The sequence below is a fragment of the Bacillus sp. ISL-4 genome (assembly GCF_018613275.1).
Classification (GTDB): domain Bacteria; phylum Bacillota; class Bacilli; order Bacillales; family DSM-1321; genus Peribacillus; species Peribacillus simplex_E.
In genome coordinates this window covers 230,686-461,371 of sequence record NZ_JAGGQN010000012.1, presented here as the reverse complement: position 1 = coordinate 461,371, position 230,686 = coordinate 230,686, and the positions used below count along the sequence as shown (strand labels likewise).

The 230,686-nt window shown below is 39.3% G+C and carries 221 protein-coding genes, 3 pseudogenes, 2 riboswitches and 2 other annotated features (2 of these 228 running past the window's edge); of the genes and pseudogenes, 157 read left to right on the top strand and 67 right to left on the bottom strand.

From position 1 onward, the window contains the following. The 4 genes in view from J7J00_RS11635 to J7J00_RS11620 are tightly spaced (at most 28 nt apart) and all read right to left on the bottom strand, a layout consistent with a single transcriptional unit that may run on beyond the window. Positions 1-36, bottom strand: partial view of a recombinase family protein gene (locus J7J00_RS11635; protein WP_214790748.1) — the 5' end (the start) only. It extends 1,581 nt beyond the left edge of the window; 36 of the gene's 1,617 nt are visible here — the first part of the coding sequence; the start codon lies at positions 34-36; its stop codon lies beyond the left edge, outside the window. Then, positions 20-1,438, bottom strand: coding sequence for a recombinase family protein (locus J7J00_RS11630; RefSeq protein ID WP_214790746.1), 1,419 nt, complete (start codon positions 1,436-1,438; stop codon positions 20-22). The genes J7J00_RS11635 and J7J00_RS11630 overlap by 17 nt, the downstream gene beginning before the upstream one ends. A gap of 2 nt (positions 1,439-1,440) precedes the next feature. Then, the gene (locus J7J00_RS11625; protein WP_214790744.1) at positions 1,441-1,647 is read right to left on the bottom strand and encodes a hypothetical protein; all 207 of its coding nucleotides are present in this window, start codon (positions 1,645-1,647) and stop codon (positions 1,441-1,443) included. A 28-nt stretch (positions 1,648-1,675) separates the two neighbouring features. Then, entirely contained in the window at positions 1,676-1,816 is a 141-nt protein-coding gene (locus J7J00_RS11620) for a hypothetical protein (protein ID WP_214790743.1), read from the bottom strand. A 440-nt stretch (positions 1,817-2,256) separates the two neighbouring features. Between J7J00_RS11620 and J7J00_RS11615 the strand changes: the two genes are divergently transcribed. Next, the gene (locus tag J7J00_RS11615) at positions 2,257-2,760 is read left to right on the top strand and encodes a GIY-YIG nuclease family protein (RefSeq protein ID WP_214790742.1); all 504 of its coding nucleotides are present in this window, start codon (positions 2,257-2,259) and stop codon (positions 2,758-2,760) included. Positions 2,761-2,816: 56 nt separating this feature from the next. On the opposite strand, the gene J7J00_RS11610 is transcribed toward J7J00_RS11615, so the two are convergent. Next, positions 2,817-3,299: a DUF456 domain-containing protein gene (locus J7J00_RS11610; protein WP_053534681.1), complete on the bottom strand. Its 483-nt coding sequence runs from the start codon at positions 3,297-3,299 to the stop codon at positions 2,817-2,819. Positions 3,300-3,836: 537 nt separating this feature from the next. Here J7J00_RS11610 and J7J00_RS11605 point away from each other — a divergent pair. From J7J00_RS11605 to J7J00_RS11590, 4 genes are all read left to right on the top strand, one after another. Then, complete coding sequence (locus J7J00_RS11605; protein ID WP_286201293.1) at positions 3,837-4,481, top strand: EcsC family protein; 645 nt, start codon at positions 3,837-3,839, stop codon at positions 4,479-4,481. Positions 4,482-5,137: 656 nt separating this feature from the next. Further along, positions 5,138-6,955: an AAA family ATPase gene (locus J7J00_RS11600; RefSeq protein WP_214790741.1), complete on the top strand. Its 1,818-nt coding sequence runs from the start codon at positions 5,138-5,140 to the stop codon at positions 6,953-6,955. 505 nt (positions 6,956-7,460) lie between these two features. Next, positions 7,461-11,189 carry an nSTAND3 domain-containing NTPase gene (locus tag J7J00_RS11595; protein WP_214790740.1) on the top strand — a complete coding sequence of 1,243 codons (3,729 nt, stop codon included), beginning with the start codon at positions 7,461-7,463 and terminating at the stop codon, positions 11,187-11,189. Positions 11,190-11,544: 355 nt separating this feature from the next. After that, complete coding sequence (locus tag J7J00_RS11590; protein WP_214790739.1) at positions 11,545-12,249, top strand: hypothetical protein; 705 nt, start codon at positions 11,545-11,547, stop codon at positions 12,247-12,249. Between the two features lie 1,156 nt (positions 12,250-13,405). Here J7J00_RS11590 and J7J00_RS11585 read toward each other — a convergent pair. Together J7J00_RS11585 and J7J00_RS11580 are read right to left on the bottom strand one after the other, a co-directional pair. Then, positions 13,406-14,536, bottom strand: a complete 1,131-nt coding sequence (locus J7J00_RS11585) for a hypothetical protein (protein WP_214790737.1) — start codon at positions 14,534-14,536, stop codon at positions 13,406-13,408. Position 14,537: 1 nt separating this feature from the next. Further along, positions 14,538-16,742: an AAA family ATPase gene (locus tag J7J00_RS11580; protein WP_214790735.1), complete on the bottom strand. Its 2,205-nt coding sequence runs from the start codon at positions 16,740-16,742 to the stop codon at positions 14,538-14,540. Between the two features lie 171 nt (positions 16,743-16,913). Between J7J00_RS11580 and J7J00_RS11575 the strand changes: the two genes are divergently transcribed. From J7J00_RS11575 to J7J00_RS11555, 5 genes and pseudogenes are all read left to right on the top strand, one after another. Next, positions 16,914-18,320 carry a restriction endonuclease gene (locus tag J7J00_RS11575; RefSeq protein ID WP_214790733.1) on the top strand — a complete coding sequence of 469 codons (1,407 nt, stop codon included), beginning with the start codon at positions 16,914-16,916 and terminating at the stop codon, positions 18,318-18,320. A gap of 564 nt (positions 18,321-18,884) precedes the next feature. After that, on the top strand, positions 18,885-19,889 hold the full coding sequence (locus tag J7J00_RS11570) for a hypothetical protein (RefSeq protein WP_214790731.1): 1,005 nt from the start codon (positions 18,885-18,887) through the stop codon (positions 19,887-19,889). A 916-nt stretch (positions 19,890-20,805) separates the two neighbouring features. After that, positions 20,806-21,045, top strand: a complete 240-nt coding sequence (locus J7J00_RS11565) for a hypothetical protein (RefSeq protein WP_214790729.1) — start codon at positions 20,806-20,808, stop codon at positions 21,043-21,045. Positions 21,046-21,284: 239 nt separating this feature from the next. Beyond that, complete coding sequence (locus J7J00_RS11560; RefSeq protein ID WP_214790727.1) at positions 21,285-21,701, top strand: hypothetical protein; 417 nt, start codon at positions 21,285-21,287, stop codon at positions 21,699-21,701. A 256-nt stretch (positions 21,702-21,957) separates the two neighbouring features. Then, a pseudogene (locus J7J00_RS11555) lies at positions 21,958-22,630 on the top strand (IS110 family transposase); the annotation flags it as partial. 626 nt (positions 22,631-23,256) lie between these two features. Here the strand turns inward: J7J00_RS11555 and J7J00_RS11550 are convergent. Next, entirely contained in the window at positions 23,257-24,078 is an 822-nt protein-coding gene (locus tag J7J00_RS11550) for an STAS domain-containing protein (protein ID WP_214790724.1), read from the bottom strand. Positions 24,079-24,331: 253 nt separating this feature from the next. Here J7J00_RS11550 and J7J00_RS11545 point away from each other — a divergent pair, with 253 nt between their 5' ends. Next, positions 24,332-24,475 (top strand): hypothetical protein, encoded by a 144-nt coding sequence (locus J7J00_RS11545; RefSeq protein ID WP_214790722.1) that lies wholly within the window; start codon positions 24,332-24,334, stop codon positions 24,473-24,475. 387 nt (positions 24,476-24,862) lie between these two features. Here the strand turns inward: J7J00_RS11545 and J7J00_RS11540 are convergent, their stop codons facing one another. Then, positions 24,863-25,870, bottom strand: a complete 1,008-nt coding sequence (locus tag J7J00_RS11540) for an SMI1/KNR4 family protein (protein ID WP_286201290.1) — start codon at positions 25,868-25,870, stop codon at positions 24,863-24,865. Positions 25,871-26,279: 409 nt separating this feature from the next. On the opposite strand from J7J00_RS11540, the gene J7J00_RS11535 reads away from it, so the two are divergent. The 3 genes from J7J00_RS11535 to J7J00_RS11525 all read left to right on the top strand — a co-directional run bounded on the left by J7J00_RS11535 (position 26,280) and on the right by J7J00_RS11525 (position 28,981). Then, positions 26,280-26,417: a hypothetical protein gene (locus J7J00_RS11535; protein ID WP_214790720.1), complete on the top strand. Its 138-nt coding sequence runs from the start codon at positions 26,280-26,282 to the stop codon at positions 26,415-26,417. A gap of 1,190 nt (positions 26,418-27,607) precedes the next feature. Continuing rightward, complete coding sequence (gene truA / locus J7J00_RS11530) at positions 27,608-28,345, top strand: tRNA pseudouridine(38-40) synthase TruA (protein ID WP_214790718.1); 738 nt, start codon at positions 27,608-27,610, stop codon at positions 28,343-28,345. A 111-nt stretch (positions 28,346-28,456) separates the two neighbouring features. Continuing rightward, positions 28,457-28,981, top strand: a complete 525-nt coding sequence (locus J7J00_RS11525; RefSeq protein WP_214790716.1) for a type 1 glutamine amidotransferase domain-containing protein — start codon at positions 28,457-28,459, stop codon at positions 28,979-28,981. Positions 28,982-29,129: 148 nt separating this feature from the next. Here the strand turns inward: J7J00_RS11525 and J7J00_RS11520 are convergent, their stop codons facing one another. Next, positions 29,130-29,822: a DUF421 domain-containing protein gene (locus J7J00_RS11520; protein WP_214790714.1), complete on the bottom strand. Its 693-nt coding sequence runs from the start codon at positions 29,820-29,822 to the stop codon at positions 29,130-29,132. A 299-nt stretch (positions 29,823-30,121) separates the two neighbouring features. On the opposite strand from J7J00_RS11520, the gene J7J00_RS11515 reads away from it, so the two are divergent. From J7J00_RS11515 to J7J00_RS11500, 4 genes are all read left to right on the top strand, one after another. Beyond that, entirely contained in the window at positions 30,122-32,224 is a 2,103-nt protein-coding gene (locus J7J00_RS11515; protein WP_214790712.1) for a YhgE/Pip domain-containing protein, read from the top strand. Between the two features lie 250 nt (positions 32,225-32,474). Next, on the top strand, positions 32,475-33,317 hold the full coding sequence (locus J7J00_RS11510; RefSeq protein WP_063232114.1) for an ABC transporter ATP-binding protein: 843 nt from the start codon (positions 32,475-32,477) through the stop codon (positions 33,315-33,317). Continuing rightward, positions 33,250-34,002 carry an ABC transporter permease gene (locus J7J00_RS11505; protein ID WP_098371259.1) on the top strand — a complete coding sequence of 251 codons (753 nt, stop codon included), beginning with the start codon at positions 33,250-33,252 and terminating at the stop codon, positions 34,000-34,002. Before J7J00_RS11510 ends, J7J00_RS11505 begins: the two co-directional genes overlap by 68 nt. 41 nt (positions 34,003-34,043) lie before the next feature. After that, entirely contained in the window at positions 34,044-35,060 is a 1,017-nt protein-coding gene (locus J7J00_RS11500; RefSeq protein ID WP_214790710.1) for an aliphatic sulfonate ABC transporter substrate-binding protein, read from the top strand. A 135-nt stretch (positions 35,061-35,195) separates the two neighbouring features. On the opposite strand, the gene J7J00_RS11495 is transcribed toward J7J00_RS11500, so the two are convergent. After that, positions 35,196-36,134: a DHH family phosphoesterase gene (locus tag J7J00_RS11495; protein WP_214790708.1), complete on the bottom strand. Its 939-nt coding sequence runs from the start codon at positions 36,132-36,134 to the stop codon at positions 35,196-35,198. Positions 36,135-36,589: 455 nt separating this feature from the next. On the opposite strand from J7J00_RS11495, the gene J7J00_RS11490 reads away from it, so the two are divergent. From J7J00_RS11490 to J7J00_RS11480, 3 genes are read left to right on the top strand one after another with little or no spacing between them, the layout of a single operon-like run. Then, on the top strand, positions 36,590-37,777 hold the full coding sequence (locus J7J00_RS11490) for a CaiB/BaiF CoA transferase family protein (protein WP_214790706.1): 1,188 nt from the start codon (positions 36,590-36,592) through the stop codon (positions 37,775-37,777). 14 nt (positions 37,778-37,791) lie between these two features. Next, a complete protein-coding gene (locus J7J00_RS11485) occupies positions 37,792-38,997 on the top strand; it encodes an acyl-CoA dehydrogenase family protein (protein WP_054400504.1) in 1,206 nt (401 codons plus the stop codon). Positions 38,998-39,020: 23 nt separating this feature from the next. Further along, positions 39,021-39,332 (top strand): DUF3870 domain-containing protein, encoded by a 312-nt coding sequence (locus J7J00_RS11480; RefSeq protein WP_214790704.1) that lies wholly within the window; start codon positions 39,021-39,023, stop codon positions 39,330-39,332. A gap of 261 nt (positions 39,333-39,593) precedes the next feature. Here the strand turns inward: J7J00_RS11480 and J7J00_RS11475 are convergent, their stop codons facing one another. Together J7J00_RS11475 and J7J00_RS28865 are read right to left on the bottom strand one after the other, a co-directional pair. Beyond that, positions 39,594-39,971 carry a hypothetical protein gene (locus tag J7J00_RS11475; protein WP_214790702.1) on the bottom strand — a complete coding sequence of 126 codons (378 nt, stop codon included), beginning with the start codon at positions 39,969-39,971 and terminating at the stop codon, positions 39,594-39,596. A 22-nt stretch (positions 39,972-39,993) separates the two neighbouring features. Then, positions 39,994-40,047: pseudogene (locus J7J00_RS28865) on the bottom strand (hypothetical protein); the annotation flags it as partial. A gap of 153 nt (positions 40,048-40,200) precedes the next feature. Between J7J00_RS28865 and J7J00_RS11470 the strand changes: the two are divergent. Both J7J00_RS11470 and J7J00_RS11465 read left to right on the top strand, forming a co-directional pair. Then, positions 40,201-41,292 carry a CotH kinase family protein gene (locus J7J00_RS11470; RefSeq protein WP_214790700.1) on the top strand — a complete coding sequence of 364 codons (1,092 nt, stop codon included), beginning with the start codon at positions 40,201-40,203 and terminating at the stop codon, positions 41,290-41,292. Positions 41,293-41,437: 145 nt separating this feature from the next. Beyond that, positions 41,438-42,409, top strand: coding sequence for a TRM11 family SAM-dependent methyltransferase (locus J7J00_RS11465; RefSeq protein WP_214790698.1), 972 nt, complete (start codon positions 41,438-41,440; stop codon positions 42,407-42,409). A 54-nt stretch (positions 42,410-42,463) separates the two neighbouring features. On the opposite strand, the gene J7J00_RS11460 is transcribed toward J7J00_RS11465, so the two are convergent. Beyond that, positions 42,464-43,429 (bottom strand): MBL fold metallo-hydrolase, encoded by a 966-nt coding sequence (locus J7J00_RS11460; protein WP_214790696.1) that lies wholly within the window; start codon positions 43,427-43,429, stop codon positions 42,464-42,466. A 315-nt stretch (positions 43,430-43,744) separates the two neighbouring features. On the opposite strand from J7J00_RS11460, the gene J7J00_RS11455 reads away from it, so the two are divergent. Together J7J00_RS11455 and J7J00_RS11450 are read left to right on the top strand one after the other, a co-directional pair. Beyond that, positions 43,745-44,722 carry a 2-hydroxyacid dehydrogenase gene (locus tag J7J00_RS11455; protein WP_214790694.1) on the top strand — a complete coding sequence of 326 codons (978 nt, stop codon included), beginning with the start codon at positions 43,745-43,747 and terminating at the stop codon, positions 44,720-44,722. A 255-nt stretch (positions 44,723-44,977) separates the two neighbouring features. Next, on the top strand, positions 44,978-46,198 hold the full coding sequence (locus tag J7J00_RS11450; protein ID WP_214790810.1) for a multidrug effflux MFS transporter: 1,221 nt from the start codon (positions 44,978-44,980) through the stop codon (positions 46,196-46,198). 64 nt (positions 46,199-46,262) lie between these two features. On the opposite strand, the gene J7J00_RS11445 is transcribed toward J7J00_RS11450, so the two are convergent. Then, positions 46,263-47,048 carry an SDR family oxidoreductase gene (locus J7J00_RS11445; protein ID WP_144526978.1) on the bottom strand — a complete coding sequence of 262 codons (786 nt, stop codon included), beginning with the start codon at positions 47,046-47,048 and terminating at the stop codon, positions 46,263-46,265. Positions 47,049-47,253: 205 nt separating this feature from the next. Here J7J00_RS11445 and J7J00_RS11440 point away from each other — a divergent pair, with 205 nt between their 5' ends. From J7J00_RS11440 to J7J00_RS11350, 19 genes are all read left to right on the top strand, one after another. Then, entirely contained in the window at positions 47,254-48,237 is a 984-nt protein-coding gene (locus J7J00_RS11440; protein WP_214790692.1) for a Gfo/Idh/MocA family protein, read from the top strand. A gap of 109 nt (positions 48,238-48,346) precedes the next feature. Further along, positions 48,347-48,655, top strand: coding sequence for an iron-sulfur cluster assembly accessory protein (locus J7J00_RS11435; RefSeq protein ID WP_214790689.1), 309 nt, complete (start codon positions 48,347-48,349; stop codon positions 48,653-48,655). A 21-nt stretch (positions 48,656-48,676) separates the two neighbouring features. Further along, positions 48,677-49,798: an NADH-dependent flavin oxidoreductase gene (locus J7J00_RS11430; RefSeq protein WP_214790687.1), complete on the top strand. Its 1,122-nt coding sequence runs from the start codon at positions 48,677-48,679 to the stop codon at positions 49,796-49,798. Positions 49,799-50,115: 317 nt separating this feature from the next. Continuing rightward, positions 50,116-51,525, top strand: a complete 1,410-nt coding sequence (locus J7J00_RS11425; protein ID WP_214790685.1) for a glycoside hydrolase family 1 protein — start codon at positions 50,116-50,118, stop codon at positions 51,523-51,525. 511 nt (positions 51,526-52,036) lie between these two features. Further along, the gene (locus J7J00_RS11420; protein ID WP_214790683.1) at positions 52,037-53,677 is read left to right on the top strand and encodes a SulP family inorganic anion transporter; all 1,641 of its coding nucleotides are present in this window, start codon (positions 52,037-52,039) and stop codon (positions 53,675-53,677) included. A gap of 85 nt (positions 53,678-53,762) precedes the next feature. Then, entirely contained in the window at positions 53,763-54,176 is a 414-nt protein-coding gene (locus J7J00_RS11415; protein ID WP_157831082.1) for a MerR family transcriptional regulator, read from the top strand. Between the two features lie 226 nt (positions 54,177-54,402). Next, entirely contained in the window at positions 54,403-55,917 is a 1,515-nt protein-coding gene (locus J7J00_RS11410; RefSeq protein ID WP_214790681.1) for a carboxylesterase/lipase family protein, read from the top strand. Beyond that, positions 55,914-56,123, top strand: coding sequence for a hypothetical protein (locus tag J7J00_RS11405; protein WP_214790679.1), 210 nt, complete (start codon positions 55,914-55,916; stop codon positions 56,121-56,123). Before J7J00_RS11410 ends, J7J00_RS11405 begins: the two co-directional genes overlap by 4 nt. A 111-nt stretch (positions 56,124-56,234) precedes the next feature. Continuing rightward, positions 56,235-57,584: an amino acid permease gene (locus J7J00_RS11400; RefSeq protein ID WP_141992500.1), complete on the top strand. Its 1,350-nt coding sequence runs from the start codon at positions 56,235-56,237 to the stop codon at positions 57,582-57,584. Positions 57,585-57,601: 17 nt separating this feature from the next. Next, positions 57,602-58,447 carry a tryptophan 2,3-dioxygenase gene (gene kynA, locus J7J00_RS11395; RefSeq protein ID WP_098371242.1) on the top strand — a complete coding sequence of 282 codons (846 nt, stop codon included), beginning with the start codon at positions 57,602-57,604 and terminating at the stop codon, positions 58,445-58,447. Between the two features lie 459 nt (positions 58,448-58,906). After that, positions 58,907-59,560, top strand: coding sequence for a nicotinate (nicotinamide) nucleotide adenylyltransferase (gene nadD / locus J7J00_RS11390; protein WP_214790677.1), 654 nt, complete (start codon positions 58,907-58,909; stop codon positions 59,558-59,560). Between the two features lie 258 nt (positions 59,561-59,818). After that, the gene (locus tag J7J00_RS11385) at positions 59,819-60,847 is read left to right on the top strand and encodes a sulfate ABC transporter substrate-binding protein (RefSeq protein ID WP_214790675.1); all 1,029 of its coding nucleotides are present in this window, start codon (positions 59,819-59,821) and stop codon (positions 60,845-60,847) included. Positions 60,848-60,917: 70 nt separating this feature from the next. Further along, positions 60,918-61,757, top strand: a complete 840-nt coding sequence (gene cysT, locus J7J00_RS11380; RefSeq protein ID WP_214790673.1) for a sulfate ABC transporter permease subunit CysT — start codon at positions 60,918-60,920, stop codon at positions 61,755-61,757. Between the two features lie 11 nt (positions 61,758-61,768). Then, the gene (cysW, locus tag J7J00_RS11375; RefSeq protein ID WP_214790671.1) at positions 61,769-62,653 is read left to right on the top strand and encodes a sulfate ABC transporter permease subunit CysW; all 885 of its coding nucleotides are present in this window, start codon (positions 61,769-61,771) and stop codon (positions 62,651-62,653) included. A 10-nt stretch (positions 62,654-62,663) separates the two neighbouring features. Continuing rightward, a complete protein-coding gene (locus J7J00_RS11370) occupies positions 62,664-63,728 on the top strand; it encodes a sulfate/molybdate ABC transporter ATP-binding protein (RefSeq protein ID WP_214790669.1) in 1,065 nt (354 codons plus the stop codon). Positions 63,729-64,257: 529 nt separating this feature from the next. Beyond that, on the top strand, positions 64,258-65,670 hold the full coding sequence (locus tag J7J00_RS11365; protein ID WP_214790667.1) for a C40 family peptidase: 1,413 nt from the start codon (positions 64,258-64,260) through the stop codon (positions 65,668-65,670). A gap of 205 nt (positions 65,671-65,875) precedes the next feature. Continuing rightward, on the top strand, positions 65,876-66,325 hold the full coding sequence (locus tag J7J00_RS11360; protein ID WP_214790808.1) for a hypothetical protein: 450 nt from the start codon (positions 65,876-65,878) through the stop codon (positions 66,323-66,325). Then, a complete protein-coding gene (locus tag J7J00_RS11355; RefSeq protein WP_214790665.1) occupies positions 66,313-66,612 on the top strand; it encodes a YxcD family protein in 300 nt (99 codons plus the stop codon). The genes J7J00_RS11360 and J7J00_RS11355 overlap by 13 nt, the downstream gene beginning before the upstream one ends. Before the next feature lie 226 nt (positions 66,613-66,838). After that, the gene (locus tag J7J00_RS11350; protein ID WP_214790663.1) at positions 66,839-67,813 is read left to right on the top strand and encodes an aldose 1-epimerase; all 975 of its coding nucleotides are present in this window, start codon (positions 66,839-66,841) and stop codon (positions 67,811-67,813) included. Between the two features lie 40 nt (positions 67,814-67,853). Here the strand turns inward: J7J00_RS11350 and J7J00_RS11345 are convergent, their stop codons facing one another. Then, complete coding sequence (locus tag J7J00_RS11345) at positions 67,854-69,242, bottom strand: amino acid permease (RefSeq protein WP_141992495.1); 1,389 nt, start codon at positions 69,240-69,242, stop codon at positions 67,854-67,856. A 520-nt stretch (positions 69,243-69,762) separates the two neighbouring features. On the opposite strand from J7J00_RS11345, the gene J7J00_RS11340 reads away from it, so the two are divergent. From J7J00_RS11340 to J7J00_RS11330, 3 genes are all read left to right on the top strand, one after another. Beyond that, entirely contained in the window at positions 69,763-69,930 is a 168-nt protein-coding gene (locus J7J00_RS11340) for a YezD family protein (RefSeq protein ID WP_098371233.1), read from the top strand. Positions 69,931-70,102: 172 nt separating this feature from the next. After that, complete coding sequence (locus J7J00_RS11335) at positions 70,103-70,888, top strand: serine hydrolase (RefSeq protein WP_214790661.1); 786 nt, start codon at positions 70,103-70,105, stop codon at positions 70,886-70,888. Positions 70,889-70,978: 90 nt separating this feature from the next. Then, positions 70,979-71,593, top strand: coding sequence for a YdcF family protein (locus J7J00_RS11330; RefSeq protein WP_286201288.1), 615 nt, complete (start codon positions 70,979-70,981; stop codon positions 71,591-71,593). Between the two features lie 33 nt (positions 71,594-71,626). Here the strand turns inward: J7J00_RS11330 and J7J00_RS11325 are convergent, their stop codons facing one another. Next, a complete protein-coding gene (locus J7J00_RS11325) occupies positions 71,627-71,887 on the bottom strand; it encodes a hypothetical protein (RefSeq protein ID WP_214790659.1) in 261 nt (86 codons plus the stop codon). A gap of 274 nt (positions 71,888-72,161) precedes the next feature. Between J7J00_RS11325 and cspC the strand changes: the two genes are divergently transcribed. Beyond that, positions 72,162-72,362, top strand: a complete 201-nt coding sequence (gene cspC, locus J7J00_RS11320) for a cold shock protein CspC (RefSeq protein ID WP_010331195.1) — start codon at positions 72,162-72,164, stop codon at positions 72,360-72,362. Between the two features lie 129 nt (positions 72,363-72,491). Here cspC and J7J00_RS11315 read toward each other — a convergent pair whose 3' ends face one another. The 3 genes from J7J00_RS11315 to J7J00_RS11305 form a co-directional block, all read right to left on the bottom strand. Next, positions 72,492-72,659: a hypothetical protein gene (locus J7J00_RS11315; RefSeq protein ID WP_179086028.1), complete on the bottom strand. Its 168-nt coding sequence runs from the start codon at positions 72,657-72,659 to the stop codon at positions 72,492-72,494. Between the two features lie 255 nt (positions 72,660-72,914). Continuing rightward, positions 72,915-74,147, bottom strand: coding sequence for an aminopeptidase (locus tag J7J00_RS11310; protein ID WP_214790657.1), 1,233 nt, complete (start codon positions 74,145-74,147; stop codon positions 72,915-72,917). A 375-nt stretch (positions 74,148-74,522) separates the two neighbouring features. Beyond that, entirely contained in the window at positions 74,523-76,010 is a 1,488-nt protein-coding gene (locus tag J7J00_RS11305) for an aldehyde dehydrogenase family protein (RefSeq protein WP_214790655.1), read from the bottom strand. 272 nt (positions 76,011-76,282) lie between these two features. Between J7J00_RS11305 and J7J00_RS11300 the strand changes: the two genes are divergently transcribed. Beyond that, complete coding sequence (locus J7J00_RS11300) at positions 76,283-77,488, top strand: MFS transporter (RefSeq protein WP_214790653.1); 1,206 nt, start codon at positions 76,283-76,285, stop codon at positions 77,486-77,488. A gap of 38 nt (positions 77,489-77,526) precedes the next feature. Here J7J00_RS11300 and thiE read toward each other — a convergent pair whose 3' ends face one another. Genes thiE through tenA form a run of 5 tightly spaced genes read right to left on the bottom strand, consistent with a single transcriptional unit; the run spans position 77,527 to position 80,953 of the window. Next, a complete protein-coding gene (thiE, locus tag J7J00_RS11295; protein ID WP_214790651.1) occupies positions 77,527-78,159 on the bottom strand; it encodes a thiamine phosphate synthase in 633 nt (210 codons plus the stop codon). Then, positions 78,140-78,955: a hydroxyethylthiazole kinase gene (gene thiM, locus J7J00_RS11290; protein ID WP_214790649.1), complete on the bottom strand. Its 816-nt coding sequence runs from the start codon at positions 78,953-78,955 to the stop codon at positions 78,140-78,142. Before thiM ends, thiE begins: the two co-directional genes overlap by 20 nt. Beyond that, the gene (thiD, locus tag J7J00_RS11285) at positions 78,952-79,758 is read right to left on the bottom strand and encodes a bifunctional hydroxymethylpyrimidine kinase/phosphomethylpyrimidine kinase (protein WP_214790647.1); all 807 of its coding nucleotides are present in this window, start codon (positions 79,756-79,758) and stop codon (positions 78,952-78,954) included. Before thiD ends, thiM begins: the two co-directional genes overlap by 4 nt. After that, positions 79,727-80,248, bottom strand: a complete 522-nt coding sequence (gene thiW / locus J7J00_RS11280) for an energy coupling factor transporter S component ThiW (RefSeq protein ID WP_214790645.1) — start codon at positions 80,246-80,248, stop codon at positions 79,727-79,729. The genes thiD and thiW overlap by 32 nt, the downstream gene beginning before the upstream one ends. Positions 80,249-80,263: 15 nt before the next feature. Continuing rightward, on the bottom strand, positions 80,264-80,953 hold the full coding sequence (tenA, locus tag J7J00_RS11275; RefSeq protein WP_214790643.1) for a thiaminase II: 690 nt from the start codon (positions 80,951-80,953) through the stop codon (positions 80,264-80,266). A gap of 89 nt (positions 80,954-81,042) precedes the next feature. Then, positions 81,043-81,147, bottom strand: a riboswitch (TPP riboswitch). 158 nt (positions 81,148-81,305) lie between these two features. Next, positions 81,306-81,410: riboswitch (SAM riboswitch) on the top strand. Between the two features lie 176 nt (positions 81,411-81,586). Here tenA and J7J00_RS11270 point away from each other — a divergent pair. Together J7J00_RS11270 and J7J00_RS11265 are read left to right on the top strand one after the other, a co-directional pair. Beyond that, positions 81,587-81,775, top strand: coding sequence for a Fur-regulated basic protein FbpA (locus J7J00_RS11270; RefSeq protein ID WP_076366955.1), 189 nt, complete (start codon positions 81,587-81,589; stop codon positions 81,773-81,775). Positions 81,776-82,030: 255 nt separating this feature from the next. Then, positions 82,031-82,225, top strand: a complete 195-nt coding sequence (locus J7J00_RS11265) for an aspartyl-phosphate phosphatase Spo0E family protein (RefSeq protein ID WP_286201287.1) — start codon at positions 82,031-82,033, stop codon at positions 82,223-82,225. A gap of 70 nt (positions 82,226-82,295) precedes the next feature. Here J7J00_RS11265 and J7J00_RS11260 read toward each other — a convergent pair whose 3' ends face one another. After that, entirely contained in the window at positions 82,296-82,802 is a 507-nt protein-coding gene (locus tag J7J00_RS11260) for a GNAT family N-acetyltransferase (RefSeq protein WP_214790641.1), read from the bottom strand. Positions 82,803-83,020: 218 nt separating this feature from the next. Between J7J00_RS11260 and J7J00_RS11255 the strand changes: the two genes are divergently transcribed. Beyond that, positions 83,021-83,722 carry a GDSL-type esterase/lipase family protein gene (locus J7J00_RS11255; protein ID WP_214790639.1) on the top strand — a complete coding sequence of 234 codons (702 nt, stop codon included), beginning with the start codon at positions 83,021-83,023 and terminating at the stop codon, positions 83,720-83,722. 50 nt (positions 83,723-83,772) lie between these two features. Here J7J00_RS11255 and J7J00_RS11250 read toward each other — a convergent pair whose 3' ends face one another. After that, positions 83,773-85,590 carry an ABC transporter ATP-binding protein gene (locus tag J7J00_RS11250; RefSeq protein ID WP_286201286.1) on the bottom strand — a complete coding sequence of 606 codons (1,818 nt, stop codon included), beginning with the start codon at positions 85,588-85,590 and terminating at the stop codon, positions 83,773-83,775. A gap of 213 nt (positions 85,591-85,803) precedes the next feature. Here J7J00_RS11250 and J7J00_RS11245 point away from each other — a divergent pair, with 213 nt between their 5' ends. The 3 genes from J7J00_RS11245 (at position 85,804) to J7J00_RS11235 (ending at position 87,578) form a co-directional block, all read left to right on the top strand. Continuing rightward, on the top strand, positions 85,804-86,286 hold the full coding sequence (locus J7J00_RS11245) for a DinB family protein (RefSeq protein ID WP_214790637.1): 483 nt from the start codon (positions 85,804-85,806) through the stop codon (positions 86,284-86,286). A gap of 152 nt (positions 86,287-86,438) precedes the next feature. After that, complete coding sequence (locus J7J00_RS11240; protein ID WP_214790800.1) at positions 86,439-86,903, top strand: M15 family metallopeptidase; 465 nt, start codon at positions 86,439-86,441, stop codon at positions 86,901-86,903. Positions 86,904-87,035: 132 nt separating this feature from the next. Then, entirely contained in the window at positions 87,036-87,578 is a 543-nt protein-coding gene (locus tag J7J00_RS11235; RefSeq protein ID WP_214790635.1) for an acyl-CoA thioesterase, read from the top strand. 205 nt (positions 87,579-87,783) lie between these two features. Here J7J00_RS11235 and J7J00_RS11230 read toward each other — a convergent pair whose 3' ends face one another. Further along, positions 87,784-88,419 (bottom strand): Bax inhibitor-1/YccA family protein, encoded by a 636-nt coding sequence (locus tag J7J00_RS11230; RefSeq protein WP_214790633.1) that lies wholly within the window; start codon positions 88,417-88,419, stop codon positions 87,784-87,786. A gap of 493 nt (positions 88,420-88,912) precedes the next feature. On the opposite strand from J7J00_RS11230, the gene J7J00_RS11225 reads away from it, so the two are divergent. The 8 genes from J7J00_RS11225 (at position 88,913) to J7J00_RS11190 (ending at position 96,134) form a co-directional block, all read left to right on the top strand. Further along, the gene (locus J7J00_RS11225; protein WP_214790631.1) at positions 88,913-89,938 is read left to right on the top strand and encodes an ABC transporter ATP-binding protein; all 1,026 of its coding nucleotides are present in this window, start codon (positions 88,913-88,915) and stop codon (positions 89,936-89,938) included. Beyond that, positions 89,916-90,842 (top strand): ABC transporter ATP-binding protein, encoded by a 927-nt coding sequence (locus J7J00_RS11220; RefSeq protein WP_214790629.1) that lies wholly within the window; start codon positions 89,916-89,918, stop codon positions 90,840-90,842. Before J7J00_RS11225 ends, J7J00_RS11220 begins: the two co-directional genes overlap by 23 nt. A gap of 15 nt (positions 90,843-90,857) precedes the next feature. Further along, entirely contained in the window at positions 90,858-91,823 is a 966-nt protein-coding gene (gene opp4B / locus J7J00_RS11215) for an oligopeptide ABC transporter permease (RefSeq protein WP_098371215.1), read from the top strand. A gap of 16 nt (positions 91,824-91,839) precedes the next feature. Continuing rightward, positions 91,840-92,745 (top strand): ABC transporter permease, encoded by a 906-nt coding sequence (locus J7J00_RS11210; RefSeq protein WP_214790627.1) that lies wholly within the window; start codon positions 91,840-91,842, stop codon positions 92,743-92,745. Positions 92,746-92,764: 19 nt separating this feature from the next. Next, complete coding sequence (gene opp4A, locus J7J00_RS11205) at positions 92,765-94,528, top strand: oligopeptide ABC transporter substrate-binding protein (protein ID WP_214790625.1); 1,764 nt, start codon at positions 92,765-92,767, stop codon at positions 94,526-94,528. A gap of 109 nt (positions 94,529-94,637) precedes the next feature. Then, positions 94,638-94,826, top strand: coding sequence for a hypothetical protein (locus J7J00_RS11200; RefSeq protein WP_034314269.1), 189 nt, complete (start codon positions 94,638-94,640; stop codon positions 94,824-94,826). A gap of 31 nt (positions 94,827-94,857) precedes the next feature. Beyond that, positions 94,858-94,995, top strand: coding sequence for a hypothetical protein (locus J7J00_RS11195; RefSeq protein ID WP_179891045.1), 138 nt, complete (start codon positions 94,858-94,860; stop codon positions 94,993-94,995). A 92-nt stretch (positions 94,996-95,087) separates the two neighbouring features. Continuing rightward, on the top strand, positions 95,088-96,134 hold the full coding sequence (locus J7J00_RS11190) for a M42 family metallopeptidase (RefSeq protein WP_214790623.1): 1,047 nt from the start codon (positions 95,088-95,090) through the stop codon (positions 96,132-96,134). A 104-nt stretch (positions 96,135-96,238) separates the two neighbouring features. On the opposite strand, the gene J7J00_RS11185 is transcribed toward J7J00_RS11190, so the two are convergent. Then, positions 96,239-96,661: a pyridoxamine 5'-phosphate oxidase family protein gene (locus J7J00_RS11185; protein WP_214790621.1), complete on the bottom strand. Its 423-nt coding sequence runs from the start codon at positions 96,659-96,661 to the stop codon at positions 96,239-96,241. 174 nt (positions 96,662-96,835) lie between these two features. On the opposite strand from J7J00_RS11185, the gene J7J00_RS11180 reads away from it, so the two are divergent. Together J7J00_RS11180 and cphA are read left to right on the top strand one after the other, a co-directional pair. Further along, positions 96,836-97,648 carry a cyanophycinase gene (locus J7J00_RS11180; RefSeq protein ID WP_214790619.1) on the top strand — a complete coding sequence of 271 codons (813 nt, stop codon included), beginning with the start codon at positions 96,836-96,838 and terminating at the stop codon, positions 97,646-97,648. Then, positions 97,645-100,269 carry a cyanophycin synthetase gene (cphA, locus tag J7J00_RS11175; protein ID WP_214790617.1) on the top strand — a complete coding sequence of 875 codons (2,625 nt, stop codon included), beginning with the start codon at positions 97,645-97,647 and terminating at the stop codon, positions 100,267-100,269. The genes J7J00_RS11180 and cphA overlap by 4 nt, the downstream gene beginning before the upstream one ends. A 36-nt stretch (positions 100,270-100,305) precedes the next feature. Here cphA and yidC read toward each other — a convergent pair whose 3' ends face one another. The 4 genes from yidC to J7J00_RS11155 form a co-directional block, all read right to left on the bottom strand. After that, entirely contained in the window at positions 100,306-101,091 is a 786-nt protein-coding gene (gene yidC / locus J7J00_RS11170; protein ID WP_214790615.1) for a membrane protein insertase YidC, read from the bottom strand. A gap of 28 nt (positions 101,092-101,119) precedes the next feature. Beyond that, the gene (locus J7J00_RS11165; RefSeq protein ID WP_098371207.1) at positions 101,120-101,407 is read right to left on the bottom strand and encodes a hypothetical protein; all 288 of its coding nucleotides are present in this window, start codon (positions 101,405-101,407) and stop codon (positions 101,120-101,122) included. A 520-nt stretch (positions 101,408-101,927) separates the two neighbouring features. Then, positions 101,928-102,122 (bottom strand): hypothetical protein, encoded by a 195-nt coding sequence (locus J7J00_RS11160; protein WP_214790613.1) that lies wholly within the window; start codon positions 102,120-102,122, stop codon positions 101,928-101,930. Between the two features lie 191 nt (positions 102,123-102,313). Beyond that, a complete protein-coding gene (locus tag J7J00_RS11155) occupies positions 102,314-103,135 on the bottom strand; it encodes a glycerophosphodiester phosphodiesterase (RefSeq protein ID WP_214790611.1) in 822 nt (273 codons plus the stop codon). A 215-nt stretch (positions 103,136-103,350) separates the two neighbouring features. Here J7J00_RS11155 and J7J00_RS11150 point away from each other — a divergent pair, with 215 nt between their 5' ends. Continuing rightward, the gene (locus J7J00_RS11150) at positions 103,351-104,667 is read left to right on the top strand and encodes an MFS transporter (RefSeq protein ID WP_214790608.1); all 1,317 of its coding nucleotides are present in this window, start codon (positions 103,351-103,353) and stop codon (positions 104,665-104,667) included. A gap of 52 nt (positions 104,668-104,719) precedes the next feature. Here J7J00_RS11150 and J7J00_RS11145 read toward each other — a convergent pair whose 3' ends face one another. Continuing rightward, the gene (locus J7J00_RS11145) at positions 104,720-105,136 is read right to left on the bottom strand and encodes an organic hydroperoxide resistance protein (protein ID WP_076366919.1); all 417 of its coding nucleotides are present in this window, start codon (positions 105,134-105,136) and stop codon (positions 104,720-104,722) included. Between the two features lie 181 nt (positions 105,137-105,317). Here J7J00_RS11145 and J7J00_RS11140 point away from each other — a divergent pair, with 181 nt between their 5' ends. Genes J7J00_RS11140 through J7J00_RS11130 form a run of 3 tightly spaced genes read left to right on the top strand, consistent with a single transcriptional unit; the run spans position 105,318 to position 108,539 of the window. Beyond that, entirely contained in the window at positions 105,318-105,701 is a 384-nt protein-coding gene (locus J7J00_RS11140) for a GntR family transcriptional regulator (protein WP_141992474.1), read from the top strand. Further along, a complete protein-coding gene (locus tag J7J00_RS11135; protein WP_214790606.1) occupies positions 105,698-106,597 on the top strand; it encodes an ABC transporter ATP-binding protein in 900 nt (299 codons plus the stop codon). The genes J7J00_RS11140 and J7J00_RS11135 overlap by 4 nt, the downstream gene beginning before the upstream one ends. Next, entirely contained in the window at positions 106,572-108,539 is a 1,968-nt protein-coding gene (locus J7J00_RS11130) for a DUF6449 domain-containing protein (RefSeq protein WP_214790604.1), read from the top strand. Before J7J00_RS11135 ends, J7J00_RS11130 begins: the two co-directional genes overlap by 26 nt. 99 nt (positions 108,540-108,638) lie before the next feature. Here the strand turns inward: J7J00_RS11130 and J7J00_RS11125 are convergent, their stop codons facing one another. After that, a complete protein-coding gene (locus J7J00_RS11125; protein ID WP_061462203.1) occupies positions 108,639-108,842 on the bottom strand; it encodes a cold-shock protein in 204 nt (67 codons plus the stop codon). Between the two features lie 829 nt (positions 108,843-109,671). Between J7J00_RS11125 and J7J00_RS11120 the strand changes: the two genes are divergently transcribed. From J7J00_RS11120 to nhaC, 6 genes are all read left to right on the top strand, one after another. Then, entirely contained in the window at positions 109,672-111,246 is a 1,575-nt protein-coding gene (locus J7J00_RS11120) for a peptide chain release factor 3 (RefSeq protein WP_214790602.1), read from the top strand. 1,162 nt (positions 111,247-112,408) lie between these two features. Then, positions 112,409-114,010 carry a DcuS/MalK family sensor histidine kinase gene (gene dcuS, locus J7J00_RS11115; protein WP_214790600.1) on the top strand — a complete coding sequence of 534 codons (1,602 nt, stop codon included), beginning with the start codon at positions 112,409-112,411 and terminating at the stop codon, positions 114,008-114,010. Beyond that, on the top strand, positions 114,007-114,714 hold the full coding sequence (locus tag J7J00_RS11110) for a response regulator (RefSeq protein ID WP_214790598.1): 708 nt from the start codon (positions 114,007-114,009) through the stop codon (positions 114,712-114,714). The genes dcuS and J7J00_RS11110 overlap by 4 nt, the downstream gene beginning before the upstream one ends. Positions 114,715-115,010: 296 nt before the next feature. Continuing rightward, positions 115,011-116,705 (top strand): NAD-dependent malic enzyme, encoded by a 1,695-nt coding sequence (locus tag J7J00_RS11105; RefSeq protein ID WP_214790596.1) that lies wholly within the window; start codon positions 115,011-115,013, stop codon positions 116,703-116,705. A 120-nt stretch (positions 116,706-116,825) separates the two neighbouring features. Then, the gene (locus tag J7J00_RS11100; RefSeq protein ID WP_214790594.1) at positions 116,826-117,773 is read left to right on the top strand and encodes an AEC family transporter; all 948 of its coding nucleotides are present in this window, start codon (positions 116,826-116,828) and stop codon (positions 117,771-117,773) included. Positions 117,774-118,487: 714 nt separating this feature from the next. Then, the gene (gene nhaC, locus J7J00_RS11095) at positions 118,488-119,888 is read left to right on the top strand and encodes a Na+/H+ antiporter NhaC (RefSeq protein WP_286201285.1); all 1,401 of its coding nucleotides are present in this window, start codon (positions 118,488-118,490) and stop codon (positions 119,886-119,888) included. A 100-nt stretch (positions 119,889-119,988) separates the two neighbouring features. On the opposite strand, the gene J7J00_RS11090 is transcribed toward nhaC, so the two are convergent. After that, on the bottom strand, positions 119,989-121,182 hold the full coding sequence (locus J7J00_RS11090) for an FtsW/RodA/SpoVE family cell cycle protein (protein WP_309487159.1): 1,194 nt from the start codon (positions 121,180-121,182) through the stop codon (positions 119,989-119,991). A gap of 818 nt (positions 121,183-122,000) precedes the next feature. Here J7J00_RS11090 and J7J00_RS11085 point away from each other — a divergent pair. The 4 genes from J7J00_RS11085 (at position 122,001) to J7J00_RS11070 (ending at position 126,995) form a co-directional block, all read left to right on the top strand. Continuing rightward, the gene (locus tag J7J00_RS11085; RefSeq protein ID WP_214790592.1) at positions 122,001-123,560 is read left to right on the top strand and encodes an aldehyde dehydrogenase family protein; all 1,560 of its coding nucleotides are present in this window, start codon (positions 122,001-122,003) and stop codon (positions 123,558-123,560) included. Positions 123,561-123,819: 259 nt separating this feature from the next. Next, positions 123,820-124,602 carry a TerC family protein gene (locus tag J7J00_RS11080; RefSeq protein ID WP_214790590.1) on the top strand — a complete coding sequence of 261 codons (783 nt, stop codon included), beginning with the start codon at positions 123,820-123,822 and terminating at the stop codon, positions 124,600-124,602. 354 nt (positions 124,603-124,956) lie between these two features. Continuing rightward, complete coding sequence (gene sigI, locus J7J00_RS11075) at positions 124,957-125,700, top strand: RNA polymerase sigma factor SigI (protein ID WP_214790588.1); 744 nt, start codon at positions 124,957-124,959, stop codon at positions 125,698-125,700. Then, the gene (locus tag J7J00_RS11070; RefSeq protein WP_214790586.1) at positions 125,697-126,995 is read left to right on the top strand and encodes an anti-sigma factor domain-containing protein; all 1,299 of its coding nucleotides are present in this window, start codon (positions 125,697-125,699) and stop codon (positions 126,993-126,995) included. The genes sigI and J7J00_RS11070 overlap by 4 nt, the downstream gene beginning before the upstream one ends. Positions 126,996-127,051: 56 nt before the next feature. Here the strand turns inward: J7J00_RS11070 and J7J00_RS11065 are convergent, their stop codons facing one another. Next, entirely contained in the window at positions 127,052-127,243 is a 192-nt protein-coding gene (locus tag J7J00_RS11065; protein ID WP_034314196.1) for an alpha/beta-type small acid-soluble spore protein, read from the bottom strand. Positions 127,244-127,486: 243 nt separating this feature from the next. Between J7J00_RS11065 and J7J00_RS11060 the strand changes: the two genes are divergently transcribed. From J7J00_RS11060 to J7J00_RS10995, 14 genes are all read left to right on the top strand, one after another. Beyond that, positions 127,487-128,839 (top strand): TrkH family potassium uptake protein, encoded by a 1,353-nt coding sequence (locus J7J00_RS11060; protein ID WP_098371188.1) that lies wholly within the window; start codon positions 127,487-127,489, stop codon positions 128,837-128,839. A gap of 198 nt (positions 128,840-129,037) precedes the next feature. After that, on the top strand, positions 129,038-130,360 hold the full coding sequence (locus J7J00_RS11055; protein ID WP_214790584.1) for an ATP-binding protein: 1,323 nt from the start codon (positions 129,038-129,040) through the stop codon (positions 130,358-130,360). A gap of 105 nt (positions 130,361-130,465) precedes the next feature. Next, positions 130,466-131,695: an acyl-CoA dehydrogenase gene (locus J7J00_RS11050; protein WP_214790582.1), complete on the top strand. Its 1,230-nt coding sequence runs from the start codon at positions 130,466-130,468 to the stop codon at positions 131,693-131,695. Beyond that, positions 131,692-132,465: an SDR family oxidoreductase gene (locus J7J00_RS11045; protein WP_214790580.1), complete on the top strand. Its 774-nt coding sequence runs from the start codon at positions 131,692-131,694 to the stop codon at positions 132,463-132,465. The genes J7J00_RS11050 and J7J00_RS11045 overlap by 4 nt, the downstream gene beginning before the upstream one ends. 37 nt (positions 132,466-132,502) lie before the next feature. Continuing rightward, the gene (locus J7J00_RS11040; protein WP_286201302.1) at positions 132,503-134,113 is read left to right on the top strand and encodes a long-chain-fatty-acid--CoA ligase; all 1,611 of its coding nucleotides are present in this window, start codon (positions 132,503-132,505) and stop codon (positions 134,111-134,113) included. 72 nt (positions 134,114-134,185) lie between these two features. Further along, on the top strand, positions 134,186-134,749 hold the full coding sequence (locus J7J00_RS11035; RefSeq protein ID WP_214790576.1) for a TetR/AcrR family transcriptional regulator: 564 nt from the start codon (positions 134,186-134,188) through the stop codon (positions 134,747-134,749). 43 nt (positions 134,750-134,792) lie between these two features. Further along, complete coding sequence (locus tag J7J00_RS11030; RefSeq protein ID WP_098371183.1) at positions 134,793-135,677, top strand: 3-hydroxyacyl-CoA dehydrogenase family protein; 885 nt, start codon at positions 134,793-134,795, stop codon at positions 135,675-135,677. Next, positions 135,677-136,456, top strand: coding sequence for an enoyl-CoA hydratase (locus J7J00_RS11025; RefSeq protein ID WP_214790574.1), 780 nt, complete (start codon positions 135,677-135,679; stop codon positions 136,454-136,456). The genes J7J00_RS11030 and J7J00_RS11025 overlap by 1 nt, the downstream gene beginning before the upstream one ends. Before the next feature lie 15 nt (positions 136,457-136,471). Further along, on the top strand, positions 136,472-136,873 hold the full coding sequence (locus J7J00_RS11020) for an acyl-CoA thioesterase (RefSeq protein WP_214790572.1): 402 nt from the start codon (positions 136,472-136,474) through the stop codon (positions 136,871-136,873). 29 nt (positions 136,874-136,902) lie between these two features. After that, entirely contained in the window at positions 136,903-137,964 is a 1,062-nt protein-coding gene (locus tag J7J00_RS11015; protein ID WP_214790570.1) for a phosphotransferase family protein, read from the top strand. 4 nt (positions 137,965-137,968) lie between these two features. Beyond that, on the top strand, positions 137,969-138,727 hold the full coding sequence (locus J7J00_RS11010) for a 2-phosphosulfolactate phosphatase (RefSeq protein WP_286201284.1): 759 nt from the start codon (positions 137,969-137,971) through the stop codon (positions 138,725-138,727). 28 nt (positions 138,728-138,755) lie between these two features. Beyond that, positions 138,756-139,532 carry an SDR family NAD(P)-dependent oxidoreductase gene (locus J7J00_RS11005; protein WP_214790568.1) on the top strand — a complete coding sequence of 259 codons (777 nt, stop codon included), beginning with the start codon at positions 138,756-138,758 and terminating at the stop codon, positions 139,530-139,532. A gap of 17 nt (positions 139,533-139,549) precedes the next feature. Further along, positions 139,550-140,329 carry an enoyl-CoA hydratase/isomerase family protein gene (locus J7J00_RS11000; RefSeq protein ID WP_214790566.1) on the top strand — a complete coding sequence of 260 codons (780 nt, stop codon included), beginning with the start codon at positions 139,550-139,552 and terminating at the stop codon, positions 140,327-140,329. A gap of 16 nt (positions 140,330-140,345) precedes the next feature. Next, positions 140,346-141,323 (top strand): quinone oxidoreductase family protein, encoded by a 978-nt coding sequence (locus J7J00_RS10995; protein WP_214790563.1) that lies wholly within the window; start codon positions 140,346-140,348, stop codon positions 141,321-141,323. Positions 141,324-141,400: 77 nt separating this feature from the next. Here J7J00_RS10995 and J7J00_RS10990 read toward each other — a convergent pair whose 3' ends face one another. Further along, the gene (locus tag J7J00_RS10990; RefSeq protein ID WP_214790561.1) at positions 141,401-141,736 is read right to left on the bottom strand and encodes a DUF3905 domain-containing protein; all 336 of its coding nucleotides are present in this window, start codon (positions 141,734-141,736) and stop codon (positions 141,401-141,403) included. Positions 141,737-141,857: 121 nt separating this feature from the next. On the opposite strand from J7J00_RS10990, the gene J7J00_RS10985 reads away from it, so the two are divergent. Continuing rightward, complete coding sequence (locus J7J00_RS10985) at positions 141,858-142,016, top strand: hypothetical protein (protein WP_098371175.1); 159 nt, start codon at positions 141,858-141,860, stop codon at positions 142,014-142,016. Continuing rightward, positions 142,016-142,162 carry a hypothetical protein gene (locus J7J00_RS10980; RefSeq protein ID WP_179891043.1) on the top strand — a complete coding sequence of 49 codons (147 nt, stop codon included), beginning with the start codon at positions 142,016-142,018 and terminating at the stop codon, positions 142,160-142,162. The genes J7J00_RS10985 and J7J00_RS10980 overlap by 1 nt, the downstream gene beginning before the upstream one ends. Before the next feature lie 37 nt (positions 142,163-142,199). Here the strand turns inward: J7J00_RS10980 and J7J00_RS10975 are convergent, their stop codons facing one another. Together J7J00_RS10975 and J7J00_RS10970 are read right to left on the bottom strand one after the other, a co-directional pair. Next, a complete protein-coding gene (locus J7J00_RS10975) occupies positions 142,200-143,960 on the bottom strand; it encodes a B12-binding domain-containing radical SAM protein (protein ID WP_214790559.1) in 1,761 nt (586 codons plus the stop codon). 184 nt (positions 143,961-144,144) lie between these two features. Continuing rightward, positions 144,145-145,170, bottom strand: coding sequence for an acyltransferase family protein (locus J7J00_RS10970; RefSeq protein WP_214790557.1), 1,026 nt, complete (start codon positions 145,168-145,170; stop codon positions 144,145-144,147). A 276-nt stretch (positions 145,171-145,446) separates the two neighbouring features. Here J7J00_RS10970 and J7J00_RS10965 point away from each other — a divergent pair, with 276 nt between their 5' ends. Both J7J00_RS10965 and J7J00_RS10960 read left to right on the top strand, forming a co-directional pair. Beyond that, the gene (locus tag J7J00_RS10965; RefSeq protein WP_214790555.1) at positions 145,447-147,606 is read left to right on the top strand and encodes a PAS domain-containing sensor histidine kinase; all 2,160 of its coding nucleotides are present in this window, start codon (positions 145,447-145,449) and stop codon (positions 147,604-147,606) included. A gap of 428 nt (positions 147,607-148,034) precedes the next feature. Then, positions 148,035-148,277, top strand: a complete 243-nt coding sequence (locus tag J7J00_RS10960; protein WP_214790553.1) for an aspartyl-phosphate phosphatase Spo0E family protein — start codon at positions 148,035-148,037, stop codon at positions 148,275-148,277. A gap of 310 nt (positions 148,278-148,587) precedes the next feature. Here J7J00_RS10960 and J7J00_RS10955 read toward each other — a convergent pair whose 3' ends face one another. The 3 genes from J7J00_RS10955 to J7J00_RS10945 all read right to left on the bottom strand — a co-directional run bounded on the left by J7J00_RS10955 (position 148,588) and on the right by J7J00_RS10945 (position 152,296). Beyond that, positions 148,588-149,319, bottom strand: a complete 732-nt coding sequence (locus J7J00_RS10955; RefSeq protein WP_214790551.1) for a ZIP family metal transporter — start codon at positions 149,317-149,319, stop codon at positions 148,588-148,590. Between the two features lie 114 nt (positions 149,320-149,433). Further along, entirely contained in the window at positions 149,434-150,657 is a 1,224-nt protein-coding gene (locus tag J7J00_RS10950; RefSeq protein WP_214790549.1) for an MFS transporter, read from the bottom strand. Positions 150,658-150,799: 142 nt separating this feature from the next. Then, a complete protein-coding gene (locus J7J00_RS10945; RefSeq protein ID WP_214790547.1) occupies positions 150,800-152,296 on the bottom strand; it encodes a sensor histidine kinase in 1,497 nt (498 codons plus the stop codon). Positions 152,297-152,452: 156 nt separating this feature from the next. On the opposite strand from J7J00_RS10945, the gene J7J00_RS10940 reads away from it, so the two are divergent. From J7J00_RS10940 to J7J00_RS10930, 3 genes are all read left to right on the top strand, one after another. Further along, complete coding sequence (locus tag J7J00_RS10940; RefSeq protein ID WP_076366852.1) at positions 152,453-152,890, top strand: MarR family winged helix-turn-helix transcriptional regulator; 438 nt, start codon at positions 152,453-152,455, stop codon at positions 152,888-152,890. A 220-nt stretch (positions 152,891-153,110) separates the two neighbouring features. Further along, positions 153,111-154,805 carry a M3 family oligoendopeptidase gene (locus J7J00_RS10935; RefSeq protein ID WP_214790545.1) on the top strand — a complete coding sequence of 565 codons (1,695 nt, stop codon included), beginning with the start codon at positions 153,111-153,113 and terminating at the stop codon, positions 154,803-154,805. Positions 154,806-155,047: 242 nt separating this feature from the next. Next, a complete protein-coding gene (locus J7J00_RS10930; RefSeq protein WP_214790543.1) occupies positions 155,048-156,091 on the top strand; it encodes a YkvI family membrane protein in 1,044 nt (347 codons plus the stop codon). A 49-nt stretch (positions 156,092-156,140) separates the two neighbouring features. On the opposite strand, the gene J7J00_RS10925 is transcribed toward J7J00_RS10930, so the two are convergent. Both J7J00_RS10925 and J7J00_RS10920 read right to left on the bottom strand, forming a co-directional pair. After that, positions 156,141-156,767, bottom strand: coding sequence for a hypothetical protein (locus J7J00_RS10925; protein WP_214790541.1), 627 nt, complete (start codon positions 156,765-156,767; stop codon positions 156,141-156,143). Positions 156,768-156,966: 199 nt separating this feature from the next. Further along, positions 156,967-157,143, bottom strand: coding sequence for a YkvS family protein (locus J7J00_RS10920; RefSeq protein WP_064505160.1), 177 nt, complete (start codon positions 157,141-157,143; stop codon positions 156,967-156,969). A gap of 452 nt (positions 157,144-157,595) precedes the next feature. Between J7J00_RS10920 and J7J00_RS10915 the strand changes: the two genes are divergently transcribed. Next, positions 157,596-157,790 carry a hypothetical protein gene (locus J7J00_RS10915; protein WP_214790539.1) on the top strand — a complete coding sequence of 65 codons (195 nt, stop codon included), beginning with the start codon at positions 157,596-157,598 and terminating at the stop codon, positions 157,788-157,790. Positions 157,791-157,838: 48 nt separating this feature from the next. Here J7J00_RS10915 and J7J00_RS10910 read toward each other — a convergent pair whose 3' ends face one another. Further along, a complete protein-coding gene (locus J7J00_RS10910) occupies positions 157,839-158,285 on the bottom strand; it encodes a sigma-70 family RNA polymerase sigma factor (RefSeq protein ID WP_214790537.1) in 447 nt (148 codons plus the stop codon). Positions 158,286-158,396: 111 nt separating this feature from the next. After that, positions 158,397-159,215 carry a thermonuclease family protein gene (locus tag J7J00_RS10905; protein ID WP_214790535.1) on the bottom strand — a complete coding sequence of 273 codons (819 nt, stop codon included), beginning with the start codon at positions 159,213-159,215 and terminating at the stop codon, positions 158,397-158,399. Positions 159,216-159,403: 188 nt separating this feature from the next. Between J7J00_RS10905 and J7J00_RS10900 the strand changes: the two genes are divergently transcribed. The 7 genes from J7J00_RS10900 (at position 159,404) to J7J00_RS10870 (ending at position 165,464) form a co-directional block, all read left to right on the top strand. After that, complete coding sequence (locus J7J00_RS10900) at positions 159,404-160,033, top strand: ABC transporter ATP-binding protein (protein WP_214790792.1); 630 nt, start codon at positions 159,404-159,406, stop codon at positions 160,031-160,033. Next, positions 160,033-160,818, top strand: coding sequence for an ABC transporter permease (locus J7J00_RS10895; protein ID WP_214790533.1), 786 nt, complete (start codon positions 160,033-160,035; stop codon positions 160,816-160,818). Before J7J00_RS10900 ends, J7J00_RS10895 begins: the two co-directional genes overlap by 1 nt. Before the next feature lie 214 nt (positions 160,819-161,032). Further along, positions 161,033-161,299 carry a phosphocarrier protein HPr gene (locus J7J00_RS10890; RefSeq protein ID WP_076366836.1) on the top strand — a complete coding sequence of 89 codons (267 nt, stop codon included), beginning with the start codon at positions 161,033-161,035 and terminating at the stop codon, positions 161,297-161,299. After that, positions 161,299-163,017, top strand: a complete 1,719-nt coding sequence (gene ptsP, locus J7J00_RS10885; RefSeq protein WP_214790531.1) for a phosphoenolpyruvate--protein phosphotransferase — start codon at positions 161,299-161,301, stop codon at positions 163,015-163,017. The genes J7J00_RS10890 and ptsP overlap by 1 nt, the downstream gene beginning before the upstream one ends. Positions 163,018-163,338: 321 nt before the next feature. After that, on the top strand, positions 163,339-164,124 hold the full coding sequence (locus J7J00_RS10880) for an SDR family oxidoreductase (protein ID WP_214790528.1): 786 nt from the start codon (positions 163,339-163,341) through the stop codon (positions 164,122-164,124). Between the two features lie 6 nt (positions 164,125-164,130). Continuing rightward, positions 164,131-165,033 carry an NAD(P)-dependent oxidoreductase gene (locus tag J7J00_RS10875; protein WP_286201282.1) on the top strand — a complete coding sequence of 301 codons (903 nt, stop codon included), beginning with the start codon at positions 164,131-164,133 and terminating at the stop codon, positions 165,031-165,033. Positions 165,034-165,098: 65 nt separating this feature from the next. Then, a complete protein-coding gene (locus tag J7J00_RS10870) occupies positions 165,099-165,464 on the top strand; it encodes a hypothetical protein (RefSeq protein ID WP_034314117.1) in 366 nt (121 codons plus the stop codon). Between the two features lie 88 nt (positions 165,465-165,552). On the opposite strand, the gene J7J00_RS10865 is transcribed toward J7J00_RS10870, so the two are convergent. Continuing rightward, complete coding sequence (locus J7J00_RS10865; RefSeq protein ID WP_214790526.1) at positions 165,553-166,701, bottom strand: aminotransferase A; 1,149 nt, start codon at positions 166,699-166,701, stop codon at positions 165,553-165,555. A 157-nt stretch (positions 166,702-166,858) separates the two neighbouring features. Between J7J00_RS10865 and corA the strand changes: the two genes are divergently transcribed. The 3 genes from corA (at position 166,859) to J7J00_RS10850 (ending at position 169,247) form a co-directional block, all read left to right on the top strand. Then, positions 166,859-167,833 carry a magnesium/cobalt transporter CorA gene (gene corA, locus J7J00_RS10860; RefSeq protein WP_377397831.1) on the top strand — a complete coding sequence of 325 codons (975 nt, stop codon included), beginning with the start codon at positions 166,859-166,861 and terminating at the stop codon, positions 167,831-167,833. A gap of 185 nt (positions 167,834-168,018) precedes the next feature. Then, positions 168,019-168,162, top strand: a complete 144-nt coding sequence (locus J7J00_RS10855) for a hypothetical protein (RefSeq protein WP_214790522.1) — start codon at positions 168,019-168,021, stop codon at positions 168,160-168,162. A 179-nt stretch (positions 168,163-168,341) separates the two neighbouring features. Next, complete coding sequence (locus J7J00_RS10850; protein WP_214790519.1) at positions 168,342-169,247, top strand: chemotaxis protein; 906 nt, start codon at positions 168,342-168,344, stop codon at positions 169,245-169,247. 55 nt (positions 169,248-169,302) lie between these two features. Here J7J00_RS10850 and J7J00_RS10845 read toward each other — a convergent pair whose 3' ends face one another. Together J7J00_RS10845 and J7J00_RS10840 are read right to left on the bottom strand one after the other, a co-directional pair. Next, complete coding sequence (locus J7J00_RS10845; RefSeq protein WP_214790517.1) at positions 169,303-169,809, bottom strand: YkyB family protein; 507 nt, start codon at positions 169,807-169,809, stop codon at positions 169,303-169,305. A gap of 290 nt (positions 169,810-170,099) precedes the next feature. Continuing rightward, a complete protein-coding gene (locus tag J7J00_RS10840; RefSeq protein WP_396020533.1) occupies positions 170,100-170,408 on the bottom strand; it encodes a hypothetical protein in 309 nt (102 codons plus the stop codon). 162 nt (positions 170,409-170,570) lie between these two features. Here J7J00_RS10840 and J7J00_RS10835 point away from each other — a divergent pair, with 162 nt between their 5' ends. Both J7J00_RS10835 and crcB read left to right on the top strand, forming a co-directional pair. Continuing rightward, complete coding sequence (locus tag J7J00_RS10835) at positions 170,571-170,951, top strand: fluoride efflux transporter FluC (protein WP_214790513.1); 381 nt, start codon at positions 170,571-170,573, stop codon at positions 170,949-170,951. After that, positions 170,948-171,310 carry a fluoride efflux transporter CrcB gene (gene crcB, locus J7J00_RS10830; RefSeq protein WP_214790510.1) on the top strand — a complete coding sequence of 121 codons (363 nt, stop codon included), beginning with the start codon at positions 170,948-170,950 and terminating at the stop codon, positions 171,308-171,310. Before J7J00_RS10835 ends, crcB begins: the two co-directional genes overlap by 4 nt. A 169-nt stretch (positions 171,311-171,479) precedes the next feature. Here the strand turns inward: crcB and J7J00_RS10825 are convergent, their stop codons facing one another. Further along, positions 171,480-172,346, bottom strand: coding sequence for a metallophosphoesterase (locus J7J00_RS10825; protein WP_214790508.1), 867 nt, complete (start codon positions 172,344-172,346; stop codon positions 171,480-171,482). Between the two features lie 163 nt (positions 172,347-172,509). Here J7J00_RS10825 and J7J00_RS10820 point away from each other — a divergent pair, with 163 nt between their 5' ends. From J7J00_RS10820 to J7J00_RS10805, 4 genes are all read left to right on the top strand, one after another. After that, positions 172,510-174,366 carry an SLC13 family permease gene (locus tag J7J00_RS10820; RefSeq protein WP_286201281.1) on the top strand — a complete coding sequence of 619 codons (1,857 nt, stop codon included), beginning with the start codon at positions 172,510-172,512 and terminating at the stop codon, positions 174,364-174,366. 189 nt (positions 174,367-174,555) lie between these two features. After that, a complete protein-coding gene (locus J7J00_RS10815) occupies positions 174,556-175,761 on the top strand; it encodes an EAL domain-containing protein (protein WP_214790504.1) in 1,206 nt (401 codons plus the stop codon). Between the two features lie 74 nt (positions 175,762-175,835). Beyond that, positions 175,836-176,063 (top strand): hypothetical protein, encoded by a 228-nt coding sequence (locus J7J00_RS10810; protein WP_214790502.1) that lies wholly within the window; start codon positions 175,836-175,838, stop codon positions 176,061-176,063. A 181-nt stretch (positions 176,064-176,244) separates the two neighbouring features. Beyond that, on the top strand, positions 176,245-176,730 hold the full coding sequence (locus tag J7J00_RS10805) for a DUF3993 domain-containing protein (protein ID WP_181762168.1): 486 nt from the start codon (positions 176,245-176,247) through the stop codon (positions 176,728-176,730). Between the two features lie 79 nt (positions 176,731-176,809). On the opposite strand, the gene J7J00_RS10800 is transcribed toward J7J00_RS10805, so the two are convergent. Together J7J00_RS10800 and J7J00_RS10795 are read right to left on the bottom strand one after the other, a co-directional pair. Further along, positions 176,810-177,043, bottom strand: a complete 234-nt coding sequence (locus J7J00_RS10800; RefSeq protein ID WP_214790500.1) for a glutaredoxin family protein — start codon at positions 177,041-177,043, stop codon at positions 176,810-176,812. Positions 177,044-177,135: 92 nt separating this feature from the next. Further along, a complete protein-coding gene (locus J7J00_RS10795) occupies positions 177,136-178,095 on the bottom strand; it encodes an MBL fold metallo-hydrolase (protein WP_286201280.1) in 960 nt (319 codons plus the stop codon). Positions 178,096-178,278: 183 nt separating this feature from the next. Here J7J00_RS10795 and J7J00_RS10790 point away from each other — a divergent pair, with 183 nt between their 5' ends. The 4 genes from J7J00_RS10790 to J7J00_RS10775 all read left to right on the top strand — a co-directional run bounded on the left by J7J00_RS10790 (position 178,279) and on the right by J7J00_RS10775 (position 180,955). Further along, a complete protein-coding gene (locus tag J7J00_RS10790) occupies positions 178,279-178,518 on the top strand; it encodes a YkuJ family protein (protein WP_034314086.1) in 240 nt (79 codons plus the stop codon). A 94-nt stretch (positions 178,519-178,612) separates the two neighbouring features. Next, positions 178,613-178,759, top strand: coding sequence for a hypothetical protein (locus J7J00_RS10785; protein WP_214790498.1), 147 nt, complete (start codon positions 178,613-178,615; stop codon positions 178,757-178,759). A gap of 122 nt (positions 178,760-178,881) precedes the next feature. Further along, complete coding sequence (gene cbpB / locus J7J00_RS10780) at positions 178,882-179,322, top strand: cyclic-di-AMP-binding protein CbpB (protein ID WP_063232001.1); 441 nt, start codon at positions 178,882-178,884, stop codon at positions 179,320-179,322. 127 nt (positions 179,323-179,449) lie between these two features. Continuing rightward, on the top strand, positions 179,450-180,955 hold the full coding sequence (locus tag J7J00_RS10775; protein WP_286201279.1) for an MDR family MFS transporter: 1,506 nt from the start codon (positions 179,450-179,452) through the stop codon (positions 180,953-180,955). A gap of 41 nt (positions 180,956-180,996) precedes the next feature. Here the strand turns inward: J7J00_RS10775 and J7J00_RS10770 are convergent. Next, positions 180,997-181,690: pseudogene (locus J7J00_RS10770) on the bottom strand (sulfite exporter TauE/SafE family protein). Positions 181,691-181,848: 158 nt separating this feature from the next. Here J7J00_RS10770 and J7J00_RS10765 point away from each other — a divergent pair. The 4 genes from J7J00_RS10765 (at position 181,849) to J7J00_RS10750 (ending at position 185,489) form a co-directional block, all read left to right on the top strand. Next, a complete protein-coding gene (locus J7J00_RS10765; RefSeq protein WP_063231999.1) occupies positions 181,849-182,733 on the top strand; it encodes a transcriptional regulator CcpC in 885 nt (294 codons plus the stop codon). A 124-nt stretch (positions 182,734-182,857) separates the two neighbouring features. Continuing rightward, entirely contained in the window at positions 182,858-183,568 is a 711-nt protein-coding gene (gene dapD, locus J7J00_RS10760) for a 2,3,4,5-tetrahydropyridine-2,6-dicarboxylate N-acetyltransferase (RefSeq protein WP_141992439.1), read from the top strand. A gap of 74 nt (positions 183,569-183,642) precedes the next feature. Beyond that, a complete protein-coding gene (locus J7J00_RS10755) occupies positions 183,643-184,767 on the top strand; it encodes an N-acetyldiaminopimelate deacetylase (RefSeq protein ID WP_214790788.1) in 1,125 nt (374 codons plus the stop codon). 62 nt (positions 184,768-184,829) lie between these two features. After that, on the top strand, positions 184,830-185,489 hold the full coding sequence (locus J7J00_RS10750) for a potassium channel family protein (protein WP_192203910.1): 660 nt from the start codon (positions 184,830-184,832) through the stop codon (positions 185,487-185,489). 83 nt (positions 185,490-185,572) lie between these two features. On the opposite strand, the gene rnjA is transcribed toward J7J00_RS10750, so the two are convergent. Both rnjA and J7J00_RS10740 read right to left on the bottom strand, forming a co-directional pair. Continuing rightward, entirely contained in the window at positions 185,573-187,243 is a 1,671-nt protein-coding gene (rnjA, locus tag J7J00_RS10745; RefSeq protein ID WP_034314071.1) for a ribonuclease J1, read from the bottom strand. Between the two features lie 3 nt (positions 187,244-187,246). Further along, a complete protein-coding gene (locus J7J00_RS10740) occupies positions 187,247-187,456 on the bottom strand; it encodes a DNA-dependent RNA polymerase subunit epsilon (protein WP_034314070.1) in 210 nt (69 codons plus the stop codon). 884 nt (positions 187,457-188,340) lie between these two features. On the opposite strand from J7J00_RS10740, the gene J7J00_RS10735 reads away from it, so the two are divergent. Continuing rightward, positions 188,341-189,108 carry a Cof-type HAD-IIB family hydrolase gene (locus J7J00_RS10735; RefSeq protein WP_309487158.1) on the top strand — a complete coding sequence of 256 codons (768 nt, stop codon included), beginning with the start codon at positions 188,341-188,343 and terminating at the stop codon, positions 189,106-189,108. 47 nt (positions 189,109-189,155) lie between these two features. Here the strand turns inward: J7J00_RS10735 and def are convergent, their stop codons facing one another. Next, entirely contained in the window at positions 189,156-189,710 is a 555-nt protein-coding gene (gene def, locus J7J00_RS10730; protein WP_214790494.1) for a peptide deformylase, read from the bottom strand. A gap of 238 nt (positions 189,711-189,948) precedes the next feature. After that, a complete protein-coding gene (locus J7J00_RS28860; protein WP_214790492.1) occupies positions 189,949-190,107 on the bottom strand; it encodes a YjcZ family sporulation protein in 159 nt (52 codons plus the stop codon). Between the two features lie 213 nt (positions 190,108-190,320). On the opposite strand from J7J00_RS28860, the gene J7J00_RS10720 reads away from it, so the two are divergent. From J7J00_RS10720 to J7J00_RS10690, 7 genes are all read left to right on the top strand, one after another. Next, positions 190,321-190,983 (top strand): YkyA family protein, encoded by a 663-nt coding sequence (locus J7J00_RS10720; RefSeq protein WP_214790490.1) that lies wholly within the window; start codon positions 190,321-190,323, stop codon positions 190,981-190,983. Positions 190,984-191,627: 644 nt separating this feature from the next. Next, entirely contained in the window at positions 191,628-192,743 is a 1,116-nt protein-coding gene (gene pdhA, locus J7J00_RS10715) for a pyruvate dehydrogenase (acetyl-transferring) E1 component subunit alpha (RefSeq protein ID WP_214790488.1), read from the top strand. A 3-nt stretch (positions 192,744-192,746) separates the two neighbouring features. Next, a complete protein-coding gene (locus tag J7J00_RS10710; RefSeq protein WP_076366780.1) occupies positions 192,747-193,724 on the top strand; it encodes an alpha-ketoacid dehydrogenase subunit beta in 978 nt (325 codons plus the stop codon). Between the two features lie 120 nt (positions 193,725-193,844). After that, complete coding sequence (locus J7J00_RS10705) at positions 193,845-195,203, top strand: dihydrolipoamide acetyltransferase family protein (RefSeq protein WP_214790486.1); 1,359 nt, start codon at positions 193,845-193,847, stop codon at positions 195,201-195,203. Between the two features lie 3 nt (positions 195,204-195,206). Continuing rightward, positions 195,207-196,619: a dihydrolipoyl dehydrogenase gene (gene lpdA / locus J7J00_RS10700; RefSeq protein WP_214790483.1), complete on the top strand. Its 1,413-nt coding sequence runs from the start codon at positions 195,207-195,209 to the stop codon at positions 196,617-196,619. A 201-nt stretch (positions 196,620-196,820) separates the two neighbouring features. Beyond that, positions 196,821-197,150 carry a hypothetical protein gene (locus tag J7J00_RS10695; RefSeq protein WP_309487157.1) on the top strand — a complete coding sequence of 110 codons (330 nt, stop codon included), beginning with the start codon at positions 196,821-196,823 and terminating at the stop codon, positions 197,148-197,150. A gap of 44 nt (positions 197,151-197,194) precedes the next feature. Beyond that, positions 197,195-198,022 carry a polysaccharide deacetylase family protein gene (locus J7J00_RS10690; RefSeq protein ID WP_214790481.1) on the top strand — a complete coding sequence of 276 codons (828 nt, stop codon included), beginning with the start codon at positions 197,195-197,197 and terminating at the stop codon, positions 198,020-198,022. Between the two features lie 25 nt (positions 198,023-198,047). On the opposite strand, the gene J7J00_RS10685 is transcribed toward J7J00_RS10690, so the two are convergent. Then, positions 198,048-198,482: a DUF1885 family protein gene (locus tag J7J00_RS10685; RefSeq protein ID WP_214790479.1), complete on the bottom strand. Its 435-nt coding sequence runs from the start codon at positions 198,480-198,482 to the stop codon at positions 198,048-198,050. A gap of 334 nt (positions 198,483-198,816) precedes the next feature. On the opposite strand from J7J00_RS10685, the gene J7J00_RS10680 reads away from it, so the two are divergent. Further along, positions 198,817-198,942: a GapA-binding peptide SR1P gene (locus J7J00_RS10680; protein WP_072272684.1), complete on the top strand. Its 126-nt coding sequence runs from the start codon at positions 198,817-198,819 to the stop codon at positions 198,940-198,942. A 178-nt stretch (positions 198,943-199,120) separates the two neighbouring features. Here the strand turns inward: J7J00_RS10680 and J7J00_RS10675 are convergent, their stop codons facing one another. Further along, the gene (locus tag J7J00_RS10675) at positions 199,121-200,578 is read right to left on the bottom strand and encodes an aminotransferase class I/II-fold pyridoxal phosphate-dependent enzyme (protein ID WP_214790477.1); all 1,458 of its coding nucleotides are present in this window, start codon (positions 200,576-200,578) and stop codon (positions 199,121-199,123) included. Positions 200,579-200,971: 393 nt separating this feature from the next. On the opposite strand from J7J00_RS10675, the gene J7J00_RS10670 reads away from it, so the two are divergent. From J7J00_RS10670 to trpA, 9 genes are all read left to right on the top strand, one after another. Continuing rightward, positions 200,972-201,952 (top strand): NAD(P)H-dependent flavin oxidoreductase, encoded by a 981-nt coding sequence (locus J7J00_RS10670; protein WP_214790475.1) that lies wholly within the window; start codon positions 200,972-200,974, stop codon positions 201,950-201,952. A 57-nt stretch (positions 201,953-202,009) separates the two neighbouring features. After that, positions 202,010-202,285: a UPF0223 family protein gene (locus J7J00_RS10665; RefSeq protein WP_214790473.1), complete on the top strand. Its 276-nt coding sequence runs from the start codon at positions 202,010-202,012 to the stop codon at positions 202,283-202,285. Between the two features lie 65 nt (positions 202,286-202,350). Further along, positions 202,351-202,581: a binding site (T-box leader), on the top strand. 35 nt (positions 202,582-202,616) lie between these two features. Beyond that, positions 202,617-202,854: a binding site (T-box leader), on the top strand. Positions 202,855-203,027: 173 nt separating this feature from the next. Then, entirely contained in the window at positions 203,028-204,422 is a 1,395-nt protein-coding gene (gene trpE / locus J7J00_RS10660; protein WP_214790471.1) for an anthranilate synthase component I, read from the top strand. After that, on the top strand, positions 204,419-205,024 hold the full coding sequence (locus tag J7J00_RS10655) for an anthranilate synthase component II (protein WP_214790470.1): 606 nt from the start codon (positions 204,419-204,421) through the stop codon (positions 205,022-205,024). Before trpE ends, J7J00_RS10655 begins: the two co-directional genes overlap by 4 nt. 27 nt (positions 205,025-205,051) lie before the next feature. Continuing rightward, positions 205,052-206,074 (top strand): anthranilate phosphoribosyltransferase, encoded by a 1,023-nt coding sequence (gene trpD, locus J7J00_RS10650; RefSeq protein WP_214790469.1) that lies wholly within the window; start codon positions 205,052-205,054, stop codon positions 206,072-206,074. Then, a complete protein-coding gene (gene trpC, locus J7J00_RS10645) occupies positions 206,074-206,850 on the top strand; it encodes an indole-3-glycerol phosphate synthase TrpC (RefSeq protein ID WP_214790468.1) in 777 nt (258 codons plus the stop codon). The genes trpD and trpC overlap by 1 nt, the downstream gene beginning before the upstream one ends. 10 nt (positions 206,851-206,860) lie before the next feature. After that, positions 206,861-207,475 carry a phosphoribosylanthranilate isomerase gene (locus J7J00_RS10640; protein WP_214790466.1) on the top strand — a complete coding sequence of 205 codons (615 nt, stop codon included), beginning with the start codon at positions 206,861-206,863 and terminating at the stop codon, positions 207,473-207,475. A 4-nt stretch (positions 207,476-207,479) separates the two neighbouring features. Continuing rightward, entirely contained in the window at positions 207,480-208,685 is a 1,206-nt protein-coding gene (gene trpB / locus J7J00_RS10635) for a tryptophan synthase subunit beta (RefSeq protein WP_214790464.1), read from the top strand. After that, the gene (gene trpA, locus J7J00_RS10630; RefSeq protein ID WP_214790462.1) at positions 208,678-209,457 is read left to right on the top strand and encodes a tryptophan synthase subunit alpha; all 780 of its coding nucleotides are present in this window, start codon (positions 208,678-208,680) and stop codon (positions 209,455-209,457) included. The genes trpB and trpA overlap by 8 nt, the downstream gene beginning before the upstream one ends. Before the next feature lie 89 nt (positions 209,458-209,546). Here trpA and J7J00_RS10625 read toward each other — a convergent pair whose 3' ends face one another. Continuing rightward, entirely contained in the window at positions 209,547-210,167 is a 621-nt protein-coding gene (locus tag J7J00_RS10625) for a YktB family protein (RefSeq protein WP_214790460.1), read from the bottom strand. A 193-nt stretch (positions 210,168-210,360) separates the two neighbouring features. Between J7J00_RS10625 and J7J00_RS10620 the strand changes: the two genes are divergently transcribed. Both J7J00_RS10620 and J7J00_RS10615 read left to right on the top strand, forming a co-directional pair. Continuing rightward, on the top strand, positions 210,361-210,558 hold the full coding sequence (locus tag J7J00_RS10620) for a hypothetical protein (RefSeq protein ID WP_034314018.1): 198 nt from the start codon (positions 210,361-210,363) through the stop codon (positions 210,556-210,558). Between the two features lie 404 nt (positions 210,559-210,962). Continuing rightward, positions 210,963-211,766: an inositol monophosphatase family protein gene (locus J7J00_RS10615; RefSeq protein ID WP_214790458.1), complete on the top strand. Its 804-nt coding sequence runs from the start codon at positions 210,963-210,965 to the stop codon at positions 211,764-211,766. 110 nt (positions 211,767-211,876) lie between these two features. Here J7J00_RS10615 and J7J00_RS10610 read toward each other — a convergent pair whose 3' ends face one another. Continuing rightward, positions 211,877-212,059 carry a YlaF family protein gene (locus J7J00_RS10610; protein WP_034314013.1) on the bottom strand — a complete coding sequence of 61 codons (183 nt, stop codon included), beginning with the start codon at positions 212,057-212,059 and terminating at the stop codon, positions 211,877-211,879. Between the two features lie 124 nt (positions 212,060-212,183). On the opposite strand from J7J00_RS10610, the gene typA reads away from it, so the two are divergent. The 3 genes from typA to J7J00_RS10595 are packed head-to-tail and all read left to right on the top strand — an operon-like array spanning position 212,184 to position 214,651. Continuing rightward, positions 212,184-214,031, top strand: coding sequence for a translational GTPase TypA (typA, locus tag J7J00_RS10605; RefSeq protein ID WP_214790456.1), 1,848 nt, complete (start codon positions 212,184-212,186; stop codon positions 214,029-214,031). A 22-nt stretch (positions 214,032-214,053) separates the two neighbouring features. Continuing rightward, positions 214,054-214,362, top strand: coding sequence for a YlaH-like family protein (locus J7J00_RS10600; protein ID WP_141992430.1), 309 nt, complete (start codon positions 214,054-214,056; stop codon positions 214,360-214,362). A gap of 4 nt (positions 214,363-214,366) precedes the next feature. Then, positions 214,367-214,651 (top strand): hypothetical protein, encoded by a 285-nt coding sequence (locus J7J00_RS10595; protein ID WP_214790454.1) that lies wholly within the window; start codon positions 214,367-214,369, stop codon positions 214,649-214,651. 35 nt (positions 214,652-214,686) lie between these two features. Here J7J00_RS10595 and J7J00_RS10590 read toward each other — a convergent pair whose 3' ends face one another. The 3 genes from J7J00_RS10590 to J7J00_RS10580 form a co-directional block, all read right to left on the bottom strand. Beyond that, on the bottom strand, positions 214,687-215,112 hold the full coding sequence (locus tag J7J00_RS10590) for a hypothetical protein (protein ID WP_214790452.1): 426 nt from the start codon (positions 215,110-215,112) through the stop codon (positions 214,687-214,689). Beyond that, positions 215,102-215,302 (bottom strand): YlaI family protein, encoded by a 201-nt coding sequence (locus J7J00_RS10585; RefSeq protein WP_072272690.1) that lies wholly within the window; start codon positions 215,300-215,302, stop codon positions 215,102-215,104. The genes J7J00_RS10590 and J7J00_RS10585 overlap by 11 nt, the downstream gene beginning before the upstream one ends. Before the next feature lie 159 nt (positions 215,303-215,461). Then, a complete protein-coding gene (locus J7J00_RS10580) occupies positions 215,462-216,061 on the bottom strand; it encodes a YhcN/YlaJ family sporulation lipoprotein (RefSeq protein ID WP_214790450.1) in 600 nt (199 codons plus the stop codon). Between the two features lie 267 nt (positions 216,062-216,328). On the opposite strand from J7J00_RS10580, the gene J7J00_RS10575 reads away from it, so the two are divergent. Continuing rightward, a complete protein-coding gene (locus J7J00_RS10575) occupies positions 216,329-217,660 on the top strand; it encodes a PhoH family protein (protein ID WP_098371115.1) in 1,332 nt (443 codons plus the stop codon). Positions 217,661-217,724: 64 nt separating this feature from the next. Here the strand turns inward: J7J00_RS10575 and J7J00_RS10570 are convergent, their stop codons facing one another. Then, positions 217,725-218,237 (bottom strand): peptidyl-prolyl cis-trans isomerase, encoded by a 513-nt coding sequence (locus J7J00_RS10570; protein ID WP_309487162.1) that lies wholly within the window; start codon positions 218,235-218,237, stop codon positions 217,725-217,727. A gap of 212 nt (positions 218,238-218,449) precedes the next feature. On the opposite strand from J7J00_RS10570, the gene J7J00_RS10565 reads away from it, so the two are divergent. Together J7J00_RS10565 and pyc are read left to right on the top strand one after the other, a co-directional pair. Beyond that, entirely contained in the window at positions 218,450-218,731 is a 282-nt protein-coding gene (locus J7J00_RS10565) for an Fpa/YlaN family protein (protein ID WP_034313996.1), read from the top strand. Between the two features lie 635 nt (positions 218,732-219,366). Continuing rightward, positions 219,367-222,804 carry a pyruvate carboxylase gene (gene pyc, locus J7J00_RS10560; protein WP_214790446.1) on the top strand — a complete coding sequence of 1,146 codons (3,438 nt, stop codon included), beginning with the start codon at positions 219,367-219,369 and terminating at the stop codon, positions 222,802-222,804. A gap of 185 nt (positions 222,805-222,989) precedes the next feature. Here pyc and J7J00_RS10555 read toward each other — a convergent pair whose 3' ends face one another. Beyond that, the gene (locus tag J7J00_RS10555; protein ID WP_214790444.1) at positions 222,990-223,976 is read right to left on the bottom strand and encodes a COX15/CtaA family protein; all 987 of its coding nucleotides are present in this window, start codon (positions 223,974-223,976) and stop codon (positions 222,990-222,992) included. 601 nt (positions 223,977-224,577) lie between these two features. Between J7J00_RS10555 and cyoE the strand changes: the two genes are divergently transcribed. From cyoE to ctaG, 6 genes are all read left to right on the top strand, one after another. Beyond that, on the top strand, positions 224,578-225,516 hold the full coding sequence (cyoE, locus tag J7J00_RS10550) for a heme o synthase (protein WP_214790442.1): 939 nt from the start codon (positions 224,578-224,580) through the stop codon (positions 225,514-225,516). Between the two features lie 250 nt (positions 225,517-225,766). After that, on the top strand, positions 225,767-226,849 hold the full coding sequence (gene coxB / locus J7J00_RS10545; RefSeq protein WP_098371109.1) for a cytochrome c oxidase subunit II: 1,083 nt from the start codon (positions 225,767-225,769) through the stop codon (positions 226,847-226,849). A 24-nt stretch (positions 226,850-226,873) separates the two neighbouring features. Continuing rightward, on the top strand, positions 226,874-228,745 hold the full coding sequence (ctaD, locus tag J7J00_RS10540) for a cytochrome c oxidase subunit I (RefSeq protein ID WP_214790440.1): 1,872 nt from the start codon (positions 226,874-226,876) through the stop codon (positions 228,743-228,745). Further along, positions 228,745-229,374 carry a cytochrome (ubi)quinol oxidase subunit III gene (locus tag J7J00_RS10535; RefSeq protein ID WP_098371107.1) on the top strand — a complete coding sequence of 210 codons (630 nt, stop codon included), beginning with the start codon at positions 228,745-228,747 and terminating at the stop codon, positions 229,372-229,374. Before ctaD ends, J7J00_RS10535 begins: the two co-directional genes overlap by 1 nt. A 3-nt stretch (positions 229,375-229,377) precedes the next feature. Further along, positions 229,378-229,713 carry a cytochrome c oxidase subunit IVB gene (gene ctaF, locus J7J00_RS10530; protein ID WP_214790438.1) on the top strand — a complete coding sequence of 112 codons (336 nt, stop codon included), beginning with the start codon at positions 229,378-229,380 and terminating at the stop codon, positions 229,711-229,713. A gap of 151 nt (positions 229,714-229,864) precedes the next feature. Continuing rightward, a protein-coding gene (gene ctaG, locus J7J00_RS10525) for a cytochrome c oxidase assembly factor CtaG (RefSeq protein WP_214790436.1) crosses the window boundary here: on the top strand, positions 229,865-230,686 show its 5' portion. Its footprint extends 81 nt past the window's final position; 822 of the gene's 903 nt are visible here — the first part of the coding sequence; its start codon is at positions 229,865-229,867; the stop codon falls past the right edge of the window.

Below are 230,686 nucleotides of genomic sequence, written 5' to 3'. Positions count from 1 at the left end.
ATTAACGTTATAAATATATTTATGCAGGAAACTCATCTAATTCATCCTTCCCCTCTATATATTTCCCAAATGTAGTGTGGTAGATCAGAGTATTAGAACTTACTTCGATTTTTGAAATGAGAAGATTTACCAAGTGGTTAATTTGATAGTTTTGCAACTCATTTGTAAGGCTATCTATTACAACTTCAACAAAAGAATTGATTCCGATCCTTGTATCTGTGATTTTGATTAATATTGTGTGAATTTTTTTCATTTCTTCTTTGAGAGATTTTGATTGCTGACCTAATTTTTTTAACTTTGATATTTGTTGAGATCCAACTAACTTTGTAATTTCTTCGTGAACTGATATTAGAGTATTTTGCAATAAAGTAACTTCTTGCTTGTGTTTTTTTTCTAAGTTGTATAAATGGGTGAATACGTCCTTTTTAATTTCATTAACTGAAATTTTATTAAGTACATATTTGAGGTGTTCAGAGATTAATTGATCATACTGAGAGACCCCAATTTCAATTCTAGGATGTTTTTTGGAACAGACATAGTATCCGCTTTCCCCTAATTTGGTGGAGCGGAAATTCATAGGTGTTTTACAAATACTACATACCGGAACTTTCAATCCTTTATTATGAGAAAATGATAGGGCCGTTTGTACTTCCTGCTCACACTTCGATAAAACTTCCTCTACTTTTAAAAAAACTTCTAGAGAAATGATAGGGGAAACGTGCGGTAGAGCCACATATTCATTCTGAATCTTTATGTGACCCGAATAAAAAGGATTTTTTAGAAAGCTTAGTATTTTCTTATGGTCCTTAAAAAGCTTTTTATATTTGATGAATTCTTCCAGCAGCTCATCAGCAGAATTGATGTTTATCACAGAAAAAATAAAGGATTTTAATTCAGTTTCCACATTAGGGTTAGGTATATATTTCTTGTTGTATTTCTCCCCTATTATATTAAAACCGAATATTGAACCAGGATACTGTAATCTTGTTAGAGTGGTACGTTGAGAAATATTCCGGCCATCGAACTGGGGGAAAATACCGTATAGTGCTTCTATTGACAATACCTTTGAAAATTGTGCTTGACTATAATCTGTGAAGATGAGATTCACATTGTATCTATATAATATTTTTACAAGATCAACGTATTCATAGAAATTACGAGCCAAGCGGTCCCTATTTTGTACAAGGACTGTTTTTATCCTCCCTTTTTTGATTTCTATTAAAAGATTTTGAAATTGCGGCCGATTTTCAGAAGATAGTTTATTTGCAGATACATTATTATCGATAAACCTTAGTACCATTTCAGTATTAATATTATTACGAGATAGGTAAATATCAGCTAAACTTATCTGTTTTTCAATGTCTTGGTTTCCGGTTGAAACTCTGCAATATATACCGATATATTCTTGATATAATTCTTTAACATCTATGTACGACATATTTACCCCTTATCCATAAAATCCTTATTATTAAGTAGGAATGAGCCTTTCATAAAGGGTGTAAGTTCTAATTGGTCTATGACGATTTTTTCAACCAATCTTTTAAAAAAATAAATTGACTCTTCCTCATTATCTTCTTTAAAAGAAACCTTTACTACGGGTTTATGAGACATTGCTTTCATCCTTTCATCAAGTAATAATATAATCATTGACGAAAGGATAAAAACTTATACTATATCATTCCTCTTGTTCTTCTAAATCTAGCTCCAGTTGATAAACGCTTGAAATATCTGTATTTTTGCCGTGTGGCTTTATAAAGATCTTTGGTTCACTTGCCGGTGTCTTCAATTCTTTCATTAACTGATATAAATCAGTCATCTATTACAACCCCTTCCTTAAGAAAATAATTTGAGAAACGCTCGATAATTTGTTTGGAGATTCCAACATTCTCACAGTTTTCATATATATAGTTGATCCATTCCGTTTCTTTACAATCCTTTTCCAATATTAAAATCCCTCATTACAACAGTTATTTTTATACGAAGTGATTATATTCTTTGTAGTTTCGAAAAAACAATATGAAAGAAAAGTTTTTTTCAATTGATATATATTTTTATATTTAAAGCAAAGGTGTTAAAGCATATCTAAAAATATAGTTAAGTATCACAAACGTTTGAAAGGTTTTATATACTATTTAAGTGGAGTAGAAATAACATAACACGACCATTCCAGAGGACGTAGATGTCCCTTTTAGGGGCAAGGCGAAGCTTTGAAGCAAATATAGATATGAATTAGTAAAAGTACCTGGATTTGAGGACTTGGAACATAGGCTGGTCATTAAGTGGGCGGGGGGTGCCCAGGGATGGTGTGTCAAAATAGATACATTTGCTAATGAGGTTGTTCAATTACTGCCCAAAGGGTTTGTAAGAGATTTCCCTGGTTATTTGGTTATCAATATATCTTTCCGTGAACTACAGGGCATAGTTAATGATCCTAACGCTAATGCGATTTGGCATAAAATGCTTTCTTCAGTTGGGGCTGTCTACCTGATTGTCGATACAAAAGAAGGGAAGCAATATGTTGGGTCCGCCTCCGAAAAAGAGGGTTTGCTCGGAAGGTGGAAAGAATACGCGATTAATGGTCACGGAAATAATACAAAATTAAAAGAGCTGATTGAAGCTGACCCGAAACGAATACATACATTCAAATATACGATACTTCAGACTTTACCAAGAACACTAACCCAAAATGAAGTTCTTAGAGAAGAAGGCAAATATAAAGATAAACTTGGAACAAGAGCTTATGGCTTAAACTTAAATTAAATAGAAAAAGCTGACTGTTGAAAGTCAGCTTTTTCTTAATGTGGCCGTTGAAAAATTTAAAAAATTACCGCTAAAATAAACCAAACAATCATCAATAATTGAATTAATATTTTGGCTAAACTGCCGCCTAAAAAACCGATGATAGTTGCAAACCCAACTTTAGTAGCCTTCATTATATCTTTTTGAATGATTAATTCCGAAACGAGGACTGCTAAAAATGGTACGAGAATTATTCCAAAAGGAGGAAAGACAAATGAACCAACAATCGTGGCAATAGCTGCTATTGTCTCGGAAGTTTTTGACCCCCCATACTTTTTAACAAAATAACTGTTTGCGATAATGTCGGCCGCGATTAATACACCGCTCAACACAACCATACTGATCCAGAACCATAACGATAACTCATCAGGATTAATGAGGAATTGATAAACTGCAAATCCTCCCCAAATGGCAACTACCGAAGGAATAATAGGATAGATAATTCCTACAAAACTTAAAGCAAATAAGACGATCGTTAATCCCCACCATAAAATATCCAATAAAACTCCACCTTTTCATACTTGCGTATCATTTATCTACTAAATTATATTTCTATTTAGTGACAAAAACCATTTATTCTTTTTTGTATATAAAAAGAAGCAGACTTAAGACTTCAACTTTTTTTACACTCATTTAATGCGGTTACACCAGTTTGAATTTATGAAACAAAATTGTGATGATTGTGGAGGAAGAGGGTATTAAAGAAGACATAGTTTTATTATCCATCTGGCCTATTCAAAAATCGTAAATAAGTAAACTAAAATCTGAACCTTAATGGTTTGGCCTTTTTTATGGTCAAATTTTTAAAATAATATGGCTTAAGTTCATCAGGGTACATAGTTCCAATGCATACCTATATCAGTTTTGTCTGTGCCATTATAGAGAGACTATAAAGTTATAACGGTATTGCGAATTGGTGAGTTGCAAATTAATTATGATATTTGATGGTGTTAAAGTATAATATTACCATCAACGAGTGGAAGAAAGGTGAGGGTAAAGTGGCAAGGGAGAAAAAATCTATAACGCACGATACAATAATGAAAGCACTAGATTGGTCATATGATAAAGCGGTTAACGGAGGTATCCCCGGAATGGATACTGCCATAGAGTTAGCAGATAATTACTTGCAAAAAAGTGGAACATTAGATGAAAAAGTTAAAGCTTTAATTCTTTGGCAAAATACAAAAAGTGCCACAAGTGGTTTTTTATCAGGAGTAGGTGGAGTCATTACGTTACCAATTGCCATCCCAGCGAATATAGCTAGTGTAATCTTGGTACAAGTTAGAATGGTAGCGGCTATTGCTCATATGGGAGGATATAATTTAAAAGATGATCAAGTAAAGTCTTTTGTTTATGCTTGTTTAGCAGGAAATGGGGCTAAAGATATTCTTAAAAATGCAGGAATCCAAATTGGGAAAAAGCTTGCATTCACCGGTATAAAAAGAATACCTTTTGAGGTTATAAAAAAGATAAACCAAGCAGTAGGATTCCGTCTATTGACGAAATTCGGAGAAAAGGGAGTTATTAACTTAGGGAAGATGGTCCCTTTGGCAGGAGGTTTAATTGGTGGAACGGTTGATGCACTGTCTACAAACACTATAGGGAAAGTAGCTCATAAGCTTTTTATTACAGAGTCATCTGCCAATGCTAAAGAAGAGCCGGTTATTATTGAAATGAAGTAGCAGTAGTTAGGGCAAATAGATTGAACTAAAAATAGAAGCTTATCTATAAAGATAAGCTTTTATATGTAGATTATTATAATAAATGAATTCTACGATTGTAAGTATTCCCTATAGATATTAAAATAAAAAATATTATTGTGATTAAAAATGGACTTGGAAAATAATTTCCAAGTCCATTTATTTTCCTTCTATTGACGGTATTTCTACTATCATATCGTATTTTTTATATGGAACTGTTGAATCATTTAATGTGGGTCCTGGTGCCTCCAATTCAATAAGATCTATTTGTCCTGCATCATTTTTCTCTAGAGTTTTAATGATCTTATTTCTATTACGATGTTCAGTAATAGTTACTTTTGCACCTTGAATTGGATCGCTCTGATGTTTTCCATTTAGTTATGTGTATTTAAACCACTAAAATATATTAGTGGTTCTTTTTTATCAGGAAATTTAAATCATAATTCAATTAATAAGCGATATATGCTATGATTTACATAGTTTACCAAAATAATAAGTACTATTGTTGATAGGAGGAATATAGATAACCTAAACTCAAGAGATTAGTTGAATATTATTACCTATTTTTAATGATATAAAGTTTTTACGACTTTGGTAATGTATTCAATATTATTGCTATTAAAAACGGAGGGGTTTTTTTGAAATTAAAAAGTGTAAAAATCCGTAACTTTAGGGGTTACAAAAATGAAACTACAATTGAATTTAATGAACTTACCGCATTTATAGGAAAAAATGATGCTGGAAAATCAACAATCTTAGAGGCACTAGAAATATTCTTCAATAATTCAACAGTTGTATGTGAAAGAGAAGATCTAAGTGTTGATGCAACTGATACAAATATTGAAATTACTTGTACTTTTGAAGATTTACCTGGAATTATCACACTAGATACTTCTTCTGAAACCACACTTCATAATGAGTTTCTATTAAATTTAAATAATGAACTTGAAATAAAAAAAGTTTTCTCAGCTACTGCTGCTAAGCCTAAATCAAAAACATACATAATATGTAATCACCCTACTGCGGAAGGTTATAATAATTTATTAGAATTAAAAAGAGCTGAATTAAAAAAAATAGCCCGTCAATTAAATATCGATTCTAGCGAATACAATGCTTCAAATAACGCTAGTATGAGAAAGCGAATATGGGAACATTCCGATAACTTAAATTTACAACTTCGTGAGTTAATAGTGGATAAAGAAGACTCAAAGAAAATTTATGAATCTCTAGAACAATTTTTACCTTTATATTCTTTATTCCAATCTGATAGATCTAGTAAAGATGATGATAAAGAAGTAACCGATCCTATGAAAATAGCTATTCAACAAGCATTAAGAGATTTAACCCCAGAAATTGAAAAAATAAAAGAAGAGGTTCAAAAAAGGGCGTTAGAAACAGCTGAACGAACTTTAGCTAAATTAAAAGAAATGGATAGTGAGCTAGCATCTTCTTTAACTCCTGATTTTAAATCTGAACCAAAATTCGATTCGCTATTTAAATTAAGTATTCAATCTGATCAAGGTATTTCAATAAATAAACGTGGAAGTGGAGTAAGAAGACTCATTTTATTAAACTTCTTTAGAGCGGAAGTTGAAAGAAGAATTAATGAAAGTTCATCCAAAAATGTTATTTTTGCTTTTGAAGAACCAGAGACATCCCAACATCCCAAACACCAAGAAATGCTAATAAATTCATTTTTACAATTAGCATTCAATACAAATTCTCAAGTAGTCTTAACAACACATACACCAGCATTAGCTGGACTACTTCCATTGGAAAGTCTACGATTTGTAACTAAAGAGAATGGTGTTCGTCTAGTGAAATCCCAAGATGAATCTGTATATGAAGAAATTTCAAATGCATTGGGGTTATTGCCGGACCCTATTTCAAAATCAACTAGAGCAGTTTTATTATTGGAAGGTCAAGGTGATGTTATTTTTATTCGTCATTTATGCAATAAATTAAAGGAAGGAGGGGTTATACCATCAACTCTTGAAGAATCAGGATTTGCCTTTATTCCTACTGGTGGTTGTGGAAATTTAAAAGCGTGGAAAACATTAAAATTAGTTGATCAATTCAACGTTCCTTGGTGTGTATTACTAGATTCAGACAACCCCACTCCAGAAGCTCAAAAAAATATTGATACGCAATTACACTTACATCAAACAGGTATCAAAGCCTATTTAACTCGGAAAAGAGAACCTGAAAACTACATCCACCGTGACTGTTTTGGTGTAGAGTTTGAATACTCCGATTTAGATGATGTTAAAGTTATTGCAAATCAGCACACCTCAGTTGCTAAAGGTAAAATACTTGAACATTTTTGGCCTAAAATGACTTTTGAGCAAATTAGGGAGATGGAACAATATACACTCGAAGGCGGTTTAATTCATTATGAATTTACTGAAATGATTACTGATTTTCTTTCTTTAGTAAAACAACCGGCTTTAAATTAATCTCAATGTAATTAATACGAAATGAATCCATCTCTTTACTGTGGGATTCATTTCGTGTTTTTTAATTTATTGTCAATTCAAAACTCTATGAAATAAACAATTTTCAACAAACTTAAATCAGAACAACTTAATTGGTTATCTGATAAAGAAGCTAAAAGTAAGGAATCAAGGGCAAAAGGCGGAGCTTTTATGTGGCCGTCTGCATTTTATTATGGACAGCATCTATTATGACAGAAGAGTGTTGTATCGAGCTGATTAATAAATACATAAATTAATTTAGCATATCACCCAAAACCAAAATGTTGATAAACCCACCAACATCCAGTTTGTTGCCAATTACAACCCACACATATTGTTTGTGGTTCAGAAGGTTTAGATGAGATAAAAAACAAACCAAGTTTATATAAGTTAATTAGCACAGGAATTGGTATAATTAACTAAAATGTTATCCTTCAATTTATTAAGAACTAATGTATGTGAAAATAATGAATAGAAAGGAAATCTAATGAGTAGACTTCAAACAATTGAAAATAGACTTATGGAAATAAATGAAACAGTTTTTCAAGAGTTATGCGATACCTATTTAATTTTGCGTAATTCAAATTATGCATCTTTTGCAAGGACAGGAAGTCAAACAGGAAAACAAAAGACTACTAAGGGGACCCCAGATTCATTTTTTTTATTACCGGATGGAAAATATATGTTTGTTGAATATTCTACAAACATATCAGCAGGGATAAAAAAATTAAAAGAGGACATCGAAAAGTGTCTTAATCAAGAGAAAACTGGTATAGCCTTAGACAATATTAAAGAAATTGTATTGTGTATGAATTTTAATTTAAATAGTGGAAGTGTAAATCAAATAAATTCTTTAATAGAAAACAAGGATATTACATTAACGTTGATTACTTTGGATTTACTGGCTCTGGAATTACACTTACAACATCGTGATTTAGTCCATCAATATTTAGATTTAGCATTTGATACAGGCCAGATAGTTTCACTGGAATTATTTATTGAAGAATATACTAAAGCTTCAAATGGCATAGCGACACCGTTAGATAATTCTTTTTTACACAGAGAAGAAGAAAAGATCGAGTTGAAAAATGCAATACATACTTCTGATTTTGTGATATTAAACGGTGCTGCAGGTGTGGGGAAAACAAAATTAGCCATAGAAACAATAAGAGAATTATTAATAGAGCATACCCACTATAAAGCCTACTGTATATCGTATAAAAATTGTGATTTGTTACAAGACTTATATGATTATTTTAATCCTAATAAAGATTATATTTTATTTGTTGATGATGCAAATAGGATAGATGCTTTTAATCAGATATTAGGCTTTTATAAGGTCGCTAGGAAAGGAAAATTAAAAATTGTTATTACTGTAAGAGATTATGCTTTGAATGAGATAAAAAATTTATGCAATAACTTATCGAAAACGGAATTGTATGTTGAAAAACTTAATGAGGAACATATAGTAGATATAATAAAAGCAGAACCTTTTAACATTTTAAATGAAAAATATCAAAATGAAATAATAGCAATTGCAGATGGTAATCCTAGATTAGCTATAATGGCGGCATTAATAGCAATTGAAAAACAGGATTTGTCTGTACTACATAATGTTTCTGAGCTTTTTGAGAAATACTTTACAACTTTTATTAACGATAAAATAAATATAAATAAATTCACCATCCAGTGTTTGGGAATAATTTCGTTTTTTCATACGCTACCTTATAAAAATAGACAATTACTAGAACTCATAATAAATGAATTTGACATCAATTATTATGAATTAGTAGAGACAATAGAAAAACTTGAAAAATGGGAATTGGTAGAAATAAAGTTTGATTATGTGAAGGTACCTGAACAAAATATCTCGAATTACTTTTTCTATTTGGCTTTTATTGATAAAGATTATTTATCTTTTGGACTCCTGCTTGAAAATTTTTATGCTACAAACGCAGAACGCTTTAAAGAGTGTGTAATTGCTGCAAACAATTCGTTTGGAGCAGAAAAAGTAATGGAGAAAGTAAGGCCATCACTTATAAATTATTTAAATAGTAAAGTAAGCCCTGAGCAAAGTTTGGAATTCTTAAAAGTTTTTTGGTTTTATTTACAAAATGAAGCACTAGAATATTTATATGAAAAAATAATTGCATTGCCCGATGTAAATGTTCAAGAATACAATACATCTTATGAACAAAATCAATTTGCTTATAATAAAAATGATGTAATTGAGTTAATAGGGAATTATTTTAAATTTATCCCAACGGAATTAAAAAGCAGCATTGAACTAAGTTTTGAATTTGTTAGAAAACAACCCCAACATTTACCGGAGTTAATAAACAAAATTCGTGAAACCTTTTCATTTGAAATGGAAGATGAACGCTATGGTTATTACAGACAGCTAACATTGTTCGAGTTATTAATAAATGGAGTAAAGAGAGGAGATACTTTATATTCTGTAGCATTTTATGAATTAGCTAAAACTTTTCTCAAATTTACTTTTGAAGTTGTCAAGGCTGCAAGAGGGGATAAAATCACATTTTATAAATATAAATTACCTAATATAGAAAAATTGAAATCGTTTAGAAAACATATATGGGATAGTGTAAATAGTTATTTCGACATAAATAATATAATGAGTTTAGATTTATTATTAACTTATTGTGAAGAGTATACGGAGAATAAAGATATTGTTTCTTTTGACAAAGGGTATATCCTAATTTTAATTGAGAAGCATTTAGATCCGGAAGTTTTTCAACATTGTTTATTTGTACAAAAATATTCAAAGTTTTTAAACAGAAATTCTATAACTGATCCTAGTATAGATACACTAAAAGCAAAGTATAGTAACGAACTTTATGAAATGTATTTAAGAATCGATTGGGAAAGAATTCGTGATGAAGATATGTATGATTTTGATGATTTTAGAGAGTACGAGGACTTAAAGGAGCAAGAAATTCGGAAATCGTTCGAGTTTCAAGCAACAGTAGAAGTTATGGATTTCTTTGAAAAATATCTGTACCTAATTGGTTTTATAAATAATACTTGGAATCAAAATAGGGTATTGGATATTATTGTTGATGAAAATTTCAAGAACAATAGTCCAATCGGACACGCACTACTTGAATTAATAATTGAGAGAAATAGTGATTTAAATTATGTGCCTTATTTAGTGTTTAATAATCATTTAAATAAATCGGATCTAGTAAAAGAATTTCTGAATCTACTAGAAAAAAAATCATTCACTTGCAGATTAAAATGGGTACTTTCTTTTTATGAAAACATAGACCAGTCATATTTGGAAATAGATGGAGTTAATCGATTTATTGAACTCATAAAGACTATAGATGAAACTGTATATATTTATTTAGGAAAGTTAACACATCTCAAAAATATAAAAGAAAATTTTTATGACCTTCTATTGGAAACAGTCACTATAGAAAATAGAGAAAGAAATAATAAAGTACGAATTGAATGTAGAGACGATTCTCTGCTCTTATATCTGGATTCTATTAATAATATTGAAACTATAAAGGAAATGTATATTCAACAATTTTTATTGGATTCCTATTTTGATTATAAGGGTAAAGTATTGAAGTATATCTTGAGTAAAGATCCAGATTATTTACTTAAATTTACTAAATTTACAAACAAACTTTATTCCGAAGAAGATAGGAATTTCAAAAAACGAAATGGATTAGGGTTTATATGGGATATAGAATATATAGAGAATTCTTTAGAAAAGATATTTGATTTCACTTTAGAAAAAGAACTTTACTTTGGTAGTACAGAGCATTTTTGTAATGTGTTTTTTGATGGTATAGATAGTCAAAATATAGAACGGGCTAGAGGATTTATTTTGGAGTATATAAAAAAGAATCATCAAAATATCAAAAAGATGAACGGAATTATGGATATTATTCATAATACTAGAAATGAATGGTTCAAAGATGTAATTAAAACTTTTATAAGCCATAATCAAGACTTGCAATTATTCTCCAAAATTTGGTGGCTAGAAAGAAGTAGAAGTTTTAATGGAGATCAGTTGATGAGCGATTTAGAGGCTACTGATTGGAGACAAATCTTAGATATAATAAATGGAATCGACTTAGGAATAAAATTAATACCTATAAAAAAATACGTAGCAACCAGAATAGAACAATTAAGGCAAAGTGCAGAAGATGAAAGGAAACATAGGTTTTTAAGGAGAAATTAGGAATTATACTTGAAAAGACCACTTTCTTTTTTTTGACCCACAAAAAGCGACGTGGTTATAGAGTCTGTAAGCTTATCCTGCACAAAAACAATTTAGTCGTGAGGCTTAGTCTATTCAAATGTTACGGCTAAAGATAAATCAAGGAGTCTCTATAAGATGTATCATTCCTAAGTTTTGTCTTTCAGTTCCTGTTAAGAAAAATTTATAGGTTCGATCATAGAAACTTATACTGACAGATTAATTTAATAGCACTCCTGATATCTAGTAGAATTTAGTCTAGACTTTGGGGTGGCATACTTTTAAAATTATATGGATAGTGGTTTGGAAATATTTTCTTAAAAGGAATGATTAAACAATGAATATGATGGAATACCTAGAGTCCGTAAAATTTGCGGCAACTACATTAATCGAAATAATTAATACTGAACAAAGAGCTATTGATGATTTAAAAAAGGGTATAAAAGCAGCCAAGCAAGAGGCTGATGAATGGTGGGACAAGATGCCTCAAGGCGGTACAATGGAAGCGTACACCTTGTATTCAGAGCAAACTATATTCCAACTAAATTTAAGTGAAGAATTAAGGCAAGAATTAAATCAAAAAATTAGTGTTCGTGCCGTAAAGGAAACCTCTATAACGGTTCTCAGTGGAGCTTTATTACAATTAGCAAAACAAGGTGTTTCCATTGTTAACTCTAATCCTTATTTGTTACCTGAATCCAGTTGTGGAAATGAAATAAAAAACAGTAGTAACAAGAAAATACAGTGGAATAAGCCTTTAGTGGGTTTTGTCAATCTTAAAGTGTCAGACCTTATAATAGCAGCTCGAAACCAGTCATCGCATTATGAGGAAGGTCTATCAAATAAAAATAACCATAACATTGAGGTTTTTAAAGCATTAGAAAATGCAAATCCGCGGCTATTTCAAGAAATAAAAAAGGCCGATCTTAAATCAAATGGGGGAAGTAAAGATCCAAAGAACTTCGCAAAGAACGTAGTTATGAGTTTATTAAAATGGAAAACATATTCGGATTTTGAAAAAGATCTTTTAAGTATAGGATAATTAAAATATTTTTTTCCAGAATGGCTAAATACTATAAGTTTATTTTGTCCAATCTGATAAATGTTAATTGCTATTAATAAAACCCGTAATATTATTAATCTTCTTAACAGGAGTTATTCAGATACATAATAGTATCTTTCTCAACACATTTTTAGAAAAGACAACTAACCCAGTGTGGCTGATTGGCTAGACCATCCTTTCTTTACTGAAAAAGACTCCGACCTAATAGGCCGGGGTCTTTATTTTGTAAAGTTTTAGTAGTAATATTGAAGCTTTTTTTAATAACTCAATCAATTCAATATTCAATCGATCAGAATATTCCTTCGCGGCGGAAGTAAAAGATTCTGGTAGTAATTACATACAGTAAGAATCAATCCTGTTTTTCCAATTTCTCTGAGAAGATACCCAAAAATGTTATATGGTATCCAAATCTAGTAGGATTAAAAAATCCTTTTTAGATTATCGAGCAAGGGATCAATTAATTTTTTGGAAATTAACATTAGGATTAGAAATCATTAAAATTTGTAGAGGAAATCAAAAGCCTTTTTGGTTTTGGTTATTTAACATCCAAGAAATATTTTAATATAACTGGCAGTGTGTTCATTCATCTATCGGTAGGCGATTGGATAATGCAGAAAAGACGTAAAAAAATTGTTAGAGTTTCCGTCAACCTCGCTCACGACTTACCATCGTGAAGTCATCCCGTTAAAAGGGAATTAAATCACCCAGATTGTTCCTAGATAGGGTCTTCCATTTTTAGTTATTAGAATTCAAACATACCGTGCTCGTTGCAAATTGCAAGATGGGTTTTGTGGTACGTTTCGTGGTGAAACGGTTGGTAAGCGAGACCTGGGCGACTCAGAAGTGCATTTGATGCACTTGCTGGTACTACAAAGTAACGGCGGCTCCAAACGCAAAACAGGAGTTTTCTATTAATGCCAAATTCTCCCCCTTAAGTGAAGGGTGAATTTAAGGCTTCACCAACACATATCAGGTTAGTTAGTTTTTTAGTTCTTTTTACATTCATAAAAGATACTACTGTTTATAGCATTTATTAATATAAAATACATATTTATCTAGTTTATTAATCAGGATTTTTCACGAAAAAATAATTGTTTATTTCTACTAGCATAAATTGTAACTTTAAGTACGAGTTTTAAGTACTAAGTAGTCCCATTTCTTTACAGATATCTTGTGTAAGCTTTGAAAGAGGTCTCTTACCAATATTTTGCTTATCTAAGTAATTTAAATAAAGACTTTGCATTACATCTTCTCGATTATTAAATAAATCAGGAAATGAATTGTATATCTCGTCAATCCTACTAGTGTTATTTATAATAGTATTTCTAATTAAGTCCCGAACGACGTCTTGATGCTTATTATAAATGGAATCTAAGGCAAAAGTTTCAACCGAAGTATTAATTTTATCCCTAATTTCTTTATCAATCGCATTATTAACTATAGAAATCTGAAACTCTTTAGAGATTCCCAGTAAATACCTATAGTCATAAGGTTCAGTTTCATTAAAATCTGTTTTAAAGATGGCAAATTCAGCAAATTCTTCTTCATATGGGTATATTGCTTCTTTCCTATAGAAATCTGTATCACCTTTAAAGCTACTGTTACATACATAACAAGAAGGTATTAAATTGAAAAGGGATAAAGCCAAGTAGGGATATAAACTTTTAGCGTAGTAATGGTCAAGTACTGGTCTAGTCCTTTTATTTTCACTTTTTAATATAGAAACGTAGGATCTGTTGCAGTACGGACACACACATACATCTAACTCTGATACTAAGTCGTAGGCTGACCAACCACTAGTTCTTTGCGTGAAACCTTTATAATCAAAAATATCTTCAAGCACTTTTTCATATCCAGGCCATTTATGTATACTTAGATTTTTAACTTCTTCTTCAAAGTCACGTACCCTAAAATAAGCAGTTAAAGGTAAATGATTCACTAATTGTGTTTCTAAAGCATAATTATTTAAATAACTATTTAGTTCTTTTGATCTAATTCCACGTTTTCTATTCCTAAGAATTTTAGAGAGTTTTGAATTTGAAATAAAATAATTTGACTCGATAAAGTGTATTATGCTTTGAAGTTCACTTTTTTTGCCGGATAGGATTGTTTCAACATTTGACTCTAAGAAGTCTAAAAAGTTTATCAAATTTGAATCAGTTGTTACACTCCTTTTACTAATGATCTGGTTCTTAACAAAACTTTGTAGTCCATTTAAATGTTTAGCTTTTATTTTACTTTTGTTAGTTAAATTAATTATAATCATACTACATTTCCTCATAGGAATTTTTGATTATTGTTTGTAATAAGTTATCAACCTTTTCTCGACTATAATCCTCTTGTTGTATAAACTTATTTATTTTGTCTTTAATCGTTTCCTCAGTATTTGGGGTTCCGAATTTTTCAATAAACATAGATTTCAACTTGTTTTGTATTACTGGTTCTCCAATATTCTGAATGATTCTCCACACGTCTTTCTTTGTATAGGAGTATTTATCCAATTCATCATTTTTTAATATACGTATTACCTCTTCAATTTTCTTCTCTGAAAAAGCACCTATAGTTGATTTCATAAAAAAATTATTAATTAACAAAGTATGAATATTAGCTGCAAAAGTTTGGGTGATCAGTCCTGGTTTATTACTTACTTTTATATTTACTTGTGAGTTTTCCTGTAAACTTTCATTTCTATCCCTTTCTAGGTAAACTATGTTTTGAGTAGGGACATCAGCAATTAGAAAAGGGACATTTGATGCTAATATAATTTGAATAGATATACAGTTCGAAAATACATAGGGTAAGTATTCAAAAAGATTTTTTAAAAGGTGCCGCTGCCATTCTGGATGTAAGGAATGCTCTATTTCATCTAACAATATGATGACATTTTCTCCAAGGTTTATATCTTTTAAAGAATAGAACCTTGAATAAATACTTAATAATGTATCCTCCCCTGTACTTATTCCTTCCCATTGGAACTTTAAAAAGTTAGTAGATGTATCTATTTCTTCATAGTGCTTAAATATTTGTTCTAATAACTTTATTCCTTGTTTATCTAATGGAATCTCAAGAAGGCAGAAATCCTTAATACTTATAGATTGAACATTCCCATCTGTTTTAATAAAGTCCATTTCACCATTGGGTGTTATTTTTGCCGATGATGAGGAGGTGAAAACTTCTTTTTCTAAAAACCTTATGAAATTAATATAACTTCTAGTCAAATTGTTAAATTGCTTTTCATTAAACCCCTTATCGAATTTGTTATTTTTAGAAGATTTGCTTAATATCTGAATAGTAGATTTAAGAAATAATTCCAATAGCTGAATTAGATTTTTATTTTTGAGTTCATTTTCATTTAAGTTTTCTAGAGTGTTCTTCAGAAAATCTTTTCTTTCTTTAAAGAACAAAAAGCGATCTACATCCTCAAAATATGAATCTAGGACTCTTCGCAGATAGGTTTGTCTTACTAAAGAGAAATTATCCGGTTTGTCTGCATTAAGTGTATTATTCTCAATATAATTGTAAATATATTTCTCTATTTTGTTTAGTTGTTCGGTGTTTTTTTCAATTCTTAATAAGTGAGTTCGATCTATTTCAAGGAAATTTGTTTTTTTTTGTTTATAAATTATATAATCAAGAAATAAATAAATTTTAGTGGGGAAAAATGAATGTTTTCTTATAATTTTGTTTGATTCTTCATCGCCTAACATTTTCAATTTCTTCTTATTTTCACTTATATTGAACTCTTTTATTAAACCATTGTTAAATCGAGTATCTCTTTGAATTCTATGATTTGGCTCACTACTACTGAAGATTTGACTAGGTTCAAATTCCTTTTCTAATTCTGCTAAAAGCCCTTTAGAAGATATGTCAAAGTACTTTCGATTCTCCATTGTAGTTTCATAATAAAAACTACTATCAAATGCTTGAGAGAAATATATACAAGAGGTGTTATTTAATATTTCTGTTCCTTTTACCCTATATACTCCTCTATTATTTAACTGATCAATATTCTCTCCATTTCCGTATGGAATGGGATTAATGTTGTATTCATTTTTGATGCGGTTACTTTCAAATTTTATATTTGGTACACCATTATTATGATCAATCAGGTCAATGTGATATATAATGTTATACTTATTCTTGTTTTTAAGTACTAGAATGCGTTTATAATAATGGGATGTTAGTTCACCATTTTTATTAGTTGCTAGTATGCCCCCATCAATTAATAAGCCTTTAAGAGCATCTAAAAATGTACTTTTACCGACTCCATTTTGACCCACTATTGCAGTAAGATTTTTAACTTTTTGTTCCCCATTCAAGTTAAAAAAATCTTTTACATAAAGTTTGTTCTCTTTAATTTTTAATTCTTTTTTATTGTGGTCATAATCAAAAAGTAGTTGGTCTCCAAAGTTGTATCCCTGCTCTTTAATAACGTCTCTAAAATCATCAATCCAGTAATAAACAAATTCCATAGTTATTTCCCCCTTTAATATTTTCTATTTGAAGAAATTAAGCTTTTAAAATCATATGAATAGGGAATCTTTTGATACGGTAGTAGTAAGTAAGGGTAGAATATGGGTTTTTGTGGTATCTTAATAAGAGTATAGAATTAGATATTGTAATAGGCAATAGGGAGGGTATTTATGCTAGACTTCAAGGAGCTTCCGCAAGATGGAAACGATTTTGAATTGCTTATAAGAGAATTGTTATTTCAAATGGGTTTTCGGGTTTATTGGAGTGGTAGAGGGCCAGATGGTGGTAGAGATCTAATATGTGTCGAAGAATATTATAGTTCTATAATGCCATCAGAACGTAAATGGTTAATTCAATGTAAGCATTCAGCACACTCAGAAAGAGCGGTTGGAACTGGAGATCTAGATGATATTGTGGATTCCTGTGTTCAACACGATGCCACAGGTTACCTCTTAGTTTGTTCTACTTATCCATCTTCTTCCGTTGTTAATAGACTCGAAGGTATTTCAAAAAGTAGAGGCGGGGTTGAAGCAACCTATTGGGATAGTGTTACTATCGAAAGATTGTTAAAAACGCCGAAAAATTGGCCTATAGCTCAACGCTTTTTTCCTTTATCAGCTAATAAGGAAGGATGGCAAGTATACGCAACGGAATCACCAAATCATTGGTTAGTGAATTATCGTGGATATTATTTCCATATTGCGAATAGAATTCAATCATTTGCTGAAATGCATTTGGATAGCATATGTAATAGAATAAGTGAAATTGAGAATATCTCTCTTCCGGATAATCATCTATTACGTTTAAGAGCATTATATTATGATGATAAAAATGGAAATTACCAATGGTATGTTGACTATTTATATCCAACGGATGATGAACCACATATTACCAATTACTCTGTAAAAAGAATACTAGGAGACGGCTATGTATTAGATGATGGGCAGTTTCATAATTTTGACGTTCGATCATATCAATATTACATACATAGTGATCATTATGATCCTGACCATTATAACTATTACATTCCTTTTTTAAGAGATTTTCTGATAGGAAATGAAAGGTCTGGGCAATACTCTATGAAGTTGCCAGGAAATAAAGAATTATGGATATCAGAAGAAACCGAAAATGAAGTGTTCCGAAACAAAAAATTTAATGAACTTGTCGATGCTTTTAAAGGAATTGATTTTATTGAGATTATAAGAACTGTTAATTCATCTATTGAAGATATTAATAAATTTCACAATAAGTTTAATTGGAATGAGATTTTAGGAGCCCTTGACATTGATTATGATTTATTTTTTTCAGCAAAGATTTCTTTTACTTGCAGTAATTTTAAAGAATTAACCTTGCTGCTAGAGATGTTACCAAGTAATGTAGAGACTCATTTTAAACTGAGTAAAAGATATATTCTACCTTTTGAAGAAGCTCAATTAGATGATGAAAATATTTACGATTTAGTTTTTTCCTTACATCCAGCAATCATTAAAAATAAAGTAGTGGCGAGGAACCGATTTAACTCATACTTTAATAATATAATAATTAAAGTAAAATCTTACTTAGAAGGAGTAAATTAATTCAATATTTTTTAGAATAAACGTTGCCATCAACTTTTATAAGGATGAAAGTTTAGTGAAGGCTAGGAACTGAGAAACTCTTTGTCAGGAAACTAGCATTTATACTTTGAGTTCAAGTCTACCCGCAGTCCTAAGATTTGTTTTTCTAACACAGGCTTTTTAATTGTTCTATGGTTATCCTAAAACATATTATTTACATAATATCTTTTCATCTTGAATCTATAAATGAAATAATGTACTTACTTGTTTTCAGAGGCACGGGAGTTACTATCCGGGTCTTTTTTCTTGAATTCAATAAAACCTTCAACTCATCTTTACGATTATTTAATGATAGCTGTTCATTGCTTATATGTTTTATTTTGTCTATGTCACTTATCTTTAGTAAGGTCACCCTAATTAACGAAATTTAACATTTGCTTTTCGAATACTCTATATATTAGTAATGAATTGAATAAAGTGAAGCTGTTTTTATAGAAGCATTTAATACACTTTGACTACGAGTATAATTCAAAATAGTATGATATAAAAATATAGATGAAGATATGGTTTTTGGGGGAAATGAAGTTGTTTAAAAAATTATTGTTTAATAAAAGAATACATATAGTTGATGGTGATAATCGGTTAGGAGCAAGTTCGGGTGAACTAAAGGTAAAACTGAAAAATATGTTGGATAATGGGATGTATATAAGGAGTATACAAATATTTCATTATGCCTCAATTCATTATAATACTCGATGGGAAAGTTACCCATTGAGATTTCTCAATGCTTTATTAAATTCTGCTGCTACCATTCAAGATGAAGGTAATAATTTATGTTTATCTGACAAAGAAGAGTCAGAGCTACAAGGCGATTCTTCAGAAGTTTTAGGAATAGGGTTATCGAATATTTTTATGTGTAAATGGTATGGGGTAAATATTAATAAAGTTGAAAAAATAGGTGGGGCTAAAAAACGTTGTGACTATAGGTTTGGATATAAAAATCAAGTAATTATATTTGAAGCCAAGGGTAGGAAAAACTCCAAGGATATTAAAACTGCTCTAAAAGATTGCATAGAGAAAAAGAGTAATTATAGTGCTAATGTTATGTATTCTACAATCTGTCATTTACCGAGAAATGGTGACCCTGTATGTCTGTATTTATTTGATCCTCCTGTAAATGATAATGCAATAGACTATAATGAAAAATATGTTATTGCAAATCATTACAAAAGAGTTACAGAAAAAGTCGGTTTAACATTACTGTCTTCTTCAATTAAAAAGCGTATAAAAAAATTTGAGGAATCGGGAATATGGGATAATACTCCACTAAAAAGTAATGTTTTAAAAATAGGGGATCTTATTTTTATAGGTAACAATCAATTTTATACCAGAAGAAGTTTAAAAAGGAAAAACAATGAAATTAACATTCAATATGGTATTGATAAAAAAGTTATTGAGTTGCTCGAAAAATGGGATTTATCGGAACTGTCGGAATTATATTACGATGAATTGGTTATAGAAGATGAAGCTTTCGCTTTAAGTATTTTATCAGATGGTAGCCTATTATACATTGGAAATGAACCTATATAGTAATTTGTAATTGTTTTTTTATGATATAAATCATTAATAATATTAGTTAAATCATCTGACTCGATAGTTCCAGAGGTGAGGAGATTTTTTGTTGAATATTTATGTTAAAATCACTTTAAAGTAACCAAACTTTTATATTAACCCACCAACATCCATTGTGTTGTCAAATACACTCCACACATATTGTTTGTGGATCAGGCATCCTTAAAAAGGTTTAGAAGAGATAAAAAAACAAACCAAGTTTATATAAGTTAAGTAGCACAGGAAAAGGCTGAACAGGTGTTATTATTTGTAATCCAAATAATATCCTCATTCCGATAAAAAAACACTTAAATGTAGTGTTAATCTTGTTTCCCCAACTGGTAAGTGGCGTAGAAAATTAAACGATTAGTCACAATGATAATTATAGCAGACCACCTGCTCACACATTTGCTAACATAATTATTTTTTTGAGCTTTATTCATTTTACTGAGTTGATATAAACACCTTACAAAACCTTGAAAAATCAACCTTCTTTACACTTATTTAATGCAGTTAAACCAGTTTGATTATATGGAACAAAATTGACAGGGAAGGGGTCGTGGGTTCGAATCCCTCACAGGTCATCAACTAACAAAGGCTCAAATCCTTGATATAACAAGGATTTGGGTCTTTTTTTGTTTTTAAAGATATAGTTCATTATGTATTATTTACTCAATTGTTGGCTGATAGAGCAGCATTTAAACGTATTACAGGACAAGGCAAAGCCTTTCGCTTATTCAGCTAACGATGGAGGTTAAAGAGAAGACCATCTATTTGGCTTTTCATTAAAAGGTATATAATCATATTCTTCGGTAAAATCCACTTTACTATAATGTGTTTGATTACCTTTACTACCAAATACCATGCACAGGAATACTTTTTGGAAGCTCTGAACATGACGCATGAATACTATGTAAAATATTGGAAAGCGATGGAAGACTTCAGAGATAAATTTTCAGCTCACAGAGAGAGTGGTTACAACGAACCTGTCCCCTACTTTGATATTGCGCATAATGTAGCACTTCATTACGTTTCTTGGCTTGAAAAGTATAATACAATGCCTTCACAAGAAATGATGGTAGAACAATATCAAGAAGAATTACAACCAATGACAGAAAGTTTTAAAGTGAAATAAATAGAAGGAGGAATGTATGGAAGAGTAATTAAAAGCAAATTCCTTTTAGGGATTCTATTAGGGGATTAATCACACTTCTCGTAGGACTTACCCTTCACTTCAGTATTATATAGTAAATATTTCCTTTATTTTTAACTGTGTGATTTTAATATATCAACAGTTTATTATATTGATAAAGGAAGAATAACTTAATCTACTACTATAATGAAGTAAGTCTTTAAAAGGGAAGTGATAGTTAAATGCTTTATATAAGCGATATCGAAAAGATAATTAATAACACATTAAATGAGCACAATTTGGAAATTATTTATGAATTTGACAATAATCTAAGTGCACCAATGAGTTATAACGTATCGACCAATACTATAAAATTCAATTACCTTCAAGTTAACGGTTATAAAGGGAAAATTAGAATTAAAGAGACAGAGGAAGACTTTGTTAAAATTATTCTTTATCGTATGATTGGTTATTATTTAGATTTTAAGAAAAACAAACATGATTTAAGGATTTTAATGTATGGTCACGAAGAAGAAAAAGAAAAGCTAAAATCTGAAATAGAAACTAATGCTTGGGATTATGGGAGAACATTAATACCTGAACAACTATTGGAGTCATATGATAAAGTTCGTGAATTAGATAAAATGCTAATAAATTAATGTACTCTAAGAAAATGGGGAGGTTGACCAGTAAAAATTACTGGTTGACCTTTTTTTAATAGAATCTATTATATCAGTAGCCAGGGTAGGACGTACGGGTGCGTGGGACTGGATCCCATGAACTAAACTGTCCGCCCCCTACTTGTAGAAGCATGTTTGAAGCTGGTTGGGACTTAGATCTCGTATAACAAGCGAAGCTATGACACTACATGGAGGACTAAGGGGTACTGGTTAGTAAGTTGAGGAGGAAAAAACGATGAATCCAGTTGTTGGTCTGGATGTGGCAAAAGGAGAGAGTCAAGTTCAGGCACTTTTAGATCAATCTAAACCGTATGGGACGAGCTTTTCAATGAAGCAACATCAAAGAGGAATTAGATCATTTTTTAGACTTTTTAAAAGAGATTGAAGAGGTGACAGGGCAGATGCCTATGGTCATTTTAGAATCTACAGGACATTACCAAACTCCTGTTATTCAATACTTGGAGGAACAAGGGGTTCTATATATCTTACTAAATCCGATTATTTCTTATCAGGCAAAGAAGACCAGTTTACGGAAGGGAAAAACAGACGCTATCGATGCGTACCAGTTGTGTGTGCTGTATAACAAAGAGGATTTTGAACCTCATAAAATTAGAGGGATTCAGCTATTAGACCTTCGGAATTTGTCAAGACAACAGGAAATCGTAACGAATATGTATGTGGAGGCTAAACTTCAGTTTCACACCATTTTAGATCAAGTGTTTCCTGAATACCGGAAGGTTTTTGGGGATCTATATTCCAGGGTTTCTTTATTAAAGGAATATCCCACTTCAGAGGCGGTATTAACTGCCGGGGAGAGTAAGCTAGCAGAGAGTGTTATAGAGTTCTGTCCTAGCCGATCGGATCAATGGGCATGGGAAAAAGAAAAAATAATAATGGACTCCGCAACTTAATCATTAGTATGTTATAGTTAAGTGAAATTAGAATTATATGGGGCACCTTCTGACTTCTCTTAGTCATCTTCCCTCTGTAATAGAAGGGAGACTAAGACGATATGTCCTTAGACCACATTAAAACAATGTTAGAAACCTTAAAACAGTATAATAACTGTGAAATAACATTAACATTCAAAAACAAAAATAGCATACCGTTATTGTCTGTATGCTATGACAATAATTGTTATGAACTAACACATTTGGATACACAAATTATCGAAACCTGTGACGATATAAAATCTACTATCTCAGCTATTGATAAAGTTATGCAAGATAGTTCTAAAAAAACCTCTAATTAATGGAGGTTTTTTTGTTTCACAGTTTGTTTTGTCAACTTTCTTCTTCATCTAACGGGTGCGGTAGCTGAAAATTGGAGCTGTTTTAAGGCAGCTCTTTCTTTATGCTACCGGGCATTTTAGTTGTAGATGAAAATGAATTGATTGGTGTTGAATTAAATACCTAACTATAGTTTTTTACCAAGATGTAACTGCTGGGCAGGAACAAATATTTAGACAGTTGGTCAGAATATATTGAATTAGAAAAAGAGTCGGCAAAGCGACCCTCTCTAAGATTCTTCGTGTTTAAATTAATAAGTATTTATTCAATGCTTGTTGTAAAGTTCCAAATGTTAGTGCTTTTTCATTTAATCTCATTCCTACGTTTATCATTTTTCTAACCACTTCAGCTCTTAACCCGGTAATCACAGTGTTACATCCCATTAATGAAGTGCCGTCAATAATCTTCATTAAATGATCAATTACTTCAGTCTCCATTTCCATAATTCCAGATAAGTCCATAATCAATGTTTGAATACGTAATTTTCCAATCTCCATTAAAACTTTTTCCTCGAGAATATTCGTTCGGTAAAGATCAACCGCACCAATTAAAGGCAAAATACATATAGTGGGGGTTATTGGTATTATAGGCACCGAAAGATTTTCAACCAATTCTTTTTGAGCCATTATCAATGAATCTTTGTATTGAGAATATGTGATAAAAAAAACATTTAAAAATCTGTCTACTTGAGTGTTTACTTGTTTTTCTACCGAAAAAAATTCTTCAGTTAAAACCTTATTTGTTACCTCGTTATATTCTTGTAGGAACTTCCACAAGGTTCTTCGAATGGCTTGCACCCACTCTAATTTGAAAGATAATGGAATTGCGTGTGTCGCCCAAGCTATACCTTCTTGTTTAGCAAATGATTGAAGTTCTTGTTCTTTACCCTCAATAATATATTGAATCAGAATATGGGCATTATTTATCAGGTTAATATTACCAATCGTTAATATTTCTTCAATTTTTTCTTTCACATTAGATGCTTCGTTTAATAATGAATCTTCAAAATCCTCTTTATTTTCTTGGATGAATTCGAGTAATTTATATGCATCTAGTGAACCCTTCATAATTTAATCCCCCTATTTTTTATATGCCAAAACTACAATTACCCTGATATTATTATTACTAAACCCATTTACACAATAAGCATCTAATTTAAAGGGAAAATGATTGTATTTATGTTAATTAATATTGTGAAGATTTCTACTTAAACTACCATGAAAATAAGTTTCAAAATGAAAAATGACAATACTTAAGAAGACACTGCTCAATCGTTTAAAAAAAGAGGAGAGCGTTAATTAATTAGTCTATGGATTAGGGTTGACTGGATTAAGGTCAGTATCAGTATTGACACTTCCTAACCATTTATTCTTTGCGATTCATGGATGGCTAACGGGTGCTTTACTTCATTACCGGGAGCTGATCAGCAGCTTCTTTTCTTATGTAACAAACGGGGCAGATTAATGGATTAAGAAATATTCTGGTGTAAAGAGCATAACTCTTAGTATATGGCTTTTTTTTGAAATGTTACTGCTATATAACAAATCATCATATTGTTTCGTCAGTAAAGGAGGAAATGAAATGGATTGATATATATGGTTCGCCGTTATTATTGCCGTTGTTATTATTATTGGGTATAAATCTTCTAAAAAGAAATAAGGCTTGCTGAACTAACCAAGACCGTTTATATCGGTCCATTTCCTAGGCACTGTTAATGATTATGTCCTTATTATAAACCATAGTAAAAAGCTCTCCGGACCCGGAAAGCTTTTTTGTTTGATCACTCTACATATACCACAGTAATATAAGACTAATTCGATAGAGAGACTTAGCCAACAGATAACGAATAGCCTAATACGCCTTTTTAATATGGCTCCATCCTTCTTGTAGAGACTTCCCGTCGATCCTGGATTGTTCTAATAATTCATCTGCTGAATCAAACGACTGTTGTGTATCTGTTTCGTAGTCAGCTAGATGCCATTGATTGGAATCTTCAATAACGTGATAAAGTTTATCTTGAAAAGCAAGACTGATCCTTTCGCCGTTATAGACATCCTCTTTAAGTTGTTCGAAGGAATAGTTTATTTTTTCAAGAGCAAGTTCAGCATACATTCGAACTTCACTATCGACATCATTCTTAAAATTTTCTATCAATGAATGTAGAATTTCATCATCCAATCTATATGTAAGAGAATTCCAAACACTGTTAGCAACCCAACTTCTCACATTTTTGTCGTGATAATTACTTAAAGTTAAAAGTTGATTTCCAAACCACTTCAAATCCACATCGCCTTGTGCTAGGTCCGGTATAGCATATATTAATTCCTCTACATTATCTTCTTGTATAAACTTTTCAAAGTCTTGTTTACTGTATACCTTTACCTCCATTCCCTCAAAATCAAATTCCTCATTTTCAAGGTATAGGTTTTTTAGAAATTCTTCAAAGCTATCTGCGATTTGTATAGTTTGTTCCAAATCAACGTCTACATAAACAATGGGAGGGGCAGAGGTGGCATTGCGGTAATCAAATGCGAGCCAAGTGTGACCGTCTCCATTGAATAAAATAAGTCCTTCCGGCAGTTCCCACTCTTTTATGTAATAATCATTTTCAAGGATTCCATTTCCGGCACCAATCCCTTTAATGTGTTCCACTATAACAAAAGATTCACCCCAGACGGTAGGAACAGGAGACGGATGAGCATTACAGATGGGTTGTCCCCCATTTTGTTGCTTAAGAATAGCAATGTACGAGTTTGGTAACGTTACATTAAATAATTCTTCTGCTTTTTTTATGATTTCGTCTGTTAATGGTTGTAACATATGCTCGTCAATACTTGCTTCCCATATACTTTTTACCAAAAAATTCACCTCATAAATGTTTAATTATTATTTGATCTGCCGGCTCTTTCTTGTACAAACTTTCCTCAGTAAATGAATCGCCTAACTTTTTCTGCAACAATCTTAACTTTACGAAAAAAGCCTTCATTAAAAAGGCTAAACTCATAACTCTCACTTCTATACATTAGATGTATACTGTGGAAAATTGGAGTAAGTTTATGATTAAACCAAAATATTTCCCGTATTCCCAAAAAGAACTTGTTGATGAATCTTTATAATAACACTTTAACAATGGGGTGTTGCGGCAACCTTTTTCTTATTCAAAGAACTGGGCATGTTAGTTGAAGATTATTTTCAAGCAAATGACATATATAAGCCAGTTCCATACAAGGATGTTGTAATATTAAAGGACAAGTAGGAGGTTGAGAAGATGAAAACTTTTGAATTAAAGTCAGGAACAAAAGTAATAATAGATGAAAGTAGAATAGTAATAGAAAGAACAGGTGGAAAAAGTGCAATGAAGGGTTTGTTTGCAGGGCGAGCAATGGGGCAAAAGAAAGTGAATTAGAAGAGTTATATCAATTTCTCAATGGATTTATCAAGTTATGATTCCATAAACTCCTTACCCTTAAAGGTAAGCCTTTTGGTTTTGAGGTTTCCATATAGGAGTATAAACAACTGCTTTTAGTTTTTGAAAAAGTAATTTACGTTATAGTTCAAATACAATTAGTTGTTATTTGAGAGCAATTAATAAGATCGAAGCTGTCTTTAAGGCAGCTTTTTTACTCAATGAATATTGATAAACCCATCAACATCCCATTGTGTTGTCAATTACAGTCCACACATATTGTTTGTTGTTCAGGCAGGCATCCTCAAAAGTTTAGAAGAGTTAAAAACTAACCAAGTTGATTTAAGTTTAGTAGCACAGGAAAAGACAGAACAGATGTTATTATTTGTAATCCAAATAGTGAGCGCCATTCCGATAAAAAAACACTAAACTGTAATGATATCCGGTTTCCTAACTGGTCAGTGGTTTGAAAATTAAACGATTAGTCACAATGATAATTATTGCAGACCACCTGCTAACATAATTATTTCATTTAGCTTATTTTATTTTACTGGACTGATTTAAAGACCTTACAAAACCTTGAGAAATCAACCTTCTTTACACTTATTTAATTCAGTTAAACCAGTTTGATTATATGAAACAAAATGGACAGGGAAGGGGTCGTAGGTTCGAATCCCTCACAGGTCATCAACTATCAAAGGCTCAAATCCTTGATATAAAAAGGGTTTGGGTCTTTTTTATTTTTCATTTCCATTTATTATTCCTGTGTGTTTATGCATTGCACAAAGTTGTACAGAAACTGCGCGTGACGGTGAATCGTTCGTTGCATGACGTTACCCACTTTGGTACACTATGCAGAAGTGCATTTCACTTTGATTATTAGGATTTACTATCGAGTGGCATAGATAAGATGTATGATCTTTACATAAATCATTAAGCGGTGGGTGCTCCCAAATGAAATAGGACAACGGAACTCCATTTTGCATTCACTGCAGACTTGTGGAAGTAAGGGGATAAAGGGACAAAACTCATTACATTATGATACAAAACCTTAACAACTTAACAATTTAAATGTGTTTCTAAGAAAAGACCATCTGTTCCCTCATACAGCAGGAGTTGTATGGGGGCTTGTATTTAATCAAGAATTTTCTGTTTAGATGACTATACAGTAATAAAATAAGGAGGAAGCAATGAACAATTATAAATTGACCATTCAATATGATGGCGGGCGCTATAAAGGCTGGCAACGACTCGGTAATAGTGATGATACGATTCAAGGAAAAATAGAAAATGTATTAACGGAAATGGTGGGGGAAAAAATCGAGATCATCGGATGCAGCAGAACGGATGCCGGTGTACATGCCCTTGCTCAAATCGCCAATTTTAAGATTGGTGAAAATCTGACTGAAGCTGAAATCATGAATTATTTGAATAGGTATTTACCAAGAGATATCAGCATTGTCGAGGTTAGGCTAGTTCCTGAGCGTTTTCATGCCCGTTATAATGCTAAGGATAAAACCTATTTGTATAAGATCTGGAACGAGCAATATACAAATCCTTTCATGCGAAAATACAGTATGCATGTAGAGAAAAAGCTGGATATCACAAGAATGAAAAAAGCATGTCAACATTTTATAGGTGAACATGATTTCACGGCTTTTTCAAATGCAAAGTCTAAGAAAAAATCCATGGTGCGTGAAATATATTCCATTGATATAGAAGAAAATGCCGGATTCATCCAAATTACAGTGCGAGGCGATGGATTTCTATATAATATGGTTAGAAAGATTGTCGGGACGTTGATAGAAGTTGGGTTGGGTGAAATAGATGCTGGAAATATACCAAGCATTTTAGAGTCAAAAGAAAGAATCCAAACGGGCCGTATGGCGGAGGCAGCTGGGTTGTACTTGGTAAAGGTTGATTTTTAGACCAAATATTGATGTATCGGTTAACGCATGTAAAGTGAATAGGCAGTAGATAAAGGGAAGTAATAGGGAAGAATGGTAAAGGGGAATAGAACGAAAAAAGGAGAGATTTTCATGAGATTAGCAGGAAAGAAAATAATCAGTCTTGTGCACCATGAATTTGAAGATTTAGAGCTCTGGTATCCGATTTTACGTTTAAAAGAAGAAGGAGCGATTGTTCACCTCGCTGGAGAAAAGGCGAATGAAACATACATTGGAAAATATGGTGTACCAGCTATATCTGATTATGAGTATGGCAGTATTAAAGCTGAAGAATATGATGCCATTCTTGTACCAGGGGGATGGGCACCTGACAAAATTCGCCGGTTTCCTGAAGTGATATCACTTATCCAAAGCATGGAAGAAAATAAAAAACCCATCGGGCAAATTTGTCATGCTGGTTGGGTGTTGGTCTCCGCTAAAATTTTACAAGGGAAGAATGTAACGAGTACACCGGGCATTAAAGATGATATGGAAAATGCAGGGGCGACTTGGATAGATAAGCCCGTCGTCGTAGATGGTAACCTTGTATCAAGCAGGCGTCCGCCTGATCTACCGGATTATTTGAGGGAATTGATAAACGTGATTGAAAAGAGTTAATTCATAATAGGCTGAAAAAGTGGTTTTTTCTTCTGGAAAAACCACTTTTATTATTCCTGCCATCCAATTACCCGAATGCGATATATTTAACAAAAATTGATATGATATTTTTTAATCTTAGTTATGATTCTCGCTGAAATGCAATGGATTATTCCCTTGATTGATCCTTAATCAAATCAATATACAAATTTCCTTTTGTCCCTACGACAGCATACGAGATGTCAAAAACAGCAAGGTTTCTTTTTTTGAGTTCAGCCATTAACCATTCGTCATCGTAGGTGTGTTTGGATAAGTTTTCATATAAGATCTTCCCGTCATAGACCAGTTCAATCGGTACAGTTCCTGCAGAGGGCAGTAAAGGTAAATCCTGCTTGGTGGCATTTTGGTATTGTTCTTTTTTTAATACAGAGAGGGAGCCATTAATCTCTAAAATGGCACATTCCACTTCTTCTATGTTGAAGACATCTTTTCCACGCAAAGCCTGTTTAAGAGAATCCAGTGAATACCCCATTCGTTCCATTGACTCTTCGAGAATTTTCCCTTTTTGAATTAAGGTAGCAGGTTCTCCAGCGATCCATTTCCCGAAGCGCGGATTTCGAACCGCTAGAAGATTCAGCATAAAAACGACGGTACCCATAATAATAATTGCTATGATAAAATACAGGAATTTAATTTTAATATTGAATGCCAGATTTCCTGCAATTGTCCCCATCGTAATTGAAGCTATATAAAGGTGATAGGTCCTCTGGGCAATTGTCTGTTTACCAAGGAGCTGGACAAATACCCATAACAAAATAAAAGAGGTAAATGTTCGAAAGATGATTTCAACAGCGTCTGACATGACTATTTCTCCCTTACAAAACTCCGTGCAGTTAGTTTGTGATAGTATGTTCTTGCACCTTGCCGTTTATTCTGTAACTAAAAAACCGTCTTTGAATTTGAATCCATCTAGCATAAATTGATAGATGGATTCAATGGGTGCGATAGATCATGAACAATTAATCAAACAAAAAGAAGCAAGTAGTTCGTTACTTGCTTCTTTTTATTTGGTTCAATAAATCCATGGATATGTTTACTTAGTATCGATTAAGAAATTTCTTCGAATAATAGTATCAAAATACATTTGCACGGGGGTATGTTTTGAGAAATATTCGGGAAATTTTCATTGACGATTTAAAAAGCATTTATAAAAATTTCTTTGTTTGTATCGTAGTAGTTTTTCTCATGTTCATCCCTTCCATTTATGCATGGTTTAATATTGTCGCATCTTGGGACCCGTATGCAAATACGGAAGGAATTCTTGTTGGTGTTGCCAATAATGATAAAGGTGCGGAGTTAAATGGCGAAGCCGTGAACATAGGCAAGGAAGTCATAGAGGGGTTAAAGGAGAATAAGGATTTAGGCTGGAGATTCACTTCGGAAAAAGAGGCGAAAGCTAAGGTGGAAAAGGGGGATTATTATGCATCCATCATCATTCCCGAGAACTTTTCCGAACATATTGCGACAATCATGACCGATGACCCTAAAAAGGCGGAGATTGATTACTATGTTAATGAAAAAATCAATTCCATTGCTCCTAAAATTACGGCAGCGGGTGCAAACAGCATTGTGGACAATGTGAGCAAAACCTTTATCAAATCGGCCAGTGGGAGTATCCTTGCAATATTTAATGAACTGGGAATCACCCTGCAGAACGAGTTGCCTACAATCCAAAAAATGAAGAATATGGTGTATTTATTAGAGGGTCAACTGCCTGAGCTTGAACAAAATATTAAAACCGTTCAAACACATGTGAAAAAGGCTGAAGATATCATTAAGAAGGTCAATGATGGATTGGATTCAATAGAAGGAATAACGTCGCAGAAGGACAAATTGGTGTCGGACGTTTCTAGTTATGTAGATTCAACAAGGCAGGCATTCGAAGAAATCAATCCCCTCTTGAAAAATGATATTATGAACATCAGGAGCGATAATGAATCCGTTTTAGTACTGGCGAACCGGTTAACGAGTCAGGATTTGCCAGACAATGAGTCGAATCAGCTAGTGGAACAAGGGGTAACGAGGATAAATAAAGAGTTGTACCTTTTGGACAGTATGTATAATTTATTGGTGAGAGTCAATCAATTTAATGAGAAAAACTTGCTTCAGCCAGAAATACAGCTAGTTGATGAATTAAGGGATAATACTTCGAACCAACTTCAAGCGCTAAATGACCGAGCTTACGGTAATCTTATCGAACTTGGCGGGAACAATGATCAAGTCTTGGCAAGCTTCCAGGAAAGTTATTCAAAGGAAACAGGGCCAAAATTCAATGAAATCTGGAACGAAACGGAATCAATATTGAATAATGTCCAGGTCACGATGGCGGAGGGAACCAAGGTTCTTCCTGAGGTGAGGACGCTGTTGAATGAGACCAATCGAACATTGGAAACACGTACAGGGGATATCGATAAGTTAATGAATAAGTTTCCGGAAATCGAAACGAAAATAAAGGCTCTAGCTTCTAAAATGAGGGAAATCGATAAGTCTTATGATATGGAAGAAGTGATCGATTTCCTAAGGAATGATATTGAACAAGAAAGTGAATTTTTTTCAGAACCAGTGCTGCTTAATAAACACAGTCTCTTTCCGATTCCAAACTATGGATCTGCCATGTCCCCCTTCTTTACGGCACTTTCCCTTTGGGTCGGCGGTACAATATTGATTTCCATGCTTAGCGTGGGTGTTTCTCAAAAAGTCTACAGCCCGTATCAAATTTATATCGGGAGGTATCTTATATTTTTCATCATTGGGGTAATGCAGGCTCTTAGTGTTTCCATTGGGAATATCCTCCTTATTGGTGTTTATGTAGCGGATAAATTTGAGTACATCCTGTTTTCTGTACTGATAAGTACAGTATTTACACTCATTGTCTACACCTTCGTTTCCGTTCTTGGAAATGTTGGAAAAGGGATAAGCGTCGTCTTGATGGTCCTTCAAATATCAAGTTCTGGCGGCACTTTCCCCATTCAAGTCACACCGCCCTTTTTTCAACATATTAACCCTTTCTTTCCATTCACCTATGCTGTGGGTTTACTTCGTGAATCTGTAGGGGGAATAACATGGAGCGTAGCTGGCAAGGACATTTTTATCTTGATCTTCTTTTTGGTAATCACGCTCATATTAGGTATCATTTTGAAAAAGCCTCTGCATGCAAGGACACAAAAAATGAAGGATAAATTGTATGGAAGCAGGATTTTTTAAGGTTATAAAAATGGATATTAAAATTAGCCTGAACCCTTAAAAGGGCTCAGGTTTTTTATTTCGGAATGGAATTTGCCCGTATGTATTTTTGTGTAAGTTTGGAATATTTATCAATACATTGACAGTTGAATGGAAAGATACCGATAAATTAGAATTTTTGCATTTTTATAGTTGACAAAAACCATTGGATTAATCATTATTAAGAAATAATGTTTAGTAAATCGATGCGATATAAAAGTGGGGTGACTTTATGTATTTAACAATAGATGGCATTGAAAAAAGTTTTAAGAATGAAAAGAAAGAAAGCATAAAGGTGCTTGATAAGATAAACATAGAGGTCGAGAAAGGAAGCTTCGTTTCGATCGTCGGCCCTTCAGGATGTGGTAAATCCACACTCCTTTATCTGATTGCCGGACTTGATAAGGCAGATGTAGGTGAAATACGTGTAGCTGGGAAAAAAGTGATGAAGCCAGGTCCGGAACGGGTCGTAGTATTTCAAGAGGCGGGGTTATTCCCTTGGTTGACGGTACTTGAAAATGTTACATACGGATTGAAGTTAAAGAAAATTCCCAATGAAGAGGCTAAAGCCAAGGCATTGGACATTTTAAAAATGGTTCACCTCAGCCGATATGTTGACTCCTATCCACATCAACTATCAGGGGGCATGAAACAAAGGGTGGCCATCGCAAGAGCGTTGGTGATGGAACCGGATATCCTGTTGATGGATGAGCCATTCTCTGCGCTGGATGAGCAAACGAGGATGGTCTTGCATAAAGAACTGCTCGAAATCTGGAGAAAAACTAAAGTGACAATCTTTTTCGTTACCCATAATATTCGTGAGGCTGTTCAGCTTTCCGAAAAAATTATCGTCTTTGCAACCCGTCCCGGGAAAATTAAAGAGACGATTTCCGTCCCTTCCATGAAAGATGGAGTTATGCCGGATAGTGTAACTTTGCATACAGAACAAAGGGTTCTATCGATTTTACAGGAGGAAATTGAAAAAGTGCTGAAGGAGGAAATGGGGAATGATTACAGCTTTAAGACGAATCATATTCATCGCGATGATAGCGGGGATATGGGAAGTCACATCTAGACTTTCCAGTCTACCGGAATTCATGTTCCCAAGCCTGACCCAGGTTTTGGAAACTCTGTTTAATGGACTGATGAGCGGACAAATAACTGAAGCCATCGCAAAAAGCCTTGGCCGTATCCTGATCGGCTTTACGATTGCCATTATAGTAGGTCTGATATTAGGATATTTCATTTGGCGCTTTAAATTGGTTGAAGATACTTTAGGATTCGTCGTGACTGCCTTACAGTCCATCCCGAGTATCGTGTGGTTCCCTTTAGCGATCATTTGGTTTGGATTGAATGATTTTTCGATTCTCTTTATTGTCACCATCGGCGCAACTTGGACGATGACGGTTAATGCAACAAGTGGTTTTCGGAATGTACCCCAGTTGTATCAGCGGGTTGCCAAAACATATGGATCGACCGGGTTTCATTTTCTTCGCACCGTGATTTTACCAGCATCCGTCCCGCAAATAATATCCGGTCTCCGAATTGCATGGGCCTTTTCCTGGCGTGCACTGATGGCAGGTGAATTACTTGGCGGGGGGGGCGGTCTTGGACAATTGCTGGAAATGGGCAGATCACTGGGACAAATGGATTTGGTCATCTCCGTGATGATCATCATCGCAATCATCGGAACAATCGTGGATAATGTTGTCTTCTCCCGCCTTGAACGTAATGTTCAACTGAAATGGGGAGTGAAGTAACGGTAGTTTAATAAAATAATAGTTCTAAAGGAGAGAAAAATATGCTGAAAAAATCATTTTTTGCCCTTATTCTGTCTGTGTTGTTAATCGGAATAGTAAGCGGATGCACTCAATCCAGCAGCAATGATGAAGAAGGAGAAGGTTCAGGGGGGAAATCCGTGAAAATTGGATATTTTCCTAACTTAACCCACAGTGCAACAATCATTGCACTCGAAAAGGGCTTTTTCGAAGAAGAGTTCGGTAAAGATGTTAAGATTGAAACCAAAACAGTGGCCAATGGCGGATTATTCATGGAAGCAATGGCTACAAACGCCATTGATGTCGGAACGGTCGGGCCTGGTCCGTTGCTTAACTTTTACGTAAAAAATCCTGAATACCACTTGATCTCCGGGGCTGTTAATGGAGGTGCCGTACTTGTGGCTAGCGAGGGCAGCAAAGTTAAGGATTTAAAAGATTTGGACGGTAAAAAGGTAACGATTCCCGTCATTGGAAGCACACAGGATGTCATGCTTAGGAAGGCCCTTCAAGATGTTGACTTAAAACCGACTACGAATGGGGGGACAGTTGAGCTGTATGCGGCGGCACCTGCTGACACAACAGCCCTTTTTGTCCAAAAATCTGTCGATGCAGCAGCAACTCAGGAACCATGGGGTTATGTATTGGAAAACCAGGCAAAAGGAAAGTTATTGCTTGACTGGGATCAATTTGCATGGGGGAAAGACTCACCTAACACGGTAGTGGCTGCAAGCCAGAAGTTCTTGGATAAAAAGGGGCTAGCTGCTTCCTATTTGAAAGCGCATGAAAAAGCGGTGAAGTTTATACAAGAAAACCCTGAAGAAAGCCAAGAATTGGTTATTAAGCATTTGAAGGAACTGACTGGAAAAGAATTAAGTAAAGAAGAAGTGGCTTCAGCATTTTCACGCCTTGAAGTGACAACTGAAGTTAATGAGCAAGTCATTCAGGAAATGGCAGACATAAGCAAAGAAGCTGGTTATATTCCTAGCAATGATATAAAAGGCATGATCGATTTATCAATTCTTGAAGAAGTGTCCAAATAAATTGAAACAAGCAAGCGCCTCAGCCATCCTGGCTTTGGCGCTTTTTTTGTAATCAGGTCAAGGCAGAATTATTTCATGGTATTGCGCCTGGGATTATAATCATCCACATAACCACGGCAGGTCATGAACTCCCTGTTATGGGCAGACTTGATCCAATGCTTGGATAACATGATCAACCTCATCCCAGGAATGGATGGTAGCGCCTGAAGCCAGTGAATGACCTCCACCATTGAATTGACGTGCGACTGAAGCGATGGGAATATTCCGTGAACGTATCCTGACACGGATTTCAGAAGGATATTCGATGAAGAAAACCCAGATTTTATTGCCCCTGACACTTGATAGCGTATTAACTAAATTCGAAGCTTCAATTCGATCCACACCATACATATTTAACAGATCCTCCGTAATAATGAAGTAAGCTACCCCTTTTTCGGTTACATTAAAGCTCATGAGAATGTCTGTTTGAAGTCTTGAAGCGTTTTTCGTCTTTATATTAAGGTTGTTATGAATTCTTTCTGGATGAATATTATAAGTTCTTAAGAGCGAAACCATTTTTAATGTCCTTGGAGTTGTATTCCCATTCATGAAATTACCTGTATCACTAAGTATTCCTGTATAAAATGATTTAGCCGCTTCTTTATTCATGATAAAGCCTTCTGGATATTCCAAGAATAAATCAACAAGCATTTCACTGGCAGAGCTATAAGAGGGGTCGACCCAAGAAAGATCACCAAATTGCTCATAATCGGGGTGGTGGTCAATTTTGATTAGCATGTCCCCGTGATCATATCGGGAATCACTGATCCGTGAAATGTTGGCAGTATCACAAACAATCACTAAGGCACCTTTGTATTTGTTATCGGAAATGACATCCATATCACCAATGAATAGAAGCTTATCCACTTCTTCGCCTACCGCATAGACTTCTTTAGAAGGATAGGAAAGCTTCAATAGCTTCTTTAAACCGATTTGTGAGCCCAATGCATCCGGGTCCGGATTAACATGGCGATGAATGATGATTGTTTGGTATTTCTTGATCGCTACGATTATTTCCGTTTTTTTATTGTCCATATCGCCATCTCCCTTTTAATCTTTCCTTTTCTGTCGAGCGATAATTGATAGTATGAAAAATTCATATATTGACAGTTATGCATATTCAATCATCACATGCCTCACGAATAAAGGCAATTTCCGATTACTCTGGATTGAGGGGTGTATTTTTATATTAAACGGGAAGTATGCTAATGAGTATTTTAGGGATGTAATGAAAACACCTGAACATAATTATTGCAAGATTCAAAAAATGAGACTATACTTAATTTACCAAACCGATGACAGCAAGTTACCTTGCTGCATGGCCGGCTTGTCATAAAACTGGAATCCATAAAAATTGACTTGGTTCACTTGATCTTCCTTTGCAGGAAGACAGTTCGTGGATAAGGGTCAGTGAAACATTCAATGTAATGACATTGTTGGTTTTACTGGCTCTTTTTTGTGTATCCCGACAGTTTGAAAGGGGTGATGATATGAATGGAGCTTTGGAAGGAGTCAGGATTATCGATGTATCCCGTGTTTTGGCGGGGCCGTTTTGTTCAATGATTCTCGGTGATTTGGGTGCCGAGGTTATTAAAATCGAGCATCATGAGTCAGGGGATGAAACGAGAGGATGGGGTCCGCCATTCGCCCGAGGAGAAAGCGCTTACTATTTATGTGCCAATCGAAATAAGCAAAGCATGACTTTGAATTTAAAGTCGGAACAAGGGAAAGAGATCTTCCGCAAGTTGGTGTCTTCAGGGGATATATTAATTCAAAATTTCAAGACGGGCACGTTGGAAAAACTGGGGTTAGGCTATGAGGATTTAAAGGAATGCAACCCCAAACTGATCATGGCCTCGATTACGGGATTTGGTTTAACCGGACCTTATAAAGATTTGCCTGGCTATGATTATATCATTCAAGCAATGAGTGGTTTGATGAGCATCACAGGAGAAAAAGATGGAAGCCCCGTGAAGGTCGGGGTGGCCATAGCTGACATATTGACTGGCTTGTATACATGCATTGGCATTTTATCCGCTTTGCATCATAGGGATAATGCGGGGGAAGGACAGGAAATTGATATTTCGTTAATGGATTGCCAGGTTTCTTCATTGGTGAATGTCGCCAGCAACTATTTATTCAGTGACCAGACCCCTGAACGAATGGGAAACCAACATCCCAATATCGTTCCATATCAAACGTTCCGGACAATTGATGGGGAGCTTGTTGTGGCTGTAGGAAATGATGATCAGTTCAGGAGGTTTTCAGCCGTTATAGGCAGACCTGATTTAGCCGAGCAGGAACAGTTTAAGCATAATGAAAAACGTTTGCTGAACAAGGAAGGATTAATACCGATAATAGAGGATTTGTTGAAAGGAAAGACAAAGAAAGAATGGAAAAGGCTATTTGATGATGCAGGGATACCCAATGGTCCGATTAATGATATCGCAGAGATGTTCGAGGACCCGCAAATCATCGCAAGAGGCATGTTGGTAAACATGGAACATCCCACAATCGAAGATCTTAGAGTGACGGGATCGCCACTGAACCTTTCAAAAACGCCGGTTACGATGAGAAAGCATCCGCCACTGTATGGTGAGCATACCGGTTCCATTTTGGCTGAAATTGGATATAGTCCAGACCAAATAAGCAAATTCGAGGAAAATAAAATTATTTAGGAGGAATTTTAATGATGAATTTCGAATTAACAGAAGAGCAGCAAAGTGTGAAGAAAGTGGTAAGGAAATTTGTGGATAAGGAAATTATCCCATACATTCAAGAGTGGGATAGGCAAGGTCAATTCCAGCCGCATATTTTAAAAAGGTTAGCGGAATTGCAGTTGATGGGCGTTTGTATACCCGAAGAGTATGGTGGAGTAGGAATGGATTATAATACCCTTGCCATCGTTTGTGAAGAGCTAGAGCGAGGCGATACGGCTTACCGAACTGCAGTTTCTGTACATACAGGGTTAAATAGCATGACCTTGCTGCAATGGGGGACGGAAGAACAAAAACAGAAATATTTAGTACCCCAGGCAAAAGGGATCAAGATTGGAGCTTTCGGGCTGACTGAACCGAATGCAGGGTCTGATGTTGCGGCAATGAAATCAACAGCAAAACGTGTTGGGGACCATTATATCTTGAACGGGTCAAAAACATGGATTTCGCTCTGTGATTATGCAGATCATTTCCTCATTTTCGCCAAGACGGATCATGATGCCGGTTCAAGGGGAATCACTGCTTTTATTGTGGAACGGACTTTCGAGGGAGTGGAGTCGAAAGCCATTAAAGGGAAATTAGGAATTCGTGCCGGGAATACAGGCGAAATCTTTTTAACGGATGTAAAAGTTCCGGTTGAGAATAGGCTAGGTGAAGAAGGTGAGGGCTTTAAAATTTCCATGTCGGCATTGGACAGCGGCCGGTTTACAGTGGCCGCAGGTGCTGTAGGGTTAATAGAAGCAAGCCTGGAAGCAAGCTTGAAATATTGCCATGAACGAAGTACTTTCGGAAAAGAGATTGGCAGGCATCAGCTCGTTCAACAGATGATTGCCAAGATGACCGCAAATTTAGAGATTTCCAGATTGCTGGTCTTTAAAGCGGGTACCTTAAAAAACCAAGGAAAAAGGAATACGAAGGAAACATCACTTGCAAAGTGGATATCATGTAATGCTGCTAACGAAGCGGCCAATGATGCTGTTCAAATTCATGGTGCCTACGGCTACTCGGATGAATATCCAGTGGAACGTTTTCTGCGGAATTCAAAAGCCCCGGTCATTTACGAAGGAACCCGTGAGATTCATACTGTAATGCAGGGCGAATACGCACTTGGCTACAGACAAGATAAAGAGCTTCGTAAACAATTGCCTGCATGGCCATTCGAGCAAGTTTCCGTCCATTAACTATAGATAGAGGAGATCAGATGATGAACACATACCTTATTGCAGGGCATGCAAAACTTCCACAAGGGATGGCAGCGAGAAATATATATGATTCCATCACGATCACGGTAGAGCTTGACTTTAAATATGGTGTAATAGTCGAGGCTTCCTGTACACTTGCTACAGAACATGGCAGGGAATTCATTCGTCAACTGCTGCGCGGTTATTGCCTGAAAGATGGTATCGAAGAATTGATTGATCGTGTACAAATGCATTATCGTGGGAAGGCTGGTCAAGCCATTCAAGCAGGGCTGAAGGATGTGTATGCACAGTTCGAATTGATCTCCGTTAAATAAGCGAAACTGGAAGGATCCTACCGTATGTAAAAAGGGTAGGATCCCTTTTTATAGGTTCAGGTACATGGCAATAAAATCCACTGCCATTATAAATGGCAGTGTTTTTTATTGTTTAAGGAACGGGACATATGAATGAATATAACGATCGTGATAATTTTAAAAAACACAAAACTCGCCCCATTTACGACGAGTTTGTGTTTTTTTATAGAAATTGGACTTTAAAGTAAAGCTTAATATCCAGTAAAAAATATTAGTTGTACATTAAAACGGAACCATGAAACTAGAAGCACCGTTTATTGCGAAAGTTATTGCCGCAAAGCCAACTGCAGTGGTTGGAGGAACAACGGTTTCTGTTGGAGCGCCTTTGTCTGCTGCATATGGAACACCGGTTTCTGCTGGTGCGCCTTTGCATACTGCAAGTGGACCTCCTCCTGCTAGTGCGCCTTTGCGTACTGGAAGTGGACCTCTTCCTGCTAGTGCGCCTTTGTGTGTTGCATGTAGATCTCTGTTTCCAGCAAGAGCGCCTTTGCGTACTGGAAGTGGACCTCCTCCTGCTAGTGCGACGTTTAGTGCTTTTGCGGGAAGTTCGCCTGTTCTTGTTGTTTCTACGTGAAGAACGGCCTTTTGAACATGGGTCATTATACATGAAATCGCCTAACCCGAAGGAATTGGCTCTATCCACCGCATTTTGTATATTTCGATTGATGTCAGACATATTTATATATCCCCCTTTCTATACGTTAAACTATGCGCTTGTACGTAATATGCCAGAGATAATAGCACATTTTTAATAAAAATTTGTTTTTGGTGACACCCCTCGCTTTTTTTCATAATTTAATATGAAAGTGAAAGTGAAGGGAAGGGTTATATGAATGCTGACAAGAAGCTTCCTGTGTACCAGCTTTTTATTCCACCAGTTAATTTAATGGAACTTCGCAGAGATATATGGTGCAATGATCCTTTACCGGCAAAGTTAACACTTAACAGAAAAAAACTGGATATTGATATTGTTTACCGTGGCTCACATATCCGCGGTTTTCGCAAAAAATCCTATAATGTAGTCTTTTATAAACCTAATACTTATAAGAATGCCAAGGAAGTTCATTTAAATGCCGAATATAAAGATAAATCTTTACTAAGAAATAAATTATCTTTAGACTTTTTTGCGGATATAGGCACCTTATCACCGAACTCCCAGTTCGTTTTCCTGAATCTGAACGGAAAGGACGAAGGGATATACCTAGAATTGGAATCGGTGGATGAATATTATTTGAAGAAAAGGGGGCTGCCCAAGGGTGCCATTTTCTATGCAGTGGATGGTGATGCCAATTTCTCATTGATGAGCGATTTGGATAAAGGAATCAAAAAATCATTGGAGATGGGCTATCAAAAAAAATGCGGGACAGCAAAGGATGAATTATATTTACAAGAGTTGATCCTCCAAATCAATACAATTTCAAGAGTGGATTTTGAAAAGGAAATCGTAAAATATGTCGATGTAGAAAAGTACTTGCGCTGGCTGGCCGGTGTCATATTTACGCAAAACTATGATGGGTTCGTTCATAACTATGCCTTGTATCGAAATGGAGATACTGGACTCTTTGAAATGATTCCATGGGATTATGATGCGACATGGGGCAGGGATGTTAACGGGAAAGTGATGGAAGAGGATTATGTGGGAATCGAGGGATTCAATACATTGACTGCTAGAGTCCTTGATGTAAGGGGATTTCGTGTCCGGTACCAAGAACTTCTTAAGGAGATTTTGAACAATCATTTTAACGTGGGCTATATGAAACCTATCATTCAGGAAATGCATGAACAAATAAGACCTTATGTTTCAAAAGATCCATATATCAAGGGGGATATTGTAAAATTTGATAATGAGCCCGAATTCATCCTGAAATTCATTGAGGCCCGTGCAAAGTATATAAATAGCCGGCTGCATAAATTGGATTAATAATTCCATTCCTTTAGTGATGGAACAATGAAAAATATAACAGCATGAGTGTTGAAAGAAAAGCATTCCTGCTTTTTTCATACGATTCCATTTGCTTTTCTATACTATTACAGATATGTTTGATAGAAAGATATAATCTAAAGTAATGAAGGATGGGAATGGATTGACTAATCATAGCCGCAAACCGGCATATATATATACGTTTACATGCAGCCCTGACGAACGCTCATTATCTAAAATGGAGATGCGCTCGTTCTTTGGCTTTGAGACTTCAGGAAATATTTTGAAAAGTGATATAGCAATTGAACCGAGCAGAAGCCCTTTTATAAAAGGGCGGGTCGACGTCATGTTTGAAGGGGAAAGCATATCCGAAATCGTTGAGCAAGTGAAAGGTATTCATTTGCCTGATTCGACGTTCAAAGTATTATTCGTAAAAATTAATGATTTGAATAAAGACGCAAAAATAGATTATGATGGACAGCGTGAAATTGAACGGGAGATTGGCTGGCATATTCAGGGAAATGCCGATGTGCGTAATCCAGATCAGGTCTTTGGAGTCGTGACCCTTGGCGGACGTTGGTATTTTGGGAAGTATGTCAAGCCTGAAGCGGTTTGGTTAAAACATATGAAGAAGCCCCGGGAATATTCAACAGCGCTTAGCACAAGAGTGGCAAGGGCCATCGCCAACATAGCCGTTCCACATCCGGATGGTGTGAAGGCAATTGATCCATGCTGCGGAATTGGAACGGTATTGGTAGAAGCCCTGTCGATGGGGATCAATATTGATGGCCGGGATATTAACCCGCTTGTTACCGACGGTTCCAGGGAGAACATTGCCTATTTCGGACTCGAAGGTGATGTAACTACAGGTCCGATTTCGGAGGTCACCAGTAAATATGATGTAGCGATTATCGATATGCCTTACAATTTATATACACATGCGACGCCGGAAGATCAGCTATCAATCCTTAAACATGCCAGAAGCTTTGCTGACAAGGTCGTCGTCGTAACGATCGATACGATGGATCATATGATTGAAGAAGCAGGTTTTGAAATTGCTGATCGCTGTGTGGCCAGGAAAGGCATTTTTTCCAGAGAGGTTGTAGTGTGTGTGTGAGTTTCATCAGCAAGAAAAGGCTGAAATCTTTAATGATTCCAGCCTTTTTTGATGTCATTTGGCTTGATATTGAACTACATTTTCAACGAGTTGTTTCGTGACCTTCCCCTGATATTCTAAATAATCCAAATGGCCAATGACTTCTGACATGACGAGCGGGAATTCCGCTATATACTTTTGTTTATAAAACTCCTTTGCCAGTTCATTGCCGGTAGAAATTCCGGATTCTATCAAGGTCAGGATTTTTTGTGATTTTCTCTCTATGCTGTTGAGTCTTTTTTCAATCAGATATCCTGGCTGTTCTATGATGTTTCCATGACCAGGAAAGAGGAGATTCACCTGTAATGCTAAACAGCGTTTTAATGAATCGATATGATCTACAAGAGTCAGCATTCTATTACCGTTTTCATCAGGTTCGATCAAGGCATTGCTTGATATATGTTCAATCAATAAATCACCGGCAAGAAGCCGTTTCCCTTCTTGGTCAAGGAAAGCAAGTTGATCCGGGGCATGCCCGGGAAATTCGATCACTTCGAAATTCAGCCATTGTTTTTCCGTGATTGCGATGATGTCACCATTCAGTTTTTGATCTTTATTATTATCGACCGCGTTGAATAGGTAAGCCACTTGTTTATCTCCAAGTTCACCACAGCCCATCTCAATGTAAAGCTGCTTATAGAATTCAATTCTCATACTTAAGAAGTCAGGGTCCCTTTTTAAACGGGGAATGGATTTAGAATGGGCATAAACGGGAATCGGATGGATTTCGGTAATCCGATTGACCAAACCAACATGGTCTCCATGGTGGTGGGTTAATAAAATTTCCGTGATATCTCCAACGGTAAATCCATTTTCGTTTAATGTTTGCTGAAGTGCATTCCAGCAGATGTCATCATTCATGCCTGCATCGACTAATGTTAAAGATTCATCCTGTTTAACTAAATAAAAGTTTATACTTTTTAAAGATAAAGCGCTTGGAGCTATGATTGGATAAATTTTAAATGTTGTTTTCGTTTTCATGAACGTCCCATATCCTCCTAAATCGAGATAAACTTCATCTGGAAAATTGTTGCATTACTAATGATCGAATAGATTTAAAGGGTTATTATTCTATGATTAGTTGAATGAATTAAAACTGTCAAGCGGCAGCCACCTTGTAAACGAGAAAATTAATAGAAGAATGATTGGAAATGGATGGTCTATTTATCTAGTTTATTTTAAAATTGAATAAACAAGCTAGTAATTTAGCCAATATTCTTAAAATTAATTGTTGGGAATGAAAACTGAAGGTGAAAAATGGGTTACATGGAATGAAACGGTATGGGAGGTTATGGTTTGAAGCCAAAAATTTATATTACAAGGAAATTACCGGAACAAATCATCGAAGGTCTTAGTCGGAATTATGATGTCAGGATGTGGGATCAAGAGGATATACCGGTCCCTAGAGAAGTCCTTGAAGAAGAAATGAAAGAAGTCGAGGGGCTGCTTTGCTTGTTGACGGAGCAAATCGATGAGTCACTGATTGAGAGGGCGCCTAACCTGAAAATCATCGCGAATATGGCAGTGGGACATAATAATATTGACGTTCGAAGTGCAACAAAACGGGGCATCATGGTCACGAACACACCGGGGGTTTTAACGGAAACGACAGCTGATTTAACCTTCGGCTTACTGCTTGCAGCAGCAAGAAGGATGATGGAGGCAGAAGATTATTTAAGGAGCGGAAGGTGGGAAACATGGTCGCCGATGCAGCTGACTGGACAAGATGTACACGGCGCAACACTTGGTATAATCGGATTAGGTAGGATTGGGGAAGCCCTTGCAAAAAGAGCTAAGGGATTTGATATGAACTTGGTTTATTTTAATCGAAATCGTAAATATGAACAGGAAAAAGAATTAGGTATCGAATATCAGCCCCTTGAAAAATTGCTCCAAATATCAGATTTCGTTTGTGTCATGCTGCCGCTCACACCGGAAACCACTTATATGATTGGCAAGGAGCAGCTGGAATTAATGAAAGGGACGGCTGTGCTCATAAATACCGCAAGAGGCGGGATTATCGATGAAAAGGCTTTGTACCAGGCGCTGGAAAACCGAGAGATTTGGGCGGCTGGATTGGATGTATTCGAAGAAGAGCCCGTCCCTGTGGATCACCCGCTGCTAACATTGCCCAATGTCGTTACACTGCCGCATATCGGGAGTGCCAGCATTGCCACAAGATTGAAGATGGCAGCTCTTGCGGTACAAAACTTGATGGATGGATTATCTGGTGATACTCCGCGTAATTTAGTATTGTTGAATAAATCGAAATGACCCTGAAATGGGGTCATTTTTTATGGGGATTCGTTTTGGTTCGTAGTATCTTCAAATATATTTCCTCATTTAAGATTTTTCCTTTTTAGAAGATTTCTGGGTTTTGAAGCATTACTTAATAGAGTGCTGGAGGGAAGAATCCCATTCAAGGGAAGCATACTTATCGTAAATTGTTCGGATCTTTTGTAAAATAAAGAAAGTCGAGTTTTCAGGGAAAACAATTAGTTGAAAGGGACAGGGGTAATAATGATTGAAATGAAGGAAACGATATCATCAGGCAACGAAATGACTAAATCCAAAAGGCTGTTGATGGCCCTTATGCTGGGGTCTTTTGCAGCGATTGGACCACTGTCACTTGATATGTATTTACCGGGTCTCCCTACACTGGCAGAGGATCTGAAAAGCAGTACGTCATTAGCACAGCTGAGCTTGACTGCCTGCTTGTTAGGATTGGCTTTAGGACAAATTTATTTAGGGCCGCTAAGTGATGCAAAAGGAAGAAGGACACCGTTAATCATATCTTTATCCATTTATTGCATTTCCTCTCTGTTATGCGCTTTTGCTCCAACCATTGAATTGCTTTTATTAATACGATTTATCCAAGGTATTGCGGGAGCGGGGGGCATTGTCATTTCAAGGGCGATAGTTCGTGATCTTTTTTCAGGATCGGATTTGACCAAGTTCTTCTCCATGTTAATGCTGGTGAATGGGGCGGCACCAATATTGGCTCCGGTTTTTGGCGGTCAACTTTTGCAGTTCACGTCTTGGCGGGGAGTCTTCGTTGTCATTTCAGTATTAAGTATCATTATGGTTGCGGCTGCATTTTTTGGGATAAAGGAAACTTTAACGTCTAATCTCAGAAGTGCAGGTGGGGTAAATGATACTATCAGGACATTTGGAAACTTATTGAGAGATCGTGTGTTTATGGGCTATGCTTTTTCACAAGGATTCATAAGTGCCGCAATGTTCGCTTATATTTCCGGATCACCTTTTGTTCTCCAGAACATTTATGGCGTTTCCCCACAGACCTTCAGTCTGATTTTTGCAATAAACGGAATTGGGATCATCATCGCTTCACAAGTTGCCGGGAAGCTGGCAGGGAAGGTTAAAGAAGAAAAACTGCTTCAAATGGGATTATGTCTAGCTTTGTTTGGGGGAATATTACTTCTTGCCTCAGTCCTTCTCGAAATTGGGTTGGCAGGAATCTTGGTCGCTTTATTCCTCTCCGTCTCCAGCGTCGGTATTGTCGGTACAACGAGTTTTTCTTTAGCGATGCAAAATCATAAAAAAACAGCAGGCAGTGCTTCGGCTTTAATTGGCCTGCTTCCTTTCATATTAGGATCACTAATGGCTCCCTTGGTGGGACTAGGTTCAGGTGAGTCACCCTTGCCGATGGGAATTGTGATGGTAAGTTGTCATGTCATCGCCATGTGCACTTATTTAATCCTTGCCCGTCGTGGGTTAAGGCGAGTTTAATTAGAAAAGGCTGAAATCCCTGATGTGGATTTCAGCTTTTTCCTTTAGGGGGCGTAAGTATGAATCATAATAGTGATTCTGCTCCATCGATATAAACTTCCGTGCCCGTAATATGGGAAGACATGTCTGATGCTAGAAACAATACGAGATCACCAGCTTGTTCGGTAGTCCCCGCCTTCTTCGCCAGGGGCTGAGAGCCTTGCGGATATTCAATGGGAATCCTGATTTTTTTTAAGTTTTCATCTTCCGGGAATGTGTTATCGTGAATGTTCGTATCGATGGAGCCGGGACAAATGGTATTTACCCTGATTTTATATCTTGCCAATTCGAGTGCAGCCATTTTCCCAAAAGCGACTTGACCAGCTTTGGATGAACTATAAGCGGAAAAACCAAAATTCTTGAAATATCGGTTTCCATTGATGGAGCTGTTGATTACGATGCTGCCACCGGTTTCCTTCATGTAGGGAATGGCGTATTTGATGGTGAGAAAGGTGCCTTTGAGGTTGATGGTATGTGTCTGATCCCAATCTTCTGGCTTTATATCTTCTATAGGGGCAATCACTCCGTTAATGCCTGCGTTTGCAAATACAAAATCAATTTTCCCAAAATGTTCATGGGCCGTTTTGTAGGCATGTTCAACTTGCTCAGCCTTGGAAACATCCGTTTTAATGATTAAAGCCTCTCGACCAAGGTTTTCGACTTCTTCCTTCACTTTTTCGGCATTTTCAACTGTACGGTCAAAAAAGATGATGTTCGCGCCGTTTTCAGCTAGTTTCAGTGCGGCACCCCGGCCAATTCCCGATCCTCCACCGGTAATGATGGCAACTTTGTTTTTCATTAATTCTGTCATAAACTTCACACGCTCCTTTTAAGTTTGCTTTCCCGTTAGGGAGTATGTAGAAACATCATGGCAGTGGTATTATAGAAAAATTATAAACGAACATTGCCTAAAAAATCCAATTTAAACAGTTGCGAGTGTTCATTAAACTTTGTTTTTCAGTGAAATGTCTGTATATTGAGGACATAATTAAGTTAGCTTGAAAGGGGATAGGATGTTGATAAGATTAGGGGTAATAGGTACAAATTGGATCACGGAACGATTTTTGGAGGCTGCAAAGCATGTAGAGGATTTATCGTTAACAGCCGTGTACTCACGTACAGAAGAGAAGGCCAAGGAATTTGCCAATAAATACGAAGTACATACGACTTTTACGAATTTAGAAGCAATGGCCGCCAGCAATGAAATCGACGCTGTATACATAGCAAGCCCTAATTCTCATCATTGCAGGCAAGCCGTGTTGTTTTTACAAAATAAAAAACATGTATTATGTGAAAAACCAATGGCTTCAAATGCGGCAGAAGTAAGGGAAATGATTGAGGCTGCAAAACAAAATGATGTGCTATTGATGGAAGCGATGAAATCTACCATCATGCCGAATTTCGAAAGTATAAAGGGGAATCTGGATAAAATCGGGAAGGTACGGCGTTTCTCGGGAAGCTTTTGCCAATATTCATCTCGATATGATTCGTATAAACAAGGCACTGTGCTGAATGCATTCAATCCTGAATTCTCCAGTGGCTCTTTAATGGATCTTGGAATTTATGTACTCTATCCGCTTGTTGTCCTGTTCGGAAAACCAAATAAGGTACAGGCATCAGGAACGTTGCTTGAATCAGGGGTCGATGGGCAAGGTACGATTCTGCTTTCCTATGATGAAATGGAGGCAGTCGTCATATTCTCCAAAATTACTGAATCCAATTTGCCTTCGGAAATTCAAGGTGAACTTGGAAGCATCATCATTCAGAAAATTTCAGGACCGCAAGCGGTGGATATTCAGTATCGGGATGGAACCACTGAAAATATTTCGGTTAAACAGGATATGCCTACCATGTATTATGAAGCGAAAGAATTTGTTGAATTGATACAGCAGGGGAAAATGGAGTCCGATATAAATTCATATTCGAATTCACTATTGACTATGGAAATCATGGATGAAGCAAGAAAGCAAATCGGCATTGTCTTTCCTTCAGACCGCTAAGCATTTGAGTGGACATGGCCAATAAGGAAGGGTAAAAATGGATGTTACTGATAACCCGTAATTGGGTAGAATTCAGTACAGGGATAATTTTATTGTTGGGGGAATGGACATGAAATGCAAAATTAATCGTAATGCAGCAAAGGTCTTACAAAAAATGCTGAGCACTGAAGAAGCTGAAGGGAAGAAGATTCGTGTATATATCACCCATATGCATGGCGATCATGCCTATTATGACATGAAACTAGATACACCGGCTGAACATGATGAAATCGTCAAAACTGATAAAGATATCGATATTTTACTTGATTCACGTGAGGAATTTCTAGATGGTGTCTGGATTAAATATTTTTATGTACCTGAAGAAGGCTTTGAAATCACGAACCCTTCTAAAGAACCGCACGGACATCATCACCACTAAGAGTAAAGGGGGAGGATTGGCATGAATCAAAAATACGAAAAGATCTTTCAACCATATAAATTTCCATCAGGGGTAGAAGTGAAAAATCGTATCATGATGGCTCCTATGACCACTTATTCTTCGGATGATCAAGGCGTTGTAACCGATGATGAACTGGCCTATTACGCTGAGCGCTCGGCTGGTGTAGGTGCGGTGGTCAAGGCATGTGCCTATGTATCTGCTGGAGGAAAGGGATTCCCAGGCCAGCTTAGTGCAGATGACGATTCCTTTATCCCATCCTTGAGAAAACTAGCTGAAACGATCCAGTCCAACGGGTCCAAAGCGATTCTGCAAATATATCATGGAGGCCGGCAAAGTCCGCCGGAATTATTATCTGACAACCAGCCTGTTTCTGCAAGTGCCATTGCTTCAAACGAGGAAGCACCTGTACCGCGGGAAATGAGTGAAGACGAAATACAAGACGCTATTAAGGCATTTGGTGAAGCAACAAGAAGGGCCATCGAAGCAGGATTTGATGGTGTGGAAATACATGGTGCCAATACGTACTTGCTCCAACAATTCTTCTCGCCACACTCGAACCGTCGTACGGATAACTGGGGTGGGACACTGGGAAAACGATTGATTTTCCCGCTTACCATTGTGAATGAAGTCGAGAAAACGGTTGCCGAGCATGCGAAAAAGCCGTTTATCATCGGCTACCGCCTTTCTCCTGAAGAAGGCAGCAATCCTGGAATTACTTTAGATGATACGATCCAATTCGTTGACAGACTAGCGAATCAAAACCTGGATTATCTACATATATCGGTAGGTCACTTCTGGAATGGCTCATTCCGTGAGAGTGATAGGACAAAGTCGCGCATCGTTAAAATTTACGATAAAGTAGGTAATCGTATCCCTGTGGTCGGCGTAGGATCACTGCATACACCTGATGAAGTTGCAGAAGCTATGGAAACGGGTGTCCCTTTTATCGCCCTTGGCCGTGAGCTTCTTATGGAACCGCATTGGATTGAAAAAATCAGGTCTGGAAAAGAAGCGGAAATACGGACTACCCTCTCAAAAAAAGATCAGGATGAACTGGTCATTCCAGATCCGCTTTGGGAAAAGTTGATTGGGATAAAAGGTTGGCTCCCGGTTGTGGAGTGATTGTTAATGTCTTGAATAATATGTTACCCGTCCTCCAAAGGAGGACGGGTTTTGTATTTGTTCATATGAAACTAACAACTAATAAGTTATTCACCTTTTGCTAAAAAGCGAGATTGATTCTGCGGAATTAACGTCATTTAATTTCGTGAATTATTGATTCTGGATTTATCCATTCTTCATAGTAAATACTATCTTTAATGAAAAGTTTATGTAGTCAAATATGAATGAAAGTAATATAATCATATTGATATTTGTACCAATGAATAAAATATATTATTATCAATTTTATAAGTGGGTATAAAAATGGAGGGTTTGTAATGAAATTTCCACATGATTTTTTATTCGGAGCAGCTTCTGCTTCTTTTCAAATAGAAGGAGCATGGGACGAAGATGGAAAAGGTATAACGAATTGGGATGTCTTTTCAAAGATTCCAGGGAAAACATATGAAGGTACAAACGGGGATGTAGCGATAGACCATTATCATCGTTACAAAGAAGATATTAAATTAATGGCAGAGATGGGACTTGAATCATACCGGTTTTCCATTTCATGGGCACGCATTTTGCCGACAGGTGACGGGGAAGTAAATGAAAAAGGCGTGGAATTTTATAATAATGTTATTGATGAATGCTTAAAATATGGGATTGTTCCATTTGTTACTCTGTACCATTGGGATTTGCCTTTGACGCTTGAACAAGATGGGGGATGGACGAATAAGCGAACGGCTGAAGCATTCGTCAAGTATGCGGAAATTTGCTTTCGCGCATTCGGGGACCGCATCAAACATTGGATCACGTTTAATGAAACGGTTATGTTTTGCGGTTTGGGCTATTTAAAAGGAGCGCACCCGCCTGGAATCCAAAATGATAAAAATAAATACTTTCAAGCGACACATTACGTTTTTTATGCACATGCCAAAGCGGTAGAGGTATACAAGGCACTGAATCATTACGGTGAAATTGGGATTACCCATGTATTCCTGCCAGCTTATAGTATTGATGATAAACATGAGAATGTATTAGCTGCTCGGCATGCCAATGAATATGAAACTTTTTGGTATTATGACCCAATTTTAAAAGGTGAATATCCAGCTTATGTGGTTGAGCAATTAAAGGAGAAAGGCTGGACGCCAAGTTGGACCGAAGAAGAACTGGATACGCTAAAAAGAAATGCGGGGAAAAATGATTTTATTGGACTCAATTATTACCAGCCCATTCGTGTGGAAAAAAATCGGGAAGCCATTTCAAACATGGAGCATTCAAGAGAAACATCTACTCTAGCTCCAGGAAACCCGTCTTTTGATGGCTTTTATCGGACCGTAAAAATGGAAGATAAAACATATACAAAATGGGGCTGGGAAATCTCACCTCAAGGATTTTTAGATGGGCTGCATATGTTAAAAGAGCGTTATGGTGATATTAAAATGTATGTTACAGAAAACGGACTAGGTGATGAGGATCCAATTATCGATGGTGAAATAGTGGATGTTCCCCGTATTAAATATATTGAGGAACACTTAAAAGTGATTAAGCGAGCAATCAAAGAAGGCATCCATTTAAAAGGATATTACGCATGGTCTGTCATTGATCTATTAAGTTGGTTAAACGGGTATAAGAAGCAATACGGATTTATTTACGTGGATCATCATGATCAGTTAAACCGGAAAAAGAAGCTGTCGTTTCATTGGTATAAGCATATTATCGAGACGAGAGGAGAAGAGCTGTAAACTGTAAGAAAACGTATATAGAGCCTTGAGTTTTTATAGAGCATGTTTTGAGCGATCTTTCTCAAAACATGCTTTTTCTATTGGTCATTAATCAAGTTTTCTGATATGGGGAATTAGTCCAAAGTTCAAACCTCCTGATTCGTAGTCTGAATCTCAGGCTTCAAATTAACTAGACTGGAAATATGGTCCCAGATTGTAATGTTAATGTAAAAAGATTCAAAAAAATGTAAACAAATGTTAACGTTACTAACAATGTACAGTTTTACGTTTTACTGTATAATGTTGAAGCGTGGTCGAGACCATGTCAAATAACTTAACATAAGGAGATTACATATGACGATTATTTCTTAGCTTTGAAAAGTCCCCCCGCATGGTTTGTCCCGTTGAAAAAGCCTACAATAGTTAGATTAATTTCGATCAAGCAACTCCCTCTAAGATGAAAGAATGTCATTTTTCCTGATGATGGCAGATCCCAACTAAAAAAACGACTAAGGATGTGAGTTTTAAAAAGATGATAAAAGATTCTAGATTTCAAGGATATAATATGAAGGGTTTTCAAAAGGACGTAACGGCAGGATTGGTCGTAGGTGTTGTAGCCATCCCTTTAGGATTGGCTTTTGCAATTGCTTCAGGCGTCGAACCGATATACGGGTTATATACGACCATCATCGCAGGAATCCTCATATCGATTTTGGGTGGCTCCAAGTATCAAATTGGAGGGCCAACCGGGGCGTTCGTTCCTTTATTATTTGGAATCGTTATGCAATATGGGTATGAAAGCCTGCTTATTGCCGGGTTTTTAGCCGGAATGATGTTAGTCGTGATGGGTCTGCTTAAGTTAGGCAATTTGATGAAGTTCATTCCCCGTCCCGTCATCATTGGATTTACAACAGGAATTGCGATAATAATCTTTTCAGGGCAAATTGCCAACTTCTTTGGTATGAAAGTGGAAAAACATGAAGCGTTCATGGATAACATGAAGGAACTGGTGATTAAAGCAGACACGATCAATCTATATAGTGTGATAGTTGCGATAATATGTTTTATCGTCATACTGCTCGCACCTAGACTATTGCCACGAGTGCCAGGACCGCTTCTGGGTCTGCTAATATCAACAATGGCAGCCTACTTTTTATTTCCCGATAAGGTGGCTACGATTGGTTCCACGTATGGAGCGATTCCGAAAGGTTTTCCGGAATTTCAAGTGCCGGAGCTATCAGTGGAAGTCATTATCACACTCCTTCCCGTTGCTTTTACGATTGCCTTGTTAGGTGGTGTCGAGTCATTGTTATCCGCTACCGTGGCCGATAACATGGGGGGAACCAAGCATGATAGTAATAAGGAATTGGTTGGGCAAGGAATCGCGAACATCGCGACCCCATTCTTCGGCGGGATACCTGCAACAGGTGCCATTGCCAGGACAGCTACCAATATAAAAAGCGGGGCAGCCTCCCCGATGTCCGGAGTCATTCATGGAATTGTAGTTTTACTGGTTTTGCTGGTGCTTTCTCCATATGCAGCACATATACCTTTGGCTAGCATGGCGCCCATATTGATGTTTGTTGCCTGGAATATGAGTGAAAGAAAGGAATTCGCTCATGTATTGAAAACGAAGACGGCGGATTCTGCGGTTTTGCTAGTCACCTTCCTCGTCACAGTCTTCACTGATTTAATTATGGGAGTTGGAATCGGCTTATTGATTGCCTTCATCACCTTCATTGCAAAAATGAGCCACACATTAAAAGTCAGGGAAAGAAGTCATGAGATTACCGAGATTGTTCCAATTGATAATTCGGATTCAAAAATCAATGTGTATAACTTGGAAGGTCCCCTCTTCTTTGGTTCGATAGACGTCCTGGAGTCATCGATATTGGAGAACTTGGATAATAAGACGAAAGTGTTGGTATTAAGCATGCGCCGGGTAACATATATGGACACTTCAGCAGAGGCTGCACTATTGGCGATTGTTAATCGCATCGGAAAATATAAGGGGAAATTAATCATTTCCGGAATCCAGCAGCAACCCAAGGAATTGTTACTCAGCACTGGGTTGTATCATAAAATAGATAAACAGCACTTTTTTAAATCGAAGGAAGATGCCCTGTATTTTGCCAAGAAGCAGTTGAAGGACAATTCGGATAAAGTAGTCTAATAGTTTCATCCTCGAAGTCACCTTTTTGGATAGTTATGTTATAGTATCGTTAACAGTAGATTTTTAAAAGAAGGTGACTATCTGGGTGAATATATATCGGATTGGCCAGCTTGCTGAACTTGCGAATGTTTCGCGAAGAACCATTGACTATTACACACAATTAGGAATGCTGAACTATGAAAAAACTGGGTCAAGATATCGGTATTACACAGAAGATGCTTTAAATCGTCTTCAAATGATTAATCGGTATAAAGAACAGAATATGCCTTTGACTGAAATCAAGGAACGGTTACAAGTCTGGTCGGAAACCACTGTTGATTCTGAGCAAGTGCTCTTGATGGTGGACAAGCTATCTACAGACCTTAAAGGACTGGAGAATGAATTGCTAGAATTAAAGCCTTTATTGGAACAGCTCGATGAACAGCAATTAACATATGCTGCACAACAGCTTTCCGTTCGGGGCAGCTCTTTATTGAGTATCCTTGCCATGCTCGCCTAAGCTAATTGCCGAGTTCAACAAAAAAGACCTGATTGGGTCTTTTTTTGTTGAACTGGTCATTTGAAAATCTACATCCAAACTCATAATCTGAGCTTTATACGATAGCAGTACTTAATTTTGGCTGAACTGACTCTATAGATCTTTTTTTCGATAAAGATGAAGGATATAAGGGAATGAAAAAAGAAGAACTTAAATATCTACTACTATTATGAAGAGGTGAAAGGGAATGATTGGATCAATTGTTACGACGGTAAAAGGACATCTTCAAGGTACTATGGAAAACGATATATGCGTTTGGCGTGGAGTCAGGTATGCGAAAGCTCCGATTGATGGTCTGCGTTTCCGCTCACCTGAGCCAGTTGATAAGTGGAGCGGTGTCATGGATGCAGTGGATTTTGGTCCCATTCCCCCGCAGCCGATGGATCGGGCGGTAAGAACAGGAATGGCCGGAAATGAAAAAATGGATGAGGATTGTTTGTTCCTGAATATTTGGTCACCTAGAGCTGATGATAAAAAACGCCCGGTCATGGTCTGGATTCCTGGAGGAGCATATATAACGGGAGCTGGATCCATTGATATGTACAATGGACATTTACTGGCTAAAAATGGAGATGTAGTCGTAGTAAGCATCAACTATAGGCTGGGGGCACTGGGATATCTGGATTTTACCGAGTTTGCAGGTGATGGGGAAATATTTGAAACCAATTTAGGTTTACGTGATCAAGTTGCGTCTCTTAAATGGGTTAAAGAGAATATAGAAGCGTTTGGCGGCGACCCTGATAATGTTACGATATTTGGTGAATCAGCTGGAGGCAATGCGGTTACGACTTTACTTACTGTTCCATCAGCGAGAGGTCTTTTTAAACAGGCCATTGCAGAAAGTCCCGCTCCGACATCTGTTTACGGAAAAGGATTTGCGCGCCGATTCAGTGAAAGGTTCCTTGAGATATTGGACATTGAAAAGAATGAAATCCATCGGTTAAAAACACTTCCAGTTCAAGAGATTGTCGCGGCCTCCTACAAACTCTTACGGGAAAACTCACAAGCTATGCCGGGCTCACTATCATTTGGACCTGTCGTAGATGGTGACTTCCTGCCCAATTATCCACTAGATTCGATTCGATCCGGAAAAGCAAAGGGAATATCCTTGCTTATAGGAACAAATAGGGACGAAGCGACATTATTCGAACAGATGGATCCCCCTTTAATCCCAACTAATGCGGCAATGATTCATAAAATGTTCAAAAATACAGATCCAGAGGCGAAAGAGCGAATTACGAATGCTTATATAAACTACCCAGAAAAGAAAGCTGTGCTTGGCATTGGCCGTGATGCGACTTTCCATATTCCCTCGGTTTGGTATGCAGAGGCATACAGCCGCTTTGAAAAAACTTGGATGTACCGTTTTGATTATAAAACGGCGGCAATGCGCATAAGTAAATTAGGGGCGACGCATGGTATGGAAATCCCTTTTGCCTTCCAGACTTTCGACTCGGCATTTGGGAAACGGATTACTTCATTTGGTTCAAGGTCAGCTGCCCTAAAGGTTTCCCATAGAATGCAGTGCCACTGGGTCAACTTTGCGAAACATGGAAACCCCAATCCCCCGGAAGGTGAAATTTGGCCGAAATATGATGAAACCAACCACTACACCATGATTTTTGATAAAAAGGATTATATTGAAAAAGACCCTGACAGAATGATAAGGTTGGCATGGGAAGGGGTAGGGATTTACAAGTGAAAAATAGTGGATGGGAAGTAAGCGGGGAGAACATGGATATCAATAATTTCATGTCAACGAAAGATTATGCGAAAACTTTGGATCAGGAAGATCCATTAGTTGCTTACAGAGAGGAGTTCTATTTGAACCCAGGGATGATTTATATGGATGACGACTCATTGGGACTTTTATCGAAGCGGGCTGAGAAAAGTTTAATGAAGTCATAGGAAGATTGGAAAAGGTATGGAATAGACGGCTGGACGGAAGGGGCCGCCAGGCAGATTATATGAAAACTATGAAAATAAAAGGGGAATCATTGCCTAGAATGGGAGCAACATATGGAGAAAAATAAGCTGCATCGTGAATTATCATCGAGTCAAATCACAATGATTGCCATGGGCTGTGCAATTGGCACCGGATTATTTTTGGGGAGCGGCCTTGCGATTTCTACAGCAGGTCCCAGTGTACTTATCAGCTATGCAATTGGTGCATTCATTGTCCTGCTACTGATGGGCTGTTTGGCGGAAATGACTGTAGCCCATCCAACATCGGGATCTTTTGGAACCATTGCTGAAAAATATATAAGTCCATTTGCGGGATTTGTTGTGAGATATTCATATTGGATAGCGAATGTCCTTGCCATTGGTGTCGAAGTGAGTGCCATCGCTGTTTACATGAAATATTGGTTCCCGGATGTACCTGGGAGCGTTTGGATCTTCCTGTTTGCTGCACTGCTAATCTATGTAAATGCGACGAGTGTCAATACATTCGGGAATTTTGAGTATGTATTTTCCATGATCAAAATCAGCGCCATTGTCATATTCATACTACTGGGCGCCTACGTGGTGATTGGCGCCGAACCTTCAAGCGGGATCGGTGTAGAGAACTTTGCCAATGATGGCGGTTTTATGCCTTTCGGTTTTTGGGGGCTCTGGGTCGCCATATTCATTTCTCTCTTCAGCTTTTTAGGAACTGAGTTGATTGCGGTGACGGCGGGAGAAGCGAAGGATCCGGATATTGCCGTCCCTAAAGCTTTGAAGGCAACTGTCTTCCGGCTTGCCACTTTTTATGTACTGACAATCGGGATCATGTTAATGATTGTTCCCTGGCAATCGGCCGGTATTGATAAAAGCCCATTTGTTAGGGTAATGGAAATCCTGAATATTCCCGGGGCATCGGGGATCATGAATTTCATTATTTTAACCGCTGCAATATCTGCAATGAACAGTCAATTATATGCCTCCACCAGAATGATATTTTCATTATCCGAGCAGAAGCAGGCTCCAGCCCTATTTCAAAAAGTGAGCAATAAAGGAGTCCCGGTAATGGCCCTTCTCATATCTACTTTGGGCATATTTCTTGCTGCAGGAGTAAAGGTCCTGCTTCCTGATACTTCATATGCATTCATGATGGGGATATCGATGTTCGGAGCCATTTTTACCTGGTTCATGGTGTTCATTTCCCACTTATTTTTCAGGAAGAGGTGGGAGAAATCAGGGGGACGCAAATTACCGGTTAAAATGTATGGATTTCCATATCTAACGATTCTTGGTGCAATTCTTTTGTTTGCTTTGACGGTATCTACCTGGTTCACTGGCCCGTTTAAAATTGTGCTCCAGTTCGGTGTTCCTTGGCTGATCTTTCTTTGCATCGTTTATGTATTGATGTCGAAAATCAAAAGAATGTAAAGGGAAAGAGGGATAGTATGGATAAGGGTCCAAGAGATGAACATCGTTTGGAAGAAAGTATGGTAACTGATTTTGAAAAAGATATGTCCTATGAGGACTACCTGCATTTAAATCAAATATTATCAAGTCAGCATCGGCTTTCCGGTCATCACGATGAAATGTTGTTCATCATCATTCACCAAACAAGTGAATTATGGATGAAATTGATCCTCCATGAATTGACTGCAGCAACAGCCCTTATTGAGGCAGGACGATTGGAGCCTTCCTTTAAGATGCTATCCAGAGTGGCCAGAATCCAGCAGCAACTTGTTCAATCCTGGAATGTGCTTTCGACCTTGACGCCATCCGATTATATGGAATTCCGGGAGAAACTAGGGAACTCTTCAGGGTTTCAATCGTTTCAGAACAGGTTGATAGAATTTGCAATGGGTCAAAAGAATTCGCATATATTGGCCGTTTTCCGGCACAAGCCCGAGCTTTATGAGTCGATGATGGCAGCCTTGAATAAACCTAGTATTTATGATGCGGCTATAGGGGCTTTGGCTGCAAGAGGGCTTCCCATTGATCAATCGGTCCGCAATAGGGATTGGTCTGTAATTTATCAGGAAAATGCAAGTGTTGAAAACGCGTGGCTGACAGTTTACCGTGATGTGCATAAATACTGGGATTTGTATGAGTTGGCCGAAAAGCTCGTTGATATTGGAAGTCAACAACAATTCTGGAGATTCAATCATATGAGCACCGTCGAACGGATCATCGGTAATAAAAAGGGAACTGGCGGATCGTCCGGTGTAAGTTATCTGAAGAAAGTGGTCGAACAGCCATTTTTTCCTGAGCTTTGGACATTAAGGACCAAACTGTAGGCTTGGACTTGCGGGAGATATACATGGATTCGTGGTTAGATACTTTTAGAGCCTGAATGAAGATACGCTATATTGGCGAGGAGATACACAATATTCATATCGGCTGAAGGGCTGAAGGGGCAACTGTCAATGTAGGGAAAATACGGATGAGTACACATTAGGAACTCAAATTGATGCCTCTCCTTTCATTTTGATGGAAATGGAAAGAAGCCATATTTATATATTGGCACTGCAACTGTAGTAAAGGTGGATGCAGCTGGAAAGCATTGGCATTAAAGATTTCGAAGGATAAAGGGGGCCGGCGGTTGTTGCTGGCAACAGGTCAATGGAAGGGCTGGTCATTGATGTACTGGAACCTGGACTGTACGATTTGGCTGCATTGCCGGTTGCATAAGAAGCCGGGGAAGGGAGTCCGGTCAGGGCCGCTTGGAAAAAGAAAAGCAGATGGGGGAGATAGGGATGGGCAAAATTGGAGTTTATGGATCTTCCTTCGATCCGGTCACGAATGTGCATTTATGGACAGCATCGACCATTGCGCATCGTGCAAAGCTAGACAAGGTGATTTTTTTACCTTGCGCAAATGGCCGTATCGATAAGCAGATGAAAACGAGCAATGAACACCGTTGGGAAATGCTCAAGCTCGCAATAGGGGGCAACCCGCTATTCGAAGTTAGTGATTATGAAATTAATGAACGCGCCGGGATGAGTAAACAATATACTTGGTATACGATGGAACATTTTAAATCACGATTTCTAAAGGACGAAGTTTTTTTCATAATGGGTGCAGATTTACTTGAAGATATTGATAATCAGGAGTTACCGGTACACTTACGATGGAAATTCAGGGAAAAATTGATTGCCAATCATAAATTCATCGTCATGGCGCGGGATGGGATAGATATGCTGAAAATCATATCCAAAAGTCCATTGCTAAGGAATTATGATGACGGCAATACATTTCACCTTATTGATAAAGGCCTCTCCATGGAAATCAGTTCTACATATATTAGGGATGAATTCACGATGGGCGGGGAACCAAGATATTTACTGCCTGATCAGTGTTATAAGTATATCGTGGACAATAAGCTGTATCAAAAAGCATCAAATTCATAAGTGTTGGCCGTATTAAAGGGCTCGATTTTCCCGTTGGATCGAGCCCTTTTCGTTTGGGAAATACTTTAACTTTCTAAACGTAATGAATTTAAATAAAAGGACATGTAATACCCAGTTGACAACTATGTAAACTTTGTTTTATGGTAAGGATATACAAAAATCAGAATATTTGCTGATCAGAGAACTGAAGGCATACTATCTCCTTAATAAATGAAGGGAAATAGCATGCCTTTTTTGTTGTAAAAAAGGGGGAAGTTCATGAAAAAGTTGATGTTTTTGACAAGTTTGATTTTATCCTTCGGTGTACTTGCTGGATGCAACTCGGAAAAAACGGAAGGGGAAGGAACATCAAAGTCAGTCGAGCTTTTGAATGTGTCATATGATCCGACACGGGAATTGTACCAGGAATTCAATGAAGCGTTCGTGAAGCACTGGAAAGAAGAATCCGGTCAGGATGTAACGATTCAACAATCACATGGCGGATCTGGTAAACAGGGCAGGGCCGTTATTGATGGATTGGAGGCGGATGTCGTTACATTGGCATTGGCTTATGATATTGATGCCATTTATGAAGCTAGTAACCTATTAGCGAAGGATTGGCAAAAACGTTTACCGGAAAACTCGACACCATACACATCAACGATTGTGTTTTTGGTGAAAAAAGATAACCCTAAAGGCATTAAAGATTGGGATGATCTTATTAAAAAGGATGTATCCGTCATAACACCAAATCCGAAGACAAGCGGAGGGGCAAGGTGGAATTACCTGGCTGCCTGGGCTTATGCGGAGAAGAATTTCGATAATGACGAAACAAAAGTGAAGGATTTCATGAAAAAACTTTATCAGAATGTTGAAGTCCTGGATTCAGGGGCCCGCGGTGCAACCACCACTTTTGTAGAAAGGGGAATTGGTGACGTACTTATCGCTTGGGAGAATGAAGCCTATTTAACACTGGAAGAATTCGGTGATGACAAATATGAAATTGTCAATCCTTCAATCAGTATATTAGCAGAGCCACCGGTAGCTGTTGTCGATGAAGTGGTTGAGAAAAAAGGAACAAAAGAAGTGGCTGAAGCTTACCTGGAATACCTATATACGGATGTCGGTCAGGAAATTGCCGCGAAAAACTTCTATCGTCCAAGGGATGAGAAGGTTCTCGCTAAATACGAAGACCAATTTGCAAAAATCGATATGGTGACTGTTGAAGATACGTTTGGCGGTTGGAAAAAGGCCCAGGAAACACATTTTAATGATGGCGGTACATTTGACGAGATTTATCAACAGTAATAAGCATGAAGGAGAAGATGGCTTTATCACCTTCTCCTTCATAAATCGGAAAAAGAGCTGAGGCGAAGCTATGAATATAGTGACAGAAGGTAAACAGACGAAAAAGAGGACCATACCCGGTTTTGGATTGACGATGGGTTTTACGTTGCTGTATCTCTCGATCATCGTCTTGATCCCGTTATCCATGGTTTTTCTAAACACATTTTCAATGGGGCTTCAGGACTTTTGGGCGACCATAACTGAGCCGAGGGTAGTTGCTTCGTATAAATTGAGTTTCATGACAGCGTTAACTGCGGCCTTTGTGAACGCAGTTTTTGGCGTGCTAATTGCCTGGGTGCTTACTCGTTATGAGTTTCCCGGCAAACGGATCATCGATGGACTGGTGGATTTGCCTTTTGCCCTCCCGACTGCCGTGGCAGGGATTACTTTGACCACCTTGTACTCACCGAACGGATGGATCGGACAATTTTTCGACTTTAAAATCGCTTTCACTCCTGCCGGGATCATCATCGCCCTAATATTTATCGGTCTTCCATTCGTGGTGCGGATGGTTCAACCGGTGCTTGAAAATATTGAAAAAGGGATGGAAGAAGCGTCTGCTTCTTTAGGGGCGAATCGAATGCAGACATTCATTAAAATTATCTTCCCGGAATTGATTCCAGCGATATTGACGGGTTTTGCACTTTCGTTTGCGAGGGCACTTGGAGAGTATGGGTCCGTTGTCTTCATTGCCGGAAATATGCCGTTTAAAACGGAGATTTCCCCTCTGATCATTATGACAAAGCTTGAACAATATGATTATGAAGGGGCAACAGCTGTTGCGGCCGTCATGCTCATTATTACATTTATAATTTTGTTTACCATCAATATCTTGCAATGGTGGACCGGCAAAAGATATACAGGGAAGTAGGAGGGGATATGATGGAACATGGTAATTCAGTGGTTGCTAAAACGAAGCACCCAGTCAGTATTACGAGAAACGCAACAAAAGAGCCTAAATCCATACAATGGGTCCTTATCTCCATTGTTTTGCTATTTTTGACTTTGTTTTTAGTTGTCCCATTAATCGCAATCTTTGTAAAAGCTTTTGAAAAAGGTGCAGAAGCTTATTTTGCGGCCATTGCACATCCTGATTCCTTGGCTGCGATTAAGTTAACATTGATCGTTGTCCTCATTACCTTGCCACTTAATGCCATATTCGGGGTTGTGGCTGCGTGGACCATAACAAAATATGATTTCAAGGGAAAAAACTTCTTAATAACACTGATAGATTTGCCTTTTTCCGTTTCACCCGTCATTGCTGGGTTGATTTTTGTCCTTCTATTTGGCTTACATGGAACATTAGGTCCACTGCTGCAATCCTTTGACATTAAAGTGATTTTTTCAATACCTGGGATTGTCATCGCCTCCATTTTCATTACCTTCCCATTCATTGCACGCGAATTGATCCCGCTCATGCAAAGTCAGGGGACGTCTGAAGAAGAGGCTTCACTCACGCTGGGTGCTGGAGGGTTTAAGACATTTTGGTATGTGACGCTTCCCAATATAAAGTGGGGACTTCTATATGGAGTCATCCTTTGTAATGCAAGGACAATCGGGGAGTTTGGGGCTGTATCGGTCGTATCGGGTCATATAAGGGGCATGACCAATACGATGCCGCTTCATATTGAAATCTTATACAATGAATATCAATTTTCGGCTGCTTTTGCCGTTGCATCCCTAATGTCCATCTTTGCAATCATGACCTTGATCATTAAAAGTTTCATAGAATGGAAAACGGACTTTAAATCAACCAAAGCGAGTTAGGAGGAATGAAATGAGTATCATCATTGAAAATGTTACAAAATATTACGGGTCCTATCAAGCACTCCAAAACATCAATTTGGAAATAAAGAGCGGTGAACTCGTAGCCCTCCTTGGCCCTTCCGGATCGGGAAAAACGTCATTACTGCGTATCATCGCTGGTCTTGAACAAGCAGAGAACGGAAAGATCCTCTTCAATGAAGAGAATTATACGCATAAACATGTAAAAGATCGAAATGTGGGTTTCGTCTTTCAACATTACGCCCTTTTTCGTAATATGACGATTTTTGATAACATCGCCTATGGATTAAAGGTCCGCCCAAGAAAAATAAGGCCCAGTAAAAAAGTTATTGAACAAAAAGTTACCGAATTGCTTCAGCTTGTCAAGTTGGAAGGATATAAAGATCGTTATCCATCCCAATTATCAGGCGGCCAGCGGCAGCGTGTCGCATTGGCAAGGGCCCTTGCAGTTGAACCGAATATCCTATTGCTTGATGAACCATTCGGGGCACTGGATGCCAAGGTTCGCAAAGAACTTAGGCGTTGGCTAAGAAGGCTTCATGACGAATTCAATGTTACGAGTGTGTTCGTGACGCATGATCAAGAAGAGGCGATGGATGTTGCCGATCGGGTCGTAATCATGAATGAAGGGAAAATTGAACAGATTGGAACTCCGGAAGAAGTATATGATCACCCTGAAAATCCCTTTGTTTATGATTTTCTCGGCAGTGTCAATCTATTAAAGGGCAACGTCCATAAAGGGAAATTGGTAACTGGGAATGTGGAAATGAACGCCCCGGACATTGAAGATGGAATGGGCACTGGTTATGTAAGGAATCATAACTTTATCATAGAAAGAGAACCATCGGAAAAGGACTCGATTGCATCCATCATTGACCATATCCATACAATTGGCCCCATCGTCCGGATAGAAGTCATTCGTCAGGATACAAACGAACCGCTGGAAATCGAACTGACGAAAGAACAATATTTGAATCTGGGAATAAGCAAGGGGGAAAGGGTATATGTCCGCCCAAAAGAATTGAGAGTTTTTGTCGATTTTATGGCTGGGATTTAAGAATGGGTCGAATATTGACGGAAAAACCGCTAAGAGCGGTTTTTTTAGTTTTTTTAATGATGCTGACAACAGGACCTTCCTGTACGAAAGGTAAATAAGCTGCAATCTGTTGCAAAAGGGCTTCCATGCATTCGGAAATGGTGAGTTTTTACCCGCCAATAGTCTATGGTCACATTGTGCTAAACACTAGATAGAAAGTCTTGCATCAAAATACGAAGGTGGTTATGTAAGATATTGGATGTTTTATCACATGGAAAAGTCGAATTTTTATGGTTAATGTTAAAATTGAAATATAATTGTAATATTGTTATTACGCATTTGACAAAATCTGATGATATACTACGACTTAGATGAAAACATAGTAGAGTATAAGAAATGTATTTAATATTATCTCAACCTTAGAAGCTTACATAAAGAGTAAAAAAAATAGAGAAGAGTTCCCAGCAATTTATTTTGACTAAGTATTTTTCATAGAGAAAAAGAAGTGGGTCGATGGAAATGCAAGGGGAGGAAAGCAGGGGAAATGAGTTTGAAGAAAAAACTTATCGTATTGAACACGACAATTATGCTTGGATTAGGAAGCGCTTTTGCCATACCGTCTGTAAAGGCTGAATCTATCTCGGATATTCAATCGCAACGCACAGGAATACAATCAGATATTTCAGAGGCAGAACAAGTTATTCAGGAATTGAAAAAAGAACAAACGAAAATGAATGCCCAAATTGCCCAAATCGAATCGGCAATGAAAGAAAATGACCAAAAAATCAAAGATACTAAACAAGAAATTGAAGACACCGAAAAAGACATAGATTCTTTAAAGAAAGAAATTAAAACGTTGGAAGAAAGAATCGCAAAACGCGAGGAAGTCTTGAAAGAGCGCGCGCTTTCATTCCAAGAAAGCGGCGGGGACGTTGAGTACCTAGAAGTTGTTTTAGGTTCTAAAAGCTTTGGTGAATTCGTTAATCGTGTTGGAGCGGTAGCCACTATCGTGGAAGCTGACCAACAGATTCTTAGAGAGCAGGAAGCGGATAAAGCTGACTTAGAAAAAAAGCAAGCGACTGTTGAGAAAAAATTGCAAAGCCTAAAGGATATGGAAGTAGAGCTTAAAGGCATGCAATCTCAAATTAAAGATCAAAAAGCTGAAACTGTTAATATGAAGGCTAAGATTGAAGAGAAAGAATCGGAAACAGCGGCCCTAAAACACTCTTTAGAAAATAAAGATGCCGGTTTGGAAGCACAAATTGCGTCCATTCGTGAAAATATCAAAAAAGAGGAAGAACGTAAAGCATCAGAAAAAGCAGAACTTGATCGTGCTGCTGAAGAAGTGAATTCTTCAAATGCTTCTAGTGAAGGATCTTCAAGTTCTTCTAGTAAAGAATCATCAAGTTCTTCTAGTGAAGAATCATCAAGTCCTTCTAAAGCTGAATCGTCAGCATCTGGTTCGTCTAAAGGTGAATCATCATCTAATTCATCTAAAAACAGTTCTGCTGATAAACCTGCAGCAGCTAGCAAGCCTGCAGCCAGTAAAACTGAAACATCAAGCAAGCCGAGCAGTGCAAATACAGGCTCTGCAATTACAGCAGGTTATAAATATATCGGTAACTCCACATATAAATTTGGTGGCGGAAGAACGGCATCCGATATCGCTAACGGTCTTTTCGATTGTTCAGGATTCGTTGCATGGGCTTATAAACAAGCTGGTGTGAACCTTCCAGCAAGTACGGATGCATTGAAAAGTGCAGGACGTCAAGTATCTAGTAGTCAAAAACAACCTGGAGATTTAGTGTTCTTCAATACCTATAAAACTGATGGGCATGTCGGTATTTATGTCGGCGGCGGCAAATTTATCGGTTCCCAAAGTTCAACAGGTGTTGCGATCGCCAATATGGAAAGCGGATATTGGGCAGGTAAATTCAACGGCCGTGTCGTTCGTGTAAACTAATCGTTCTTTAAGTAAGCAGGGGAGAAAATGGCCCCTGCTTATTTTTTTTTTTTTGAAAAAAATCGAAAAAAGTGAAACTTATTTTGAAATTAAACGTAAATACTATAAGATAAAACAAGGATAGGTGATGTGGACTTTCAGTTAATCTGGGAAAAGATATAATGAAACAACATTCCATACTATTAAACGGAGGCAAAAAAACATGATGAAAAAATTTATGGCTGCATTACTTGCAATTACACTAGCATTCTCGCCAGTCGGCACTTATGTATTCCAAGATCATTCGGAGTCAGTCGATGCAAGGGGTTACAAGTCCGGAAAAAGAAGTTTTAACAGCAACAATAATAATAATAATAATAATAATAATTCAAATTTCCAAAATAAAGAAACGAAGAAGTCAGATGCTACTACTGCTAATAAAGCCAAGAGTGGAAATACATTCTCAAAAGGAGGCTTAATGAAAGGAATTATGCTAGGTGGACTGGCAGGTTTACTTTTTGGTAGCCTATTCGCCAATATGGGAGCCCTTGGTTCTATACTTGGTCTATTAATCAACGTGTTAGCGGTCGTTGTATTAATCGTTGTAATCCGTAAAATATTCACATATTTCAAAGATAAGAAGAAGAAAGAGGATACAAACCCATGGAGAGGCTAAGGATCTCCGAACAAGATATCATCAATGCGGTTTGTGTTTACATTGCCCGTAAAAAACAAGTACAACCCAATGAGGTCGAAGTGGAGTTAATGTTTGATGATGATTATGGCTTTTCGGCGGAAGCGTTCGTCGATGGCCGGAAACAAGTGTTAATTACCATCAACTTGATAGAAGCGCTTCGCTTATGGCTGGATGAATATATGAATAAAGATCCATACTCGGGTATTGAACTTGTATTGGATGATGAAGAAGGCATAGTGGCTTTAGTAAGTGAAAGTAATAGATAAGTAAAAAAGGATGCCGTAAACGGCATCCTTTTTTATTTAATAAGGCACAAGTCGATCTGTGCGGAGGAAAAGAATAAAAGAGATAGAAAAATAGTAAAACGAACTAAGCAAAGTCCTAGATTACCAACACTTATTTCAAACTCAGAAATATATATTTTCCATTTGTTGCAAAAAATGGGCCGTGGAAGTAGGATGGATATATGTTCAAGTCAAAGGAGGAGAAAAAGTGAAGGGTTACATTGAAGATATCACTTTTTTAAATGAAAAGGCCATAAAGTTCGGCAATGAAAAAGTGGAAGCGATACTTGCGCCATCTTTAGGAAGCAATCTGCTTTCGTTGAGGTACAAGCATAAGGATATTGAGTTGCTGCGCACTCCAGATAGTGTGGAAGAGTATAAAAAAGCTCCCATTTTATACGGAATGCCAATCCTGTTTCCTCCTAATCGAATTGAAGATGGTCGATTTACATATAAGGGGACTGTGTATAAGTTTCCAATCAATGAAATGAAAAAATCCAATCATATTCATGGTTTTTTGCATGACAAGCCGTGGCAAGTCTGCAAAAAGGAAGTGAATGGGAAAGCAATCGTCATTAATACTGAATTTTCAAGCAGCGATTTTGATCTAAAAGGTAGCTTTCCACAAGATATCAACGTGAATATGTCTTTCTCTTTAAAGGCAGAAACATTGGAAATACAATTGGAAATCACCAACAAGGGCATTGAACCCTTTCCGTGGGGAGCAGGTTATCATACTGTATTCAATTTTCCATTTGGACCTAGGAGTAAATTGGAGGATTGCAGTATATCTCTTCCCGTCAATAAACATTGGGAATTGAATGAAAGGTCATTGCCTACTGGTGCAATTCATGAAACGGCCAATACAATGGAAATCCAAAACGGTATTAGCTTGGATGGCCGGCTATTTGATGACCTATTTGGCTATGATGAGGAAAGAGCGCTGGAAAACGAGTGCATACTCACTGACCAAGAGGCTGGCATACAGGTCATCTATCATGGCGATCAACACTTTAAGTTTTGGGTATTGTTCAACCAGGAGGGGTTCGTCTGTCCTGAACCATATACATGGGTAACGAATGCTCCTAATTTGGATTTGTCTGCAGAAATGACTGGATTGAGGGAATTATGCTCAGGGGAAACGGTTCAGCTGAAAACTAGATTGATTATGAAAGATATATAAAAAAACACCTTGGCACTTATGGATGCCAAGGTGTTTAAGGTTATGCTTTTTTTCTCATCCATAGTGGGTATAGGACGATTCCGAATACATATAAGGCTATGCCAAGTATGAATGTATTCATATCAGCTGTACCTGTCTTGATAACCCAGATCGAGTAAATTAACGCCAGGATGGTGATAATGCCATCACGTACCCTTGAGCCTTTCATGATGTCATAGGTTTCCCCAGTCATGACTAGTTTCAATTGATACAGAACCGAAGCAAGATACGGAATCAAATAAGCGAGTGTAGCGACGATCATCGAGAATTTATAAGCTTCCAGAACCGTACCCGAAATAGTGGAGAATAAGAATATCTGTGTCATGATATTTGTTATTGTCATAGAACGGACGGGTGTGCCATTTTTATTCGCTTTCGCAAAATAGGCCGGAAACAGGTCCGATTTCGCTGCCTGGTAAGGAACCTCTGATGCAACGACAATCCATCCGATTGTAGATCCCAATAAGGAAATGACGGCAAGAGCAGCCATTAAATACGTACCGCTTGAACCAACTACAGCTTGCAGTGCGTCAACAAGCGGTTTTTGTGATATTTTCAAATCGTCTTGTGATATGGCACCCATCGTCAATAAAGTAATGGCGATATAAATGGCAACAGCGATAAGTAAACCAAGAATCGTCGCTTTCTTTACATCATTTTGTGACTTGGCTCGGTTTGAAAGCATGACGGCAGCTTCAATACCGATGAAGGCCCATAATGTTGAAATTGCAGCAGCATTCACTTGATCGCCTAAAGAGATTGCAGATCCCGCCTTATCATAAAATTCAGCTCCGTTCCCTAGATTGGAAGTATCGAAGATGAATATCGTGATAATGATGAAAAATAAGAATCCAAGCACTTTGGTAACCGTAGCAAAAAGATTCATTTTCCCAGCACTGTTAAAACTTCTCACCAAGATTGCCTGAATCCCCCAAAGGGCAATGGAACATACCGCAAACGTTAATGCTTTACCTAGTTCAAGGTGAAACGAACCGACTGTATAAATCACTTTCGCACTATGCATCACCGGGAAAAACGTTGATAGGTAACCAGCAAATGAAATGATGACAGAAGCTGTCGCAGCCCAATTCGCAGCCCAATAGCCCCAAGCCATGCTATATCCTGAAACCCTTCCTTTAGCAGGGGATTTAAATAATGATTGAGCATAACTTTGCGGTCCAGCTTTCAAATCCGGTTTCCGGATTGCCAGGTTACCAAACACCAAAGCTATTAGAAAGACTCCCAGTCCAGTTACAATCCATGCCAACGTGGCCCCTAATGGACTGGATACCTGTGCTAATTGAGCAGGGAGCATGAAAATTCCGCCGCCGACCATATTCCCAATAACGAATGTGGTCAAAATCAATAAACCCCATTTTTTATTTACCATTTATATCGAACCTTTCTTAAATACAGTGTGTGTGTTTATACCGACAACTTATACTAAAATAGTATATCTCAAATAGTTTAGTTTGGTAAAGTGGTAAATAAGTAAAATGTAAAACGCAGACTAATCAGAAAATTCTAATTCGTATTGACAAAACAAGGGAATTGGATTATATTAGTAAATACCAAGTTAGTTGGTAAGAATAATGTGGTTTTCGCTTTGAATCGTATTTTTCTATAACGTATGAAACTCACGAATATTGCCGATTAGTCAACTAAAGGCACCCTTACATCTACTTCTGTTAGATGGCGGGTGCCTTTTATTTTTTATAGTGAGGGGAGGGGAATGTGGAGTTCCTATTAACTGGTTATTCTTATGGAAAGTAATGATGAGGATATGATAGGTAAACCAAGTTCCTCAAGAAAACATGGAAAGCGGGAAGCGTACGTGTGCTTTTCGTGCGAACGCTTTAAACATTGGGCATGAAACGAAGCTTTATTACCAGTAGTGAAGGGGAGATATTATGGAAAAGAAAGAAGAATTGAAAATCAGGCATATCATTTCAAGCTTGGAAGATCTGCAATATGGATCCGTGATAATAACCATACATGATGGTGAAATCACACAGGTGGATACAACCGAGAAGAAGCGATTTCCATTAGTGAAGGGCAGGGCAGTTAAATCTAGATGAATAATAGTTATTCACGGGGCTTTCGATAAGAAGGCTCTTTTTTTATACAAAAAATTATTCATTTGGAATTTAGAAGAAGATTGTACTGCTTTTAACATGGTAGAATAAGTTAGGGAATAAGGGAGTTCTTTATAGGGGTTTAAATGATATCTAAGGGAGGAACAGGGAATAGATGACCTTACAAACTATAGAACATGATATCTTGGCATTAATTGAAACATTTAATGGGAAAATCGCATATAAAATTGAAAATGGCCTTGGGGATACGATTGGATATCACGAGAAAGAATCCTTTCAATCAGCGAGTCTTATCAAAATACCGATGATCATCGAAGGTTATCGTCAAAGTGAACAAAAGAAAATCTATTTGAATCAACCAGTGACCATCCCGCCTAATGAAGTGACAGGAGGATCTGGAGTCCTGCATGTCTTATCTAATAAGGTATTTTTAACCGTAGAGGATTTATTGACATTGATGATAACTGTTTCTGACAATACATCCACGAATATGATGATGAACCTGCTGGGATTTGAGGAAATTAATCAATGCATCAAGGAACTTGGTTTAAAAAATACTGTCCTTGAACGAAAAATGCAGGATTTTAAGGCATTAAAAGAAGGGCGCGACAATACCATATCGGCGGAAGATACGATTACCTGCTTGAAAGCGATACATACAGGAAACTTTTTATCGAAAGAAAGCCAGGAAAAAATATTGCGTGTATTTGACAATCAGCAATTAAGGGATAAACTTCCATCACTGATGGGCAAAGGGGTCAAGGTCGCAAGCAAAACGGGCGGAATTCGTGGAGTTGCCCATGATTGTGCAATCATTCGTTCAGAAACACAAACGGTTTATGCTGCAGTTCTTACCGAAGATATGAAATCAGAGGATGAAAGCCGTCAAGTAATCAGTAAAATTGGAAAATTGATATATGATGATATGGTCGCAGAATAAACTGTCAGTTTGAATATTTTTGGAAGAGCGGGAATTCTTTCAGGATTTCACGCTCTTCGATCTTGGCTATAGAGGGGTCAGTGGGAAAGAATGTTAAATGAAAGGAAAATGAAGCGGGGAAAAACCTTGAAAAGCGCGATGAAATTAGGTGTAATGAGTGTTGTTATATTACTTGGGTATTTTGGTTTTTTACACATGAAAATTCAAGAAAGCACTCACCAGCAAATTCCGGAAAATGCCGATTACCTCATTATTCTTGGAGCAAGGGTCAAAGGTTCGATTCCATCATTATCCTTACAATACCGGATTGATAAAGCTGCAGAATATTTAACGGCCAATAAACATACAGTGGCCATTGTATCTGGTGGCAAAGGACCGGGGGAAGATATTTCGGAAGCGAAAGCAATGCAACAGGGGCTAATCGCCCAGGGAATTGAAGAAGCGCGCATCATGTTGGAAGACAAATCTACAACAACACACGAAAATATTGTTTTCTCAAAAGAACTCGTTCCTGATACAGCAGCTTCAGGATTGATCGTAAGCAATGACTTTCATATCTACCGGGCAGTTGAAATAGCAAGAAAAGAAGGCTTGAACATGAAGGGAATGCCGGCAAGAACACCAAAAGTGTCACTGTTGAAATCATATACCCGTGAATATCTTGCAATTACCAAATACTATTTGACAGAGTTGATTGGGAGGTAACATCCATTGGCTAAAGAGGGGAGGGTGCTTTCTTTATTCAACTTCCACGACAACATTAGGAACTTCCCAAAAATCTTTCTCTTGATATAGCTCCTTAAGTGTCTTAAAAACGGGAAAACCCGTATAGGAAATCTCGACTTGTTCATCAGCATCCACTTCTTCCACATCTATATCATCAACAAAACCAAGTTGATCATTGCTTTCCATTAAATAATATCCGAGTGCCTCATACCCGCTATAGGCTACAATAACCTTACTATCAAAACCGCTATTGGATACCTTGTAATATTTCATTGATTGACCTCCTTGTTGATCATTCTTGGTATTGTTCCTTATTACTCTGATATACCCATTAATTAATATCTGAATCATTAAATGGGATAAATAAAGAAAATGGGAGGCGAAAAGAATGTGAAGCTTTAAAATATCACTGAATAATTTGCTATCTTCATCAATTCATGTTATTCTAATAAAGAATTGTTTTTGATTGTGGAAGAGGATACTGATTATTTTCCAAATGATTAAAAATAGTAATACAATGTGTGTTATGCACTAGGAGGCAACAACAATGGAACAAGGTACAGTTAAATGGTTTAATGCAGAAAAAGGTTTTGGATTTATCGAACGTGAAAACGGAGACGACGTATTCGTACATTTCTCAGCTATCCAAAGCGAAGGCTTCAAATCTTTAGACGAAGGTCAAAAAGTAACTTTCGACGTTGAGCAAGGTGCTCGTGGAGCTCAAGCTGCTAACGTTCAAAAAGCTTAATTTTTAAATTAAATCGTAACCGATATGAACAGACTTCCTCAAAGGGAGTCTGTTTTTTATTGTGCTAAAAAATAAATAAAAGCGAAAAAAATCCCACTCTGAAATGAGTAGGGTTTTAGTGACTTGTCATCAAGCTTTTTTTAATTCTTCTTCAAAGAAAAAAGTAGTTGGATGTTCTTTAACAGTGTAAGAATATCTCTTCATGTTTTTTACATATGCCCATTTATTAATGGTTACTGATTCATTAGTATCCTGAATAGTTACTGTTTCACCAGTATTATACTTATTGCTTCTCAATTTAGCCACCCTCTTTACTAATAGTATAACATATTTGCGAATGAAAGATGTGTTCAAGATATTCCAATGATATTAGGTTTAAAAAATCAGGCTATGTATACGGAACTAGCCCAATTATTTTGGACTGGACAAAAGCTAAAAGCTAAAAGCCTGATGGTGATTGATTAACGATGCAAAAAAAAACAGCCACATGTTCCTAAGTAATACAGGAATCACGTGGCTATGAATTAGAAGGTTTTCAAGAATATCAGTTAATTAAAACGCCCAATCCCCATTACGGAAAACAGGTTCTGAAGAGCCGTCCTGTTTGATGCCGTCGATGTTCATTTTCTCAGATCCAATCATGAAATCGACATGTGTAAGGCTTTCATTCAGTCCATTTTCTGCAAGCTCTTCTGGACTCATGTTTTTTCCGCCTTCAATACAGAAAGCATAGGAGCTGCCGATAGCGAGATGGTTTGATGCATTTTCATCGAAAAGTGTGTTGAAGAATAAAACATTCGATTGGGAAATCGGTGAGTTGAATGGAACAAGTGCCACTTCACCAAGGTAGTGTGAACCTTCATCCGTTTCAACCAATTGTTTTAGGATTTCTTCCCCTTCTTCCGCTTTTACTTCAATGATCCGTCCTTCCTTAAAGGTCACGGAAAAATTATTAATGATGTTGCCGCCGTAACTAAGGGGTTTCGTACTGGAAACAGTACCGTTAACACCTGTTTTCAATGGAACCGTAAACACTTCTTCGGTAGGCATGTTAGCCATGAATTCATGACCCTGTACGTTGACGCTTCCTGCTCCGACCCAAAGGTGTTTGTCGGGTAACTCGATTGTCAGGTCGGTTCCAGGAGCCGTGTAATGCAATTTTTGGTAATGCTTGTCATTTAAATAATCAACCTTTTCATGCAGGGTATCATCGTGTTTTTTCCAGGCCTCCACAGGATCCTTCACATCAACACGAACTGCTTTGAAAATGGCTTCCCATAGCAGATCAACGCGTTTTCCTTCTGCCTCTTCAGGGAATACTTTATCAGCCCAAGCTATTGAAGGGACGGCAACGATGGACCAGCTTACTTTATCGGATTGCATATACTGACGCCACTTCTTCAGTGCAGTCCCGGATGCTTTTTGGAAGTTGGCAATCCTTTCTGGCTTTACACCTTTTAATAAGTCAGGGCTGGAGGAGATTACGGATAGATAGGCAGCTCCGTTTTCTGCAAGTTCAATCGTTTCTCCCGCTCGCCACTTTGGATACTCGTGGAACACCTCATCCGGTGCCAGTTCATATTTGGTACGTGAAACGATATCGTCATTCCAATTAACAATGACATTACGTGCACCGTTCTCATAAGCCTTTTTTACAATGAGACGCACTAGGTCAGCACCCTCTAATGTTGTGTTCACGACCAGGGTTTGATCTTGTTGGATGTTTACGCCGACTTTTACGGCAAGTTCTGCATATTTTTCTAAATTCGTTTGAAAATCACTCATCATTTCAAAACTCCTTTTCCATTTACTACATTTATAATTGTACTTAATTGTCATATAAAAAAGAAACTTTTTACATCGTTTGTGAAAACTTATAGTCATTAGACAAAGGAGTTCATCATAACCGGCAAGGAGATGAATCAGTTAAGGTTCATTCACTTTAGCACAAACCCCGGCATCATTACCGTATGAACACATAACCTCCCGAGCCAGCTCAAGCAGCAGCCGGTTTGTCTATCTTGCATTCTACCAAAATTATAGAAGGAAAGACTATTGAAAAGGTTTGAATAGTCGAATAATTTAATTATTTGGGACAGTGAACAATGGACTGAAAGAAAGAGGGCCTCTTTGAGACCCTCTTTCTTAATAGTCAAAAAATCACTTACCCAAATTAATCCAGACACTTTTCACTTCAGAATAGTTGTCCAGTGCATAAGATCCCATTTCACGTCCGATTCCGGATTGTTTGTAACCGCCGAACGGGGAAGCTGCGTCGAACGCGTTATAACAGTTCACCCATACAGTACCGGCACGGAGTTTTCCTGCAACATAATGGGCATTGGCTATATCGCTAGTCCATAAGCCAGCAGCCAATCCATATTCACTGGCATTGGCACGGTTAATGACATCATCTAAATCCTCGAATGGCATTGCCGCTATGACCGGCCCGAAAATCTCTTCTTTGGCTATCGTCATATCCTCATCGACACCAGCAAATATAGTAGGAGAAACAAAGTAGCCTTGTTCAGCCGGTTTATTTCCGCCGACAAGAACTTCCGCACCCTCTTTTTTCCCTTTTTCAATATAGCCCATTACCCGATTTTGCTGCTCCTCGGAAACAAGCGGGCCAATTTGTGTACTTGGATCTAAACCTACCCCTTGTTTTATGTTTTTTGCATGGCTTGCCATATCGGCAACTACATTATCATAATGTTTCTTTTGGATATAAACCCTGGAACCGGCACAGCATACCTGCCCTTGGTTAAACATGACCCCATTCAAAGCTCCAGGTATGGCTTTTGAGAAATCCGCATCAGGCAGGATGATGTTTGGCGATTTCCCTCCAAGTTCCAATGTGACCCGTTTCAATGAATATGAAGCGGAGCGCATGATCAATTTTCCAACTTCGGTCGAACCGGTAAATGCAATTTTATTTACTTGCGGATGGTCGACAAGTGCTTGTCCAGCGGTTTCACCAAAACCGGGAACGATATTGACGACCCCATCAGGGAAACCGGCTTCAGACAATAATTCAGCCAGATAAAGCGCGGAAAGCGGAGTTTGTTCAGCAGGCTTTAATACAACCGTACAACCTGTAGCAAGTGCCGCTCCCAGTTTCCACATCGCCATAAGAAGCGGAAAGTTCCATGGGATGATTTGGCCGACAACACCAACAGCCTCGTGTTTTGTGTAGTTAAAATAATTTCCGCTTACTGGAATGGTCTGTCCAACAATCTTGGTGGACCAACCAGCAAAATATCTCATATGTTCTATAGCTAAAGGAATGTCGGCATTGGTAGTTTCACTGATTGGTTTACCATTATCCAACGTTTCCAATTGAGCAAGTTCAGTTTTATTTTCTTCCATTAAATCAGCAAGTTTATACATTAGCCTACTGCGTGAAGCTGCGCTCATTCTTGACCATGGCCCTTCATCGAATGCTTTGCGTGCAGCCTTGACGGCTAAGTCGATATCCTCTTTATCAGCTTCATAAACATCGGCAAGTTTTTGTCCTGTAGCAGGATTAGGTGTGGAGAAGGTTTTTTTTGAAGCACTTTCTACAAACTGACCATTAATATAGAGCTTTTTTGGTCCTGTTAAAAATTTTTGCAGCTTTCCACTTACTTCTAACGTTAGATTTGTCATAATTACCCTCCTGAATAAAATGATTATCTTGGGCAGAACATGATGACTTATTGTTAACGCTATGATTTATGCCAATTTTTATGATAAATGAAAAAAAGGGAATATTCAATCTATATCATTCGACAGAATATTCAAGATTTCATCATCATAATAAGAAAAGAAGTATTATTTTGTCATGACATGTGTAAATACTATAGCGAAAATGAAAGTTAATAGTTAAAATGAATAAGGATAAAATAACAAGAAGGTCTAAAGTTCTTCAGGAGGAATATATGGGAAATGATGCGAAAATGATATCGCAACGTAAGTTACTAGGTGTTGCGGGTCTTGGATGGATGTTCGATGCACTTGATGTCGGTATGCTTTCTTTCATTATTGTTGCTTTGAAACAGGAATGGAACTTAACCAGTGAGCAGGTTGGCTGGATTGGGAGCATAAATTCTATCGGAATGGCTGTTGGAGCCGTATTCTTTGGTGCGATGGCCGACAGGGTCGGACGGAAGAATGTCTTTATCATTACATTATTAATGTTTTCAATCGCAAGTGGCCTGTCTGCAGCAGTCAGTACACTCAGCTTGTTCTTGATATTGCGATTTTTGATTGGAATGGGACTTGGAGGAGAACTTCCGGTTGCCTCGACATTGGTCTCTGAAAGTGTTGAAGCAAGTAAAAGGGGAAGGGTTGTCGTCCTTCTTGAAAGTTTTTGGGCGGTTGGCTGGATATTGGCAGCACTCATATCCTACTTCATCATTCCGGCTTATGGTTGGCGTGTTGCATTGTTATTGAGCGCAGTTCCAGCTTTATATGCGCTGTATCTGCGCTTGAAACTGCCGGATTCACCGAAGTATACGGAACTAGAAAAAAAGCAGAGACCGTCTGTATTAAGCAATATGAAAAGTGTCTGGAAAAAGGAATACTCCCGTCAGACACTTGTATTATGGATTCTATGGTTTTGCGTGGTCTTTTCTTATTATGGGATGTTTTTATGGCTGCCAAGTGTGATGGTCTTAAAAGGCTTCAGCATGATTCAAAGCTTTGAATATGTTTTGATCATGACGCTTGCACAGCTTCCGGGCTATTTTTCAGCTGCATGGCTGATAGAGAAGATGGGACGTAAATTCGTTTTGATCACATACTTAATTGGAACGGCCGTCAGTGCCTTTTTCTTTGGATCGTCAGAGGGGCTGGCACTGCTGATAGTTTCCGGGATGTTCCTATCTTTCTTCAACCTAGGGGCATGGGGTGCACTTTATGCATATACACCTGAGCAGTATCCAACAGCAGTTCGTGGTACAGGTGCTGGGTTAGCTGCAGGGATCGGAAGGATTGGCGGTGTCCTGGGACCGTTGCTTGTAGGGTATTTAGTTGCGGCAGACACACCGATTTCATCGATTTTCACCATTTTTACAATCGCTATTCTAGTGGGTGCCATTGCCGTAGCTTTTGGGAAGGAAACAAAGAATACCGTTTTGACATAAACAAAAGGAAGGGGACTTTAATCAGTCCCCTCTTTTCATTAATTAAAGTCTTTTATGATTTTTAAAAGGGATTCGGAGGCTCTCTTCGGACTATCTGCATTCATGATGGCCGATACGACTGCGGTACCGGATAACCCGCTATCAGAAAGAGTGGAAATGTTATCTGCAGTGATACCCCCGATGGCTACGGAGGGAATGGATACAGTGCGGCAAATTTCCTCCAGATCCCCAATGGCCATTAGGGTTGCATCTTGTTTGGTCTTTGTAGGGAAAACGGAACCGACTCCGATATAGTCTGCTCCATTTCGTTCGGCTTCGAGAGCTTCTTCAAGAGTGGAGACAGATACACCGACAATCATATCTTCAGGAACCATTTGTTTGACGACAGTCAATGGAAGGTCATCTTGCCCAATATGAATTCCGTCCGCTGCAACCGCAAGTGCTATATCCACTCGGTCGTTGATGATAAGGGGAATGGACAGCTCGTTCAATAACTGTTTTAATACAGAAGCTTTTTTATAAAAGGAAAGGGAGGAATTGTTTTTCTCTCTAAGTTGTACGATCGAGACTCCTCCTGAAACCGATTCTGCAATGATTTTGGTCAATTCTTCTAATGCTAGGGATTCTTCCGTAACTAAATATAGGCTTAAATCAATTTGGGACTTCTTCATTTATTTTCACCTCATGCATCCAGATTTCCTTATCCATTCTTGATATTGCATCGATTAATCGCACACGAAACGTTCCTGTTCCTTCATCTTTTTGAAGGTTTGCAGCAGCTAGTTCCCCTGAAATGCTCATGGTAGAAATACCGGCAATTGCCGCAGAATAGAAATCGTCGGTGACTCCGGAAAAAGTGCCGATAAGAGCGGTGGACATGCAGCCGGTACCTGTAACATTAGTTAAAAGGAGGTTCCCATTGTCGATGATGGAAGTATGTTTTCCGTCGCTGACCGCATCCTTAGCTCCGCTGACCACGACGATACTATTCAATTTATTTGCTGCTCGTGCAGCCAGCTCTGCATTGCTAATCGCTAGTTCCTCCGAATCCACCCCGCGTGTAACATTATCCCCACCCATCAATGATAGGATCTCACTCGCATTCCCGCGAATGATTTGGAAAGTAACCTTACTAAGGAGCTCTTTGACCTGCTCTGTACGATAGGGGGTGGCACCAACTCCCACCGGGTCCAAAATGACCGGGATATCCAGGGTATTTGCCGTCTTTCCGGCTATCACCATTGCTTCAAAGGCTTTATCATCGATCGTACCGAAATTTAAGACCAATGCATCTGCTAATTTGACCATATCCGCCACTTCTCTTGGGCTCGAAGTCATTACTGGTGAACCACCGATGGCAAGGGTGGCATTTGCACAGTCGTTGACCGTAACAAAGTTGGTGATTTGGTGAATGAGTGGTTTTCTTTCTTTTACCTTCACGAATAAATCGGCGGCAGAAACCTTCATATTAATTCACTCCGTTCTTTTTTTGAAAATGAATGAAAATGATGGACAGGTCCATGACCTTTACCGATTGAAAAGCTATTGCGTATCGCTTCAGAAATATAGGTCTTGGCCTGTTCGATCGACTCTTGCAATGGCAGCCCATTTGCCAGGTTTGATGTAATGGCGGATGATAGGGTACAGCCCGTGCCATGAGTGTTTTTTGTATGAATACGCTCTCCCTTGATCCATTGGAATTCAGTCCCATCATAAAAAAGATCATTTGGATTTCCTGCTGCATGGCCACCTTTAAGTAAAACGGCTTTGGGACCCATTTCTTGTATTGAAATGCATGCTTTGTAGAAATCTTGTTCCGTTCGAATCGACAAGCCAGTAAGTACTTCCGCTTCCGGTGCATTTGGGGTTACAAGTGTTGCAAGCGGAAGCAAATCCATTTTTAAGGCAGAGACAGCCTTTTCGTCGAGCAAATGGTGGCCGCTTTTGGAAATCATGACAGGGTCAAGGATAACGATGGCCGGCATGAAGGTTTTAAGGGACGCAGCGACTGTTTCCGCGATTTCCTTTGATCCAAGCATGCCTATTTTTACTGCATCGACAGGAATATCTTCAAAGATAGCTGCAATTTGATCTGATATGATTGCTGTTTCAATTGGCTGTACTGAACGGACTTCCATTGTATTTTGTGCGGTTACGGCTGTGATGGCAGACATTCCAAAGACACCATGTGCAGAAAATGTTTTTAAATCCGCCTGTATTCCAGCGCCGCCCCCTGAATCAGAGCCTGCGATGGTTAATGCTGTTTTCATAAAAAAACCCCTTCATATAATTATTTTTTAGAAGTATTTTAAGTAATATGAAAGCTAAAATCGCACCAGCGAATGAACTGAGCATAAAAGCCGGTAAAAAACCAAAAAGAGCAGCTTTTTCTCCCAATAGGAGGAGGGCAAGTGGATAACAGGCTAGGGAACCGAGAATGCCGGTCCCAATCACTTCCCCTAAACAGGCGAATTTTAAGCTTTGTGTTTTTCGATAAAGGATGGCAGCCAAAAGTGCACCGATCATGCTCCCGGGAAAGGCGAAAATTGAACCGGTACCAGACATGTTTCTAATGATGGAAACTAAAAAAGCTTGTGTCACTGCATAAGCTGGCCCCAATAGAACGGCCGTCAGGACATTTGCCAGATGCTGAATAGGAAAGACCTTTGCAAATCCTGCAGGAATGAAAATAAATGAACTGGTCAGAGTCGTAATAGCCGTGATCATGGCAGTCAACGTCAGTTTCTTGATAGGATTCATCATCATGTCAACGACCTACAGCGGCCAATCCTGCTCATTATGAACCATATCCCAGAATAAATATTCATATCGGGAAGTAACCAAAAAGTGTTTTTCTAATCTAAGAAGTTCCGTTTCTGGCATGCCTTCCGTCAATTCTTCCAACAAAGCGATCAGCCATTTGTGTGCTTCCCCGAATTCAGGAGATGAATAGGACCTTATCCAATCTGCGTAGCGATTGTTTTCCAATGCTGCTCCATTTTGTTCTTTTAATAGCAAACCGATTTCATAATAATCCCAAGCGCAGGGCAGGAGACAGGCGATCAAGTCTGCCAAAGTCCCATGCTGAGCTGCATTTAGCATGTAGCCTGTATAAGCTAGAGTCGTTGGAGTAGGTTCTGTATCTTCCAATTCCTTGGAGGTAATCCCGAATTCGGAAGCATAATGCCGATGAATATCCATTTCCACTTGAAGGGTTTCATTTAAAATACTCGCAAACTTTGCCATGGTTTCGATGTTATGAGCTTTGATGACACCTAAAGCAAAGAGCTTGGAATAATCCATGAGATAGATATAGTCCTGCTTCAGGTAATAGGCAAATTTCTTTTCAGGAAGCGTACCATTTCCAATTGCCTGGACAAAGGGATGTGAATGGTTCCTTTTCCAAATCTCTTTTGACCGTGCATGTAGTCTATCACTGAATGTTTCTAATTTAGTATTCTCCATTGTTCATCCTCCTTTAGAATGGATCCCCTTGTTAATGAAAAAACCCGTTCCTGAATACGGAACGGGGTAGATGGATATAGTCTGTAAATGGACGATATCATCCACTTCCCTCCGCCGGTATGAGCCGGTTCAGGTTCAAAGGGTCCGGAACTAATTCCATCTCAGTCTTAAAAAAGACTCCCCTAGTGGTGTGAATTGTATGTAATTACTGACATCATATCAGAAAGACAAGAAAATGCAACCCGCATTTGAAAGAGGGAGCATTTTATGTCCAGGAAAAAAGGAAGAACCAGGTAATTGACTTTTGATGGTTATTAGGATAAAATCATGTCTACATCATTTATATATCGATTTCTTATCCAGAGAGGTGGAGGGACTTGGCCCAACGAAACCTCGGCAGCGGACCCGTTTTGGGAACTGTGCTAAATCCAACAAGCATATGCTTGGAAGATAAGAAGAGCCGTACGGATACTGTCAGCCTCTTCTTGAATTAGAAGGGGCTTTTATTTTTGTGAAATAACGTTTAGTGACATAATAGAAAAGGTATATATAATTTGGTGAAAATCAAACAAGTTGATAAAGTTTAGCTAACTAGAAGCAGGCTCTAGGATGACTAGGAAAGGAGCCATTTACATGGCAGAATTATTTAAGAGGATTGAACAGAGGAAGGCAAAGCTTATTGAAGAGTTATTGGCCAATGGAGTATACAAAACCTCTGATGAAAGGCACCTTTATGATGCCCCATTAAAAGTACTTGAAGATGAATATAAGATTGTTATAAATAGACCAAATACCGAGTCACCTTCTGAATGGATGACATAGTAAACGATGGACTGTATTTTGGGTTCTTGGATAAGGGATATGATGTAAGCATTCGCAGTCAACACTAGTGGATGCTTTTTTTGCGTTTGATAGAAAATGACACAAAATATACATAATTATCGAATTAAATAGTTATTTTGTCACATTTAACCTTTAAAATAACACATTTAATTTCTAAAAAATAGTTGATTTTAACTAGTAGTTTAATTATGATGAAAGTGTAAAAATATTGAATAAATAGGAGGTGACTATATAATGCCTTGCCGTATGGTAACGATAGAAAAAGTAGAAGAGAAGAGAAAAGAAATGATCAACTTGGCAGCAATTTACGGCTTATCAAGTCTGCTAACTGTTCAAGCCAGTCAAGAATTGGATACGCTATTAAATGCGTTAACAAGTAAAAGAGATTCTGAACATTTTCCCCTCCAGAAAGCATATAGGTATTTTTAAATTAGCCAATTCGACCTCGATTAATACGAAAAAGCTACTGCTCAAGGCAATAGCTCTAAAGAAAATAATATTAAATATCGACACGTTTACCAAGAATGATCAAATCCCGCTCAATGCCATCCAGCTCCGCAACTTGAGGTAAATGTGCCCATTCTTCAAACCCGAATTTGGAAAAAAGCTTAAGGCTTGGTGTATTGTGGGCGAATATGAAACCCAATAGAGTCTTAACACCTAATTTTGGACTCAATTCAATTGCCTTTTGAATCGAAATTTGTCCGATTCCTTTTCCCCGGAAATAATCATCAATATAAATGCTGATTTCGGCAGTTGAATTATATGCCGGTCGGCCATAGAAGGATTGAAAGCTCATCCATCCAGCAGTTTTCCCTTCTATAGTAATGATAAATAGCGGTCTACTTTCTGAATGATGTTCCTCAAACCATTTAACCCTCGATTGGACGGATACAGGTTCCGTATCTGCCGTGACCATTCTTGAAGCAATTGTCGAATTATATATTTCAACAATTCTGGGTAGATCAGATAGTTCTGCCTCTCTAAACTCTATGTGCTCTTCCATGATTTAAACTCCTAACTACCATTTATTCAATCTCCAGAATGAAGGGTAATCCCGTTTTTTGTTTAAGGGACGGTGAATGACACCCAATCCATTGAAAGTTTTATATTATCATACACTCTTGAATCTTTATCTGACAATTTTTTTTATGTTAAGACTGCAGATTTTTGGGGTATGTAAAAGATAAAATACTTCTAGTAAAGAGACAAGAGGAGAACCAAATGAAAAAATTGGCATGTTTATTGATTATAGTACTAGTTATATGTTTTGCTGCATATGAATTTCAGGCCTCGGAGTCGGAAGATGTGCAAAGGGTGATGGCTTTTGGAGATTCATTAACCTATGGAAAAGGGGATAAGGACGGGGAAGGATATATAGAAGGCCTTGAGGATGAATTGAATAATCCGCAATCGGAACAAAAAGTGACTTTTTGGAATTACGGTATAAAAGGCCAGGAAACGGATGGGGTGATGAAACAGCTTGATGATTACCGCATTAAAACAAAACTTGATGAAGCTGATACTTTCATCGTTTATATTGGAACGAATGACTTGATCAATAGCAACGGAGGGGACTTGAAGAAAATAAGTGACCGAAAAATCAATGAGGGTAAACGGGAGTATATCAGCCATCTGAAAAAGATTACATCAACATTGATAGAGGCAAACGATAAAGCGGATATTCTGGTAGTAGGATTATATAACCCAATTAAAGACAATCAAAAACTTGAAAAGCACATTCGCGATTATAACCGGTCAATAAAGGGAATAGCGGATAAAGATAAAAGGATGTTATTCATTCCTACAAATGATCTTTTTGAAGATAAAAAGAAAACAGAGTATTTCAGTGATAAGTTACATCCGAATGAAAAAGGGTATCAGCTCATTACGAATCGGGTTTTGGAAAGTTATGATTTCAAATGAAAGAAAAAATGCACAGGAAGGCTTTCTGTGCATTTTTGCCCGCTAAGTAGCTAGGAGTTTGATATCGCTTTTAGTTGAGGGAACTGCAAGTCATGGAGCTGCTTGTATCTGCCGTTGTTTTGCAATAACTGTTGATGTGTTCCTTTTTCATGAACCTGCCCTTTTTCCAGAACGATAATTTGATCGGCATCATGAATGGTCGATAAACGATGTGCAATTACTATTGAAGTCCGTTTTTTCATTAAACGTGACAATGCTTGCTGGATCAAATGTTCGGATTCTGTATCCAAGGCCGCTGTTGCTTCATCGAGAATGATGATTTGCGGATTTTTCAAAAGTGCCCTGGCAATGGCAATGCGCTGTTTTTGTCCGCCTGAAAGCTTGACTCCGCGCTCTCCAATCTGAGAATCATAACCATCAGGAAAGGCACTGATAAAGTCATGCGCATTTGCCGCTTTGGCGGATTCGATGATTTCAGCATCTATAGCATCAAGTTTGCCATAAACGATGTTATCACGGATGGAACCATTGAATAAAATGATATCCTGGGAAACAATTCCCATTTGTCCCCGTAATGATTTCAGTGACACTTCCTTGACATCATGACCATCCATTTTAATCGTGCCATCTTGCGGATCATAAAATCGGATCAAAAGGCTCGTGATGGTCGATTTTCCAGCGCCAGAGGAGCCGACCAGAGCAGTTACTTGACCAGCTTTCATGGTCAGGTTTAAATTGCTGAGTACAGGCACACTCTCATCATATGCAAAATCTACACATTGAAATTCAATTTGCTTTTTTATGGCAGGGAGTTCAATGGCAGTTCCCTTGTCACTTATTTCAGGTTGGGTATCCAATATTTCAGTTATCCGCTCAAAGGCGGCGGCTGATTGCTGGACAATGCTGATGACCCGGCTGAAATTGCGAACGGGACTCTGCAGTAACCTCAAATAGGCGAGAAAGGCCACGATTAATCCTATTGTGAATTCACCTTCCATCACTTGCCAAGCACCAAACACAATGACTGCTACAAGACCGATATTGTTCAATAAATCAATAATCGGACCGAACATGGAACGTAGCCGAACGGACTTAAGGTTTGCAGCCATATTTTCCTGATTACGCTCCGCAAATCTCCTTGATTCGAATTCTTCATTTGTAAAAGATTGAATGAGCCGCATTCCTGAAATGGAATCCTGTAACTGGTTGCTGACATCTCCTGCGGAACTTTGCACAGACCTAAATGACATCCTGATGCGTTTCCCGAATGCCCTTGTGATATAGAACATGAAAGGGAATGTAAAAAGAAGGACAATGGTCAGCTTCCAGTTAATGAAAAGCATATATACCGCCACGGCAATGAAAGTCACCGTGTCAGTCAAGACTTGAAGCATGCTCGAAGAGATGAGCTGCTGCAGTAAATTGACATCATTGGTCAACCGCGACATTAAGTCACCAGTACGGTTTTTATCAAAGAATTTCATATCCAGTGTTTGAATATGGTCATACATGCTATTCCGTATATCCATAATAGCCTTTTGACCGACCTTGGAAACGATATAGCTGTTAAAGTAGTTCAGTAAAGCCAATAAAATGGCAGCACAAAGAATTCCTGCGCCAATCCAGATTAACGAGTCATATCTTTTTTCGGGAATGATTGTATCAATCGTAAACTGTGTCAACTGGGGGATGGAGAACTCAAGCAATGAAATGAAAAGCATGATACATAAAACCAAGGTGCAAAACTTCCACTTCGATGGGACCCGATTGAACATTTGCTTGAGCATCAACCATATGCTTCCTTTTGAGGGTATTGCATGCATGGTACTGCGGCCTTTGTGGCTGAATGGAATATGTCCTCCACTCATAGCGATCACTCCTATTTAGACTATCCTTGATGAATGTTGAAAGTCATTTGAATTAGATGAATTTTGCCTTTATGACTATCATAGAGCTTTTCAAAAAATAGACAACTTTTAATCGGTTCGTTTCAGTCAAAAAGTATTATTATTTTACACTTTCCTATAGGACATGGAATAATTAAAGGAGGTTAGCGAGGATGATAAGAGGAGATGCTAAAAATGAATGAAAATGAAAAAATCAGGGAAGAGCTTTTAAATGCGGTCAACGGACTATCGGATGAACAGTTGAACGCCCATCCTGAAACAGGACGATGGAGCATCATCCAGGTTTTGGATCATTTATATTTAATGGAGAGAGCCATAACAAAGGGCATTTCCGATAAATTGAAAGGCGACGATAGCATTCCTGCTGTGGATAAACCGATCGAGCTTTCTTTAAATCGTGAAGTGAAGGTCCAGGCCCCGCCATTTGTCATTCCCTCAGAATCATACCAATCTTTGAGTGAGGTTAAAGAAAAGTTGTCCGAATCCCGAAAAGCTTTTGTACAGGTCGTTGACCATGCAAAGGAAATTGATCTCGAACAAAAATCTTTTCCACACCCTTTGTTTAAAGATTTAAGCTTGAAGCAATGGATCCCGTTCGTGGGACTGCATGAAAAACGGCATTTATTGCAAATTGAAGAATTGACAGCAAAGTTATAAATAATAGAAGAAAAACTCATCCGTCTTTGGTTGAGTTTTTCACTTTCAGACGATATTCGTAAAGGAAGGATTATTCAGTGAAAGCCACTTGGGTAAGGACATGTTTGGTATTGGGCTTTTTCGGATTGTTGCTGTGGCTCTTGTTCAAGTATATGCTTCCGCCTGATCTAGATGAAATCGAACTGACTGACGAGCTGAATCCAATCGTCGCCGAAAAAAAAGACGAGCTCATTCAAGTGGCTAATGACAAAGGCATCCCGGTTATCATTACAGCGGGGTTCCGGTCTTTAGCCGAGCAAAATGAACTCTATGAAAAGGGCAGATCAGGCTCGGGCAACATCGTAACGAATGCAAGAGGTGGCGAGTCGCTGCATAATTTCGGATTGGCGATCGATTTTGCCCTACTTAACAAACAAGGCGAGGCCATTTGGGATATGAGTTATGACGGCAACAATAATGGAAAGTCAGATTGGATGGAAGTTGTAACCATCGCTAAAGGGTTAGGTTTTGACTGGGGAGGGGATTGGGCAGGGTTCAAGGATTATCCGCATTTACAAATGACATTTGGCTTGAGCCTGGGTGAGCTGCAACAAGGCAAGCGGCCAAAAGGGCAGTGATAGTGAGTGGCTTCAGTATAGACCGCATAAATTTTGAATAAAAGCAGGAAAATAAGCATGTGAATTGCTTTACAGGTAAGAATTCGATAAAGTGGAATAGTGAGAAATCAGACATAAAGGAGTGCAGTCACCATGGAAGAAACAAAACATTGCCGGGACTCTTTGGTCATAAAAACAAGTCTTGTCCTCCCGCCGGATACAAATAATATTGGTACGATGTTCGGAGGCAAATTAATGGCATACATTGATGATGTAGCGGCTATATCAGCCATGCGTCATGCGCGAAGCAACGTCGTTACGGCATCAACTGATTCTGTCGATTTCCTGCACCCTATTCACGAAGGAAATGCAGTTTGCCTTGAAAGCTTCGTGACTTATACGGGCAGAACATCAATGGAAATCATCGTAAAGGTGATTGCAGAGGATTTAGTTACAGGAGATCGGAATTTATGCGTCATTTCTTTCTTGACATTTGTTTCCATTAATGAAGAAGGTAAACCAATTCCGGTCCCGCGTTTGGTTCCTGAAACAGAGATGGAAATGAATTTAAATGAATCAGCAAAACAACGGGCCCAAATCAGGAAAAAAAGAAGGGAAGATACACAGTTCATTGCAAGTACTTTCGGTGTAAAACTGCCATGGACCGATCAATCGAAGCCAGGATTATATAAATAAGATACGCATCCATTTAGCCTTCTTATTGATGATTGAGACCAATTGTGATTTGGTCTTTTATTAATCGCCATGGTTTTAGGGAAAATCAGTACTCTCATCTTTCAGCGATGATATTATCCGTAAGGGAAAGAAACGTGAAAAGACGCTTGGATAAGTCCAAGCGTCTTTTTTATGTTACCTTGTAAGGTTTGATCATATCCGCCTTTTAGTCATCGCTTGCTAAAATACCAAAGAAGCGCAAGATGTTAATGAATAGGTTAATGAAATCAAGATATAGATTCAAGGCCATGAGCGGTACTTCTTCGGCCGTTACCCCATAATGCTTCATTCGATTGAAATCATATAAAATATATCCACTGAAAACTAAAATCCCAATAAAGGAAAAGACCAGCATGGCTGTAGAGCTTAATGGAGAGAAAATGTTGAAAATGCTAATGACCACTAAAGCTAGCAACGCCGCAAATAACATTCCTCCCAAGAAAGAAAGGTCCCTTTTGGTGGTTGTGGCATAAACCGCCAGTCCACCAAATACAACTGTCGTAGTAACACCTGCCAGAATCACCACATTTGCCCCTGCAGCGGCTAGGTAGTGTGCAATGATCGGATATGTCGTAATTCCTGAAATCAATGTGAAACTATACAAAAATGTATAACCGATGGCTTTTTTCCTCCGCAATATGAATGCTCCAATCAACATAACAATCTCAAGTATCGCTAAGGGAAGAAACAAGGATGGCGGAACAAGAGTGCCGAGAGCCATCCCTAAGACGGAAACGGCAAGTGACAAAGCGAACGTCCGCATGACGGACGGCATATATGTTTGTACAGTTTGTGAATACATTCAATCACCTCATCATTTATTTTCTACCGTTTTCTACGAATCTGTTCTAAAAAGGTTTCATGGCATTTAATGAAATAAAGTGTTTTTTTTAAAGTATTGAAATATATATGAAATAATTACCTGTTTTATGATATTCTAACAAATGTACTAACTTTTCTGAAATATCAAAAAAAATACAATTAGAACCATTCTGCTGCACGTAAAACGACAAGGTCAATAAATAGGTATGAACTGTAAAATAGTTATATTGGAATAATAAATTTAAAATTATTGGTTCTTTACATCAAATCGGACTTCAAAACTTTACTGTATAACCGTTATAAAGGAAACGATTTTTTATTTCAGAAAATTATTCCTAAAGTTATAAAATATGAAAAAAATGTGATTATTTTCTATAAAAACTATTGTATAATTGTAAAAAATTGATTAAAATTTTAAATAATTATCAGAAGATTAATTATTTTCCCGATAAAATAGTTTAGGGGGAGCAAGGATGAAGAAAGCTATTTTGCAAATAGAGAATCTAACTACCTCATTCCGAATCGGCAACAAATATCATGCAGCGGTGGATGATGTTTCGTTTACGGTAAATGAAAATGAAATTGTAGCAGTTGTTGGAGAATCAGGTTGTGGAAAGAGTGCATTGGCCTTATCTATCATTCAATTACATAATAAGCAGAGAACGAAATCCGAAGGAAACATCAATTATAAAGGTCAAAATCTACTAAAGTTGAATGATGTACAAATGAATAAAGTCCGGGGTAAGGAATTGGGTATGATATTCCAGGAACCTTTAACGGCTTTGAACCCGCTCATGACCATCGGAAAACAGATCGAGGAGAATCTTGATTACCATACTGAGCTCTCCAGTGCTGAAAAAAAGAACAGGACGATCGAACTTTTGACACAAGTGGGAATTCCATACCCTGAACGGACGTACAAGCAATATCCGCATGAGCTCTCGGGCGGGATGCGCCAAAGGGCAATGATCTCGATTGCCATTGCTTGCAATCCTGCACTGGTCGTCGCCGATGAACCCACGACGGCACTGGATGTTACGATTCAAGCGCAAATACTTGATCTGCTGAAAGATATCCAGAGCAGGACAAAAATGGGGATCATCTTAATTACACATGATCTGAGCGTCGTAGCAGAGGTCGCAGACAGGATCGTTGTCATGTATGCAGGTCAGGTAGTGGAAACGGGAAGTGTTAAAGAGATATTCAACAATCCGCTGCATCCATATACGAGGTCGTTATTAAATTCGATTCCTTCTGCTGCAAACGAGAAAAATCGTTTGCACGTTATCGAAGGAATCGTTCCATCGATAGCGAAAATGGATCGGATAGGATGTCGCTTCCAAGATAGGATTCCTTGGATACCTAAACATGCGCATGAAGAGGCACCCCGGCTTCACGATGTGGGCAACGATCATTTTGTGCGCTGTACCTGCTATAAAGAATTTTATTTTCAAGCTAAAGGAGATGCATCGGCCAATGACATTACTCAAATTAGATAATCTCAAAGTGCATTTTCCGATAAGGGGCGGTTTTTTTCGAAGGGTGGTCGATCACGTAAAGGCCGTGGACGGTGTTTCCTTTGAGTTGCAGCAAGGGGAAACATATGGTTTGGTCGGTGAATCCGGAAGCGGCAAGTCCACGACAGGCAAGGCAGTGGTCAAACTGAATGAGGTGACATCCGGACAAATCCTGTTTGAAGGCAGGGATTTATCATCGCTAAGTAGAAGAGAAATTAAACCATTCAGAAAAGATATCCAAATGATTTTCCAAGATCCGTATTCATCATTGAATCCGAAGAAGAGGGTACTGGACATCATTGCCGAACCGCTGAGGAACTTCGAACGGTTATCCCCTTCAGAGGAAAAGAAAATCGTACAGGACTTCTTGGACAAAGTCGGACTGAGTCCTGAATCGATTCACAAGTATCCTCATGAATTTTCAGGGGGGCAGCGCCAGCGGATTGGAATTGCCCGATCATTGACATTGAAACCTAAACTGATCATAGCGGATGAACCGGTGTCAGCATTGGATGTTTCCGTTCAGGCACAGGTATTGAATTTTCTTCAGGATCTCCAACAGGAGTTCAATTTGACTTATTTATTTGTCGGGCATGATTTAGGCGTAATCCGGCATATGTGTGACCGGATGGGTGTTATGTATCGCGGTAGATTGGTAGAGGAAGGCAAAAGCGAGGAAATCTATGAAAATCCCCAACATATATACACGAAGCGCCTGATTGCCGCCATTCCGGATTTAGAGCCGGAAGTTCGCGAAGATAAAGTGCAGCTTAGAAAGAAACTCACCTCAGAATATGAGTCTACCTACTCAAAATATTTCGATGAGAATGGACGTGCTTACGATTTGAAGCCAATCTCATCGACACATAGAGTCGCATTACAATAAGGAGGTGGAAGGAATATGTGGAAATTTATCCTAAGACGATTATTAGTAATGATCCCGCAGCTCTTTTTATTGAGCATCATCGTTTTCATGATGGCAAAAGCAATGCCGGGAGATGCACTGTCAGGCCAGGAAATCAACCCTAGGGCCAATCCAGCCGAGCTTGATAGGATCAGGGAAGAACTGGGTTTGAATGACCCTTGGTACCAACAATATCTAAGGTGGGCATCCAATGCAGTACAGGGGGATTTCGGTATTTCCTATACACATAAGACGCCCGTTATGGATGTGATCGAAGACAGGCTTTGGAACACGGTGTTCCTGGCGTTGGTCACGCTGATCTTTACATATATGCTTGCTATTCCATTAGGCATACTTAGCGGAAGGTATAACGATACCTGGGTGGATAAAACCGTTACGGGTTATAGCTATTTAGGGTTTGGCACGCCGATTTTCATTTTTGCTTTAATCATGTTATTCGTTTTCGGATTTGCTCTGGATTGGTTCCCGTCTGGGGGCAGTGTCGATTCAAAAGTGGATGAAGGAACATTCGCCTATGTTGTAAGCAAGATCAATCATTTGATTTTACCAGCTTTAAGTACAGCTTTAATTGCAACAACAAGTACGATCCAATATTTGCGAAATGAAATCATCGATAATAAAATCAAGGATTTCGTAAGGACAGCGCGTTCGAAGGGAGTGCCTGAATCAAAAGTATATTCACGGCATATCCTGAGAAATTCCTTTTTACCGATAGCAGCATTCTTAGGTTATGAAATTACTGGATTGGTCGGCGGCGCGGTCATAATCGAGACCATTTTCAGTTATCCGGGACTTGGGCAGCTTTTCCTTAGTTCAGTCAGTCTGCGGGATTTCAGCGTTGTCACGGCCATTGTCATGATGACGGGATTTGCCACTCTGCTTGGCACTCTTCTTTCGGACATCATACTTAGTGCGGTCGATCCGCGCATACGGATAGAATAGGAGCGGGGTGAGTCGTATGGAAATGAAAGTGGTAACCGGAAAGAACATACAAGTTAACGATGTGAGCCCTTCAGGAATCAAGATCATCTGGCAGGAAATCAAAAAGGATAAACTTGCCATGGGCTCATTGATTATATTAGCAGCCATATTGCTTTTTGTTTACGGTGCGTCGTTTTTCATGGACGCCAAGGAAATAGCCAAGGTCGATTTTCTCTCCATTTATTTGGAACCATCTTCAGACTATTGGCTTGGAACCGATTATGGTGGCCGGGATGTATTCGGACAACTGATAATAGGTACCAGAAATTCATTCACGATCAGTTTATTCATTACATTATTCACGGCTATCATCGGTTTATCATTAGGGCTTCTGGCGGGCTACTTCGGCGGGGCAACCGATAATGTGATCATGCGTATTATCGATTTCGTGATTGCCCTGCCGCAATTGATGTTCATCATCGTTGTAGTCGTGATTGTGCCGATCTTCAATGTATATGTTTTCATTTTAATCATGACGATGTTTTTATGGACAGGAAAGGCACGGCTGATTCGTTCAAAGGCTTTGTCTGAGCGTGAGCTGGATTATATCCACGCCTCACAGACACTTGGGACACCACATTGGAAAATCATCCTGTTTCAGCTTCTGCCCAATGTCAGTTCATTGATCATCGTCAACTTCATTTTGAACCTTGCAGGCAATATTGGCTTAGAATCCAGTTTGACTTTCTTAGGGTTCGGTCTTCCGGAGAGCACACCGAGTTTAGGGACGCTCATCAGTTATGCTCGAAATCCAGATGTTCTGGAAAACAAGTGGTGGATATGGGTACCCGCATCACTCATGATTCTAGTGTTGATGCTGAGTATAAATTTCGTTGGTCAAGCGTTAAAACGCGCCGCCGATGCAAGACAAAGAAGAGGATAAAAAAAGGGGAGTGTAGGATATGAAAATCAAAAGCTACAGTAAGGTATTAAGTGCATTGGCCATTTCGTCTCTACTGCTTGCTGCATGTTCGAATGATACGGAGAAATCGTCAACGAAAGAGAAAAAAGGGAAAGCTGTCGAACAGGTCGATACCTCTAAATTCCCGACAAAGACGACAAATCAAGGAGAGCCGATTAAAGGCGGCCATTTGACATATGGTTTGGTATCCGATACCCCGTTTGAAGGGATATTAAACAAAGTTTTCTATCAAGGCGAACCCGATAATCAAGTTATCACATTCTTTGATGAAGATTTATTGGATACAGATGAAAACTATGTATATACGAATGAAGGTGCCGCTTCTTATGAGATTTCAGACGATCATAAAACGGTTACGCTGACGATTAAGGATAATGTAAATTGGCAAGATGGAAAACCTGTGACAGGTGCTGATTTAGAATATGCATATCTTGTCATGGGAAGCAAAGATTACAAAGGTGTACGCTATGATGAACAAATGGCTTTAATCGAGGGTATGGAAGAGTATCATGAAGGGAAAGCGGATAAGATTTCAGGCATTAAAGTCGACGGCAAGAAAATCATTTTCACATTCAAAAAAGCGAATCCTTCCGTCACGACTGGATTATGGACATACCCGCTTCATAAAGAATACTTAAAAGATGTTCCGATTGCAGAGCTGGAATCTTCGGATAAAATCCGTAAAAATCCGATTGGTTTTGGACCATTCAAAGTGAAGAAAATCGTTCAAGGGGAAGCGGTCGAATTTGAAGCGAATAAAGATTATTACCGCGGTGCACCTAAATTGGACAGTATCACATTGAAAGTCGTGAATCCGTCTATTGTCGTCAAGTCACTTGAAAATGGTGACCTCGATGTAGCGGAGGTCTTGGCTGAGCAATATGATCAAGCCAAGGAATTGGATAATGTCGAATTATTGGGGAAAGTTGAATTGGCTTATTCCTATATTGGTTTCAATTTCGGCTACTATGATAAAGAAAAAGAAGAAAATATTATGGATGAGAATCCTAAATTCGGAGACAAACGCCTTCGTCAGGCGATGGCATATGCCATCAATAATGAAGAAGTTGGCGAAAAGATGTACAAGGGCCTTCGCTTCCCTGCCAACTCTGTCATTACACCGAACTTTAAATATAATAATAAAGATGTAAAACCATATGAATATAATCCTGAAAAAGCAAAAAAACTTTTGGATGAAGCAGGATTTGTAGATACGAATAAGGATGGCATTCGTGAAGATGCAGATGGAAAAGAGTTCAAGATCAATTTTGCTTCCATGAGCGGTTCCGATGTTTCCGAGCCTCTTGCAAGATATTATATCCAACAATGGGAACAAGTAGGTTTGGACGTTGAATTGCAGGATGGTAGGCTGCATGAGTTCAATTCATTCTATGACCTATTGAAAAAGGATAATGATCAAGTTGATGTTTATTCAGCTGCATGGGGAGTCGCTTCCGATCCTGATCCATCTGGTCTATGGGCTAGATCTGCGGAATTTAACTATACCCGCTGGGTGAATGAAAAAAATGATGAGCTACTTGCTAAAGGGATTTCAGAGGAAGCCTTTGATGATCAATATCGGATCGATACGTATAATGAGTGGCAAGAATTGATCCATGATGAGGTTCCGGTCATTCCGACATTATTCCGTTATCAATTGGCAGGAGTGAATGAACGCGTTACAGGTTATGATTATCTCGCAGGCCGCCAATATCAGTGGCATAATGTGGGTGTAACGAAATAATTTAATTGATGACTATCGGCTGCCTTTATGGGCGGTCGATTTTTTGGCGTTTCAATGAAGTGGATAAAGGTTATATAGATAATAGTAAGTAATTGGAAGGGTGATATTGATGGAAGTGAGAAATCCTAATGAAACAAAGAGAGAGTTAGAAATATTGTTTACTGAATCGGTTGGCCGGTTACTGAAACCTCTTGAAGAGGAAATCATTGCAGACATTGTAGCCTATCCAGACGAAAAGAGAATTGCCTTCTTGGAATATATGAAGGAAATGTCCAACAAACAAAGACAGTTGAAATAAGTTGAACTTTCATCATGAAGGAGGTTTTTTTATGAGGAACGAAGATATGGGCAGATACAAAGTATGGCGAGATAAGTGGAAAAGAAAAGTTAATATGGAGAATTTAGCGTTATATGGCATTTCAACATTAGTTATGGCCATCTTGCCTGTCCTGGCCCATATGAGTTAAATCGATTGAAGGACCGTCTTTTGGCGGTCTTTTAATATGTTAAAAGTTCCCATGAAAAGATATAATGAACAAAGAGGAAAGGAGAGATATGCATGAGTTTGATCAAAGAAGAAGAGATCGTATCTTACATAAAAGAATTGGTGTCCATACCTAGCCCCTCCGGCTATACAGATCAAGCCATTAAATACGCGGCCGATTTCATGGAGCAGAGGAAGGTTCCTTACAAGATCACGAATAAAGGGGCATTGCTTGCTTCATTAAAGGGCGAAGATGATGGCAAACATCGATTGCTGACTGCCCATGTCGATACTCTGGGAGCCATGGTAAAGGAAATCAAGGCAAATGGCCGCCTTAAATTGACGATGATCGGCGGTTTTCGCTGGAACTCAGTGGAAGGGGAGTATTGTAAAATCCACACAGCTGACGGAGCAATTATCACCGGGACCATCTTAATCAATCAGACCTCTGTCCACGTATATAAAAATGCCGGGGATGTCAAGCGTGATGATGAGACAATTGAGGTCCGGGTAGATGCTGTCGTGAAAACTAAAGCGGAAACTGAAGCCATTGGCATTTCTGTTGGAGATTTTGTCTCCTTTGAACCGAGAGTGGAAGTTACGGATACAGGCTTTTTGAAATCAAGGCATTTGGATGATAAAGCAAGCGTCGGCATCCTGCTACATATCATTGACCTCATTTCTGCAGGAAAGATAAAATTGGCAAATACGACCCATTTTCTGATTTCAAACAATGAAGAAATCGGCTATGGCGGTAATTCCAATATCCCTGAGAAAACAGTGGAATATCTAGCTGTCGATATGGGAGCGATCGGTGATGGACAATCGACGGATGAATTCAGCGTTTCCATTTGCGCAAAAGACTCCTCTGGTCCTTATCATTATAAATTACGTCAGCATCTAGTCGCCCTTGCCAAAGCAAATGCTGTCGACTACCGCGTCGATATTTACCCATATTATGGTTCGGACGCTTCCGCAGCGATCCGGGCAGGCTATGATGTCGTACATGGTCTGATCGGACCGGGGATCGATGCTTCACATGCCTTCGAGCGGACGCATGTCTCTTCATTAAAACATACAGCCAATCTGATTTTGCATTATATCCAATCAGAGTTGGTTTAATCTTGAAAAAAGCCCGCACTTATAGGAGTGCGGGCTTTTATTGGTTTTTTAGCGATATTTTTATTATACTCGTGAGTTTGATCCCTTTACTCGTGAGTGACAAATTATAATGATAATTCTTGTGGAGGTTCACCATTGTTGTTCATCAACCGAATGCTTTCCAGTTTAATTTGAAGGATTAAATAATTGGGATCTTTCGGACCTTCGAACCAATCTTCAAATGATTCATTCCATAATTTATCCTTCAGTTCCTGTGAGTAGTTTATTTTCGAGGTACCTGAGATTTCCAGGTAGGAATCGCCTAATCCCTCATTATCATAGCCGATCAGAATATGAACATTAGGATTCTTTTCAATTTCATCAATTTTTTCCGTCTTTCCACTCGTTGGTGTGTATAAAGTTAATTCATCGTTAAAAAATGTCATATAGCGTGAATGTGGTTTGTTGTTTTCAACTGTAGATAAAACTCCTATTTTGTGATCACGGATGATGTTCAATACTTTTTCTTTTAATTGGTTTTGGCTCATTTTTGCACACTCCTTTTATTTTTTTACTCTATTACTTTTCCTCTTTTTCCATTAAGTTAAACAAAATTATGCAGTTTGCCATTTTTATGAATGAAGACTGAAAGAAGTTGCCATACTAGTCATTATGTGTTCTGTTTCATGATGTTAATCCATTTGTAAAGGTGAGTATGATGAATGAATTGTGGTGAATTACTTATCATTGGCGGGGCAGAGGATAAGTGCCTTGAAGGTGAAGTATTAAATAAATTTGTCGAGCTTGCAACCCATAACGACGGCGGAATAGGAATATTGCCTACTGCAAGTGAAATTCCTGAGGAAGTGAGTGCAGAGTATATCAAGATCTTCAGGGATTTAGGCGTGAACAGGGTGGAAGTGATCAAGCTGGATTCAAGGCAGGATGCAGATGATCCTGCAATTTGTGAACAGCTGAAATCTTTTTCAGCTATCTTCATTTCAGGGGGAAACCAAAGCCGATTGTCTGAACTGATTGGGAAAACCAAGTTCCACGATGCCCTTTCTAAAGCCTGGCATAAAGGAATGGTGATAGCAGGGACAAGTGCTGGAGCTTCGATTTTAGGTAAGTACATGATCGTCGCTGCTGACACGATGCTGAATGACAATAAATTAAAGGTTGAAATTGGGGTAGGTTTCGGCTTCCTTGACGGCCTGATAATCGATCAACATTTTTCCCAGCGTGGCCGCTTTGACCGTCTGTTAAGTGCGATAGCAGGGAATAAAGAAATTATGGGTATTGGCATTGATGAAAATACAGCAATTTTAGTTAAAGACGGTCATTTTGAAGTAGTTGGCCAACATCAAGTATTGGTTCTTGATGGCAGCACCAGTGATTATATCAATATCACATCTTCTGATAATGGCAGTGAAGAGTTGACTCTTTCGGGATTTAACCTTCATGCACTAACCAGGGGATACCGTTTTGACCTGCTTACCAGGAAATTGTTGATGAAAAAGGGGATCCAACAATGATGATCAATCGAGTCCGTTATTTAAAAGGACCTAATTATTTTGCTTACACACCTACGATTTGCATTGAATTGGATATAGGGGAACTTGAACAGAAACCATCTGATTCAATACCTGGATTCAATGAAAAATTGTTAAAGGCGCTCCCGAACTTGGGAAGCCATACATGTTCAAAAGGGTATCGAGGCGGTTTCGCCGAAAGGCTGAGAAAAGGAACATGGATGGGACATATATTGGAGCATATGACGATTGAGCTTCAAAACTTGGCCGGAATCGAAGCCATTCGTGGAAAAACGATAATGATGGAAAAGAAGGGTGTTTATTATGTTACCTTTGACTATCAGGAGCCTCACTCAGGTCTTCAAGCTTTTTTAGCAGCAAAAGATATCTTGGAAGCCATCCTGAATGGTGAGAAACTTATAAATGTACAATCTTATGTAAAACAAATAGAGCAGTTATATTATAAAAATAAACTGGGGCCAAGTACCGAAGCCATTTTTAAGGCAGCGCAGGCAAAAGATATCCCTGTCGAGCGAATGGGTGATGAAAGCTTACTGCGTTTAGGAACCGGTACAAGGCAGAAGTATGTCCAGGCGACAATATCTAGCCAAACTTCGAATATTGCCGTTGAGAATTCATGTGACAAATCATTGACTAAATCAATTTTAAGAGGGTGTGGTCTCCCTGTACCTGAAGGGGAAGTTGCCCACTCCATTGAAGATATCTTTGCCTCGGCGGACAGGCTGGATTTTCCACTGGTCATAAAACCGTATAATGGGAGACAGGGGCAGGGTGTCATCACCCATATCAAAAATAAGGATGAACTATTCAATGTAATTAATTGTTTGGAGTTGCATGTGGAGAAGTACATTGTCGAACGACATATTGAAGGACATGATTATCGGTTACTGATAGTCAACGGAGAACTTATCGCCGCTAGTTTGAGGCTTCCTCCCTATGTTATTGGCAACGGTAAGGAAACGATACGCAGTTTGATAGAAAAGGAAAATTGTAATGAGTTGCGGGGAGAAGGCCATGAAAAGCCGATGTCAAAAATTCCACTTACACATACCGTGACGTGTTACTTGGAAAAATCGAACCGGACGCTCGATACCATTCCGAATCAAGGGGAATTGGTTCAAGTTGTCGGCAATGCAAACCTTTCGACTGGTGGAAAGGCAATCGATGTAACGGACCAGGTTCACCCTACCATTAAAAATATGGCTGTTGCTGCCGCGAAAGCGATCGGTTTGGATATAGCCGGAATAGATTTTATCTGTGAGGATATATCAAAACCAATCGAACATTCAAGGACTGCGATTATTGAAGTGAATGCTGCACCGGGAATTCGAATGCATCATTATCCGAGTGAAGGAAAAAAAAGGGATGTAGGCAAAGCCATTGTCAATTACTTATTTCCGACTAGGGAAGAGGCGGCTATACCGATCATCGCAGTGACCGGTACAAATGGAAAGACGACAACAACGCGATTGGTTCATTATTTTCTTACTAATGAAAAAACAAAGGTGGGTATGACAAATTCTGATGGAGTATATATCGGCGATGAGGTATTGGATCAAGGTGACTGCAGTGGCCCTGTCAGTGCAAGAATGGTATTGGCCCATCCTGAAGTTGATGTAGCCGTATTGGAAACGGCCCGGGGCGGAATTCTGCGTGAAGGTCTGGCTTTTCGTAAATGTGATGTGGGGATCATCACCAATGTAAGTGAGGATCACCTCGGCCATGATGGAATCGATACATTGGATGATCTCATAAAATTAAAGAGGCTGGTAGCCGAAGTCGTAATGAAAACAGGCTATTGTGTGCTGAATGCAGATGATCCGAATGTAGCTGCCATGAACGCCTATACAGATGGGGAGGTTATTTACACCTCTACTGATGCCACTCAGCCTCATGTGAAGGCTGCGATTAATGGGGGAGGTAAAGTTTGGTACGTCAATGAACAAGGCGTGATTTGTCATTCATCTGATGGAGTCATCCATCAATTTATGGATTGCACCATTATTCCAATTACGATTTCAGGCATGGCACGTCATAATATCGCCAATTTACTTCAGGCGTTAGCCGCAGCCGAAACACAAGGCATTTCAATGGAAGAACTAAGAAGGAAGGCTGCCACATTTATGCCTGATACGAATTTGTCCAAAGGACGTTTCAATTTAAAAAAATTGAAAGAGCGCACGATCATCATTGACTATGCCCATAATGAAGCAGGATTGAAGGCTATATTCGAAACGGTCAGTGCCTATAACAAAAATCGTCTTATCACTGTTTTGGCAGGACCGGGGGACCGTATTGATGAAGAACTTATCAGGCTCTCCAAGGTGGCGGCCATGAATTCTGATCTGTTCATCATTAAAGAAGATGATGATTTGCGTGGAAGGGAGCCGTTCGAAGTAGCCGGGCTGCTTCAGGTAGCTGCCGTAGAAGCTGGGTTACATAAAGATCGGACATTCATCGAACCTAATGAATTGGATGCATTCGTAAAAGCCTGGGAAACATCACAACCGGGTGATTTATTATTGTTCTTTTACACGGATTTCGAATATGTAGAGAGGTTTTTCGAAAAGGTTTCAACAACAAATCCATTGCCGAAGAAATAGAAAGTGACTGATATGAAAAAAGCTAATCCAAGTGGATTAGCTTTTTTTAATACCCTTTTCATTTACAGCCGGGACAGCGGCATGGTCTTTTTTATATATTCGCTGAAGCACGATTGACTGAACAATCATGAAAATACCTCCGATCGACCAATACAGCGGCAATGCAGCAGGAGCAGAGAAAGAAATGAATAAAATCATTGCTGGTGAGAGCAGGCTCATCATCTTCATTTGTTTCTGCTGTTCTTCCGGCATTTGTCTCATGGAAATGACCGATTGGAAGTAATAAATGACACCAGCAATAATCGCCATGGCAATATTCGGCTGGCCAAGACTGTACCAAAGGAAACTATGTGTCGCAATTTCATGGGAACCTTGAATCGCATAATAAAAGCCCATTAGAATCGGCATTTGAATTAAGAGCGGCAGACAGCCCATGTTTAAAGGATTGACTCCATGTTTTTGGTAAAGCTGCATCATTTCCTGTTGAAGGGCCTTTTGTTTAGCTGGATCTTTCGTCTCTTTAATTTTCTGCTGGATTGCTGTCATTTCCGGTTTCAGCCCACTCATCTTCGTTTTCATTCTAAGCTGTGTTTTATATTGCTTGGCAGTCAGTGGAAGCAAGACAAGGCGAATCAAAAATGTCATCATGATGATGCTTAAACCATAGTTGCCATTAAATAAATTAGCATTAAATTCTAGCATTTTTGTCATAGGATTAACCAATGCAGTATGAAATGGACCGCTCGTTGCTGCTGAGCAACCTGTCAATAGGGTAGTTGCCAAAAATAGGACGGCAATTAGTAACATGTTTTTCTTCTTCATTATAAATTCCTCCTCGAATTGTTAATGTTTAAACAACGAGAAGGAGGCTTGGCTCATCGGAATCATCTGGTGAATCCTTGTGCCGGATAAATGTGAAAAAGCGCTGTGCACCGCGCCAGTCAAAAGTGCTGCCTTTCTGAACAGGAGATTTACTTTTATCTGAATGAACGGAAGCTTGATATTTGTCGTTCAAGAGTGATTGCTTTTTATTTAAGAAGTAAAACGCAGCCAGTGGAAAGACAAAGGTAAATAAGTAACCTGCCCATACCGCATGGCGTACGGTCTGATAATCGAATTCTAATAATAATTCCCACATAGGAATCCCTCGTTTTTTCTAAGATAAGAAAATTTAGTTCGGTTGGTCCCCATAAACGATTTAGGGACTGGAATAAGTTTAAATCATTAAGAACACTATATCAAATTCTAGTACAAGAAAGCCAAAAAATATAGGGATTTTTTCAAAAAATAAACAGGGAATATTTTCTGGTGCATTAATTTCTGGTTAAAGGTCATATAGAACCTAGATTCGAGAGCGAAGATTGCACACATGGTCATACGTCTACATACGGATAAAAGGAAGTTCAATTCATTCGATAAACAGAACCACCATAACGGTACTGAAAATAATTTATATCAAAATGCACATCCCCGAAGCATGGATAATCCATTAAAAAATCAAATAATGGATGTAAGGATTCCACTTGGTCCGTCCTACGGAGGAGGCCCGCCTCATATAGCTTCGCCTTTAATTATTCCACAAGTTTCACGATGGATTTATAAGGCAATTGACGCTGGTTCAATGAAAAGGGTGCTTTATCAACATACTTATGTATGGCTTAAGAATGTCCGCTCATTTTGGTTTTCCCCCACTTGACGGTTAAATTCCGTGGCAGGTTATCGATGGAGACGAGACCAACAGCGATGGGCCTATTATGGTACGGATGGGCATGAGATACAATCATTTCAATGTTATTTAAAAAAACAATCCGCATTTGCGGATTGTTCAGTTTGTCGACATAGGGGGAGTTCAAATGGTCTCACCCCGAATAATGATTATAAAAGAATACTTGAAATGAAACCCCTGACTGGCTTGAAGGAATTTGTGACACCCCTAACGAATAACTGGCTAGCCAAGATCCCGCTAGATGTTGAAAGTGGCGGATTTCTGAAATCAACTGGAACGTTCTTAAAGGAAAAATAATAGGCAAACACATTCAAATTTTCAATCCAAGAAATAATCAGGAAAATCAGAAATGATACCATCTAACTGCATCTTTTTGAACATGCGCATTTGTTTTTTATTGTTGACGGTCCATGTATATACTTTCATCCCGTGCTTTTGGATTCGCATTTGCAGCTTCGTACTTAAGATCGTTTGCTTTGGATTCAAAAATGATGCAAACTCGGCAATCTCCTTTAATTTTTGGTCATTAATTCGCCGTTTTATCAATACGCCCACTTGTATGTCCGGCATTAATTGATGAAACCTTTTCATGGATTCCATATCGAACGAATGTACCATTATCCTATTTTTACTTGTTGAATATTCTTGGAATTTCTCTAATTCTTCTGCAAGTTTCTGTTCAATGCCAGGATAAGCAGATGGATGTTTTATTTCAATTAAGATTCCAACTTCTGACCCGAAATTCTCTAATACCTCACTTAGTAAAGGAATCCTTTCGTTTTTATAGCGAGAATGATACCAGCTTCCTGCATCAAGTTCCTTTAATTCGGCTGCCGTGAAATCACGGAGGTTCCCTTTGCCGTTTGTGGTTCGATCCAGTGTGGGATCATGATGAACAACAAGTACATCATCTTTACTAAGATGGATATCCACTTCCAGGAAATCAGCTCCCAATTCAATTGCTTTAATATAAGATGCCATTGTATTCTCGGGGCAATATCCAGATGCACCGCGATGTCCAATTTTAAGGGGGGGATGCTGCATTATGAAGCTTTCAGGGAAATCACTCTTTGATCTTTTAGCGTAGATAGCGAACAGGACAAGTATGGTTAACAAGATAATAAGAATATATGCAATCATCTTTCACACTCCTATTTGGCACATTATTTTAAATATCCTTTACCCAAACTTAAAGAATATAAAGAAGAAGTTAGCAGGACAGCCTTATTTCATAATTTTACATGTTAGGCAGGAAAAAATCATGTTTTACACAATGTTATAATCCAGACTTAAAGGATTTATTGGAAAGGTATGGAATACATATAATTTAAGCATCTATAAAGGAGGGAAAGCGGATGGAATTGCAGGTGAAACCGAAGTCTAAAAAATGGAAGGGGAATTTTGGTTTATATTTTTCCCTGCCCATTCTCTCTTGGGCGTTTTACGATTTTGCCAATACGATTTTTTCTTCTAATATCAATACGATTTTCTTTCCATTCTTCCTCCAGGAACAGATTGGGGAAAATGCCGTTCTTGATCAGATTGCAAGTACCTTCATCTCCTACGCAAATGCGATTGCCAGTTTGTTTCTTGTTTTGTTTTCCCCGCTGTTCGGAGTCATGATCGATCGAACGGGAAAAATGAAAAAATACATTATAATTTTTACACTCATTTCTGTTGTATGTACATTTTTAATGGGGGTATTTGGAGGGGCTTCGTTCGATGGAGAGCTTCTGGGCATTCCAATTTCCTTAGCGATTGTCATTCTTTTATTCGTGATAGCAAAGTTTTTCTATCATTCGAGTCTTGTTTTCTATGATACGATGATGAGTGATTTAGGCACGAAACAGCAATTGCCGCTTATATCAGGATTTGGAGTGGCGGTAGGTTATCTTGGAACGTTAGTGGGACTGTCGATCTATCCATTCATTAGTAAAGGGAGTTCACATGAAGCCTTTATTCCAACGGCCATTTTATTTCTGGTTTTTTCCCTTCCTTTATTCTTTTTCTTAAAAGAGACTCCAAAACAGCAAAAAGCGAAACAACCTTTTTTATCCGGTTATAAGGAAATTAAATCAACATTTAAAGAGATGCAATCCTATCGATTGGTTTTTACATTCATGATTGCTTATTTCTTTTTAAATGATGCAATTGCGACCACTATCGGCATGATGGCCGTATATGCCAAGACTGTTGTTGGATTTTCCTCAAGCGGATTCATTTTGCTTTACTTGGTATCGACAGTATCGAGTATTGCCGGATCGTTTCTGTTTGGTTATATCACGCAGTCGAAGGGACCGCGGCTAGCTGTGACATATGTGGGAGTTCTGCTCTTGGTCGCTTTATTTATAGCGGTCTTCGCACAAACCGCTCTTTGGTTCTGGGTTGCGGGGAGTATGTTTGGCATTTCACTAGGTTCGATGTGGGTGACATCACGGACATATATCATTGAATTGACCCCGGTAGAGAAGAGGGGGCAATTTTTTGGACTATTTGCATTCTCCGGAAAAGTTTCTTCCATAATCGGTCCGCTTTTATATGGAACGATAACGTTGGTATTCCATGACCTCGGTACATTGGCGAGCCGGATGGCATTAGGGTCACTGATCATCATGGCGGTAATAGGTCTGGGCTTTCTTTTGAAGCTGAAGGGATTGGAAGAAGTGAAATAGTAAAAAGGGAATGGAGCCGGCCTTAATGCCTTATCCATTCCCTTAGATATTTTTATACTAAAATCAAGGTGACATCGACGTTCCCGCGAGTTGCTTTTGAATAAGGGCAGGTCATGTGAGCTTTTTTAGCAAAGTCTTCGGCTTCTTCCCTGCTTAGGTCGGGGATCGAAACATCCAACCTTACAGCCAATTTAAAACCACCGTCTTCCTCATCTTTACCGATCGTGACATTTGCCGTCACGGAAGTATCGACTTTTTTCTTTTCTTTTTGCAGAACAAGATTCAAGGCACTGTCAAAACAAGCCGCATAACCGGCTGCAAATAACTGTTCAGGATTTGTAGCACGCTCACCGGAACCACCTAATTCCTTCGGTGACCTCACATCGAAATCCAGAATCCCGTCCTCTGATTTAACATGTCCCTCACGACCACCGTGTACGGTAACTGTAGCTGTATATAATGGTTTCAATGAAAACAACTCCTTTGTTTATTCTTATTATCTTTAGTTCCCTACTGTAAGTCTTGTTAAACAAAATGAAAGCAAATGTATGGGTAGTATTGTTTGAAATTGGTTTTAAATTGGAAGATATTGTTTTATAATGTACTGTATTAGGAGATGTAATACACCCATTTGCTAGGAGGGATTGATGATGTTTGAGTTGGATGTCCAAAGTGGAAAGCCGATATATGAGCAATTGATGGATAAGTTTAAGGAACTAATGATCAATGAAGTATTACAGGAACATAATCAGCTCCCATCCATACGAATATTGGCTCAGGAATTGACCATCAATCCGAATACGATCCAGAAAGCGTACAAGCAGCTTGAATCTGACGGGTTTATATATACATTGCCAGGCAAAGGGAATTTCGTGGCACCTCCTAAATCTTTGAAAAACTCATTAAAAGAAGAAAAGATCAGAAACGAGCTCTCAAAGGTACTCGCTGAAGCTCTGTATATCGGAATCGATAAACATGAAATTTATAGATTAATAAAGGAGATCAGTCCATTGGCAAAGGGGGGAGAATCATGATTGAAATAAAACAGGTGAATAAATTATATGAAGGAAAAGAAGCGATCAAAAACGTCACCTTGTTCATACAAAAAGGCTCCATATTCGGGTTATTAGGTTCAAATGGGGCAGGGAAAACGACTTTATTAAAAATGCTTTCAGGCAATCTGATACAGGACGCAGGTGAAGTTCTTATTGATCGATCATATGTGTTTGAAAACCGTGTAGTGAAAAATCGTTGTTTCTTCCTTCCTGATATACCTTATTTCCTGGCTAACTATACGATCATGCAAATGGCAGGTTTTTATAGTCATATTTATAGTGAGTGGAATCAAGAACGTTTCTATCAATTACAGGATATATTCCAGATCCCCATCCAATCTAAAATACATAAACTATCGAAGGGGATGCAGAGACAGGTTGCTTTTTGGCTCGCACTCTCGACGATGCCGGAAGTTCTCATCCTGGATGAACCGTTTGATGGATTAGATCCGGTCATGCGTAAAAATGTGAGACAGTTATTGATTCAGGATGTCCATGAAAGGGATATGACGATTTTACTATCGTCCCATAATCTTAGGGAAATTGAAGATTTAGCCGATCATGTAGGGATTTTGCACAAGGGTGAGCTTGTTATCGAAAAGGATTTGAATGACTTAAAAGCAGATGTACACAAAGTGCAAATTGCCTTTAAACATAAAATTCCCCACGGTTTATACCGCGGAATTCAAATTCTTAACAAGGAAAGACGCGGCAGCGTGATCGTTTGCATCGTTAAAGGTAAAGAATCCATGATTAAATCGCACTTTAATCAGTATCAGCCAGAAATATTAGATATTCTCCCACTTACTCTAGAGGAGATATTCATTTATGAAATGGGGGATATCGGTTATGTCATCCAGAATAACCTGGTTTAATAGAGAACTGATTATCTATATTTTCAGAAGCACTGGCTGGATTGGCTTCCTGTATCTCGTAGGCCTCATATTCGCCCTGCCTCTGGAAATGTTAGCGATTATCTTGAATGAGAACAATGAATATGTGGAATTCGAAAACCTTTTTTCCTGTCAGCAGATGATACAGTTTGTCTTGGTCATCGTTATTCCAGTATTACTTGCCATCTTCCTTTTTCGGTTCTTACAAATGAAACAAGCTTCAGACTTTATTCATAGTTTACCGATTACTAGACGCAGCATCTACGTTCATATGATTGGGACGGGAATTAGCTTCATGGGTTTGCCGATTTTACTTACAGGTTCAATATTGATATTATTTCACTCGGCAATTGATATAGAAAGGCTATATACCATGACGGATATTTGGTCTTGGATGGGGACTACATTTATTTTGGAAGCCTTGATCTTTTCTGTTGCCGTTCTTGTTGGAATGGTGACGGGATTATCAGCATTTCAAGGATTGCTGACATATATTTTTCTTGCTTTGCCGGTGGGGCTGTTTGTTTTGTTTGCAGCCAATGTGAAGTTTTTGATAGCAGGATTTTCTGCAGATTATTATCTAAGTGCCAATATGAATGGCATATCCCCCTTATTAGCAGCAACGGAGATGGAAAAAATCACTTTTTTCTCTATTAATACATTAATTTATAGTATAGTAACCTTTCTATTTCTGATCAGCTCTCTTTTTCTCTATGAGAGGAGAAAGCTGGAGCATGTGTCGCAGGCATTTGTTTACCCGAAGATTAAGCCATTATTTAAATTCGTCCTGACATTATGCATGATGCTGTTCACAGGGCTTTATTTTAGCGAAACGACAGGAAAACCTGGGTGGATTTTCTTCGGATATGCCGTCGGTTCTTTGCTTGGATATTATTTAGGGGAAATTGTCCTGCAAAAGACTTGGCGAATAAGGGTCAAACTGAAAGGTTATGTAACATTTATAGTGGTTATCATTGTGCTGGCACTCTTTATAAAAATAGATCCCATTCAGTATAAGGCCAAGGTTCCTGATGAAAAGATGATTAGCCAAATTTATATTGGCGATTCTCCTTTAATTTTTGAAGATGATGACACGTCGAATAAAGCTTCCAATTATCTTAATGAGAAGGAAAATATAGAAGCGATCAGATTATTGCATCAGGAAATTATCGATAAGGGTAAAAAGGTTTCCATTGGTGAATTGAATGATGGACAATCCGTATTTCTGATGTATGAACTCAAGAATGGCAAACGGTTAGCAAGAGAGTACCATTTGCAAAATTACGACTCTTACATGCCGCTATTGGCGAAAATTTATGAGTCGAATGAATATAAAAAAATGGTTAATGAGTTATTGAATGTTTCTACTGAAGACCTATCTAAAATCAAGATAACGGCGAGCGGACAAGTGGACAAATCAATAACGATTACGGACGGCCAACAGCTGGAAACTGCCGTACAGGCATTGTCTGAGGATCTGAATAATCAATCGTTCGCCCAAATGACATCTTCTTTTGGTGATTATGCCACCATCGAAATTCTTTTGAATAATAACAAAACCATTTATATGAATTGGGACTCTTCATATACTCAGTTTTCAAAATGGATGGAAAGTACCGGACAATCGAAAAAAGCTCGGTTAATGGCTGATGATATCTCTTATATCCTGGTTGCGAAGACCGATTCGGAAATTTATCATTTGAGTTCTGAAAGTGAACTTGCACAGCAGATTGAACAACAGCCAAATCGCTTGAAAATTAAGAGGGCTTTGGAAATCGAGACGGCCATTGATAATGCCCAAATCGATTGGGACGGAGAGTATTCAGCTGCCTTTTATTATAAAGAAAGCAGAGATGTGGACATCAAGAGTTTTTCTGGCGAACATGTTCCTGGCTTCATTTTGGATCACTTTAATGAAAGATAAGGTGAATAATTCGCTTGTACAAATATATGGGAAAGGATGCCGCCCAATATGGCGGCATCCTTTTAGATTGCCTATCAATTATGTTTGTGTATCTAAGCTTTAGAGTTTTACGACGTTTTTGGCTTGAGGTCCGCGGTTTCCTTCTTCGATCTCAAATTCAACCTCTTGACCCTCATCAAGGCTCTTGAAACCTTCTCCTTGAATGGCGGAAAAATGTACGAATACATCATCTTCGTTTGGTACTTCGATGAATCCAAATCCTTTGTCACTATTGAACCATTTCACTTTACCTGTTACTGTCATTCGATGAATCCTCCTAAAAAGTTAAAAAATATTAATGGTGATGATTTTACCTGGATGGGAAAATCAATTCACACATTATCAAGCATCCACATTCAAGTTAAAGTATCATACGAAGATGCTTGATAATATGTGAAAGCCTACATTATTTCAGTTTTTTAGTATATACCCACCTTTATAAAGGATAAAACAAATGGAAGCAATTTATACATTCCCATTTAGGGAAAATAATATTAGGAAGGTTTTATAAGGGGAAGTATAACGGTATTGTCGTGCAGAATTTTCCTGGTTTGAAATTTGACGGGAATGCCATGTCCAAAAGGAAAAGCCGTTATGGTTGAAATTAAAATAATCGGGTATAGGATAAGAAAGAAAGGACGGATGAAAAATGAAAAAATTATTAAAAAGGGCCCTCATTTTTGCTGCTCCCATCATATTCAAGGAAGTAAAAAAACGGTGGAAGAACAAGCGGAATCAAAAAGCGATTAAAACTGCAAGGTAAATGAGTTAAACCATGAATAAATGAACGATAACCATATGAATTAAGATAAGGGGCGCTGATTAAGCGTCTTTTGTTTTGCCATCTGAACAAATCCTCTTATGGTGTTTCATTCACCTCTACATCTTTCCTTCATATCGTGTTAAAATAGAAAGGTTGATTGACATGAATGCAGAGTAGCCAAGGCTTATGCCTTATGATATATTTTTTCTTACATATATTGTGTAGGATCAAGATTTTTGCATACAAAGAAAGGTTGCCATTCCAATGTAAAAATTACAGTAAATCTCCTATAAATTTTTTTGATGACTCCAATAATGAAAGGAACATTTTATGACTACATTAAAAGACGAGGTTCAATCCCGACGGACCTTCGCAATCATCTCCCACCCGGATGCCGGGAAAACGACTTTGACAGAAAAATTATTGCTGTTTGGCGGCGCGATCCGTGATGCCGGAACAGTTAAAGCTAGAAAAACAGGGAAGTATGCAACAAGTGACTGGATGGAGATTGAAAAGCAACGGGGAATTTCCGTTACATCTTCAGTCATGCAATTCGATTATGATGATTTCCGTGTCAATATTCTAGATACACCAGGCCACCAAGATTTTAGTGAAGACACCTATCGTACACTGATGGCTGTTGATAGCGCCGTGATGATTATCGATTCGGCAAAGGGTATCGAGGATCAGACAGTTAAATTATTCAAAGTATGCCGGATGAGGGGCATCCCGATTTTCACTTTTATCAATAAAATGGACCGACAAGGTAAAATGCCGCTTGAATTGCTTGCCGAACTCGAAGAGGTATTAGGTATAGAAACATACCCAATGAACTGGCCGATTGGGATGGGAAAAGACTTCGTGGGCATTTACGACAGGTTCAATAATCGGATTGAACAGTTCAAAACTGAAGGGGAAGAGCGTTTCCTTCCGTTGAATGACGAAGGTGAACTTAAAGTGGATCATAAACTTAAGGATTCCCAGTTATATGAGCAAACTTTGGAAGAAATCATGCTGTTGACGGAAGCGGGTAACCAATTCTCTGAAGAAAACATTGCGAATGGAAAACTAAGTCCCGTATTTTTCGGAAGTGCTTTAACGACATTCGGTGTTCAGACGTTTTTGGATGCTTATTTGAAATTTGCACCAGCTCCACAAGCACGGATGACAACGTCTGGTGAAATGGACCCTGTCAGTAATGATTTTTCTGGCTTCATTTTCAAGATCCAAGCGAATATGAACCCAAAACACCGTGACCGAATTGCTTTCCTTCGTATCTGCTCCGGTAAATTCGAGCGTGGAATGAGCGTAAACTTGAGCAGGACAGGGAAACCGATTAACCTGTCTTCTTCTACCCAATTCATGGCTGATGATCGGAACACCGTAAATGAAGCGGTAAGCGGAGATATCATCGGTTTATATGATACCGGTAACTACCAGATTGGAGATACGATCACAACAAGCAAAGACATGTACCAGTTTGAAAGGCTGCCTCAGTTTACACCGGAACTATTCATGAGGGTAACAGCTAAAAACGTCATGAAACAGAAGCATTTCCATAAAGGAATTAACCAACTTGTACAAGAAGGGGCAATTCAGCTCTTCAAAACGGTTCGGATGGAAGAATATCTGCTTGGTGCAGTTGGGCAACTTCAATTCGAAGTATTCGAGCATCGAATGAGGAACGAGTACAATGTTGAAGTCGTGATGGAGCGCATGGGCAGTAAGATTACACGTTGGGCTGAAGATGAGAAGCTGGATGAAAACCTTCATAGCTCAAGAAGCATCCTTGTTAAAGATCGGTTTGATAAATATGCATTCTTATTTGAAAATGAGTTTGCACTTCGTTGGTTCCAAGATAAAAATCCTGACGTGGAATTATATAATCCAATGGATTTGAAATAATGGAAAAGCCCGTGTAATATACACGGGTTTTTTCATTATCTGGAGCATTGTTTAAATATCGAAAGGTTTTGATAGTATCTTAAACATGTTTCCGCGGCTATATTTACCTGTTATTATGTGAAATTACCTATTGAGCGAATTTATGGAGGAACTTCATAATCAATCAGGCTTCGACTTAACTGTTAAAACAAAATCACTTAGGTGGAGTATTAGCTTGGTACATTGGAACAGAAACCCCTGACATTTGGGATGTATATCATTTTAATCAATAGTTTAACTGGAAAACATCTGATAGTGGAAGTTGTTCAGCTTGTGGAATAAGGTCCCTTTTAGGGTCTAAATCTACAAGCTTTTTTTGTGTAATCCAAAAAAAACAGATTCCAGATAAAAGTAATATAAACAATAAAGACTGATGTTATATATACATAGGTAGGATTTGCATGTATTTTCGATTTATAGGTTTCAATTGCCCTGTCTACATCCGCACTGTTGTCTACAATTACTAATCTTTTTTCATAATCATTAACATATCTCAGTAATTAAATGATCTTTTCTTTGTTTAGGCCATTTTACACAATTGATGACTAAGTCTAAACCTTGAGAACTGTCTTAATACATAATTGATTTGAAATCTGTTGAAAATGCGGGTATTTTAATCATTACCCCCTGTTTTAAACATGTCGACTTTAGATAAAAAGAAACAGGGAGATAGAAGATGTTAGACAGCTGAATTTTTGGAAATTAAATAGTAACTAATTGGAAAGGTTAAAAGAAAAGCGTAGTAACTTTTTGCATGGTAAGAATTGCTGGGATATTCCGCGAAACTTCTTAATGAACTGCATAATACTAATAGAAAATTTGTGGCTTTAACCCTGGTGCAGGAGGAGAATAGCAAAAATAACTTATATTGAACTACCGAGGTATGCATTTATATCCAAGCCTACGAAGGTATAGTCGGTTTTATCATTGGAAAATATTGCAGATGAATCAGTATTTTTAAGGATACGATTGGCAAATGGTTAGGTTAATTGAATTAAATCAATTGGCTACCTTCTTGGAACTTGATAAAGTACCGAATAATTGTGTGATGTAGGCAAAATGAACATACTTAACTATCTTCCTTAAAGTTAATAGAGTTTTTAGACCAAAGAGGTGTGTAGCAGTGAAAAAAGGGAAATGGAGTCTACAGTTTACTATTATGATACTGGTGTGTGGGGTAGTAGCCCTATCATTATTTATTACAGATATTCTTATTAGCCAAACAGTAGCGGATACAATAGAGAAGAGCCAGACTGAAAAAGCAGTAAACGTAGCACGCATGGCAGCACAAACGCCGCTTGTAATCGAAGCGTTAAGTGGAAGTGGGAACAATCAGGAAGTTGAGCAATTTACCAATAGGATAAAAAAATCGACAGATGTAGAATTTGTAGTAATAATCGATAATAATGGAATCCGGAAAACTCACCCCGATCCAAGTAAAATAGGAAAAAAATTTGTTGGAGGGGATGAGAAAGATGTATTACGAGGTAGAGAGCACATATCTATTTCCAAAGGAACTTTAGGCAGGTCTTTGCGTTCTTTCACCCCTGTTTATGATTCAGACGATAATCAAATTGGAGCCGTGGTAGTCGGTATTTCTCTTCAAAAAGTTAATGATGCTGTTTTAGAAAGCCGTTTTAATATTTATGTGGGAACCGTTTTTGGAATATTAACCGGAATTGCCGGGGCAATACTTTTGGCAAGGTATATTAAGAAAATATTATTTGGGCTGGAACCTTTTGCTATTGCGAAGGTTTTAAAAGAGCGAAACGCCATTTTACAATCAGTTCGGGAGGGAATTATAGCGGTAGATCAGAGTTCAACCATTACTCTCGTAAACAAAGCAGCTTTAAAGATATTTAAAAAAGCGGGCATTAATGAAAATCCAACGGGTAAAAAGGTAACTAGTTACATGCCTGACTCAAACCTGGATAGAATCCTGGAGACCGGCAAGGTCGAATTGGATAAAGAGCAGGATTTAAAAGATAGTGTCTTACTAGTGAATAGGGTACCAGTTTTTGTGAAGGATGAAATCGTAGGTGCCGTGGCTACATTTCGTGATAAAACAGAAATACATCTGCTGGCGGAACAGCTGACTGGAGTCCGTTTATATGCTGAATCGTTAAGGGCCCAGTCGCACGAATTCATGAACAAACTTCATGTAATACTTGGTATGGTGCATATGCATTATTATGATCAGCTTGCAGCATATATTAGTGATCTTGTTGACCACAGAGAGAACGAGATTGGCTTTATTACCAAAACCGTTAAAGATCCAGTACTAGCCGGTTTTTTAATTGGAAAACTAAGTTATGCCAGGGAAGCAGGTGCTAAGCTGGCATTATCCTCTGACTTTCAATTGCCAGAACCAGAAAATGCATCTATTACTCATGAGCTAATTACGATAATAGGAAATTTGATTGACAATGCTATAGAAGCAGTGGAAAAAAGGCCCGTTAAACGAATTGAATTAAAGTTTGATTATGCAGATGATATTTTAACTATTGAAGTTCATGATACTGGACAGGGAATATCTGATGCCAATCTTAATCATATCCTTCTAAAAGGATTTACAACAAAAGGAGAGGACAGGGGGATTGGTTTATATTTGGTTAAGGCAAGCCTGGATAAGCTAGGTGGAGATCTCGATATTAGTTCAAAAGAAGGTCAAGAAACAACGTTTGTGGTTTATATACCATACAAAAGCAAGGATGATGTAGGATGATTAAGGTAATGATCGTAGAAGATGACCCGATGGTTGCAGAGTTCAATAAGCGCTATTTGAATCAAGTCGATGGCTACGAATTAGCTGCAGTCTGTTCCTCAGTGGATCAAGCTCTGAATGTATTGGAAAATCAAAGAATAGGGTTAGTTCTATTAGACATTTTCATGCCTGGGAAAAATGGACTCGATTTACTTTCACAAATTCGAGAAAGTGAAAAAGAGATAGATGTTATTGTCATTTCTGCTGCGTCGGACATTGAGAGGATTCAGAAAGCATTAAGACTAGGTGCTGTTGATTATTTAATTAAGCCGTTTGAATTTGAACGTTTTAACGCGGCCTTATCAGCATATCGGAACAAATCAGCTTTTATTCAAGATAAAAATATGCTAAATCAAGAAGAATTAGATTATCGAATATTGCATCAAGAAGAAAATCATTTACCAGAGGAATTACCGAAAGGATTGGCTCAAGATACCTTAAAGATTATATGGAATGTGATACGGTTATTTAAAAATGCTCCATTTTCAACAGAGGAAGTCGTAAATGTGGCGGGTATATCCAGGGTATCAGTAAGGAAATATTTAAAATTCATGAAGGATATCGGGGTCCTTGATGTTAAGGTAATCTATGGAACGGTAGGCCGACCAGTCTCCCAACACAAATTTAATGATGACAAGAGCCATATTATTCAACGTTATCTGTAAGTAGCCAAATGGCTGCTTACTTTTTTTAATTACATAATACTAAAATTAGTTAAATAAGCTAGTGTCCCCCGTAAATGACTACTAAGATATAGACTGGCGATTGAGTTATTTATAAATTTTTCACAAGATTGAACAAATAAGCAGTAATGAGGAAATATTTAAGTTTTTATGTGTTGTATATTTATTTTCCTTTTTACAGTTTTCTTTTAGTAATTACACTTCCCCAGGGAAGAATATACTCTATTGCCTGGTAATGATCATTTTTAAATATACATTTTTAGGAAGAGGGTACGTCTATGACAGCTTATGATAAGACAAAAAAGGGCTTGGAAACAACTTTAAGAGGAAAAGGTATTCTGTCAAACCCTTTTATTAATAAAGGGGTTGCTTTCACTAAGGAAGAAAGAAATGAACTAGGATTGGTAGGCTTGCTGCCATCCCAGGTGCTTACTCTTGAGGAACAAGTAAAAAGAGCTTATGAACAATTCTCCACTCAACCTAGCGATATTCGGAAGAATGGAATGTTATATGATTTATTTAATAGGAATGTGGTACTGTTTTACCGACTACTTAAAGACCATCTAAGTGAAATACTTCCGATCATTTACACACCTACTGTAGGAGAGGCCATTCAACAGTACTCCCGAGAATATCACCGTCCAGGAGGTCTATACCTATCAATAGATAATATGGAGGGAATGGAAGATGCATTTAAAAACCTGGACCTTTCATCTGATGATATCGATTTAATAGTTGTTACAGATTCTGAAAGTATTCTTGGAATCGGAGATCAGGGAGTTGGTGGAATTAACATAGCCATTGGCAAATTGGCAGTCTACACTGCAGCTGCGGGAATTGATCCAAGCAGGGTGCTACCTATTGTCTTGGATGTTGGGACTGACAATGAAAGCCTGATTAGTGATCCACTGTATATTGGTAACAGGTTTGGGCGTGTTCGCGGTGATGAATACACCGAATTCATTGATTTATTTGTTAAAAATTCTCAAGCCTTCTTCCCAAGGGTATTACTTCACTGGGAAGACTTTGGAAATATAAATGCACGAAATATAATCGATAATTATGGCGAAAAGATTCTCACTTTTAATGATGATATACAAGGTACAGGTGCAGTAACACTAGCCGCCGTAAAGTCTGCATTACAAGTAACTGGTGTTCCTTTAAAGGAACAAAGAGTTGTTGTTTTTGGTCCAGGTGCAGCAGGAATCGGTAATGCTGATCAGATGGTTGAAGCCATGATTCTTGATGGCATTTCAAGAGAAGAGGCATATGGTAACTTTTGGGCTGTCGATTATCGTGGATTGTTGATAGATGACATTCCGGATGTTTTGAAATTCCAAAGGTCGTATTGCCGGAAAGCTGAAGAAGTTGAGGAATGGGCTCGGAATGAAGTCGGAATTATCCCATTATTAGAGGTAATAAAAAAGGTTAAACCAACCATCTTAATCGGCACTTCTGGTCAAACAGGAGCTTTCTCAGAAGAAGTTGTAAAAGAAATGGCAAAGCACGTGGAACATCCTATTATTATGCCGATGTCAAATCCGACTCCCTTAGCGGAAGCTGTTCCTGAAGACCTTATAAAGTGGACTCAAGGTAAAGCCTTAATAGCGACAGGAAGCCCGTTTGATGATGTTGACTATAATGGTGAGATTTATACAATCGGACAATCTAATAATGCATATATTTTCCCAGGACTTGGACTTGGTGCAATTGTCGCAGAAGCAACAATAATCTCTAAGGGTATGCTTGCAGCAGCATCATCTGCTGTTTCAAGATTATCAGATAGCAGTAAGCATGGTGCTTCTTTACTCCCTTCAATCAAACAATTGCAAGAGGTTTCTAAATCTGTAGCCATCGAAGTGGCAAAGACAGCCATTGAAGAAGGAGTTGCGAAAGCGGATATAACAGATATTGAAAAAGCAATTACAGAATACATGTGGAAGCCGGAGTACAAAACTATTCATGGGAAATAATCCCGGATTATTTTGTTGTCTCAAAAGAAAGGGGATCCGTTTTAGGGGATCTCCGTATAAGTCAGTCATAGTAGAATCTTTTAAATAGGACAATTTTTTGGAAAGAGAAGTGCATCTCGAGTGAATATTGGGAATATATTTTTAACATTAATACCAATCTTTTTTACAATTATTATAGGTTATTTGGGTGGCTATTTTAAAATTTTTAATTCAGAATCATCCAAAGGGCTTAATACGTTAGTTACAAAATTTGCATTACCTGCACACTTATTCATTGGGATCACAACAACCTCAAAACAAACCTTAATTAATCAATGGTCATTTTTCTTAACTATGACCATAGGTGTTATTGGCTTTTACATTATCCTTTTAATAGTGGCTCGTTTGGTGTTTAAATACGATTTAACTAAAGCATCTATGTTTTCATTAAACGCAACTCAGCCAGCCTTTGCTTTTATGGGGATATCTGTATTAGGCAGTTTGTTTGGGGCGCAAGAGATAGCTATACCTATTGCGATTACCGGTATTGTGGTGAATGCCCTTCTGGATCCATTAGCAACAATAGTTGGTACGGTCGGACAATCCAGATTGGGTAAATCTAAAGATGAAAAAACAAACATTCTAGGTATCGTTTTGCATGGTCTTAGCGAACCGCTTGCATGTATTCCCTTACTTGCTGTTGTATTAACACTATTAGGGTTCCAGGCACCGGATATCATAAAAAATGCGCTTGATCAAATTGGGTCAGTGACATCTGGGGTTGCATTATTTGCTGTTGGTGTAACCGTGGGTATCCGTAAGATTAGCTTACGACCAATTGCTTTTGGTATTTCCATTTTAAAAGTTGTGGCTATTCCATTATATATGATTCTGGTTGCTCATCTAATTGGCCTTGATCATGCAGATACAATTAAAGCTATTTTGCTAGTATCATTTCCGGGATCTGCTGTAGCTGCAATGATTTCAACTAGATTTGATTCATTATCAACTGAAACAGCATCTTCATTTGTAATTAGTACCATTCTATCTTTAATTACATTACCTATCTATATTTCCTTGTTAATGTAGCCTTCTAAGTATCCATCCTTCTTGGATGGATACTTTTCAACGGAAGTTTGTGAAATACTTAACAAACTTATTGTATAACATTAACCTTTTTTTGAAAAGAGTAGATGTTGGCTATTTTTATTTAAAGGGATGGTGTTTGATTAAAGGTGTAAGCCCAGGAAAATGCGTCGCAAATAGTATCGATTGTAAAAATTCTCCATTAATCAAAATAAGATTATAATAATAGGATTTGTGTAATTACATATTCGAATGCAGCAGTTGATGAAATCTAAATTCTAAATCTTCGGTGTACAGGAATCATTTTTTTACTACAAAACGTAGTTTGTACACAATATTAATTTTTATTAATTGGTAAATTAAAAACCAAATTATCTGATGATCAGGAACGGTTTGCAGTTCATTTAGGTGGGGCTACGACATAACTGAAAGAATTGTAGGGACATCGTTTGGATTAAGATAGGGCCTTATTGGGGCTAAGCAAAGAAGAGGACTTATATCTTAAGGTATATTAAGCTGAGCCTATACGAAGCGAAGTATGGGTTTTTGTTTTGTGATAAAAAGGAATGAAGAATCGAATTCTACTAAAATAGATTATTATTCCTTTGACATTCTCCCGAAACTACTTTATATTTATCTAGTACTTTAGTGCTTGAAAGCGTTTCAGTAATTGTAAGGGGTGAAAAGGTCCGATCCTTACCTCAGAGAATATACAACATGAAAGTGGGGAAATACATTATGCGTCTTGAAGATGCAAAGCTAAAACTCTCCTTACCTGAAGCAATTGGGGTTTTGGCCGTTCTATTATTTATTATTGCAACTGGTATCATACATTATGGACTTGCCCCCCATATTCCAATTATAGCGGCAATCCTATTTCTATTTGTTTATGGAAAGATCAAGAAGCTGCCATTTTCGATTATGGAGGCGGCTATCGTCAAAGGTGCAGTTTCTGGTATGGGAGCTATCTATATATTCTTTTTCATTGGAATGCTGATTTCAATCTGGATGGCAAGCGGGACGATTCCTACCATCATGTACTATGGTTTTGACTGGATTTCTGGTGAATATTTCTATGCGGTCACATTTTTGGTGTGTTCGCTACTTGGGCTCTGTATCGGGAGTTCACTTACAACAGCAGCCACAATCGGCGTTGCTTTCATAGGCATGGCGACGGCAATGGATTTTTCGTTGGCGATCACAGCCGGTGCAATCATTTCCGGTGCATTTCTTGGGGATAAAATGTCTCCAGTATCCGACTCGACCAACCTTGCTTCCGGTACGGTTGGAGTACCATTATTTGAACATATTAATAATATGCTTTGGACAACGATTCCAGGTTTTTTAATATCACTTATCATCTTTTACTTCCTTTCACCGAATGTCAAACTGGCTCGTGTAGAGGAAATCGAAGTCATGACCAAAGCCCTGGAAATGGAAACGAACATAAGCATATGGAGTTTGATTCCATTTATCATCGTTCTAGTCATGGCTTTGAAAAAGGTGTCAGCCATTCCGACATTGTCGGCAGGAATCATTTCGGCAGCCATCATCGCTTTCATTCAAACGCCTAATTTTACGGTTGCAAAACTAGCAGATATTTTATACGGCGGATTCGTACTCAAGAGTGGAATGGACCAACTTGACTCAATCTTATCGCGGGGCGGCATTGAAAGTATGATGTTCTCCGTTTCGATGGTGTTGTTGGCATTGGCGATGGGCGGACTCTTGTTTGAATTGGGAGTCATCCCTTCCATTTTAAATGCGATCCAGGATTCATTGACGAGTGTAGCGAAGGTGATTTCGGCTACTGTATTTGCAGGAATCAGCGTGAATTTCCTAGTGGGTGAACAGTATTTGTCAGTAATACTGCCTGGGAAGGCATTTCAACAGAAATATGAAGATTTAGGCTTGCAGCCCAAAACGCTTGCGAGGGTACTTGAAGATGCGGGAACAGTTGTGAACCCTCTGGTTCCTTGGGGGGTTTGCGGTGTATTCTTAACACAGGTATTGGGTGTATCAACACTTGAATATGCTCCATTTTCATTGTTCTGCTTACTTTGTCCTTTGCTCAGTTTGATTGCTGGCTTTACGAAAATCGGTATCCATTATAAATAAAAAAACAGGCGGTCGGTTTCGACTGCCTGTTTTTTTATATGAACTTCAATAGGGAAAACCCCCTGACATGAACAGCAATGTCAGAGGGAGGATTTTACGTTTATTTTGAAGACGCAATCTCATCTTTTGGGATGGACACGACCTTTTCTTTCTGTTCAAGTAAATTCATTCGCATTACGACATTTTGGTATATACCCATTGAAAGCATGAGCAGCAGTAAGGAAGATCCTCCATAACTGATGAATGGAAGGGTGATCCCTGTAATTGGGATAAGACCAGTCACTCCGCCAACGTTGATGCCAACTTGAATGCCGATCATGGATGAGATGCCGATCAATAAAAGACTTCCAAAAGGGTCCTTGCATTTTGCTGAAAGCACAAACCCCCTTAGGACGATAAACCCTAGTGTCAAAAGAACGAACCCGACTCCGAATATCCCGAGCTCTTCTGCAATGACGGCCATGATGAAATCAGTATGTGATTCAGGCAGGTACCCGTATTTTTGTACACTGTCACCGAGTCCCACTCCAGTAAGGCCACCGGATCCTATCGCGAATAATGAATTGACGAGTTGATACCCGCTTTCTCCTGCCTTTCCGAAAGGGTCTGCAAACCCCGTAAAACGAGACACCTTATTTTCTGAGAGGACGGATGAGAAATTACCTGTCACGAGTACTCCTAATGCGAATATCGCAACGAATATCGCAGTAATCAAAGAAAGTTTGAATATACTCTTAAAAGACATACCGGATGAAATGATCATAGTACTTGAAATCAGGAAAATGACCGCTGCCGTTCCATAGTCAGGTTGTATCCCGATTAAAAAACAGATGAAAACCAGAAAGAAAATCGGGGGGATGACGGCTTTATCAATACTATTGATACGATCCTGCCTTTTTCCGTAAATGGCTGCCAGATAAATGATCATCGCCAATTTGGAAAATTCGGCGGGCTGGATCGATGCTGTCCCTAACTTGAACCAGCTTGTGGCATTTCCTGCTGTATGGCCGAAAATAAATAGCAGCAAAAGGACACCGGCCATTCCAAACATCATAGACATCAAGAACATTTTGTTTTTGTACATCTTATAAGGAAGGATCATCGTGACAATCATTGCCAGGAATGAAATGAGAAAGGCCGTTTTTTGTTTCTCAAAAAAGAAATCCATGGGCTTGCCGTATCGAGCGACAGCAGTAATCATACTCGAACTGTAAATCATGACTAAACCAAATAAACAGAGTAATACGACAGCGATGAAAATAGGGAAGTCGTATGCTTTAATTATTCTTTTCACTTGTGCGCTCACCTCAAATATGTATGCGCGAAAAAATCGCCTTCTTATATAGTAACGGAAAATCGGTTATATAGATAATAATTTTTATTCGATAATATGAATTTATCCTCCATTACCCAATATTAAACACTAAAACTGATAAACTAGTCTCCCGGATTTCCTTTTTGCTTATAGTCACAATTTGGATTCCTATACATTACCTTCGATAGTAAACGTGAATACTCCTTTTAATACCGAAAACTTTTTACTATATATTCCATTTGTGCGGTGCTATAGAAATTACTATTCAAGTTTATTGATGACTGGGCCGTAGTTCATGGGTTTCACCAAATGAGTTGTAAAACGTGACGTGATGTCGCGGATACTGTAAACGAATTTGCTAAAAGAATAACTCATCTTAAGAGGTATACTTATTTTAGCTCCAATTATGTTGCAGGGAATCGGACAGGGATTTTATGGAGAGAGGGTAACGGTTGTGAACTTGGTTCCAATCGATTATATTATACAGGCTGCTGCGTCTCTGGCATTATATAAGAGGGTTCAGGGAAAACCTCGTACGTTTAGTAGTTTATGAACGTTTCTCTTCATGAACTGTTTAAGAAAAGCAGTCAGGCGCTCTTATCAATCCGTCCTGGCATATTAAGGAGTGGAATAGAGTCGCTACTTTAATGTCACTTAGAAAGGCCGTTTTGACAGCACTGCAGCCGAGAAGTTTTGCTGCATTTCAGGGAAGGGGTTCCTCCTAGGTCGATCTTTATTTAAAGGATAAAAATGATATGGAGTACCAATAAAAATAAGGTAAAGCAAGGGGAGTAGTTATGGAAGAAATACATGACAAGTTGGAAGTGTTTTCTCCGGCAACAGGTGAGAAGATTGCGGAAATCGTCCCAACGCCATTGAAGTCGATTCCTCATATATATAAGAAATCAAGACATGCGTTCCAATCATGGTCGAATCTTCCCATCAAGGAACGGCTGCACTATTTAAAACGGCTTCGTTTATTGATGGTTGAAAAAATGGATGAAATAGCTGAAGTTGTTTCAAAAGATACGGGAAAAGTGAAAATTGAAGCGCTGGTTGCTGACATCATGCCCACGATTGATGCAATCAAGCATATTGAGAAACATGCAGTGAAGACTCTTTCCGGACGGAAGGTCACCACTCCACTCATGTTAATTGGTAAAAAATCTTATATCCATTATATGCCCCGTGGAACGATTCTCGTCATTTCACCATGGAATTATCCGCTGCAGCTTTCCATGGTACCTATTCTTAATGCTCTGGCAGCGGGAAATACAGTCATTGCCAAGCCATCAGAGGTAACTCCTTTAGTTGGTGTGTGCATCGAAAATCTGTTTCTTGAAGCTGGTTTCCCAGAAGGGACTATACAGTTTGCCCATGGAGGGAAAGAATTGGGTGCGGCATTAACTGAACAAAAACCAGATTATATATTTTTTACTGGATCTGTAAGGACTGGAAAAATGATTGGGGAGGTCGCAGCAAGACACCTGATCCCAACGACTCTGGAGCTTGGCGGTAAGGATCCGATGATCGTTCTGCGTGATGCTAACTTGGAGCGGGCTGTGAACGGGGCTCTATGGGGGGCTTTCACAAATAGTGGGCAGGTGTGCATGAGTGTAGAAAGGGTTTATGTGGAACGTCCTGTTTATAAGGAATTCCTAATGCTTCTTAAAGAAAAAACGAAGTCCATGAGGCAGGGAGTGCAATCGAACGATGATATCGGTTCAATGACTTTCCCGGCACAAGTTGATATTGTGGCTGGACACCTGGAGGATGCACTGAATAAGGGGGCCGTACTTGAAACAGGAACACCTCCAAAAGAGTGGAAAATGGGAGAGACCCATTTCATTCCGCCGGCAATTCTGTCCAATGTCGATCATTCCATGAAAATCATGAAAGAAGAAACGTTCGGACCCGTGTTGCCTGTTATACCTTTCGATACGGAGGAAGAAGTGATCGCCCTGGCAAATGAAAGTGAATATGGACTCAATTCCAGCGTTTGGACAATGGATAGGGAAAAAGCAAGCAGGATTGCGTCACGGTTAGTAACCGGGGCGGTGACGATCAATGATGTGCTGATAACGGTTGCTAATCATCATTTACCATTTGGCGGTGCCAAACAAAGTGGGGTTGGCCGCTATCATGGCGAGCATGGATTGAGGATTTTCTGCCATGAAAAAGCGATCATGATCGATAATGGTAAAAACAATACAGAAATACAATGGTATCCATATGAAGGGAAATACCCGAGTTTTTTATCGCTGTTTCAGAACTACTTTTCTGCCAAACCAAACTGGATTCGTTTCGGCAAAGAATATTTGCGATTGATGAAATTATCCAAAGGGAACCGAAAATGAGATCCATTTATAAAAAAGATTGTTATTTTCATAACTCGCGCGTATACTATTAATATACTTAATAACTGATTTTCCTTTTCAAAGGGGAGTAGCGTTAGGGTTCGCCCTAAAACAAAGTCGTCATTACGTGGATGTTAAACATTCATCGGCTTTGTTGACATGATTTCATGTTCAGCAAGACCTTTGCCTATATGGCAGAGGTCTTTTTATTTTGCCAATGCCAATAGGAAGGAAATACTAACTATTGGAGGTTGAATGGATGGAAGCATCAATAATATTGGAATATGGCTGGGTCCTTCTTATCTTGGTTGGATTGGAAGGGATACTTGCTGCGGATAATGCAGTCGTCATGGCTGTCATGGTTAAGCATTTGCCAAAAGAACAACAGCGAAAAGCCTTGTTTTATGGCCTGATGGGAGCTTTTGTTTTCCGCTTTGCAAGTTTATTCCTTATTTCCTTTCTTGTCGACGTGTGGCAAGTTCAAGCAATCGGTGCGATTTATTTACTTTTCATTGCTTTTCAGAACATTTACAAAAAATACGCTGGTAAAGGTGAGAAGGAAGTCACGAAACCCAAAAAGCAATCTGGCTTCTGGATGACTGTGGTAAAGGTTGAAGCGGCTGATATAGCTTTCGCAATCGATTCCATGTTGGCTGCCGTCGCACTCGCTGTTACACTTCCTGCAACAGGCTGGATGAAAGTAGGCGGTATTGACGGAGGGCAATTCGCTGTCATGTTCCTCGGAGGTTTGATTGGATTGGTCATTATGCGATTTGCAGCAACTGCATTCGTGAAGTTGCTTCATCAGCGTCCTTCCCTTGAAATGGCAGCATTTTTGATTGTGGGTTGGGTTGGAGTGAAATTGGCGGTACACACACTTGCACACCCTTCATTGGCTGTCATCGATCATCATTTCCCTGAATCAACTCTTTGGAAATCGATTTTCTGGGCTGTTTTGATTGGAATTGCAGCAGGTGCTTGGATCATTTCAAGCAAGAAAGAAAAAAAAGAAAAAGAAGAGAAAAAAATACAGGAAGCTTAAAAAAACAGGCGTGCTGGTCACGCCTATTTTTTTTGCTTTTTAATGTATTTATGGAGATGACCCTCAAAAGCGCAGGTATGTTTACGTATGATATGTTAAAAGATGTGAATATTAAATTCCGGTTATAAAAATGACAATTGTCCCATTGTATTGGACGAAAACCCGAAAAAAGTTATTTTACTGTAATTGCACTGTAATAAACGAGAAAAAACTAAGTATTTTATCATGTTGATATATTATGTGATTTCATTTAAATCGCAAAAATAGTTCTTTTGGTACTGTCTTTTAGACTCCCTCCGCTTAAGATAAGTATGTTGATGCGTATTTTATGTTCAACAGGAGCGAGGTGAGCAAATGCTTGGATTGTTGTTTACAGCATACAAAAAAAAGCGTTCTTTAGAAGAAACCGTATTGAAAATTCAACAAGGCGATATTAGCCTTCGTAATGATACTATAGAGTCATTCAAACCTTTTATTGCGAAAACCGTCTCATCGGTTTGCAAACGTTACATATACGAATCCGATGATGAATTCAGTATTGGTATGATTGCTTTTAACGAGGCAATCGATAAATATTCCCCGGAAAAAGGCCGTTCATTATTGGCATTTGCCGAAACCCTCGTTAAACGAAGGGTTATAGATTATTTAAGAAGCCAATCCAAACAAAAAGAAGTACTATTGGATTTTTCACTGAATGATGATAATGATCAAAGCCATATATATATCGATAATGAAAATTCCATCAATGAATACGAGAAGCAGAAGGAATCGGAAAGAAGAAAAGAAGAAATTCAGCTTTATATAAGCCATCTACAGGATTTTGGTCTGTCATTTGAGGATTTAGTTGAAAACTCTCCCAAACATGCAGATGCCAGGAAGGGAGCTATCATGATCGCTAAATTGTTAATGGAAGATGACGAACTGAAAGAAACCCTGTTTGCAAAAAAGCGGCTGCCTGTAAAACAGCTTGAGGGAAAAGTGGAAGTAAGCAGAAAAACGATTGAACGGAACAGAAAATACATCATTGCTGTGGCAATCATAATAAACGGAGATTTTTTGTATTTGAATGATTATATAAAAGGGGCTATCGATGGATGAAAAAAGGAGTTATTCTTTCAGTTAATAAGCGATATGTAACCCTATTGACCCCCGAGGGTGAATTTCTGAAAACCAAAAGGCAGGAACGGGTATATGAAGTGGGTGAGGAAATCACTTTTTCACCTGCTAAACAAAATTTCACTTTAGCTTTTTTCAATTTTCATTCATCTTTCAAAAAAACGGCCGTGCTAAGCATTGCCTCCACCTTCTTGATACTCTTTTCGATTCTTCCTTCTTATTTCTCTGGTCACGTGTCGGCATATATGACGATAGATGTGAATCCAAGCATTGAATTGGAGCTTGACGATGATTTAGAAGTTCTCAAACTTACCGGTTTAAATGAAGACGGCAAGCTTGTGATTGATCATCTGAAGGACTGGAAAGGAAAGAATATAAAGACTGTTACAAACCGAATCGTTGAAACGACGAAGCAACTTGGTTATTTGAAAGGAAATAAACAAATAGTCGTTTCCACAACGTTATTGGAAAAAAATAAAGAACTGGATAAGAATTTAAAAGAAGAGATAAAAGAAATATCTGAGCAGGATAATGTTTCTGATACAAGAATGAAAGTGATCCAGGCAACAAAAAGCGATCGGAAGCAAGCAAGGGAACAAGGCATATCCACGGGTAGGTATCTCGAAAAGAAGTTGAATGAAGATAAGGGAAAGGTAAAAGTCAATAAGAGGGAGCCTGCTCCAGCGCCAGATAAAAAAATCGAGGAAAAGGTTGTTATTCCGAAAGAGAAGGGTGTAACGCTGAGTACGGAAAACAAATCGGATGGGGAAAAGAAAAAAGAGAATGATGCAATTGAAATAAAGCAAAAGCCGGCAAATGAAGCGAAACCGACTGAAAGGAAAGGCTCGGCAACGCAATTCACCAAAATTAAGGAACAAAACGAACGGATAGATACAATTGGAAAACGGAATGCCATAAATGGAAACAAGGAAAAAAGCAACAAGTCAAAAGGAAAATCGGATAGCAATCACAGCAACCAATTAAAGAACGAGCAGAAAAATGAAAAGAGTGATAAAAAGATCGATATGAAAAAAGGTCCATCAGTCAATGAAAAGAATAATAATAATCATAAAAAGCACGACAGGCAGGATAAACAAGGGAGGCAAAATAACCAGGATAGGCAGGATAAACAAGGTAAGCAAGATAAACAGGATAGGCAAGATAAACATGGTAAGCAAGATAACCATGATAAGCAATATAAACAAGATAAGAAAGATTGGGATAAGTCGAAATGGGGTAAAGGCAATAATGGAAACGGAAATGGACATAATGATTAAAAAGAGTCCAGCATGCAGCTGGACTCTTAGCCATGGATATTAAATTGTAATAAGAATTATTGACCCTTAAGTTGAGATTGTGCTTGTTGTACAAGACGTTTCGTGATTTCTCCGCCAACTGAACCATTGGCACGTGCTGAAGTATCGGAACCTAATTGTACACCGAATTCAGATGCAATTTCATATTTGATTTGTTCTAATGCTTGTTCGATTCCAGGAACAAGAAGGTTGTTACTGCTGTTAGCCATTTGAATCTCCCCTTTACTTTTTCAACGGCTTTTGCCGCTGTAATGATAGTATAAGTAGAATGTGGAGTTTTACTTATATGAGCAGCATCAAAGTTATTGGTAAACCTGCCTATTTGTTGTAAGTAAGTCAGTTTTAAAAGAGAATGGAAAAAAGAATGAAAAAAGCGTGAAAAAAGGGTAAACTAGATTTTTAATGGTTATGTGATTCGCATAACTATAAAGGAGTAAGAAAGGAAACTCTTTATGTTTGCTATCAAAAAAATATTATCAAAGTTAACACCCGCTCAGCTTATCGTCGGTTATTACTTTTTGGCCGTAAGTATCTCGACCATACTGTTGAGTCTGCCGGTTGCTCTTAAGCCAGGCGTGGAATTTAAATTCATGGATGCATTATTCACAGCCGTAAGTGCAGTTAGTGTAACAGGCCTAACAGTTGTTAGTTTACCCGAAGTGTATAATGAGGTAGGCTATTTCATTCTAATGTTTGTTCTCCAATTTGGCGGTATTGGCATTATGACACTTGGAACGTTTTTTTGGTTGATTTTGGGTAAGAAAATCGGTTTGAAGGAAAGACAATTGATCATGACAGATCAAAACCAATCGAATCTTTCGGGGCTTGTTAAATTATTGATTCAAATCATTCAGATATTTGTCGTAATTGAAATGATTGGAGCTCTAGTTTTAGGCATTTACTTTCTGAATTATTTTCCAAACTGGAAAGAAGCCTTTTTAAATGGCTTATTTTTAGCCATAAGTGCCACCACGAATGCTGGTTTTGATATTACCGGTATTTCAATGATTCCATTTAAAGACGATTATTTTGTACAGTTCATCACGATTATCCTGCTTACCCTTGGAGCAATCGGGTTTCCTGTCTTGATTGAGTTGAAAGAGTTTTTATCCAATAAAGCCCGTACTTATAAGTTTCATTTTTCTTTGTTCACGAAGCTGACATCAGTCACTTTCTTTTCCCTTATCATTGGGGGAACGATCCTGATTCACTTGCTGGAAATGAACGGGTTTTTTAAAGATAAAAACTGGCACGAATCTTTTTTTTACTCTCTATTTATGTCATCGAATACGAGAAGTGGTGGCCTTGCAACGATGAATGTGAGCGATTTCTCGGAACCGACCCTGTTATTGCTGAGCATTTTGATGTTCATTGGAGCATCCCCAAGTTCAGTCGGGGGAGGGATACGGACAACGACTCTGGCCATCATGATTCTATTTTTATGGAATTTCATGAGGGGAAGGCGTTCCATTAAAGTGTTCAAGCGGGAGATTCATCCCGATGATATTCGAAAGGCGACAGCAGTTATGATCATGGGATCGCTCCTTTGCATAATCGCGGTCTTCATTTTATCGATTACTGAGAATTTTACTTTGATGCAAATCATTTTTGAAGTATGCTCGGCTTTTGGTTCAGTTGGACTTTCGATGGGAATTACGCCTGAACTCAGTAATACCGGTAAGATTGTCATTATGATCATTATGTTCATTGGCCGTGTCGGGATAACGTCCCTCCTGTATATCATAGGCCATAAAGAAGTTACGGAAAATTATCATTATCCAAAGGAACGTGTCATCATTGGGTAAATGATTTAAGTAGAACAGTAACCTTTCCATCTAGGAAAGGTTTTTTGTTTTGTTTGCAGGAATCATGGACAAAATGTTGAAATTTACCTATAAGTGAGTTTTCAACTATTTAAACATACAAAAATATGCTTAATTTGCCCCCTTACTTTGAATTCATTCGGATGAAGTATAAATCATTTTGGTGAGGAGGTGGAAGAAGTGAAGAAATATACTGGAAGGATCTTTGTCCCTGCCCTTTTCTTCATATTGATATTACCCTATATAGGGTGGCTGGGGCATGAAGAACGAAGGTTTTCTGCCTTTGCAGGAATATATTTAATCGTAATTTTAACCATTGCCTGGTGTTTGGGTGCCATCTTCGATCATAACCGGAAAACGATTGCTTTGTTGCAGGATAGCGAAGGGCGTTATCGCATTATCTCCAATTATTCTAAAGAATTGATCAATAGCTTCAATGAGGTCGTTTTCCAAACGGATGAGAAAGGGAAATGGTTGTATTTAAACCCGGCATGGAAATCGATGAGTGGTGCAACCGTGAATGAATCCCTGGGGCTTCACTTTTCTAAGCATATGGATAACGCTTCTTATAAAGACGTTTTAAAGACCTTTGCGGACTCCTTTCATCGAGGGGATAAATATTTTCGTGCGGACATTAAATTAAATGCGAAAAAGGGAACAAGTTGGGTTGAAGCATTCGTTAAACTAATTTACGATGACGCTGGGAAATTTATCGGGACGGCGGGCATATTATCGGAAATCAATGAACGTAAACATGCGGAGGAAAAGCTTGTGAGCCAAAACGAACACTTGGCTATCACTTCAAGCAAATTATCAACGGCTGCCCAACTTGCGGCAGGGATTGCACATGAGGTCAGGAATCCGATGACAGCAATAATGGGATTCGTGAAGTTGATTAAAGATGGCGGTTCTGAAAAGCAGGAATACTATGATATTATTTTTTCGGAAATAAATCGGATCGAGCAAGTTCTGAATGAACTCTTGCTGCTATCGAAACCTGCTGAGGCGGTTTTTCTTGAGAAGGATTTAAAGGAAAGCTGCAACCATGTCGTAACGCTGTTGGAGACAAATGCCGTACTGAACAATATTCAAATTCATAAAAATTATGATTCAGAACCTATTTTTATGTACTTTGATGAAAACCAAATCAAGCAAGTATTAATAAACATGATAAAAAATTCCATAGAATCGATGCCGAATGGCGGAAATATTTTTGTGAGCATAAATGAAAAAAACGGGGAAGTTTTTTTGAGCATTTTGGATGAAGGGAAGGGTATCCCGGAAAACTCCCTTCAAAAAGTAGGAGAGCCATTTTTCACTACAAAAACAACAGGAACGGGATTGGGTCTTTCCGTTTGTTTTAGAATCATCGAAAAGCACGGAGGAAAAGTTTTCATCACCAGTGAACTGAAAAAAGGTACGAAAATCGTTTGTATCTTTCCAACCGTCCAACAAAGGGAATATAGTGAGAACGAAAAGGTCCGGATGCAGGGCCACGAATGACAAGAAAATAATGATTTAATCGTTGAAAAAATCTGAATATTATGTATATACTTTAAGAGTAATAACATACTAACCGGTTAGTAAGTTTAAAAGGAGGAATTCAATTTGAACTTTGAACATACTCAAAAGGTGAAAGATCTGGAAAAGAAGTTAACGGAATTCATGGAAAAGCACGTTTACCCAAATGAATCAATATACAAGAAGCAGCTTGAAGCACAGAAGAGCCGCTGGAGTGAAATACCCCCGATTTTATCTGAATTGACGGCAAAAGCAAAAGAAGAAGGATTATGGAATTTATTTTTACCTGATAGCGGTTATGGCGCGGGTTTAACAAATCTAGAATATGCACCGCTTTGTGAAATCATGGGTAGGTCGTCGATAGGGCCTGAAATCTTCAACTGTAATGCGCCGGACACTGGTAATATGGAAGTGTTGGTGAGATACGGTTCAGATGAACATAAAGAACGCTGGCTGAAGCCCTTGCTTGCTGGAGAAATCCGCTCATGCTTCTCGATGACAGAACCGGAAGTGGCGTCTTCCGATGCGACCAATATCGAATGCAGGATAGAAAAGACGGGTAATGAGTATGTCATAAACGGCCGAAAATGGTGGTCTTCAGGCGCAGGCGATCCCCGATGCAAGATTGCCATCGTCATGGGTAAGACGGATCCTGAGGCGTCCAAGCATGAACAACAGTCAATGATTCTTGTACCGCTCGATACACCAGGTGTCAAAATCGAGAGAATGCTCCCTGTGTTTGGTTATGATCATGCCCCGCATGGCCATGCCGAAATCACTTTTGAAAATGTGAGGGTCCCGGCAACGAATATTCTATGGGGTGAAGGCAAAGGATTTGCGATTGCCCAAGGAAGACTCGGACCCGGAAGGATACATCATTGCATGAGGCTGATCGGCGCTGCTGAAAGAGCTCTTGAAGAATTATGTAAGCGCATTCAAAATCGTGTCGCTTTTGGTAAAACATTGGCGAGGCAAGGTGTGGTCATGGAGTGGGTTGCTGATTCACGCATTGAAATCGAACAAGCAAGACTTCTGACCTTAAAAGCTGCTTATATGATGGATACTGTCGGGAACAAGGAAGCGAAGGCGGAGATTGCCATGATAAAAGTGGTGGCACCAAATATGGCATTGAATGTGCTGGACAGGGCCATCCAAGGCTTTGGAGCTGCAGGGATTTCCGATGATTTCCCTTTTGCTGCACATTGGGCAAATGCACGGACTTTAAGGCTTGCTGATGGTCCCGATGAAGTTCACCGCTCACAAGTTGCTAAGGTTGAACTTCGAAAATACCAGCAAAAGCATGAGGTGAAAATATGAAAGTTACCGACTTATTCGATCTAACTGGAAAGACGGCGATCATAACCGGTGGAGGGAGAGGATTGGGAGCACAAATAGCGACCGGCTTTGCCGAAGCTGGGGCAAATGTTGTTCTTTGTTCAAGGAAGAAGGAGGCATGCGACGAAGTTGCTTCACAAATCGAAAAGCTTGGAGTCAAGGCGCTTTCCCTGAAGTGTGATATCACCAATCCTTCAGATGTACAGGAAGTTGTTAACGAAACTTGCCGTGAATTTGGTGCCATCGACATTTTAGTAAACAATAGCGGGGCATCCTGGGGGGCACCAGCCGTCGACATGCCCCTTGAAGCATGGCAGAAGGTGATGAATGTCAATGTAACCGGAACCTTTATCATGAGCCAGACAACAGGCAGGGTCATGATTGAACAGGGACATGGGAAAATCATAAATATCGCTTCTGTTGCAGGATTAGGGGGGACCGACCCGAGGGTGCTCGATACGGTCGGATATAATACGAGTAAAGGGGCGGTCATTACTTTAACGAAGGATTTAGCTGTTAAATGGGGTCAGCATAATATCAATGTTAATGCAATCGCACCCGGATTCTTTCCGACAAAAATGACGAAAGGGGTTCTTGAGCAAGGAAAGAATCCTATCTTGGATTCCACGCCGCTAAAAAGATTAGGGAGTGATGATGATTTGAAAGGGGCAGCGGTTTTCCTGGCCTCAAAGGCATCCGATTTTGTGACTGGAAATATCTTGATTGTCGATGGGGGTTCACATGCAAAGTAATGAAAGATGAGTAAATAAGGCTGGAGGGTATGAAATGATGAATGAAAAAAAATGGCTTTCCGTTTATCCTGATTCAATTTCAAAGGAAATAAAAGTCCCTGAGTTTCCGATGCAAAGGATCCTTCAAAATGCATGTCAGTCCTATCCAAACAATACAGCTATTACTTTTTATGACCGAAAGATTACCTATCAGGAACTTTTTCATGCGTCGCAAGCCTTTGCTTCAGCCCTGCAAAAAAAAGGTGTTCAAAAAGGCGATCGTGTCGCCATCATGCTACCTAACTGTCCGCAATACGTTATAGCTTATTATGGATCGTTGGCAACAGGAGCCATTATTACCCAAATCAACCCAATGCTGGTTGAAAGGGAGCTTCAGCATATTTTACAGGACTCCGGTGCTGCAACGATCGTTGTATTGGATGGATTATACCCGAAAGTGAAAAGTGTGCAGCAACATGCAAATCTGAAAAATATCATCGCCGTAAGCCTTCAGTCTTCGGATGCAGATTTCCAGCCTGATGCTTCTTTTGACCAATTCATGAAGGCAGGGGACGGCAAAATCAATCACGTATCAATCGATCCGGAAAATGATATAGCCGTTCTTCAGTATACAGGAGGAACGACCGGCCGTTCAAAAGGGGCGATGCTGACTCACAGTAATATTCTGGCCAATGTCGTTCAATCGTATGAATTCTTCAAGCATGAATTAAAAATGGGCTCTGAAAGAACGCTGTCGGTCATCCCGCTTTTTCATGTTTTTGGAATGACGTCCGCAATGAATTTATCCGTGTATATCGCGGGTGATTCCATCATGCTGCCGCGATTTGAAATAGAAGAGGTGCTGGAAACGATTAAGCGTGAACAGCCGACCACTTTTCCTGGTGTACCGACCATGTATGTAGCGTTGACGAATCATCCAAATGCAGAAGAATATGGAATGGGCTCAATCCAGGTCTGTAACAGCGGAAGTGCACCGATGCCCGTGGAACTGCTGCGTGAGTTCGAACGAAAATCAGGTGCGAAGATATTGGAAGGCTACGGTCTTACGGAAGCTTCGCCAACAACGCATTGTAACCCGGCATTTGCAAAAAGGAAGCCTGGGAGCGTCGGGATTGGTTTCCCTTCGACTGAATATAAAGTGATGGACCTGGGAGACGGGACAAAAGAAATGGCCCCTGGCGAATTGGGGGAATTGGTCGTTAAAGGACCTCAAGTGATGAAGGGTTACTGGAATATGCCGGAGGAAACGGCGGTGACCCTTAGGGATGGTTGGCTTTATACGGGTGATATCGCCAAAGTTGATGAAGACGGTTATCTCTATATTGTCGACAGGAAAAAAGATTTGATCATCGCAAGTGGTTATAATATATATCCGCGAGATGTGGAGGAAGTTCTTTATGAACATCCTGCTGTCCAGGAAGCGGTTGTCATCGGGGTTCCAGATGCTTACCGAGGGGAGTCGGTAAAAGCTGTGCTTATACTTAAAAATAATAAAACGGCAAATGAACGGGAAATCATCGATTACTGCCGAGCAAACCTATCGGCTTATAAAGTTCCGCATTTCGTTGAATTTCGTGATGAGTTACCGAAAACAAATGTCGGAAAGATTTTAAGGCGTGCTTTAAGAGAAGAACTTTCCAGGAAATAAGAGGGCTTTGATAGTACGAACGCGTATGATATCAATTCAGCTGAAATTTTAACAGATTGCGAGGATGCAAACATGAAAGAAAAAATGACAGAACATAGCATACGCTTATTTGAAAAGAAGGGCTTTAGTGAAACGTCGATTTCCGATATCGTCGAGTCGGTCGGGGTTACGAAGGGAACGTTTTATTATTACTTTACGAGCAAAGAGCAGTTGCTTATGGATATTCATCTAGCTTATATAGGCGAGTTGCTTAGTGAGCAGGAAATAATCATATTGGATCCTGGGAAAAGTTGTAGGGATAAGCTTTTCGATATGGTATTGATGCTGTTAAAAAGCATCAAAACCAAAAAGTCCAGCGCAACGGTGTTTTTCCGTGAAATGAAAAATCTAAGTGATGAAAAACTTGCACAAATCCTTCCTAAGCGGGATGAGTTCCGTAATAAAATCGAGCAAGTGCTGATTAGCGGCATCGAGAACGGAGAACTACGTTCCAATCTCGATGCATCCATCATCTCTTTTGCTATTTTGGGTGTGGCCAATTGGAGCTATCATTGGTTCGACTCAGAAGGTGAAAAAACCGAACAGGAAGTTGCAGCCATTTTTATGGGGATGATTCTGCAGGGAATTGAAGCGTGACCAGGTTACATACTAACCAGTTAGTAGAAGGGAGATAGAAGGCATGACCAACAAGCAAATTCAATCGATAACCGTAATTGGGGCTGGGCAGATGGGGCATCAAATTGCGATGCTTGCTGCACTTGGAGGTTACGAAACGATTCTTCAGGATGTTCAGGAAAACGCGTTGAATACAGCCCAAGAAAAATTAGACGTCATTTTGACTAAATGGGTTCAAAAAGGAAAATTGTCCGAAGATCGTAAGTTGGCTGCTTTTAGCCGTCTTCAATATACCACCGATCTTGAGAAAGCGGCCAGTGGAGCTGATTTGATCATTGAAGCGGTTGTTGAAAAACTTGATGTGAAACGGGAAGTCTTCGCTAGACTTGAAGAATTGGCGCCAGCAGAAACCATTTTTGCAACGAATAGTTCAACGATTGTCAATAGCCTGATTGCTAGTGTGACGAATCGTCCGGATAAGTTCATTAATATGCATTTCTTTTTCCCGCCTCTAATAATGGATTGTGTTGAAGTTGTCATGAGTGATCAAACATCGGAGGAAACAGCGAAGCTTGCGATGGAAGTCACAGAGAGAATGAATAGGACAGGAGTTTTGTTGAGGAAAGAGATATCGGGATTCGTAGCAAACCGAATTTTGGGAGCGTTGCAGCGTGAGGCCTTATATTTGTATGAAGAAGGAATTGTGGACTATAAGGATATCGATTTAATTTGCAGGAAAGCTTTAGGCCATCCCATCGGCCCTTTTGAACTGATGGATCTATCAGGTATTGATGTGGGATATTTTGTCATGCAGCAGCGATACAATGAAACTGGAAATCCAGAAGACAAGCCAAATGCTTGTATAGAAGAAAAGGTGAATAAAGGACAATTAGGCAGGAAAACAGGAAAAGGCTGGTATGATTATCCAAACCAAGGAGTGAAGAATTGATGACAAAATTAATTAGAGTGGCTAAGGAAAATAAGCTTACGGTCATCACCATCGATAATCCTCCATTAAACGTAATCAGTAAACAAGTATTCAGAGAATTGGGAGAAACATTCGATGAACTTTCAAAAGATACTGAAACTGTTGCGGTACTCATAACCGGTGCAGGCAATATCGCATTTGCCGCTGGTGCTGATATAAAAGAATTCCCTAACATGATGGGGAACCCGAATATGAAAGAAATGGTAAAGGAAAGTCATGCCGTCCTAACCAAAATCGACCAGTTACCTAAACCTACGATAGCTGTATTAAATGGCCTGACTTTGGGCGGCGGATGCGAACTGGCTCTGGCCTGTGATTTGAGAGTGGCAGAAACGCAGGTTCAAATTGGTCTGCCGGAAGTGAAATTGGGCTTATTTCCTGGAGCTGGCGGTACACAGCGTTTGTCCAGACTTGTAGGAAACGCAAAAGCAAAAGAGATTATATTTACCGGTGATCCGCTTGGTGCAATAGAAGCGGAAAAGATCGGGCTTGTCAATAAAGTCGTTGAGCAAGGCTGCGGCTTATCGGAAGCGAAAATCTTGGCCTCACGATTGACAAGGCACTCACTTCAGGCACTTTCGAGAATCAAGAAAGCGATTAATGAAGGAAGTGAGACAACGCTTGAACAAGGTCTAGAGATTGAAACGAGTCTTTTTCAAGAAATCTTCCAAACTGAAGATGTTAAAGAAGGGGTTTCCGCTTTCTTGGATAAACGTAAACCTGCTTTCGTACATCGTTAATTAAGGAGGGATCTTATGCATGAATTGGAAGTCAACGTCCGTTTTTCCGAAACGGATGCTTTGGGCCACATCAATAACATAAGCTATTTCATATATCTCGAAGAAGCACGCATGAAATTTTTTGAAGCTTTAGGCCTAGCGGCGAATGTCGAATCTTGGAATTTTTTGTTAGCCTCCACTAAATGCGACTTTATTGCTCAGGGATTTTTCAATCAACTCTTGACCATCCGTACATCTTTGACAAAGGTAGGTACGAAAAGTTGTGAAATGGTCCATGATATCCTCTGTTCACAAACTGGGGAAGTGATTGCTAGGGGAAGTGCAGTTTTAGTCTGTTTTAATTTTTTGAATCAAAAAAGTGAACCTATTCCTGAATTTATTAAAGAAAAGCTCATTTCACTTCTTGTTCATAATTAGGATGACAAAAGTCTAAAGGAGGGAAGAACATGGTTGACGATATGATTCCTGTTCGGCCCGGCGAGGAACTGAATATTGTTGCATTAGAAGGTTTCCTAAGAAAAAGTGTATTGGATCTTCCAAATGAACCGTTAGAATTGCAACAATTTTCCATGGGCTATTCCAATTTGACCTATCAGCTGAGAATTGGTGAGTGGGAGGCTGTCCTAAGAAGGCCACCTCTTGGTCCTGTTGCTCCAAAGGCACATGATATGAAGCGTGAACATCATATCCTTTCTTCAATCAACCCATATTTTCAAGCAGCTCCCGAGCCTATTCTGTTCTCGGATGATGAATCGATTGCGGGGGCCCCTTTTTTCCTAATGGAAAGGAAACATGGAATTGTAATAGATACCGAATTTCCCAAGGGAATCGAGCCTACTGTTGAAAAGTGCAGACAGCTTTCATATGTGATGGTCAATCGGCTTGCTGATCTTCACTCGATTCCCCATGAGAAAACGGGGTTGGTTGAAATTTCCAAACCTGAAGGATTCATTGAAAGACAAGTACGCGGATGGATTTCCCGCTATGAGAGAGCAAAGACAGATGAAATCAAGGAAATTCGTCCGCTTATCGATTATTTTCAACAGAATATCCCGAAATATAGCCAGACTTCAATTATCCATTATGACTATAAGATCAATAATGCCATGTTTAACAAGGACCTTACAGAGATGGTTGGTTTATTTGATTGGGAAATGTCCACCGTTGGTGATCCGCTAGCCGATCTAGGAGTGGCTTTAAGCTACTGGATGGAAAGCGGTGACCCGGAACTTATCAAATTCGGTGTGGGTCAAGCGTCACTCACGACTTTAACTGGTTTCCTGACACGAAGGGAATTTATCGAGAAGTATGCAGCAAGAAGCGGCAGGGATGTTTCCAACGTCGATTTTTATTTAACCTTTGGTTACTTTAAGTTAGCTGTCATCCTTCAGCAAATCTATTATCGATATAAAAAAGGCCAGACAAATGATCCCCGTTTTTCCAATCTCGGAAAAACGGTTAAAGGCTTACTCACTCATGCTGCAAATGTAGCTGCGAAGGAAGTTTAATTAAATGGAATATATACAAAACATTCATTTGCTACTAAAAAAAGAAGAGATAGATAGGGAAAAGCTCCAAGAGGGGGATAAAGTTGCGGTCATCCTGGATGTGTTATTAGCGACCACAACGATTATTTCAGCACTTCATGATGGAGCACGCCAGGTGATACCTGTCATGGATCCAGTGGATGCCTTGGTGAAAAGCCAGGAATTGGACCATGGGGATTCCATAGTGGCAGGGGAACTAAAAGCAAAGCCGGTTGATGATTTAATGTATCCAAGTCCGACGCTATTGAGTAAGTTGGTACCTGGCAAAACTTTAATATTGTCCACGACTAATGGAACGGTTGCGCTAAGGAATTCAGCCGCTGCCAAAAAGGTTTATATCGCATCTTTGTTAAATAATCCGTCTGTTGCTGAAAAAATAAAAAAACATCATAAAACAGAAACGATCATCATCGTTTGTTCGGGAAACTCAGGTGAATTCAGTCTGGAAGACTTTTACGGTGCGGGTCATTTGATAGATTGCCTGATTGCTGGATCACAAGGTACGTTCATACTCAACGATGCAGCAAAGGCTGCAAAAGCGCTTTATCGAACCAATAGCGAAAATGCCTTTGATATCCTGAAATCATCATATGTCGGACAGTTGTTTGACAAACACAGCTTGATCACAGATTTGGAATTGGCGGCGCAAAAAGGTTCGATGGATCTTGTCCCAGAGTTGGTGGATGGAAAGATCGAAGCTGAATTGAAAAGGCAGGAAACGTAGTTTAAAACCTGGATAAGGAGTGAAGGGTATGAGATTTTCACAGGCAATAGCGGTGGTGACAGGTGCAGGTTCCGGTATTGGGAAAGCTACAGCGATGCGCCTGTCGGACGAAGGGGCAAAAGTGTTGTTGGTAGGGCGGACGAAAGGAAAGCTGGAGGAAGCAGCTGCAGAAATCAATGCAAGGCACACGATTCCCGTAGCCGACATTTTCCCTGCAGATGTTACCGTCGAGGAAGATGTAAAGAATCTGGCCATGTATGTGAAGGAACAATATCGTGACCTTCACATTTTAATCAATAATGCAGGTGGATCAAAGTCCTCGAAGCTTTTGGATACATCTGAAGCTGATTGGGATATGATTCAACATGTCAATTTGAAAAGTGTCTTTCTAGTTTCCAAGTACTTGGGAAAAGTGATGGAAGAAGGAGCTGGCAGTGGAAATAATGCCATCAATCGGGCAATCGTGAATGTGGCTTCACTGTCAGGACATCAGGCAGGGGCATTCATCCCGCATTACAGCTCTGCTAAAGCAGGGGTCATCAGTTTAACGAAATCATTGGCACTGGAACTCGCTGCAGCCGGCATTCGGGTCAATTCCGTATCACCGGGATTCATTGAAACGCCTTTAACGGAGGGTGGATTGCAAAATGAAAAATTCGTAAAGTCGATTCAACGGAACACGGCACTGGAAAGAGTGGGGAAAGCGGAGGAAATAAGTAATGTCATTACCTTTGCTGCTTCGCCGGAGGCTTCCTATATGACTGGGACGGATTTATTGGTGGATGGCGGCTGGTTGATCAAATAGAAAAAGGGGATGGGTAAATGTTAAAAGAACACTTATTGACAGAGGTAACCGATAATGTAATGATCCTGACTTTGAATCGTCCTGAAAGCTTGAATGCATTTAGCCCGGATATGATTGCAAGCTTAACGAAAGCGATTAAGGATGTAAAACAAACACCACATATAAGGGCAGTCATCATCAAAGGGGCGGGAAGATCATTCACTGCGGGAGGTGACGTTAAGTCAATGGGGAAGGCCTCTGCAAGTCAATTGTATGATCATGTTGGCAGAATGAATGAATGCATATTGGCTCTGGATGCTTCTGAAGTTCCCGTAATGGCTGCCGTCCATGGATTTGCGGCAGGGGCAGGATTTAATTTGGCACTCGCCTGTGATTTGATCGTGGCTTCCGATGATAGTCAATTTGCCATGAGTTTTTCACAGGTAGGCCTGATCTCTGATGGAGGTGGTTCGTATTTTTTACCTAAATTAGTAGGGCCCCATCTTGCAAAGCAGCTCTTCTTTACTGCCGGGCCAATTTCTGCGGAACGCTTATACCAGTTAGGTATCATTAATTATATATATCCACTCAATCAACTTGAAGAGGAATCATTGAAACTTGCGGAAAAGCTGGCAAAAGGACCGACAAAAGCTTATGGGATGATGAAAAAGCTCGTTAGCCATTCATTTACGGCTACACTTGATGAAATGCTCGAACAGGAACGTATCACGCAAACCTTGATGGCCTCCACAGAAGATCATCTGGAGGGAGTTGCAGCATTCAAAGAAAAAAGAAAACCGGAATTTACAGGAAATTAATAAGGGAGGGATAAAGATGAGAGCCATTCATTTTGAAGAATACGGCGGACCGGAAGTACTGAAATTGACTGAAATGGAAAGGCCTGTGCCAACTGGGCATGAAGTTCTGATTGAAATCGATTGTGTCGGCGTCAATTATGCAGATACAGCCAGAAGGGAAGGGCAATATGTGGTACCTACGCCACTTCCGTTCATTCCAGGTGCGGAAGTGGCTGGCGTTGTGGTGGAAGTTGGGGGGAAGGTGACCAAAATCAAACCCGGTACAAGGGTCGTGAGTTTGATTGAATCGGGTGGATATTCAGAATATGCCCTTTCAGATGAATTCTCGGCCATTCCGCTTCCTGATGCCATTCAGTTTCATGAAGCTGTTGCCCTGCCACTTCAAGGTCTGAGCGCCTATCATATTCTAAAGACAATGGGACGCATGCAACAGGGGGAAACGGTATTGGTCCATGCTGCTGCAGGTGGAGTGGGAACGATTGCCGTACAATTAGCCAAAATCTTCGGGGCTGGAAAAGTGATTGCCACCGCCAGCACAGTGGAAAAGTTGGAACTGGATAAATCGATGGGGGCGGATGAACTTATCGATTACACGAAAGAAGGATGGGAAATGAAAGTCCGTGAGGTCACGGGAGGAAAGGGAGTAGACGTGGCTCTGGAAATGGCAGGAGGGGATGTTTTCAATAAAACATTGAAATGTTTGGCTCCATTTGGACGTCTCGTTGTTTTTGGTAATGCCAGTCGTAAGCCTTATACGATGAACCCGCAGCAATTAATGAGGCGCAATCAATCCGTCGTAGGTTTTTTCCTGCCACAGATCATGAAACACCCAGATTTGCTGTTGCCTAGCATTCAAGACCTTTTTTCTTACGTCACGTCCGGGAAACTTAAGCTAACTATCGGCGGCATCTACCCAATTGAAAAGGCAGCAGCCGTTCATGAGGAAATGAACGCCCGTCAAACGAAAGGGAAGTTGATTTTGCAGGTGAAATGAGAAGAAGGGGTGTATATATGATGCACCCCTTGTATTTTAATTGGATTTCACTAATTCCTTGGACCCTTAAGAACGATTCAATCCGTATCAGTGCTCACATCCTTATCAGGATGCATGAAAGGCGGCTGCGGCGCTTTTTTAGCCTCTAACAGTTCGCGGTTTTCAGTTGAATTCCAGCCTATATCATTGGTGGGGTGTATCCATTCGTCTCCAGCCAGGATTTCCGGGTCTGTATTTTCGCTCCAATTTTCGAGTGGTGAGTTTTCAGAAGCATATTTACTGTCGCCAATGACGACTCCATAATCATTGACGAATGGAGCCTGTGGTTTTATGCCGGTTCCCTTAAAGCTTGGTGCGTTAATTTGGTGTGGTTGTGTATCGTCGACAATTGGTGAATCCAATTTCTTTTTCATGTAGTGTCTCCCTTTCCGTTTTACGGTTATTTTTCTCGTCTGTCCCTATATTATCCCTGAATAATTTCAGGCATTTTTACCCCATTCTAAAATGTAAACTATTTGAAAAGGGTGGATGAAAATGAAACGGAAAGCCAATGTGGATGGTGCTGTCAAAGCAAGTAAAACGCCAAAAAGAAACCAAGCTGAAAATGAATTTTCCAATGAGTTCGCATTGGAGGAAAACGCAATGAAAGGTGCCAACCGTAATTCAAAGCAAGGCAGAAAAGGAAGAAGTTAATGGATAAAGAAAAACAGAACAGCCAGGAAAAGATGGGACAACATGTACGAACTGAATTTGGAATCGAATTCAGCGGCGATATGAACGCAACCAAAATTTATGAAATTTTGGCAAAAGAAAATAAAAAACGTGATAGTGATAAGTAAATAAGGACGGACCCAATTCTTGGGTCCGTCCTTATTCTTAAAAAATGATGCTGCCAGATTTTGAGAGAGGGAATATCGTTGAACCCTTACCACTCGGATCAAAATAGGCAAGCATGAACGATGGTTTCTCGACGATTGTTCCCTCAGCTAAATACGTTTCCAAATCAAAGGGAAGTGCCTCGAGCAACGTGTGCTTGTATATTTCTTTTTCATTAAGTGCCAAGGCTGTGAAAGAGGAACCAAGCTTTTCAGGCTTATCCAGAATCTCTTCATATATCTCTTTCCGCCCACTTTTATCTAATGAAGCTTCCCACCAAGGCTTACGTGGTTTGTATTTTTGGTTCATGAAATAATCCAATTTCATGAGTCCGATAATGTTTTTCAGTTCAGCAGATTCCCGGGAAGCCAAAAACTGCTGTAAGCGTCTGAATAAGTCTTCAAGCTGATGTCCGATTCGTGACCAGCCTTGTTCATCCCAATAGGTTCCGAAATCTTGAAAGAAGTCGAATGGTGATTGAAATACCGTTTTGACAAGATATTCCGTGGTGTGATCCATTCTATGATCGTTCCAGTATTTTTCAAGGACATCTTCAACTTGTTTAATGCGGACAATGTCATCAAAGGATAAAACATTATTTCCCAGGATTTCATATGGAGCATGTTCGCTGTATATATATTGGTGTTCATCAGCACGTATCCGTAAGCCAGTACCACGAAGCATCTTTAAGAAACCAAGCTGCATCTCTTCGGGTCTGAGCTCGAAAACATCATTGAAAGTCTTTCTGAAAGAATGATAATCTTCTTCAGGTAAACCGGCAATTAGGTCTAAATGCTGATCAATTTTCTGACCTTCTTTTACCATCGTGACGGTTCTGGTCAATTTTTCGAAATTCTGCCTTCTCATAACTAGATCATTCGTATGATCATTCGTCGATTGTACCCCTATTTCAAAGCGGAACAATCCTGAAGGGGCATTATCGTTCAAGAACTGGATAACTTCCGGACGCATGATGTCCGCCGTGATTTCGAACTGGAAAACAACACCGGGTAGATGTTCATCGATTAAGAATTGAAACATTTCCATGGCATAGCTTCGGCTAATATTGAAGGTTCGGTCAACGAACTTAATGGTCTTGGCACCATTAGCCATAAGGTACCTGATATCTTCTTTAATCTTTTCACGATCAAAATACCTGACACCCACTTCAATCGATGAAAGGCAAAATTGGCAACTGAACGGGCACCCTCGGCTAGTTTCGATATAGGTGACACGTTTAGATAGGTCGCCGCGGTCTTCCTCCAAACGATATGGAGAAGGGAGGGATTTCAAATCAACCTTGCCGTTCTGAGGCTGGATGATTTTTTTTCCATCCTGTCGATATGCAATGCCGCCGACCTTCTTATAGTCATTCGAACCTTCAATTTCAGATAAAAGGGCCTTGAAGGTGACTTCACCTTCGCCAATTACGATGAAATCAGCCCCGGGAATTTGATCAAGCCATTCCCCAACATCATAGGTGACTTCAGGTCCGCCAAGAATGATAACCAATTCTGGATTGATCTTCTTCAGCATGGCTACGACTTTCATTGTTTCCTCGATGTTCCAAATATAGCAGCTGAACCCTATGACATCAGGTTTTTTGGAATGAAGGTCACCAACTATGTTCATAATTGGATCTTTTATCGTATATTCTGCCAGCTGTACATCATAATCTGGCTGGGCATAAGCTTTTAAATATCGGATGGATAGCGATGTATGGATATATTTTGCGTTAAGAGTACTGATTATTATATTCATGTTAAAGGGCGTAAAAGAAACGCCTGGCTCCTTTCGTGTACATGTCTTTTTAAGCCAACAAGCACTAACGAGTAATTTTACCATAGCGTACTCCATTTGAAAAATGAGTTATGGTATTGAAGGGGAATCTTTTCAGCTTGAAAGTCGAAAACGGATAAAGCAGAAAATGCTTCATCCGTTTTATTTAAAAAGCTTGTTTAATATACTCTTTCGTTTTAGTCATGAAACGTTTTGTCTTGGTCGCTTTCAATTCGATGATTGGCTGCGCCATGGTAGCGATCATTTCACTTGATAATAATACGGTAATCAGGAATGAGAGGCCAGCGAGCATGATAAAGCTCTCTGTATTGCTGAAGTAATCCTGGATGGTGCTTTCACGGAAAAACCGAATGAAGAAACCATGCAGCAGATAGACATAAAGGGTTTGTTTACCCCAGTTCGTAAAGAAATATTGTCCGCGTGGAATGAACGAAAGGAAGCTGAACACTGAAATTATGCTCAATCCATAAAATCCTAGACGTTTAAACATGGACACGATTGTCGCATCTTCAAGTTCGGCATATGGTTTCGAACCGAGCAGCCATTTATAATTGATATCGGGATATAAATAAAAACCGATAAAAATCACTAACATGACACTAATTGAAGCCAAACGAACTTTGGGCGTGAATAGTTTTTTTAAATGTTCCTTGCTTAAATGGTACCCGATCAAAAACATCGGGAAAAAAACGAATGTCCTGGAGAGACTAAGGTAATTGGAGATATTGTCAATATATCCAATCAATAATGCGATTAAAAAAGATAAACCTATGCCTACTGATGGCTTTAGCTTCGAGAAACCAAGGAGCATGATGTTCCAACAGAATAAACTGATCAGGAACCATAGCGACCATTGGGGGTCAAGCAGGTCTACAGTGATGGCAGAACGTTCATATAAGAAATAGTAGTAAACGGTATATATCAATTGGAAAATGATATAGGGCAAAATCAGTTTTTTTGTAATTTTACCTAAATACCCTTTTTGATAAAAACCTTTCGCAAAGAACCCTGATACAAGGATAAAGGCAGGCATGTGAAAGGAATAAATGGTTTTATATAAAGCATATATCGTTTCACTGTCATGTATATACGTATTCAGCAAATGTCCAAAGACGACAAAAGCCATAAGAATGAACTTGGCGTTATCGAAGAAAAAATCACGTTGTTTCATCGTTGCCTCCATTTAATAAATTTTTAAGGTAGCTAGAAAGCATTGTTATTTCTTATACCCTAAATACCTTGTACTAAATCAATATTTATTAAATTTATTATAATAACCTTAAATTAAGCTTAACGCTAAGTTTTATAGTATTCAATATACTATAATTTGATATATAGGATAATTTTGGAATGGTTTGATTGCGCCGATTTTCGAAAAATACCGAGGAAAATCAAGATGGATGTCGAATAAAGTTGGTAAGTATCGGTTTTGATGAGGGGGGTTAATATGAAAATCGGTTATGAGAATGAAACGGAATATAAACAGGAAATTTTAAAATTGAATAAACAGATCGAAGGGTTTTTGAACATTTTCAATTCGATGTCAGAGCCTTATATTAGGGTTGATGAAGAACTGTGTCTCACTTATGCCAATGATGCCGCTTGTGCCCTGCTGGAAACCGCGAAAGAGCAACTGGAGTCCATGAAGATAACTGATTTTCTCGATGTCATCCCATTAAATAACCAGGAAGTTTCAAGTTCCCTAAAAACCTCGAATGAAAGTGAAAGGCAAATTATCCAGCTACATACCGGAGCCCTTAAGCAAATAGAGTTTATACGTATAGGCTCTCTTTCCGAAGGACAGCAGTTCTACCGATTGGGGGATGTGACATTGGATGTTTCTTCGTCAAGGGAAACAAGGATGTCAAGGCAGATGTTTTTGGACATTTTCGATACAGCCATAGAAAGCATCGTTCTATTCGACAGTTCAGGAATAATAATGGAAGTGAACCATGCCTTTATCCATGTCTTGGGCATCCCGAAAAAAGAGATTGTCGGTAAGAATATGAGGGACCTCATATCCCCATATTATAGGGAATATTGGGATGAGAGCATACAAAGAGCCTTTGATGAGTCGAACTTCAAAGGAGAGGTAGAGATAAAGGTTGGGGATGAACTGCATCATTTCACTTTCTCGTTAAGTTCAACGGTAGGAAATGAATTATATATGTCGGTGCTTCGAAAAATTACAGAATCAAATATAATAGAAAAAAAGTTAGAGACGAGCGAACGGATTTTTGCCGAATTATTCGACCAGTCCATGGACGCAATCATATTCTGGAATGATGACGGAATCATTTTTCGGGTCAATCATTCAGCATGTAAAATATTCGAATCCAGCAGAGAGGATTTGATCGGCAGTCATATCTGGAAATACGTGTGCAGCAATAATAACCATTTTGGCCAGATGATGGAGACGTTTGAAAGAGACACCCAGGTGCGGGGTGAGCTGATTTATAAAATGCCTAATAACCAAATTAAATTGCTTGAATTGACTGCCAAAAAACATGAAGGTGACGGATATAACGTAACGATCTTTCGAAATGTCAGTGAGCGCTGGCTGATTGAGAAGGAATTAAGGGATAGTGAAAAGAAGTTCAGGAAGATTTTTGAGGGAACATTAGACGGCTTGATTTTATGGAATCATGAAGGGTTCACCGATATTAATGAAGCTGGTCAGAAAATATTGGAGATTTCGAAGCGCAAACTGCTATCTTTATCTGTAAAGGGATTCATTGAAAAAATTCCTGAAAATGCTCCTGTCTTGAACGCTCACATTGAAAATGTTTATAAGCATGAGGTCTACTCTTCCATCATTCCGATAACATACGAAGATGGAAGGGTTAAGCATATTGAATTTCTGACGAGGAAAAATTTATATTCGAACCTGAACTTAAGCATTTTCCGTGATGTGAGTAAAAATCTCGAAATGCAGGAACAAATCCGAAAATCGGATACTTTGAATGTCGTTGGTGAACTGGCGGCTGGAATTGCTCACGAAATCAGGAATCCAATGACAGCCTTAAAAGGTTTTATCCAGTTGCTTGAGGATGGTGTTAAAGGGGAGTTTTCCACATACTTTCATGTAATTACTTCCGAAATTAAGCGAATCGAAACCATTATCACGGAATTTTTGGTACTGGCAAAACCGCAGGCGCTAAAAATTTTCAAACAGGATGTTCATACCATATTGAGAGAGACACTGGAATTACTGGCTGCTCAGGCACTATTGGAAAATATTCAATTCGAGACAGTCTTTGAAGAAGATGAATTTAACGTTTTATGTGAAGCGAACCAGTTAAAGCAAGTGTTCATTAACATCATCAAAAATGCATTGGAAGTCATGCCGGATGGGGGATCGGTTTCCATTAAAACAAGCCGATTTTCAGAGAAATACGTTTGCATTTCAATTACTGACAAAGGCATGGGGATTTCAACGGAAATGCTAAAAAAATTGGGTGAACCTTTTTATACGACGAAAGATAGGGGAACGGGGCTCGGGCTCATGGTCAGCTATAAAATCATTGAAGAGCACAATGGCTATATAGAAGTGGAAAGCGAAGTGGGAAAAGGGACGAGCTTTCATATTTATTTGCCATTTGAGTAATGCAGAAGGGGATGTTCCAAACCTTTTTTTATATGAAATTTTCATTAGTTAATGGGGAATCCTTTATTGGATTCCTTTTTTCATCATTTATTATCTTGGAATCACAATTAAGGGTTGTAACCATGAAAAGTATTGTGCTTCCATTATAGAGAAGCTTCCGAAGTAATTAATCGGAAAATAAGAATGACATCCAAATTGCAGAACTTTCGAATCGATTTTCGGAGCGGGCTTCATATGAAATCGACATAATCAATATAGAGGTTCATGCTTAGAAATTTCCGTCATATCCTGTCTGCTGGTAGGTAAAGCATTATCGCAATTTAAGAAGTTTTGTCTTTTTTTGCGAACCTATTTACATATAAGGCATATTTTGTAATACTTCTTTATTATAATGTAACTTTAAAAAGGCAGGAGTAGTGAATGTTGTTATGAATTCTAGGTGTGCAACGGAAATTTGTTCTGAGATTCGAATGAAGCGTTGGGAAATGATGGAGTTGGCCAAAATGTATGGACTAAATCATGAGTATACCCTTCGCCAAAGTGAGCAGCTTGATAAACTTATAAATGAGTATTTGATCCTTCAACATCATTCATCAGTGGAAGTGAGAAATAAGCGAGAAGAGATGGTTGTTATTGTGCAGCAACCCTTTAATGACGACATTACCTTTTAGAGGGGATTTGAATGCATGCATGATTTTTTAAAGTAGCAGGCAAGGAGACAAGCAATTTTGTGTGTTTTCTGGTGAAATGAACCTTTGTAAACATATCTGAAAACAATTAATGAAAGACTTATATAAACAAGACAATATATCTTTTGAATTTCCTATGGATTTGGGGTATATATCGAGGGGAGGCCACCAGAAGGTGTCCTTCATGCATCGGGATTGGTTTAGAAGTCTTAATTTTTCTGAATGGGTTACACTGATAAATGAAAAGTAAGAGCTGACTCACTTGATGGAGCCAGCCATGGAAGTTCGGGAATTACAACATTTCCAATAATATGACCATGAACAAAAGGCCGACAATGAAGGAATAGGTAGATGTGCGTTCATTACCATCCCCATGGCTTTCAGGAATCAATTCCTTATAAACGATGAAAAGCATGGCCCCGGCGGCGAAAGCTAGGCCGTATGGAACCAGGAACCCAATGTAAGAGGTTAAATAAAAACCTAGTAAGCCGGTAATTATTTCGATGGTACCGGTTAAGGTTGCTATCAGGAACGCTGTGAGTTTACCGATTTTTTGATTAATTAAAAACAAGGCGACTAGTAAGCCTTCCGGTGCATTTTGCAGGCCGATGGCAAAAGCGATCAAATTACCTGTATCAGCAGTATCAGAGGCGTAACTGACCCCAACAGAAAGACCCTCAGGAATATTATGGAGTGTAATGGCAGTGATGATGAGCAAAGCCTTTTCATCGAACTGAATGCCACTTTTCGTATGGCTGAGATCGATATGAGGAATGTTTTTTTCCATGATCGTTAATGTCATTACCCCGAGAAAAACCCCAATGACTAGCTGCATATACCCTCCGGTGGCCAGAGACTCCGGGATCAGGCTCAATAACGAAGCAGCCATCATAATTCCAGCCGTAAATGCCAGAAGCGTGTCTCTGAATCGATGTGTGATTGAACCTTGAATGAACAAGATTGGTAACGCACCAAACCCTGTAGACATAGCAGATAGGATGCTGCCTAATAAAACTCCACTCATAAATTTCTCCTTTGTATGGTACTTATCGTTACTCATTAGTGAATTTTTGGGTGGAACAATAATTTATTGTATTTAGACATAAAGAAAATGTTCCAGGAAAAAACTATTTTGCAGTCATTCTTCTGTATACCATTTTTTCAATGTCAGATCAGTCGGCAGCAGTATGCTGATGATCCCCAGTAATGGCAGGAAACCCACTAGCTTAATCATGGATTCGATTCCAATTATATCTGCAATGGCTCCCAATGAAACGGATCCAATGGCACCCATTCCAAAGGCTAACCCCACTGTCAAGCCTGCCATCGTTCCGACTTTTCCCGGGACCAATTCCTGTGCGTATATTACAGTGACGGAAAAACTGCTCATTATAATGAATCCCGCCATCAATAATAAAATAAAAGCGGCTGTAGGAGGTACGAATGGTAAAAGTGCGGTTATTGGCATGCTGGCAGCGAAAGAAAAGAAAATGACATTTTTACGCCCGAATCTATCAGCAAGCGGACCTCCAAAAAATGTACCTACAGCACCGGCGGCCAAAAAGGCAAATAGGAAAAATTGTGCGGATTTTATCGTGAATGAATACTGCTCGATCAAATAAAAACTGTAAAAGTTCGTCATGCACGATACATACCAGGAACGGGCAAAGATTATGAATAATATCAATACCAGGGCTTTGGCCACTTTATGGGACCGCTCTTTATTGATTATTTTTGCAGCAAGCTTTTTAGGCTGGAAGTGAACTAATTTTTGGGAATACCACTTAGCAATATACAGCAATAGGATAACGGCCATCAAGGCAACCAGGGCAAACCAGAGTGCACCTTTTTGACCAAAAGGAACAAGTACGATGGCTGTGATGAGTGGGGCAAGTGCCTGCCCGCTATTCCCGCCGACCTGATAAATTGATTGTGCCAGGCCTCTCTTTGGTCCGCCTGCCATATAGGCCACCCTGGAGCCTTCGGGATGGAATATGGCCGACCCTAAGCCCATCAAGATGACTGCACCAAGGATAATGGTATAGTTTGGGGCCATTGAGAGAATGATGACCCCGATTAAAGTACTGGTCAACCCAATGGGCAATGCGTATGGAATTGGCTTTTTATCCGTATAGAACCCAACTGCCGGCTGCAGGAGGGATGAGACGATATTCAGGCAGAATGCAATCATTCCCAGCTGTGTATATGTTAGGGACATTGATTTTTCGAGGATTGGGAACATGGCCGGTACGACGGCCTGAAGAGAATCATTCATTAAATGGCATATGCCAATGATGATCATGATTTTCAGAGTCATATCTTGTTTTTGCGGTTTTGTTTTAATGGCAGCGATACTTCCCATCTGTATATTTCCTTCTTCCTGATTAAGATTTTTACCTATTCCATAAATAGATTCAAGAAGCATGCACGGTATGCATGACACCTTTAAATAAATCGGAATCGTTACTGGCATTGATAAAAAAATGAAACTCTTCAAAGTTTTGCTAAGGGTGGTCTTTTATCAGCGGTAAGCTGATTGTTACGGTTGTACCTTTCAGAGGTGTACTTGAAAACTCTATGGTACCGTTAAAAGATTCGATTATTCGTTTACACACAAATAGCCCTAATCCCGTTCCTTCCTTTTTCGATGTATAGAAGGGATCGAACACTTTACCTATTTCTTTTTCATTCAGTCCCTGCCCGGTGTCGATGATTATGATTTTAGCCCATTCATTTTCATGGTGAATTCGAATCCTTAACTTTTTCCCAACTTCCATGGCCTCGAAACCGTTTTTGGCAATGTTGAGGATGACTTGTTTGAGTTGGTCCTTTGTACAATGAACCAGGATCGGCTCCTTTATGATATTCCATTCCACTTCAATATTGAAGTGACGTGCTTCTGATTCTATTATTGGTCTCAATTCAGCAATGATACTGCGGATATCATATAAGGATAAAGTCTGGGCCATCGGCTTCCCTAAAATCAAAAATTCGCTGACGATACTATTGATCCGTTCAATTTCCTTCATGATGACAGAGTAATAGAACTGATCTTGTTCTTCGGGGTGTTTTTCAACCAATAACTGCACTAGCCCCTTTATGCCGGTAAGTGGGTTTTTTATTTCATGTGCAGTACTGGCAGCCAATGTACCGACAAAATCTATTTTTTGCCTTTCGTTTAGTAACTTTTGGTTTTTGGTATTCCTGCGAACGATCAGCTCCTCCACGATGGTATAAATCATGTGAGTAAAAAAGAAGGTGAAAAAGACAAGCATTAAAAATACATTCATGTTATTTGTGTTAATCTTATCGGGCACTTTGACGGACAGTTTCCAATCGACTTCGGTCAAAGGAACATCCACCCATTTAGAATGTCCAGTAAATTCGTCGGCATTTATATCTAAAATTCGGGTTTTGTCCTTTGTTTCCAATATAAAGGTATGACCAGGGCTGAGAATCTTTAATATATTTTCCATATGATCCAGCCTGATATGTGCCAATAAAAACCCTTGCACTTTTTTATCATGATCCAGAATGGGAGCAAAAATGGAAAAATAATTGTAATCAGGGCTATATAGCTCCTTTGTTCCTACAACAACGGCTTTTTGGGTTTTTACTGCAAGTTCTATATCATTCTGTTCAATTAAATAGTAATGATTGAAATTCTTATTCGTCCCTGAAATGGAGACACCGTCACGATTTAGCCAATAAATTCCGGCATACCTGGAATCTGTATCTTTGATCCATTTCATAAGAAGTTCGGTTTTTTTGTTATCCATATAAAGCACGGAACTGCTAAGGCTAAGCAGCTCAAGGTTTTCCTTCGTTTCTCTGATAACTTGATCTATGTATTCTTGATAAACCGTTCCCGCCCATTCAGCTTGTTCCTGTCTTTCTTTTTGAATGAAACGTTCTAAATGCACCCAATAAATGATTGAGAGAATAATTAATGGTAAAATAACAATAAGTAGATATGTGGTGAATTTATGCCTTGTTTTCATGATTGTCACTACTTTAGCTTTTTTTTCAAGTATATCAAAATGAATGATTAAACAATAGTGCATACTAACAGGGTAGATTGACAAAAAAGTCTTTATGTCATATAATAACTTTTAATTCAAGATATTTTAATTAAAAATTTTTAAGGTTGTGAAGTTATGGAGAATAATAACATCCAACAGTCTTTGAAACTGTTCATTGTGATGTCTAGAGCCCATCGATCCATTAATGATGTGGTAAATAAACATATAGCTGAAGAGGGTTTGAATCCAACTGAGTTTGCCGTACTGGAATTGCTTTATCATAAAGGGGATCAGCCCCTTCAGCAAATAGGCGGAAAAATCCTGCTAGCTAGCGGCAGCATTACCTATGTCGTGGATAAACTTGAACAGAAGGAATATCTACAGCGAATAGCATGTAAAGAGGATCGCCGTGTAACCTTTGCAAAAATAACGGATAAAGGAAAGGCCTTTATTGAAGGAGTATTTCCTGAGCATGAAAAAAGAATCGATGATATCATGAGTGTACTTACGCACGATGAAAAGGCCACCGTTATCGAATTGCTTAAAAAGATTGGGTATTCCGCTCAAAATTAGCTAAAGAACCAGCACCCGGATTTCACTACAGGTGCTGGTTTTTTATATCTGATAAAATCTGAATTTGTTTTGAGGACATAAAGGTTTTTCATAACGCTGTGGCGAATTAAATTATATTACGATAACCGCGATAATGGTGAATGTGTCTTGAAAATGAATTCGATGAATAACGCTACTCAGGTTGAAAAAATGTTTTTAAATCGTGAAAAGGAGCGTACATATGAAATTTAATGAGTATGAATATAAACGTCCTGAAATGGATGAAATTAAAACCCGATTCATGAAAGCTTTGGAAAAGTTTACTGACGCTGCTAATGCTGATGCGCAAATAAGAGCCATGGAAGAAATAAATGAAATCCGAAATTATGTAGGTACGATGTTCAATTTGGTCTACATACGGCATTCCATTGATACCAATGATGATTTTTATAAAGCTGAGAATGATTATTTAGATGACTTCTCCCCTGAAATGGAAGAGTTAACCTCAAAATTTTACAATGAACTCGTTCGCTCGAAATATCGTAAGGAGCTTGAGAAGAAATGGGGAACTCAACTATTTGACCTGGCAGAGGCCCAACTCAAAACTTTTTCGCCCGAAATCATACCACAGCTGCAAAAAGAAAATAAATTATCAAGTGAATATTCACAATTGATTGCCTCAGCAAAAATTCACTTTGATGGAAAAGAATTAACACTTGCGCAGCTCCAGCCTTTTATGGAGTCCTCGGACCGTGAGTTAAGGAAAAATGCAAGTGAGGCATATTACGGTTTCTTTGAAGAAAAGCAGGCGGAATTGGATCGTATATTCGATGACCTTGTCAAGGTGAGGCATGGGATTTCGACAGCGCTAGGTTATGGGAATTTCGTGGAACTTGGGTATTATCGAATGACACGGACTGATTATGATGCTGAAATGGTTGCTGCATTCCGCAAGCAGGTGAAAGAGGAAGTGGTACCGCTTGTCACCCGGCTGAAGGGACGTCAGCGCGAACGTCTTGGATTGGAGAAACTGAACTATTATGATGAGAATTTTCATTTCAGAACGGGTAATGCCATTCCAAAAGGCGATGCTGAGTGGATCATCGAAAATGGGAAAAGGATGTACCAGGAGCTTTCGCCTGAAACTAATCAGTTTTTCAACTATATGATTGATAATGACCTGATGGACCTTGTGGCGAAGAAAGGAAAAGAAAGCGGTGGCTATTGTACTTTTATAGAAGACTATAAAGCTCCATTCATCTTTTCTAATTTCAACGGTACTTCCGGGGATATAGATGTTTTGACGCATGAGGCAGGCCATGCATTCCAAGTGTATCGCAGCCGTGAACTTGACATTCCTGAGTATTATTGGCCTACATATGAAGCATGTGAAATCCATTCGATGAGCATGGAATTTTTAACTTGGCCATGGATGGAGCTGTTTTTCAAGGAAGATACGGAAAAGTATAAGTTTTCCCATTTAAGCGGTGCCCTCATCTTCCTCCCGTATGGGGTAGCTGTTGATGAATTTCAGCATTTTGTCTATGAAAATCCTGATGCCTCCCCCGTTGAAAGAAAGCAGGCTTGGCGTAAGATCGAGATGGAATATTTGCCACATCGCGATTATGAAGGAAATGAATTCTTGGAGAATGGCGGGTATTGGCAGCGGCAAAGCCACATTTATCAATCACCTTTCTATTATATCGACTATACATTGGCCCAGATTTGTGCTTTCCAATTCTGGAAAAGGTCGGCTGAAAAAGATGAAACGGCTTGGGGTGATTATTTGAATCTGTGCCAACTTGGAGGCAGCAAGTCGTTCCTTAATCTTGTTGAATCTGCGAATCTGAAATCCCCATTTGATGACGGTACTGTGCATTCCGTTGTAAAGGTGATAGACGAATGGCTCTCCACTGTAGATGATAAGGCATTATGAAAATATTAGGCTGTATGATACGAACGCTTGGAGATTATTCCAAGCGTTTTTTTAAATCTTTCATACGTTCGGAATGCGGGCATGAAAAGTGCTGATTTAAGCTCCACAGAGAAATGCATCGGGAGTTTCAGACTTCACAAGGAGAGAATGTTAGCCCAGAAAAACAGCCGATGAAAGGAATATTGCTCGGCTTGTCTTAAATATCTCTTCCTTACATATAAATGTAGGGAGGAGGGGAGCGTATGCTGTCAAGGTGGTCAGGGAGTTTTCAGATTGCAGCAGTTTATGTAGGCACAGTCGTCGGTGCAGGATTTGCAACTGGAAAAGAGATTGTCGAGTTTTTTACCCGTTATGGCTTTTATGGCTTTATCGGGATTTTAATAGCAGGTTATATTTTCATTTTTACTGGGACGAAAATCATGCTCATTTCCGCAAGGATAAGAGCATCTTCTTATGAGGAATTCAACCAATTTCTTTTTGGGAGGAAAATAGCGGGAATCATCAACTTCTTTTTCCTTATCATGCTGTTAGGGGTGACGGCTGTCATGATTTCGGGTTCAGGGGCCGTTTTTGAAGAACAACTTGGTGTGCCTAAAAGTATAGGAAGTTGGTCTACGATCATACTGGCATCCTTGGTCCTGATGATGGGCATGCGCGGTGTTTTCACTGTGAACTCTTTTGTTGTACCGATCATGATCTGCTTTAGCTTGATCCTTTTTTTCTCGACTTTGGATAATGGGGATTTCTTTAAGACCCTTACAAAAGTTCCTGATGAAGTGATCACCGTGAAAATGATTTTGTCACCATTTGCCTATACAGCCTTTAACCTTGCTTTGGCACAGGCTGTGCTGGTTCCGGTTGCGTATGAAGTTCGAGATGAGAAGGTCATTAAACATGGTGCAATTCTTGGGGGGATATTCCTGACGATCATTTTATTGACGGGGCATTTTTCGCTTATGACACTTCCTGACGTGAATAGATATGAAATTCCTTCAGCGGTTATTATGAGAACGGCAGCCAGTCAGTTATATTGGATGTTCATTTTGGTGATTTACGGGGAGATATTCACTTCGGTCATCGGAAACATTTATGGATTACAGAGGCAAATCAGCAATTATACTAAATTGCCAAGCATGATGATCATAGCGGTGATTTTTTTAATAGCTTTGATCATCAGTGAATTCGGATATGGAAGGTTACTAGGATATATTTATCCGGTTTTTGGATACATAAGCCTCCTTTTTTTAATACTGGTCTGGAAAAGCAAGGCGGGGAAGGAGTTATGAAGAACGGGGGGCCAGTCCTTAGCCCTCCGTAACAGGGTATAGTGGATGTTCACCTTTTTATCAGCGTCTTAGCCATCTCTAGAAAAGCATCCCGGTAATCTCTATCTTCTTTCGTGAATATAGTTAAGCGGACGGGTGATTTTTCATCCTTGAGCAATATGGAAGTGATCACATCATCGCCGCTTTCCACTTCAAAGCCCGTTCCGTCCTCGACATCAAGTGAAGGATCGCTAATTGTTTCTGAAATGCTTTTCAGCTGGGCTTGAACATTTTTTTCCACCTCATCCCAATTGACATCCGCCTTCAACAATTCGATTCTCATATAAATGGAGTCATCTTTAGTCAGGTACACAATGTCCTTTCCTGGTTCTTCGGCACTTAATCTGAATTGTTGCAAAACATAGAGGCTGAACGGCTGGTTATCACTTTTTTTTAGGAAAGCTGTTTTTTCTTTTGCTTCCCCGTTAATTGTATACTGCAGGTTTTGCTCCATCAGTCTTACTTTGTTATCACTTCGGTTATTGTGATTACCTCCTTGAGAAGTATTGCCTTCGTTCCCCTCTTTTACTGAATCTTCCTGTGGCTCATCTGCATTTTCGTCTGTGGTCGTACCGCAGCCAGACAGAAGAAAAGCTGCGAATGTGACACAGCCAATATAACGTGTCCAACTAGTCATGTGATCCCTCATCTTTCTGATAGAAATTCCAATCTGAATTTGGATATACCTGCATCAAATACAGGTGTTTTGCCCTTTAATGAATTAGACGGTATGAAATGGAAATGGTTACAAAAAGCAGGAGAATCAATTCGGAGGATTGCGATAAAGTGAAAAACGGGATGGTCATCTAGTAACCATCCCGTTTGAGTACATTGAATTATCCTATGATTTTATAATTTTTATGGTTGACGACGGTTTTCTGTTCAAGTTCCAAATCACGATAATTTTCCATATACGTGACGTCCACGATTACTGAGTTCTCGTTCACTTTCTCGACGATTCCTTTTAAGCCTTCTCTAAATTCAATGATATTTCCAACTTCCGCTTTCTTCATGGTAATCATCCTTTCCCATTTTGTTTCCAATGATCAAAAAGTAACTATGGAGTAATTGGATTATTCGAACATCTTGCAGTTTAGATTTTGACGTGGGAAGTGCTAGTAAGAGAAAAAGTTATCTCTTATGTCGGTACAGTAAGCTAAACTTTTAAAGGAAGGTACGATTTCTTGTAATGGAGCAGATATAATGATGTGGCATAATTTGGTATATCTTGTGAACGCAGTTATGCGTACCAGTATGTAATTCTATGTACAAAAAATGCCAATCATTTTACATTATGATATTTTACTATACAGTTTGCACTATTTTAAAGCATTCGTAAAGAATTATGTAGCAGTGGGCCTCAAAAAGTTCTGAATTATATTAAGTGGCAAGCTTATGTTAAAATAAAAACGGAATTTCTCCTGTAGAAATGATAGAACATTTGATAATTAAGGAGGACAATCTTATGAATGCAGAAGAAGCAAAAGATGTACTCGATAAACTGGCAAATCGGGAAATGGATGAATTCAGGATAACAAAAGAAGAATTTTTACCTTTTCGTGAGGTTCTTGTTAAAAGGGAAGACTTTAAACATTTTCGGGGGAATGCTCAACATAACGGTATGATAATTTATACGTATTTAGAAGAAGCGAGAAGTTAATGAATATTTTGGGGGGTGGCTCATGATTGAGCCACCCTAAATTATTCATTATGGAAAAATCAATTGTTTCCTTAATTTATTTAAAGCGGACCTTCTCCATGATTTGACGGCTGCGATAGTAACTTGATATTCTTCAGCAATTTCAGTCACCGTTTTATTCTCCAAGTACGTCTGTAAAAGCCAGCGTTGCTGATTCAGTGTCAATCCATCCGTGTAGGTTAAGATATTATCGATGGCAAAAGCCTCATCGTGTATTGAATATGGATCCTTAATCTCTAGTATGAAGGAATCAAATGGTTCGGTGTGGGCTTCATATTTATGGTGATGCTTTAATTCGTTCAGAATTTTGCCTTTGATTACCGTAAAGGCATAGTTGGAGAACTGACCGCATTCCTCATCGAATTTCCCATATGACTCCCATAAAGCAATCAATCCTACTTGAAAATATTCTTCCTTATTTTTATAGATGGAAAGGGAGCGGATTTCTGAAATCAAGCTGGAACTTTTTTAAATAAAAAACTGCAGGCAAACTGATCCTCTTTTAAGCCCCTTATACGTTCTTAATTGTGATTCCCGAAGCGGGCATACTATTAACCATTGTATTTGTTAACTTTGCGATTTTCGGAATCCAGCATCCTGTGCGTCTTGTTCGGTACAAAACATTTCTTCCGGTTTGGTTATTTCGTAATATTGGCCCGAAGGAATGTGATATATTTTGTTGCCTTTAGAGTTTATATTCCCTTTAATTTGCGGGTTACTGCAAGATGCAGTTGGCTTTTCCACTGAAGCTTCTACGGACTTCGAATCATCAAACCCCTTTGAAGTTGCATAGTTTTCAATTGACCAAATACCGATTTCGTCTTTTTGGGCTTGTTTCTGAATTTTTTCCAATTCATCTAGATATTTCGTGTTTGGTGCATAAACATAGGCTACCCTGGCCAGGCCTTTTTCAAGCAGGAGTTTATTCACCATTTTACCGTCAACATAAAAATAGGCCAGCAACCGGCCATATTTATCTCTTTCACCTATGCCGGTTTCTACTTCCACTTCAGAACCCGCTGGCATTAGTTCCTTGGTGAATTTGCTTGCTTCAGGCCCAAAAGGCTGAACGGGCTTGGATGGGTGTACGGTTTCTGGAGTATCTACCAAAAGGAGCCTGACCGTTTCTTCATTTCCATTAGCCATTTTGATTTTTACTGTATCTCCGTCAACAACTTTAATGATCTCGGCTGTGAATGTCTTGCCTTTTTCTTCATTTGAAGAACTCGCACTGGATCGGATGTCTTCGTTGGAAATTGAATCTTCCTGTTTGGATTGCTTAATTAGGTTATCTGATGCAGCCTGGCAGCCAGACAACGTGATCAGGCAAAGTGCAGTCAGGAGAAAAACATTCAGATAAGAATGTAAAAAGGAATTTCCGTTCATGATAAGTCCCTCCATTTATTTAGGTTTTTCCACGTCCGTCGTGGATATATTCGGCAGGAATAATACTAACCTATAAAAAAGGGAAAGAAAATGAAAATCATTGAAATTTTTACATGCATCGCTACCTCATCTCATGATAGTTTCTTATAATGATATGGTGGAGTAAGGGAGGCAGGCGTGTAAAAATGATATTTAGGCTTGAAAATATTAGGTATAAAGGGATTTTGAAAATTGATGATTTGAGAATATCCGCTTGTATGGTTACTTGTTTGATCGGGGAAAGCGGTGCAGGGAAAACCTCACTGCTCCGATTATTGAACAGGATGGATGACCCGGATAGCGGTTCGATCTATTATCAGGATCGGTTGCTGGATGAATTCAACCCGATAGAGCTCCGGCGTAAAGTCACAATGCTTTCCCAGTCACCGTTCACTTTACCGGGTACGATTGAAGAAAACCTGCAGATTGGCCTGGAATTGAGCGAACGAGAAAAAAAGGATAAAGCCGAATTAGTTAAAGCACTAGAAACCGTCCAGTTGCTGAAGTCTTTAGACGAGGGGGCGGAGAATCTTTCTGGCGGGGAGAAACAGAGGCTGGCACTGGCAAGGTTACTTTTATTGAAACCCGAGGTGTATTTGCTGGATGAGCCGACTTCAGCTCTTGATGAAGAAGCCGAGCTGAAGGTCATGAGCCGTTTTTTAGAAGAAGTGAAGCGGGAAAAAGGAACGGTCATCATGATAACCCATTCAAAACAGCTTGCGGAAATATGTGCTGAAAAGAGGATCGTTCTGAAAAAGGCGAAGGAGGGTGACTATTAATGGAGGCGAATGGGATAATAGATATTGAGTTCTGGCGTCTTTGTGCGGCTTACGTATTTGTAGTGATTCTGCTCATAATCGTGAAATGGCGGGGGATTTCACGGGAAAAGCAAATCATGCTCGCTACGTTACGGATGACGGTCCAACTCATTCTTGCCGGATATGTTTTGACATATATCTTTGAAAATCCCCACCCTTTACTTTCTTTAGGGTTTTTATGTGCGATGGCTCTGTTTTCCATTCATAATATTTTTAAGCAAGTGCCAAATACAATTAATAAGAAAATCAAAAGGATGGTTATCCTAAGTATGTTGTCAGGACCCATGGCGGCCTTGTTTTATTTTAATGTGGTCGTGATCCATTTCACGCCATGGTATGAGCCGAGGTATTTCATTCCAATTGCAGGGATGATTGTGGGGAATGCCATGACTGGAGTGACATTGGCGCTTAAAAACCTCCATGATGGGATTAGCAGTAATCGTGAAAAGGTGGAAGCGATGTTGATGCTTGGGGCGACTCCAGCGAGGGCTGTGAAGAAATATGTGGATGCTGCATTCGACTCCGCAGTGCTCCCGACTTTGAACAATATGCTCGGGATGGGGATTATCTTCCTTCCAGGAATGATGACGGGGCAAATCCTGTCTGGGATAAGTCCGCTCATCGCCATTGAATACCAGATTGCAATATTAATCGGGATTCTCGGAAGTGTTTCATTAACGGTGGTCCTTTTCATTATGCTGAGTTTCAGGGCTTTTTTCACTAAAAATGCACAGTTGTCCATTTAAACTTTGAAGAATCTGAAAAGTAATAGTTGCAGTTCCATCTATATTTTTGTACTATTTTGTAGGTACCAATAGTTTTGGTTTGTTTGTTGGGAATGATAATGCTATTCTGATAAGGAAAAGGGCATTTCTTTTTTTCATTTCTTTCCTGAGTGGATGTAGAAATTCCCTTACATAACCTATTTTTGTTAATTTATCTTAAAGGAGATTGATTTATATGGTAGAAAAAACATTTACAGTAACTGCAGAAACAGGAATTCACGCTCGTCCGGCTACATTGCTTGTACAAGCTGCAGGAAAATTCGATTCAGAAATAAACCTTTCTTATAAAGAGAAAAAAGTGAACCTTAAGTCCATTATGGGTGTAATGTCACTGGGTATTGGCCAAGGTGCGGAAATTACGATTTCTGCTGAAGGAAGCGATGAAAACGATGCACTAAATACACTTGCTGAAACGTTGAACAGAGAAGGATTAGCAGAATAATGTCCACTTTGATTAGTGGAATAGCAGCTTCAAACGGAATAGCCATCGCTAAAGCCTATCGACTGACAGAGCCAGATTTATCGATTGAAAAAAGAAGCATAGAAGATGTCGGGGCGGAAATATCCCGTTTTAAGGAAGCTATTCAAAAGTCAACAAATGAATTGGAGATAATCAGGGATAAAGCCGAAAAAGATTTAGGGGCCGATAAAGCCGCTATCTTTGACGCACACCTGCTTGTTTTGGCTGATCCGGAACTTATAACTCCCATTCAGGATAGAATACAATCAGAGAGCGTCAACGCTGAGTTTTCCTTAAATGAAACCGCAAGCATGTTCATTACGATGTTTGAACAAATGGATAATGAATACATGAAGGAACGGGCAGCGGATATCCGTGACGTCACGAAACGGGTACTGTCGCATCTTTTAGGTGTTCATATTCCAAATCCAAGCATGATTGCTGAAGAAGTGATCATCATTGCGGAGGATTTGACTCCATCCGATACAGCACAGTTGAATCCGGCATACGTCAAAGGATTTACGACCGATATCGGTGGACGTACATCCCATTCAGCCATAATGGCACGTTCATTGGAAATTCCAGCAGTCGTTGGAGCAAAATCAGTGACCTCGTCCATTGAAAATGGTGACTTGGTCATTATTGATGGGCTAAAGGGTGAAGTGCACATAAATCCTACTCCGGAACTCGTGAAACGCTACGAAGAGGAGCAGGAAGCCTATGCCATGCAAAAGGCTGAGTGGGCTAAACTGGTTCATGAACAAACTGTTACAAATGATGGCCATCATGTGGAATTGGCTGCAAATATCGGTACTCCGAAAGATCTGAATGGCGTTCATCAAAATGGCGGTGAAGGCATCGGGTTATATCGTACGGAATTTCTTTATATGGGCAGAAATGACTTTCCAAGTGAAGAAGAGCAGTTCGAGGCATACAAAGCGGTGCTGGAAGGTATGTCAGGTAAGCCTGTAGTCGTCAGAACGCTTGACATAGGCGGAGACAAGGAGTTGCCTTATTTAGAGCTTCCTAAGGAAATGAATCCTTTCCTTGGATACCGTGCGATTCGCCTTTGCTTAAATGAGCAGGAGATTTTCCGGACTCAGCTCCGTGCCCTGCTTCGTGCGAGCATTTATGGGGATTTGAAAATCATGTTCCCGATGATCGCCACACTAGCTGAATTCCGCGAGGCTAAAGCCGTCTTGGCTGAAGTTAGGCAGGAATTGCTTGATAATGGCATTCAAGTTGCCGAAAAAATTGAAGTCGGAATTATGGTTGAAATCCCTTCAACTGCAGTGATGGCTGATATATTTGCTAAGGAAGTCGATTTCTTCAGCATAGGCACTAACGACTTGATTCAGTATACGATGGCCGCTGATCGAATGAATGAGAGAGTATCTTATTTATATCAACCATATAACCCAGCGATTTTACGCCTGGTTAAAATGGTCATAGATGCAGCTCATAAAGAAGGGAAATGGGCCGGGATGTGCGGGGAAATGGCTGGAGATGAAATTGCCATACCGATTTTGATCGGATTGGGTCTTGATGAATTCTCAATGAGTGCCACTTCGATTTTAAAAGCACGTTCTTTAATTAGCCAACTTTCGCTTGAAGAGATGAAAAAACTATCTCAGGAAGTTTTAGGGTTGGATACGAATGATAATGTGAAAGAAGCGGTAATTAACGCTTTGAAGAAATAAAAAAATGAGGAAAAATGGCACCCCATCCACAGAATCTTCGGATGGGGTGCTTTCCTGTAATTTTTGCTTGAACATTTAAGAAAAAAATGTTTATTGCACCAAAATGGGGGTAAATAAAAAGCAAGCACAGTTGTTTAGCTCTATTAGGGCAGCTGACATTCTCATTTCCCCCTTTGACGCCGGTTGGGTTATCCAACCGGCAATTTTTTTGTGACCGCTGGATATAAAAAATCACAATAATGATTATTCAGATTTTTCACTTTTCGAATATGGCGATATAATGGAATTATAAATTTGAGAAAATGGAGGTCATGATAAAATATGGAATTACATTTGGAAAAGAAAAGTGCTTTGATCTTAGCTTCAAGTCAAGGTTTGGGGAAGGCCATGGCAGCTGAATTGGTTAAAGAAGGAGCAAATGTCATGCTAGCCAGCCGTGATGGAGAAAAGCTTGCCGTCGTGCAAAGGGAAATATCTCAGCTTGGGGCGGGGAAGGTTGCTTATATGGTAACTGATATAACAAAAGCTGAAGATATTAAAAGCTTGGTTAGGCAAACTGCTGAAGAGTTCGGAGGTATCGATATTCTTATTAATAACGCCGGAGGTCCTCCAGGGGGTTCATTTACGGATTTCAATGATGAAGAATGGCAACAATCTTTCGAACTTAATTTACTAAGCTTCATAAGGACAATCCGTGAGAGCTTGCCACATTTAAAAAAGCAGGGCGGGAAAATCGTTAATATTGCTTCTTCATCCATTAAGGAACCGATTCCAGGATTGATTCTATCGAATACATTCCGGACTGCAATCGTTGGATTGTCAAAGACGTTAGCTTCAGAATTAGCACCAGACCGGATATTGATCAATACAGTTGGACCAGGAAGAATCGCAACGGACCGCGTTCAGCACCTTGATAAAATGAATGCAGAGAAACAAGGCGTCACTCCTGAGGAGATGACTGAACAGTCCATTAACAAAATCCCTGTTGGCCGTTATGGGGAACCCGAGGAATTTGCAAAGTTCGTTACTTTCCTTGTTTCAGGTGCCAATACATATTTAACGGGGCAGTCCTATTTAGTTGACGGAGGAATGATAAAGTCCATTTAAGGATTTTTGAAACAAAATGATTGGGAGGAATCTGCAGTGATACAATCTAACAAAGTGATCGGCTTCATAGGTTTAGGAGTTATGGGAAAAAGCATGGCCGCAAATCTACTTAAGGCGGGATTTGAGGTATTTGTTTATACAAGGACGAAGGATAAGGCAAGTGAACTGCTCTCACAGGGTGCGAAGTGGGTATCTGCACCAAAGGAAATTGCGCAGAAAGCTAATGTGATCATTTCCATGGTAGGATACCCTAGTGATGTGGAAGAAATCTATCTTGGGAAAAATGGGCTTATCGAGAACGGGAAACAAGGAACCCATTTAATCGATATGACGACCTCGACTCCGTCTTTGGCAGTGAAAATAGCGGAGGAAGCCAAGAAAAGAGGCATGGAATCATTGGATGCACCGGTTTCCGGAGGAGATATAGGTGCCCGTGATGCAAAGCTTACGATCATGGTCGGCGGGTCTAGTGAGGCATTTGAAGAGGTCCGGCCCATTTTTAATATCATTGGCAGCAATGTTGTCCATCAAGGCCCGGCTGGTTCGGGACAGCATACGAAAATGTGCAATCAAATCGCCATTGCATCTAATATGATCGGAGTGACTGAAGCGATTTCCTATGCCCAAAAGGCGGGGTTGGATCCGGACCGGGTATTAAGAAGCATATCATCGGGTTCCGCCGGAAGCTGGTCACTGTCCAATCTTGTGCCGAGGATGGTTGAAGGGGATTTTGAACCTGGTTTTTATATCAAGCATTTTATCAAGGATATGAAGATTGCACTTGATGAAGCGGAAAGAATGGGAATGGACGCTCCTGGATTAAGCCTAAGCAAATCCCTATATGAGGGGCTGGCAGAAGCTGGCGAGGAAAATAGCGGTACACAGGCGTTATATAAACATTATAATTAAGTGCTACCATTTCTTTACCATGAATAAGCTGATAGCGACAGCCTTTATAAAAAGGAGTGAAAGCTATGGGCGAATTCGATGATATTAATATGAAATTCCAGGAATTGGAAGATGGTCGATATATTGTAAGGATTGAAGGCTTTAAACGAGAAAAAACCATTCATCAAACAAAGCCCATTCGTTGGGATCTGAAATTAATGAATGAAAGTCCGCTAATCTTGCCGGTGAAATTCAGTCATATCGAAACGAATGCCGGTTTTCAGATCCTGATGCGCGAATTGAAGAGTTTAGGTTTTTCAAAGCCGCGCTCCGCAAAGGAATTTGAAGAAGTGATGGCTGATTTACTTGGGTCCATCGTTGAAGTGAGCCTTACCACGACAAATAAGGAAGAAGGATATCGGGAAATTCGTTTTTTACGGAGATTGTATTAGTTGACTGGCTTGGTGAAAAACCTTCGGTAGCCTGACATCTTTGGAAAATAGGAAAGTGGCCTTCAATTGAAGGCCACTTTTTTTTCGGTTACTTTTTAGCTAAAAAAGCTTCAATACGGTCCAAAGCCTTTTCAAGGGTTTCCATTGAATAGGCATAGGATATCCTGAAATACCCTTCGCCAAGGGGAGAGAAGGCATCTCCAGGGACCACTGCCACTTTTTCCTGTTGAACAAGCTTGAGGCAAAAATCAAGGGAAGAGGCATAGCCTTCAGGCAGCTTTATAAAGAAGTAAAAGGCACCATTTGGTTTGACTATTTCCAGTTCCATCGCTTGTAAGCGACTGTATACGTATTCCCGTCTCCGGGAATACTCAGTCTTCATGGGAATGGCATCATCTCTGCCTGCCGTCAATGCTGCCAAGGCAGCTCTCTGCGATATGGAGGCGGCACAAGTTACATTGTATTGATGAACCTTCAGGATATGCTGAGAGATGGCTACAGGCGCAAACAGAAGGCCAATCCTCCATCCGGTCATGGAATGGGATTTGGACAATCCGTTCAGGACGATGGTTTGCTCTTTTAAGAAAGTGGCAATCGAAACATGCTCCTGATCGAATACCAGTTCACTGTATATCTCATCAGCCAATATGAATATGTCCTTGCCCCTTACAAGTTCGGCAATGTCCAATAATTCTTCGGAAGATAATGTAACCCCTGTCGGATTCGATGGATAGGGCAGAACGATGCACCGTGTATGATCGGTTATGTACTTTTCAATTATATCTGCAGTCAAACGAAATCCATTTTTTGTTGTATCGGCATAAACAGGTGTTGCACCGCACATCTTAATGATGGGTTCATATCCCGGATATACCGGACCCGGTAATATTACTTCGTTCCCTGGGATGAGAATCGTCCGAAAGGTAATATCTATGCCTTCGCTGGCACCAGAAGTCACTAGGACTTCATTCTCCGGATCATAGCTAAGCTTGTATTTATCCTTTACATATTTTGAAGCGGCCTCCCTTAATTCTAGATAGCCGGCATTGTGAGTATAAACGGTATAGTCATTATCGATGGCTTGTTTTGCCGCTTCTTTAATATGCATTGGAGTTGGAAAGTCAGGCTGTCCTATCGTTAAGGAAATGGTGCCTTCGATATCAGCGACCATATTGTAGAATTTACGGATTCCTGATATTTGTACGTCTTTTACTAGAGGGTTTATTAAATGTTCCATCTATGAATATCCTCCCTTATCTAACTACATGAATTATGTACTATGTTTGACTCATTCATTCTATTTTATCATTTAGTTTGGATGGGGGAGAAAACTTTTTGAGATTAATGAATTAAAGGTATAATGAATGATAAGAAAATTTTGAGGGTTGATACATTTGATAAGGACTTGCGCAATTACTTCTAATCAAGAAATCAGTTTTGATTTACCGCTAACGGAAATGAATAATCCGGATATCGAGTGGTTCTGGGTGGATTTTTCAAACCCCACAAACAAGGAAATTGAACTTTTATCCAATCATTTTCACTTTCACCCGCTGGCAATTGAAGACTGCCTGGATGATTTTAATCAACGTCCCAAAATGGATTTTTATGAGGGTTACCAATTTCTTGTGATTCATGCTCTAAGGGAGAAGGTATTTAAAGCAGTGGAATTGGATATGTTTGTTGGTGAAAAATGGATAGTCAGTTTTCATAAGGAAGATATGCTTGAACTGGAAAAGGTACGGGAAGAAATTGCTGGTAATAAAATGTTGAAGCAAAGTCCCTTTTTCTTGATGCATAGGATAATTGACAGGATCGTCGATGAATTCTTCCCACCTGTTTATAAAATCGAAAGCGAATTGGGTAGCATTGAGGAAAATACTGAAAATGACACGATTAACGAATTGATGGATCAGCTTTTCGATTTGCGTACGGATATGTCAAGGCTCCGTCGGACCATATTGCCGATGCGTGATTTATTGTACAGAATGATTTCATCGGAGCGGCTGAATTACTTGAAAGATCAGCACCTTTATTTTAATGATGTGTACGATCATCTTCTTAAATTGGCTGAAATGCTTGAATCCTATCGAGATTTTTCGTCCGATATACGTGATAGTTATTTGTCTGTGAACTCTAATAATATGAATTCAACGATGATGACATTGACTGTCATCACTACCATTTTCATGCCGCTGACCTTCATAGTGGGCGTATATGGGATGAATTTTGAATATATGCCGGAATTAAATTGGCATTATGGCTATTTCCTCATTCTTGGAATGATGGGCGGAATTGCCTTGATGATGTTTTTATTCTTTGTTAAAAAAGGTTGGCTCAATCCAAAGAATAGGTCGCGAAAGAGATGAAATGACCAAACTGGCCTGCTATTCTAAGTTTCATTTGAGATGAGTATTTTTTTATAATGGAAATTGCGGGAAAACGAATGGTTTATTCGTTTTAATCAGGGGGACCATCATCAATTCACTTTTCCACATGCATATAAGCTTTATTTTATATTCTTTGTTGCTTTCCTCTAAATGCGAAATAGGGTTTGGAAGGGCTGAAGGGCGTTAATTTGCGTCCAGCCTATCAGGTCTGCTATACCCATGTCGGCTATATCATGGAGGGAGGAATGTCAAAGAGACAGGCCCTTTACGATCGATATGATGGACGGAATGGCAGTGGTGAAAAATGAACTTGGAAAAAGGGGGACTCTGATGGGTCCTTTTTTAGTTTGGCTTCAATCTTTTTTTATCTGTGCTCTAAACAAAAGAAATATTTAACCGAATTATTAGGTATGAGTTCATTGATAAAACCATGAAATTTTTCGTGGAATTATGAAATGAAAAAGTAAGGGAAGGGCGAGATGACACAATGGAAGCAAATAAAGGAATATTACTGGAAAGTGGCACGAATGAGCTTGAGATAGTGGAATTCGGTCTCGGAAAGAATAAATTCGGCATTAACGTAATCAAGGTGAAGGAAATCATTAATCCTGTCCCCATCACGCTTGTCCCTCATTCCCATCCAAATGTGGAGGGGATCATTGAACTTCGTGGAGAAGTCCTGCCAGTTGTGAATGTGGCGGATGCTTTAGGATTTCCGCCATCTGAAACTCCTGAGCAGGATAAATTCATAGTGGCTGAATTCAATCAGCAAAAAGTGGTTTTCCATGTCCATACCGTAACACAGATCCACCGTATTTCCTGGTCCCAAATCGAAAAGCCTTCGGATATGTATCAAGGCCTTGAAAGTCAGATTATCGGAGTAATAAAATTAAATAGTGAAATGTTACTGTTACTTGATTTTGAAAAAATAGTGGTCGAAATCAATCCAGAATCAGGAATAAACATCCAACAGGTTAAAAAGCTTGGTACCCGGCAAAATTCAGACAAGAGAATCCTGATTGCAGAAGATTCTCCATTACTGAGAAAGCTGCTTTTTGATACATTGTCAGAAGCTGGATTCAAGTACTTGGAGTTTTATGAAAATGGACTTGATGCATTTAATTATCTGGAGAATTTAATTGAATCAGGAAAAGTGGTTGAAGATGAAGTGCACCTTGTGATTACCGATATTGAGATGCCTCAAATGGATGGACATCATTTGACTAGAAGAATAAAGGAAAACGGGGAACTCGCTGGGTTGCCTGTGATTATTTTCTCTTCTTTGATTACTGACAGCCTTCGTCATAAAGGTCAGGTCGTAGGGGCTGACGCACAAATCAGCAAGCCAGAAATTGCAGAGCTTATAAAGTTGATAGACAGATTGGTATTATGAATGTGAAAACGGGCCGATGAGGCGTTACCTCACGGCCCGTTTGGTTTATCAATGATTAATACTTGGAACCTTTTCCTAAAAAGGAGGATGGGAATGGATTATGAAAAGGTTGCTTGACCGACCCACGTCCGTGAGCCCTTTTCTCGGGGTTGGTATTGTTCGGTTGTTTTTCACCTGCTTGTCCAACGTAAGTTTGCAGGATCTGTTTTGCCTTGGATAATGACAACGCGGCTTTAGGGTTCCGTATGGAAGCTGCCCGGCTGCCGAGGTGGGGTAGTTTTTTCAAATCTTCCTTGGTGGGAGGTAAATGAAAAACATATGATCCGCATTCGACAATGACGTCGGATTGTTGTGCTGCAAAGCGAGGGTTATCAGAGAAATGAAGTCCAATCTTCTTCGCTTTTCCTTCTTGCATAAGCTTGCTTAATGCGAGCCGTTTTAAATTATATAAATTCTTGGGCTCCAATGCAGTCTTTGCGTGTTTATTGACAATAAACACGGCTTGGGCAAGGGAGTTTATCGAAAACTCATCCCTTTCAGAATGTCCTTTCGTTTGGTTCATTGTGGAAACTCCTTTTCTTAATGAGGTTAGAAGGACGTTATAAACAGACTTCCTTCAGTAAAAACCCGTATTTATATATTGGTTGAAATAGAGACGTGTGTGCAACCAGGCAGAAAATAGTGAAAAAATACTGCATGTACATCTCTAGGGTATGACCATCATTTCCCAACACTTTACCATCTATTCATTTTCATATTATACCACTTCAAAATATATAAGGAAGTAAAATTCAATCCGACGCCTTTTAGTCCAAGAAAAAGAAGGCGCTTATGTCGCCTTCTGTCCAACCCTTATTGAGTGTATATATTGATATTTTCAGATACCCCAGCCTGTGCGCCGAATTGTTGCTGGTTACCCTGAAAGCCTTGATAAGCAGGGTACGCTGGATAACCGGGGTAAGGAGGGTAAGCGGGCGGATATGGAGGAGGATATGGAGGATAGACAGGTGGACGGTTATTGAATAGTAACGGTCCAATTGCCAATCCTGCAACAAAAGCTACAGGCGCCAATAGCGGAAAGAAAGGAAAGAAGCGCTCGTCATTCCAATATTCAGGTCCATATTCATTCCCATATGCATTTCTGTAATCGTTCTGTAGCATAATGGTCTGCGGATAGTGGTAGTAAGGAAAATACTGTGTTTGCATAATTTGCCTCCTTTTCTCAAATTCTTTACATAGTATGGATTTTTTTAAGATAAGAGCCTGTTTCATCTTAATCTGTTATAATGAATCTACTTATGAGAATAATTTGGGGGGACCTTGATGGATCGGTTTAAAAGCATATTTGCAGTCGGTTTTGGAGGAGCGGCTGGTGCGATATTGCGATATTGCGTAATCTTGACTGCTGGTCATTCCTTCTTCCCGTTTGGAACCCTCTTAATAAATATAGTAGGCAGCTTTTTACTTGGAATGATCAATGGCTATTTCGCCTCGAAAAAGAAATCGCTTGTTTTTTTAGCGCTCGGCAGCGGGTTTTGCGGAGGTTTCACCACGATGTCCACATTTTCCCAAGAAGTGGTGAATCTACTGCAGACTTCTCTGGCATTGGCGGGACTGTATATTGGTGCCACGCTTTTCTTTGGTTTGGTTGCTGGTTTCTTCGGACTGGGCCTTTTTAATAGACGGAGAGGTGAGTCCCTTTGATTGAGGTTTTTTCAGTTTTTATAGGAGGCTTTTTTGGAGCGGCATCAAGATATGTCTTGCAGATTATTTTTAATAGGCTATTGCCAGCCGTTTCGATACCCATAAGCATTTTACTGATTAACCTTATAGGTTCCTTTGGTCTCGGAATGGCGTTGCCTCAGAAAGAAAGCTGGTCTTTATCTTTGCAGGTTTTTCTGACAATAGGTTTCCTTGGTGCTTTTACGACCTTTTCAACATTCAGTATGGAAACACTTGAACTTATTAGGAAACACCGCTATATAGATGGCCTTATCTATATAACGGTGTCTGTTTTAGGGTGTATCGGATCTTTCCTGTGCGGCTATTTAAGTATGGTATAACCTTTATGGGAACTACCATTTGGTACTGGTAAAAAAAACCTGGTTTTCTCGGATATACTTCTAATGCTATAATTCATAGGAGTCCATTACACATGTTTTATGGCAACAAGTCGTTTTATTCGCACAGGTTTTGTTAAAAAGTCTGGCGGTTTTCCCCTGTATTCGTTTCCTATCTTTTTTCGGATTGGAATTCGTAAACAGTCAACTCCGGACGTGAAAGGAAACGATATGGAAGACGGGTAGTGCCAAGCCCTCTATTAACATATAACGTTAATGAATCGATTTCATACGTGCCTTCCCGGTACTTTTCAGCGTATGGGGGAGTTACAAGGGCACCGGCAAAGGGGATTTGTACTTGACCTCCGTGACTGTGACCGCTTATTTGATACTGGATGTCATAAGTCCTTGATGTGTCGGCAAGGTCAGGGGCATGCGAAAGCATAATGGTGAACACTTCTTCAGGGATGCCAGATAGTGCTTTTTCAAAATCAGGTTTTCCTAGCATTGCATCATCAATCCCGGCAATGACTATTTCTTCAGCCGTTAATAAGGTAATCTTAGTTGAGGTATTTTGCAACATGGTAAAATGGGATTTTTCCATGATATCGCTGTAAATTTCTGAGCCATATCCCCCATGATCATGGTTACCATAGATGCTGAATTTTCCAAATGGCGCTTTGAGTTGATTTAAAACGAGAGGGATTTTCTGGTGATCCTTGTATTTATTAGGCTGGTCCATCAAATCCCCGGTAAATAAAATAACATCAGGGTCCAGTTGGTTTATCTTATTGACAATTGCTTGTAAATCTTTAAGCTGAAATTGAAAGCCTAAATGCGTATCACTGAATTGGACCATTTTCATGCCATGAAAACCTTTTGGGATAAGCGGGTGGCTGATGATTTTATGCTTGATTTCTAACCATTTAGGTTCCAAATTATGGGCATAATAGTTTCCGCCAATACCTAAACCGGTTATGGTAGCCAATGTACCAAGACTTTTCTTTAAGAATGTTCTTCTGGATATGGGTTTATTCAAATTAATCAACCTATCTAATATAAAAATGTTACTTCCTCATACTAACAAACAATATACATAAAATGAAGAAAATATCTTTTATGAGCATATGAAAAACATGTAAACTGGGGTTTGATGAAACCGTATCCGGTTTGAAATTGAACATCTATACGGAGGTAACATGATGACCGAACCAATGTTTATTACACTGATTATACTTCTATGCGCGATTGCGCTTTTTATACAAGGGAAATTTCGAGCAGATTTAATTGCACTTAGTGCACTATCCATTCTGGGTTTACTGGGGATTCTTACATTGGATGAACTAGTGGCCGGGTTTGCGAATCAAGTGGTCATTATGCTGGCTGGGCTATTTATAGTCGGTGCCGGCCTGTTAAATACAGGAATCGTGGAAAAGGCGGGAAATAAGTTGTTGGGTTTATGTGGGGGCAGTGAATGGAAATCGTTGCTTATCGTCATGCTGACAGCAGGAATATTAAGTGCCTTTTTAAGCGGAACAGGAATTGTTTCCATACTGCTTCCGCTCGTTATGAGCATGGCCTTAAAACAAAAAACAAGTCCGACAAGGTATTTATTGCCACTTGCCTATGCCAGCAGTATCGGAGGGCTATTAACACTGACAGGTACTCCCTCCAATATGATCGTTGCTGATGTATTACGGCAAAACGGAATAGGGACATTAGAGTTTTTTGACTTTACACCCGTGGGCTTGATCGCCTTTGCAGCAGGGTTATTCTTCATGTTGACACTCGGACGCCTGTTGCTTCCCGAGAAGACGATTGCCGCGAACAATAGTGTCAAGGGACTGTCGGCAGGGGAGCTTGCAGGCATGTACAAAGTATATGACAGATTGCATTATCTGCATATACCCGCTACTTCCGATATTGTTGGAGAAAGGCTGTCTGACCTCCAGCTTCCTATTCAGTATGAATTGACTTTGATTGAAATCCAGCGGAAGCCAAAGGATAAGCAATTACCGCTGTTGCAAAGACAGCTGACGATTTCAGCAAGGGCGGATGAGGTTCTTCATCCTGAAGATATCATTTTGGTATTTGGTGAAGAAGAAGCAGTTGAGAGATTGGCACTTAACTATGAACTGGAGTTTAAACATTTCAATACCGAACAAATAAAGAAACATTTTCTTAGCAGTAGATTTGGATTGACAGAAATATTGATCGTACCGAACTCGGATTATGAAAATCAAACCTTGATAGATGTGCATTTTCGTGAGAAATACCAATGTAATGTGCTTGCAATCAATCGGAATGGCGAATATATTCAAGCCGATGTCGGAACGGAACGCCTTAAACCGGGGGATGCAATCCTGATACATGGGGAATGGGAGAACATTGAGAGGATTTCCTCGGATTTACAGGATGTAATCGTTATTGGAAGTACCTCGGAAGATGGCTCTCCGGTCAACTCCAAGGGCAAAGCATGGATTGCCTTGGGAATCACTGCATTGATGATCATTCTATTATCGATGGAGTCCGTCCCTGCCGTACTATCGGTATTGACGGCTGCATTGTTGATGGTGATCACTGGCTGTGTCCGTTCGATGGAGGATGCTTACCAAAAGATTAACTGGGAACCTGTTCTTTTGATTGCCGCCATGTTCGGAATAACGGCTGCATTGGATAATACGGGCGGAGTGAGGATGATAAGTGATTGGCTGACCGTTTTATTCAGTAATATTGGGGCACACGGCATATTAGCGGTCTTTTACCTCCTGACACTGATCCTGAGCCAATTCATCCCGTATGGAGCCGCGACGGTAATCATGACGCCCATTGCACTGACATCTGCGGTGAATCAAGGCATCGATCCCCTGCCTGTGTTTATATGCCTTGCCGTTGCTGGCAGTTTGGCGTTATCGACTCCAAGGGTTGCCACTACCAACGCGCTTGTGATGACGGCGGGTGATTACAAGCATAAAGATTTTATCATGATCGGTATATCCATACAGATATTCATTGGCGTTATCATGGTGATCACGATCCCGTGGTTCTTCCCTTTTTGATAAGACATAAGGCATTGTTCCATTTATGGACAATGCTTTTTCAATGTGTTTCTTTTCAAATGGATTGGATGAATGCGGTTCTGAAAAAAGAGTTATGCAGTAGGAATTAAAATATTTATTATCAATGCAAGAAACTAATGGTATAATTTTGGCATATTGGTGTTTTCGTAATTAGGGGGAAGATGCATCATGGATACAGAAAAGATATTAAAGAATTTAGACAGGGTGACACCATTCTTTCAACCGATTTTCAGTGCAGATCAACATCAGGTAATCGGGTATGAAATTCTAGGGCGCTATGAGGAACAATCGGAATATAAAAGCCTTGGACCTTTTTTTCACAATTCTGCAGTGCCGGAAGAGTATAGGGTGGAAGTGGATAATTACGTACTTGAAATTGCTTTGGAGAGAATAAAAGACTACGGTGAAGATTTTCTTATCTTTATCAACAGAGATCCTAATTTGCTTATGCTGGATCATGGCGAAGAATTCATGGAGATTTTACATCGTCATTTTCAACCGGAGGAAATGCACCGGATCGTACTCGAATTATCAGACACGATCAGCCCGGAAAACTTAGATCCTTTGCAGCATGTGCTTGCTTACTTTAAAACATATGGGATTAAGATAGCTTTGGATCATTTAGGACAAGATACGCAATTGGACCGAATCGCACAGATTTCTCCGAATATTTTAAAAGTTAACCTGGACCAGCTTCGCATTTCAGGTGGAGATGCCTATCAGGTCATCCTGTTTTCTCTAAGCATGCTTGCACGTAAAATTGGCGCCAATTTACTATTTGAGAACATTGAGTCCGAATACCAGCTTCGTTTTGCATGGAAGAATGGGGGACGATATTATCAAGGGTATTTTTTGGCGAAACCAGAAGGCGAATTCATTAATAAAGATTTACTTCGTGAAAAATTCCATCAAGAATGTCAGTCCTTCATTTCTTTAGAGACCAAGAAGCTTGAAGCCGTTTATCAAAAGACTTTGCAATTCAACGAGAATATGCAAAATTTCTTAAATCAGCAAAAGCGGAACGGCTCCCATGAAGAGTTTCTCGGTATTTTGGCGAAAAAGTTGGATTCTGTATATTTTCGACTTTATATTTGTGATGAAGAGGGGTATCAAAAATCCCCCAATATCCTACATAAGGACGGGCAATGGTTAGTCCAACCCAGTTATATGAATAAAAATTGGAGCTGGAGACCTTATTTTCTCGAAAATATCGTAAAGATGCGCAATGAGAAAAAAGGAATACTATCCGATTTATACAGTGATATCGAAACGGGGGAAACCATACGGACCTTTTCATATCCCCTGAATAATAAGGAATACATTTTCTGTGATCTTTCTTATAGTTATTTATATGAAAATGAAGCACTATTATAAAAATCGATTCATGAATATAATCGCTTTAAATGTGTAACGATAAGCAGAAATGATGCGCTTGGAGGAGACATATTTTGAGCACGTACATCTGGATTCTAATCATAATCGTTACAATCATGGCATTATATCTGCTCTTTTATACTTATTCTGTAGCAAGGGCACAGAAAGTAAAGGTCAGATATGATGCGACTATCGATGATTCCGTTAAAGAACATCCCTATTTAATGAACCCGGTATTCGTTTCCCTTTTCGTCGGGACGATTTTGGTTGCCGGTTTTATTTTTTACTATGCTTTTCGATAATTGTGAAAAGGAGATTTCAATATCATGAAATCTCCTTTTTTATTGTGAAGAATGGATAATGGTATCAAGGTATCCCGGAGAATTTGATTTTGTAGTTTGGCTTTGGTTTTGACGGGTATTGAAAGGCATAGGCAAAAATCATAACCATTAGGAGAATTTCTATAACAAGGAGATGATTGTAATGAGGAAATATCTAGTTGCATGTCTTGCCAGTGTCCTTTTATTTTTAAGTGGAGGGTTCACTGCTTCAGCGGAGGGCTTACATAGAGAGGAAGTACTATCTTTGGTACAGGATGCCATGGAGAACCAAGGTTCGATCAGTGAGGAAGTACGTACTAAGGAAGCGATTGAAGGGAAGTTGGATAAACATTTCACAGGTGATTTCATCAAGAAGTTTGTCCAAGCGAATGTAGTGAAAGTCGATGGCGGTTATACCGCATTTGGATCAGATTTCGCTCCGTATTATATCCCTTTTTTCAGTTATGACAAGAATACGGAAATTGTATATGGGAAAAACGGTGATGTCATTTATGTTCAGGAGGAGTTCCAGGACACTGGGGACGGACCGGTCTCGATGGAAAAACATGTTGAATCAGTTACTTTGAAAAAGGAAAACGGCGTTTGGAAGGTAATGGATGTAAAGTATGAAAGTGATAAAATGAAATAAGGAAAGTTCTTTAAAATTGAAAAATTTGGAGCTGAAATGAAGAAGTCTAGAGGAGGTCACAGCCTTCTCTAGACTTTTTTTATATATTCAGTTCTTTTTTTATTTCGTCCAATTCAAAACCAACAATGGCTTTCCCATCGATGACGACCGTAGGTGTGGAATAGGCGCCGTACTTATTCATTAATTCTTTTCGGGCTTGTCCATCTGCTTTAATATCCTTTTCTTTGTAAACGACATTATTATCATCAAAGAACATTTTCATGATTTTGCAGGGAGGGCAATCAGGTTGGGTATATAGCGTAACGTCTTTCATTTCAATCCTCCATGTATTCTTTAGGTAAGGTTTATTTTTTCATTATAGGGGATGCCAGGACATTTGAATAGGAAAACACCCCAAGTACCGTTCTACTTACCTTTTTCCTGTTTTACCAGATAGTCTATCAATCCCATGGAACAAACATTAAGGTCCATGGCGATGATTTCAAAAACAGGATGATCTGTGGTGATTCCTTTTTCGCCTAAATGAAAGGCGACTTCCGTGAAAATATTTTTACTGGTCGCTGCCACTCGTTCCTCAAAGCTCGCATATTCCTTATATGCCGATTTGGCAGTCGCAACAAATTTAGGCAGCCAGTATTGAAGTTGTTTATATACTTCCTTAGGGTTTTCGGAAACTCCATAATGGCCAAAATATATACGTTCGACGCCGATGCTTTCATACAATTCCGCTGCTGCAAGCATCGCTTCGGGGTTAAATTGGTTTGGCGATGTGGAAGGTAAGTAAAATTCCAGACCTTCTTCATCGAGTTCACGATAATAGATGCCTATGGAGTCACCTGAAAAGATCCCTTTTGAAACCGAATCGAATATGCTTAAATGATGGTTTGCGTGCCCGGGAGTGTCATAAAAGGTCAACTTTGAATTATCACTTGTTTGCAGGGATTCCCGATCATGTTTAATCAGCATTCTTTCAAACGGAATAGGTAAAATCGGATCGAAAAGCTTGTTGAATTCTTCACCATAGACTGCTTTAGCCCCGGCAATCAAACGTGTTGGATCTTCTAGATGACGTGCACCTTTTGGATGGACGATCACTTTGGCGTTCGGGCAATGCTGTAAAAAAAGTCCTGCTCCACCTGCATGGTCCAAATGAATATGGGTAAGAATGATATATGTAATATCTTCGAGGGCGATTCCCAAATGTTCGAGCCCCTTCAATAAGTGGGGGATGGAAGGGCTGGCGGAAGTTTCGACTAATGTGATGTCTTCATCGGCAATTACATATGTACCTGTACGATTTCTTCTATCCAAATCAAAACCATCAATCAATGAAATGCGGTAACCAAGTTCACTAATGTTTTGCAACAGAATCTACCCCTAAAAAATTTTTCATGTACAAAATCCATTCCTTATTTTATTCTGTTAATAGTGCCATGTAAAGAATGAAGTTTTAAATTATTCTGAATTTATTTCAGCGTGGCTACTGGATAGAAAAGTATGGTATAGTGAAACCTATCGAAAAGGTTTTATTCAGAAAGGAGAGGGAGTATGTCTCAATTACAGGGCATCCTTACCAGATTGAAAAGTCTTCAAGAGCAAGCGAAGGAATCAGAATCTGCTCAACGTTTTTTTGAAATAGATGGTGTGAAAAAGTGCCAGGTTACATATTTCAGCAAAACAGAAATGTTCGAGCTTGAAGTATACAGTGATAAAGGGAAATCATCCAAATATCAATTCGATAATATTGATATGATTACCATTGAAATCTTTGATCTTCTTCAATCTTAAAAAAATCACGAAAAGCCGCCTCCTTTGGAAGCGGCTTTTTTATTGTGAATGAAGCAGTGAAATTTACACATCTTATTAATTGGAGGGATGTAAAATGAAAAATCCAATGGTAATATGCCCAGCATGCGGTGAGGAAAGAGAAATGGATAATGTATTAACGGCACAATCGAACCAAAATGTGATTTATCAATGCCCGGAATGCAGTTTTAAACAGGTTAACATCAAAACGAGTAAAGGCTAAAGATCACTTGCGGAAATCCCGCCGTTTGGGATTTTATTGGTCTAGGAATGAGCCTTTTCTGCTTACATATGTTAAACTATAGAAAGAGCTGTATATAAAAACATATGGTAAGGGGTTTTAACATGATCGGTACTCATGATGGGGATTTATTGGAATCCAGCGTTAAAGACTTAATGATTTCTTCTGAACGCGTGGCCCACGTGCAGGTAACCAATAATTTAGAACATGCACTATTGGTATTAACAAAGAGCGGTTATACGGCCATTCCTGTGTTAGATCCGATGTATAAACTGCATGGTTTAATTAGCACACCAGTCATTCTTGATTCAATCTTGGGACTGGAACGAATTGAATTTGATAATCTTGAGAATAAAAAAGTTTCCGAAATAATGAATATAGAAATACCTCGCCTGCATATTGAAGATACATTGACCAAGGGTGTTGAATTGTTGATTGATCATCCTTTTGTCTGTGTAGAGAATGACGAACATGTATTTGAAGGTATCTTAACGAGAAGAGCAATCCTGAAAAAGGTATTTAAACAAAATACACCCGATAAATAAGTAAGGCTTAAAATGATGGTTAACCTCAAGACTCGCCAGTTGGCGAGTTTTCTTGTTTTTACATATTTAATCCAGCTAGTGGTAAAGTCTATAAACAGTTAGGGTCTATTAGGGGAGGATGCTGAAATTGGGCCAAGAAGTGAATAGTGCTAAGGTGCAGAATAAAAAATTGAAACGTCCCTTCATATTAGCTGCCATCATGTTGGCTATGTTTATGAATGCTATTGAAGGAACGATCGTTTCGACGGCAATGCCAGCCATTGTAAGTGATTTAGGCGGTTTTTCACTTTACAGCTGGGTGTTTTCAGGTTATTTGCTAATGAACGCGGTAACAGTCTTGATATATGGAAAGCTATCGGATATTCTCGGGAGAAAACCTGTTTTATTATTTGGAATCATTGTCTTCCTGATTGGCTCCCTTCTTTGCGGCTTTGCAGATTCTATGACGGAACTCATCATATATCGCTTTATACAAGGTTTTGGGGCGGGGGCAGTAGCTCCTGTAGCTTCGACAATTGTTGGTGATATTTATAAAAATGAAGAGAGGGCACGCGTTCAAGGGTATCTATCGAGCGTGTGGGGCATTTCGGCTGTCATGGGGCCAGCTTTGGGCGGCTTACTCGTTGAATCCCTGACTTGGAAGCTTGTCTTCTGGGTAAATATCCCTTTGGGCTTATTATCTTTTATTGGGATTTGGTTTTTCCTTCATGAAAATATCGAAAAGAAAAAACGTGATATCGATTACCTAGGTGCAACACTATTGACGTTATCCATATCCACCCTTATGGTGATACTCGTAGAAGGAGGTGTGAAATGGTCATGGGCTTCAGCTCCAGTCATATCCTTGGCATTAGTGGCCATCACCACCTTCATCTTATTCATTCTTCAGGAAAAGAAAGCCGCCGAACCGATGATGCCATTTGAAATTTGGCAGGAGCGTTCCATTCTGATTGCCAATCTTGTATCCCTGACGACAGGGGTGATGATGATCGGATTATCAAGTTTCCTCCCGACATTCGTTCAGGGGGTGATGGAACGCTCTCCTACAGTAGCTGGTTTTACATTGACAGCCATGTCAATTGGCTGGCCGATCGCATCAATGGTCTCTGGCAGGTTATTGATGAAAATAGGATTCAAATCAACTTCTCTCCTTGGAGGGTGTTCATTGATCCTTGGGAGCTTGATCCTAGTGTGGATGAAGCCGGAAGCTGGGCCCCTTATTGCTGCCATGGGATCCTTCTTTGTCGGTGTAGGCATGGGCTTGACTTCTACCTCGTTCATTGTCGTCATTCAAAAAACCGTCAGCTGGGAACGAAGGGGCATTGCGACAGCTTCCAATATGTTCATGCGTAATTTAGGAAATACTGTAGGTGCTGCATTACTTGGAGGAATCATGAATATGAGGCTTCAAGCCTATTTGAACGAACATGCGCCAGCTGGCTCGGGAGTGACAATAGATACGGCAAATAAACTGTTGAACAGTGAAGAACGCATGTCGCTTCCTGAAAATGTGGTAAATGTTTTACAGGAAGGACTTACATTGTCTCTACAGACGATTTATCTCATTGTCCTAGCCTTCTCTGTAATCAGCTTCTTGTTACTTACGAGACTAAGAAAGAATAAGAAGGCATAGGGAAAAAAGGCAGACTCCTTATATGGAGTTTGCCTTTGTATTTAAGGAAACGCGACTCTGATGACCAATTGAATCAATAATGCGATCGTAACTGAATGTAAAATGAATTTCAATTGTCGAGTGGAGATTTTTTGCGCCACACGCAAGGCCAGCTGTGATCCGATAAGGGAACCGATCGTGTAATAAATGGCAATCCCCCATGCAATGTTACCGGCAATGAAATAGGTAATAAATGCAGCTGTACAGCTAATGAAAGTTTGAAATCTAGTAAAGGCCAGGGATTGAAGGTAGGTGGCACCATTTCTTAAAAAGGTAAACATGAGCATGGTTGCCTGTCCGGGTCCGAACATTCCGTCGTAGACACTGATACCAAATAGGGATGGATAAACTTTTTTGGGGAGTTGCCAATCCGATTCATCGGAAGGTTGCGGTTTTTTTATGAAATTCATGATCAAAGCGATAGTCAAGAGACAGATGGCTAAACAAATTCATTGCCTTCTCAGAGAATGAATTGGCAAGCAGACCACCGCATAAGCCACCGAAAAGGGCAAATGGGATTAACTGGAGGGCGTCCTTCAATTTTAGCTGTTTTTTCTTGAATAAAATATAAAAGCTAGAAAAAGAAGAAAACATATTGGGGAATTTGACTGAACCAATAACCTGGTGTATGGGTAAACCTATCAAAAGAAGGGATGGCATTCCGATAAGACTGCCGCTCCCAGCCAATGTGCACACAAATGATGCTGCAAAACTGATGACAAGCAGTAAAATGATCGTCAAAGGATATTCACCCCGTTTCTTTTCTCTTGTATTATAAGCCGACTTTGTTGATAATAAAATTTAAATAAATTAAATCATCATGATAAGATTTAATTATCAAGAGGTTGGTGTGTATGTCATTTTCAGAATTTCATTTATTATCCGTGCTTGCTCAGGAAATGAATATGAGAAAAGCAGCTGAGCGGTTGTTCGTTTCCCAGCCGGCTTTATCACAGCGTTTACAATCCATAGAAAAGGATTGGGGCTCGAAACTGTTTTTGCGTTCACAAAAAGGGCTGTCACTGACGCCTGCAGGTGAAGCGGTAATTCGTTTGGCCAATGAGGTTATCGAAAAAGAAGAAAAGGTCAGGGAAAGTATTCAAGCTATGGACCATGAAGTATATGGGACTTTGAAAATAGCCTGTGCTTCGATTGTCGGTCAAAATTGGCTGCCGCAAGTATTGAAAAAGTTCGTTCAAAAATATCCATATGCCAAAATATCCTTAATCACTGGCTGGAGCAGTGAGATTTTAAAGTCTTTGTATGAAGGACAGGTGCATATTGGCATCATAAGAGGAGCCCCGGATTGGAAAGGGGTAAAACAGCATTTGTTTACGGATATGCTTTATTTGGTCGATACTGAAATGAAGGAACTGAATCAGGTGTTCGAAACGGACCGGCCATTCATTCAGTTTAAAAGCGATTCGAATTATTATCAGGAAATCCAGGACTGGTGGCATCGGCAATTTAAAACGACGCCAAAAAACACCATTGTCGTGGATCAAATCGAAACATGCAAACAAATGGTGTTCAATGGTATAGGATATGCAATCCTGCCAGCCATCACTTTACATGATAAAGATACGAATGTTTTTAAAATCCCTCTACTGGATGGGCATAACCACTCAATCGAACGAGATACATGGCTTTGCGGCTATGAATCTGCCTTCCAGTTAAAGCAAGTGCAAGCATTCACGGAAGTGGTGAAAGAGCATATTCGAGATCAAGGAATGTTATAGGTCCGCTGACGAAAATGTCAATAGGGGAGAATAATATATAAGAGTGACATTCAACTTGTCTTGCCGGCAGTTGTCTGGTAAATTTAAAACGAGTAATGATACATATTTAGGAGGTTTACCCGGAATGAATAAAATGGATGCAAACGAAATTATTTCTTTTATCTCAAATAGTAAAAAATCTACACCTGTAAAGGTATATGTCAAAGGCGATTTGGAAGGCATGGATTTTGGTCCAGCTTCTAAAACTTTCATAACAGGAAATACAGGTGTTGTATTCGGTGAGTGGTCTGAAGTCGAAGAAGCAATCAAGGCAGCAGGAACAAAAATCGAGGATTATGTAGTTGAAAATGATCGCCGTAACTCTGCCATTCCTTTATTGGACTTAAAAGGCATCAAAGCCCGTATCGAGCCTGGCGCAATAATCCGTGACCAAGTATCCATTGGAGACAACGCAGTCATCATGATGGGTGCATCAATCAATATTGGTTCTGTCATCGGTGAAGGCACAATGATCGACATGAACGCAATACTGGGCGGGCGTGCAACAGTGGGTAAAAACTGTCACGTAGGTGCAGGTGCCGTTTTAGCAGGTGTCATCGAGCCGCCTTCCGCACAACCAGTCATTTTGGAAGATGATGTTTTAATCGGAGCCAATGCGGTTGTACTAGAAGGTGTGAAAATCGGTCAAGGTTCAGTTGTGGCGGCTGGTGCAGTTGTAACGAAAGACGTTCCTCCTTACTCCGTGGCTGCTGGTATCCCGGCGAGGGTCATTAAACAAATTGACGAAAAAACAAAATCAAAAACAGAAATCATGCAAGAACTTCGTCAACTTTAATTTCTTTAGTGAATATTGCCTGAAGCGTGGATAAATATATCCACGCTTTCTGTATAGGAGGAAATAATGTGAAAATAAATCCTTTTGCCGAGATCCGGCGTGATTTGCATCAAATACCGGAGATAGGGTTCAAAGAATTCAAGACGCAGCAATACCTACTGAATTACATAACGAAACTGGCCCCGGAGCGAATGGAAATAGAAACTTGGCAGACTGGGATTTTCGTGAAAGTGAAGGGATTGAACCCGCGGAAAACAATTGGCTACCGGGCTGATATTGACGGTCTGCCGATAAAAGAGGAAACCGGATTGCCGTTCGCATCCAACCACGAGGAATATATGCATGCCTGCGGTCATGATTTTCATATGAGCATAGGTTTGGGATTATTGACATATTTCACCGAAAATCCGATCGATGATGACTTGCTATTCATTTTCCAGCCCGCAGAAGAGGGACCTGGCGGAGCTGAACCGATGCTTAAATCGGAAACGATGAAAAAATGGAAGCCGGATATGATTCTTGCTTTACATATTGCTCCAGAGTATCCAGTTGGGACGATTGCCGTTAAAGAAGGGCTTCTATTTGCCAATACATCTGAATTATTCATCGATTTGAGGGGAAAAGGTGGGCATGCAGCCTATCCGCATGAAACAAATGACATGGTCATTGCGGCATGTTCGCTTGTAGGGCAGCTGCAAACAATCGTTTCCAGGAATGTCAATCCACTTGATTCAGCTGTTATTACAGTTGGGAAGATTACTGGAGGCACCGTTCAAAATATTATTGCGGAGACAGCGCGGTTAGAAGGCACAATACGCACCCTTAACCCCGAATCGATGGTAAAGGTCAAGTCAAGAATAAAGGCGCTTGTGGATGGCATACAAGTGGGATATGAGTGCTTGGCTGAAATCGACTATGGAGCGATGTATCACCAGGTGTATAATGACGAACGGTTGACCCGGGAATTCATGGAATTTACAGAGAAGTCAACTGCTGTTCATTTGCATCGCTGTACGGAAGCGATGACAGGTGAAGATTTTGGTTATATGTTAAAGGAGATTCCAGGATTCATGTTCTGGCTGGGGGTTTCATCGGATTACGGATTGCACCACGCTAAGTTAAGTCCGGATGAAACTGCGATTGAACTCGCGATCAATCACTTAACGGACTATATAACGTTTAAAGGAAGCGAAGCGTAAAAAATGCTTTTCAGTACAGAACATGCTCTAAAGAGAGAACGAATGACGTTGGAGGGCTTATTGTGAAAAAAGAATTTGCGGTGATTGGACTTGGCCGTTTTGGCGGCAGCATAGTCAAGACATTAGCTGAAGAAGGATTAGGGGTTCTGGCTATCGATGCTGACGAAGATCGAGTGAATGAATTTGCCAGAATAGCTTCACATGCCGTAGTAGGGGATACGACAGATGAAAATGTACTGAGAAACATAGGGATTCGGAATTTTGATCACGTCATTGTAGCGATTGGCGAGAATATTCAAGCTAGTATATTGACGACTCTCATGCTTAAGGAATTGGGTGTCGGAAATGTTACGGTTAAAGCGCAAAATGATTATCATGAGAAGGTTCTTCGTAAAATCGGGGCCGACTATGTCGTGCACCCCGAACGAGATATGGGGAGAAGGATCGCCCATAATATCGTCTCCAATAATATTCTCGATTATTTGGAGCTTTCTGATGAACACTCCATCGTCGAAATTGTTGCAAGCCAAAAGATGAATGGAAACTCGATATTTGACCTTGATATCCGTGCTCATTATGGGCTTAATATAGTCGCGATCAAAAGAGGGAACGACATAAATGTCTCCCCGCAGGCGAGCGATTTAATTCATAAAGGTGATATATTGATCGTCATCGGGGCGGATTCGGACATCAATCGCTTTGAAAAAAAAATTGTGGAATAAGCAGTGCCTGCTCAATTTCGGGCAACGCATACACTTTTTATTCACAAAAAAAGCCCAGCCATCAATGGCTGGGCTTCTATTATTTATTGGACTTCCATGATGATCGGCAGGATCATTGGACGGCGTTTAGTTTTTTCATATAGGAATGGAGATAAAGTGTCTGTAATTTCATTTTTAATTTCAGACCATTGTGTAGTTTTGCGATCCATCACCTTATTTAAATGCTTAGTTATCAAGGATTGAGCATCGCTGATAAGGTCTCCTGATTCTCTCATATAAACAAATCCGCGTGAGATGATGTCAGGTCCGGATGCAATTTTGAATTCCTTCATATTGATGCTGACAACGACAACGACAAGGCCTTCCTCGGAAAGGATCCGACGATCACGGAGAACGATATTGCCGATATCCCCGATGCCGCTTCCATCGATATAAACCGAACCTGAAGGGATTTTACCAGCGATTTGTGCTGTGTTTTCACTAAGGGATAGAACTTCACCATTATCCATGATAAAGCAATTTTCTTCCGGAACTCCGCAATCGACTGCATGGCGGGCATGTAGTTTTTGCATACGGTATTCACCATGGATTGGCATGAAGAATTTTGGTTTAATCAAACGAAGCATCAGCTTTTGTTCCTGCTGTCCGCCATGTCCTGATGTATGAATGTCATTCAAAGGACCTGAAATGACGTCTGCTCCTGCACGATATAATTGATTGATCGTTCTGGAAACACTGATTGTGTTACCTGGGATAGGTGAAGAGGAAAATACTACAGTATCACCAGGAATGATTTGAATCTGACGGTGAGTGCCATTCGCTATGCGCGACAATGCTGCCATTGGTTCACCTTGACTGCCTGTACAAAGGATGGTTACTTTATTCGCAGGCATACGATTCAATTGCTGTACATCAATAAATGTATCTTTAGGCGCTACAATATAACCAAGATCTTGTCCAATTGATATGGCTGAATCCATGCTTCGGCCAAAAACGGCTATTTTACGGCCGTTAGCCACGGCTGCTTCAACAACTTGCTGAAGGCGATGGATGTTCGATGCAAACGTTGCAAAAATAATCCGGCCGTCAACCTTACGGAAAATGTCTTGAATGGTATCGCCGACACGGCTTTCGGACATAGTAAAGTTCTGTACTTCACTATTTGTGCTATCCGAGAGTAAGCACAATACACCTTCTTTACCGATTTCAGCCATCTTGGTCAGGTTTGCAGGCTCGCCCACTGGTGTGAAGTCGAATTTAAAATCACCAGTATGGACAATTTGTCCAGGTGGTGTTTTTACAACGATTCCATAAGAGTCAGGGATACTGTGAGTTGTACGGAAGAATGAGACGGACGTTTTCCGGAACTTGATCACTTCATCTTCACTGATTTCAATCATGGTTGTCTGACGTAAAAGGCCGTGTTCTTCCAATTTATTACGAAGCAGTCCAAGTGCCAGTTTTCCGCCGTACACAGGGACATTCACTTTTCTAAGTAAATAAGGAATCCCGCCAATATGGTCTTCATGGCCATGGGTAATGAAAACACCTTTAATTTTATCTACATTTTTCTCTAAATAGCTGTAATCTGGAATCACATAGTCAATACCGAGAAGCTCATCTTCAGGAAATTTAATTCCAGCATCAATGATGATGATTTCATCTTGAAACTGAACAGCATATGTGTTCTTACCGATTTCGCCTAAACCGCCCAGGGCGAATACAGCTGTTTGATCGTTTTTTACAAATTTCATAAATTATAGCTCCAATACTTTGTAATCTTCATTTTGTTTTTCATATTCTAAATATGCTCCGGTTACGGGTAATACGATTTCTACGTTATAAGGTTCCTTTTTTAATTTTAAACGAACGTCACGAACGGATTCACCTTCGACAAACATTGTTTTAGTATTCTCCCTGATGGGAACCTCTGATATGGTTACTTGATAGTATACCTTAAAAACCATTTTAATCTCTCCTCACTTGTTTGCATTGCTTTTTTCATTATATATAAAAACAACAATTTTTTCATGTTTTTCAACATCATGTAAAAATAAACCCAGCTCCGCCATAAAAACGGAAGGGGTTTGATGAATTAAATATACCAATGTATAAAAGTATATAAAAAAATAGATGGCCGATTCTGGTATTAATCCAATTGTGTCTTCCTCTATCTTATATCCTATCCGTTTTTGCCATGTGTAAAACTTAAATCATGAGATCTTTTTTTCGTAAACGATTTCTTTCTAATTAATACAGTACGACTGTGTATAGCGTTTCATGAAAACACAACGGCTCATATCTTTATTGAAATATGTATTCAACTGACCGTATAAAAGCCAAGATAGAAAGAATGCTTAACAAGAACTTTACAACAAGGAAGAAGCCCTCCGCAAGTTTTTGAAGGGCTGTCCGAAAAAAATTCGCATATGGATGACGGCCAAGGCAGGAATGAGTGGCAAATCATGCGATAAATTTTTTTCTTAAAAGATCATTCCACTGTTTAGCAAGCTTTTTACGAAGCTTTTTTAACATGGCGATCACGCTCCCTTAATTATTATTGTATAGGATTATTCAATAATGTAAATACGTCTTTACAGGTACTTGACCCATTTTTGAAAAAAAAGGCTCATTTAAACAAGCAGCTGGGATTTTGTTAGAAAAGAAGGATGGGAGAAGTAATCTAAGAAAGCATGAGTTGTTTCTATTAAGAATAGTATATGCCCATTCGTGAATAAAAAACGTAAATTGAGTGGAATCCGGTTGTGTTACTTGACTTATCTTGATGACAATTATTAAATGGGTACATATTAAAAAAGGAAAAAATGAATGAATTGGAAGTGAATCGTTAGTGAAAATTGTATTCTTTGATATTGACGGAACGTTGCTTGATCATGAAAAAAAGTTACCTGCTTCAACAAAAAATGCCATTAAGCAACTGCAGGATAGCGGGGTTTTTGTAGCGATTGCCACAGGAAGGGCTCCGTTTATGTTCGAATCTTTAAGGGAAGAGCTTGGTATCGATACATTTGTAAGTTTCAATGGACAATACGTTGTTTTTGAAGGGAAAGTCGTTTATAAAAACCCTTTGAGCATACCTGAGATAAAACGGCTCCACGAACATGCTGAAAAAAATGAAATACCGATTGTTTTCATGAATGAGGAGACAATGAAATCGAGTGTTCCACATCATAGCAGAATTGAAGAAGCATTGAGCAGCCTGAAGTTTCCCCACCCTGAACATGTGGCAGATTTTTATGAGGACCATGATATATACCAAGCCTTATTATTCTGTTCGGAAGATGAAGAAGGGAACTTTGTTGGGAAATATGATGACTTCCATTTCATTAGATGGCATGAGTATTCAACGGATGTTCTTCCATTCGGGGGTTCAAAAGCTGAAGGCATTAAAATATTAATGGAAAAAGTCGGGTTTGCTCTGGAGGATGTTTACGCCTTTGGAGATGGCTTAAATGATATAGAGATGTTAAAAGTAGCGGGATATGGCGTGGCAATGGGGAATGCCGGTCAACTTGTGAAGCAAGAGGCAGACTTTGTAACGAAGGATGTCGATGATGATGGCATACTTTTTGGTTTGAAGGAACTTGAACTGATATAAAAAACAAAACCCCCGTTAACCAGCAGACGGGGGTTTTGCTTATTACGCTACCTTTCCACCGCAATTGAATTTTCCGGAATGGCATAGGGGTCTTCCGGATTGATATGATCATAAAACATGATTCCATTAAGGTGGTCGATTTCATGTTGAAAGCAAATGGCTGCGATGCCTTTCAGACGGAGCTGAACCGATTTTCCTTCCAGGTCCGTACCCACAACCGTTATTCGAGCATAACGGGGCACATAGCCGGAAACGGGACGATTTACGGAAAGGCAGCCCTCCCCGGAAGCCAAATATGCTTTTTCCACTGAATGGCTGATGAGTTTAGGGTTGAAAAGTGCATAGCTATACAGTTGACCATCTTTTTCTTTCAAATGAACCGCGATCATCCTTTTTGAAACATTCACCTGTGGTGCAGCCAAGCCAATTCCCGCCCTTAACCCGTATAGTGCAGCAATATCGGGCTTCTGGCTGTTTTGGACATATTCCATCAAGCTGGCTAAAAGTTGCTTATCTTCATTTGATGCCGGAAGCGGAACCTCTACCGCGACTTGCCTTAAGATTGGATCGTCTTCATTAACAAAATCATCCATGGTAAGCATAATCTTTCACCCCACAAAAATTCTTTAATATGTATAGGATTATTTTAACAAAAAAAATACTGAAAGTTAATGGATGATCTAATGAAAGAAAAATGGCAGGGATGGAATCAAGTCATTAATTCCTATCCCAGCCATTATATTAATTGCGTGTTGAGGTTTATTTAAAAAAATAAATCATTTTTTGTGAATCAGGGTAAATAGTTAACATTTTCGGGTAAAGGTAAAAGTAATTACCTGCTTAGCATAAGCACGCTCCCACAATGATTAACAGAATGAACAGGACAATGATTAGAGCGAAGCCGCTTCCAAAGCCGCCGCAGCCTCCACCATCACCATAACCATAGCTGGGTGCAGCGGAAACCGGATAACAACAATCCTGGTTGTAACCTCCATACATAATTTCATACCTCCGTTTTTTTGTATTATTAAAATGCTGACCACTCTGATTTGAAACGGTCACTACAGCCTATGCAGTATGGCTTAAAGGGTGTAGGCTAGCGCCCAGTAATGAAAAAAACCTGTTCGGAATATGATTGTAACAAGTGTTTGCTGCTAATAAGGGAATTTAGAGAAAAATGAATCTTCGAAGTACTATCAGAAGGAGCTGTCTATGTTGAAGCGTTTTGGTCCATATGTTATTTTACTTCTTTCTTTAGTGATCTTGACTGGTTGTTTTAATGGTTCACCGGAAGAAAGAATCCACAAAATCCTAGAGAAAACTGCAGAAAAGGAAAGTGATTTCACCGAGCATCAAGAGCCTCTTAATGATTTGGAGAAAAAAGAAAAAGAAAAATATGAGAAAATCATTAAACTTGGATTGGATGATTATGAACAGATCGTCGAGCTTTCAGATGAAGCCACCAAGAATATCGACCAAAGGGAAAAAATAATTGAAAAGGAACAAAGCAGTATGCAATCCTCAAAAGAACAATTCAATCAGATAGATGAACAAATCGGGAAAATAGAGGATGAAAAGATAAAAAAAGAAGCGACCGAAATGAAAAAGGTCATGAGTGAGCGCTATAGCACCTACGATAATTTATATGATGCTTATCAACAAAGTCTGGCTTATGATCGTGAATTATATGAACTTTTTAAAAAAGAGGATTTGAAAATGGATGAATTACAAGTGCAAATCGAGAAAATAAATACCTCTTATACAGAAGTTTTGAAAGCAAATGAGGAATTTAATGCATTAACGGAAAAATCAAATCAAAAAAAAGAAAGTTTTTATGATAGTTCTGGCATAGAAATGGCTGATTCAACAAAATAATATAATTAATGATGGGCTGTGATTCTCACTCACAGCCCATATTTTTGTTCAATCCAGTTCATTTAGGGACTGAAAAATTCTAGAATGGTCTTTTTGGTGCAACCAGCTTGATGGGGAATTTTCATACCTGTACTAAAAAAAAACGATAATCAAAATTCTAACAGCAGACTTATATGAAAGCGTTTGAAAATTTTTTTGGAATATTATTCCGAAGGCTTAAATGCCTATAGTTAAAGCGGTTTTGGAATTGATCCGATATGCCGGGGGATTTAAATATTATCCTTCGCCATCTTTAAATTGAAAATTAGGGGAAAATTAATAGTACAGTTGTAAAGTCGAAACTAATACAGAGAAGAAGTATGAGTATTGGAAGTTCTATAAAATCAAAATTATAAGGAACTCCAAGTGATTGACTTGATGTTAATTCATCTTGTAAACTTAATCTATAAAAATTCTTGTATCATTTTCCTTGATTTTTTTTATGGTACAGAATAAGATTGAGACATATTAAGCATATCCACGTTTGAGGATTGGTCTTAAGGGAAAAATAAAAGAATGAATTGTTGAAGAAACTAAAAAGCAAACTATTTTTGCTTTATAGAATAATAATAGCAAACCTTTTTAATGAAAGGATGAGGTGCCAAATGGCTCAAAAAACTAAACAAGCTAAAATTAATGTTCAGGATCAGCTTAAGAAAGTAGAAGAACAATTTGAAACTTTTCAAATTTTAAATGAAGAGGGAGAAGTCGTTAATGAAGCGGCAATGCCTGATTTAAGTGATGAACAATTGCAAGAATTAATGCGTCGTATGGTGTATACACGCATCTTGGATCAACGTTCTATATCACTGAACCGCCAAGGCAGATTAGGTTTCTATGCACCGACTGCCGGTCAAGAAGCTTCCCAAATCGCTTCACAGTATGCTTTGGAAAAAGAAGATTTCATTCTGCCTGGCTACCGTGATGTTCCGCAAATCGTTTGGCATGGCCTTCCGCTTTGGCAAGCATTCTTATTCTCCCGGGGACATTTTAAGGGAAATCAAATTCCTGAAGACGTCAATGTAATTTCCCCTCAAATCATTATCGGCGCTCAATATATCCAAGCTGCAGGAGTTGCTCTTGGGTTTAAGAAACGCGGGAAGAAAGCTGTAGCCATCACATATACGGGTGACGGCGGAACCTCACAAGGTGACTTCTATGAGGGAATTAACTTTGCAGGTGCATTTAAAGCGCCGGCTATCTTCATCGTGCAAAATAACCGTTTCGCAATCTCGACACCGGTTGATTTGCAATCAGCAGCGAAAACATTAGCCCAGAAGGGTGTGGCTGCAGGTATCCCTGGCATCCAGGTTGATGGTATGGATGCGTTGGCCGTTTATACAGCCGTTAAAGAAGCGCGTGAACGTGCAATTAATGGTGAAGGCCCTACATTGATTGAAACATTGACTTACCGTTATGGTCCGCATACGATGGCTGGGGATGACCCGACACGTTACCGTACTTCCGAAATGGATAACGAGTGGGAACTGAAAGATCCATTGGTTCGTTTCCGCAAGTTCTTGGAAAACAAAAAACTTTGGAATGAAGATTTAGAGAACGAAACGATAGAAAAAGCAAAAGACGATATTAAAGAAGCAATCAAATTGGCAGATGCAGAACCTAAGCAAAAGGTAACAGACCTGATTGAAAACATGTATGAAGAAATGCCTTATAACTTAAAAGAACAATATGAAATTTATAAAGAGAAGGAGTCGAAGTAAGCGATGGCTCAATTGACGATGATTCAAGCAATTACAGAAGCATTACGTACAGAACTTAAGAATGACGAGAATGTACTCGTTTTTGGGGAAGATGTTGGTGTTAATGGAGGAGTTTTCCGTGCAACGGAAAATCTTCAAAAAGAATTCGGTGAAGATCGTGTATTCGATACACCTCTTGCTGAATCTGGAATCGGTGGATTAGCGGTCGGTCTTTCTTTACAAGGTTTCCGTCCTGTTCCTGAAATTCAATTCTTCGGGTTTGTATATGAAGTAATGGATTCTGTAAGCGGTCAGCTTGCTCGTATGCGCTACCGTTCAGGCGGACGTTACAGTGCACCGGTTACAATTCGCTCACCTTTTGGGGGCGGAGTGCATACTCCGGAAATGCACGCTGATAGCTTGGAAGGTTTAATGGCTCAGCAACCAGGGTTAAAGGTAGTTATCCCTTCCACTCCTTACGATGCAAAAGGCTTATTGATTTCAGCTATTCGTGATAATGATCCTGTCATTTTCCTTGAGCACATGAAATTGTACCGTTCTTTCCGTCAGGAAGTTCCTGAAGAAGAATATACAATTCCATTAGGAAAAGCGGATGTGAAAAGAGAAGGAACGGATTTATCCATTATTACGTATGGTGCGATGGTACAGGAATCCATCAAGGCAGCTGAGGAATTGGCTAAGGAAGGACATTCCGTCGAAGTGGTCGACTTACGGACTGTATCTCCATTGGATATCGATACAATCATTGCTTCTGTAGAAAAAACTGGACGCGCTATCGTTGTTCAAGAAGCACAAAAGCAAGCTGGTATAGCAGCGAATGTCGTAGCGGAAATTAACGAACGTGCCATTTTGAGCTTGGATGCTCCAGTACTGCGAGTGGCGGCGGCTGATACGGTATTCCCGTTTTCACAAGCTGAAACAGTATGGCTCCCTAATTATAAAGACATTATTGAAACGGCGACTAAAGTCTTGAAGTTTTAACAATCTTAAGTAATGGGAATGAATGTCCTGCTTGGGAAAGTATATCGCATTAACGGTAATGCAAGATAAAGGACTTTATTCAAAGCACTAAGTATGATTTAATATAGGAGGTTGAACTCAGTGGCATTCCAATTTAGACTCCCTGATATCGGAGAAGGTATACACGAAGGTGAAATAGTGAAATGGTTTGTAAAACCAGGAGATAAGATTCAAGAAGATGACGTGCTTTGCGAGGTTCAGAACGATAAGGCCGTTGTTGAAATCCCATCACCGGTGGAAGGTACCGTTGAAGAAATCCTTGTTCAAGAAGGAACGGTTGCCGTTGTTGGCGATGTACTTGTAACTTTCGATGCTCCAGGTTATGAAAATCTTCAGTTTAAAGGGGATCATGGAGAAGAAGCGAAGGCAGAAGGTGATAAGAATACGGAGGCCCAGGTTCAAGCAACTGCTGAAGCTGGACAGGAAGTCAAGAAAGAGGCTGCTCCGGTTCAAGAAAATAATGGTGTAACGGGCGCGGGATCACAACCACAAGTTGAGGCAGATCCTTCACGACGTATCATCGCCATGCCTTCTGTTAGGAAATATGCACGCGAACAAGGGGTAAATATTCGTGAGATTTCTGGTTCTGGGGATAACGGCCGCATCATGAAAGATGACATAGATGCTTTCAAAAACGGCGAAACTGCTCCACAGCAACCGGCAGCTCAAAGTGAAGCTTCACAACAAAATGATACGGAAACAACCGAAAAACAAAAAGTTTCAATTCCAGAAGGGCAATATCCTGAAACTCGCGAAAAAATGAGCGGCATGAGAAAAGCGATCGCCAAAGCTATGGTAAAATCCAAACAGACAGCTCCGCATGTTACATTAATGGATGAAGTCGATGTGACGCTATTGGTTGCTCACCGTAAGAAATTCAAGGAAATTGCTGCACAAAAAGGAATCAAGCTTACATTCCTACCTTATGTTGTTAAAGCGTTAACAAGTGCATTGCGTGAATTCCCTATGCTTAACACATCATTTGATGATGAGGCTAGTGAGATTATCCATAAACACTATTACAATATTGGAATTGCGGCAGACACAGACAAAGGACTGCTCGTTCCAGTTGTAAAAGATGCAGATCGTAAATCAACTTTTGCTATTTCACAAGAAATTAATGAATTAGCGACGAAAGCCCGTGACGGCAAATTGGCTCCTAACGAAATGAAAGGTGCTTCTTGCTCCATTACGAATATCGGTTCCGCAGGCGGTCAATGGTTCACACCTGTAATCAATCATCCAGAAGTTGCCATTCTAGGGATTGGACGCATTGCCGAAAAAGCAATTGTACGCGACGGGGAAATTATCGCCGCTCCAGTTCTGGCATTATCACTGAGCTTTGATCACCGCATGATTGATGGAGCAACAGCTCAACATGCATTGAATCATATCAAAAAGTTATTGAACGACCCAGAATTATTGTTAATGGAGGCGTAAACAATGGTAGTAGGAGATTTTCCAATCGAAACAGATACTTTAGTGATCGGTTCAGGCCCAGGGGGATATGTTGCCGCAATTCGCGCAGCACAGCTTGGACAGAAAGTAACGGTCGTTGAAAAAGGAACAATCGGCGGAGTTTGTTTGAATGTAGGCTGTATCCCATCGAAAGCTTTAATTTCGGCTGGACACCGTTTCCATGAAGCTCAGCATTCAGAAGATATGGGTATCTTTGCAGAAAAAGTTTCTGTTGATTTTTCTAAAGTACAAGCTTGGAAAGGTTCTGTTGTTAAAAAATTAACAGGCGGTGTAAGCAGCCTATTAAAAGGTAATAATGTTGATGTCGTAACTGGAGAAGCTTATTTCGTTGACGAAAACAGCATCCGTGTTATGAATGAAGACTCAGCCCAAACATATACATTTAAAAACGCAATCATCGCCACTGGTTCATCGCCAATCGAGATTCCGTCATTTAAATATACGAAACGTGTACTTAATTCCACTGGTGCTCTTGCTTTGGAAGAAGTTCCAAGTTCGATCGTGGTAATCGGCGGAGGTTACATTGGAACTGAGCTTGGCGGAGCATTCGCAAGCTTCGGCACTAAAGTTACCATCCTTGAAGGTACGGAAGAAATCCTTTCTGCAGGCTTTGAAAAACAAATGGCAGCACTTGTTAAGCGTAACCTTAAAAACAAGGGTGCTGAAATTGTTACTAAAGCAAATGCTAAAGGCGTGGAAGAAACTGAAACAGGTGTAACCGTTACTTATGAAGTAAAAGGCGAAGAGAAAAAAGTTGAAGCCGATTACGTTTTAGTAACAGTTGGACGTCGTCCAAATACGGCAGAGATCGGCCTGGAGCAAGTCGGAATCAAAATGACTGACCGTGGTTTGATCGAAACGGATAAACAATGCCGTTCAAGCGTAAAAAACATTTACGCAATCGGTGATATCGTTTCTGGACCTCAGTTGGCTCATAAAGCTTCTTATGAAGGTAAAATTGCAGCTGAAGCCATTGCAGGACATTCATCTGAAATTGACTATCTTGCTATTCCGGCTGTTGTATTCTCTGAACCGGAACTTGCTTCTGTCGGTTATAATGAAAAAGAAGCGAAGGAAGCTGGAATCGAAGCGCTTGCTTCTAAATTCCCATTCGCTGCAAATGGACGTGCTCTTTCTTTAAATAATACGGACGGATTTGTGAAGCTTATCACTCGCAAAGAAGACGGATTGGTTATAGGAGCACAAATTGCAGGACCAAACGCTTCTGATATGATTGCAGAACTTGGTTTGGCTATCGAAGCAGGAATGACTGCCGAAGATATCGCAATGACAATCCATGCACATCCAACTTTAGGGGAAATCACAATGGAAGCTGCTGAAGTTGCCCTTGGAACTCCTATTCACATCATCAAGTAATTGATTTTTATAAAAAAGCGTACTGCCTAATGCAGTACGCTTTTTTTTGTTTGGCAGATAAATATGAAGGATGACTCCCCAGTCATGATTTTCTTCACGCTTGTTAAATGAAAAGGGCAAAAAGGGCATAAGCTATAAAAGGACTTCTTACTTTTTTCCTTGAAAGGGTTTGAAAAAGGTAATAAAGGATAAAAAAATAAGATGAGCGATATGTTAAAGGAATATTTTTTGCCAATAAAAAGATCATGGCTGATATATTCATATCAAAATGGGGTGGATCACTTGAAAAATTATCTGGTAATCCTCTTTCAACTAATCGTTTGGAGTGGGTATACATTAGTTGAATGGCTGTCTGTTAACGATCGTTTCGTTTTCAAAGTATTCATGTTTCTGGTTTTTTCCTATCTAGCCATTTACATTGGTAAAATGATTTTAAAATCCAATAGGCGAACAATGCTTGTTACCGTGATAAGTCTATTATGCTACGGTATTTTGCAAATCCTTTTGGAAACGCTAGTACCCGTTTATTGAATTTTTAAGTAAGCCGCAATGACACAAGAAACCACGGAGGAACCATGATTAACAAAGGAGTAGCATTATTTACATTAGTATCATTTTTATTGATGGCATGCAATGGTCTGAGTTCCGGTCGGACAGAAAATGATAATCAAAAAAGTGTGGAAACGACAACAACTGTCCAAGATGAAAGACAGCAAGAGAAAGATCTGAAAAACGAAACGTCAAAAACGATTGTCGATGGGAATGCAAAGGCAGAATATCGGGTGGACAAAGAAAATTGGTCATTTAAACCAATTGGCGATGCAAATCCGAAAGTTGTGTTGTTAACATTTGATGATGCACCTGATAAATATTCTCTGAAAATCGCCCAGACGCTGAAGCGCCTTGAAGTACCTGCGATTTTTTTCGTGAACGGTCACTTTCTTGAAAATGATGAAAATAAAGCGATGCTAAAAGAAATTCATGAAATGGGTTTTTCTATCGGTAATCATACTTATTCCCATGTGAATCTAAAACAGTTAACCGAAAAGGAACAAGAGCGGGAAATCGTAAAATTGAACAATTTGGTAGAAGGCATTACAGGGGTACGCCCTAAGTACTTCAGGGCGCCATTTGGATCGAATACCGAGCAATCAAAAAAAGTCGCTGAGAAAGAAAAAATGTTGGTCATGAATTGGACATATGGATACGACTGGGAAAAAGAGTATCAGGATAAAAAAGCTTTAACGGAAATCATGTTTAACAGCCCTTATTTAGGAAAGGGTGCGAACTTACTGATGCATGACCGGAAATGGACGAGTGAAGCCATTGAGGATATCGTGAAAGGTTTTCAAAAGAAAGGTTATGAGATCCTTGAACCAAAGTTAATTGAAACGCCTGCATGAGCCAATTCCGGCTTCTGCAGGTTTTTTATTTCCTTGGATAATAATACATCACCCGTTTATTGAAGAGATGTAGCTGCGCCCGTAATTTCTTTGCCAGGAACTTGCACAGTTCATTAGCTTTCCCCTTATCACCGAAAGTTGCTGTTTCAGGGAGGGTAAATTGGATATAGGATTGAATCCGCTCTGATCCGTCTTCATCCTTAACGACCTCTTGGTCAACGCCTATCAATATCATGTGATATCGATCTTCTTTTGATTGGAGATATATGGCCTTATCTTTCATCTTTTCTGGTTCTTTCATTTCATAAGGAAATGCTTTCTTATCATAGTCCCAATCCAGTTGCTTTCCGGTTTTCGCTGTGATCATTTGATAATAGTTCAGCATTTCTTTCACGTCTTCGATGGTTACAGTCCCTTTCACGGACTCAGGAACAAGTTTGATATAGGCATTTTCAGTCATGTGGATCCCCCTTAAATCGATAGGATGTAAGAATATATTAACATTTTATGGATGTATTATATACATATCTATATGTAAATTAAAAGACGAAATTCCTTTTTCACCTTGCTATGCAAAAGCAAGAGGTGTGATGAAATGAGCGCCAGGGCCCAAAAGGAATCGTCTAACGAACGATTGGAATCAATTGCTTCCAACATGAGGGTTCATTAAATGGGAAAAAAGTATATATGTTATACTTTTTAGCTTGAAATAATAAATGTGTTATATTATAATTCATATAAAGCGGTTACATTACGTCATTGATGCATACAATATAGAGGAAGGGGTTGTAAAAATGGGAACTATCGTATGTCAAACTTGCAATAGCACGATTGAACATTTTGAAGATGAAAAAGTAAGTGTACTATATACACACAATCACAACTGCCAAAGCTGTGATACAGCTGCCTCTGAAAAATAAATCGAAAAAGGATTATAAGATTAATAGAATTTAAGGGTGTTTCAGGATTTTAACCTGGAGCACCCTTTTTATAGAAGTTAATGAAGCGAAGGTCTTCAGTTTATCGGGAGCTACATGCTCAATAATAAACGGAGCAAAAAAACCAGAGCAGCACTTTGCTCTGGTTTGATGGGATCAATCAATTTTTAATGATACGTAAATATTTTATTTCTGGGTCCTCAGGGCCTTGAACAGGAAGGCCGGCCTCGATGTTTTTCCGGATGTAATTGATATTATCTTCAGTAATCAATTCACCTGGTATGAAGATCGGGATTCCAGGCGGGTAAACCATGATGAACTCAGCGCTAATTTTGCCGACAGATTCCTCAATGGGAACCACTTCGGTTTCTGCATAAAATGCTTCCCTTGGTGATAAAGCCAATGGTGGTGTATCAGGAAGCAGGACTTCGATCTTTTCATGTTCAGCCGCCATTTCCTTAAACTCATCCGCCAAGTCTCTAAGGGCAGCAATCAGAAGGTCCGCTTCTGTTTTTGAGTCTCCGAGTGTTATCAGGCAAAGGATATTGTACAAGTCAGAAAGTTCTACTTCGATATTATGCTTTTCACGAAGCCATTTCTCAACGTCGTATCCGGTAATATTCAATTCCTTGATGGATATGATCAATTTAGTCGGGTCATAACTAAAGGCTGCCTCACTCTCGAGAATTTCGCTGCCGACACAGTAAAGATAAGGAATCTCATTAACGGCCTCACGGATATACCCTGCGAGATTGATTGCTTCATCAATCATTTCCCTGCCTACCGTCGCAAGTTGTCTTCTGGCCGTATCCAGGGAAGCCAGAAGGATATAGGAGGTTGAGGTGGTTGTGAGCATGCTCAATATGGCTTGAACACGATTTGCGGAAACCAATCCATTCTTAACATTTAATATGGAACTTCCCGTTAGTGAACCGCCCAGTTTATGAACACTCGTTGCAGCCATATCCGCTCCAGCTTGCATGGCTGACATCGGCAAGTCTTCATGGAAGTGTATATGGACACCATGTGCTTCATCTACAAGTACTGGGATTTGGTAGGAATGAGCAACTTCCACTATTTTTTGCAAATCAGCCGAAATGCCGAAATAGGTTGGATTGATGACAAGCAATCCTTTTGCATCGCTATGTTCCCTTAAAGTTTTTTCGACGGCATCGACGGTGATTCCGTGTGAGATGCCCAAATCTTTGTCTATTTCAGGATTGATGAAAATGGGAACAGCTCCGGAAAATACAATGGCAGACATTACGGATTTATGTACATTCCTTGGGACGATGATTTTGTCCCCAGGTCCGCAGACTGTCATGACCATCGTCATGATTGCTCCACTTGTTCCTTGAACGGAAAAGAATGTGTGATCCGCCCCAAAAGCTTCAGCGGCAAGATCCTGAGCTTGTTTAATGATCCCCTTTGGCTGATGGAGATCATCGAGTGGAGCGATATTGATTAAATCTATGGATAATGCATTTTCTCCAATGAAATTACGGAAATCAGCGTCCATTCCTTTTCCTTTTTTATGACCTGGAATATGAAATTGAACGGGATTTTTCTTTGCATGCTGCAATAAGGCAGTGTATAAGGGTGTTTCATTCTGTGACAATTCTTTGTGGCCCCTTTTCAATAAAATAGGTACGTAATATTTGGGAGTACATACTCCCTTTCTATTAATGATCGTATGTTTCTCCGATTCCATCGTATGGTTAGTAAACTTGTGGATAGACATAAAACATATGAATTATAGCACGTCTTATAATAAATGCCTAGAGTGACTTTAATGTCCTGACTTAAACAATTAATATATGTCTTTGTTGTTAAGGGGCTCAATAAAATTATCAGCAGATTATAAATGTCCATTTTCCTAGTATTTACTGGATTTACTCAAGAATTCTTCTTTTATTAATATTGTAGGTGAGTTTAAAAATTGAACGGTTAAACAATATTTGCCATAATGAAACTAATGATTTTTGAAAGCTAAATAAACAAACCACATAAAATGAAAAGGGAGCTGAGGAGTTTGAAGTGGAAAACGCGTGTGACCGATTTGTTAGGTATTCAATACCCAATCGTGCAAGGGGGATTGGCCCATTTAGCCTATGCAGACTTGGCTGCGGCAGTTTCGAATGCAGGAGGGCTGGGGCAGGTAACGGCCATGTCCTTGGACAACCCGGAGCAACTGACAGACGAAATTAGAAAAACCAAATCATTGACGGATAAACCGTTTGGCGTGAACTTTGCAATCGGTCAGCATGGAAGACCTTATGAACACATGCTGGAAGCAGCCTTGAAAGAGGATATCGCAGCTGTTTCCGTAACCGGCGGCAACCCTGCACCATTTCTTGATTGCGTCAAAGGCACCCAGGTGAAAAAACTCGTGCTTGTTGCTGCAAGAAGGCAGGCAATGAAGGCTGAACAGCTTGGGGCAGATGCGGTGATGGTAGTTGGTCAGGAGGGAGGAGGACATTTAGGCCGTGATGATATCGGAACTTCCGTGTTAATTCCTCAAGTTGTGGACTCCGTTAATATTCCAGTCATCGCCTCGGGTGGTTTTGGCGATGGACGCGGTTTGATGGCAGCATTGGCACTTGGTGCCGAAGGAATCGAGATGGGAACACGATTCATAGCAGTCAAGGAATGTGTTCATGCACATGAATTATATAAAAATGCCTTGGTTTCCGGCACAGAAAATGATACCGTTGTCATCAAGCGTTCCATTGGTGCACCAGCCAGGGTAATTGCAAACAGCTGGACCGATAAGATCCTTGAAATAGAAAAAGAAAACGGCGGATATGAACAATTGAAGGATTACATAAGCGGAAAAGCGAATCAGCGTTATATCCATGACGGTGTCGAAGGTGAAGGCTTTGCTTGGGCCGGACAAGTCATGGGGCTGATTCATGATGTACCATCGACTGCTGAACTATTCAGTCGGATTATCGACCAGGCGGAAGCAATTCGCTCAAAATGGGCAGACTGATGATGCATGGTCTGCCGGACAGCATGAAAAACTATCTAGAAGGAGCGTGTTTAGGGTATGGATTATCAATATCCAATGGATCTTGATTGGTCTACTGAAGAAATCGTAGATGTGATCAAATTCTTTGAAGCTGTAGAAAAGGCTTATGAAAATAAAATACAAAAGGAAGAATTTATGAAGGCTTACCGAAGATTCAAGGAAATAGTCCCCGGTAAGGCGGATGAAAAAAAGTATACGGATGAGTTTGAATCAGTTAGCACTTATTCAGCCTATCTTGTTATTAAGAAGGCAAAAGGAATCGATGACGGGGAATGGATAAAAATGAAAAAATAAAATATTTTTAGAAAACTCCATTGACTTACTGAAAAGATTGTTTTAACATAATAAGCAAGAAAATGATAAAGGCAGTGACGAAGAAGAGTACCTTAATGATGTTCTGCAGAGAGCCAGTGGTTGCTGAAAACTGGTGAACGTATTTAAGCGAATGGACTTCCGAGCCCCAAACCGAAACGGATGAACGGAGTAGGCTTTGGCGATTATCTCATCGTTAGTGGAGATAGGCATGTTAATGCCGTAAAGTGAGCTAATTTAGCTAATTAAGGTGGTACCACGGGTTCCTCGTCCTTTGGATGAGGGGCCTTTTTGCGTTTTTATGGAAATGATAATTAAATCTATGAATGAGAGTAGTAATCTTTTTAGATGCGTAACAGAGAGCCGGGATAGGTGGAAACCGGTACGATATAAGAAGATGAATGGACTTATGAGTGGTTTCTTGAAATAAGTAGGGAAACTCGGCTGCCACCGTTAAAGGGTAATCGCAAGAATTTTTCATTTCTTGCTTGAGAGGGAAAAATGATGCGTTTTTCCAACTTGAGGTGGCACCGCGGTTTACCGTCCTCTGCAGACACATATTTGTGTTTGCAGGGGATTTTTTTATTGGGATTTCAATATATATATATACCTTTTAGAGAAAAAAACAAAAAACCAAGGAAATGAAAACTCCGGCACATGGCCAAAAGGGTTTTCCCTTCCAGGGGTTTATAAGAGCGCATAAGAATCGGGAGGGAATTGAGAGATGAATAATTTGAATGAAAAAAAAATACTCCGTTTCAAAATGGACACGATTGAAGGGGATATCCACACACCCATTGCCATATTTCAAAAATTAGATGGTGACCAGAAGTTTTTATTGGAAAGCTCGAATTCGCATCATGACAACGGCCGCTACTCCTATCTAGGTTCAAAACCTTATCTGGAGGTGACATCACTTGCTGGACAAGTAAATGTGAAAGATACTGAAACAGGTGATCAAATTGTAAAGAACATCAATATCATCGAGTTTCTCAAAAACGAATTATTAGTGGAGATAGGAGAGGCTCCCATACATCTTCCGCCATTTAACGGTGGTGCAATCGGATATATGGGCTATGATATCATTCGTCTGTTTGAAAATATAGGTCCGGTGCCTCCTGATTCTCTGCAAATGCCTGATGCTCATTTTCTCTTTTATAAAGAACTGTATATATTCGATCATGTTCTGCAGAAGATTCATCTTTTGACTGCGGAAGAAGATAGTGAAAAAAGTTTATTGGGGATGAAGGAAAAAATCAATCAGGCAAGCAAACCGTCAAAGGAAATATCGTCGGAATATTTGGAATTCAAATCGAATTTCAGTCAGGATGAATTCGAGAAAATGGTCCTTGAAGTTAAATCAGCGATTATAGCTGGTGAAGTGTTCCAAGTTGTTTTATCACAAAGGTTCAAAGCGGACTTTGATGGGGAGCCTTTCGATGCCTACCGTCGTTTGCGTTTAGCCAACCCCTCTCCTTATATGTTTTATATAGAATTTGGTGACTATACAATTATTGGGTCGTCTCCAGAAAGTTTGATCAGTGTTTCATCAGGAATGGTTCATGTTAATCCCATTGCCGGTACAAGGCCCAGAGGGAAAACGGATGAAGAAGATAAAGGCTTCGAAAAAAGCCTGCTGATGGATGAAAAGGAACTTGCCGAGCATAAGATGCTTGTTGATTTGGGTAGGAATGATCTTGGCAGGGTTTGCGAAATCGGTTCAATCCACCTTACCGAGGAAATGGAAATTCAAAGATATCAGCATGTCATGCATATTGCTTCGAAGGTTAGCGGAAAGCTTAGGGAAGGGTTCACGAGTTTAGATGCACTGACGGTCTGCCTCCCTGCCGGAACAGTCTCAGGTGCTCCAAAAATCAGGGCAATGGAGCTGATCAATGAACTGGAAAATTGTAAACGGGGGATGTATTCGGGCTCGATAGGGTTCATAGGTTTTGGAGGGGATCTTGATATGGCATTAGCCATTAGGACGATGATCATTAAAGATGGCAAGGCCTATGTACAGGCAGGGGCAGGAATTGTATATGATTCAGATCCAAAAACGGAATTTGAAGAAACACAAAATAAAGCACGCGCTTTAATGGAGGTTCACACAAAATGATTTTATTAATTGATAACTATGACTCTTTCACTTATAACCTTTATCAATATTTGGGAGAGGTGGAAAAAGAAATCATAGTAAAAAGGAATGACGAAATCACCCTTGCGGAAATTGAGGAACTGAATCCAATGGCAATCGTCATTTCCCCGGGACCTGGCAGGCCGGAAGATGCTGGTATCAGTATGGAAATCATCCGTAATTTTTATGAAAAGGTTCCGCTATTAGGCATTTGTTTGGGGCATCAAGCCATTGGGGCAGTTTTTGGTGCGAATGTTGTTGGAGCGAAACAAATCATGCATGGGAAAACATCGGTTATCGAACATGATGAAACAGGTGTATTTGCCAAACAGGACTTACAATTCCCGGTAATGCGTTACCATTCCCTTGTAGTTGAAAGGGCGAGTTTGCCAGATGAACTGACTGTGACGGCAGTAGCACTGGATGATGGGGAGATCATGGCCCTGAAACATCAAGAATTCCCGCTTTACGGTTTACAGTTCCACCCTGAATCAATAGGGACGAAAATCGGCAAGGAATTATTACATCAATTTTATGAGATTGCGGGAACCTTCCAATCTGAGAAGGAACAATCCATCTTATAAAACAAAAAACGACTGGGGGAGTTAGCGGTGAAGGAGTATTTAGCGAAGTTAGCAGAGCGTCAAACATTGACGGAAGAAGAGATGAGCAGAGCAGCCCAAGCGTTATTTTCTAAAGATATCACCGAAAGCGAGATGGCAGCTTTCATCATTGCCCTAAAATCCAAAGGGGAAACGGCCGGTGAAATAGCAAGCCTTGTCAGAGTCATGAGAAAAGAAGCAAGAAGTGTACGAACAAGCTCTCTTAATGTTATGGATAATTGCGGAACGGGAGGAGATGGGTCACAAAGCTTCAATATAAGTACAGCATCAGCCTTCGTTCTTGCAGGGGCCGGTGTCAAAGTTGCCAAACATGGAAACCGCAGCATTTCAAGCAAAACGGGGAGTGCGGATGTATTGGAAGAATTAGGTGTTAATTTGTACTTGGAGCCTGACATGTTAAAAGAACTGTTGGAGGAAAATGGGATCACATTCTTATTTGCTCCATCGGTCCACCCTAATATTGCACGGATAATGAAAGTGAGAAAAGAACTGAAAATCCCGACGATATTTAATCTAATCGGTCCTCTGACAAATCCAGTCCAACTCGACACGCAATTAATGGGAATTAATCGACGTGATATGCTCGAGCTTTTTGCGGAAGTCCTGCATAAATTAGGCAGGAAACGCGCTGTCGTGATAAATGGTGCCGGGTTTATGGATGAAGCGAGCCTGCAGGGAGAAAATTCACTCGTGCTTTTGGAGCAAGGGGATATTATCCCATTTACGCTGCACCCTGAAGAAGTGGATCTGCCGGTTTACGGAAATGATGCCATCCGCGGCGGTGACGCCAAACAAAATGCCGATATCATGCTTAAACTTCTCAAAGGGGAAAAAGGGGCCTATCGTGATACCGTTTTATTGAATGCTGGATTGGGATTATACGCACATGGTACGGCAGCAACAATCAAAAAAGGAATCTCCATGGCCAAAGAAAGCCTTGATAGCGGATCGGCTCTTGCAAAGTTAGAAAATTTGATTGCTTATGGCAATAGAAATAAGGTGGTCATGTAATGGAAAATATCTTAACGAAAATCATCGAACAGAAAAAGGTGGAAGTCGCAAAGTTAAAAGAAAGGGGCTTAGACGATTCGGTCATGATCAACATAGTCAGACCATCTTTGGTGGAAAATTTGAAAACGGCGAAATCAATGGCGGTTATCGCGGAAATAAAACGGGCTTCCCCTTCAAAAGGCGACATTAAAATCAATGTAAATCCGATCGAGCAGGCCCTTTCATATGAAAGTGGCGGGGCGGCAGCGATATCCGTATTGACGGATGAGGTTTTCTTTAAAGGATCAATTGCAGATTTGAGAATCGTAAGCGAGGCTATACGGATTCCCAGGTTGTGCAAAGATTTCATCATCGATGAAATCCAAATCGATCGCGCCCAACAAGCTGGTGCCACTATCATTCTATTGATTGTGGCAGCACTTTCTAAAGAACGCCTTCATGAATTATATCAATATGCAAAAAGAAAAGGGCTTGAAGTATTGACGGAAGTCCATGATGAAGCCGAATTGGAACGGGCTCTAGAGCTGAATGCAGAGCTAATAGGGATTAACAATCGGAATTTAAAGACCTTCAAAGTGGATTTGGCTGTAACGGAACGACTGGCGAAGTTACTTGATCCAAAACGCCATCTCATTATCAGTGAAAGTGGAATCAAAACAAAAGAAGACGTGATGCGTGTTAAGGAAGCTGGTGCAAAAGCGATTTTAGTCGGGGAGACACTGATGACTGCATCAAATCTTCCGCACACGATGGCCGAACTGCAAATGAGTATATAAGGAGATTAATATGTTAGTGAAAATCTGTGGGATAAAGACATTGGCAGCCGCTCAGACTGCTGTTAGTTCCGGGGCAGACTTCATTGGTTTCATTTTTGCCGAGAGTAGCAGGAAGGTTGAGCCAGAGATAGTAGGAGAATTCGGAGCGAATCTAGCTGGACAGGTTAAAAAGGTCGGAGTGTTTGCCAATCAAACTGAACAAGAAGTGATAAAAAGTGCTGAAATTGCAGGATTGGATTATATTCAGCTTCATGGTAACGAGTCTGCCAGCTTTGCCCGCAGAATGCCCCTACCGGTGATCAAGGCCTTTGCGGTCAATTCAGAGAAAGACCTTGAAAACATTCATGAATACCCAGCAGATTATCTATTAGTAGATCTTCCTAAAAGTTCATCTGGAAAGGGATTGACTTTGGATTGGGATATGATTCGAAAAGCGGATCTGCCACCGGGGAAGGTAATTCTAGCGGGTGGGCTGACTCCGGAAAATGTCGGAAAAGCGATTAATGCCGTTTCACCATTCGCAGTTGATGTAGCCAGCGGCGTTGAAACAAACGGATTAAAAGATGCCGTAAAAATAAAGGCATTTATTAATGAGGCAAAATATACAGCCGGAAAAGAGGAATGAATTGATGAACACTTATACACAGCCTGATAAAACTGGACATTTTGGAGCATATGGAGGCCGTTTCGTTCCGGAAACTTTAATGGCGGCGATTACTGAGCTTGAAGAAGTATATGAACAATCTAAAAATGATCCTGAATTCCAAAGGCAGCTAAATTATTACCTGAAACAGTATATCGGTCGGGAAACACCACTTTATTTTGCGGAGAACTTAACGAGGCTTGCTGGAGGTGCAGATATTTATCTGAAGCGAGAAGACTTGAATCATACCGGAGCCCACAAAATAAATAATACGATCGGTCAGGCTTTGCTGACTCAGAAAATGGGCAAGAAAAAGGTGATTGCCGAAACGGGTGCAGGACAGCATGGGGTTGCAACGGCGACTGTGTGTGCTTTGCTGAAGTTGGAATGCATCATCTTTATGGGAGAAGAAGATATCAGGAGACAGAAATTGAATGTATTCAGGATGGAGCTTTTGGGAGCCAAGGTCATATCTGTATCACAAGGAAGCGGGACACTGAAGGATGCAGTGAATGAGGCGTTACGATATTGGGTGGCGAATGTGGATGACACACATTATATAATGGGATCAGTTCTTGGTCCGCATCCATTCCCCGTTATTGTACGTGATTTTCAAAGCGTGATAGGGAATGAAACAAAGCGTCAATATTCGGAAGCGGTTCATTCCCTACCGGATGCAATAGTCGCTTGCATAGGCGGAGGAAGTAATGCAATGGGAATGTTTTATCCGTTCATTGAGGATGAAACGGTAAAATTATACGGAGTGGAAGCGGCAGGGCATGGACTTGAAACACCATTACACGCTTCAAGTTTGACTAAGGGGAAACCTGGGGTGCTCCACGGGGCATTTATGTATGTGCTGCAGAATGAGGACGGTCAGATCCAGGAGGCACATTCAATTTCAGCAGGGCTGGATTATCCAGGGGTAGGGCCTGAACATAGTTACTTAAAAGATACAAATCGGGTGAAATATACTTCCGTAACCGATGATGAAGCCTTGGAAGCTCTAGCGATGCTTTCAAGGGAGGAAGGGATCATCCCTGCTTTAGAAAGTTCACATGCCATTTCCTTCGGTTTAAAGCTTGCTAAAGAAATGGAGAAAGGAAAAGGACTGGTGATTTGCCTGTCCGGCCGTGGTGATAAGGATGTTGAAACGGTCCAATCATTGATGGGGGGTAGTGAACATGAATAAATTAACAAATGTGCTTGAAGAATGTCAAACAAAGAAGGAAAAAGCATTCATCCCTTATATTATGGCAGGGGATGGAGGGCTTGAACGGTTAAAGAGCCAGCTTCTTTTCCTTGAAAACAGCGGTGCGACTGCCGTTGAACTAGGTATACCATTCTCTGACCCTGTCGCTGATGGTCCGGTTATCCAACAAGCCGGCATCAGATCTTTGGAAAATGGAACAACTTTAAAAGATGTCCTGAAAAAAGTAATGGAAATCAAAAATGAAGTGACCATCCCAATTATTTTAATGGGATATACGAATTCGATCCTGGCATATGGACTTAAAGAGTTTACGAATGACTGTCTCAATGCAGGGATTTCCGGGTGCATCATCCCCGATTTACCGATTGAAGAAGAATCCATCTTTTCATCAATCAAAACTGCAGGGATCGTTCTTATCCGACTTGTGACACTCACGTCTTCGAAAGAGCGTATCACTGAGATTACTGCAGGGGCGGAGGGATTCATCTATGCAGTTACAGTCAAAGGCATTACGGGTGCCCGTGACGCCTTTGGGGAAGAACTTGGAGGTTATTTAAAGAAGGTAAAAGAGATAAGTCCGGTTCCCGTTCTTGCTGGGTTCGGCATATCGACGCCAGATCATGTCCGTGATGCAATACAATACTGCGATGGTGTCATTGTCGGCAGCAAGGTCATCGAATGCTTCGAGACTGGTAAGGAAGATCAAATTGGTGATTTGATACAAGCAAGCAAAGGAGTAGTGCAAAAATGAGGAAAGGAGAGCCATTAAGGCTCTCCTTTTTTCTTAACCAGTTTAATTGAAGGCACCCGATATTCAAACCGAATACGAAGCAACTGTGTTTAATTTAATTGATATAAGGGTAAAAGATGTTCAAACGCATCTTGAATGGTTTGAATGAAATCATCATCTTTTAACTTAATAGCGTCATCACGGGAAATTTTTATACCGCAAAGGATTTCGGCTTTTTTTACAGTTTGCAAACGAGTGAACATTGAATTCAAATCATCTACTCCAAGACCATCATGATTGATGACATCAGGTTTTGTATGGTCCATTGACCAAACATAATGGGAGGGAATGCTATTCACTAATCGGTCTGCCTGCTGCTCCAGTTTCTTTCCGATTTCAGTTTTATTAGGGGCTTCATAAATCACGGCATACCAGATGAACATATGCGTTTCCCATAACCCGATTTGGAAATGCGGCATCATTTTATAACCTCTGCTATTGGCAGCGAAAGCAACCCAAGTATCTTTAGGAGGATTCACTGACCGTCTAGCATGCTTTGCAACATGAGGGTGCATTTCATCGCCGGTCATAACTGACAGTTTTTGAGAAAAGTGCTCTCCAAGTGCATGTAATTTGGGCTGGATCCGTTCTTTTAAAGCATCCATGCGCGGTTCCAATCCATCAATTTTAAAAACATCAAAATCATCTGCTGTAAAACTTGCAATATTCATTTTCATCTCTCCTACCGTAATATCTGCACATATTGTAGCATAAGTAAAAGTAAAATTTAAAAAATACGATTTGGGTTGGCATGTAAAATTACTTATAGGTTATAGCACAAATTAGTTGCTATTTGAGGTAGGAAGTCATATGATAAAATAAATTCAGAAAATTACGTTAATTGATGAAGGGAGAATGTTAATTATGAAACAAGTCATGAACCAAGCATTAAAAGCTAAAGAAGTTGAAAGACATAGAGCTGCAGTGTTAAGGATGGAAATGGACTATGAATTAGCAACCCTTTTTGAAGCAATCGGTGAAGAGAATGACCAAAAGAGGTCACAATGCAAGCAAAGGCTAGAACGCATCCGCTTGGAATTGTTGAAACTGAAAGCCTTGTAACTGATTGGCTGCAGAGATCTTGAAGGAGAATGAATAAAGGAAATGAATCAATTTCAATACAAGGAATTTTATTATAGATGAGCGGACACTTTATTTTATTAAAAAATAATGTGTCCGTTTTTCATTAAATGTCCAATATATATAAGGTAGTATTTTATTTATTCCGGGTCTCTTTAATAAGGAAGGGAAACGTAAATTCAAAGTGGTTTGAAAGTATTTGTGCTGGCTAGCTCATAATTGCGAAACCGATTAATGGATGGTTGGTCAAGGAATCTTCTTTCCTCATGTTAAAAAAATGGAAAATTCAAGATGTTAAAAACTTGAAGGCAAGCTATATTTGCTTTAATCTTTAGAAGAGGATCATTTTAATGTAGTTTCTGATCACAAAGGACGGGGATATTATAATGGCATCGGTCAAGGAAATGGATACATATGCGAAGTTATGGATGAAAGAAGCGGGTACTAGGCTAAGGGCGTCCTTTAAAACCAAGTTGAATATTGAAATGAAAACGAATCCGAATGATTTGGTTACTAATATGGATAAGGGGATAGAAAAGTTTTTTTGCGAAAAAATCAACGAAGTTTTCCCTGAACACCGCATATTTGGGGAAGAGGGAATGGGCAATGATATTAAAGACCTAAAAGGTACTGTGTGGATTATCGATCCAATTGATGGAACGTTGAATTTCATTCATCAACAGAGGAATTTTGCAATTTCTCTTGGGGTTTATGTGGATGGCATCGGAAAAATCGGCATGGTTTATGATGTCTTTAGTGATGAATTATATCATGCGATTAAGGGGCAAGGAGCATTTCTGAATGATCAAAGGCTGCCATCTCTTGAAGAGGCATCAGTAAGCAAAGCGATAATTTCTATTAATGCAAGCTGGGTAACGGAAAACCGAAGAATCGATCCGAGTCTTTTGGCACCGCTAGTTCGGGATGCAAGAGGAACACGTTCTTATGGCTCCGCAGCATTGGAGCTGGCTTTCGTCGCAGCTGGAAGGATTGATGCATACATAACCATGAGACTCATGCCTTGGGACTTTGCCGGAGGAGTTTTACTGGTTGAGGAAGTGGGCGGGGAAGTTAGTAATATTAAAGGTGACAAATTGGACTTTTTAAAAGGTGACTCACTTTTCGCATCTAAACCAGGGCTCCATAAAGAAGTATTCGATAAATACTTATCAGGAAATTCCGGTCATTAGTATTAAGGCCTAATTGAAGGCAGTACCAAAGTTTGGCACGAATGGATTAAAATGTTCATTATGAAATAATTAACAAAAAAAACTCGCTGTCTGTCAGCGAGTTTTTTATATTATAACTTCCCGGCTTCGCGCAATTTCTTCTTCTGAGTGAAACCGAACCCCATGATTCCGCAAAGAATGACGATTGCAGCTAATATTCCAATCAAGCTCTTCTCGGCAATGAAGATGCCAATGGAGCCAATGCTGGATGTTGCCAGTACCGCTAATATTAAGAAATTCCATTTAATGTTCATTAATATCACCCCTAATATATCTATTGTACATAATTTCTGTATTTGTTTCTAGTATGTTTGTGATATAATATGTAAGCTAATACTAGTGATACGTTTTACACAAACTTTTTTAGGAGTGAATTTTTTGAAATTAAGAGAAAATATTCGTAATATAGCCATCATTGCCCACGTTGACCATGGTAAAACGACGTTAGTGGATCAGTTGCTTAAGCAATCTGGTACTTTCCGTGAAAATGAACATGTGGAAGAACGTGCGATGGATTCTAATGCGATTGAAAAAGAACGCGGAATCACGATTCTTGCGAAAAATACAGCAGTTCAATACCAAGATACAAGAATCAATATTTTGGATACACCTGGTCATGCCGACTTTGGTGGTGAAGTGGAACGGATCATGAAAATGGTTGATGGCGTTCTTCTTGTTGTTGATGCATATGAAGGCTGTATGCCGCAAACTCGCTTCGTGTTGAAAAAAGCATTGGAACAAAAGATTACACCAATCGTTGTCGTGAACAAAATCGATAAAGATTCTGCACGTCCAAATGAAGTGGTCGATGAAGTAATTGACTTATTCATCGAACTAGGAGCTGAAGAAGAACAGTTAGACTTCCCAGTTGTCTTCACTTCAGGTATTGCTGGTACTGCAAGCCTGGATTCAGATCCTACTAAACAAGAAAAAGACATGACCCCACTTTTCGAAACAATCGTCGAAACGATCCCAGCACCAATTGATAACTCAGATGAACCGCTTCAATTCCAAGTGGCTTTACTTGACTATAATGATTATGTAGGACGTATCGGGGTTGGCCGTGTATTCCGCGGTAAAATGCATGTAGGTCAACAAGTTTCATTAATGAAACTTGATGGGAAGGTTAAACAATTCCGTGTAACGAAAATCTTTGGTTATATTGGCTTGAAGAAAGTTGAAATCCAAGAAGCCGTTGCCGGTGATTTAATTGCCGTTTCAGGTATGGAAGATATTAACGTAGGGGAAACGGTTTGTCCGACTGAACATCCTGATGCCCTTCCAATTCTACGTATCGATGAGCCAACATTACAAATGACTTTCCTTGTAAATAACAGCCCATTCGCAGGCCGTGAAGGTAAATTCGTCACAGCTCGTAAAATTGAAGAGCGTTTGAAAAACCAATTGCAAACGGATGTCAGCTTACGAGTTGAAAATACTGATTCTCCGGATGTCTGGATTGTTTCAGGTCGTGGGGAGCTTCACCTTTCCATCCTGATCGAAAACATGAGACGTGAAGGTTATGAACTGCAAGTTTCTAAACCGGAAGTTATCGTTCGCTTGATTGACGGTGTCCGTTGTGAGCCAGTTGAACGTGTACAAATCGACGTACCTGAGGAGCACACTGGTTCGATCATGGAATCAATGGGAGCCCGTAAAGGTGAATTGTTGGATATGATCAATAGCGGAAGCGGTCAAGTTCGTTTATTGTTCACGATCCCAGCTCGCGGACTTATTGGCTATTCAACTGAGTTCTTAACGATTACACGTGGATATGGTATCATGAACCATTCATTTGACAGCTACCAACCAATGGCCCAAGGTCAAGTCGGCGGAAGACGTCAAGGTGTTCTTGTATCCATGGAATCAGGAAAAACTACACAATATGGTATTATGCAAGTAGAAGACCGCGGTGTTATTTTCATTGAGCCAGGTACGGATATTTATGAAGGCATGATCGTCGGGGAGCATAACCGTGATAGCGATTTGACAGTTAATATCGTTAAAGCGAAACAAATGACAAATATGCGTTCAGCAAATAAAGACCAGACTTCTTCCATGAAAAAACCAAGAATCATGTCCCTTGAAGAAGCTCTAGAATATTTGAACGATGACGAGTACTGTGAAGTAACTCCGGATTCAATCCGACTTCGTAAAAAAATTCTTGATAAAAACGAGCGTGAAAGAGCAGCTAAAAGAAAAAAAGTTGCTGTTGAAGAAAAATAAATAGCAAGAGGAGGAGAAAAGATTGGATATCCAAGAGCGATTATCATTTTTTGCAGCATTGTACCGAGTGGATGAAAATCCTGAAGCAGGAATGTGGTATTTATATTTGACGATCTTTGGATTATGCATCCTTGTCTATCAGTTAGGTTTTGCCAAAAAGTTACCTTTGCTAAAAAATGTGGTCATTTATGCGGTAATGGCACTTGGATGTACCCTTCTTTCTTTCTTTGCGGTGTTTCTTCCTATGGGGGAAGCATTAGTCATCGCTTCACTTGTTCTTGGGATCTATAGATTCCGTCTTCATAATTCAAGAAAAGAAGAACAGGCTTAAGATGATGAAATCATTACAGGATGCTTTATACAATTGGTTGACGATCAAAGTTGTCTGTGATGCAAGACCTGATGATACAGCTGCGCGTGATACAGAAATGTTCTTTATGCAGATGTTGAAAGATGATCATCAAGTAACCATTGATTCGGTTTCAAAAACAGAGCCTTTTTATTTCGTTGAGTATCTTTTGGGAGATGAAATGAAAAAGCAGCGTTTTCCGATTGAATTGATTGATATCATGTTAGATCAAATTGAGCTTGAGCCAGATAAGTATAAAAATGTCGAGTAATGATAAAAAGAACCGTGCATATGCACGGTTCTTTTTTATATTGCTTTAGGGAGGGAAAGTCCGTAAAAAAGATGTAAGATTGTCCACAAAAAGAAAGCTGTCAAATCAGAAGGAAGGACAACTTCTGTTTTCGACAGCGCCGATAGTGGAAAGTAAAGCATGATGGCGGGAATGATCGTGAAAAATGCAAGTGTGTATTTGTTCCAATTCCTGAAAATCCTCAAAGGACGAAGAATATAAACGTAACTGAACGTAATTGCCAGTGAGAAAAGGAGATGGAAAAAGAACAATGATGCCTCACTCCAGGAAGCAGCTCCGATTACAGGAAGGAAATCCACATTCAATAAAAGCTTATACACTTGTTTACCGGAAAACATTTCTATCCACTTCATAATCACTCCAAGCAGAATTCCATTGATGAGACCAATCAGGGAAACTTTATAAAATATTCTACCATTCATCTTCATTTTTGATTGTCCGGTAAAGACGGAAGTTTCCGGTTGCAATCCGTTCGTTCGTACGCTCTTCTATGCGTTGGTTACATGTATTGCACATATAGGTATGTATAGGGCGGTTGCGAAGTTTCTTAGCTTCTGGGCTATCATCAGGTATAGATTCAATTTGATCGCATATTACACATTTTACCTTCATATTAGTTGAACCTCACTTCAATTTGAATATGCTTTTAAGTATACCAATATTTTTATGGTAAAACGAGGATAAAGTGAAACTAACATATGAACGTTAACGTTACTTGGTTCATAGCGGATAAAGACAAAAACCCGAAGATTGACTTCGGGTTAGGAGTATTCATTCTTTAAAGTGATTGGATTGATCATTTTGCTCTTTATCGAGTTCTTTTCTTTCCGTTTCATCATCAAGTTTATTTTTTTCCTTTTCAATGTTCTTGGACGGCGTTGGGGTTAAAATATCACCAGGAACCTCAGGAATGACCCGACTTGTGATGTCAGCGAGTTCATTTAGTATCCCGGTTACCGGTTTACCGTCTTTAATGTCTCTGGCCACCTCCCTGATCCGCTCATTTATATCTGGGTCAGCGACGATGAGGGCATTTGCACCTTCAGGATCATGTTTTAAAGTTTCTCCAACTGAGTACTTTATCGTTCCGACCTGTGAACGCTCAATATCTTGGTCGATATCTATTCCGACGATGGCATATTTGCCAAGTACGACTGCGGTGGCATCGTTCACCTCAGGAATGGATTTAGCCAAACCTGTGAGTCTTTCCGCTGTTTGCCGACCTGTCTTTCTGTCTGCTTCCTTAATGGTCGAGTTATTGACTTTCGTTAATTTGTTTTTCGCATTATTTTCAGACACTTCATTTTTATTATTCATTGAGCAACCTGTCATCAACAGAACAGCAGCGATCGACAATATGAATTTTTGCAAAGTGCAACCTCCTTAATGTTTTTTGTTGGTTCCAGCCTGTCCATCAATGCCCAAGTCTGATTCATGTAAGTATAAAATGCAGCCAAACATGTTGTCTTCAATGTTGGGGATAGCATTTTTTGCTGGAAGTTTTCTTTATAGTCTGTAAATGTTCTTCTATCTTTATGCAAAGGAACATATATTTTATCAACAGTCTCGTCCGCTACATAACTTCTGAGTGTAGTAAGTGGTAAGGCATATCCTAAAGAGCAGGCAGGAGGCGTCATATTGGGGAAAAAAATCTATGTTTTAGATACGAATGTCCTGTTGCAGGATCCGTACTCGATTTATTCATTCGAAGATAATGAAGTTGTCATTCCGGCAGTCGTATTAGAAGAATTGGATTCGAAAAAACGGTATATGGATGAAATCGGAAGGAATGCCAGGCAAGTATCGAAATTGATCGATAGCTTTCGTGAAAAAGGGAAGCTTCATCAGAGCATTCCGCTTCATAATGGAGGCAGTATAAGGATTGAACTCAACCACCGTTCATTTCATAAGCTTCAGGAAATTTTTGTGGAGAAAACGAATGATAACAGGATATTGGCAGTCGCGAAAAATTTATCTTTGGAAGAAGAGACGAAGGAAGATGGAAAAACGGTCATTTTGGTAAGCAAAGATACTCTCGTCAGGGTTAAAGCCGATGCTATCGGACTTGAGGCAGAGGACTTTTTAAATGATCGTGTCGTAGAACTGGACCATATATACGCTGGGCATAAAGAAGTGTTTGTATCGATTGATAATCTGAATAAGTTTTATGAAAAAAGTTTTCTGGCACTGGAGGAACTGACAAAAGATTCATATTACCCAAATCAATTCTTGTTGATGAAGGACACGCTGGGGAGTTCAGCTTCTGCGATTGGGATAGTGGATGAGAACTGTAGGCTAGTCAAGAAATTGATGTATGAAGGGGAACATATTTGGGGAATTAAACCGAGAAATGTCCAGCAGACGATGGCGCTTGATTTATTGCTTCGTTCGGATATCCAGCTTGTGACGCTCATTGGTAAGGCGGGGACAGGCAAGACTTTATTGGCATTGGCTACAGGATTGATGCAAACTGAAGATTTGTCACAATATAAGAAACTTCTGGTTGCCAGGCCAATTGTTCCTGTTGGTAAAGATATTGGTTATCTGCCAGGGGAAAAAGAAGAAAAATTAAGACCTTGGATGCAGCCTATTTTCGATAATCTCCAATTTTTATTCAATACGAAAAAACCTGGGGAATTGGATGCCATTCTAGCTGGCATGAGTTCGATTGAAGTGGAAGCCCTGACCTATATCAGGGGAAGGAGCATCCCGGATCAGTTCATCATCATCGATGAAGCGCAGAACTTAACAAAACATGAAGTCAAGACCATCTTGACGAGAGTCGGGGAGCGAAGCAAAATTGTATTAATGGGGGATCCGGAGCAAATAGATCATCCTTATTTAGATGAATATAATAATGGTTTGACCTATGTGGTGGAAAAATTCAAGACAGAGCGCATTGCCGGCCATGTTAAATTGATAAAAGGGGAAAGATCTGGATTGGCCCAACTCGCAGCTACCCTTTTATAATTCAATCGGCAAGGGATGTCCCTTGCCGATTGCTCTAAAGATTTTGGTTAGAATGGACTAAGTCTTATTTAACAGTGAAAGACCGTACATTTTTTATAGGATCATTGATGTTGGAAGCGTCTCCGAAATAAATTTCCATAGGGCCGCCATCAGATATTTTAAGCGGCTTTCCATCCTTGGAAAAGCCCAGGAAAAATTCAAGTGCCGTTTCCAACGGGAATGTAAGCTCCCCATCATCGGTTGTAACGATGACTTCAGTTACCCCATTTTCAGGTTCGGCATTTTTTAAAAAAGGTTCAAAAGGGATGCCGAAAGTCCCTTCCAGCAATCTTTGCTTCTCGAACTTTCGTTCCGTTTTTATTGTGGGTGGCATTATTGCGCCTTCCTGTATTTCTTTTTGCCAATGTTTGGAGGCGGCAATCGTATATTCTTCTAATTCATTGACTTGGACTCTTTCAGCGTGGAAATATGTATCGATTTCAACTTTACGGTCATCAAAAATCCATACTCCAGGATCTAGCGTAATTGGATATTTCACTTTTCCATTTATAAATACGATAGGTTCCAAATATCTCATTCCTTTCTGTTGCTCTTTAATGATTATAATCAATTATAATTGAAATGTCACATCTACACGATGGTGAACAATTTCCATGGTAGGATCTATTCATTTGAGAGGTGGCAGTGATATCCCAATGGCAAATTGTTTGTCAATGTCCTTGCTTTTTCACAAAACTAAAGGTAGAATTTAGAGATAAGATTTAATCGCTCTGAGCGGGGGGATTTAACATGGCATCTGATATGCTTGTCAATCATCGAGAAAAAGCTTATGCTTTATTAAAAGCAGATGCTGACAAGATTCTAAAACTGATAAAAGTTCAAATGGAAAATCTCACTATGCCTCAATGTCCTTTATATGAAGAGGTACTTGATACACAAATGTTCGGCCTATCACGAGAAATTGATTTTGCCGTACGCTTAGGTTTGGTAGAGGAAACCGAGGGTAAATCCCTTTTGGAGACCCTTGAACAGGAATTGTCAGTTTTGCATGAAGCATCATTAAAAAAATAATAGATAAAACATACTAACTCAAACAAATCTCGATGATTGTTTGAGTTTTTTATTTATATACATAATTAATCAATAGTGTTATACTATATTCAATAGTGACATACTAATTAATCCGTAGAAGCTCAATTGAGTTTTTTATTTTTTTGTTTTTTTATTTTTTTGAATTTTCGATGTAATGTTCAATGGTTATCTTCACATTTCAAATTTCTCTATCCATCATTAAATATGTGGGATTTTCCAATCGAATGCCTTTGATTAACAATGGGATCGTAATTCGGAAAGGCAGAGCTAATTCCTTGTTTTTATATACGAATATATGTAATTTTTTATTTTTTTATTGTATTCAGTTAATTTTAGTATTATGGTTATATTAATTGAATGTTAAATCAAATTGATAATATATTATTATAGCTAAATTTTCATTTGCTATTGGTGCAGAGCTCTTTTTAGTCTTTATCGGATGTAAAAAACGAAAATATAAAATATATCGAAATAATTACATCCACAATAAAATGAGCTTGATCAGAATGATCTCCTTGGTTGGGATATAAATTCTTGAATAAAAAGTGGTGAAAGTCTTTCACGCTTTTTTTCTATATATTCAATAAAAATACATATTGATTAGGGTGGTAGCAATGGGGAAACGTATAGAAAAAGTACTTGCGGCAAATCGTGGAGAAATAGCGATACGGATTTTTCGGGCATGTACGGAATTAGACATTCACACAGTTGCAATCTATTCAAAGGAAGATTATGGTTCTTATCACCGATATAAAGCGGATGAGGCATATTTGGTTGGGGAAGGCAAAAAGCCGATTGATGCATACCTGGATATTGAAGGCATAATTGCGATCGCTAAAATGAGCGGAGTCGATGCGATTCATCCCGGTTATGGTTTCCTTTCAGAAAATATTGAATTTGCGAAACGTTGTGAGGAAGAAGGCATAATCTTCATCGGACCAGAATCAAGACACCTAGATATGTTTGGTGACAAAGTAAAAGCCAGAACACAAGCTGAACTGGCTGATATTCCGGTTATCCCTGGTAGCGATGGACCGGTGACCAGTGTTGAAGAAGTAAAGGAATTTGGTGAACAATACAGTTTTCCAATTATCATTAAAGCCTCTTTAGGCGGCGGCGGACGCGGAATGCGGATTGTCGAAAAAATCGAAGAAGTTGAAGAGGCTTATGATCGCGCAAAATCAGAAGCTAAAGCAGCTTTTGGTAATGATGAAGTCTATGTAGAGAGATTCATACAAAATCCGAAGCATATCGAAGTTCAGATTTTGGCTGATACTCATGGGAATATCGTCCATTTATATGAACGTGACTGTTCCGTTCAGAGAAGGCATCAAAAAGTTGTGGAAGTGGCACCTTCCGTTTCCCTTTCCGAGGATTTAAGGGAAAGGATTTGTGAAGCAGCCGTCAAGTTGGCAAAAAATATTGATTATGTAAACGCTGGTACGGTCGAGTTCCTTGTCGCAAATGGCGAATTTTACTTTATTGAAGTCAATCCACGGGTTCAGGTTGAGCATACCATTACTGAAATGATTACGGGCATTGATATCGTTCAATCCCAAATCATGGTAGCAGAAGGGCATGAACTCCATGGCAAAAAGATCGGGATTCCCGAACAGTCAGGAATCAAAACACATGGATATGCGATTCAATCACGGGTGACGACTGAGGACCCATTGAATAATTTCATGCCTGATACAGGGAAAATGATGGTTTACCGTTCCGGTGGGGGATTCGGTGTTCGTCTTGATGCTGGGAATGGATTCCAAGGTGCGGTCATCACACCATATTATGATTCCCTTCTCGTTAAACTTTCTACTCATGCGCTTACATTTGAACAGGCAGCTTCCAAAATGGTTCGTAACCTTAAGGAGTTCAGGATTCGTGGTATTAAAACAAATATCCCCTTCCTTGAAAATGTTGTAAAACATGAAAAATTCATAAATGGGGAATATGATACATCATTCATTGATTCAACACCGGAATTATTTAGCTTCCCAATTAGAAAAGACCGTGGGACAAAAATGCTTTCATATATCGGAAATGTGACCGTGAATGGATTCCCGGGAGTCGAGAAAAAGAAAAAACCTGTTTTTGATCCAGCTCCAATTCCGAATGTTGGTGGCCTGCCTCTTATCTCGGGTACAAAAAATATACTTGAAGAGCAAGGTGCAGAGGGACTGGTCAATTGGATCAAAGAACAGAAAGAGGTATTGATTACCGATACGACTTTCCGCGATGCACATCAATCTTTACTGGCGACGAGAATTAGGTCGAAAGATATCCTTGATATCGCTGAGCCTACAGCAAAATTACTTCCTGATTTATTTTCAATGGAAATGTGGGGCGGGGCAACTTTCGATGTCGCATATCGATTCTTGAAAGAAGATCCATGGGATAGGCTGATAAGTTTCAGGAAAAAAGCACCTAATGTCCTATTACAAATGCTTTTAAGGGCTTCGAATGCAGTTGGTTATAAAAATTACCCTGATAATGTCATTCGTGAATTCGTAGAGAAATCAGCGGATACAGGCATTGATGTTTTCCGTATCTTCGACAGTTTAAATTGGGTTAAAGGGATGGAATTGGCTATTGATGCAGTCCGTCAATCCGGCAAAATTGCGGAAGCGGCCATTTGTTATACCGGGGATTTGAATGATCCATCACGCAGCAAGTATAATATCGACTACTATAAAAATATGGCCGTGGAATTAGAACATGCCGGTGCCCACATTTTAGCGATCAAGGATATGGCCGGCCTCTTGAAACCTGATGCTGCTTACCGCCTTGTATCGGAACTGAAAGAAACGACATCCCTTCCGATCCATCTTCATACTCATGATACAAGCGGAAATGGAATTTACATGTATTCGAAAGCGATCGAAGCTGGTGTGGATATCGTTGATACGGCGATTGGTTCTTTAGCTGGACTGACTTCGCAGCCAAGTGTACAAACACTTCATTATGCGTTGGAGGGGTCAAGCAGACAGCCTAAATTGGAAGTCGATTCACTAGAGCGTTTAGGAGAATACTGGGGAGAGGTCAGGAAATTCTATCATGACTTCGAAAGCGGCATGAATGCACCTCATACCGAAGTTTACAAACACGAAATGCCGGGCGGTCAATACAGCAATCTGCAGCAGCAAGCCAAAGCAGTGGGGCTGGGGGACCGCTGGCATGAAGTTAAAGAAATGTACCAGCGTGTCAATGTAATGTTCGGCGATATCGTTAAAGTAACTCCTTCATCCAAAGTTGTTGGGGACATGGCTTTATTCATGGTACAAAATAACTTGTCTGAAGAAGATGTTCTGACAAAAGGCAAATCCATCGATTTCCCTGATTCAGTCATAGAGTTATTCGAAGGCTATCTAGGTCAGCCAGTTGGGGGATTCCCTAAAGAGCTTCAGGAAGTTATCCTGAAAGGGAAGAAACCTATAACAGTAAGACCAGGTGAATTATTGGAAGAAGTGGATTTTGCAGCTCTTAAAGAAGAATTATTCAAGGAATTGGGACGGGCAGTCACTGATTTCGATGTGCTTGCATATGCCCTATATCCAAAAGTATTCTTGGACTACAATAAAACGAATGAGCTGTTTGGAGATGTTTCCAACCTCGATACCGCAACTTTCTTATATGGTATGAGGCTAGGGGAAGAGATCGAAGTTGAAATTGAAAAGGGTAAAACGCTCATCGTAAAATTGGTTTCAATCGGTCAGCCATTGGCTGATGGAACACGGGTTGTGTATTTTGAGTTGAATGGTCAATCACGTGAAGTGATCATCAAGGATGAAAACGTTAAATCTTCCGTTGTATCAAAAATGAAAGCTGACCCTAAAAATAAAGAACAACTCGGTGCGACAATGCCAGGTACGGTTATTCGTGTAGTGGTTGAGAAAGGGGATCAGGTCAAGCAAGGTGATCACCTGATCATTACGGAAGCGATGAAAATGGAAACCACAGTGCAAGCACCATTCTCTGGGACCATTAAGGATATTTATGTGAAAGATGGAGAAGCAATCAGTACTGGAGACTTATTGATTGAAATAACTAAGTAATATCGCTGACTGTGACCTTGTGAATGATTTGGGTATATGGGGGTAGGCTTGAGGTTTTAAGCTGCCCTATACCCTCTTTTTAGGCAATGTACGGTCATTGAACTTCCCTATAAATAAAACAAAACCACCATTCCCGGGAATGGTGGTTTTGTTTTATCTTATATTATTGATTGAACAATCAGACATTAACGGGCGGGTACCGTTGGCGTTATATCCTGTTCATCCTGTCCTTTGACAGAGTGCGCGGAGTTTCTTTTTTGCTTGGCCAGGGCATTTTTTTTGCTTCTTGATGTCAATAGCATCAAATAGCTCATTACACCAAAAAAGCAGGCAATGAATAATGCGTGTGTCAGTGCGATATATAAGTTTTGCCTTGAGAAAATGATAAAGGCACCAGCGGTAACTTGTAAAAATACGAGAATGAATGCAGTAATCCAACCGCCATATAACACTTTTTGATTTTTGTAATGTTTTTTTGCGATATAAGCCACATATGATACCCAAATGAAAATAGCGCCTGCCATTGCACGGTGCCCCATCTGAATCCATTCATAAAGGTTGGAGGGGAGTGCAAGACTGTCATTTACGCATAAAGGCCAATCTTTACAGATAAGACTGGATTCTGTATGCCTTACAAGAGCACCTGTATATACGACCACCAGACAAAAAATCAATACGCCAATAATATGGAATTTCATTCGTTTGTCAACGATAAGTTTTTCTGCTTCGAACTTCTTGTCCACTTCAAAAATCAACAATGTCAGTAAAAAGACGGCAGCAAAGGAAATGAGCGATATGCCAAAATGAAGGGCAAGGACGAAATCGGATTGTGACCAAATGACGGCAGCCGCTCCGATCAACCCTTGTAGTAACAGAAAACCAAAAGAAAGGACGGATAAGAAACGTGCTTCACGGATATGGCCGATTTTTTTCCAAGACATATACGATAATATTAAAACAAGGAAACCTCCAGCTCCTGAAACGAGTCGATGGGAAAGCTCAATGACCAATTCAATCGTGATTTTGTCCGGGATCAATTGGCCATTGCACAATGGCCAGGACCTGCCGCATCCCATGCCGGAATCCGTCTTCGTGACTAAAGCTCCACCAAGTAAGATGAAAAGCATTACAACCGTTGTTAAAACAGCAAACCATTTAAGAGACGATTTCACTAGTAGCCCCACCTTTTTCTCTATAGCAAATTAGGGTTGTTCCATAAAATTAATAATAGCATAAGGTTTTTCATAATATTTGTCGAACTTCCTCGATATTACACAAAATAGAATGATTTTACAAGTTCAGTTAATATTATAACTATTTATTAAAATGCCTGAAATAGTTGAAAGTTACAAAAGACTTTGATAGAAATAAAGGGAGTGTAAACCTTCAAGTAGGAGCAAAATAGGGATAGAGCCTAGGGGATGATGATAATAGCATATTATTCATGTTCTTGATGAACATCATACAAGAGAAGTAAATTATTGAGACACAAATTGGTCAAAAAATATCCGAAAAATTTTCACAAAAGCTTCCAAAAATGTGTTTTAATATATTGAAGAAATGATTTTACTAAATTTTACTGTTATTAAGCATGATATTAAGAATGAAAGCTCTTGATGGATTCCATTGACAACGGTCATTGGTAAATAATTTACTTTTTGTTTACGCTTCCTTGGTTACAAATATCAAAAAGTATGAAATAATGTTCTATAGCATATGTAAGTTTTTTTTTGCATTTGCGTCTGTTTTGAATGATTTAAAGGAGGAAAACAAATGTCAGAAACAAGGGGTTTGTCAGAAGCTGTCATGGAGGACAGTAAAGCCGCCCTTCAATCGGATATACCTGAAACAACAGCTTGGAAGGATTTTCTCGCACTTATAAAAGTGGGGATTGTCAATTCAAATATAATTACAGCTTTTACCGGCGTGTGGTTAGCTCTTCATTTTTCGGGGCTTAGCTTCTTACACAATTTAGATGTAGTGTTTTATACACTTGCAGGTTCAGCGCTCATAATGGCGGGATCTTGCAGTTTCAATAATTATTATGACCGTGATATCGATCATTTAATGGAAAGAACGAAAAACCGTCCAACGGTAACTGGGAAAGTACAGCCTTCAAAGGTATTGGCATTAAGTTTCGGTTTAATTGCTGCAGGGCTGATTTTACTTGCATTGACTAATATGACCACTGCCATACTAGGAGCATTCGGCGTCTTCGCCTATGTTGTTTTATATACAATGGTTTTCAAACGTAGATTTGTCTCGAATACGATTATAGGCAGTATATCAGGAGCGGTGCCTCCACTTATCGGGTGGGCTGCAGTCGACCCGGGCCTTGATAAGATCGCCTGGGTCCTGTTCGCGATCATGTTCTTGTGGCAGCCTCCTCATTTTTATGCACTTGCAATGAGGCGTGTCGAAGAATATCGTGCAGCTGGCGTACCCATGCTTCCGGTAGTAAAAGGGTTCAAGGCGGCAAAAAGATCGATTATGCTATGGATCGTCTGTTTAATGTTCATTCCTTTCTTTTTAACTCCATTAGGAACTCCGCTAGTTATTCTTGCTGGATTATTGAGCACGGGTTGGCTTATTTTGGGGATTAAGGGGTATAAAAAGAAAGATGATGTTAAATGGGCAACATCCATGTTTGTATATTCTTTAAATTATATGACCATTTTATTTGTAGCGATGGTTATTGTCACTCTCATCTAGTTTTGGTTTAAACTGGCGGCCTGTTCCTTTACAGGCTCCAGCTTACTGATAAATAATGCACTGACCGCCATTCATACATATTAACGGAACCAACGGGGTCATACATAAGAGCGGTTACATGAATCTTCTTAATAATTCCTTAGATTAGGGATTCTTTCTTTTTTAGAAATTGACATAGAGAGAATATTCGCAATTGCGCCCATTTTTATTTTTGTGAGAAAATTTTGACGAAAGAGGGGTTTCTGAAGCTATGAAAAAAAGGCTGCACAAATGGCGCCTAATTGCTCTGCTGGGTATTGTAGGACTTGTCCTTTCGGGCTGCGGCGAACCATTTCTATCCGCGCTGAAACCAGCAGGTGATGTTGCGCAATCTCAGTATGACTTACTGATATTGAGTACACTAATCATGGTACTGGTTATTATTGTTGTGATTATTTTGTTCGTTGTAGTTTTACTACGCTTCCGTCGGAAGGAAGGCGACGAAACAATACCGAAACAAATTGAAGGAAGTCATAAACTCGAAATTATCTGGACTGTTATTCCTATCCTTCTTTTAATTGTTCTGGCTGTTCCGACCGTTGTCACGACTTTCGACTTAGCCGACACAAAGGCAATGGATAAGAAAGATAAGGATGGAAAAACGAAGGATGCACTTGTCGTGAATGTTAGGGCAAACCTTTATTGGTGGGAGTTTGAATATCCAGACCTCGGCGTTGTAACAAGTCAGGATTTGGTTGTGCCAACAGATCAAAAAGTGTACTTCAACTTAACTGCTTCAGATGTTAAGCATTCATTCTGGGTACCGTCTGTCGGAGGAAAGATGGATACAAATACAGAAGGGGTCAATCAGTTTTTCTTAGAATTCGATAGTAAAAAGGCAGAAGATTCGAACAACTTGTTCTACGGAAAATGTGCTGAACTTTGCGGTCCTTCACATGCTTTGATGGATTTTAAGGTCGTACCGAAGTCTAAAAGCGATTTTGAAGCGTGGACTAAAGATATGAAAGCCGCGAAGGAACCTGTCGTTGAAGGTGATCTAGCCAAACAGGGTGAAGATGTCTTTAATAAAAGCTGTATAGGCTGCCATGCGGTGACACCAAATGACAGCAGGCCTGAAGCAGCTCGTCAGGCTCCGAATCTGGCTACATTCGGTGAGCGTCAAAAAGTAGCTGGCGTATTGGATCACACGGAAGAGAATGTGAAAAAATGGATCAAGGATCCTGAGAAGTATAAACCGGGCAACACGATGACCGGTACTTACGGCGAACTTTCAGATTCAGATATTAATGCACTGGCAGCTTATCTATTGGAGCTAAAGGTGGAAGACAAATAGAACATTGATTAGGGAGGTTAAATCGTGAGTACGTACGCTAATAAAAAAGGATTTGGCGCTACGATTTGGGATTATCTGACGACGGTAGACCATAAGAAAATCGCCATTTTATATCTTATCTCTGGCGGGTTATTCTTTGTAATTGGCGGTTTGGAAGCGATGTTTATCCGTATCCAGCTGGCAATCCCAAACAATGATTTCGTAAGTGCCGGATTTTATAATGAAATTTTGACCATGCACGGTACGACTATGATATTTCTGGCGGCCATGCCGTTAGTGTTTGCTGTAATGAATGCGGTTGTACCATTACAGATAGGGGCACGTGATGTTGCGTTCCCATTTTTGAACTCGTTAGGTTTTTGGTTGTTTTTCTTTGGCGGAATCTTTCTGAATCTTTCATGGTTTTTAGGGGGGGCTCCAGATGCAGGCTGGACATCGTATGCATCACTTTCCCTGCACTCCGAAGGTCATGGCATTGATTTTTACGTCCTCGGATTACAAATATCAGGTTTTGGATCACTAATTGCAGGGATCAATTTCCTTGTAACCATTATTAATATGCGTACGCCTGGTATGACATATATGCGTATGCCGCTGTTTACCTGGTCAACTTTCGTCGTTTCTGCATTGATATTATTCGCTTTTCCTCCGCTTACCGTGGGATTGGTGTTAATGATGTTCGATCGGATGTTTGGCGCGAATTTCTTTGATGTAGCGGCAGGGGGAAATACAATTATTTGGGAGCATTTATTCTGGATATTCGGTCACCCGGAAGTTTATATCCTGATTCTTCCGGCGTTCGGTATTTTTTCCGAAATTTTCGCTACATTCTCCAGAAAAAGATTGTTTGGTTATTCATCGATGGTATTTGCAACCGTTTTAATCGGTTTCTTAGGTTTCATGGTTTGGGCGCATCATATGTTTACCACTGGTTTAGGTCCGATCGCAAATGCAATCTTTGCTGTGGCGACCATGGCTATCGCGGTACCGACAGGTATTAAGATATTCAACTGGATTTTTACGATGTGGGGAGGAAGCGTCAAGTTCACGGTTCCGATGCTTTATGCAGTTGCCTTTATCCCTACATTTACAATGGGTGGCGTGACAGGCATCATGCTCGCATCTGCACCTGCTGATTATCAATACCATGATAGTTATTTCGTTGTTGCTCATTTCCACTATGTAATCGTCGGTGGGGTTGTATTAGGTTTACTGGCTGGAATCAATTTCTATTGGCCGAAGATGTTTGGAACGATGTTAAGCGAAAAATTGGGGCAGATCACATTTTGGACTTTCTTGATTGGTTTCCATTTAACATTCTTCATTCAACATTTCTTAGGTTTGATGGGGATGCCTCGTCGCGTATTTACATTCTTGGACAATCAAGGTTTCAATACAGGTAATATGATTAGTACTGTTGGAGCCTTTTTGATGGCATTTGGTGTCTTGGTTATGGTCATCAATATCATCATTACATCTGTGAAGAATGAAAAAGTCGGCAATGATCCTTGGGGAGATGGCCGTACGCTGGAATGGGCCATTCCATCACCACCGCCTTTTTATAATTTTAAACAACTGCCGCTAGTCCGGGGATTAGATCCTTACTGGGTTGAAAAAATGGAAGGGAAAAAGGAAATGACTCCTGCAGAACCACTTGGGGATATCCATATGCCTAATTCATCCATTCTTCCTTTTACGATTGCTTCCGGTTTATTTATCGCCGCATTCGGTGCTTTATACCATATGGATGATAAGACTTGGACCCTGCCTATAATTATAACGGGACTTTTGGTAACATTTGGTTCAATGTTTATCCGTTCCGTTAAAGACGATCATGGGTACCATATTCATAAAGAAGACCTTATGGACGATAAAGACAAGGGAGGTAAGGCGTAATGCAGACAGATGAAAGATTTACGGATGCTACCTGGCCTGCTTCTCCCGAGAAAGCGACTTTAGAAGGTAAAAATAAGTATTTGGGATTCTGGTTGTTTCTTGGTGGAGAGACGGTATTATTCGCCTCATTATTTGCAACTTACCTAGCATTGAAGGATAAAGTTCCAAATGGTGATGCAGCCCTAGCTAAAGATTTATTCGAATTACCCCTTACTTTTGTAGCAACCATGCTGTTATTGACCAGTTCATTGACTAGTGTGTATGCGATGTACCATATGAAAAATAACCACTTTAAACAAATGCAGGCTTGGCTTGTCATTACGGTTGCACTTGGTTTAGGTTTTCTTGGACTCGAGATTTATGAATTTAATCACTATGTTCATGAATTCCATCATACATTTACGAGCAGTGCCTTCGGCTCCGCGTTTTATACGTTAGTTGGTTTTCACGGAGGGCACGTTGCATTCGGTTTGGCTTGGATCATTTGTCTTATGGTGCGTAATGCAGGAAGGGGCTTGAATTTGTATAACGCTCCTAAATTTTTTGTTGCGAGTCTTTATTGGCATTTCATTGACGTAGTCTGGGTGTTTATCTTTACTGTCGTATACTTAATGGGAATGGTGGGATAACTGATGGCGAATGAACAATCAAATTCAGCGAACCCGAATGTCGATTTAAAATATCGCCGTAAGAAAAATGCTGAAGAGATGAAACACCAAGTGATATCATTTACACTTATGATTTTCTTTACACTACTTGCTTTTGCTGCAGTAGGAATTGAGGGTTTTTCACATTGGTTCATTAAGCCAGTCATTTTGCTGCTGGCAGTAGTACAAGTGATTTTCCAATTGTATTATTTCATGCACATGAAGCATAAAGGGCATGGCACCATTGCATTGTTCTTATTTTCCGGCCTTACAGTCGGCTTGATAACTGTCCTAGTGTTCACAACGATTGTTTGGTTATAAACCATAAAGAAAATCGGCTATTGAATGATAGCCGGTTTTTCTTTATGTGGTGATTTTCCAGAAAAACAATCCAAGTTTATCTATATTTGTTACAATGTTTCATTTTAGGTATAATGAAAGTAAGAAAAAGTTTATGAACGAGGTGATTTTTTTGTCTATTGATATTTTCGGATTTCGCGCTTTGTGGAGTCCTTATTATTTTGCCGCCCTCGTACTTATAACCGTAGGCTATTTTTGGCTGGTGACAAAAAAAGGGGAGAAGTTTCCGGGCAGTTCATCGCTTTCCGTTAAACAGGCAACTTATTTTTTGATAGCCATGTTCCTCCTATATGTGGTAAAAGGATCCCCACTGGATTTATTGAGCCATATCATGTTCAGTGCACACATGTTTCAAATGGCACTGCTCTATCTCGTGATTCCGCCTTTATTTATCATTGCGATTCCAGATTGGCTTATGAGAACTTTCATAAATTCAAGGGGAGTGAAGACGTTATTTCAATTTTTCACGAGACCTCTTGTCGCCCTTTTACTATTTAATGTTCTTTTCTCGCTGTACCATATCCCGTTAGTGTTCGACTATATCAAAACGGGGATGTGGATTCATGCCGGCTACACGATCCTTTTATTTACGACTGCTGTTTTGATGTGGTTTCCGCTTGTCAATCAGCTGCCCGAACGTGAAAGTCTATCAGGTGTGAAAAAAGTAGCTTATATATTCGGGAGTGGCATTCTAATGACCCCTGCCTGCGCTTTAATCATTTTTGCTAATGATCCGATGTATGATACATTCACCAATGCGGAATCTTGGGCCAGTGCGATGGAACTTTGCGTTCCGGCTTCAGCACTGTCAGGTTTAACGCTCAGTGGCCCAGAAATGTTCAATGGACTGCCACTGCTTGAAGATCAACAGCTTGGCGGGGTTTTGATGAAGGTGATTCAAGAAATCGTTTTAGGCTATGTATTGGGTGTCATT

Coding starts and splice junctions, on each gene's coding strand:
- J7J00_RS10805 (WP_181762168.1), top strand. CDS start 176,245: ATGAGGAAATATCTAGTTGCATGTCTTGCCAGTGTCCTTTTATTTTTA.
- cspC (WP_010331195.1), top strand. CDS start 72,162: ATGGAACAAGGTACAGTTAAATGGTTTAATGCAGAAAAAGGTTTTGGA.
- J7J00_RS11435 (WP_214790689.1), top strand. CDS start 48,347: ATGAAATGCAAAATTAATCGTAATGCAGCAAAGGTCTTACAAAAAATG.
- rnjA (WP_034314071.1), bottom strand. CDS start 187,243: ATGAAATTTGTAAAAAACGATCAAACAGCTGTATTCGCCCTGGGCGGT.
- J7J00_RS10935 (WP_214790545.1), top strand. CDS start 153,111: ATGAAATTTAATGAGTATGAATATAAACGTCCTGAAATGGATGAAATT.
- J7J00_RS11510 (WP_063232114.1), top strand. CDS start 32,475: ATGTATTTAACAATAGATGGCATTGAAAAAAGTTTTAAGAATGAAAAG.
- nhaC (WP_286201285.1), top strand. CDS start 118,488: ATGAAAGTGGGGAAATACATTATGCGTCTTGAAGATGCAAAGCTAAAA.
- ptsP (WP_214790531.1), top strand. CDS start 161,299: ATGTCCACTTTGATTAGTGGAATAGCAGCTTCAAACGGAATAGCCATC.
- J7J00_RS11040 (WP_286201302.1), top strand. CDS start 132,503: ATGAATGAAAAAAAATGGCTTTCCGTTTATCCTGATTCAATTTCAAAG.
- J7J00_RS11565 (WP_214790729.1), top strand. CDS start 20,806: ATGACGCATGAATACTATGTAAAATATTGGAAAGCGATGGAAGACTTC.
- J7J00_RS11590 (WP_214790739.1), top strand. CDS start 11,545: ATGAATATGATGGAATACCTAGAGTCCGTAAAATTTGCGGCAACTACA.
- thiE (WP_214790651.1), bottom strand. CDS start 78,159: ATGAAGAAGTCCCAAATTGATTTAAGCCTATATTTAGTTACGGAAGAA.
- J7J00_RS10915 (WP_214790539.1), top strand. CDS start 157,596: ATGAATGCAGAAGAAGCAAAAGATGTACTCGATAAACTGGCAAATCGG.
- J7J00_RS11475 (WP_214790702.1), bottom strand. CDS start 39,971: ATGACCCATGTTCAAAAGGCCGTTCTTCACGTAGAAACAACAAGAACA.
- J7J00_RS11070 (WP_214790586.1), top strand. CDS start 125,697: ATGAAAAAAGGAGTTATTCTTTCAGTTAATAAGCGATATGTAACCCTA.
- def (WP_214790494.1), bottom strand. CDS start 189,710: ATGCTTACCATGGATGATTTTGTTAATGAAGACGATCCAATCTTAAGG.
- J7J00_RS11575 (WP_214790733.1), top strand. CDS start 16,914: ATGCTAGACTTCAAGGAGCTTCCGCAAGATGGAAACGATTTTGAATTG.
- J7J00_RS11245 (WP_214790637.1), top strand. CDS start 85,804: ATGAATGAAAATGAAAAAATCAGGGAAGAGCTTTTAAATGCGGTCAAC.
- J7J00_RS11370 (WP_214790669.1), top strand. CDS start 62,664: ATGAGTATCATCATTGAAAATGTTACAAAATATTACGGGTCCTATCAA.
- J7J00_RS10975 (WP_214790559.1), bottom strand. CDS start 143,960: ATGAATATAATAATCAGTACTCTTAACGCAAAATATATCCATACATCG.
- J7J00_RS11235 (WP_214790635.1), top strand. CDS start 87,036: ATGGAAGAAACAAAACATTGCCGGGACTCTTTGGTCATAAAAACAAGT.
- J7J00_RS11240 (WP_214790800.1), top strand. CDS start 86,439: ATGCTTCCGCCTGATCTAGATGAAATCGAACTGACTGACGAGCTGAAT.
- sigI (WP_214790588.1), top strand. CDS start 124,957: ATGCTTGGATTGTTGTTTACAGCATACAAAAAAAAGCGTTCTTTAGAA.
- J7J00_RS11340 (WP_098371233.1), top strand. CDS start 69,763: ATGGAAAAGAAAGAAGAATTGAAAATCAGGCATATCATTTCAAGCTTG.
- J7J00_RS10835 (WP_214790513.1), top strand. CDS start 170,571: ATGGATCGGTTTAAAAGCATATTTGCAGTCGGTTTTGGAGGAGCGGCT.
- nadD (WP_214790677.1), top strand. CDS start 58,907: ATGGGCAAAATTGGAGTTTATGGATCTTCCTTCGATCCGGTCACGAAT.
- J7J00_RS10850 (WP_214790519.1), top strand. CDS start 168,342: ATGGAAGCAAATAAAGGAATATTACTGGAAAGTGGCACGAATGAGCTT.
- J7J00_RS10925 (WP_214790541.1), bottom strand. CDS start 156,767: ATGACTAGTTGGACACGTTATATTGGCTGTGTCACATTCGCAGCTTTT.
- J7J00_RS11135 (WP_214790606.1), top strand. CDS start 105,698: ATGATTGAAATAAAACAGGTGAATAAATTATATGAAGGAAAAGAAGCG.
- cysW (WP_214790671.1), top strand. CDS start 61,769: ATGGAACATGGTAATTCAGTGGTTGCTAAAACGAAGCACCCAGTCAGT.
- J7J00_RS11080 (WP_214790590.1), top strand. CDS start 123,820: ATGGAAGCATCAATAATATTGGAATATGGCTGGGTCCTTCTTATCTTG.
- J7J00_RS10640 (WP_214790466.1), top strand. CDS start 206,861: ATGTTAGTGAAAATCTGTGGGATAAAGACATTGGCAGCCGCTCAGACT.
- J7J00_RS11490 (WP_214790706.1), top strand. CDS start 36,590: ATGAATGGAGCTTTGGAAGGAGTCAGGATTATCGATGTATCCCGTGTT.
- J7J00_RS11225 (WP_214790631.1), top strand. CDS start 88,913: ATGAAGAAAGCTATTTTGCAAATAGAGAATCTAACTACCTCATTCCGA.
- lpdA (WP_214790483.1), top strand. CDS start 195,207: ATGGTAGTAGGAGATTTTCCAATCGAAACAGATACTTTAGTGATCGGT.
- J7J00_RS11255 (WP_214790639.1), top strand. CDS start 83,021: ATGAAAAAATTGGCATGTTTATTGATTATAGTACTAGTTATATGTTTT.
- J7J00_RS11000 (WP_214790566.1), top strand. CDS start 139,550: ATGTTAAAAGAACACTTATTGACAGAGGTAACCGATAATGTAATGATC.
- J7J00_RS11525 (WP_214790716.1), top strand. CDS start 28,457: ATGAGATTAGCAGGAAAGAAAATAATCAGTCTTGTGCACCATGAATTT.
- J7J00_RS11460 (WP_214790696.1), bottom strand. CDS start 43,429: ATGAAAACGAAAACAACATTTAAAATTTATCCAATCATAGCTCCAAGC.
- cysT (WP_214790673.1), top strand. CDS start 60,918: ATGAATATAGTGACAGAAGGTAAACAGACGAAAAAGAGGACCATACCC.
- J7J00_RS10815 (WP_214790504.1), top strand. CDS start 174,556: ATGGATACAGAAAAGATATTAAAGAATTTAGACAGGGTGACACCATTC.
- J7J00_RS11180 (WP_214790619.1), top strand. CDS start 96,836: ATGAATTGTGGTGAATTACTTATCATTGGCGGGGCAGAGGATAAGTGC.
- J7J00_RS10585 (WP_072272690.1), bottom strand. CDS start 215,302: ATGAAGGTAAAATGTGTAATATGCGATCAAATTGAATCTATACCTGAT.
- J7J00_RS11310 (WP_214790657.1), bottom strand. CDS start 74,147: ATGAGTGATTTTCAAACGAATTTAGAAAAATATGCAGAACTTGCCGTA.
- J7J00_RS11155 (WP_214790611.1), bottom strand. CDS start 103,135: ATGATTGCATATATTCTTATTATCTTGTTAACCATACTTGTCCTGTTC.
- J7J00_RS10690 (WP_214790481.1), top strand. CDS start 197,195: ATGATTAACAAAGGAGTAGCATTATTTACATTAGTATCATTTTTATTG.
- yidC (WP_214790615.1), bottom strand. CDS start 101,091: ATGAAGAAGAAAAACATGTTACTAATTGCCGTCCTATTTTTGGCAACT.
- J7J00_RS10990 (WP_214790561.1), bottom strand. CDS start 141,736: ATGAAAAAGAAATTGGATTCACCAATTGTCGACGATACACAACCACAC.
- J7J00_RS11505 (WP_098371259.1), top strand. CDS start 33,250: ATGATTACAGCTTTAAGACGAATCATATTCATCGCGATGATAGCGGGG.
- J7J00_RS11195 (WP_179891045.1), top strand. CDS start 94,858: ATGAGGAACGAAGATATGGGCAGATACAAAGTATGGCGAGATAAGTGG.
- J7J00_RS10995 (WP_214790563.1), top strand. CDS start 140,346: ATGAGAGCCATTCATTTTGAAGAATACGGCGGACCGGAAGTACTGAAA.
- J7J00_RS11355 (WP_214790665.1), top strand. CDS start 66,313: ATGGAGAGGCTAAGGATCTCCGAACAAGATATCATCAATGCGGTTTGT.
- J7J00_RS11465 (WP_214790698.1), top strand. CDS start 41,438: ATGAAGGATGGGAATGGATTGACTAATCATAGCCGCAAACCGGCATAT.
- J7J00_RS11605 (WP_286201293.1), top strand. CDS start 3,837: ATGAAAGCACTAGATTGGTCATATGATAAAGCGGTTAACGGAGGTATC.
- J7J00_RS10980 (WP_179891043.1), top strand. CDS start 142,016: ATGGATAAAGAAAAACAGAACAGCCAGGAAAAGATGGGACAACATGTA.
- J7J00_RS11585 (WP_214790737.1), bottom strand. CDS start 14,536: ATGATTATAATTAATTTAACTAACAAAAGTAAAATAAAAGCTAAACAT.
- J7J00_RS11085 (WP_214790592.1), top strand. CDS start 122,001: ATGGAAGAAATACATGACAAGTTGGAAGTGTTTTCTCCGGCAACAGGT.
- ctaF (WP_214790438.1), top strand. CDS start 229,378: ATGGCGAATGAACAATCAAATTCAGCGAACCCGAATGTCGATTTAAAA.
- J7J00_RS11045 (WP_214790580.1), top strand. CDS start 131,692: ATGAAAGTTACCGACTTATTCGATCTAACTGGAAAGACGGCGATCATA.
- J7J00_RS10765 (WP_063231999.1), top strand. CDS start 181,849: ATGTCATTTTCAGAATTTCATTTATTATCCGTGCTTGCTCAGGAAATG.
- J7J00_RS10565 (WP_034313996.1), top strand. CDS start 218,450: ATGGCATCTGATATGCTTGTCAATCATCGAGAAAAAGCTTATGCTTTA.
- J7J00_RS10945 (WP_214790547.1), bottom strand. CDS start 152,296: ATGAAAACAAGGCATAAATTCACCACATATCTACTTATTGTTATTTTA.
- J7J00_RS11495 (WP_214790708.1), bottom strand. CDS start 36,134: ATGGACAATAAAAAAACGGAAATAATCGTAGCGATCAAGAAATACCAA.
- J7J00_RS11520 (WP_214790714.1), bottom strand. CDS start 29,822: ATGTCAGACGCTGTTGAAATCATCTTTCGAACATTTACCTCTTTTATT.
- J7J00_RS10985 (WP_098371175.1), top strand. CDS start 141,858: ATGAAACGGAAAGCCAATGTGGATGGTGCTGTCAAAGCAAGTAAAACG.
- J7J00_RS11580 (WP_214790735.1), bottom strand. CDS start 16,742: ATGGAATTTGTTTATTACTGGATTGATGATTTTAGAGACGTTATTAAA.
- J7J00_RS11400 (WP_141992500.1), top strand. CDS start 56,235: ATGGAGAAAAATAAGCTGCATCGTGAATTATCATCGAGTCAAATCACA.
- J7J00_RS10570 (WP_309487162.1), bottom strand. CDS start 218,237: ATGAGATATTTGGAACCTATCGTATTTATAAATGGAAAAGTGAAATAT.
- J7J00_RS10955 (WP_214790551.1), bottom strand. CDS start 149,319: ATGAGTGGAGTTTTATTAGGCAGCATCCTATCTGCTATGTCTACAGGG.
- J7J00_RS11065 (WP_034314196.1), bottom strand. CDS start 127,243: ATGGCTAACAGCAGTAACAACCTTCTTGTTCCTGGAATCGAACAAGCA.
- J7J00_RS11035 (WP_214790576.1), top strand. CDS start 134,186: ATGAAAGAAAAAATGACAGAACATAGCATACGCTTATTTGAAAAGAAG.
- J7J00_RS11005 (WP_214790568.1), top strand. CDS start 138,756: ATGAGATTTTCACAGGCAATAGCGGTGGTGACAGGTGCAGGTTCCGGT.
- tenA (WP_214790643.1), bottom strand. CDS start 80,953: ATGGAGAATACTAAATTAGAAACATTCAGTGATAGACTACATGCACGG.
- J7J00_RS10590 (WP_214790452.1), bottom strand. CDS start 215,112: ATGAATGGTAGAATATTTTATAAAGTTTCCCTGATTGGTCTCATCAAT.
- J7J00_RS11535 (WP_214790720.1), top strand. CDS start 26,280: ATGAAAACTTTTGAATTAAAGTCAGGAACAAAAGTAATAATAGATGAA.
- J7J00_RS10790 (WP_034314086.1), top strand. CDS start 178,279: ATGTCTCAATTACAGGGCATCCTTACCAGATTGAAAAGTCTTCAAGAG.
- J7J00_RS11450 (WP_214790810.1), top strand. CDS start 44,978: ATGAAGGAAACGATATCATCAGGCAACGAAATGACTAAATCCAAAAGG.
- J7J00_RS11630 (WP_214790746.1), bottom strand. CDS start 1,438: ATGTCGTACATAGATGTTAAAGAATTATATCAAGAATATATCGGTATA.
- J7J00_RS11260 (WP_214790641.1), bottom strand. CDS start 82,802: ATGGAAGAGCACATAGAGTTTAGAGAGGCAGAACTATCTGATCTACCC.
- J7J00_RS11105 (WP_214790596.1), top strand. CDS start 115,011: ATGACAGCTTATGATAAGACAAAAAAGGGCTTGGAAACAACTTTAAGA.
- J7J00_RS11595 (WP_214790740.1), top strand. CDS start 7,461: ATGAGTAGACTTCAAACAATTGAAAATAGACTTATGGAAATAAATGAA.
- J7J00_RS10865 (WP_214790526.1), bottom strand. CDS start 166,701: ATGGAACATTTAATAAACCCTCTAGTAAAAGACGTACAAATATCAGGA.
- J7J00_RS11300 (WP_214790653.1), top strand. CDS start 76,283: ATGGGAAATGATGCGAAAATGATATCGCAACGTAAGTTACTAGGTGTT.
- J7J00_RS28860 (WP_214790492.1), bottom strand. CDS start 190,107: ATGTATGGAGGTTACAACCAGGATTGTTGTTATCCGGTTTCCGCTGCA.
- coxB (WP_098371109.1), top strand. CDS start 225,767: ATGAAAAAAAGGCTGCACAAATGGCGCCTAATTGCTCTGCTGGGTATT.
- J7J00_RS11470 (WP_214790700.1), top strand. CDS start 40,201: ATGAATGCTGACAAGAAGCTTCCTGTGTACCAGCTTTTTATTCCACCA.
- J7J00_RS11015 (WP_214790570.1), top strand. CDS start 136,903: ATGGTTGACGATATGATTCCTGTTCGGCCCGGCGAGGAACTGAATATT.
- J7J00_RS10670 (WP_214790475.1), top strand. CDS start 200,972: ATGAAAAGGGAGCTGAGGAGTTTGAAGTGGAAAACGCGTGTGACCGAT.
- J7J00_RS11385 (WP_214790675.1), top strand. CDS start 59,819: ATGAAAAAGTTGATGTTTTTGACAAGTTTGATTTTATCCTTCGGTGTA.
- J7J00_RS11230 (WP_214790633.1), bottom strand. CDS start 88,419: ATGTATTCACAAACTGTACAAACATATATGCCGTCCGTCATGCGGACG.
- thiD (WP_214790647.1), bottom strand. CDS start 79,758: ATGAAAACAGCATTAACCATCGCAGGCTCTGATTCAGGGGGCGGCGCT.
- J7J00_RS11025 (WP_214790574.1), top strand. CDS start 135,677: ATGACAAAATTAATTAGAGTGGCTAAGGAAAATAAGCTTACGGTCATC.
- J7J00_RS10615 (WP_214790458.1), top strand. CDS start 210,963: ATGGCATCGGTCAAGGAAATGGATACATATGCGAAGTTATGGATGAAA.
- J7J00_RS11060 (WP_098371188.1), top strand. CDS start 127,487: ATGTTTGCTATCAAAAAAATATTATCAAAGTTAACACCCGCTCAGCTT.
- J7J00_RS11625 (WP_214790744.1), bottom strand. CDS start 1,647: ATGATTATATTATTACTTGATGAAAGGATGAAAGCAATGTCTCATAAA.
- thiW (WP_214790645.1), bottom strand. CDS start 80,248: ATGAATCCTATCAAGAAACTGACGTTGACTGCCATGATCACGGCTATT.
- J7J00_RS11410 (WP_214790681.1), top strand. CDS start 54,403: ATGATTGGATCAATTGTTACGACGGTAAAAGGACATCTTCAAGGTACT.
- J7J00_RS10845 (WP_214790517.1), bottom strand. CDS start 169,809: ATGAACCAAACGAAAGGACATTCTGAAAGGGATGAGTTTTCGATAAAC.
- J7J00_RS10535 (WP_098371107.1), top strand. CDS start 228,745: ATGCAGACAGATGAAAGATTTACGGATGCTACCTGGCCTGCTTCTCCC.
- cbpB (WP_063232001.1), top strand. CDS start 178,882: ATGATCGGTACTCATGATGGGGATTTATTGGAATCCAGCGTTAAAGAC.
- J7J00_RS11140 (WP_141992474.1), top strand. CDS start 105,318: ATGTTTGAGTTGGATGTCCAAAGTGGAAAGCCGATATATGAGCAATTG.
- cyoE (WP_214790442.1), top strand. CDS start 224,578: ATGTCAGAAACAAGGGGTTTGTCAGAAGCTGTCATGGAGGACAGTAAA.
- J7J00_RS11030 (WP_098371183.1), top strand. CDS start 134,793: ATGACCAACAAGCAAATTCAATCGATAACCGTAATTGGGGCTGGGCAG.
- J7J00_RS11420 (WP_214790683.1), top strand. CDS start 52,037: ATGATAAAAGATTCTAGATTTCAAGGATATAATATGAAGGGTTTTCAA.
- J7J00_RS10785 (WP_214790498.1), top strand. CDS start 178,613: ATGAAAAATCCAATGGTAATATGCCCAGCATGCGGTGAGGAAAGAGAA.
- J7J00_RS10820 (WP_286201281.1), top strand. CDS start 172,510: ATGACCGAACCAATGTTTATTACACTGATTATACTTCTATGCGCGATT.
- J7J00_RS10620 (WP_034314018.1), top strand. CDS start 210,361: ATGAAACAAGTCATGAACCAAGCATTAAAAGCTAAAGAAGTTGAAAGA.
- J7J00_RS10720 (WP_214790490.1), top strand. CDS start 190,321: ATGTTGAAGCGTTTTGGTCCATATGTTATTTTACTTCTTTCTTTAGTG.
- J7J00_RS11425 (WP_214790685.1), top strand. CDS start 50,116: ATGAAATTTCCACATGATTTTTTATTCGGAGCAGCTTCTGCTTCTTTT.
- thiM (WP_214790649.1), bottom strand. CDS start 78,955: ATGAAGGTTTCTGCCGCCGATTTATTCGTGAAGGTAAAAGAAAGAAAA.
- J7J00_RS10625 (WP_214790460.1), bottom strand. CDS start 210,167: ATGAATATTGCAAGTTTTACAGCAGATGATTTTGATGTTTTTAAAATT.
- J7J00_RS10665 (WP_214790473.1), top strand. CDS start 202,010: ATGGATTATCAATATCCAATGGATCTTGATTGGTCTACTGAAGAAATC.
- J7J00_RS10680 (WP_072272684.1), top strand. CDS start 198,817: ATGGGAACTATCGTATGTCAAACTTGCAATAGCACGATTGAACATTTT.
- trpA (WP_214790462.1), top strand. CDS start 208,678: ATGAATAAATTAACAAATGTGCTTGAAGAATGTCAAACAAAGAAGGAA.
- J7J00_RS11430 (WP_214790687.1), top strand. CDS start 48,677: ATGAATCAAAAATACGAAAAGATCTTTCAACCATATAAATTTCCATCA.
- J7J00_RS11200 (WP_034314269.1), top strand. CDS start 94,638: ATGGAAGTGAGAAATCCTAATGAAACAAAGAGAGAGTTAGAAATATTG.
- J7J00_RS10610 (WP_034314013.1), bottom strand. CDS start 212,059: ATGAACATTAAATGGAATTTCTTAATATTAGCGGTACTGGCAACATCC.
- J7J00_RS10685 (WP_214790479.1), bottom strand. CDS start 198,482: ATGACTGAAAATGCCTATATCAAACTTGTTCCTGAGTCCGTGAAAGGG.
- J7J00_RS10595 (WP_214790454.1), top strand. CDS start 214,367: ATGAAATCATTACAGGATGCTTTATACAATTGGTTGACGATCAAAGTT.
- trpC (WP_214790468.1), top strand. CDS start 206,074: ATGGAAAATATCTTAACGAAAATCATCGAACAGAAAAAGGTGGAAGTC.
- J7J00_RS10800 (WP_214790500.1), bottom strand. CDS start 177,043: ATGAAAGACGTTACGCTATATACCCAACCTGATTGCCCTCCCTGCAAA.
- J7J00_RS10965 (WP_214790555.1), top strand. CDS start 145,447: ATGAAAATCGGTTATGAGAATGAAACGGAATATAAACAGGAAATTTTA.
- J7J00_RS11345 (WP_141992495.1), bottom strand. CDS start 69,242: ATGGTAAATAAAAAATGGGGTTTATTGATTTTGACCACATTCGTTATT.
- opp4B (WP_098371215.1), top strand. CDS start 90,858: ATGTGGAAATTTATCCTAAGACGATTATTAGTAATGATCCCGCAGCTC.
- J7J00_RS10905 (WP_214790535.1), bottom strand. CDS start 159,215: ATGAACGGAAATTCCTTTTTACATTCTTATCTGAATGTTTTTCTCCTG.
- J7J00_RS10880 (WP_214790528.1), top strand. CDS start 163,339: ATGGAATTACATTTGGAAAAGAAAAGTGCTTTGATCTTAGCTTCAAGT.
- truA (WP_214790718.1), top strand. CDS start 27,608: ATGAACAATTATAAATTGACCATTCAATATGATGGCGGGCGCTATAAA.
- J7J00_RS10840 (WP_396020533.1), bottom strand. CDS start 170,408: ATGCTACAGAACGATTACAGAAATGCATATGGGAATGAATATGGACCT.
- trpB (WP_214790464.1), top strand. CDS start 207,480: ATGAACACTTATACACAGCCTGATAAAACTGGACATTTTGGAGCATAT.
- J7J00_RS10950 (WP_214790549.1), bottom strand. CDS start 150,657: ATGGGAAGTATCGCTGCCATTAAAACAAAACCGCAAAAACAAGATATG.
- J7J00_RS10870 (WP_034314117.1), top strand. CDS start 165,099: ATGGGCGAATTCGATGATATTAATATGAAATTCCAGGAATTGGAAGAT.
- J7J00_RS11485 (WP_054400504.1), top strand. CDS start 37,792: ATGAATTTCGAATTAACAGAAGAGCAGCAAAGTGTGAAGAAAGTGGTA.
- J7J00_RS11185 (WP_214790621.1), bottom strand. CDS start 96,661: ATGAGCCAAAACCAATTAAAAGAAAAAGTATTGAACATCATCCGTGAT.
- J7J00_RS11480 (WP_214790704.1), top strand. CDS start 39,021: ATGAACACATACCTTATTGCAGGGCATGCAAAACTTCCACAAGGGATG.
- J7J00_RS11250 (WP_286201286.1), bottom strand. CDS start 85,590: ATGAGTGGAGGACATATTCCATTCAGCCACAAAGGCCGCAGTACCATG.
- trpE (WP_214790471.1), top strand. CDS start 203,028: ATGAATAATTTGAATGAAAAAAAAATACTCCGTTTCAAAATGGACACG.
- J7J00_RS11550 (WP_214790724.1), bottom strand. CDS start 24,078: ATGAAGGGTTCACTAGATGCATATAAATTACTCGAATTCATCCAAGAA.
- J7J00_RS10695 (WP_309487157.1), top strand. CDS start 196,821: ATGAGCGATATGTTAAAGGAATATTTTTTGCCAATAAAAAGATCATGG.
- J7J00_RS11110 (WP_214790598.1), top strand. CDS start 114,007: ATGATTAAGGTAATGATCGTAGAAGATGACCCGATGGTTGCAGAGTTC.
- J7J00_RS11010 (WP_286201284.1), top strand. CDS start 137,969: ATGGAATATATACAAAACATTCATTTGCTACTAAAAAAAGAAGAGATA.
- cphA (WP_214790617.1), top strand. CDS start 97,645: ATGATGATCAATCGAGTCCGTTATTTAAAAGGACCTAATTATTTTGCT.
- pyc (WP_214790446.1), top strand. CDS start 219,367: ATGGGGAAACGTATAGAAAAAGTACTTGCGGCAAATCGTGGAGAAATA.
- J7J00_RS11125 (WP_061462203.1), bottom strand. CDS start 108,842: ATGACAGTAACAGGTAAAGTGAAATGGTTCAATAGTGACAAAGGATTT.
- pdhA (WP_214790488.1), top strand. CDS start 191,628: ATGGCTCAAAAAACTAAACAAGCTAAAATTAATGTTCAGGATCAGCTT.
- J7J00_RS11330 (WP_286201288.1), top strand. CDS start 70,979: ATGTTAAATGAAAGGAAAATGAAGCGGGGAAAAACCTTGAAAAGCGCG.
- J7J00_RS11120 (WP_214790602.1), top strand. CDS start 109,672: ATGACTACATTAAAAGACGAGGTTCAATCCCGACGGACCTTCGCAATC.
- J7J00_RS10940 (WP_076366852.1), top strand. CDS start 152,453: ATGGAGAATAATAACATCCAACAGTCTTTGAAACTGTTCATTGTGATG.
- J7J00_RS10895 (WP_214790533.1), top strand. CDS start 160,033: ATGGAGGCGAATGGGATAATAGATATTGAGTTCTGGCGTCTTTGTGCG.
- J7J00_RS11445 (WP_144526978.1), bottom strand. CDS start 47,048: ATGACAGAATTAATGAAAAACAAAGTTGCCATCATTACCGGTGGAGGA.
- J7J00_RS11500 (WP_214790710.1), top strand. CDS start 34,044: ATGCTGAAAAAATCATTTTTTGCCCTTATTCTGTCTGTGTTGTTAATC.
- J7J00_RS11190 (WP_214790623.1), top strand. CDS start 95,088: ATGAGTTTGATCAAAGAAGAAGAGATCGTATCTTACATAAAAGAATTG.
- J7J00_RS11305 (WP_214790655.1), bottom strand. CDS start 76,010: ATGACAAATCTAACGTTAGAAGTAAGTGGAAAGCTGCAAAAATTTTTA.
- opp4A (WP_214790625.1), top strand. CDS start 92,765: ATGAAAATCAAAAGCTACAGTAAGGTATTAAGTGCATTGGCCATTTCG.
- J7J00_RS10960 (WP_214790553.1), top strand. CDS start 148,035: ATGAATTCTAGGTGTGCAACGGAAATTTGTTCTGAGATTCGAATGAAG.
- J7J00_RS11360 (WP_214790808.1), top strand. CDS start 65,876: ATGAAAAAATTTATGGCTGCATTACTTGCAATTACACTAGCATTCTCG.
- kynA (WP_098371242.1), top strand. CDS start 57,602: ATGGATAAGGGTCCAAGAGATGAACATCGTTTGGAAGAAAGTATGGTA.
- dapD (WP_141992439.1), top strand. CDS start 182,858: ATGAATAAAATGGATGCAAACGAAATTATTTCTTTTATCTCAAATAGT.
- J7J00_RS10930 (WP_214790543.1), top strand. CDS start 155,048: ATGCTGTCAAGGTGGTCAGGGAGTTTTCAGATTGCAGCAGTTTATGTA.
- J7J00_RS11130 (WP_214790604.1), top strand. CDS start 106,572: ATGTCATCCAGAATAACCTGGTTTAATAGAGAACTGATTATCTATATT.
- J7J00_RS10890 (WP_076366836.1), top strand. CDS start 161,033: ATGGTAGAAAAAACATTTACAGTAACTGCAGAAACAGGAATTCACGCT.
- J7J00_RS11335 (WP_214790661.1), top strand. CDS start 70,103: ATGACCTTACAAACTATAGAACATGATATCTTGGCATTAATTGAAACA.
- J7J00_RS10920 (WP_064505160.1), bottom strand. CDS start 157,143: ATGAAGAAAGCGGAAGTTGGAAATATCATTGAATTTAGAGAAGGCTTA.
- J7J00_RS10710 (WP_076366780.1), top strand. CDS start 192,747: ATGGCTCAATTGACGATGATTCAAGCAATTACAGAAGCATTACGTACA.
- J7J00_RS11020 (WP_214790572.1), top strand. CDS start 136,472: ATGCATGAATTGGAAGTCAACGTCCGTTTTTCCGAAACGGATGCTTTG.
- J7J00_RS11165 (WP_098371207.1), bottom strand. CDS start 101,407: ATGTGGGAATTATTATTAGAATTCGATTATCAGACCGTACGCCATGCG.
- J7J00_RS11560 (WP_214790727.1), top strand. CDS start 21,285: ATGCTTTATATAAGCGATATCGAAAAGATAATTAATAACACATTAAAT.
- J7J00_RS10740 (WP_034314070.1), bottom strand. CDS start 187,456: ATGGTTTTTAAGGTATACTATCAAGTAACCATATCAGAGGTTCCCATC.
- J7J00_RS11265 (WP_286201287.1), top strand. CDS start 82,031: ATGCCTTGCCGTATGGTAACGATAGAAAAAGTAGAAGAGAAGAGAAAA.
- J7J00_RS11150 (WP_214790608.1), top strand. CDS start 103,351: ATGGAATTGCAGGTGAAACCGAAGTCTAAAAAATGGAAGGGGAATTTT.
- J7J00_RS11270 (WP_076366955.1), top strand. CDS start 81,587: ATGGCAGAATTATTTAAGAGGATTGAACAGAGGAAGGCAAAGCTTATT.
- J7J00_RS11620 (WP_214790743.1), bottom strand. CDS start 1,816: ATGACTGATTTATATCAGTTAATGAAAGAATTGAAGACACCGGCAAGT.
- J7J00_RS10970 (WP_214790557.1), bottom strand. CDS start 145,170: ATGAAACAACGTGATTTTTTCTTCGATAACGCCAAGTTCATTCTTATG.
- J7J00_RS11220 (WP_214790629.1), top strand. CDS start 89,916: ATGACATTACTCAAATTAGATAATCTCAAAGTGCATTTTCCGATAAGG.
- J7J00_RS10655 (WP_214790470.1), top strand. CDS start 204,419: ATGATTTTATTAATTGATAACTATGACTCTTTCACTTATAACCTTTAT.
- J7J00_RS11325 (WP_214790659.1), bottom strand. CDS start 71,887: ATGAAATATTACAAGGTATCCAATAGCGGTTTTGATAGTAAGGTTATT.
- J7J00_RS11210 (WP_214790627.1), top strand. CDS start 91,840: ATGGAAATGAAAGTGGTAACCGGAAAGAACATACAAGTTAACGATGTG.